Raw genomic sequence first — 205,647 nt, forward strand, 5'->3', positions numbered from 1 at the left:
CATCCTGGGCACCGACCAGGGAAAGCCGGTGCTGAACGTGGCGTTCATGCTGACCCTCCAGACGAAGGCGGCGCTGGAGTACAAGACGCCGCTGCCCCAGCCCAGGGCCAACAGGCAGCCCGCCTGCCCGGACGGCCGCAGGCCCGCCGAGCAGGTCGCCCAGAAGCCCTACCAGGCCAAGAACCCCGGAGCGACCATCCCGACGCACGACCCGTCGATCCAGGCCGGGAACACCTCCGGCGAGGGCGGGGACGGCGGGCCGCCGCCCTGGCTGGTGTACGTCCCGCCGGTCCTGGCGGCCCTGGTCCTGCTGCGGGTGATGGCGGGCTCGGTGCCCGTGCTGGCACGGCGGCGCCGTCGTCGCAAGGACTGACCCCAACCCCCGAGGAGAGCCCGACGTGAGTGGCGAGACCCCCAAGGACGTCCGGCAGGACGCCGCGGACGTCGACGCCGACGAGACCGAGCCGGCCCGCGCCGAGAAGGGGACGGCGGGCGCTCGTCCGGCCGCGAGGCGCAAGCGGCGGGTACGGGTGATCGAGGTCCTGGACGACGAGGATCTCGACGAGGTCCTCGACGCGATCGACGACGAGGAGGACTGGACCCCGCCGGAGCCCAGGCAGAAGTCCCCAGGCGACCCCGAAGGGGCGACCGAGCGGGCGACCAGGCGGGCGACCAGGCGGGCGACCAGGCGGGCGACCAGGCGGGCGACCGAGGAGACGGCCGAGCCGCCCGAGCCGAAGGCCGAGCCGCGCGAGCGGAAGGAGCCGGTGTCCCTGGACCGGGCGGAGGGACAGACGTTCCTCGGCATGGGCCGCGTCCCGGCGGTCGTGGTCGTGGTGCTGGTGGCGGCGCTGGCCAGCCTCGGGATCTGGCAGTGGTGGACGGCCGCCAGGCTCGCGCACCAGAAGGAGGAGCGCGCCGCCGTCGCCAAGGTCGCCGCCGCGTACGGGGACGTGGCCCTGAACTACAACGCGAGCAACTACCAGACGCAGATGCAGAAGGCCCAGTCGCTGATGGCGGGCGACCTGCTGGACAGCTTCAAGACCAACACCCTGCCCAACCTCGGCAACACCTTCAGGCAGAACCCGCAGCTCGTGCTGACGTCCAAGACCGACCAGGTGTTCGTGGGCAGCGTGGACGAGCGTTTCGCGACGGCGGCCATCTCCGTCAACGTGAGCCTGCGGACCACCGAGGGCGTCAACGACTCGCCCGCCACGCTGATCCGGCTGAGCCTGGCCAAGATCGACGGTCGCTGGAAGGTCACCGAGCAGTACTCGTCGGGCGTCGACGACCAGAACAAGGGCCGGCAGGGCGGGCTGCCGACCACGCCGGCGAGCCCTGGAGCGAGCCCCAGCCCGAGCGGTTCGTCCAAGGACTAGGAGGCGCGGCCACGGCGTCCCGGGGCGGCCTGCCGCTACAGGTAGCGGGCGGCGGCCGTCTCGGCGGGCGCGTCCGCTCCGGTCACGCCGCCGACGCCCTTGGGAACGCCGTCGTCGATCTCGGCGGGGCAGTTGATGGTGACCCGGTGCATCTTGCGGCGCTGGGTGTAGTCGGCCACCGCGTAGTGCTGGGTGGGGCGGTTGTCCCAGAACGCCAGCGTGCCGACCCGCCACTTGAGCCGTACCTGGAACTGCGGGTCCCGTACGGCGTCGAACAGCAGGGGCAGCAGCGCCTCGTTCTCGCGCCGGGACAGGCCGATGAGGCGGGTGACCGAGGACCGGTTGACGTACAGGGCCTTGCGGCCGGTCTCCGGGTGGACGCGGACGACGGGGTGGATGACGGGCGGGTTCTTCTCCTGCATCTCCCTCAGGTCCATGCGGTGGCCCTTGTCGATGGCCTTGGTGACCGACATGGTGAGGTCGTGCTCGGCGAACAGCTCGTCGCAGAGCCGCTGTAGCCAGGGCGCGAGCGACTCGTAGGCCATGTACATGTTGGCCCAGAGGGTGTCGCCGCCGACCTCGGGCAGGATGACGGCGCGCAGCAGCGAGCCCATCGGCGGGGTCTTCATGAAGGTGTTGTCGCTGTGCCAGGAGTCGCCGCCCTCGCCCTTGGGGTCGGTCTGGTCGAGGACGTGCACGGCGCTGCCGCTGACGTCCATGGGCGGCATGTTGGCGGTGCCGAACTGCTTGGCGAAGGCGACGTGTTCCTCGTCGCTGATGTGCTGGTCGCGGAAGAACAGCACCATGTGCTTGAGCAGCCCGTCCCTGATCTGCTGGATCTGCTCCGGGTCCAGCGGCTTGGCCAGGTCGACTCCGGTGACCTCGGCGCCGATGTTCCGGGTCAGGGGGTGGAACTCGATCATGTCTCCTCGGCCTCCATCGGGGCGTGGCGGGCGATGACGATAGCCAAGCAATCGCTAGGTTGATCCTAGCCGATGGGCCGGTACCCTTCCAGTGCCGGTCGTTCAGTGCCCGGCGCATGACCACGTAGCCACGTACGGGCCGGGTACGGAGAAAGTCCGGGAAAATGCCCGTAATCTCCCGGATGTCGTAAGGGCGGGTTCCGCGTCATAGTCGGGTCTCCGGCCGTGGGCCGTTCCGCCCGGCCCGTTCGGACCGGCCGACGGATCCTCTCGCGGGGTGGGGAACCCGAGGCTCGCGAACGGGCCACCGGGGCGGCTCCGGCCGGGAGCCGGTGGTCCGGTGCCGCAGTCGCGACAGGGGGAACGCGGCCCGGGCCACTGGTCGCGATTGGACCTGTCAATGGGCGCCGGACGGCCGCGACCATGAAGTCATGACCGATTCGCATGGCCCCGGCGCCTTTGACCTCGACGGACGAGGTCTCCGACCCGAGACGAGGGCCGTTCACCATCGCCCGCCGCAGCCCGGGGGGAGCCGGCCGCTGAGCCCGCCGCTCCACCAGGGGCACGTGTTCTCCTTCGACGGCGCCGACGACCTGGCCGCGGCCTTCGAGGGACCCAGGTCGGACTTCTTCTACGCCCGCTACGGCAACCCGACCGTCCGCGCCCTGGAGGACGCGGTGACCGACCTGGAAGGCGGCACCGGCGCGCTGATCACCTCCTCGGGCATGGGCGCGATCAACGCGGTGCTGATGGGCCTGCTGCGCGCCGGCGACCATGTGATCGCCCAGTCCTGCCTGTACGGGGGGACGTTCTCCCTGCTCAACGATCTGACCCAGCGCTGGGGCGTGGAGGTCGACACGATCTCCGGTGACGATCCCGACGAGGTGCGCCGGGCGGTGCGGCCCAGGACCCGGCTGCTGATCCTGGAGACGATCGCGAACCCCACCACGCAGGTCGCCGACCTGCCCGCGCTGGCCGCCGCGGCCCGCGAGTCCGGGGTCACGACGGTCGTCGACAACACCTTCGCCCCGCTGCTGTGCCGTCCCCTCGACCACGGCGCCGACATCGTCGTCCACTCGACCACCAAGTACCTGAGCGGCCACAGCGACACCATCGGCGGGGCGGCGGTGTTCGCCGACGAGGTGCTGCACCACACCGTGTGGAAGCGGTCGCTCGACCTCGGCGCGACGCCGGACCCGTTCGCGGCCTGGCTGACGGTCCGCGGGATCGCGACGCTGCCGCTGCGGATCGCGCGCGCCGGCCAGACCGCGCTCGACCTGGCCACACGGCTGGCGGCGCACCCGTCGGTCGCCCACGTCTCCTATCCCGGGCTGCCCCGGCACCCGCAGCACGAGCTGGCCAAGCGGCTCCTCCCGGACGGCGCCGGCGGGGTGCTGTCGTTCGAGCTGCGCGGCGGGCGCGAGGCCGGCCGTGTCTTCACCGACTCGGTCCGCCTCCTCTCGCTCGCGCCCTCGCTGGGCGACGTGTCGACGCTGGTCATGCACCCGGCCAGCACGTCGCACCGCCAGCTCGACGCCGCCGCCCTCGCCGCGGCGGGCATCGGCGAGGGGACGGTACGGATCGCCGTCGGCCTGGAGCACCCCGACGACCTCTGGGCCGACATCGAGCAGGCCATCGCCAAGGCGTCCTAGCCGCGGCCGCGAGCCGCGGCGGCGGCCAGGACGCCCCGGCCGCCCGCTACAGGTAGAAGCCCGTGGCGGCCGGTGGCGTGTCCTGGGCGGCGGACGGCACCCGCTCGCCCTTGCGCAGGGCGACCAGTTCCGCCAGCGTCGCGCCCTCGGGGCCGATCCGCGGGGCCTCCCCGGTGCCGGCGTCGTCCAGCCAGGCCATCGACTCCTCCCGGGTCAGCCGTCCCACCTCGATCTGTGCCAGGCACCGTCCGGGACGGACCACGGCCGGGTGCAGGCGCGCCAGGTCCTCGTTGGTGGTGATGGCCACCAGCACGTCCCGCCCCTGGCCCAGCATGCCGTCGGTGAGGTTGAGCAGCCGGGACAGGCCCTGCCCGGTGGACTGCTTGGCCTCACCGCGGATCAGCTCGTCGCAGTCCTCCAGGATGAGCAGCCGCCAGCGGCCCTCGTCCTCGTCCTCGTCGCCGACCGCGACCTCCATCAGGTAGCTCGGCGTGCCGAACAGCGCCTCGGGGTCGAGCACGCAGTCGGCCTGGCACCAGTCGCTCCACGACCGGGCCAGCGCGCGCAGGGCCGTGGTCTTGCCGGTGCCGGGCGGCCCGTGGAGCAGCAGGAGCCGTCCGGAGATCTCCTCGCGGCCCAGGCCCATCACCCGGTCCAGCGCCTCGGCGACCGGCGCGGTGTAGTTGCGCCGGATGGCCTGCCAGGTGTCGGCGGAGATGGCGCGTTCGGTGCGCACCGGGCTGTGCGAGCCCATGTGCCAGAAGCCCATCTCCACGTGGGTGTCGTCGGTCTCGGGCGGGTCGGTGGCGTCGCGGACGCACTCGTCCAGGATCGACTCGGCCAGCTCGGCGGTCACGGCGGACACCGCGACGTAGGCGCCGCCGCTCTTCCAGCGGTTGACCAGCAGCGTCCAGCCCTCGCCCTCGGCCAGCAGCGACTCCTTGCCGGGCTCGTACGCCACGCGCGTCAGCCGCGCCGCCGCCGGGCGCAGCGGCGCGTCCTCCTTGACGTGCTCCAGCCGGGTGGTACGGGACCAGGGCTGCTCGCCGGACGCGAACGGGCGCAGCGACATCACGTCCATCACGTCGGCGGGCGAGTTCCGGTCGTGCAGGTTGAAGATCAACGGCATCGCCGCACCGGCCTCCGGGGCGTCCTCCGTGCCCGGGGCCTCGACAAGACGCAGAATCTCCTGCGGGCTCTCACGCGACACCGTCATAACTCAAGGATCACGGCATCCCCACGATCACGCCACCCAATAAACCCGGTGGGCCTCCCCGGCAGGGTCGAGGCGCGGAACGATCGCGCGGGAGGCCCGAACTCTGAGATGGTGGTTCCAGTGATCCGGCGAGTCCGGCGTATCCGAGGACGGGATCCGCTGAAGGGGGATGGGCATGGAACCGCTTGACGCGGCCGCCGACGTGCACGCGCTCATCCGGGACCTGCTGCCCGTGGTGGCGCCCAGCGCCTGGTTCGATCCCGGCACCTCGGAGGTCGTGCTTCCGGTCGGCCGGTCGGAGGCGCGCGCCTCCACCTGGACGGTGCTGGAGCGCTGCGCCCGCGCGCCGCAGGAGTCCTGGCCGCGGGTGGTGGACGAGTGGGTGCGGGAGATCGGCCACAGGGCGTTCCTGGCCGTGGGGGAGATGGAGCTGTTCGGCGACGTGCGCGAGCTGCTGCGGCTGCGCATCGTGCCGAAGCTGGCGCCGCGCGACCGCGAGGGCCTGGTCGTGGTCCCGGCGGGCGACCATTTCGACGCCATGGTGATGATCGAGCATCCCCGCTACGGCGGCCCGCTCACCAAGGCCCGTGCCGGGCTGCTGGGCCTGCGCAAGCTCGGCTATGTGATGACCAACACCCACGACCGCGAGCTGGCGGACGTCTCCGTCCGCGACCAGCCGCTGCTGCCCGGCCGGAACGTGCGGGTCGTGACCAAGCCGGGAAGCCGCTACGTGTCGGCGCTGCTGAGCGAGGTCGAGCAGTTCCTGCCGGGGCCGAACAGGCACGGCGCGCTGGTCGGCGTCCCGTGCCACAGCACCCTGCTGCTCTACCCGATCACCTCGACGGCGGTGCTGGAGGTGCTGCCGGTCTTCGCGGACGTGGTCCGGGAGATGCACGCCGACGCCGACGACCCGTGCGCGCCCGGCGTCTACTGGAGTCACGGCGAGCGCCGCCTCACCCCGCTGCCGGATCCCGGCTCCCCGGCGCCCAGCGAGTTCGCCAGCGTGCTGCTCAGCCTCCCCGAGGGGTAGCGCGCCCGAGGGGCGGCGCTACCCGGGGGACGGCGCGGAGCGCGCGTCAGGGGAGGCGCCAGTCGACAGGGGGCGCGCCCTGCTGCTGGAGCAACTGGTTGGCGCGGCTGAACGGGCGGGAGCCGAAGAAGCCGCGGTCGGCCGACATGGGACTCGGATGGGCCGACTCGATGCAGGGCACGCCCGGCATCAGCGGCTTGAGGTCGCGGGCGTTGCGTCCCCACAGGATCGCCACCAGCGGGCGGCCCCGCGCCGCGAGCGCCTGGATGGCCTGGGCGGTGACCTCCTCCCAGCCCTTGCCCCGGTGTGAGTTCGGTCTCCCCGGCATCACCGTGAGCGACCTGTTGAGCAGCAGGACGCCCTGCCGCGCCCAGGGGGAGAGGTCGCCGTTGGACGGCTCCGGATGACCGAGGTCGGCGCGGTACTCGCGGAAGATGTTGATCAGGCTGCCGGGCAGCGGGCGGACGTCCGGGGCGACCGAGAAGCTGAGCCCGACCGGATGACCCGGCGTCGGATACGGGTCCTGGCCGACGATCAGCACCCGCACCTCATCGAAGGGCTGGGTGAACGCGCGTAGAATGTGCTGTCCGGCCGGAAGGTAACGGCGGCCCGCGGCGATCTCCGCGCGCAGGAAGTCGCCCATCGCCGCGATCCGTTCGGCGACCGGGTCGAGGGCCTTGGCCCAGCCGGCTTCGACGATCTCCTCAAGTGGTCGTCCCGTCATGGCAGCAGAGCCTAGTGGCGGCCGGGTGGTGCCGCGGCGGAACGAGATTTGATCATTGCTGTGGGGTTTCCTGACCGCCACCGGTCGGAAAGTCGGGAAAGCTCCTGGGATCATGGGTTCGGTCGGGGAATTGCACCTGGTGAACGGGGTGAAACGCCCCGTTAAGTCCGAGTTACTTCCTCCCCGCCTGCATTGACCTACGGTCCGGTATTACCTAACTCCTAGAGGGGTGGGCGCGGCCCCGGTGCGGGCACGGCCCAGCCATCGCACACGCCGAGACGGGACGATATGAGCCAGCTGACCGCAGTGGACGCCACATTCCTCAACGCGGAGACGAGCACCACGCACGCGCACATCGCGGGACTGGCCGTCGTCGACGCGTCCCTCTGCCCGGGAGGACGGCTCACGGCCGGCGCGGTCGCCGACCTCATCCGCGAGCGCGCCCACCTGGCCGCGCGCCCGCTCCGGCGGCGGCTCGCCCAGGTGCCGTTCGGCCTCGACCACCCGTACTGGGAGGACGACCCCGCGTTCGACCCCCGGCGCCACATCCTCGAGATCGGGTTGCCCGCCCCCGGCGGCCCCGGCGAGCTCGCCGACGTCTGCGCGATGCTGCACGAACGCCCGCTCGACCGCACCCGGCCGCTGTGGGAGATCGTCGTCATCCACGGCCTGGCGGACGGCATGACCGGCGTCTACATCAAGTCCCACCACGCCGCGATCGACGGCGTCTCCGCCGCCGAGGCCCTGGCCGCGCTGCTGGACCTGACACCCGAGCCCCGCGAGGTCCCCGCCGACGACGCGGAACCCGAGTACGCGCCGAGCCCGGCCGGCATGCTCGGCGCCGGACTGCTGAAGGCCGCGCTGTCCCCCCTCCAGACCGCGCTCTCCGCGGTGCGCGCGGCCCCGTACCTCGACGAGATCCCGGGAGTCTCGCAGGTCCCCGGCGTCGCCGCGGTGTCGCACATGATGCAGGAGGCGCTGGGACTGGACGAGATGCCGCGCGCCCCCCGCACGGTCGCGCCGCCGACCCCGTTCAACCGTCCCATCGGGCCGCGCCGCTCGTTCGCCTACGGCTCGCTCGACCTCGGCGAGATCAAGGAGATCCGGCGGGCGCTCGGCGGCAGCGTCAACGACGTCGTGATGGCGCTGTGCGCGACCGCGCTGCGGCAATGGCTGGACAAGCGCGGCGCCCTGCCGGAGGGCCCCCTGGTCGTGGGCGTGCCCGTGTCCCTGCGCAAGCCCGCGCGCCGGAACGGCGAGGAGAACGAGCCCGCCAACCGGCTGTCCATCATGACGACGCCGCTGGCCGTCCACGTCGCCGACCCCGCCGAGCGCTACGCCGCCGTCCGGCGCGACCTGGAGCTGGGCAAGCGGCGGTTCGCGATCTCCGGGTCCGACTGGGTGCGGGAGCTGACCGAGATGCTGCCCGCGCCGCTGGCGGGCCCGCTGTGGCGGCTGGCGCAGCAGGCGCTCCCCGCCTTCAGCGTCCGCCCGATGAACCTGATGATCTCGAACGTGCCCGGCCCGCAGTTCCCGCTGTACCTGTGCGGGGCCAGGCTGCACGGCTACTACCCCGCCTCGGTGGTCACCGACATCAGCGGCGGGATCAACATCACCGTGTTCTCCTACGACGGCAAGGTGGACGTGGGCGTGATCGCCTGCCGCGACCTGGTCCCGACCCCGTCGGAGGTCATCGACCACCTCACCGACGCCCTCGACGAGCTCAGGGGACTCGCCCGAGAGAGCGAGCCGGAGGGGCTCGCCCGCGAGAGCTGAGCGTCAGGCCAGGCGCAGTGCTCCGCGCCCGCGCCACGCCAGCCTCAGCGCGGCGGCGCCCGCCGGCTGCATGGGCTCGGGAACGGTCCCGTCGAACGCCGCGCGCGTCACCCGTCCCTCGGCGTTGACCTTCACCATCGCGCCGAAGAGCCCGTCGAACGTCGCGTCGTCGAAGACCGCCACGGTCAGGATGTCCAGCGCAAGGGTCAGCGGATCGACGCCCATCCCGAGGCAGTGGACGGTCAGGCGTCCCTCTTGGCGGGCCCTGTCGAGCGCCTGGTGGAACGGCCACGCGTCTTGGTCGAAGTCCGGTCTGTAGTCTTCGTCCGAGCCGAGCAGTTCCTCGCTGAACTCCCGGACCATGCATCGCCACAGGTCCAGGTCGGAGTTCGCGGCGCTGGCCGTGCCCAAGGGCTGGAAGACGCCGACCGGCATCACCTGGTGGAGTCCTCCCGCGTGGACGACCTTCGCGGGGTCGCGCCAATGCAGTACGTATGAACCCGACCGTGTGACCGTCACCGTGGTGATGGCGGGCAACACTGTGCGGCGGCTGAGGTCGCAGGGATCGCCTACGCGTTCTCGCAGGGGGAGCCTTGTGGCGTGCGGATCGGCCGCCAGCTCGTGCGCCACCGCCTCACCCACGTTCAGACCCGCGAAGTAGTGGGACGGGCCTAGCGTGAGCTCTGGCTCGTTCGTGGTGAGATGCGCGTCGAGAAGGCGGTAGCTAGGGCGATCCTCGAACACCTTGGGCGGGGCCAAGGCCGCCATCGCGTCCGCATAGGTCCGGTAGCCCTCGGGCAAGCCATCGTCCGGATCGGCCACGGCGGGTTCAGACGGCCGCGGATCCCAATGGAGCCGCACGGACTCAAGCGGGATGGGCGCGCCGGGCAGCCACTCCGGCCGGGTCAGCAACGCCGTCCCCTCCACACGAGGCACCTCCGGATAGAGGCGGCTCGCGATGTGGCCAAGCTCATGCCGGTGCGCGTTGAGGTGCGCGCGGACCTCCCCCCACTCCATCCACGCACCGTACCCATGGAGACCCGTGGGAAGGAGCGCGGCGGGCCTCGCATATCGTCAGAGGACGTGCCCCCATCGACCATCGCGCAACCCCTGAAAACCCCGCGCCTCGCGTGGGTGCTGTGGGCCGTCGGCGTCCTCGCGTACATCGTGGCCATCCTGCACCGCACGTCCTTCGGCGTGGCCGGGCTCGCCGCCGCCGACAGGTTCGGAGCCTCGGCCGGGATACTCGCCTCCTTCACCGTGCTCCAGCTCCTGGTGTACGCGGCGCTCCAAGTGCCCGTCGGGCTCCTCCTGGACCGGCTCGGCCCCCGCCGGATGGTCGCGGGCGGCGCGCTGCTCATGGCCGCCGGGCAGGCGATCCTCGCCGTCTCGACCGACCTCGGCACGGCGATCGCCGCCCGCGTCCTCGTCGGCGCCGGCGACGCCATGACCTTCATCAGCGTGCTCGGCGTGGTCACCCGATGGTTCGCGCCGAAGCGGATCCCCGTGGTCACCCAACTGACCGGACTGCTCGGCCAGCTCGGACAAGTACTGAGCGCCGTGCCGCTGGCCGCGCTGCTGCACGGACCCGGCTGGACCGCCGCGTTCGGATCGGCCGCCTCGCTGGGCGTGCTGGCCGCGGTACTCGCGCTGGCCGTCCTCCGGGACGGTCCACCGCGAGCCGCCACGCGTCCAGACGCGCCAACCCTCCGGCACGTGGCCGGCGAACTCGCCGCGTCCTGGCGGCACCCCGGAACCCGGCTCGGCCTGTGGACGCACTTCACCACACAGGTCTCCACGAACACCTTCGCGCTGATGTGGGGCTACCCGTACCTGGTGTCGGGCCACGGCTTGTCCCAGGCCACCGCCGGCGCGCTGCTCACCGTGTTCGTCGTCGCCGCGATGGCCGCCGGACCCGTCGTCGGCGCCCTCGTCGCGCGCTACCCGCTGCGCCGCTCCTGGCTGGTCCTCGGCATCGTCGCCCTGATCGCCGGCGCGTGGACGGCGACACTGGCCGTGCCGCCGCCCGCCCCCACCTGGCTCCTCACCGTGCTCGTGCTGTGCGTCGCGCTCGGCGGGCCCGGATCGATGATCGGCTTCGACTACGCCCGGACGTTCAACCCGCTGCACCGGCAAGGCGCCGCCACCGGCATCGTGAACGGCGGCGGCTTCATCGCCGCCCTCCTCGCCATCCTGCTGATCGGATTCGTTCTGGACGCGCTGTCCCCCGGACGCGACGTCACCCCCGAAGCGTTCCGCGCCGCCTGGACCGTGCAGATCCTCTTCTGGACGGCCGGCATCACGGGCATCCTGCTGTCACGTGCCAAAGCCCGCCGCCGCATGCGGGAAGAGGAACCCGCCGCCTACACCGAAGGCGCGCCGCGCAACTCCAACGTGCAGCACTTGGGCCCGCCCCCAGCCTTGCGCAGCTCGGACAGGTCCACGGGCACGGGCTCGTAACCGCGCTCCCGAAGGCTCTTCATCAGCCCGGTCGCCTCCGCGTTGATGACGACATGGCGGCCGTCGCACACCGCGTTCAACCCGAGCACCCCCGCGTCCCGCGCGTCCGCGATCACCGCGTCGGGGAAAAGCCGCTCCAGCACCGCCCGGCTCCCCGGCGAGAACGCCTCCGGGTAATAGGCGACATTGTCACCGCCGAGCGGGAACAGCGCCGTGTCCAAGTGATAGAAACGCGGATCCACCAGCCGCAACGTCACCACCGGACGGCCGAAGAACTCCTGCGCCTCCTGATGCGCCGCCGGCTCGGTACGGAAACCCGTCCCGGCGAGGATCAGCTCATCCAGGACCAGGAAATCGCCCTCGCCCTCGTTCGTCCGCTCCGCCTCCAGCACCTCGGAGAACCCGTTGGCGCGCAGCCACGCCGCGTACGCCGGACCCTCCGCCGCCCGCTCCGGATGGGCGAACCGCGCCCCATACGCGCGCCCGTTCACCACCAGCGCGCCATTGGCGGCGAAGACCATGTCGGGCAGACCCTCGACCGGATCGATCAAACTGACCTCGTGGCCCAGCGCCACATACGTCTCCCGCAGCGACTCCCACTGCCGGACGGCCCGCGCCGCGTCCGCGCCCGCCCCCGGATCCATCCATGGATTGATCGCGTACGTGACCGCGAAGTGCTCCGGACGGCACATCAGATAGTGCCGCCGCGTCGCCACCGGCTCCGAGACCCGCACCGCCCCGGAAACGCTCCCGGGCTCCATCGCAGGCGACATGGTCATGATTGCGCTGCCCCCATCTCTCGCTGACAAGCGAAAGTTTAGGCGGGTAGGAGGCAACTACAGCATTCACGAACCATGCGCTGACCTGGCGATTTGTTGCGTATTTAGGCCCGAGAGAGCCCTTTCATTGTGGGGGGCTGTGACATATGTGGGGGGCGACCCCCACACCCCCCCGGTGCGGGGCCAGCGGTCCCCGCCGCTCGCCTTGACGGCTCGCGGCGGTTACCGCTGACCCCGGTGTAGGGGCTCCGCCCCTACGACCCCGGCAGGGGCTCCGCCCCCGACACCCCGTTGGGGGCTACGCCCCCGACACCCCGTTGGGGGCTACGCCCCTTTGCTTTACAGGTTGATCATGTGGCCGGCCAGGCCGTGGACGGCTTCCTTCATGGCTTCGCCCAGGGTCGGGTGAGCGTGGACGTTGCGGGCGACCTCGTGGACGGTCAGGTCCCACTGCTGGGCCAGGGTCAGCTGGGGCAGCAGCTCGGTCACCTCGGGGCCGATCAGGTGGGCGCCGAGGATCTCGCCGTACTTGTCGTCACTGATGATCTTCACGAAGCCGTCGGTCTCGCCCAGGCCCAGCGCCTTGCCGTTGGCGCTGTAGGGGAACTTGGCGACCTTGACGTCGAAGCCCTGCTCGCGTGCCTGCGCCTCGGTCCAGCCGAAGCTGGCGATCTGGGGCTGGCAGTAGGTGGCGCGGGGGATCATGACGTACTCCAGCTCCATGGTCTCCGCGCCGCCGATCGTCTCGGCGGCCACGATGCCCATGTTCTCCGCCGCGTGGGCCAGCATCAGCTTGGCGGTCACGTCGCCGATCGCGTAGATGTGCGGGACGGAGGTGCGGCACCGGCCGTCCACCTCGATCGCGCCGCGGTCGGTCAGGGCCACGCCGGTCTTGTCCAGCCCGTAGCCCTCGACGTTCGGCTGGAAGCCGATGGCCTGCAACACCTTGTCGGCTTCCAGGACCTTCTCGACGCCGTCCTTGCCGGTGACGGTGACCTTGACCTTGTCGCCCGAGTCGTCGATGCCGTCCACCCGCGTGGAGGTGAGCACGTCCACGCCGAGCTTGCGGTACTGGCGGGCCAGTTCCTTGGAGACCTCGGCGTCCTCCATGGGGACCATGCGGTCGAGGAACTCCACGATCGTCACCTTGACGCCGTAGTTGTGCAGGACGTAGGCGAACTCCACGCCGATCGCCCCGGCGCCCGCGATGATGATGCTCTCCGGCAGCTCGGAGCTGAGGATCTGCTCCTCGTAGGTCACCACGCGTTCCGACAGCGAGGTGCCCGGCAGCAGCCTGGTGCGCGCGCCCGCGGCGATGATGCAGTTGGCGAAGGTCACCGTCTCGGACGAGCCGTCCGCCCTGGTCACCTGGAGGGTGTTGGGGTCGGTGAAGACGCCGCGGCCCTCGTACGAGGTGATCTTGTTCTTCTTCATCAGGAACTGGACGCCCTTGGACAGCTTCTGCGCCACATCGCGGCTGCGCTGGTAGGCGGTGCCGTAGTCGAAGGTGACCGGCCCCTGCGCCCGGATCCCGAACTTGTCCGCCTCGCGGGTGACGATGTGCGCCAGCTCGGCGTTGCGCAGCAGCGCCTTGGACGGGATGCAGCCCACGTTCAGGCAGACCCCGCCCCAGTACTTCTGCTCGACGATCGCCGTCTTCAGGCCGAGCTGCGCCGACCTGATCGCGGCCGTATAACCACCCGGACCCGCGCCCAGGACCACGACGTCAAAATGGTTGCTCATTCCTGTGACGATATTCGGCCGCGGCCCGTCCTCGCATCCCCCGCCCGCACGGTTCGCGGGACGGGCACGGACACGCACGGTGATCGAATACGGGTCCGCCGAGATCATCCGTCACTGGCTGTTAAGGTTCTCGGGTCCCCCGTGCGTGCGGTGTGTGGCGAGGAACTCAGCGCGTTCCTTGGTGTTCATGGAACACGCGCGCCCGGCCGTGTCGTTCATGCCACGTCGGGCAGGCGCAGCAGGACGCACATCCCCCGCATCGGCTCCGCGCGCAGACCGGGCCCCGGCGCGGACGCCGTGAAAAGACACCGGCGGGCCCCCGAGGAAGCGGAAACGGAGGAGAGGCGAGTGAGGATCCCCAAGCCGGTCAACATCGTTCTGGACTGGGCGGAGCGGCAGGCCGGCCCGCTGGCGGCGGTGACCGCGCTGGTGGCAGCGGGGGTGGCGGCGATGTGGCAGCCGCTGCTGGCGGGTTTCGTCCTCGGTCTCGCCTTCGGCGGCTTCGCGATCCATCTGCGGCAGGGCAGGCGGCTGGCCCGGCTGCGCCGCGAGCTGGACGACGTGCTGCGTGAGAACGGCTTGCTGCGGCACCGCAACACCGTCCTGTCGAGCGGCATCATCACCAGGGAGGCGCAGGTGACGCAGGCCCTGGTGTCCATTCCGGAGCTCGGCCCGCCGCCCGTGACCGATCCGCAGCGCACCCAGCTCCTGCCCCCTCTCTCCGATGAGGAGGAGGCGGACAAGGGGGACGTTCCCTCGACGTCCGCGGACGCCGGGTGACGGGATCACCCCTGCGTTAGCGCCTGTCCTCTGGGGGCAGAGGACAGGCGATTGGGGGGTGGTGACACGTGAAGGACGAATCGGCTGAATCCGGTCGTTCGAGCGATGCTCCGGGAACGGGCGGGTCGGCACCGGGCATCCGGACCGTGCGCAAGGCCGTGCTCGCCTCGGCGATGGGCAACTGCGTCGAGTGGTTCGACTTCGGAGTGTTCAGCGCCGGTGTCATCACCGCGATCGTCGGCACCGTCTTCTTCCCGCCCGAGGAGGGCGGCAACGCCACCCTGCGCTCGTTCGCCCTGATCGCCGCGGCGTTCCTGGCGCGACCCTTCGGCAGCCTGTTCTTCGGCCCGCTGGGCGACCGGATCGGCCGCAAGAAGGTGCTGTCCACCACGATCATCATGATGTCGGCGTCCACCTTCGTCATCGGGGTCCTGCCGGGCTACGGGACGATCGGCATCGCGGCGCCGCTGACGCTGCTGGCGGTGCGGCTCATCCAGGGGTTCTCCACCGGGGGCGAGTACGGCGGCGCGGCCACCATGATCGCCGAGTACGCGCCCACGGACCGGCGCGGGTTCTACGGCGCCTTCCTGGAGCTGGGCACGCTGAGCGGCTACGTGCTCGGCGCCGGGCTGGTGCTCGGCATGCACGTGGGGCTCGGCGAAGAGCAGATGAACGCCTGGGGCTGGCGCATCCCGTTCCTGGTCGCGCTCCCGCTCGGGCTGGTCGGGCTCTACCTGCGGACGCGGATCGCGGACACCCCCGAGTTCGAGCGGCTGGAGCAGGCCGGGGCCAAGGCCAAGGCGCCGCTGCGGGAGACGATCCTGCGCAACTGGCCGATGATGTTCAAGCTGATCTGCATCGTCTTCCTGCTGAACATCGCCGACTACACGCTGCTGACGTTCATGCCGTCCTACCTCATCGACTTCCTGCACCTGGCCGATGTGAGCTCGCAGCTCACCACCATCGGGGTGGAGCTGGCGATGATCGCGGTGATCCTGCCGCTGGGCGCGCTGTCGGACCGGATCGGCCGTAAGCCGCTGCTCATCTCCGCCGCCGTCGGGTACCTCGTGCTGAGCTGGCCGGCCTTCGCGGCCATCCAGACCGACAGCGTGCTCGGGGTGGCCGCCGGGTACGCGGTCGTCGGCGGCCTGCTGGTGCTGATGCTGGCGGTGGTCGGCTCCACCTTCCCCGCCATGTTCCCCACCAAGGTCAGGTACGGGGCGTTCGCCATCGGCTACAACATCTCCACCTCGGTCTTCGGCGGGACGACGGCGGTGCTGGTGGGCTCGCTGATCGAGAAGACGGGCAACAACTACGTCCCCGCGTACTACCTGATGCTGGCGGCGGCGGTGGCGATCGTCCCGCTGCTGCTGATCCCGGAGACGGCGCGCGTGCCGATCGACAAGGTCGGGACCGAGAACGCCCCGGAACTCGTGGGTTCCGGGGCGCGGTCGAGCTGACGCGGGCCTGTTCAGTCGCGGCTGAGCTCGGGGCTGTGGCCGGGGCCGAACTCGCGTGCGATCATGCGGTCGAACTCGCGGTCCACGCTGGGGCGGAGGCGCCGGTGCGCCCACACGGCCAGAGCCGCCCCGAGGGCCAGCGCGAGGACCGTCTCGATCAGCAGTGCGATCCATACGGTGGTCACTCCGGTCTCCTCCTTTCGGGTGCGCCGGATCCTCCTGCCGGACCCGGACCTCCAGCTTGGGAACGTCCGCTGAGGGCCGCCGGCTTCCATGGTGGGGTGCCCAGAAGGTGTGACTTGCCTCATTCTCGCCCTGTTTGACCTGGTATTAACCCCCTCCGATCGCGGTCCGGGCGGGCTTCCGGCTCTATCACCTGTGGGGCCGCATGGGAGCAAGTGTCTGTTGATCCAAGGTGAGAAAACTCTCGCATTGTTATGGACTCATCACCCTGTGTAGCTTCATCCGCAGGCACACCCTCAGAGATCGGCGGTGCGGATCGTGACGGAGCAGGCGACGGAGCAGCAGGGCATGAACGGGCAGGGCACGGACCGGCAGTTCAGCCTGAGCACGCAGGCGGCGCGCAACCTTGCCACGACGACCAAGTCCGTTCCTCAGATGCAGGGCATCTCCACCCGATGGCTGCTCAAGCTGCTGCCATGGGTGCGGGCGGGCGGCGGCACCTACCGTGTCAACCGCAGGGTCAGCTACACCGTCGGCGACGGGCGGGTCTCGTTCTTCGACTCCGGCAACCAGATCAGGGTCGTCCCGCGCGAGCTGGGGGAGCTGGCGCCGCTGCGCGGGTTCGAGGACGAGCCGGTGCTGGAGGCCCTGGCCGGCCGGTTCATCGAGGAGGAGTACGAACCGGGCGAGCTGATCGTGGAGTCCGGCACCGCGGTCGACCGGGTCGTCCTGATCGCGCACGGCAAGGCCGGGAAGATCGGCACCGGTGAGTACGGCGACGAGGCGGTGCTGGGCGTGCTGGCCGGCGGCGGCTTCTTCGGCGACCGTGCCCTCGTCGGCGACGAGACCACCTGGGAGTACTCGGTCAAGGCGCTGACCGCCTGCACCGTCCTCACCCTGAACCGCGAGCAGTTCGAGCAGGTGCTCAACCTCTCGGAGGACCTGCGGGCGCATGTGGAGCGGTTCCTCCAGGGGCCGGAGCGGCCGGTCAACCCGCACGGCGAGGCGGCGATCGAGCTGGCCTCCGGCCATGCCGGCGAGCCGGTGCTGCCCGGCACGTTCGTCGACTACGAGCTGTCCCCGCGCGAGTACGAGCTGAGCGTGGCGCAGACCGTGCTGCGCGTCCACTCCCGGGTCGCCGACCTCTACAACGAGCCGATGAACCAGGTCGAGCAGCAGTTGCGGCTGACCATCGAGGCGCTGCGCGAACGCCAGGAGAACGAGCTCATCAACAACCGCGACTTCGGGCTGCTGCACAACGCCGAGCCGAGCCAGCGCATCCCCACCCGCACCGGCCCGCCCACGCCCGACGATCTGGACGAGCTGCTCACCCTCGTCTGGAAGGAGCCGGCGTTCTTCCTCGCCCATCCCAGGACGATCGCGGCGTTCGGGCGCGAGTGCAGCCGGCGCGGGATCTACCCGGACGCGGTGGACGTCGGGGGCCACCGCGTCCCCGCCTGGCGCGGCATCCCGCTCTATCCATGCAACAAGATCCCGATCACCGCGACCAGCACCAGCTCGGTGCTGCTGATGCGGACCGGCGAGGCCGCGCAGGGCGTGATCGGACTGCACCAGACCGGCCTGCCCGACGAGGTGCAGCCCGGCCTGTCGGTCCGCTTCATGGGCGTGGACGAGAGGGCGATCATCTCCTACCTGGTCAGCGCCTACTACTCCGCCGCCGTGCTGGTGCCCGACGCGCTGGCGATCCTGGACGGCGCCGAGATCGCCCACGGCGAGGCCCCATGAGCGCGCGGCGGCTCAGCCTCAGCACGGAGGCGGCGCGGAACCTGGCGACCACGACCAAGTCCGTTCCGCAGATGCAGGCCATCACCCCGCGATGGCTGCTGCGGCTGCTGCCCTGGGTCGAGGTGAGATCCGGCGCCTACCGGGTGAACCGCCGCCTCACCTACCGGCTCGGCGACGGGCTGATCACGTTCGTCAACACCGGGGACCGGGTCGGCGTCGTCCCCGCCGAGCTGGCCGAGCTGGCCCCGCTGCGGGGGTTCGCCGACGACGAGGTGCTGACCGCCCTCGCGGAACGGCTCGTCCAGCGGGAGTACGGGCCGGGCGAGCCGATCGCGGAGTCGGACGCCCCGCTCGACCGGGTCATCCTGATCGCGCACGGCAAGGTGCGGCTGACCGGCCGGGGCGAGTACGGCGACGAGACGGCGCTGGAGATCCTGACCGGCGGCAGGTTCCTCGGCGACCGGGCGCTGCTCGGGCCCGGCGCCACCTGGGAACGCTCGGCCAGGGCGCTCACCCCGACGACGGTCCTGGTCCTGCCCCTCGCCGACATCGAGGAGCTGACCGGGCGTTCCGAGGCGCTGCGCGCGCACCTGGACGCGTACCGGCGGGCGCCGGAGCCTCCGCGCAACAGCAAGGGCGAGGCGGCGATCGAGCTGGCCTCCGGTCATGCCGGTGAGCCGGTGCTGCCCGGCACGTTCGTCGACTACGAGCTGTCCCCGCGCGAGTACGAGCTGAGCGTGGCGCAGACCAGGCTGCGGGTGCACACGCGCGTGGCCGACCTCTACAACGAGCCGATGAACCAGGTCGAGCAGCAGTTGCGGCTGACCGTCGAGGCACTGTGCGAACGCCAGGAGGACGACCTGGTCAACGACCGCGGCTTCGGGCTGCTGCACAACGCCGACCTGCGGCAGCGCATCTCCACCCGCACCGGGCCGCCCACCCCCGACGACCTGGACGAGCTGCTGACCCGGCGCCGCAAGTCCCGGTTCTTCCTGGCCCATCCCAAGGCGATCGCCGCGTTCGGCCGCGAGTGCACGGCCCGTGGCGTCTACCCGCGGACCGTCGAGCGGGAGGGCGCCCGCGTCCAGGCGTGGCGCGGGGTGCCGATCCTCCCCTGCGACAAGATCCCGATCAGCCCGTCCGGGACCAGCTCGATCCTGTGCCTGCGGACCGGCGAGGACGACGAGGGCGTGATCGGCCTGCGCCGGACCGGGCTGCCCGGCGAGGTCCGGCCCGGGGTGACGGTCCGCGCCATGGGCGTCGACTCCAGGGGGATCGTCTCGTACCTGGTCAGCTCCTACTACTCCGTGGCGGTGCTGGTCCCGGACGCGCTGGGCGTCCTGGAGAACGTCGAGGTGGCGCGGTGACCGGTGAGGCCACGGTACCGGGGCAGGCGGTCCCGGCCCGGCCCGCGAGCGAGGTGCTGGCCTGGTGCCGGAGCCTGCTCGACCCGGCGCTGCACGAGACCGCGGCCTACCTTCCCGACGCGATGCGCCGCATCGCCGCGTACCACTTCGGCTGGCGGGACGAGCACGACCGTCCCGCCGCCGGGGGCGGGGGCAAGACGATCCGCGCGGCGCTGGTCCTGCTGACGGCGCGGGCGGCCGGCGGCACCGCCGAGGCGGCGGTGCCGGCCGCGGTCGCCGTCGAGCTGGCGCACAACTTCTCGCTGCTGCACGACGACGTCATGGACGGCGACCTGATGCGGCGGCACCGTCCCGCCACCTGGACGGTGTTCGGCGGCAACGCCGCGATCCTGGCCGGGGACGCCCTGCTGGCCTGCGCGTTCGAGGCGCTCACGGCCGCCGGGCACCCGGCCGCGCCGCGGGCCGTGGGGATCCTCGCGAGGGCCGTGCTCGACCTGGTCGAGGGACAGAGCGCCGACATGGCGTTCGAGCGCCGCGACGACGTGACAGTGCCGGAGTGCCTGGCCATGGCGGCGAACAAGACCGCCGCGCTGCTGGGCGGCGCCTGTGCGATCGGCGCCGCGCACGGCCACGACGGGCACGGCCGCGAGGGTCACGGTGGCGGCCCGGCCGCGCGGATCGAGCACTTCCGCAGGTTCGGGGAGCGGCTCGGCCTGGCCTTCCAGCTCGTCGACGATCTGCTGGGCATCTGGGGCGATCCCCATGTCACCGGCAAGCCCGTCCACTCCGACCTGCGCAGCCGCAAGAAGTCCCTGCCCGTCGTGGCCGCCCTGACCTCCGGCACGCCCCAGGCCGCGGAACTGGCGGCGCTCTACCACCGGGACCAGGCGCTCAGCGACGCGGAGGCCGCCCGTGCCGCCGACCTCGTCGAGGCCGCGGGCGGCCGGGCCTGGGCCGTCCAGCGTGCCGGGGAGTACCTGGAGGAGTCCCTCGTCCATCTCGACCTGGCGGCTCCCCGCCCTTCCGCGGCCGACGAACTGCGCGCGCTGGCCCGCATGGTGGTGGACCGCGACCGCTAGCCGCCGCATGGCTGTCGATCATACGTTCGAGTAGGCTGGGCGCGTGCAGCATGTGCCGTTCATGTGTCCGCAGGGGCATCGGCTCGGTCCCGGACGTGTCATCGTCGGCTGGTCGCCCTGCGGCTGCCCGCCCTGTGTCGAGCGGGGCCGCGGGCTGCGCGGGCACCGTACCTATCTGTGCCTGACCTGCAAGGACGAGCATGTGACGACGATGTGCTACCAGCCGTACCACATCCCGGGTCAGGGCGCCGGGTACCGCTGGCCCTAGCGGTCACCTAGGGGCCTCGCGGTCCCCGCTTAGTAGTCTCGCCCGGTGTTCCCCACGCGTAGCAGGCTGGCCGACGGCCGCGAGATCATTTACTTCGACGACCGGCGTGGCCGGGTCCCGGTGCCCGACCCCCGCGACCTTCCGGCCGTCGAGCCGCGATGCGAGTCCCGGCGCGACCCGCTCACCGGCGAATGGGTGACGATCACCGCTCACCGCAACACCCGCACGTTCCTTCCCCCGGCGGACCAGTGCCCGCTGTGCCCGGGCGGCCCCGCCTCGGAGATCCCCGACCCCGGCTACGAGGTCGTGTCCTTCGAGAACCGCTTCCCGTCGTTCTCCGCACGGACACCGGGCTTCGCCCGTCCCGAAGGATCGGCGTCCCGGGGCGTCCTGGACGCGGTGGACGGGCAGGAGCTGTTCCCGCGCATGCCGGGCACCGGGCGGTGCGAGGTCGTGTGCTTCACCGACGACCATGACGCGACGCTCGCGCGGCTGCCGCTGTCCCGGGTCCGGCTCGTGATCGAGGCATGGGCGGAACGCACGTCCGCGTTGTCCGCGATGCCGGAGGTCGAGCAGGTCTTCGTGTTCGAGAACCGCGGCGTCGAGATCGGCGTGACCCTGCACCACCCGCACGGGCAGATCTACGGCTACCCGTTCGTGACGCCCCGTACCGCGCGGATGCTGGAGCGGGCGTCCGCGCACCGCGACGCGACGGGCGGCGAGCTGTTCGGCGACGTGCTGGCCGCCGAACGCGCGGCCGGCTCGCGGATCGTGCGGGCCGGTGAGCACTGGACGGTGTTCGTCCCGGCCGCGGCGCGCTGGCCGGTCGAGGCGCATGTGATGCCGCACCGGCACGTACCGGATCTGGCCGGGCTCACCGAGGACGAGCGCGACGAACTCGCCGTCCTGTACCGCGACCTGCTGCGCCGCTGCGACGCCCTGTACGGGGGGCCGCTTCCGTACGTCGCGGGCTGGCACCAGGCCCCGGTGGGGGAGGGACGCGACCTGCTCCGCCTGCACCTTCAGCTGTTCTCCATCCGCCGCGCACCCGACAAGATCAAGTACCTGGCGGGCTCGGAGTCGGGCATGGGCGCGTGGATCAACGACGTCCCGCCCGAGCGCGTCGCCGAGCGCCTCCGTGCCGCCGGTTGATCGTCCGGCGGAACGGCCCGTGCCGCGCGGTTGATCACCTTCTCTGGGATTTTCGGTGTTTTCGCAGATCAAGACCGCCGGTTATGCAGAGGGATGGAGAAATTCGGCGCATTCATGAACAATGAAGCCTCCGGCCGCGTCTTGATCAGATGACGGGCGAGGTGACGACCGGCCGTGCCAGGGGATCGCGAAGGGATCAGGGGTGCGCGCGGAGTGGCAGGCTCACATCGATGAGCTGCTGGCGGAGTACAAGCGCCGCCAGGCGGGACTGAAGCAGCTGCAGGAGCGGCTGGCCGCGATCGAGGCCGAGGGAGAGTCCGAGGACGGGACCGTCAAGGTCAAGGTGGACCGCCAGGGCCGACTGACCTCCGTGGAGTTCGACCCGCGCGGCCTGCGCCGGCTCGGCTCGGAAGAACTGGCCGAGGCCGTCATGGAGGCGTCCGGCAAGGCCGTGGGCGAGGTCTCCGCGCAGATGAAGCAGGCCATGGAGGGGCTGGTCCCCGAGGGTGCCGCCGAGGAGGGCTTCGACCTCACCAAGCTGGTCCGCGAGCCGCCCCGTGACTTCGACGCCGTCCGCGAACGCTACGGATTGCTGGACCGATGACGTACGAACTGCGGGTCGACACCGAGGCGCTGCGGCGCGCCGGACGCGGCTTCACCACCGGGTCGAGCAACCTGAAGAGGATCCACGACCGGCTGAACGCCGCCATTTCGGCCGAGGGCAAGTGCTGGGGCGGCGACACGACCGGCCAGGAGTTCGAGAAGAACTACCTCAAGCCGAGCCAGGACGTGCTCAAGCTGTTCGGCGAGCTGGCCAAGGGCCTCGAAGAGGTCCGTAAGGGCGTCGACCAGATGGCCAAGCAGTACGAAGCCGCCGAGGACGCCGCGACGATCAGGGGGATCTGACCCGTGGGGATGGAGATCCCCGACTCGGTCAAATGGCTGTCCTGGATCGTGGGCGCCGACTGGCCGGAGGGGGACGAGACCGCCATGCGGCGGGTCGCCGAAGGCTGGACGACCGCCGGCGGCGAGGTCCGCAACCTGATCGACGACCTGGGCAGCGTGGCGTTCGACGTCACCAGCGCGCTGGACGGCTACGCCGCCGAACAGTTCAGGGCGCACTGGGACACCTGGGTCAGCACCGATCCGCAACGGCTGACCAAACTGGCCGACGCGTGCGATCAGCTCGCCAAGGTGATGAACGACGGCGCGACGGACATCGAGTACGCGAAGTACATGTTCATCGCCCTGCTGATCATCACGGCGATCGAGATCATCATGCTGATCTATTCGGCCTTCGCGACGTTCGGCGCGTCCACGGCCGCGATCCCGGCGGTGGAGGCGGGCGCGCAGATCGCCTCCCGGACGATCTTCCAGCGGCTGCTGTCCTGGCTGGCCCGTAACGTCATCATCCACGGCGCGGTCATGGGCGCGCTGGAGGGCGGCGGTCTGGACCTGCTGATCCAGGGCGTCCAGGTGGCGCAGGGCAACCGGGACGGGATCAACTGGGGCCAGACGCTCCGGTCCACCGTGGACGGCGCCATCGGCGGCGCGATCTCCGGTGGCGTCGCCGGCGGCCTGGGCAAGATCCCCGGCGTCGACGGCGCCGCGGACACCGCGCTCGGCAGCATGTTCAAGGGCGCCGTGCGGGAGGGTGCCTCCGAGGCCATCAGCGGCGTCGCGGGCACCGTGGCCTCCGCCGCCATCCACGGCGAAAGCCTCACGTGGGACGACATCGCCAAGGGCGCCACCTCCGGCGCGGCCGGCGGCGCCATCGGCGGTGCGCGAGGCGGTCTCGGCGAGTTCGGCTCGGGGAACGCGGGCGGCGGCGTGAACCTGGGAGGCTCCGACGACGGCGGCGGCGCGAACCCCGCGGGCGGATCGGACCCCGGCGGCTCCGGCCCAGGATCGGACCCGGGAGGCTCCGGTCCGGGTTCGGACCCGGGAGGCTCCGGTCCGGGTTCGGACCCGGGAGGTTCCGGTCCGAGTTCGGACCCGGGTGGCTCCGGCCGAGGAAACGGCGGCGAAGGCGGCCCGAGCCCCGGAACGGGCTCCAGCGGAGACGGCGGCACCCACGCGGGCTCCGGCCCCGCTCCAGGCCCTACCCCAGGCACGGGCTCCGGCGATGGCGGGGGCTCCGGCCCGAGCGGTGGCGACGGCGGATCGAACCCCGGCTCCGGCTCGACCCATGGTCCCGGGCCGAGCACGGGCGACGGCCCATCGCCTGGCGGATCGCCCTCAGGCCCACCGCCCGGAGGCTCGGACTCCTCAAGCGGGCCGTCCACCTACTCAAGCCCCGGCGGCAGCACGGACCCGTCCGGTTCGTCCTCGCCGCCCAGTGGCCCCTCGACCGACACCTCCAGCAGCCACGGCTCGCCGGCGCCGTCCAGCGGTGCCCCGTCCACCGGAGGCACGGACAGTGGCGGTTCGTCACCGGGTGGATCGCCGCAGCCGACGCGGGTCCACGGCGACGGAGGTTCGCCGGGCGGTGGCTCATCGGACGGCGGCACGTCCGGCGGCGGCGGTAACCGCGTCGCGAGCCTGCTGGCCGGTGACACCGGCGGTGGCGGCGGACCCGCTCCCGGGACGATCCCGGGTGCGTCACTTTCGTCCATGCCCAGCGATGCGGGCGCGTCCGGGAGCCCGTCCACGGCCGGGGGCGCGCCCGCGCCCGCGGCGGCGGGCGCCCCGGCGGGCGGCGCGACACCCGGCCCCGCGGCCTCACCCGGCGCCGTCCCCATGGGCGGCGCCCCCGGGATGGCCGGTGGCGGAGGATCCCCATCGGGCGGCGGCTCACCAGGATCCCGCCCCTCGCCATCCCCGTCCGCCGACCCGGGACCGAACCGGCCTGCGTCCACCGACACCCGCCCGCCGACAAGGGACCCGCTGACCCGTCCCGAATCGCAGCCGTCGAGCACGCGCCCCGGGCGAACCGACACCACTCCCGCCGATGGCGGCACCCGTCCCCGCCCAGGAGACCCGGCCACCCGCCCATCACCAGCCACAGCGCCACCACCCGACGGTCATACACCAGCCGCCAGGCCGGACCCGGCGAGCACGGTGCCACCCCCGCGAACCGCGGATCCTGCCACCCGTCCATCACCGGCCGGGACGCCACCACCCGCTGGCGCCACACCGGGCGCCAGGCCGGACCCGGCGAGCACGACGCCACCTCCGCGGAGCGAGCAACCGTCCACCCCCGCGGGGACGCAGCGCCCGGACGGCGCCGCGCCCGGCGCCAGGCCCGACCCGGCGCGCACACCGACCGAACAGCCTGCGCCAACCGGTGGCACGCCGCCACGTACGGATTCGCCGTCGTCGTCGCTCGCGGGTGACTCCGCCCCACCGCATGGCTCCGAAGGGGACGGAAGGACACCCCCGCAGGACGGGGACCCCGCGCCACGCTCACGCGGGGACGACGACGCGGGAACGCAGGACCCGCAGCGGACCCCCGGAGACTCGGTCAAGGACTCCCCCGAGACGCGCCGGCTCAAGCGGGAGACCCTCGACTGGAGCAACTATTACCTGCGCGAGGGCCAGGCCATCCGCCGCACCACCACCCCCGACGCGGACGGGCACGTCCACCCGCCGCTGGCCTGGAACGCCGAACGCGGCGGCTGGGACCCGCTCCCGGACAGGCCCGTCGTCCGCGCCGAGTACGTGGAGCCGCGGCCCGTCTCGCAGTCCGCCACCCCCGAGCGGCGAGCGGAACTGCAGGGCCTTATCGACCAGCGTTCGGAGGCCATCGAACGGGCCAGGGAGGCCGCCGAGAACTACAAGAACGACTCCTCGCCCGAGAACTTCGAGGAACGGCGCCAGGCGTTCGAGGAGCAGACCGGCCTGGGCGAGGACCTCGGGGAGAACGCCGCCAGGGACGCGTTCGCCGACCTGCTCCGCGACCGGTACGGGGACCGGGAGGTCCAGGTCGAGCAGTTGTTTCCGCGTCCGGACGCCGACGGCGAGCCCGCCCGCACCGCGCGCAGCGGCGAGTTCGACCAGGTGTACCGGGTCACCGACCCCGAGACGGGTGAGGTACGGCACTACGTCATCGAGGCCAAGGGACCGTCCGCCCAGCTCGGCTCCCGCATCGGCGAGGGCGGGTTCTCCTACCAGCAGGGCCACCCGGCCTATGTCGACAGCCTGCTGGACGCGATGGAGCAGCGTGGTGGGGCCGACGCCGACCTCGCCTACGCGCTGCGCGACGCCTTGGACGACAAACAGCTCGAATACCACTACGCCCGCGCCAAGGTGGGCATCGACGACGACGGCAACCCGTACTACGCGGGATACGAGCGCCGCCAGTTCGACCTGAGCGGGAGCACCACCGACGGCGGCGACGCCCCGCCCCAGGACGGCGACGGCCCGCGGCACCGCGAGTCGGCCGAATCCACCGACGACCCCGGCACGGCGGATCAGCAGGACACCGGAGCACCCGAGGGACTGCCGTCCCACCTGGGGGATGTCTACCGCAACAGCGAGGCCACGCCCGCCGGGCGGTCCTTCTACGGCGCGGACGACGCTCCTATGCGCGACCTCGCCCAGCGCGTCCCTCCCGACCCCGACCGGTTCGTTGTGGACGCCCACGGCGACGCCGACGGCGTGATCGTCGACGGCCGCAGGCTCAGCGTCGACGACGTCGCGGACCTGATCCGCAACGACCCGAACTGGAACGGCCGCGAGGTCATGCTGCTGTCGTGCGACACGGCGGGCGGCGCCTTCGCCGAACAACTGGCCGCACGCCTGGGCGTCCCCGTGACCGCCCCGCACGGCCTCGCCTGGTCCGACGCCGACGGCAACGTCTACGCCTCCTCGGGCACCACCGGCCCGGACGGACGCACCCTGCCCGACCTCCCCCCGAACGGCGGCTGGACCACTCACCACCCCAACGGCGACACCACCTCGTCCGGCACGGCGGGCCACGCCCCAGGCCACCCCGTCACCACCCCGCCCGACACCGCAAGGACCCCAGCCGCCTCCCGAGGCCCCGGCCAACAACCGGACCCGGACACCCCCACCGGTTCACCCACACCGGCGAGTGCAGCGCCTAGCGGCCGTACAGGCGAGAGCGGCATCGCTGGACAACGCACGCCCACCGACCCACGTACGCCCAGTCCCGGAACCGGCGATGGCCGAGCCGCGGCGAGTTCGGGCGCCGCATCCAACGCGAGGTCGGACTCCGGCGTCTGGACGCCGGCACCTTCGAGCACTGGCGCCGACCCACGTGCGGCTTCGGGCCCAGTAAGCACCGCCGGGCAACCCACGCCCGGCGATCCACGTGCGTCTTCTCACACGCCTACCCCAACGGGCCCCACTGCCGGGCGCGCAGGCGAGAGCCCCGCCGCTGCTCAGCACACCGACTCCCGCACACCCACTGATCCACGGGCGACAACGCCTCCGGGCCCAGAAAATACCGTTGGCCAACGCACGCCTAGCGATCCACGCGTGCCCGCTGGCTCACCCGGACCGATGGGTGCGGCGGCCCCCGCTGGTGGGCGTGTAAGTGAGGCTCCGGCTGGTGGCGCCGCTGGCCAGCGCACCGACTCCCGCACGCCCGCTGATCCACGGGCGACAACACCTTCGGGCACTGACGCTGATCCGCGAGCCGACGCGGGCCCGCGTACGCCCATGGACCCGCGTGCGGCTACGGACCCGGGGCAGCGCGCGCCTGGTGATGCGCGTGCGGCGACTTCTGGAGCGCCCGCTGATTCGCGGGCGGCGGCGCCTTCGGGTGTTGGTGCTGATCCGCGGGCTGACGTGGGGTCGCGTGCGTCTGCGGACTCGCGGAATGTGGCTGACCCGCGTGTGGCTTCGGACCCGGGGCAGCGCGCGCCCGGCGATTCCCGTTCGTCGACGGGTACGCCGGCTGATCCGCGGGTGGCGGGTTCTGGGGCGGTTGTTGATTCTCGGTTGGCTGGGGATTCCAGTTCGGGTGGGGAGGTCCGGGCGCCTGGTGAGCCCGGGGTGGGGGCTGACACTCGGGGTGGGGAGACTCCGGCCGGGCGGTCGCTGCATGATGATCCGGCGTTGCGTGAGCGGGCTCGGAGGGTTGCGGCGGATCCCCGGCGGTTCGTGCTGGACGGGCCTGGGGACAGGGATGGGCTGGCGCCGGGTGGGCGCAGGTTGCGGCCCGAAGAGGCGGCGCGGCTCATTCGGAACGACCCGAACTGGAACGGCCGCGAGGTCATGCTGCTCGCGGACAACGTGGGGGGCGGGGAGTACGGGCGGCGGCTCGCGCAGGAGCTCGGGGTTCGCGTGGTCAGCCCGACGGGGCCGGTCCGGGTGGACGAGAACGGGCAGGTGTCGTCGAGCGGGTGGACCGCGGCCGATCCTCCGCCTGCCGACCCGGCGCCCGGGCAGGTGGGTCCGGACGGGGTGCGGCGCTTCGACAGCGATGCCGAGGGCGACGCGTACGGCGAGAACCATCTGGGGCATGTGTTCGACGGGCTGCCGCCCCAGCTTCAGCAGGCGCTGCACTGGTACACGGTGCAGTCGATGCCGAACCCGTTCCTGCGTCCCGGGGCGGACCTGCCCGGCTATCTGAACCGGATCGAAAACGAGCATCGGGCGGTGTGGGAGCTGGCCCGCATGAACGGCGGCTACGTGCCGCGGACGGCGGACCTGCATCGCCTGTGGTCCAACCCCGACTTGTCGCCCCAGCAGCGGGCGTTGCTGCAACACATCCTGTCGTTCCCCAACCCCGAGCACCGGATCGCCGACCTGGTGCAGTCCTCGCAGCAGCGCGAGTTCCTGGCCCAGTACCTGGGCGGGCCGCCCACGGTGGACGCGTTCAACCAGCGGATCGCCGAACTCGACCAGGCCCTGAACCAGCCGCTTCCCGAGCCGATCCAGGTGGAGCGCGGGCTGCACGACGTGTCGTTCATGCGGCTCGCGGACGGGACGCCGCTGGGGAGCCGTGACCCGGCGTTGCTGGTGGGGTCGACGCAGACCGAGCCCGCGTACATGTCCACCTCGCTCGGGCGGGATCCGGCGACCGTGGACGGCGACCCGTTCAGCTACCACATGCACATCGACCTGCCGCCCGGGTCGCGCGGTGTCTGGATGGGGCACGACAGCGCCTATCCGGACCAGCGCGAGCTGATCCTGCCGCGCGGCACCCGGTACGAGATCACGAGCGTGGAGTACCGGGGGGTGGACGAGCGGGGCAGGCCCGTCTACGACATCCGGGCCACCGCGATCCCGCCGGGTCCGCCTCCGGGGACCGTGGCGGCGCGCGGAGGTGAGCTGGCCTCGTCGCCGGGCGAGGGCGACGTGCACCATGGCGCCGAACCGTCTTCGGACGCCGCGCGCCGGCCGGACGACACGGTGCGGCGCGTCATGGACGACCCGCACGTCCAGCGGATGCTGGAGCGGGCGGGCGAGCCTCTCGGGGGCGACCTTGGCCGCCGGCTCCAGCAGGTCCTTCCCCATCACCCGGAGCTGGCGCGCATCGTCGCCGGGGACGGGTCGAACGCGCTGGAAACGTCGCTGCGGGAGTCGCTGCTGTCCCGTCCCGAGACGCTCAACAACCTGCTCCGCCATCCCGAGGCGGTCGGGGTCCTGGAGCAGGCGGTCGCGGACGTGGAGCGGCGCGGTCCCGAGGCCATCCTGGAGGGGACGGGGCCGAAGGCGGAGCCCACCCCTCTCACCGACACGCAGCGCGAGATCAGCGAGCGGGTGGCGCGTGAGGTGCAGGAGAGCCGGCGTCCCGGTGAGGACCGCAACCCGCGGGTCGCCCCATCCCAGCCGGACTTCGACCCGTCCCAGGTGGATCCGGCCAACGGCAGGAACGACCCGTACCTGAACTCCTACCTGGACGACCTGTACCAGCGGATGCGCGAGTCGGTCCCGGCGTTGCGGGCGCTGGTGCACGATCCGGCGCTGGGCGGGGAACCGCATCTGCGTCCTGGCGAAAAGGACCGCGTGCGGGCCCTCGACAAGATCATGGGTGACTACGGCGGGGACGCGAGCCGGCTGAACGACCTGCTGGGCGCCAAGATCCAGTTCGATTCGGTCGCGGACCTGTACCGGGCGCTCGACGGCCTCGGGTCGGTCGCGGCGCGGCACGGCATCGAGATCGTCTCGTTCAAGGACCGGATGCTGAGCCCCGTCCCGAGCGGCTATCGGGACGTCCGGCTGACCGTCCGCATGCCGAACGGTCACATCGGTGAGCTCCGGCTGCACCTGAAGTCGATCGACGAGGTCGCCGCCTACGAGCACGCGCTGTACGAGGTGCGCCGCGACCTGCCGAACGCGGCCGAGGAGCAGAACCGTCCGCTGACCCCGGAGGAGGACGCGCTCGACCGGGCGATCAACGAGCGGGTCATCGGCCGTTTCAAGGACGCCCTCGGCCGGGCGCTTCAGGACGTCCCGCCGCCCGGCCCGCGCGAGGGCGGTCCCGGCGCCGACCTGAGCGGAGGGCCCGCCGGTCCGGCGCGGCCCCCGGCGGCGTCCCAGTACGGCTGGTACCAGGACGCTCCGAGCCCCCAGCACGCCGCCGAGCCCTCGCATCACGCCGAGGCGCCCGCCGACCCCCACGTCCCGGCCGACCTGCCGGCGCATCTGCGGGACGTCTTCCGTGACAGCGAGTCCACCCCGGCAGGGCGCGCCTTCTACGGCCCGGACGAGGACGGCATGCGCGACCTGGCCCGTCGCGTCCCCGCGGATCCGCGGCGGTTCGTCGTCGACGCGCACGGCGACCCGGACGGCGTGCGCGTGGGCGGGCGCAGGCTGAGCGTGGACGACGTGGCGGCGCTCATTCGCAACGACCCGAACTGGAACGGCCGCGAGGTCATGCTGCTGTCGTGCCGGACGGGCGAGGGCGATGTCGCCGCCGAGCTGTCCCGCAGGCTCGGTGTCCCCGTCCTGGCCCCGCACGGCCTGGCCTGGTCCGACAGCGACGGCAACGTCTTCGCGTCGTCCGCCGAGCGGGGTCCGGACGGCGGCCCGCGGCCCACCTGGCCTCCGAACGGCTCCTGGACGGCCCATCACCCCAACGGCACCACCACGCCCGCCGGCCACGACGGCTACCCCTCGGATCCGCCGGACGGCCAGGACGCCGGGCCGCGTACCGATCTCGCCGCGAGGGGAGCGCCGTCCCAGGACGATCCTCCGCCGCTGATCACCGGGCCGGACGGCAGGCTGCACAGGGAGGGCGACCCGGAGACGACGTACCGCACCCCGGACGGCAGGCTGCACTTCGACGGGGACGATCCGGGCACCTTCCGGAACGAGCTGACCCAGCAGTTGCAGGACGAGAAGACCGGGCGGTTCGTCAAGGACAAGTTCCGCGAGCGTCCCTACGACTTCGAGGCCGTGGTGGCCGACGGGCCCCATGACCACACTCCGAGCGACGAGGCCAGGCGAAAGCTCGACGAGCTGGCCGCGCAGCGCGCGAAGGTCCAGGCCGAAAAGGATTTCCTGCGAGCTCAGATCGACGCGCTGCCCGGAATAGCGGGATTCCCGAAGAAAGAGGACGGCGGCAATCTCTACGGAATCGAGCGAATCCACGATCTGGGTCAGAAGAAACTGCGCGACACGCTCGAATCCGCGGCGCGGGCGGTGCGCAATAACACCGCGCTGGACCCGCGGCACCGGGCCGCCTTGATCGACGACTTGGACCGGCTTTCCGATCTCGCCCGCCAGCACACCGCCAAGAACAAGGAACTGGTGAGCCTCAGCGAGCGGCTCGGAATGGTCGCGGCCATCGACTTCGCCACCAACGCCGCCGGGGGCGTCCGGCTCACCCCGCTGGTGGACGACGAGCCGGGGGTCCCCGGGACCCTGGACGTGACCGCCGCCCTCACCGGCGATCCTCCGCGCCTCACCGTGGTGGAGGCCAAGGGCGTCGGCTCCGGCCTGGGCGGACGGCTGGTCGAAGGCGGTAAGAAGGCGGAGCAGGGCACCCCCGAGTACCTCGCCTGGGTGCTGGAGCGCGATCCGGACCTGAAGGCCGCGCTGCGCGAGCGTCCGGACTTGCGGGAGGCGCTCCAGAAGGCGCTCGACAACGGGACGCTTCAGGTCGAGTACTACACCGTCCATTCCGATGAGGCCGGTAATGTGAAGTGGTCGCGATTCGACCTTACGAGGGACGACGCCTCCTTCGTGCCGCGCCGGATCGCCGGTCTGAGGCCGGTAGTAGGATGACGGTCCATGAGTGACTTCCGGAGGCTGTCCGATCGGGAACTCGCGGATATGGCCCGGCGGTTGCGCGCTCTCGAGTGGCCGCGTGATCCGGCCGATGTCCCCGCGATCGCCGCGGCCTTCGACTGGAAGGTCGAGTCCCTTCGCGAAATGGGGGCCCGGCTGGGAACGAGATTCGGAATCGCCACCGGGAACGTCGAATTCGAGGAGGGCCGGGCGGTGCACGTCCGGGCGGCGGTGTGCTCGGACATCGATCGGGAGTCGGCCGAGGAGCGCGCCTGGCTCCAGGACGTCTTCGCCGAGTCGGTCGAGGCGGTGTCGGCCGCGCTCGGCCCGCCGACGCAGCGGCTCCCGGGGGAGACGCCCGAGGTGCGGTGGCGTGGTGAGCGCTCGACCGTCTCGGTGCTCAAGTACTCGGTGATCGTCGATATCGCGCTGTCCACCAACGAGTACATCGACGAATACGACCGGGACGTGGACCAGGAGCTGTGATGACGTGGGAGGAGTTCGCCGGCGGCCTGGCCGAGGAGCTCGCCGGGCTGCCGGCCGGTGCGCTCCTGGTGGTGTCCGAGCCCGACGAGCGCGGCCGGTACGCGCAGTTCTACCAGGGAGACGACGAGCTCGTCGCCTACGTCGTCGTCAATTCCTGGCTTCCCGAGCCGGCTCGTGCCACGCCGGAAGGGGAACGGGCGATCGCTCGGGCCGGGTGGAACGAACCTCTGCCCCCCGGCCATGAGAACTGGTGGCGGACGCTTTCCTGGCCTGCGTCGTCCCGGCAGTACCGCGACCTCGCCGACAGCGTCGCGACGGCCCTCCGGGACGGTTACGGCATCACCGGTCCCGAGGGCTGGACCTACCAGGCGTGGAACGAGCGCACCGGGGACGACCTCGAACTTCCCCGTCTGGGTCTCGCGCCCGCCTCGAACGAAGAGACCCCGGCTGAAGAGACGAAGACATGAGCGACCTCCCGCAGTACTACGTCTACGAAGGGCGGCCGGTCGTCTTCGTCGGGCCGCCCGGAGGCGGGCTGGACTGCCTCGCGGTCTCCCCGCAGACCGGGGAGTTCCTCCGCGACATGTCCTATGTCCGGAAGATCCGTTACGGAACGCAGGCGGACATCGAGACGTTGACGCGGGACGAGTTCGTCCAGAGGGTGGAGGAGTACCGCGCCCGCCACGTCAAGGGCGAGGGCCCCGTCCACGCCCTGTATGAGACCATCAACGGCCTGGAGGACACCGCCAGGGCCGAGGGGCGCGACCTGACGGCCGAGGAGGCCGCCCTGGTCCGCACCCTCCGCGAGCGGACGCACGGGCTCTTCGAGGCCGAACTGCGCGCCCGGGGCCGCGGATATCTCCCGGGCGCGAACGGGCACGAAAGGTGATGGAGGGGAGCGCGATGACCCAGCCGCCGGCCGGGAGCGGGCTGCGCATGGCCAGGCCGTTCGACTCGCAGGCTCCGGACGGCACGCCCGTCGTCCAGCGCCCGGCGGTGCCCGACGAGGAGCGCGAGGCGGTCGTGCGGTACCTGCGGCAGGCGCCGATCGTCCTGGCCGCGCGGAGCCTCGACCCCGATCTCATGGACCCGCGGCGGCCGTCCAGCGTGCCGCTGACGTACCACACGGACGGGACGTGGATCTGGCCGGGCGCCGTGGGCTACTACCTCCAGGCGCACGGCGTCCCTCCGGAGCCCGACCTGGTCGCCCACATCAGGGCGGCCGGTTTCCGGCTGCCCGAGGTCAGCGAGGACGCGCGCAAGGACGCCGTCACCGCCATCACGAGTTCGTCCCGGTGAGGCCGTTGTGAGCCAACCTCCCCAGGTACCGTCGCCGCCGCCGGGCGGGTTCCCTCCGTCCGGGGCTCCGTCGGGGGTGCCCGCGTACAGGGAGCCGCCGCCGGAGACCTACGAGCCGTTCACCCGCAAGCCGGTGGTCTACCTGCCGGTGATGCTGGCGGGGCGCCATATCGGCTTCCTGTGGGCGTCGGTGACCGACAGGGCCGCGGGTTTCCTGCGGCGCAGGGAGTTCTTCCAGGAGGGCTGGTACGCGCTCTTCATCTGGGAGGAGCGGCTCCAGCGGGCCTACGCGGAGGGGCTGCCCGCGCGGGAGGCGATCCGCCGCTGGGTCGGGGCGCCCGAGGATCCGCGGGGCGGCGGCGTCCCGGCCGGTGTGCGCGAGGAGACGGCCGGTTCGCTGCAACAGGTGGAGGCGCTGGCCGACCCTGGGCGCCCGCCGACGCCCGGCCCGCTGATCCAGGACGGGGAGTACCCGGACGGCACTCCGGCGGACAGGTCCAAGGGCTGGGGCCCGCTGACCTTTGACCTGCCGCCCAGCTACACGCCCGAGGCGCAGGGGCCGGTCCGGTATCTGCCGGTCATGCGGGGGTCGGTCCTGCTCGGCTACCTGTGGGCCTCCCCTACGGAGAACGCCGCGTCCTATATGGCACGCAAGGACGCGGGCGTCGCGGGGGTGAACGCCGGTGGACCGTGGGTCCTTCGCCTGCGCGAGCTGTACGAGCAGGGTGTGCCCGCGATCGAGGCGCTGGCGCGTTGCCGGGCGGTGTCGGCGGAGGGCGCGGGCGCCGTTCCGCAGGACGCGCAAGAGCAGACCGCCGCGAGCCTCCACGAGCTGGGGCGGCTCGCCTCTCGCTATGAGCAGTCCCTGCCCATCGCGTTCAATCCCGCGCCCGATGATGTGGCGGTGGTGCAGCGTCCGCCCGTCCCGGAACACGAGCGGGACGCCCTGATCGCCTATCTGGAGCAGGCGCCCGTGGTGTGGGACGGCGGCGCGCCCCTTGCGGACGGCTACGACCGGGGACGTCCCGCAAGGGTTCCGAACACCTTCCATACCGACGGCACGTGGGTTTGGCTGGGAGGGGTCCCCTACCACCTCCGCGTCCATGGCGTCGCGCCCGACCCTGGCCTGGTCCAGCACGTCCGTTCCCAGGGGTTCCGGTTGCCCGAGGTCGGCCCGGCGGCGCATGAGGCCGCGATACGCACCCTCGAATGGCAGGGCCTTCTCGTGGGGCCGCCCCCGCCCGCTTCCTGAGGCTCCCAGGACCGGAGCGGTCAGGTGGGGAACTCACCCACCCAGCGGCCGTCGAGCAGCGCCTCGGGGATGTAGGCCGACTGGACGTCGATGGTGAACCCCAGCTCCCTGGCCAGGCATGCCAGCGCGAGGGGTTCGAGGGCGATGTAGGACGTGGAGTTGGCGGCGCGTTCGCTGTCCCGCGTCCAGTAGGCGCGGTGGAGTTCGAGCGCCTCGAACAGGGCGCCGTTGAAGGCGGCCTCGTCGTTCTCGACGATCGCCTTGAACATCTTCATCCGCGGCAACGCCAGCAGCGCGATGTGCTCGCCGCCGTCGCGGTCGAGGCCGGGCGCGTCCGGGTCGGCCTGCCGCACGGCCTCGATCAGGTGGTCGTAGTGCTCGGGCTCTTGCCGCCACCACGTGCGCAGGGCGCGGCCCCAGTGCTCCAGGTAGGGGAGCGGGACCCCGCCGGCGTCCGAGGCCCGCAGCAGGTCCTCGGGGACGGCGCAGAGCATGTCGGTGCGCTCGCGCTCCCGGCAGATCATCGTGAGGAACAGGGCTTTGAGCCAGTTGGCCTCGTTCGACCAGTGCGTCGGCCCGGTCGCCGGGATCGCCACCAGCTCGGTGTAGATCTTGCACTCGACGGTGCCCTCGGTGCTCCGCGCGACCTGGAAGATGGCGGCCCCGGCCTGCATGGCCAGCGTGGCGGCCTCCCAGGTATGCGCCTCGTACGCGCCGGGGTCGGCCGCGCACCGGTACCCGAGCTCGCCCTGCGCGTGGGTGAGCAGGTCGCGCAGGCGTGCCGGGGTGCGGGTGAGCCGGGGGATGTCGCTTTCCATCGCGCGCTTGTGGAACCGCCCGACCTGCTCCTTCGCGAACGCAAGATCGAGTTCGTGTCGCTCTACGACGCGCACGCCGTCTCCCTCCGGGGGCTGGATCCTCAGGCTCGCCGGCCCTCCGGGCCACCGTACCGAGACCCGCGGGAACCGGCCACTCCCCATGATCGGGACGGAGGCCCAGGCACGGCGGACACGGCCCGCCATTTGCCATACCGGGATTCCTCGCTGGTGTTAGGGCAAACCCGGCGGGGTGAGGACATGGGAGGAGCGTCAAGCGGATCGGCCACGAGAACCAGGGGGCAGGAGGCATGGCTCACCAGGGGCGTGCGCGGCTGGGGGACTTCCCGTGCCGTGCCACCGCCGTGGACCTCGGCAGCGCCACGGTCAGGATGCACGTGAACGGACGCGGCGTGGTGGCCAGCGAACCGTCCGCCATCGCACGCTCCGCCTCGAACGGGCGGCTGCTGGCGGCCGGGACGGCGGCGCTCGACCTGGCCGGTGAGCGGGGCGTGAAGCTGATCCGCCCGATCCGCAACGGGGTGCCGGCCGAGGCCGCCGACACCGAGAGCCTGCTGCGCTCGCTGATGCGCTCCTGTCACCGCTGGCACTACAAGGCGTACATGGCCAAGCCGCGCATGGCGGTGACCGTCCCGAGCGGGATCACGCAGGTGCAGTTGGGCGCGGTGCGGGCGGCCGCGTACGGGGCGGGCGCGCGGGGCCTCACGATCGTCGCGACCCCGCTCGCGGCGGCGGCCGGTGTCGGGCTGCCGAAGAACCCGGAGGACGTCGTGGTCGTCGCCGACATCGGGGCACAGGTCACCGATGTCGGCGTGATCATCGGGACCGAGCTGCTCGGTTCCAGGACCGCCCTGGTCGGCGGCATCACCCTGGACGAGGCGATCATGGCGCAGGCCCGCTGGGAGTACGGGCTGGTCCTGGCGCCCTCCACGGCCGAGTCGGTCAAGCTGCGGATCGGCGCCGCGATGCCGGGACGGGACGGGGTCGCCCTCGTCCACGGCAAGGACAAGTACAGCGAGCTGCCCTGCACGGCGGTGCTGACCTCCGCCGACGTGCGGGAGGCGATCGGCCCGCCGCTGGCCGCGATCGTGGAGGCCGTCCGCGCCGGGATCGCCGTGGCGCCGCCCGAGCTCGCGGCGGCGATCTGCGCCTCGGGGATCACGCTCACCGGCGGAAGCGCCGCGCTGCCCGGACTGGACGAGCTGATCTCCAAGGAGACCGGCCTGCCCGTCCGGGTGGCGCCGAACACGCTGAACGCGGCCGTGACGGGCGCGGCGAGCTTCCTGCAACGCTGCCGCGACATGGACGACGAGCACACCTCCCTCTGGGCCGCCGCCGCGGGCTAGCGACGGCCGCCAAGGCTCATTCACCGTTCCCGTTGTCTACCGTGCCCGTTGCTCGGCGCGGAACGCGCCGAAGGCCCCGTGCGCGACCGTGGCGAGCAGCGACAGCGCCAGCCCCGCCGGTGCCGCCGCCGCGTACCCCGCGAGCGTCAGCGTCAGCGCCAGCCCCGCGCCCGGCGCCCACAGCCACGTGGAGACCCGGCGCCGCCCGTCCCTATGGCCGCCGCGCCGGCGGCGCACCGCCTCGGCGGTCATCGGCGGGATGAGCGCCGGGAGCGTGGCGGCCAGCAGCGTCAGCCAGGACAGCAGCAGCCGGTCCATCCGCAGGGACGCCAGCACGGTGCCCGGGACGGCGATCACCAGCACGGTCGCCGCGTACGGCAGCCGCGCGGCGAACCGGCGCGCCGCGAAGACCCCGGAGTGGACGGCCGACAGCGTCGGCGCGATCACCGAGACGGCGACGAAGAGGTTGGCGACCGGCAGGCCCTCGGGACGGGCCAGCACCGCCACCACGTCCGACGACCCGCTGGCCGCGGCCAGACCGGCGCCGACCACGCTCGCCGCCAGCGCCGGGCCCACCAGCAGGCCCACGCACCACCACAGGTCGCCGCGCCCGCGCAGGCCCACGGTGAAGTCGGGCGCGCGGACCGCGAACACCGACACGTACCCGATGTAGCCGGCCAGGTCGACGGCCAGGGCGGCGCCCACGTCCCGCGGCGCGCCGGACGGCACGACGGAGATCGGCGAGGCGGGCGGCGGCAGCCGTAGCGCCACGAGCGCGATCAGCACGATCGCGGTGAGCGTGGTCACCACCGCGAGGCCGTTCCAGCGGCCGCCGGACAGCAGCACGGCCGCGATCGGCACGCTCAGCGCGAGCGCCCCGGCCACGTCCGGCAGCCCCGTCAGCGCGGCCACCGCGCCGCCGCCCAGCCCGACGTTGAACCCGAACCAGCCGATCATGGCGAGCCCGAGCAGGCCGGTGACCACCCGGTCGGTCACCGGCGGCAGGTAGCGCGGGGACAGCTCCGAGAGGGTGGCGTTCTCCCCGGCGGGCGGCCGCAGCCCGCGCCGTCCCTGCGCGGCCAGCAAGGCGCACATGACCACGCCGCCGATGACGAGCACCACCAGCGGCAGCGTGCCGTCGTGCCGTTCGCCGATCTGCGCCCCCAGGACGAGCGCGCCGGGCGCCGTGCCGATCCCCAGCCACGCCCCCGCCGCCCCGCGCCACGTACGGGCGGACGCCGTCACGCCACGTGCTCCGCGAACCGGGACAGCGTGAGGTCGAGGGCGCCGGGTCCCGGCATCGCCCACAGCGCGTCGTTGAAGATCTCCACCTCGATGGGCCCCGCGTACCCGGCGGCGTCGACCGCCTCGCGGAAGCGGCGCAGCTCGACACAGCCGTCACCGAGCATCCCGCGGCCGGTCAGGGCGCCCTCGGGCAGCGGTGTGGTCCAGTCGGCCACCTGGAAGACGGCCAGCCGTCCCTCGGCTCCCGCGCGGGCGATGCCGGTGTAGGCGTCCGGGTCCCACCACAGGTGGTAGGTGTCGATGGCCACGCCCACCTCGTGCGCGGGCAGGGGAGCGGCGATGTCAAGCGCCTGCGCGAGGGTTGACACGACGCAGCGGTCCGAGCAGAACATCGGGTGCAGCGGCTCTATTGCGAGCTGGACGTTGTGCTCTCCCGCGTACGGGGCGAGTTCGGCGAGCGCCTCGGACACCCGTTCGCGGGCGCCGTCGAGGTCGCGGGAGCCGTCGGGAAGCCCGCCGCTGACCAGTAGGAGCACGGGCGCGCCTAACGCGGCGGCCTCCTCGATGGCACGGCGGTTGTCCGCGATGGCGTCCTCCTTCTGGAAGAAGCCGCCCCTGCATAGGGAGGTCACCGTGATGCCCGCGTCTCGCACGATCTTCACCGTACGGGCAAGGCCGTACTCGGCGACAGGCTCCCGCCACAACCCGATCCCGCGGACTCCCCGGGACGCGCAGCCGTCGACCAGCTCCGGCAGCGGCCAGTAGCGCGTCGTCCACTGGTTCAGGCTGAATCGTTCCAGCGTCACTGCGGCACCCCTTGGACGGTCAGCCACGCGCGCATGCGCGTAGCTGCCAGTTCGGGGTCGGGGAGCAGCCCCGCGGCGTCCGCGAGCTGGAACAGGCGGGTCAGGTGCAGGACGGGACGCGCGCTCTCCAGCCCGCCCACCATCCGGAAATGCCGCTGATGCCCCGACAGCCAGGCCAGGAACACCACGCCGGTCTTGTAGTAGTAGGTCGGGGTCTCGAAGAGGTGCCGGGCGAGCGGCAGGGTCGGGGCGAAGACCTCCTCGTAGGTGTCGAGTTCGCCGTCGTCCAGGGCGTGCAGCGCCGTCGCGGCGGCGGGCGCGATGGCGTCGAAGATGCCGAGCAGCGCGTCGCTGTGCCCCTGGTCGTCGCCTCTGATGAGGCTCGGATAGTTGAAGTCGTCCCCGGTGTAGAGGCGAACTCCTGGGGGCAGGCGGCGGCGCAGGGCGATCTCGCGGTCGGCGTCCAGCAGCGAGACCTTGATCCCGTCCACCTTGGCGGCGTGCTCGGCGATGATGGCGAGCACGGTCTCGGCCGCCGCGCCGAGATCGGACGAGCCCCAGTAGCCTTCGAGCGCCGGGTCGAACATGGGGCCCAGCCAATGCAGGATGGCCGGACGGTCCAGCCCGGAAAGCAGCCGCCCGTACACCTCCACGTAGTCGTCGGGGCCCTTGGCGGACGCGGCGAGGTGGCGGCTGGCCATCAGGATCGGCACGGCGCCCGCCTCCGCCACCACCGCCAGCTGTTCCTCGTACGCCGCGACGACACGATCCAGCGTCGCGGGGCCCGCCGGGAGCTGGTCGGTGCCCGCGCCGCACCCGAGGAGCCCGCCGGACGCCCGCGCCTCGGCGCCGCTGCGCAGGATCAGCTCGCGCGTGACGTCCCACTCCAGGCCCATGCCGCGCTGCGCGGTGTCCATGGCCTCGGCCACCCCGAGGCCGTACGACCACAGGTGGCGCCGGAACGCCAGCGTCGCGTCCCAGTCGAGCGTGGGCCGCTCCGCGAACGGATCCGGTACGACATGCGCCGCCGCGTACGCGACCCGCGTCCGCGCAGGCCCGGCGGGACGCGGGTAGGAACGCGGCTCTCCCAGCGTGTACGGGACCACCGAGCCGCCGGCGGCGGGCAGATCCAGCTTCATCGGCCCAGCTCCGGCACCTCGATGCGGCGGCCCTCACGCCACGACCGCAACCCCAGCTCGGCGAGCTGGACGCCGCGCGCACCCGAGTAGAAGTCCCACGGGAACTCCGTCTCGCGCTGGTCCTGGGCGGACGAGCCTCCGGTCCGCGCGCCGTGGTCGGCGACATGCCGCAGGAACAGCTCCCACTGCACCTTGAAGCCGTTGCCGAACTCCTCGTTGTCGGGGACCTCCTGCCACTGCGACCGGAAGTCGTGCTCCGCGGGCAGGTCGGGATTCCACACGGGCTTGGGCGTCATCGCGCGGTGCTGGACCCGGCAGCGCCGCAGGCCCGCGACCGCGCTGCCCTCCGTGCCGTCCACCTGGAACTCGACCAGCTCGTCGCGGAACACCCGGGTGGCCCAGGACGAGTTGATCTGCGCGACGATCCCGCCGTCCAGCTCGAAGACGGCGTACGCGGCGTCGTCGGCCGTCGCCTCGTAGGGCTTGCCGTCCTCGTCCACCCGCTCGGGGATGTGCACGGCGCCCAGCGCCTGCACCGACCGCACCGGCGCGATCACGTTGTCGAGCACGTACCGCCAGTGGCAGAACATGTCGACGATGATCCCGCCGCCCTGGTCCGCCCGGTAGTTCCAGCTCGGCCGCTGCGCCTCCTGCCAGTCGCCCTCGAACACCCAGTAGCCGAACTCGCCGCGCACCGACAGCACCCGCCCGAAGAACCCGCCGTCCACCAGGCGTTTGAGCTTGCGGATGCCCGGCAGGAACAGCTTGTCCTGGACGACGCCGTGCCGGACGCCCGCCGCGTCCGCGAGCCGGGCCAGCGCCAGCGCCCCGTCCAGGTCGTCGGCCAGCGGCTTCTCGGTGTAGACGTGCTTGCCCGCGGCGATCGCGGCCTCGATCGCCGGGCGCCGCGCCGAGGTGATCTGGGCGTCGAAGTAGATCTCGACGCCGGGACGGGCCAAGGCCTCGGCGATGTCGGTCGTCCAGGCGCCCCGGCCGTCCGGTCCGCCTCCGCCGTCCAGCCCGTGCCGCTCGGCCAGCGCGCGCAGCTTCGCCTCGCTGCGCCCGACCAGCACCGGCTCCGGCCACAGCACGGTGCCGTCGGCCAGCGGCAGCCCGCCCTCCTCCCGGATCGCCAGGATCGAGCGGACGAGATGCTGGCGGTACCCCATACGGCCGGTGACGCCGTTCATGACGATCCCGATGGGCCTGCGTGCCATGCTCAAGAGAAACCCTTCTCGCGAATGCGGGTGGTGACGCGGGAGAACTCTGGAAGGGCCACGGTGGCGGCGTAACCGTCTCTCTCCGGCAGGTCCACGTCGATGATCTCCCTGATCGTGCCGGGCCGGTGGCTCATCACCACGACCCGGCTCGCCAGGAACGCCGCCTCCGTGATCGAGTGCGTGACCAGCAGAACGGTGGTGCGGGTCTCCCGCCAGATCCGGCGCATCTCGACGTTGAGCTGCTCGCGGGTGAGGGCGTCCAGCGCGCCGAACGGCTCGTCCATCAGCAGCACGGGCGGCTCGTGCAGCAGCGCGCGGCACAGCGCCACCCGCTGCTGCATGCCGCCGGACAGCTCGTGCGGCAGCGCGTCCTCGAACCCGCTCAGGCCGGTCATCTCGATCAGCTCGGCGGTGCGCTCGCGGGCCTTGGCGGACGGCATGCGGCGCATCTCCGCCTGGAGCAGGATGTTGCGGCGGGCGCTGCGCCACTCCAGCAGGGCCGCGCGCTGGAACACGTACCCGATGTCGTGGCGCGGTCCCGTCACCGGCTCGCCGCGCAGCCGTACCGTGCCGGAGGTGGGCTTGAGCAACCCCGCCACCAGTTTCAGCAGCGTGGACTTGCCGCACCCGGACGGGCCGACGATGGCCACGAACTCGCCGCCCGCCACGTCCAGGGACACCTCGCGCAGCGCGGTGACGTCCCGCCTGCGGGAGCGGAACCGGATCGTCACATCGTCGAGAGCGAGCATTACCGCGCGGGCTCCTGCGGCTGCCAGTACGCCGACGGCTCCTGCGCCTTGGTGATGACGCCCGTCTGGTGGAACAGGGAGATCGTCTGCCGCCAGTCGGCCTCGGAGTTCACGCCCGGCGCCTTGCCCTGCGTGGACGGCGTGTGCAGCAGGGTGAGCGTGGTCTTGAACTGCTCGGTGAGGACGGGCGGCGCGGGGAGCTGCTCGGACGCCCCGGCCATGCTCGCGACGGCGCCAGCCTGATCGCGCTGCGCCGCCGTCCAGGACTCGCTGGTCGCGGCGACCATCCGCTTCACCAGGTCGCCGTCGCTCTTCAGCTTGCGCTCGCCGACCAGCAGCCCGTTGGAGAAGAAGTTCACCCCGAAGTCGGAGTAGCGCAGCGCCGACACCGGCTTGCCGGACTTGGCCGCCATGATCGGGCCCTGGTCGTTGGCGAAGCCCATCAGGCCGTCGGTCTTGCCCGACAGCACCGCGGCGATCTTCCCGGCGGGGTCGGTGTTCTGCACCGTGACCTCGCTCTCGGCGATCCCGTTCTTCTTGAGGAAGACCGGGAACGTGCGCTGTAGCGCGTCGCCCGCCGTGCCGGCGATGGTCCGGCCCTTGAGGTCCTCGGGCCGCTTGAGCCCGGCGGAGGTGAACGCCTGCACGGACGCGGGCGTGGTCTGCAGGAACACGCCGATGCTCTTGACCGGCACGCCTTTGTCCACGGCGGCCAGCAGGGCCGGGGTGTCGGCCCAGCCGAAGTCGGTCTGGCCCGCGCCGGTGGCTTGGACGGTCTTCTGCGAGCCCTGCCCGGCCTTGATCGTCAGGTCGATGCCGTGCTTCTCGAAGATCTTCTGCTTCTTGCCGTAGAAGAACGGCGCGTGCTCGCCGTAGGGGTACCAGTTGAGGGTCAGCGTGACCTTGTCGAGCTTCTTGCCGGACGAGGTCGTCGTCTCGTCCGACCCGCCGCAGGCCGCGGCGGTCAGGGCCAGCATGGGGACGAGCGCCGCGGCGAGGACACGGAATCTCATGGGGTCGCGCTGGGCTTGTGCGGGGTGGGTTCGTCGTTTCATGGGGGTCTCCATGAGTGGGTGGGAGGGGTTGCGCAGCCTGTAGGTGGTCGTCACGGGGTGGTGGTCAGTAGGTGGTCGTCACCGAGTCGCCTCGGCGGCTGGCGTGCCAGGGCAGCAGCAGGTGCTCGGCCAGCTCGACCAGGACGAAGAGCACGACGCCGATCAGCGACATGACCAGCAGCCCGGCGAACAGCATGGGGGTGTCGAGATTGCCGTTGGCCTGGAGGATCACGTAGCCCAGGCCCTCGTTGGCGCCGACGAACTCGCCGACGACGGCGCCGGTGACGGCCAGCGTCACCGCCACCTTGAGCCCGGAGAACAGGTAGGGCAGCGACGCGGGAAAGCGGATCTTGGTGAAGGTCTGCAGCGGCCCGGCGCCCATCGTGGCCGACAGCTCGATCATCTCGGGGTCCACCGCCTTCAGCCCGGTGACCATGGAGATCACCACCGGGAAGAACGCGATCAGCACCGCCACCACGATCTTGGGCGCGATCCCGAAGCCGAGCCAGACCACGAACAGTGGCGCGATCGCGATCTTGGGGATGACCTGGGCGAACAGCAGGATGGGGTAGAGGGTGCGCTCGATGGTGGTGGAGTACACCATCACCACGGCCGCGGCGATCCCGATGACGGTGGCGATGGCGAAGCCGAGCAGGGTCTCGTAGGTGGTGACCCAGCTGTGGTGCCAGATGTAGGAGGACTTGTCGGCCATCACGCGGAGCGTGGTCCCCGGGGACGGGACGAGGTAGGGCTCGATCAGTCCTGTCGCGGTGACCGCCCACCACGCGGCCAGGCAGGCCAGCAGCAGCCCGATGGGGCGCCAGGCGCGCTCGACCAGGTCGCGGGCGCGCTCGCCGGGAGTGGGCCCGCGGAGCTCGGCGACCCCGGTGGCGGGCGCGGCCGGTGGCGCGGTGGTCGTGCCGTGACTCGCCATGAGACCTCCGGGACGTCCCGATGAAAGCGCATTCTGAAAGCGCTTTCTGAGATACTGTCACGCACGACGGTAGGAAGGGCGCACGCCGAGGTCAAGAGCCGGGGCGGTGCAGGATGGACCAAACGCCACGGACGAGGGGGGTCGATGACGGCGGACGGTGAGCGGTCGCAGGCCATCCGGTCGCATGTCACGCTTCAGGACGTGGCGCGCCAGGCGGGGGTGTCGCTGGCCACGGCATCCCGCGTCCTGAACGGCACCGCGCAGGTCAGGCCCGACCTGCGAAAGCGGGTGCTGGCCGCCGCGGGCGAGCTGGCCTACACCCCCAACGCGCACGCGCAGGCGCTGGCCAGCGCGTCCAGCAAGGTGATCGGGGTCATCTGCCACGACGTCAGCGACCCCTACTTCGCCAGCGTCGCGCGGGGCGTCATGCGCGCCGCCTCCGACCGCGGGCTGCTGGTCATGCTGGCCAGCACGTTTCGTGACCCGGCCCGCGAGATCGAGTACATCGCCATGCTGCGCGCGCAGCGGGCGCGCGCCATCCTGCTGATCGGCTCGGGCTTCGAGGACCGCGACTGGGAGCGGTCCATGGACGCCGAACTGAAGCCCTACCAGCGGGCCGGGGGCCGGGTCGCGGTGGTCAGCCGGCACCGGAGCCTCCGGGTGGACACCGTCCTGCCGCAGAACCGCGAGGGCGCGGCGGCGCTGGCCGGCGCTCTGCTCGACCTCGGCCACCGCGACTTCGGCGTGCTGACCGGGCCGCGCGCGCTCACCACCGTCGCCGACCGGTTCGCCGGTTTCGCCGGGACGCTGGGCGACGCCGGCGTCGGGTTGCCCGATCACCGGGTGGTGGAGGCGGGCTTCACCCGCGACGGCGGCTACGCGGCGGCCGTCGAGCTGATCCGCCGCGGCGCCCTGCCCACGTGCGTGTTCGCGGTCACCGACGTGATGGCGATCGGCGCGCTCGCCGCGTTCCGCGACAACGGCGTGGACGTGCCGGGCGAGGTGTCCCTGGCGGGTTTCGACGACATCCCGATCGTCCGCGACCTGACGCCGCCGCTGACCACGGTCGCGCTGCCCCTGGATCTGATGGGCGAGCGCGTGATGGAACTGGCCGTCCGTGAACCGGCGGGCAGGCGCAGCCGTGTGGAACGCATCGCCGGCGAGGTCGTGCTCAGGGAGAGCACGCGCGCACCCCGAAGCTAGGGCTGGGGGCCGCGGAGGACGCCGTCGCGCCCGCCCGCGACCCCCGCGTCACGCTCCGTTGCCCTGGTCGTCCGGTGCGGGCGGCACGGAGTCGGCGGAGGTGTCCTGCCTCTCCTGGTCCGGCTTGCGCGTGCCCTGCGTGGGCCAGGTCATCAGCCGGGTGCGCCTGGGATTCGCCAGAGAGTTGCTCACGGTGGTTCGCCGGCCTCCTTTGATCCGATTCGAGTGAACAGATCTTCGGGACCATCCGGCGATCTTCGCAAAATGGTCTAGACCGTGCTGGACCTGCGCTTCGGCCCGTCCAGCGCCCGTTCGGGCCGTCCGCGACGACGTTCGTTCTGCGTACGAGGGGTTGTTTCGTCTGCGTGACGAAAAGCCGTACGCGCGGAGCGTGTCCAAAGTCACTCGCCGTTGGCGCCGCCTGGCTCGCGGTTCATCGCGAGCCAGGCGTGCAGCAGCATGTGGAACTCCAGGCGGTGCCCCGGCGCGTAGATGTCCTCGCCGAAGAACGTCTCCAGTTGCCGGACGCGGTACCGGATGGTCTGCGGATGCACGCGGAGCCGGCTCGACACCTGGACGGTGTTGAACCCGCATTCGAGCGCGACCAGGAAGGTCTCGGCCAGCCTGCGGCGCTGCGCCGGGCGCAGCTTGAGCAGCGGGCGCAGCCGTCCGGAGACCGCGCGTTCCAGCAGGTCACGGTCCTGGGTCATCAGCAGGATGGGGGTGTGGTCGGTGGTCGCCACCAGGCCGTCGTGCGCGATCACGCCGCCGGTGGCCAGGTCGAGGGTCTGCCGCGCCCAGCGCAGCGACCTGCCCGACTCGGCGGGCGCGACGGACGGCCCGATCGCCGCGACCCAGTCGCTCAGCCCGTCCCGCAGCGCCCGGCGGCGTCCGGGATCGTCCGGGTCGGGGACGATCAGGCATGGCTCGTCCAGGTGCATCCCGGTCAGGACGTCGCCGGGTGGCGACGGCGGGCGCGCCCCGGGCCGTCGTTCCCTCAGCGCGACGGCGGCGACGGCGCGCGGCAGTGGCCAGCCCGCGCGGCGCGCGGGCTCGCCTAACTGGGCGGGACGCGGCGGGGGCTCGGAGAGCAGCAGGTCGAGCAGCGCGCGGCGGCGGCCGTCGTCGTACTCGCCGGCGCCGCGCGCCGCCACCTCGGCCTGCCCTTCGGCGTGGCCCTCGGCGACCACCGCGGCGAGCCGGTCGAGATAGGCCAGCACCGACCGCGCCACCTGGGCGATCATGGTGGCGGTGACCCGGTGCCTGGTGCGCTCGGACGCCTCGGTGAGCCGCCGCACCGCCACCCCGGCGCCGGTGCGCAGCGCCGCCCGCAACGGGTCCAGGTCGCGTCCCTCGCGCGCCTCGTCCGCGCCGAGCCGCCGGAAGAACTCCATGGTCTCGGCCGAGGAGGCGTCCGGGTCGGCGAGCAGGTCGGCGAAATGCGCGACCGCCCGCTCCACGGCCTGCTCCAGGACCCGTGAGTAGCGGGGGTCGTGCGGGCGGGCGTACCACGGCACGCCCCGCTCGATCTCCGCGACCGCCTCCTGGACGATCTCCGGTACCTGCCCGCGCAGCGTTGCGACCATGGCGGGCGTGACGCCGTCCGGGATGTCCAGCAACCGGTCGGAAACCTCCACCAATCACTTTTAACCCATCGGCACCATGGTCTTCATGGAAGCCGGTGAAAAGGGGGAAACGGTCGGTCCGAAGGCCGGGGCGGGTGTCCGCGCGCATCGCCGGGGTAAAGGGCGTCCATGGCCGAGTCGACCGAGGACAATCTCGCCCTCGCGCGGTACGTGGCCGAGGCCGCCCAGCGGGAGGTGCGGGACAAGGCGCGGCAGCGGGTGCCCGCGCTGAGGTTCGGCGCCGTGGCCGGGACCCTCGGCGCCCTCGCGGCCGCCTCCACGTACCGCCTCAACCTTCTGCTGCTGGAGCGCAAGCTGCCCCCGGAGATCGCCGCGCTCGTCGCCGCCGCCGCGTACACCGGCGGCGCCGGATGCGCGGCGCTCCTGGCCGCGCGCCACTGGCGCGGCAAGCCCGCGCCGCTGCCCACCGAGACCGCGCGCCAGGTCGCCGAGATCATCGCCGACTCGTCCTAGCGCCCAGGCCCGTCGCCCCGCCCCCCGCCCATCCTGGCGATCACCCGACTCAGGCTGGTCATCGTGGGTAGGGGGCCGACCATGGACAGCACAGTGAGCGCCGAGATCACCTTGCTGGTGAACGGCACCAGGCACCGGATCGAGGTGGACACCCGGTCGTCCCTTCTGGACGTGCTGCGCGAGCGGCTCGGGCTGACCGGCTCGAAGAAGGGCTGCGACCACGGACAGTGCGGCGCCTGCACGATCCTGCTGGACGGGCGGCGCGCTCTCGGCTGCCTGGCCCTGGCGGTCGCGCACGACGGCGCGGAGATCACGACCGTGGAGGGACTGGCCTCGCCGGACGGCAACGGCGACCGGCTCACCGCCCTCCAGGACGCCTTCATCGAACGCGACGCCTTCCAGTGCGGCTACTGCACGCCGGGCCAGCTGTGCTCGGCGACGGGGATGCTGGACGAGTACGCGCGGGGCCGTCCCAGCGCGGTCACCGAGGACCTCGCGTCCGGGCCGCCGCCCGAGCCGTCCGACGAGGAGATCCGCGAGCGGATGAGCGGCAACCTGTGCCGCTGCGGCGCGTACGTGAACATCGTCAAGGCCATCAAGGACGCGGCGTCCAGGACTCCTCAGGGGGCGCGGGCATGAGGCCCTTCGCGTACGAGCGCGTGGGCAGCGCGGAGGACGCGGTCGCCCGGCACCGCGAGAGCAACGGGGACGGCGAGGTCCGCTACCTCGGCGGCGGCACCAACCTGGTCGATCTGATGCGGCTGGGCGTCGAGGAGCCGCGGCGGCTGGTGGACGTCGCGCACCTGCCGTTCGACTCGATCGCCGAGGAGCCCGGCGGCGGGCTGGTCATCGGGTCCGCCGTCCGGAACAGCGACCTGGCCGCGCACCGCGCGGTGCGCGAGCGGTTCCCGATGCTGGCGCAGGCCGTCCTGGCCGGGGCGTCCGGGCAGATCCGCAACCTCGCCACGGTGGGCGGCAACCTGCTCCAGCGCACCCGATGCTCCTACTTCCAGAACGTCTCCAAGCCCTGCAACAAGCGCGAGCCGGGCACCGGCTGCCCGGCGCGCGAGGGCGACCACCAGAACCTCGCGATCCTCGGGCACTCGCCGGACTGCGTGGCCACCCACCCGTCCGACATGGCGGTGGCGCTGGCGGCGCTGGACGCGCGGGTACGGGTCATGGGACGGCTGGGCGACCGCGTCATCCCGCTGGTCGGCCAGGAGACCACGTCCCTGTACCGGCTGCCGGGCACCGAACCGCACCGCGACACGACCCTGGATCCCGGTGATCTGATCACCGGCATCGAGGTGCCGCCCCTGGCCATGCCCGCCCGCTACCGCAAGGTCCGTGAGCGGGCCTCGTTCGCGTTCGCGCTGGTCTCGGTCGCCGCGGCGCTGGACGTGGCGGACGGCACCATCCTCGACTGCCGGGTGGCGCTGGGCGGCGTGGCGCACCAGCCCTGGCGCGCCCGGCGCGCCGAGGACCGGATGCGCGGCTCCGCCGCGACCGAGCGGACCTTCCTCCAGGCGGCCGAGGCCGAGCTGGAGGAGGCCGAACCGCTGCGCGACAACGCCTACAAGATCAAGCTCGCGCGCAACCTCATGGTCCGGACGCTCGCGGAGCTCACGACACACGGGGGCACGGCATGAACACCCTCTCGCTGAAGCGGATCGAGTCCCGGGAGAAGATCACCGGGCGGGCGCGGTACGCGTATGAGTACCCGGTCGACGGCGTGGCCTACCTGTACGCCGTCCAGTCCCCGGTGGGCAAGGGCAGGATCAGGTCGATAGGCGCGGACGAGGCCCTGGCGATGCCGGGCGTGATCCAGGTGGTGTCCCACGAGAACGCGCCCAGGCTCGAACCGGCCGACAACGCCGAGCTGGCGGTCTTCCAGTCCCGGACGGTGTCGTACCGGGGGCAGCTCGTCGCCGCCGTCGTGGCGGAGACCCCGGAGACCGCGCAGGAGGCGGCGCGCCTGCTGCGCGTCGAGTACGATCCCGAGCCTCACGACGTGCGGCTCAGCCCCGACCACCCCACCCTCTACCGGCCGGACGTGGTCAACCCTGCCTACCCCACCGACACCGAGCAGGGCGATCCCGAAAACGCCTTCGCCGCGTCACCCGTACAGGTGGACGCGACGTACTCGACACCGGCGGAGCACAACAACCCCATGGAACCGCACGCCAGCCTCGCCCTCTGGGACGAGGAGGGCAACCTGGTCGTGTACGACTCCAACCAGGGCCCGACGACCGCGCGGAACACGCTCGCCCAGGTCTTCGGCCTGGACCGGTCCCAGGTGCGGGTCGTGTCACCGCATGTGGGCGGAGGGTTCGGGTCGAAGGGGACGCCGCGTCCCAGCGTCGTCCTGGCCGCGATGGCGGCGCGGCTGACCGGCCGTCCGGTGAAGTACGCGGTGACGCGCCAGCAGATGTTCGCCCTCACCGGGTACCGCACGCCGACGATCCAGCGGCTCCGGCTCGGCGCGGACGGCGACGGGCGTCTCAACGCCATCCTGCACGAGGTGGTCGAGCAGACCTCGACCGTCCACGAGTTCGCCGAGCAGACCGCGGTGGCGACGCGGGTCATGTACCCGGCGCCGAACCTGCTGACCTCGCACCGGCTCAACCGCCTGGACGTGCCCACGCCGTCCTGGATGCGGGCACCCGGCGAGACGCCGGGGGTGTACGCGCTGGAGTGCGCGATGGACGAGCTGGCGGTCGCGGCCGGTATCGACCCGGTCGAGCTGCGGATCCGCAACGACACCGACACCGAGCCGGTCAGCGGGCTCCCGTTCAGCTCCCGCAACCTGGTGGCCTGCCTGCGCGAGGGCGCGGAACGCTTCCACTGGGAGGACCGGGAACCGGTGCCGTCCGGCGTGCCCGCGCCCGGGACGCGCAAACTGCGGGGCATGGGCGTGGCGGCCACCACCTATCCCGCGTACCAGCGGTCCGGTCAGGCCGCGGCACGGCGCGAGCCGGACGGACGGTTCCGCGTGCGGATCGCCGCCTCCGACATCGGCACCGGTGCCCGCACGGCGCTGACGACCATCGCGGCGGAGGCGCTGAAGACCGACCCGTCCCGGGTCACCGTGGAGATCGGCGACAGCTCCCTTCCCGAAGCGGCGGTGGCGGGCGGCTCATCGGGCCTGGCCGGCTGGGGCAGGGCCATCACCCGCGCCTGCGAGACGCTGCTGGCCGACCCCGACCGCCAGGAGGCGTTCGTCGACACGGCCCAGGAGGTCGGCGAGCTGCCGGAGCTCGCCAGGCACGCGTTCGGGGCGCAGTTCGCCGAGGTCGAGGTGGACGCCGACACCGGGGAGATCAGGGTGCCGCGGATGCTGGGCGTGTTCGCCGCCGGCCGGATCATCAACCCCACGCTGGCGCACTCCCAGTTCATCGGGGGCATGACGATGGGCCTCGGCATGGCGCTGCTGGAGGAGAGCGTGATGGACCAGGAGTTCGGCGACTACCTCAACCACGACCTCGCCCAGTACCACGTGCCGGCCTGCGCGGACGTGCGCGACATCGACGCGGTCTGGATCGAGGAGGCCGACGGCCGGCTCAACCCGATGGGCAGCAAGGGCATCGGCGAGATCGGCATTGTCGGCGCGGCGGCGGCCATAGCCAACGCCGTCTACAACGCCACCGGGGTACGGATCCGCGACCTGCCGATCACCCCGTCGAAGCTCCTGCCGGTGCTGTGAGGACGGGGCCTCGGCCACGGTGACCGGCTACCCGCGCGCGAGCACGTCCCGCAGCGCGTCGGCGAACTCCTTGGGGCGGGTCAGGAAGCCGCCGTGGTCGCCGGGGAACTCGACGGCCGGCCTGCCCAGAAGACCGGCGAGGGCCGTGGTCGTCCCGTAGGTGAGCAGGTGGCCGGAGTCCTCGCCGAGCCCCACGACCACGCGGGTCTCTCCGAAGGTCAGTGCGGCGATGTCGGGCTGGTAGGCGGTGGTGCCGCGCAGCTCGTGCAGGAAGAAGTGGGCGCTGTCGGCAAGGAACCGAGGCTCGACCGGCCCCTCGACCGGCCCCTCGACCGGCCCATCGTCTTCGCCGCCGTCGCCTTGCCCGTCGTCACCGCCGTCGCCGGCGAACCCGGCGTTGACCATGAACGTGACCCAGGCCGCGCTCGGTCCCTCCCGCCGGAAGGTCGCGATCACGTCCTCGATCTTGGCGCGCTGCTCGACGGCGTCCGGCAGCAGTTCCAGCAGGGGCGGCTCGTGCGCCACGACCGTCCGCGCCCGGCCCGGGTGCCGCGTCGCGAGGGCCAGCCCGGTCACCGCGCCCCCGCTGCTGCCGAACAGGTCCGCCGACTCGGCGCCCAGCGCGTCCAGCAGCGCGACGACGTCGTCCGCCCTCAGCTCCGGGGTGGAGTCCTGACCGGGATCGTCCAGCACGCTGCCCTGGACACCGCGGGGGTCGTGCGTGACGACGGTGTGGTCGCTCGCCAGCTCCTCGGCCAGCGGCGCGAACTCCACGGCCGGCATCGGCGCCCCGGCGATCACCAGTACCGGCCCCGAGCCGCGGACCTCGTAGTACAGGCGCGCGCCCGGTACGTCGAGGGTGTGAGAGGTGGTCACGGTCGGACGTCCTTCCCTGAGACATGGGTCACCTGGTCACAGGGGAGACCCGGCCCGCGCCGAAAACTCATCGGCCGCGGCCGGCGGGATTCCGGGCACCGTCAGAGGCAGCCCTCGAACTGGGGGACCGCCACGTCGGACAGGTCCAGGCCGGACCGGCCGAACCACTTGGCCATCAGCCGGGCCATGGTGCCGTCCTGGTACATCTGCGTGATCGCCTTGTTGACCGCCTCGCAGCCGCCGGGGTCGCCCTGGCGCATCCCGATGCCGGTGCGCCGCTCGCCGAACCGCGCGTTCAGCAGCCGGAAGCCCGCGCCCTGGCGCATCTTGATCCCGGCCAGGATGGTGTCGTTGGTGGTGATCGCGTCGATCCGGCCGTCGGCGAGCATGGTGGCGCACTGGTCGTAGTTGCGGGCGGTCACCGGCGTGGCGGGCACCTGCCGTTCCTCGGTCACCTGCTCGGCCGCGCCCGCGCCCGTCACCGCGCAGATCCTGCGGCCCGCCAGGTCGCGCACGCCGCGCACCCCGCGCTCACCGTCCCGTACGAGGATGTCCTGATACGAGAGGTAGTACGGGCCCGCGAAGGTGAGCTGGGCCTTCCACTGCGGCTCCACCCAGAACGTCAGCACCAGGTCCACCTCCCCGTCGCGCAGCAACTGGATCCTGTTCGCCGCCAGCGCCGGGACGAACCGCACCTCCTTGCCCAGCCGCCGGGCCAGGTAGCGGGCGACGTCCACGTCCAGTCCCTCGAACCTGCCGTCCGGATGGCGGTAGCCGAGTCCGGGCAGGTCCGGGCGCACGCCGGCCACCAGGGTCCGCTTGTCGAGAAGCGGGGACCGCTCCTCGCCGGCGCATCCACTGAGAAGCCCGAGGGCCGCGCAGACCGCGGTCACGGACCCGACGAAGCGCATTCGCACCCGGCCATTGTCACACTCCCGGACCGCCCGAGTTTGAAGCGTGTGCGTCGGGTAGCTCTCAGTGCCATAGGTGTGCGTACGTGGGTTGAGGGCTGGCCTGTCTACCGCCAGCTGACGGGAACCGACCGGTTGGGACGCGGGGCCGCCGCCGAATCGGCGCATACGTCCTCGCTCACACCCCGGACGTCCACGGCCGACCGGATGGTGCAGTCGGTCTGCCCCTACTGCGCCGTCGGCTGCGGCCAGCAGGTGTACGTGAAGGACGAGAAGGTCGTCCAGGTCGAGGGCGACCCGGACTCGCCGGTGAGCAGGGGCAGGCTGTGCCCGAAGGGATCGGCGACCCTCCAGCTCACGACCGGTCCGTCCCGCGAGCACCGGGTGCTCTACCGGCGCCCGTACGGCACCGAGTGGGAGTCGCTCGACCTGTCCACCGCCATGGACATGATCGCCGACCGGGTGATCAGGACACGGGCGGACACCTGGGAGTGGGAGGCCGGCGACCTCCGCGTGCGGCGGACGCTCGGCATCGCGAGCCTGGGCGGCGCGACGCTGGACAACGAGGAGAACTACCTCATCAAGAAGCTGCTCACCGCGCTGGGCGTGGTGCAGGTGGAGAACCAGGCCCGGGTGTGCCACAGCTCGACCGTGGCGGCGCTGGGCACCTCGTTCGGGCGGGGCGGCGCGACCACGTTCATGCAGGACCTCCAGAACTCCGACTGCATCGTCATCCAGGGCTCGAACTACGCGGAGGCGCACCCCGTCGGGTTCCAGTGGGTGATGGAGGCCAAGGCCAGGGGAGCGACGATCATCCATGTCGATCCCCGGTACACGCGGACGAGCGCGGTCGCGGACATCTACGTGCCGCTGCGCGCGGGCAGCGACATCGCCTTCCTCGGCGGGATCATCAACCATGTGCTGACCACGGAGTCGTACTTCCGCGACTACGTGGTCAACTACACCAACGCGGCGACGATCCTGCGCGAGGACTTCAAGGACACCGAGGACCTCGACGGCGTGTTCTCCGGGCTCAACGAGGAGACCCGGCACTACGACACCGACTCCTGGCTGTACGAGGGCATGGACGTCGTCGCCGCCTCCGGGGAGCGCGACCGGGGATATGACCGTCGCTCTCATGGAGGGGCGTCCATCCAGGAAGCGGCCCGGGGTGAAAGCCATGGCGCGGGCGGTGCGGCCCTGGGAAGGGGCACGCCCCAGAGGGACGAGACCCTGTCCCATCCGCGTTGCGTGTTCCAGGTCCTCAAGCGGCATTTCTCGCGCTACACGCCCGAGATGGTGTACGAGGTGTGCGGGGTGCCGCCGGAACTGTTCGCCAAGGTCTGTGACGCGCTGGTGCGCAATTCGGGGCGCGACCGTACGAGCGCGTTCGCGTACGCGGTGGGCTGGACGCAGCACACGGTGGGCGCGCAGTACATCCGCGCGGCCAGCATCCTGCAACTGCTGCTGGGCAACATCGGCCGCCCCGGAGGCGGGATCCAGGCGCTGCGGGGGCACGCGAGCATCCAGGGTTCGAGCGACATCCCCACCCTGTTCGACCTGCTGCCTGGCTACATCCCCATGCCGCACGCGCACCGCATGGAGAGCCTGGACGGCTTCGTGGCCGCCGACGCCGCGCGCAAGGGCTGGTGGGGCCACATGCGCGCGTATGTGGTGAGCCTGCTCAAGGCGTGGTGGGGCGACGCGGCCAACGCCGGCAACGACTTCTGCTTCGACTACCTGCCGCGCCTGACCGGAAGCCACAGCACCTACGAGACCGTGCTCGCCCAGATGGAGGGCAAGTGCAAGGGCTACTTCCTCATGGGGGAGAACCCGGCCGTCGGCTCGGCCAACGCCAGGATGCAGCGGCTCGGCATGGCCAACCTCGACTGGCTCGTCGTGAGGGACTTCTCCCTCATCGAGAGCGCCACGTGGTGGAAGGACGGCCCGGAGATCGAGACCGGGGAGCTGCGCACCGAGGACATCGCCACCGAGGTCTTCTTCCTCCCCGCGGCGGCGCACACCGAGAAGTCCGGTTCGTTCACCAACACCAACCGCTACCTCCAGTGGCACCACCAGGCCGTCGAGCCCGAGGGCGACGCGCGCAGCGACCTGTGGTTCATGTACCACCTGGGCCGCATCATCAGGGAGAAGCTCGCCGGGTCCACCGACCCGCGTGACCGTCCCGTCCTCGACCTCACCTGGGACTACCCGCTGGAGGGCGCGTACGGCGACCCGTCCGCGGAGGCGGTGCTGGCCGAGATCAACGGGTTCGGCCCGAACGGGGAGCACCTGTCGTCCTACGAGCAGTTGAAGGACGACGGGTCCACCTCGTGCGGCTGCTGGATCTACTGCGGCGTCTACAAGGACGGCGTCAACCAGGCCGCCCGCAAGAAGCCCTCCCTGGAGCAGGACTGGATGGCGCACGAGTGGGCTTGGGCGTGGCCGCTGAACCGGCGCATCCTCTACAACCGCGCGTCCGCCGATCCCGAGGGCAGGCCCTGGAGCGAACGCAAGGCGCTGATCTGGTGGGACGCGGAGAAGGGCGAGTGGACCGGCCACGACCAGCCCGACTTCCAGCTCACCAAGGACCCGTCCTTCCGCCCGGCCGAGGACGCCGTCGGACCCGACGCGATCGCGGGGGACGACCCGTTCATCCTCCAGGCGGACGGCAAGGGCTGGCTGTACACCCCGGCGGGGCTGGTCGATGGTCCGCTGCCCACGCACTACGAGCCGCAGGACTCGCCGTTCGACAACCCGCTGTACCGCCAGAAGCGCAACCCGGTACGGCACATCCTGCCCGAGCGGCACAACCGGCTGCACCCCAGTGGTTCCGAGCCCGGCTCGGAGGTGTTCCCCTACGTCGTCACCACCTACCGGCTCACCGAGCACTTCACCGCGGGCGGCATGAGCAGGTGGACGCCCTACCTCGCCGAACTGCAACCCGAGTTCTTCTGCGAGGTGTCGCCGGAGCTGGCCGCCGAGAGGGCGCTCGAACACGGCGGGTGGGCGACCATCGTGACGGCCCGCAACGCCATCGAGGCCCGTGTCCTGGTGACCGACCGGATAGCGCCGCTGAAGGTGGCCGGCAGGACCGTCCACCAGATCGGGCTGCCCTTCCACTGGGGACCGAACGGTTACAGCAAGGGCGACGCGGCCAACGAGATCGCGCACCTGTCCCTGGACCCCAATGTGCACATCCAGGAGGTCAAGGCGCTGTCCGCCGACATCAGGCCGGGACGCCGCCCGCGCGGACCCGCCCTGCCCGCGCTCGTCCTCGACTACCAGCAACGGGCGGGCATCACCGAGCTCACCGGCATGGAGGTGTGAGGCATGGGACGCTTCTCTGGGCCGCTGGCCGACGTGGCGGCGGACGCCGGGCACACGGATCCCCCTCCCCGGATGGGCTTCTTCACGGACACCTCGGTGTGCATCGGCTGCAAGGCGTGCGAGGTCGCGTGCAAGGAGTGGAACGCCATCCCCGAGGACGGCCTTACGTTCACCGGGATGTCGTACGACAACACCCAGGGATTGAGCGCCGACACCTGGCGGCATGTCGCGTTCATCGAGCAGCGCAAGCCGCTCGGCTTCCAGGACCCGGGCGTGGAGCACGGCGACTACAGCAACGTGGACATCCTCGGCCTGACCGCAGAGGCCGCCGCCCAAGGCTCCACCGCGGACGGTGAGGACCGGGGCGAGTTCCGCTGGCTGATGGCCTCCGATGTGTGCAAACACTGCACGCACGCGGCCTGCCTGGACGTGTGCCCCACCGGCTCCCTGTTCCGCACCGAATACGGCACCGTGGTCGTGCAGGAGGACATCTGCAACGGGTGCGGCTACTGCGTGCCCGCCTGCCCGTACGGGGTCATCGACCAGCGCAAGGACGACGGCCGCGTATGGAAATGCACCCTGTGCTACGACCGCATCTCCCACGACATGGAACCGGCGTGCGCGAAGGCGTGCCCCACGGATTCCATCCAGTACGGCCCCTTGGACGAGCTACGCGAACGCGCCGCCGCGCGGGTGGAGCAGTTGCACGAGGCAGGGGTGGACGACGCCCGCCTCTACGGGCATGACCCGAACGACGGCGTCGGCGGCGACGGCGCCTTCTTCCTGCTGCTCGACGAACCCGAGGTCTACGGCCTCCCGCCCGATCCGGTCGTCACCACCCGCGACCTGGGATCGATGTGGAGGCATGCCGGCGTGGCGGCCCTCACCCTCCTGGGCGGCATCGCCACCGCTTACGCGGCCACAGGCTCGCGCAGGAACCGGAGGACGCGATGAGCGACGTCACCCGGCAGGGGACGCGAGGGCAGCGGCCCGGCCGCGAGGCGGTCCCCGGGGCGAGAGGCGGCCTGGAACGCCCGCACCGGCGCCGTCGCGGCGGCGAGCCGACGGTCACGCCGAAGGCCGAGTTCGGCTCCTACTACGGCCGCCCGATCATCAAGGCGCCCACCTGGACGGCCCGCGACATCGCCGGCTACCTGTTCCTGGGCGGGCTGGCCGGAGGCTCCTCGCTGCTGGCCGCCGGTGCCGAGTGGACGGGCCGGCCGGTGCTGGCCAGGTCCGCCAAGCTCGGCGCGCTGGGCGCGATCTCGCTGGCCACCGTCGCGCTCATCAACGATCTCGGACGCCCGGAACGGTTCGCGAACATGCTGCGGGTGTTCAAGCCGTCCTCGCCGATGAGCATGGGCTCGTGGATCCTGGCCGCGTACGGGCCGGCCGCGGGCGTCGCCGCGATCGCGGACGCCAGTGGGCTGGCCGGCCGCTTCACGCCGATCCGGCTGCTCGGACGGGCCGCCACCGGCTGGGCCGCGCTCACCGGACCCGGCGTCGCCTGCTACACGGCCGTCCTGATCGCCGACACGGCCGTTCCCGCCTGGCACGAGGCCCATCGCGAGCTTCCGTTCGTGTTCTGCGGGTCGGCCGCGGCCGCCGCCGCGGGCCTCGGGCTGATCGCGGCGCCCACCGGCGAGAACGCGCCCGCCCGCGCGTCGGCGCTGTTCGGCGCGGCGCTGGAGCTGGCCGCCGAGCTCTGGATGGAACGCCGCCTCGGCGAGCAGGCCCGCCCGTATCGGACGGGCAGGGCCGGCACCCTGCTCCGCGCCGCCAGGATCCTCACCGCGGCGGGGATCGCGGGCACCTCGCTCGCGGCCGGACGCCGCCGCGCGGTCGCCGCCGTCGCGGGAGGCGCGCTCGTCGCCGGTTCCGCGTGCCTGCGCTTCGGTGTCTTCGAGGCGGGACGCGCCAGTGCCCTCGATCCCCACTACACGGTGGCATCGCAGCGGCCTAAGATCACTGCATGACGGATCTGTTCGGACTTTCCGGCAAGATCGCTCTGGTCACCGGCGGCAGCCGCGGCATCGGGCTGATGATCGCCCGTGGCCTGCTCCAGGCCGGGGCCGCCAAGGTCTACATCAGCTCCCGCAAAGCGGACGCGTGCGACCGCGCGGCGCAGGAGCTGTCCGCAGACGGAACAGCCCTTCCCCTCCCGGCCAACCTCAGCACCGAGGAGGGCTGTCTCGGCCTGGCCGAGGCCGTCGCGGCACGCGAGGACGCCCTGCACATCCTGGTCAACAACGCCGGGGCCACCTGGGGCGCGCCACTGGAGGAGTTTCCCGCGCACGCCTGGGACAAGGTCGTCGACCTCAACCTCAAGTCGCCGTTCTTCCTCACCCGGGCCCTGCTGCCCCAGCTCGCCAAGGCCGCCACCGCCGACGACCCGGCCCGTGTCATCAACATCGGCTCGGTCGACGGCGTCATCACCCCGCTCGACCGCTACTCCTACGTTTCCAGCAAGGCCGGGCTGCACCACCTCACCCGGGTGCTGGCCAAGGAGCTCGGTCCCAAGTCGATCACGGTGAACGCGGTCGCGCCCGGCCCGTTCGAGTCCAAGATGATGGCCGCCACCCTGGAGGCGTTCGGCGACACGATCGCCGCGACGGTGCCGCTGCGCCGCATCGGCCGTCCCGACGACATGGCGGGCGTCGCCGTCTACCTGTCCAGCCGCGCCGGCGCCTACGTCAACGGCGCGGTCATCCCCGTGGACGGTGGCGTGACGGCCCTGTGACGCGCTCGCGTCACCAGCGGGGCCGCTTCATCTCGTACGCGGGATCGATCCGCCGCATGTAGCCGGTGTCATCGCGGTCGCGGATGCCGCAGGTCTCGTACCGCTCGTGCAGCCGGGCCAGCGCGTCCCGGTCGAGCGTGATGCCGAGCCCGGGTCCGGTCGGGACGTCGAGCCCGCCGTCGCGGAACTCCAGCGTCCCGGGAACGATCACGTCCTCGGCGGGATCCTTCCACGGCCAGTGGGTGTCGCAGGCGTAGGTGAGGTTGGGCGACGCGGCGGCCAGGTGGGTCATCGCGGCGAGGCTGACGCCGAGATGCGAGTTGGAATGCATCGACATGCCGAGCCCGAACGTCTCGCAGATCCCCGCCAGCAGCCGGGACCGGTTCAGCCCGCCCCAGAAGTGGTGGTCGGAGAGCACGACCCCGACCGCGTCCCGTTTCACCGCCGGTTCGAGGTCGGCGAACCCCACCACGCACATGTTGGTGGCAAGCGGCATCGGCACCTGGCGGGCGACCTCGGCCATGCCCTCGATGCCGGGGGTGGGGTCCTCAAGGTATTCCAGGACGCCGTCCAGTTCCCGCCCCACCCGTATCGACGTGGCGACCGTCCAGGCGGCGTTGGGGTCGAGGCGCAGCTTGTGGCCGGGGAACGCGCGGCGCAGCTCCCGGATCGCGGCGATCTCCTCGTCGGGCGGGAACACCCCGCCCTTCAGCTTGATCGCCGAGAAGCCGTAGCCGTCCAGCATCCGCCGGGCCTGCGCGACGATCCCGTCCGGGTCGAGCGCGGCGCCCCACACGTCCGGTTCCTGCCCGGGATGCGCGTCCCACTTGTAGAACAGGTACGCCGAGTACTCGACGCGGTCGCGGACGGCGCCGCCCAGCAACGCGCTGACGGGCAGCCCGACCGCCTTCCCCTGCACGTCCAGGCACGCCACCTCGAACGGGGACAGCACTCCGTCGGCGATGCTGCCGCCGGTGACCATCCCGGCCGTTCCCGGGCCGCCCTTTCCGGAGTCCCCGGTCAGGCTCGCGCGGACGCGTCGTGCCAGCCCGTTGACGTCCCAGACGTCCGTCCCGGCGATCGCGGACGCGGCGCGCCGCAGCCGGGCCAGGTGCGCGCCGTCAGCGTAGGTCTCGCCGAGCCCGGTCAGCCCTTCGTCGGTGCGGATCTCGATGATCGCGCGGATCGCGTACGGCTCGTGGACGCCGACGGCGTTGAGCAGCGGCGGGTCGCGGAAGGCGACGGGGGTGACGGTGACCTCGGCGATGCGCTGGCGTGGACGGGGGGAGGCGGGAGGTGTCATGAACACATGATGAGGGGCCCGCGCCACAGGGTCGCGCGGGCCCCTCGTCCGGGAAGGTCCTCAGCCGGTCACCGGCAGGTCACCGGGGACGGGCGTCGGCGCCGGGGCCTCGTCCGGCGGCGCCGACGGCGGGGTGGCCGGCGGCGTCTGCGGCTCGCCGGGACCGCCCGGGAGGCCCTTGCCCGCGCCGCAGGTGGCGGACGCGATGCTGATCGTCTCGGTCGTGCCGGGGCCGAGCGGCAGGGTCAGCTCGATCGCGGTGACGGTGAGCCTGCCGTGCCGGTCGCGGACCTGCTTGTTGAGCACCAGCGAGACGGTGCCCAGGCCGTCGAGATGGACGCCGACCGCGGAGTTCGGGGTGGCCGCCGCCTTGATGACCTTGCCGTTCAGCGCGACCTTGACCAGGTGCGAGCCACCCTTGCCCTGGACGCACTTCGCGGCGACGAGGTCGGCGGTCAGGTGCGCCTTCGGGATTCTCAGGTCGACCACGGACGCCCGTGCCCGCGCCTTGCCGGCCGAGGCGTTGAGCGCCCGCGCCTTCAGGATCGGGTTGGGCGGCAGCTCGGCGACGCTCCTGCTGACGGTGTTCGGGCCGGACGAGGACACCGACGGGGTCGCCGGAACGGCGACCGGCCCCGTGGCGGCGATCCCGTACGCCGAGCCGGACGCGCCGCGCACGCCGTGCTCCGGCAGGGCGTGCGCGGGCTGGGCGTGCGCCGGCAGGACCGCGGCCAGCGGCAGCGCGACGGCGCCGGCCAGCACGGCGGCCCGGGACAGAACCTGTGAACGCATGGGTCTCCCTGTTCCTTTTCGGATGGTGATGGGCAAGAGCGGGGATATGAGCGGGCGCGCGGGGCGGCGTCGCGCCGGGTGACGCGGCCTCAGGCGACGATCTCCACGGGGGTGCCGAGGGGGGCCTTGGACAGCCGGGCCAGCGCGTCCGCCGGGACGCGGACGCAGCCGTGGGTGACGGCCTTGCCGAAGACGTCCTTGCCGGGCCAGCCGTGGAAGGCGACGGTGCCGGGTCCGCCGCCGAAGGTGTCCAGGGTCTCCGAGTGGGCGCCGACCGGCAGGATGAGCGGGCTGTAGGTGGCCTTGGGCGGGGCGAGGGACGCCATGATGAACGTCCGCCCGATCGGGGTGGGGGTCTTGACGTCGCCGACGGCGACCCGCCACGAGCCGACCTCGCGCCCGGAGTCGAGCAGCGTGAGCCTGCGATCGCTGACATCGACCTTGACGAGGTGCCGGGTGCGCGCGGTCCGCACCTTGTCGGGGGAGCTGGGGATCCAGCCCGTCACCCGGTTGGGGCGGCTGGGCAGCAGCACCCGGCTCCATCCGGCCCTGCTCTCCACGACCGGGACCCAGGTGGGGCCGCCGAGCTGCTTGTCGGGAAGCGTCGCGAGCGGGGGACCGCCCGCCTGGGCGGAGATGGGGAGCGGTGCCTTGGGGCGGACGACGGTGCCGTCGGCCCTGCCGAACGGCTGGTCGTCCAGCGGCAGGCCCTTCAGCGTGGCGTAGGTCGTGGCCTGGGGCAGGTCGCCCGGCGTCCCGGCTCCGCCCGTGCCGCGGGACGTGCCGGTTCCGCCATTCTCGCCCCCGCCGCACCCGGCCATGACCATGGCCGCGGCCGCGATGACCGTCGCCGCCGCCATGAACGCGCGACCCGACATTCTTCCCATGGATTCAGGCCCTTCCTCTTTCGCCGGCCTTCCGGTGACCGACACATACGCATGGGCCGTCACAGGGGTTGCACGCTCTTTCAAGAACTTCCTCAAACGCGCTCGACCGTGTTTAGAGATCGGACAGAGGGAACGGGCGGTGATAGATCCCGAAATATGCGCTGAGTCTTGCTTGCTCGATCAGGAAGGGCTGAGGTTCCATGAGCACCGATCGCCAGGGGGCCACCGTGTACCGGCCTCCCGAGCAGCACCCCGCCGTCCATCCCGACGGCGGGGAGAGTGTCGGCGTCCTGGTCTCGCGCGCCACCCAGCAGGTCTCCGACCTGGTCAGGGCGGAGATGCGGCTGGCGATGGCCGAGCTCAAGGACAAGGGCAGGCACGCGGGCCGCGGCGCCGGGCTGTTCGGCGGCGCCGGCCTGGTCACCCTGTACGGGGCCGGCGCGCTGCTGGCCGCCGTGATCGCCGCGCTGGCGCTGGTGCTGCCGGTCTGGGCGGCCGCCCTGATCATCGGCGTGGCGCTGCTGGCGCTCGCCGGGCTGCTCGCGCTGATGGGACGCGGCGAGACCAGGCACGCCGTCCCGCCCACCCCTGAACGCGCCATGAGCAGCGCGCGCCAGGACGTTGCGGAGATCAAGGAGCGCGCGACCACGGGTCACGCGGGGACCGGCCCCACGGAGCGCGCGGGCCGGGAGAGCCGGGGAGGGCGGCGATGACGAGGGGGTCGCAGCCCATGGCCGGTTCGGCGGGTGACGGCGAGCTCGCCGCGACGGCGCAGTTGCGGGCGGAGATCGAGCGGACGCGCCGCGACCTCGGCGACACGGTGGCGGCGCTCGCCGCCAAGGCCGATGTCAAGACCAGGGCGCGGGAGTCCGCGGATCGCGTGCGGGCCGACATGTCCGCCCGGAGCCGTCGCATGGCCCAGGGCGCCAGGGAGGCGCCCAAGGCCCCCGTGATCGCCGTGGCCGTCGCCGGGCTGGCCGCCGCGGCGCTGGTCGCCGGCCTCCGGATGAGGGCCGGGCGGCAGCCCCCGTCCCGCCGGAGGCACAGGCCCGGCAGGCGCCAGGCGTCCCGATGGCGGCCGGTGCGCGGGTGACCACGGGCAGGCTTCCCCGCGGCCTGCGCGCGGTCCTGCGCCGCGGGCCGGGGTCGCCGCACGAACTGGACGCGCGCTCGTGGCGGAGCGCGCTCAAACGGGCGCTCGCCGAGTTCAGGGACGACGAGCTGACCGACCGCGCCGCCGCGCTCACCTACTACGGGGTGTTGTCGATCTTCCCGGCGATGCTGGTGGTGGTCTCGGTCGTGGGGCTGGCCGGCCGGTCCGTCGCGCAGTCACTGATCACCAATGTGGGCGATCTGGCACCGGGTCCGGTGCGGCAGGTGCTGGTCACCGCGCTGCGCGAGCTGCAGGGCGGCCGGGCGGGCGCCGGTCTGGCGGCGGGGCTGGGCCTGCTCGCCGCGCTGTGGTCGGCCTCCGGGTACGTGGGCGCGTTCATCCGCGCCGCGAACGCGGTGTACGACATCCCGGAGGGCAGGCCGGTCTGGAAGGTGCTGCCGATCCGGCTGGCGATCACGGTGGTCACGCTGTTGCTGCTCGCCGTGTCGGCGGTCGTGGTCGTGGTGTCGGGCCCGCTGGCGGAGCGGGCGGGCGAGCTGCTGGGCCTCGGGCCGGCCGCGGTCACGGCGTGGAACATCGCCAAATGGCCGGTGCTGGTGCTGGTGGCCGCGTCTCTGATCGCACTGCTGTACTGGGCGGCGCCCAACGCCAGGCACGGCTTCCGCTGGGTGACGCCGGGCGGGGTGCTGGCCATCGCGCTCTGGCTGGTCGCCTCGGCGGGGTTCGCGCTGTACGTGGCGGGCTTCGCGTCCTACAACAAGACCTACGGCAGCCTCGCCGGGCTGATCGTCTTCCTGGTCTGGCTGTGGCTGTCCAACCTGGCCATCCTGCTCGGCGCGGAGCTGAACGCCGAGCTCGAACGCGGTCGCGCCCTCGCCGCCGGGCTGCCCGAGGAAAGCGAGCCCTATGTGGAGCCCCGCGATACCCGGGGATTCAAGGCTTCGGGGCAATAAATCGCATTGCAGTGGTATTCGTGCGTCCCGTACATTTCCGTCCACTGCAGCGTGTAGCTCAGCAGAGAGAGCACCGGGCTCGGGACCCGGAGGGCGCAGGTGCGAATCCTGCCACGCTGGCATGCGTGAAGAACAGCAGGTCGGCCTCGGCTACCCGGCGGGGCAGCTCGCGAAGGCGTTCACGACCGCGCTCACCCACGAGGACGAGGAGACGCGGCGGCGTGCCGAGGCGCGCGTGGCCGGCTGGAACCGGGTGCTCACCGGAATGACCGGCGGCACCCTGGCGATCGGCTCCCGTACCCCCGTCGCGGGGCTGCCCGCGTGGGTCACGCCCGAGGTGGTGCGCGGCGGGTTCGCCACCGGTGAGGCCGCGGCGGGCGGGCCGCTGCTCCCGTACGAGATCGAGACCGCGAGGCGCGCGGGCATCGCCGCCGAGCGGCGCGCGCTGTTCCTCTACCACCTGACCGAGGACGGCCTGGCCGAGCTGACCGCCCTGCTCGACAGCGGGCGCTACGAGATCACCCTGCCCGAGGAGGGCGCGCTGCTGGTCGTGGCGTGGCTGCTGCGCGCCGGGGACCGCGCCGCGGCGCTGGCGGTCCTGGAGGAGATCGAGCCGTTCGGAGACCGGCTCCGCTTCACGCCGCGCCCGCGCGACCGCGCCACGGGGGCCGGCGCCGACGACGCCGAGATCGTCCACCGGTACAGCGTCGGGGATGTGCGGCAGACGCTCGGCGGGAACCGTCCCAACAGGGCGGTCGCCACGATGAACGAGGCCCTGGCCGTCTGGAACCCGTTCGCCGACGAGCTGCTGGCGCACTGGCTGGAGACCGTCGAGGACGGGCGGGTGGCCCGCCGCGAGCCGGAGGGGTGGCGCGAGCGCGGCGCCGAGCTGCTGGAGCGGTACCGGAGGCTGGCGGCGGAGCACACGCTGTGCACCAAGCACCGCAAGCCCAAGGAGAACCTCGCCATCCTCCGCACCGCGCTGGAGGAAAGCATGACCGGGCGCGGACCGTCTCCGCGCCGCCTCGGCCTGCTCCAGCACGCCGTGGACTCCATGGTGCGGCGTCGCGGCGCGCCCGGAACGCCCGGACACACGGCGCTGCGCGAGCGGCAGGCGCAGGTGGCGGCGCGCCCGACGCACCACGCGGTGGCGCAGCTTCTGCTCGCGCGCCTGTCGGCGTTGCCGCAGGACGAAGGGATCACCTCACCGGAGGCGCTCACCGTCCCGGTCACCGAGGACGAGGCGCGCCGCACGGGCGTGGCCGCGGGGACCCCCGTGCCGCCCGGCATGCGCGCGACCGTCGAGTCGGCGCTGGCCGCCCCGATCGGCACCCTGGTCGAGCGGGGCGTCGTCCCCTCGGCCGAAGTGCTGGCCGAGCTGGCGCCGCAACTGGTGTCGTGGACGACCGCGCAGGCGTACCGGGACGAATCGCTGCGCACGCTCATGGCCTCGATCTACCGGGCCTTCCGCAACCGCAGGTCGCTGCTGCTGCTCAACCTGGAGCACCAGGTCCGGCTTCAGGAGCTCCCGTGGGTGCGAGCCGTCGAGAAGTACCGTGGCACCAGGGACGGCGGCAGGAACGGCGCTGGGGGTGCCGCGTCCGGCGCGCGCCTGGCCCTGAGGCGTCTGGGCGAGCTGGCGTTGCAGGGGTTCCCCGGCACCATCGTGCCCAACCCGCTGCTGAGCGAGTTCGACGCGCTGGCGCGCGCGGCCGGGCTGCGCGTCCCGTTCGTGGAAGAGCTGGCCGCCGACATCTTCATGGGCGACTTCTCCCCCAAGTTCGCCGACGCCGCCAAGCTGGCCGCCGACGTGCTGGACGGCACCCTTTACGCGCGGTACTACGGCATCGACTACGCCGAGGTCCGGCGGCAGGGCCACGACGGTTTCGCCGCGCTGTGCGTACGGAGGGCGGGCGTGCGGGCGGGCGCTTACGGCCACGGCTGGGTCGCGCGCAACGGCATGGTGATCGAGCAGTCGCAGATCCTGACGACCCACAACCTGGCCGCGCTGGTGCATCCGATCGGCGTGGACCCGTCGCCCGGCTGGCCGGATCTGGCCCGGCGCGCGTTCGCGACGGTGTGCGTGCTCGTCGGCCGGCTCCACAACAACCCGCGCCCGCTCAGCACCGTCAAGGACGCCGCGTACGCCTGGCGGCAGATGGTGTTCTTCCTGTCCATGTGCGGGCTGGAGGACCAGATCGACGTGATCGCGTCGATCCAGGCCCGGTGCAGGCGGCAGCCCGAGCACGTGGTGCTGCGGCTGTCGCCCGCGCTCGCCGGTCTGCGGCACGTCCTGACCGGCGGGCACCTGGACGGCGCCGCCGCGCCCGCCGAGGCGCGCCGGTGGCTGGGCTGGAGCCACCGGCGGCACTGGATCCTCGACCGCGCCGAGTCCCTCACGGGTTCGGACTGAGCACGACATCTTGGACGAAATGCCGATGAGTCCACGATCATGCGCTCTAAGCTGGTCGCCATGACGGACGACGTCGCTCAGTGGCCGCCCTCGGATCTCGACTTCAGCAAGCCGACGATCGCCCGCGCCTATGACGCGCTGTTGGGCGGCAAGAACAACTTCGAGGCCGACCGCGCGCTGGCCGAGCACGCCATTCAGCACATTCCCGGCCTGCGCGAGTCGGCGATCGAGAACCGCAAGGTCCTGGTGCGCGGAGTGCGCTGGCTCGCCGGTGAGGCGGGCATCGACCAGTTCCTGGACCTCGGCAGCGGGCTGCCCACCCAGACCAACACGCACGAGGTCGCGCAGGCGCAGAACCCCGACGCCAAGGTCCTCTACGTCGACATCGACCCGCTGGTGGCGGTGCACGGCCGGGCCCTGCTCGCCGAGAACGCCAACACCAGGGTCGCCGTGGGCGACGTGCGCGACCCGGACGCGATCCTGGCGCTGCCCGAGGCGAGCGGCTTCCTCGACCTGGACCGCCCGCTGGCGCTGATGCTGGTCGGCATGCTGCACTACCTGTCACCCGAGATCGCCGACGACGTGGTCGGGCGGCTGCGGGACGCGCTGGCCCCCGGCAGCTACCTGTTCATGACCTCGCTGGTCGACACCGGTGTCCCCGCCCAGCAGGAGCTCGCCCGGATCACCCGGGAGAACCTGGAAGAGGGCTACGCGCGGACCCCGGAGGAGATCGAGCACCACTTCGGCGACTTCGAGCTGGTCGAGCCCGGCGTCGTGTTCACGGCGCTGTGGCGGCCCGACGAGCCCGTCGACCCCGACAACCTGAGCCCCGGCGAGCAGCTCGGCATGGCCGGGATCGCCCTCAAGAAACGGTAGCCGCGAGGACCACCATCATGAGCACGGCGGAGAAGGGCAACACCTACCTTGAGCGCGTCGTCGCGCAGCAGGCCGTGCTCGAAGACGATCTCAAGGCGCGGCGCGGCGCACCCCAGGCGCCCGCCGCGGTCCCCGCGCCCGCGGGACCGGCGGGCGCGCTCCACAAGCGGCAGCGGGCACTGGGCGGCGGGCCCGGCGGCACGTCCGCTCCCGCCGCCGACCGGTCCGCGCCCGGTCCCGTGGACGTGCGGATCACCGGGTTCTGGCGCTGGAAGAACGTGCTCGTCCCGCCGAACGCGTTCGTCGTGCACACGCGGCGCGGCAGGCCGGAGCCGCTGCACATCGGCGTCGGCGTCTCGTTCCGGTTCAACCCGTCCACCGACTCGTTCCTGGTCGTCCCCGGCGCCACCCAGACCATCCTGATCAACGCGTACTGCATCTGCCGGGAACTGCAGGGCGTGCTGGTGCAGGGCTACGTCCAGTGGATCATCCAGGACTTCGCCGTCGCCTACCGCAAGCTGGACTTCAGCGACGACGAGGACCCGATGCGGCTGGTCAACCTGCAACTGCGGGAGCAGGCCGAGGCGGCGATCAAGGACAAGGTCGCCACCATGGGCGTGCGGGACGTCCTCAGCGACAAGCAGCCGATCATCGAGGAGCTGACCGCCAGGCTGCGCGCGGTCGCCGAGGGAACGAGCGAGAACCCTCATCCTGAGGGGACGACCCCGCAGACCCCCCGGGTCGGCGACGCGACCGCCCTCGGGGCGCTCGAGCGGTCGCGTGACCAGGGGCTCGGGCTGCGGATCGTGACCGTCCAGATCAAGGAGGCCGTGGTCAGCTCGTCCCGGCTGTGGGAGAACCTGCAGAAGCCCTACCGGTCGGAGCAGGCCCGGATCGCCCGGCTGGCCGAGCTGGAGGCGGAGGAGGCGATCGCCCGGCGGGAGATGGCCGCCACCCGGGTGAAGGAGACCGAGCGCCTCCACTACGAGCGCGAACTGGCCGAGCTGCGCGCCCGCAACGAGGCCGAGCGGTTCGACACCGAGACCGCCGAGAAGCTCCGCCGTACCCGCCGTCAGCAGGAGGACGCCCGGGAGGTCGCGGAGCTGGAGACCGAGACCACCCGGCACGCCCTCCGGATGGAACGCGAGCGGCACGCCGAGGAGGCCGAGACGGGACGCCTCCGCATCGAGCGGGAACGCGAGCTCAGGCAGCTCGAAGTGGAGGGCGAGCTGGCGGTGGCGCGCGCCCGCGCGGAGGCCGCCCACGAGCAGGCCCTGATGAGGCTGGAACGCGACCGCGCCCAGGCCGCCATCGAGAACGAGCGGACCCCCGCCAGCGTCCAGGCCGAACTGATCAACAAACTGCCGGGGATCGTGGAGAAGCTGCCCACCCCCACCGAGCTCCGGTCGATCAACGTGGGCCCCACCGACCCGTCCAGCGTGTCCGGCCTCATCGCGCAACTGGCCGCGGTCGTCGCCGCTCTGCGGGAGGCGACGGGCGCCCGGGACGACGCGACGCGCTAGCGTACGGCGGGTGACGTCCCCGAGACACGAGGCCCCGGCCGGCACACCCATCCGCATGTCCGACGAGGTGGCCGACGCGCTGGCCGCCGAGCGCCCCGTGGTCGCGCTGGAATCGACGATCATCGCGCACGGGCTGCCGCGCCCCCGCAACCTGGAGGTGGCGCTGGAACTGGAGGCCGACCTGCGCTCCGCCGGTGTCGTCCCCGCGACCGTCGGGGTGGTGGACGGGCGGCCGGTGGTCGGCATGGACCGGCCCGCGCTGGAGCGCATGGCGGACGGTGACGGCGTCGCCAAGGCGAGCGTGCGCGACCTCCCCGCCGCCATGGCGACCGGCGCCGACGCCGCGACCACGGTCGCCGCGACCGCGTTCCTCGCGCGCCGCGCCGGTGTCCGGGTGTTCGCGACGGGCGGGCTCGGCGGCGTCCACCGTGGCGCGTCGGACACCTTCGACGAGTCCGCCGACCTGCACACGCTCGCCCGTACCCCGATCACCGTGGTGTGCGCGGGGGTGAAGTCGATCCTGGACGTGGCGGCCACGCTGGAACGCCTGGAGAGCCTCGGGGTGACCGTCGTCGGCTACGGGACCGGCCGGTTCCCCGGCTTCTACCTCACCGAGTCCGGGCACACCGTGGACTGGCGGGCCGACGACCCCGCCACGGTGGCCCGCATGATGGCCGCCGCCGACGACCTCGGCCTCTCCTCGGCGATCGTCGTCGCCAACCCGCTGCCGCCCGGGGAACAGCTCGACCCGGCTCTGCACGACCGGATCCTGGGCGAGGCGCTGGCCGAGGCCGGCCGCCTGGACCTTCAGGGCAAGGCGGTCACGCCGTTCCTGCTGGACCACTTCCACCGGGCGTCCTCGGGGGCCAGCCTTGAGGTCAACGTCCGCGCCGTCCGGTCGAACGTGGCGCTGGCCGGACGGATCGCGCGGGCCCGGTCCGGATGATCCTCGTGGTCGGCGACGTGATCAACGACATCGTGGTGCGGCCCCGCACCCCCGTCGCCGCCGACAGCGACACCCCGTCCACCATCACCGCGTCCCCCGGCGGTTCCGGCGCCAACCAGGCCGCCTGGCTCGGCGCGCTGGGCGCGCGGGTGCGGTTCGCCGGCCGGGCCGGCGCGGACGACATCGCCGCGCACTCCGCCGCGCTGGAGGCCGCCGGGGTGGACGCCCGGCTGGTCGCCGATCCGCGCGCGCCCACCGGCCGGATCGTGGTGCTGGCCAGGGGCGGCCGCCGCGACATGTTCACCGACCGCGGCGCCAACCTGAACCTCACCCGCGCCGACCTGCCCGACGACCTCCTGGACGGCGCCGGCCTGCTCCACGTGTCCGGCTACTCGCTGTTCCATCCGGGGGTGAGCGCGGCCGTGGGCGACCTGATGCGGCGGGCGCGGGAACGCGGCGTCGCCACGTCCGTCGACCCGTGCTCGGCCGCGTTCCTGCGGGACAGCGGCCCCGAGGCGTTCCGCGCCTGGGCGCGCGGAGCCCGCCTGATCTTCCCCAACCTCGCCGAGGGACGCCTGCTGACGGGCGCGCGCTCGGCGGACGCCGTGGCCACGTCCCTGCTCGGGGACTACCCGGTCGTCGCGCTCAAGCTCGGCGCGGACGGGGCGCTCATCGCTTCACGGGACACGGCTCTGAAAGGTACGGCGTCGGCGGACGCCCAGTCCCGGCTGCGGCTGCCGAGCGTGCCGGCCGAGGTCGTCGATCCGACCGGCGCGGGGGACGCCTTCTGCGCCGGGTTCCTGACCGCCTGGGTCCCCGGCCGCCCGCTGGACGAGTGCGCCCGCGCCGCGCTCACGGCCGCCGCGAGCGCGGTCGCCACGGTGGGCGCCCGGCCGCCGCTCACCGGGCGAGCGCCCTGATCGCGTCCAGCATCAGGTCCCAGAAACGCCCGCGGTCCAGTTCCATCGCGACCCGCGCGTTCGGCTCGGCGCCGGTCACCCGGTGCAGGTCGACCACGGTGGCGCCGCGCGTGTGCTCGCCCGTGAGCTCCACGGTCACCGCGACGTCCACGCACGCGACCACGTCCGGGTCGGCGATGGCGGCGATCGCCACGGGGTCGTGGACGGGCGGGTCCGGCATCCCGAAGACCTTCTCGTACGCGCCGCCGTAGAACCGCAGCAGCGCCTCCAGCGTGGTCGGCAGCGCGCCGCCGATCGCGCGGAGCCGCCGGAAGACCTCCGGCACCGCGAGCGCCTGGTGCGTGACGTCCAGGCCGCACATCAGCAGCGGAAGCCCGCTGCGCAGCACCCGGTCGGCGGCCTCGGGGTCGACGTAGACGTTGAACTCGGCGACCGGCGTGGTGTTGCCCCGTCCGGCGCTGCCGCCCATGAACACGATCCGCTCGATCCGCCCCGTCAGGTCGGGACGGGCGTCCAGCAGCGTCGCGACGTTGGTCAGCGGCCCGGTCGCCGCGATCGTGACCGGGCGTTCCGACTCCTCCAGCAGCCGCGCCATCAGCGTCACCGCGTCCTCGTCCGCGAGCGGGATCGCGGGGTCGGGCAGCGCGGCACCGTCCAGGGCGCTCTCCCCGTGGATGCCGGGCGCGGTGTGCCGGCCGCCGTTCAGGGCCCGGTCGGCGCCCGCCGCGACCACCGTCCCGTCCAGCCCGGCGAGCGTGCAGATCGCCAGCGCGTTGCGGGTGACCGCCTCCAGCGGCCCGTTGCCCGCCACCGTCGTCACCGCCAGCAGGTCGATCGCCGGATGCGCCGCGGCCAGCAGGATCGCGAACATGTCGTCGTGGCCGGGGTCGCAGTCCAGGAGCACCGGCACCGTCGCGGAGTCGCCCATGAAAAGAATCTTGGAGAATTTCCGGCGCGCTGTCGATCCGTCCCCCGTCCGTCCGACGCCCGGGTGAGAGCGAAAGAGATCGCGACGAGAGGACGGAACGATGACCACCTACACCCACGACACCCCCGCACCCGGACCGCCACCGCCCGGCCCACCGGCCGCCGCGGCGTGACCGTGGCCATGTGGACGGCGCAGATCCCGCTCGGCGCCGCGCCGAGATCCGGGCGCTGGTGAGCGGGGTCGCTTGAGGCGAACGGGCCCTCGGGTACAGTGGTGGCGGCGAAGGGGAGTAGTCCCGATCCGCTGAGTGGTCGACATGCTGGCGTGAGCCCGGCCCTCAGGCCGAGGGCCCGTCCCGGACGGGTCCCGCGGTGGACGAGACCTTCGGCCTGGCAGAAGGCGTGCCCAGCCGTTCCCAGTCCGGAACCGGACGTGCGGAACGGCTCGGGGCGCTCCGAGCCGCCGGGCCGAGCGGTCCTCTCCTCCCGTCCCGGGTGGCGCGCCGAGCGGGCCGTCGAGGCCCGGCCCTGAACCGAAGAGGGCACGAGCACCCACCATGTCACCTGACCTGCCGTTCGATCTGTCCTTCGATGGGGCGACGTTCGCCACCGCCTTCGCCGTGATCTTCCTGGCGGAGCTTCCCGACAAGACCATGTTCGCCTCGCTGGCGATGGGCACGCGGATGCGGGCGCCCTGGGTCTGGCTCGGCACGTCCAGCGCCTTCCTGGTCCACGTGGCGGTGGCGGTCGCGGCGGGCAGCGCGTTCGCCCTGCTCCCCGAGCCGCTCGTCCACGCCGTCGCGGCGGCGCTGTTCGCGTTCGGCGCCTACACACTGCTGCGCGGAGGCGGGGACGAGGACGGGGACGCCGAGGAGGCCGGTGGCAGGGCCCCACGGATCACCGGCTTCTGGCGGACCTACGTCACCGCGTTCACCGTCGTGTTCATCAGCGAGTGGGGTGATCTCACACAGATCACCACCGCCAACCTCGCCGCCACCCGGGGGCCGCTGCCGGTCGCGCTGGGCGCGCTGCTGGCGCTGATGTCGGTGTCCGCCCTGGCGCTGGTCGCGGGACGCTTCATCGCCGACCGCGTCCCGCTGCGCGTCGTCCAGCGCGTCGGCGGCGCCGTGATGGCGGCCCTGGCCGTCTGGTCGCTCCTGGAGGCGATCCTCTGAGCCGCGCCGCGACTGGAGGTGGTGGGCTCAGGTGTTGAGCACGAGGTCCAGGGCCACGGCGGCGGTCCAGGACTGGGCGCGGGCGCCCAGGGGGTCGCCGGTGAAGGGGTGGTAGTACTCGGCGAACACCCCGTCGGAGAGCTGGTCCAGGGTGGAGGCGCGCAGGACGGCGGCGGCCTCGGCTTCGCCGGAGCGGCGCAGGCCCCAGATGAGCAGCCAGTTCATGGGCGGCCACTGGGGGCCGCGCCAGTACCGGGCCGGGTCGAAGGACGGGGACGACGGGCTGGTGCTGGGCGGGACGGCGGTGGCCAGGCCCGGGTTGCCGCACCAGTCGGACGAGAACAGGGTGTCGACCAGCCGGCGGCGGGTCCGCGGCGGAAGGCCCCCCGAGAGCAGCGCCGCGAAGCCCGCGATGGTCTTGGTGCGCAGGGGCAGTCCGGTGCGCAGGTCGCGGTCGGCGGCGAAGCCGTCCTCGTCGGTGGTGGCGGCGACGCCGCGCCGGAAGCGGTCGGCGTACCCGATCAGCTCGTCCGCGCCGGGCAGGTCGAGCTCGTCGGCGACGGTGGCCAGCTCCTCGGACGCGGCGGCGAAGATCGCGCTGGCGAAGACGTCGGCGACCAGGAAGCTGAGGGTCTCACGGGCGCGCGTGTCGTCGTAGCGGGCCTGCCGCAGCTCCTCGATCAGCCACTGGTAGCGGGCGTAGTCCCCGTCCGTGGGGCGCTGTGCCCCGACCTCGGTGGCGGTCCGGGGCCCGTGATCGTCCAGGGAGTCGAGGGCCTGGACGTCGGCGCGGGGGAACGGGACGAACGCGGGGGCCGGGACGACGGAGCGGTACGGGACGTCCCAGCGGGGGGAGTTGTCCAGGCCGCTCTCCCAGCCGTGGTAGATCGTCAGCAGGCCGGTGTGGTCGGGATCGCGGTTCTCGGCCAGGTAGCGGTGCCAGGCCAGCAGGGCGGGCCACATCGCGCGGATCCGGTCGGCGGCGGCGCGGGCCTCGGTGGCCCCGGCGCGGCGGGCGGCGTCGAGGATGCGGCGCACGGCGATCCCGTGGACGGGCGGCTGCATGAGGCCGCTGGTCGCGGGGCCGCTGGGGGCGTGCGGGGTGACGTCGCAGCAGGCCCAGCGCTTGGGACCGGGTTCGTAGGAGGCGTCGCCGTCGGCGAAGACGATGTGGGGGATCATGCCGTTGCGCCACTGGGCGGCGAGCAGGGTCTCCAGCTCGGTGAGGGCCCGATCGGTGGAGAGCTGGGCCAGGCCGATGGCGATGAACGCGGCGTCCCAGCTCCACATGTGGGGGTAGAGGCCCGGCGCGGCGACGGTGAGGGATCCCCGGTCGTTGCCGCGGAGGGCGTGCGCGGCCCTGGCGGCGGTCTCGACCTCGGTGAGCGCGCGGTGCTTCGTGAGCGCGCCGGAGGCGTGGCCGTCGGTGCGAGTCTGCTGCCGGCCTAGGTGAGGGAGGTCGGCCGAAGGGGTTGCAGTCACGAAACTCCTACTTCGTCCGCGGGGACGGACACTTCGTCCGCGACTCAGGACATAGTCTCGCGGGTAGGAGACCCCCGCAAGGCAAGTGCCCGTAACCTGTACGTAACATCTAGGTAACATACCTGGCCGTGGAATATTCCCGACAGTGGCCCGATCGCCAGGTGACCGGGGCTATCCCGGCGCCCGGCGCCCCTCGGTGATACGGGCGTCCACGGCCTCCGCGGCGAGCACCCGGTCGATCACCATGGACGCGGCCCCGATCACTCCGGCCCGCTCGCCGAGCAGGCCCTCGGTGATGCGGAGGCCGCGGGTGGAGCGGTACTGGGCGACCTGGTAGACGACCTCGCGGATGCCCGCGAGCAGATGCTCCCCGGTACGGGCCAGGCCGCCGGAGACGACGAGCACGCCGGGGTTCGTCACGCTCACCAGGGTCGCCAGGACCTCGCCGAGCACCCGCCCGGCCTGGCGGGTCAGCCGGACCGCGTCGGCGTTACCGGCCCTGACCAGCCGGACCACGTCGGCGGTCTCCCGTACCGAAGGGTCGGTGCGGGCCAGCTCGCGGGCCAGCGCCGCGCCCGACGCGACGGCGGCCAGGCAGCCGTGCGCCCCGCACACGCAGGCGACGTCGTCGTGCCCGCGCAGCCTGATGTGCCCGATCTCGCCCGCCGCCCCGCCCGCCCCGTGCAGGACCCGGCCCTCCTCGACGATCCCGGCGCCGATGCCCGTTCCCACCTTGACCAGCACCACGGTGGACGAGTCGTCGCCGATCGCGGTGAACTCGCCGAGCGCCATCATGTTCGCGTCGTTGTCGGCCAGGACCGGCCCGGGGAACCGGGCGGACAGCGCCGAGACCACGTCGAGGTCGCGCCAGGACGCCAGGATCGGGGTGGGGATCACCCGTCCGGTCCGCCGGTCGATCGGGCAGGGCAGGCCGATGCCGACCCCGCAGACCTCCGCCATCGACCGTCCCGCCTCGGCCAGCAGCGTGTGGAACCGGGACGCGGCCCAGGCCAGGGTGGGTTCCGCGCCGTCGGCGACGTTGAGCCGGCCGGCGGTCTCGGCGAGGGTGCGGCCGGCCAGGTCGACGACGGCGGCGCGGCCGTGTGTGGCGCCCAGGTGCGCGGCCAGCACCACGGCCGAGCCCTCGTCGATCCGCAGCAGGTTGGGACGCCGCCCCCCGGTGGAGACGTCGACGCCGCCCTCCCTCAGGTATCCGGCGGTGACGAGCTGATCGACCCGCTGGGCGACCGTGGACCTGGCCATTCCGGTGAGCTCCATGAGGTCCCTGCGGGTGCGGGCCTGTCCCTGCCGGACCAGTTGGAGCAACTGCCCTGCCGAGAATGCGCTGACCTGTGGCATATCGCCCTACTCCACTTCCCGCACGGCGCATGGAACGTCATAGAAGGCGGCGCGTAGAAGGCATTTATAGCCATTGCGCGTATTGCTCTAGGTTGTGGGGGTGGCTGCCGAGTCCCTAGACGCCCATCGTGAGCTGATCGGGGCCGCGTTGTCATTGGGTGGGACACGTGCCGTTCTGGACGCGCTCGCCCGCGCGCTGGACTGCTGGTGCCTGGTGTTGGACGAGTCCCGCGCCGCACGGCACTGCTCCCCGCCGGAGGCACGCCGCCACGCCGCGCGGCTCCGCCTGGACGTGGAACGCCTCGGTCTCCAATCGCCCCTGCACACCGCGTACCTCGACCTGGGGGACGACCAGGTGGCGGTGCTGCCGATCAGGCGGAACAGCACCGTGGCCGGGCATCTGGTCGCCGGGCGCCCGCAACGGCTGAGCCCGGCCGAGCGTGGCGTCCTCACCAGCGCCGCCGGTCTGCTGTCGCTGGAGCTGACGTTCCGGGACGAGACGCTGGCGGCGCACCGCCGCGCCAGGCTGGCCGTGCTGCGGCTGGCCGCGGGCGAGCATCCGGGGCTCGCCGAGTCCACGGCGCAGACCCTGGGCGTCGCGCTCCCGGCCGAGCCGTTCCGGGTGGCGATGCTGGGGACCGACCCGGCGCGCGTGCCCGACCTGCTGCGGGCGGCCGAGGGGCATCCGGCGCTCGGCCAGGTCAGCGCGCTGGTCGTGCCGTTCGACCGGCACAGCGTGGTGGTGCTGATCCCGGTCGCCGAGGGGGACGCGCAGGCGCTTGAGGAGGTGCTGCACCAGGTGCCGCGCTCGCGCGGCGTCGTCACCGAGGGCGTCCCGCTGACCGGTCTCGCGGACGGGCTGCGCCGCGCCCGGTCGGTGTTCTTGAGCGGCGCCAAGGACTCGGGGCCGGGACGGCTCGTCCTGGCCAGGGACGTCGCCACCGCCGGGCTGCTGGCCCAGCTCGACACGCCGGGCGCCAGGGGATGGGCGGACACGCTGCTGGAACCGCTGGAGCGGCACGCCGGCCGGTCCCGGCTCGACCTGGTCTCGACGCTGCGGGTGTTCCTCGCCAACAACGGCCACATCGACGCGTCCGCCACCGCGCTCGGGATCCACCGGCACACCCTGCGCTACCGGCTCGGCCGGATCACCGAGCTGCTCGGCACGGACCTCGACGACCCCACGGCCCGCGCCGAGCTGTGGCTCGCGCTGCGGCTCAGGGAGGCGCAGGCATGACGGCGCGCCCTGTGGCGGCCTACCGGCCCGCCGGGGACCGGTACGTCCTGGTCGAGTACGGCGACGGCGAGGAACTCGACCTGCGGGTCAACTTCTTCGTCCTGCGGGCGCTGGACGCGCTGACCGCCGACCCGCCGCCGGGACTGGTGGAGGCCGCGCCCGGGTTCCGGTCCATCCTCGTCCGGTTCGATCCGGCGCGGACCCGGAGGGACGCGCTGATCGAGCGGCTGCGGGAGCTGCACGCCCGGGTGCCCGGCGGGTCCTCGCCGCCCACGCGCAGCCGCCGGATCGTCCTGCCGATCGCGTTCGACCACTCCGCGACCCGGCGCGCCATCGAACGGTACGCCGCCACGATCAGGGCGGACGCCCCGTACACGGGGAGCGGCGGCAACATCGGCTACATCGTGGAGCACAACGGCCTGCCGGACCGGGAGGCCCTCTACGAGGCGATCCTCGGCACCGAGTGGTGGACGGCGTTCACCGGGTTCGCGCCGGGACTGCCGTTCATGTTCTCGATGCGCGCGCCGACCGCGCTGTCGGTGCCCAAGTACAACCCGGCGCGGACCTGGACGCCCGAGGGCGCGGTCGGCATGGGCGGCCCCTGCGTGGCGATCTTCCCGGTGGACGCGCCGGGCAGCTACCAGCTGTTCGGGCGGACGCTGCCGATCTACGACATCCTCGGCCGCAACCGGGCGTTCCGCGACGACCCGTTCCTGATCGGCCCGGGCGACCGGGTGTCGTTCACCCGGGTGGAGGAGGACGAGCTGGAGGAGATCCGGCGGCTGGCCCTGGAGGACCGCTACAGCTACCACGTGGAGGACGAGCGTGACCGGCGCGGTGCTGGAGATCCTTGACCCCGGGGTGCGGACCACCGTCCAGGACCATCCGGGCAGGATCGGCCTTCAGGCCAAGGGGATCTTCCCGTCGGGACCCGTCGACCATCTCGCGTTCCGGGCGGCCAACGTGCTGGTGGGCAACGCCCCGGGCGACGCGGCGCTGGAGATCCCGATGGGGCGGTTCGCCGCCCGCGCGCACCTGCGCGGGCGGGTGGCGGTGTGCGGCGCGGACGGCGCCGAGGTCACGATCAACGGTGCGCCGGTGCCGATGTGGGAGGCCGTGGACGTGCGCCCGGGCGACGTGCTGGCCGCGGGCACGCTGAAGGGCCCGGGGTTCCGGCTGTACCTGGCGGTGTCCGGCGGGATCGACGTCCCGCCGGTGCTGGGATCCCGCGCCCTGCACACCGGCGCCGGCTTCGGCGGCCTGGACGGGCGTGCGCTGGTCCGCGGCGACGCCGTGCCCGTGGGCGCGTGCGACGTCGAGGGCACGCCGAGGCTGCGGTTGCCGCAGGGGCTGCGCCCCGGCTACCACCGGCACTGGGAGATCGAGGTGATGCGGGGCCCGCACGCCGATCCCGGCTACCTCACGCCCGCCGACTGGCGCGGCTTCGTCACCTCCCGCTGGCGGGTCAACCTCAACTCCGACCGGCTCTACGTCCGGCTCAACCCGCACCACTTCACCTGGACGCGGCCGGACGGCGGGGTGGCGGGCGCGCACCCGTCCAACGTGCTGGACGGCGGTTACCCGGTGGGCGGGATCATCGTCAACGGCGACCTGCCCACGATCCTCGGCCCGGACGGCGCCGCCTCGGGCGGCTTCACGGTGATCGCCACGATCGTGCACGCGGCGCTGTGGAAGGTCGGGCAGCTGTGCCCGGGCCGGGACACCGTCCGGTTCCGCGAGGTGGACCTCGACCAGGCCGAGGCGCTGGACCGGCACACCGAGTTCATGCTCGACCCGGCGAACCTGGAAAGGGTGGTCAGCGGCGGCTGAGCACCTCCGCCATGGGCGCGATGGTGACGCCCTCCGCGGCGAAACGCTCCCTGATGGCGGTGGCGATCTCCACCGCGTTCGGGCGGTCGCCGTGGACGCAGATCGTGTCGGCGTCCACCGCGACCCGCTTGCCGCCGACGGTCGTCACGGTGCCGTTCAGGATGCCGACCGCCTTGTCCACGCAGGCCGCGACGTCCTTGGCGCGCGGGTCCGGCTCGATGATGATCTCGCCTTCGTCGTCGTACTCCAGGTCCGCGAACGCCTCGCGGGCGACGCGGACGCCGCGTGCCGCGACCCGATCGGCGGTCGGCCCGGCCAACAACACCGTGATCAGGCCGCCGCCCAGCGAGGCGACCGCGTCCGCGATGGCGTCGGCCACGTCCGGGTCGCGCATCGTCAGCCCGTACAGCGAGCCGTGCGGCTTCACATGCGTGATCGGGACGCCCAGGGAGTCGGCGAAGCCGCGCAGCGCCCCGTACTGGTAGAGGCAGGCGTCCGCGGCGTCCGACGGGGACAGCGCCATGGGCCGGCGCCCGAACCCGACCAGGTCGGGCAGCCCCGGATGGGCGCCGAGCGCCGTCCCGCTCGTCTTGGCCAGCTCGACCGACCGCCGCATCGTCGCCGGGTCGCCCGCATGCCAGCCGCACGCCACGTTCACCGAGCTGACCAGCGGCAGCAGATGCTCGTCGTCGCCCAGCCGCCAGCGGCCGAAGCTCTCGCCGGCGTCGGCGTTCAGGTCGATCACGGTCTTCATGCGTCCACGGTGGGCCGGGCGCCGGGCACCGGCAATGCGCCAAGTCGGCCAACCGGCGGCGCCGACCTGTCCGAACGGGCCAATAGCCCGTCCGGCCGCGTCCGGCCAGGGTGTGGTGGACCGGGCCGACGGCCGAGATGCCGGGATGCCGAGATGCCGGGATGCGAGGTGTGGCGGGTGAGCCGGACGGACACGGCTGAGCTGGCGCTGCCGCCGGCGCGCTACGAGTACGGAGGCGACGAGTTCGTCTTCGTCGAGATGGACCAGGCGATGAGCCTGGAGGCCAACATCAAGGCCATGACGATCACCGCGGCGCTGCGCGAGCGCGGTCTGGACGGCGTCATCGACATCTGCCCGTCCAACGCCTCCTACATGATCCGCGTCGACCCGGACGTGCTGCACCCCGCCGAGCTGGTGAAGGAGCTGCGCGCGCTGGAGCGGTCGGCCACCGCGCTCACCTCCGACCGGGTGCTGCCGACGCGCGTCGTGGACGTGCCCGTCCTGTACGACGACCCGTGGACGCGGGAGACGCTGATGCGCTTCCGCGACCGCCACCAGGACCCCGGCGCCACCGACCTGGAGTACGCCGCCCGGATCAACGGGTACGCCGGGGTGCCGCAGCTGATCGACGCCCTGTCCGGCGCGCCGTACTTCGTGACCATGCTCGGGTTCGTCCCCGGCCTGCCGTTCTGCTACCAGATGGTGCCCAGGGAACGGCAGATCGAGGTGCCCAAGTACGTGCGTCCCCGCACCGACACGCCGGAGCGGGCGTTCGGGTTCGGCGGCGCGTTCTCGGTGGTCTACCCCGTGCGGGGCGCGGGCGGCTACCAGCTGTTCGGCATCGCGCCCGCGCCCGTCCTCGACGTCGCGCAGCGGCTGCCCGACTTCCAGGACGGCATCGTGTTCCCGCGGGCGGGCGACATCTTCCGCTACCGCTCGATCGACCGGAACGAGTTCGACCGGATCAGGAGCGAGGTGGAGGACGGCACGTTCCGGTACCGGATCCGCGAGTACGAGTTCCGTCCCGCCGAGTTCCTGGGCGACCCGGACGCGGTCACCAGCGACCTGCTGGAGGTGCTGTACGGATGAGCACGATCCTGGTGCGCAAGGGCGGTCTCTACACCACGGTCCAGGACACGGGGCGTGACGGGTACTACGAGATCGGCATGCCGCCCTCCGGGGCGATGGACCAGTACTCCTACCGGGTCGCCAACCTGCTGGTGGGCAACCCGGACGGGGCGGCGGCGCTGGAGGCCACCTACATCGGCCCGGAACTGGAGTTCACCGACGACCGGCTGGTCGCGGTCACCGGCGCGGAAGCGCCGGTCGCGGTCAACGGGGAGGCGGTGCCGTCCTGGCAGACGCTGGCGGTGCGCGCCGGTGACGTCCTGTCGTTCTCGATGATCACGGCGGGGGCGCGGCTCTACATCGCGGTCAGCGGCGGCATCGACGTCCCGGAGAAGCTCGGCTCGCGGTCCACCTACACCCTCACCGGCCTGGGCGGGTTCGAGGGACGCAAGCTCGCCGACGGGGACCGGCTCCCGGTCGGCAAGGCCGGCACCGACGCGCCCGGACCTCCCGTGGGCGCGTCGGTGCCGGGACCACTGCGGCCCGAGTTCCCCGACGTCATGCCGTTGCGGACGGTGGTCGGGCTGTGCTCGTACCGGCTCACCGAGGCGGCGCTCGACTCCTTCCTCGGCACGGTCTGGAAGGTCACCAAGGACGCCGACCGCGTCGGCTACCGGCTGCGCGGCGGCACGCTGGACTTCGTCGAACGCGAGCAGCCGTTCGGCGCGGGCGGCGACCCGGCGAACGTGGTGGACCTCGGCTACCCCGTCGGCTCGATCCAGGTGCCGGGCGGGGACGAGCCGATCGTCCTGCTCAACGACGCGGTGACCGGCGGGGGCTACGCCACCATCGGCACGGTCATCTCGGTGGACCGGGACCGGATCGCGCAGGCCAAGACGGGGGACCGGGTGTCGTTCGTCCCGGTCGGCCTGGACGAGGCGCTGGCCGCGCGGCGCGACCGCGCCCGCCGCCTCGCCGAGGCGCGCGCCGCCCTGACCGCGTGACCACCCGAACGCCGCGAGGAGAACCCATGGAAACGATCAAGGCGACGATGCCCGGTGTCTTCTACCGCCGTCCCGCGCCGGACGCCGACCCGTTCGTCGAGGAGGGCGCCGAGGTGGCGGCCGGTCAGACGATCTGCCTGGTCGAGGTGATGAAGACCTTCAACGAGCTGAAGGCCGAGGCCGCCGGGACCCTCACCAGGTTCCTCGTCGAGGACGGCGAGGAGATCGCGATGGGGCAGGACCTCGCCGAGTTCACGACGCACGCCTGAGCGCGGCGCCCGGCCGGTACGAGTGGTCAGTTCTGGCGCGTCAGGCGGCCCTTGGCGGGGCTGCCCGCCGGGCCGTCCCAGGAGTAGTCGAGCGCGCCGCTCTTGCGGGTCAGGGTGAAGGAGCCGCTGACGCAGCGGCCGCGCCCGCGGGTGATGCTCTCCCGCAACCGCAGCCTGGTGGAGGTCGCGCTCAGCAGCCGCAGGTCGCCGGAGCAGTCGAGCGCGGCGTACCGGGACGTGCCGACCTTCTCACCGGTCCTGCCCTTGCGGATCTTCAGGACGCCCACGTACCTCTTGCCCCCGGACTCGGTGATCCTGCCGCGCCAGGTGCCGATGAAGAACGTGCCGACGCTCGCCTTCACGGTCGGGGAGCCCGCCTTGGCGGGCTTCTCACGGCGCTCGTCCAGGGTCCGCTGGATGTCCTTGAACATGGCGGGCGAGTGCGATAAACCCCACGCCACCAGCGCCACCGGCAGCAGCCCGGCGATCAGCATGGTGAGCAGCCGGATCGCGCGGGAACCATACGGCCGTGGGCGCGCCACAGGCGGATGCGTGGTCCACGGCGCCGGCGGAGGCGTCGGCGGAGGCGTCGTCGGTGGCGGCGTCGTCGCGGAAGCCGGAGCCGGACCCGGTGGTGGAGTCTCGGGGAGCCGCTTGGTCTCGCTGATGCCGACGGAGAACTCGCTCAGCAGTTCCGCGACCGTCGGCCGCCGCTCGGGCACCTTGCTCAGCGCCCGCTCCACCACGTCCCGCACCAGCGGGTCCAGGCCGTCCAGGTCCGGCGGGCCCGAGCCGACCTTGTTGAGCACCTCGTAGACGCTGCGGCCGTCGAACGGCATCCGCCCGGTGCCGGCGAACGCGATCACGCCGCCCCAGGAGAAGACGTCCGCGGCCGGGGTCAGCGGGCGGCCGTCGATCAGCTCGGGCGCGACGTACGCGGGAGTGCCCACGACCTGCCCGGAGGCGGTGATCCTGGTCAGCTCGTCCCGGGCCCGCGAGATGCCGAAGTCGATGACCCGGGGCCCGGTCGGCGACAGCAGCACGTTGGACGGCTTGAGGTCGCGGTGCACCAGCCCGGCCTCGTGGATGGCGCGCAGCGCCGTGGCAATCCCGACCGCGAGCTGCTCCAGCGACGAGCCGCGCAGCGGGCCGCGCTCGGCGACGGCCGACTCCAGGTCCGGGCCGTCGATGAACTCGACCGCCACGTACATCGGGTCCTCGTCCAGCGACGCCTCCACCACCGGGGCGGTGGAGTGCGACCTGACCCGGCGGGCGGCGGCGATCTCCCGGCGGAACCTGGCCCGGAACTCGGGGACGGCGGCGTACTGCGGGTTGATCAGCTTGATGGCGACCGGCGGCTCGTCGGGGGCCTCGCCGAGGTAGACGGTGCCCATCCCGCCGCGCCCGATCCTGGCGGTCAGCCGGAAACGGCCGACGACCTCGGGATCGGACGGCTCCAGCGGCTCCCGCATGTTCGGCCCATCTTGTGGAACGGCGCACCGCCCCCGATCCTAATCCGGCCCGTCCCGTCCGGGGATCCCTTGGGGACGCGGGCCTCAGGGCAGGCCCAGGTGACCGGACAGGCGGTCGAGGTGGTGGTCGCCGTCGCCGAACGCCAGGGACGAGGCCATGGCGTGCCGGGAGTAGAGGTGCAGGTCGTGCTCCTTGGTGAACCCGATCGCGCCGTGCACCTGGTGGCCCAGGGCGCACACGCGCTCGTAGGCTTCGCCGACCCATGCCTTGGCCATCGAGACCTCCTCGGTGGCGTCCCGGCCGGCCGAAAGGCGCCAGATCGCCTCGTAGGCGATGAACCGGGAGCCCAGCACGTCGATCGCCATGTCGGCGCAGTGGTGCTGGACGGCCTGGAACGCGCCGATCGGCCTGCCGAACTGCTCGCGTTCCCTGGCGTAGGCGAGGGTGAGGTCGAGCACGCGCTGGGCCGCGCCGACCATCTCCGCGCACAGCGCGGCGGCGCCGTACGAGGCGACCGCGTCCGCGGCGCCCCGGTCGGATCCCAGGGCGCGGGCGTGCGGGACGTGGACGCCGGAGAAGACCAGGCGGCAGGGCCGGTCGAGGCCGACGGTGCCGGACGGCCCGATCGTGAGGCCGGGTGCGCCCGCGTCCACCAGGAAGGCGCGGGGCTCGCCGTCCAGCTCCGCGGTGACCAGCACGGACTCGGCGGACGCGGCGAAGGGGACGAACAGCGCCTCGCCGTCGAGCGTGAACCCGTCCTCGGCGGACTCGGCCCGCACGCCGGAGGCCACGCCCGAGCCCGGACGGTCCCAGGCCGGGGGCGTGCACGTCATGACGCTTCCCCTGGCGATGGCGCCGAGCCATTCGGCCTTCTGCGCGTCCGTGCCGTACCGGGCGATCGGCAGCGCGCAGCAGGCGACGGTCGCCGGCAGCGGGCTCGGGACGAGGGCGTGGCCGAGCTGCTCGAACAGCAGGCACACCTCAAGGAAGCCGCCGCCGACCCCGCCGTGCTCCTCCGGGACGGCGAGCCCGGTCCAGCCGAGATCGACCATCTCCTTCCAGAGCGCGGCGGAGTACCCGGCCGGGTCGTCCTCCATCGCCCGCGCGCCCGCCGTGGCGGCACGCGACTCCAGCAGCTCCCGGGCGGTGGAGGCGATCAGCTCCTGGTCCTCGGTGAGGGTGAGGTCCATGTCAGGTCCCGCTCGCCTCCGCCTCTGCCGGGATCTTGTCCGAGCGCACCCACACGCCCGGACGCTCCTCCCAGAACAGTTGGACGAGGACTCCGCCGGTGTGCTTGGGGTGGATGAAGGTGTCGCGCCAGGCGGCCCCGTCGGTGCTGCCCTCGTTCTCGCCGAAGGTGGGGGTGCCGTGCTCCGCGCACGCGGCCATGGCCCTGTCCCAGTCGGCGACCTCGAAGGTGACGTGGTGCGCGGCGGCCCCGTTGCGGTCCCAGAACCGCTCGATGAAGGAGTCCTCGCCGCGCGGCATGATGATCTCCCAGCAGATCGCGGACCCGGGGATGTTCATCACCAGGTCGGCCATGTCGGGATGCTCCTCCAGCGGCGTCCGCCACACCGGCACGAACCCGGCGAGGTCCGCGTACCAGCGGGCCAGCTCGTCGCGGTCGGGGAACGCCTGGCAGACATGGTCGAGGCCGACGATGCCCAGCGACGCGCCGCCGCCGGACGTGGGCGCGGCCGGGCGTGCGTCCTCGTCCCCGCACATCCCCAGCGCCCCGGGGCCGCGCATGCGGAACAGGACGCCGGGCCCGCGTTCGGGCGGGGACAGGGACGCCTCCAGCCAGCGGCCGCCCCCACCCGCGATGGGCTTGAGGCCCCGCGTCTCCAGCTCGGCGCGTACGGCGCCGAGGTCGGGCACCTCCGCGCCGATGTGGTGCAGACCGGCGCGCCCGCCGTGCTCGTCCAGCCAGACCTGGAGCGCGGAGCCGTCACCGGTCGGCGCGAGCACCTCCCACGCCTGCCCCCAGCTCCCGGGGATCTCCAGGCGGACGCCGCGCGTCCCCTCCTCCGCGCTGTCCCACGTCCGGACCGGCGTGAAGCCGAACAGCCCCTCCAGCAGCGCCACCTGCCCGTCCAGATCGGGCGTCACCTGCGCGACATGGTCGATCCGATAAAAGTGCACGATCCCTCCCTGGACCCCTCAGCTCGGGTGCGGCTCGATCCAGTCGTAGCCGTAGGTCACCAGCTCCTTCACCAGGCGCAGGTTGTAGCGGTTCATCGCGGCGACGCGCTCGGCCAGCTCACCCACCCGCTTGTCGAACTCCTCGGCCGGGAACACCTCGTTGACCAGGCCGAACTCCTTGGCCTTCGCGGCGTCGATGCGGGCGCCGGTGAACAGGAGCTGCTTGGCGCGCGCCTTGCCGATCCGCTCGGGCAGCCGCTTGACGCCGCCCCACCCGGGCGCGTTGCCGCCGAACTCCGGCTGGTCGGGGTCGCCGTCCTCGGTCATCTTGGGCCGGTACGGAGGCCGCGCGGACAGCGTGATCTCCACGAGCCCCACCTTGGCGTTGTCGGCGGCCACGATGAAGTCGGCCGCCAGCGCCAGCTCCAGGCCGCCGCCGACCGCGTACCCGTGCACGGCGGCGATCACGGGGATGGACAGCCGTTCCATCATCGCGAACGTCTTCTCGCCGAGCCGGCCCTGCTCGACCCGGTCCTTCTTGGTGAGCGACTCCGACCACTTCAGGTCCATGCCGGCGCAGAACGCGCGCTCTCCCGCGCCGCGCAGCACGAGCACGCACACGTCCTCGTCGTCGTCGACCTTGGTGAAGATGTCGCGCAGCTCCGCCATGGTGGTGGGCGTGAGGGCGTTCAGCTTGTCCGGCCGGTTCAGCGTCAGCCAGGCCACCCTCTCCTCGATGTGCAGGTCGACGGTCTCGTAGGAGCCGTAGGCGTTCCCGGGCATGTGAGAAGTCCTCCTCGGGGTGTTCTCAGTCGCGCGGCAGGTCGAGGCCGCGGGTGGCTATCACGTTGCGCTGGATCTCGGACGCGCCGCCGAGGAAGGTCGCGGCGATCGCGTCGCGTCGCATGTGGGTGAACGTGGCGTTGAGGGGTGAGCCGTCGCCACGTGACCACAGCGACCCCGACCGTCCGAACGCCTTCGCGCCCGTGCGGGCGAGCCGCTGGTGCAGTTCGGCGCTGAACAACTGGTTGACCGACGCCTCGAAGCCCGGTTCCTCCCCGGCCTCCTGCTTCGAGACGGTGTAGCGGGCCAGGTTGTAGAGCACCCGGATCTCGGTGAGCCTTCGGGCGATCTCGCGCCGGTACGACCCGTCGGCCCGCGCGAACCGGCGGCCCTCGTCCGACCGCAGGTACCGGACGAGGTCGTACAGCGCCTGCTCGTACTTGATGGTGGCGCCGATGCCCGCCCGCTCGAACCCGAGCGCGGTCATCGCCACGTACCAGCCGCGGTTCTCCTCGCCGACCCGGTTCGCCACCGGCACCCGCACGCCCTCGAAGAAGATCTCGCAGTACGGGGCGGCGCCGCGCAGGTCGGTGATCGGACGGATCGTCACGCCGGGCGCCGACGCCTCGACGAGCAGGAAGGTGATGCCCCGGTGCCTGGGCTCGGCGTCCGGATCGGTGCGGACGAGGACGAACAGCCAGTCCGCGTACTGGCCGAGTGACGTCCACACCTTCTGGCCGTCCACCACGTACGTGTCGCCGTCGCGGACGGCGCGGGTGCGCAGGGAGGCGAGGTCGGAGCCCGCGCCCGGCTCGGAGAAGCCCTGCGCCCACGTCACCTCGCCGCGCGCGATGCCGGGCAGGTGCGCGGCCTTCTGCTCGTCCGTCCCGTGGACGAGCAGGGTCGGTCCGAGCAGGAACGCGCCGATGCCGTTGACCGTCGGGACGCGGGCCCGCATCAGCTCTTCCTGGAGGATGAACTCCTCCATCGCCGACAGCCCGGCGCCGCCGTACTCCCGCGGCCAGTGCGGCGCGATCCAGCCGCGCTCGGCCAGCGCCGCCGCCCACGCGCGAGCGCCCTCGCGGCGTTCGGGGTCGTCGCTGACGCGGTCCTCGGCCCAGTTGTAGCCGCGCACGTCCTCCGGTTCCAGGCTCTGCTCCCCGGCGAGGTCGGGACGGTACGAGGCGGGGAACCGTTCGCGCACGAACGCCCGCACCTCCTCGCGGAAGGCCGCCTGCTCGGGGGTGTCGTCCCAGTTCATGCGGGGTCCTTCTGGGCCGCCTCGCGGTCCCAGGTCGTCGCGGTCAGGCCGTTCTCGCCCTCTTCGCGGAGCTTGTACTTGGCGACCTTGTCGGTGGGGGTGCGGGGCAGGGCGTCGACGAACTCCACGTAGCGGGGCACCATCGAGCGCGGCAGCCGCTCCTCGCAGTAGGCGATCAGCTCGGCCGGGTCCAGGGCGCCGGTGCCGGGCCGCACCACGACGCTCACCTTGATGTCCTCGTCCTCCAGCTCCGAGGGGACGCCGATCGCGGCGCACTCCAGCACCGCCGGATGCAGGTTGATCTCGGATTCCAGGTCGAACGCGGAGATGTTCTCGCCGCGCCGCCGGATCGCGTCCTTCATCCGGTCGAGGAAGTAGTAGTAACCATCGTCATCCCGCCATACCCGATCTCCAGTGTGAAACCACATGTTCCGGAAACAGTGCGCCGTCGCCTCCCACGCGCCGTAGTAGCCGGTGGTGAGCACGAACGGCTGTTTCGGGCGGAGCACCAGCTCACCGGGTTCCCCGGGTCCCAGCTCGCGGTCGTGCTCGTCCACGACCGCCACGTGGAAGCGTTCCTCGTGCGCGGTGCCGCACGAGCCCGTGCGCCACTCGCCGTACGGGCTGCCGGTGGCGATGCCCGCCTCGGTGCTGGTGTAGGTCTCCACCGACCGTACGCCGAACCGCTCGCGCAGCGGCTCGTCCAGGCTGGACTTGCCCATGTAGAAGGTCTCCATGGGATGGTCGCGGTCCCGCGGGGACGGCGGCTGGTTCAGCAGGATCGGGATCATCGAGAACACGCTCATCGTGACCCGCGCGTCGAAGCGGCGCACGTCGTCCCAGAACCGGGACGCGCTGAAACGTTCCACGATCGCGATGGAGCCGCCGCCCAGCAGCGCCGACAGCATCCCGTCCCACAGCGCCGCGGCATGGAACAGCGGCAGCGGGCAGTAGATCGTCTTGCCCCACCGGTCGAGATAGTTCAGCGAGTCGTACGCGCAGGTCAGTGCCAGCGCGTGCGGCACCATCGCGCCCTTGGACGGGCCCGTGGTCCCGGACGTGTACATGATCGCCTGGAGGTCGGAGAACCGGACCCCGGCGTTCACCTCGCCGTCGCCGTTCTCCCGCGCCAGCAGCGTCGACAGATCGACCGCGGGCTTGCCGAGGGCGTTCATCGGCACCCCGGACGCCGCCCCGTCCCGGACGATGACCAGGCCCAGGCCGGGCAGCCGGTCCGCGATGGCGGGGATCCGGTCGGCGTACGGCGCGTCCACGATCAGCCAGCGCGTGTCCGAGGTGGCCAGCACGTGCCGCAGCAGTTCGCTCTTGTAGTCGATGTTGATGGGCACCGCCACCGCGCCGAGCCGGGCCAGCGCGAACACCAGGTGGACGATGTCGGGGCAGTTGGGGAGCATCACGCCGACGTGGTGACCGCGGCCGACGCCGAGCGCCGCCAGTCCCCGCGCCATCCGGTCGGCCGTCGCGTCCACCTCTCCGTAGCTGACGTCGCCGTCCCGGAATCTCAGGAACGGCTCCGTCCGGTGGGCCCGCGCCTGCGAGCGGAGCACGTCCCCGAGGACGAAACCTTCCAGCGTCTCCCTGCGCAAGGATGCGCGCATCCGAACCTCCGCTGCCGGGGGTCGAGGTCGTTGCCGGTCCCCGCTATCCGAACATGAAAGTACAAACAGGGCAACAGTGATGGAAGTGGACTAGTGGGGCGGGGAGGGTGATGGCGCGGTCACTCGCGGCGCTCGCCGGGCGGAGAGATGGGCCTACAGATGGGCAGGCGGATGGGCATGAAGCGGCGGCCGTCCGGAGCGTGGTTCGCCCGGACGGCCGCCGTTGAACGTGCGGTCGGATCAGTCGTCCCTCGATGCCCCTTCCGCGTCCTCCCTGTCGAAGGTGGCCTCGGGCAGTGCCTCGTCCGGGACCTCGTCCGGCCGGGACGGGGTGTGGTCGGCGTCCGGCGCCTGGCCGGAGGTCTTCGGCCTCGGCTCGGGCGTGGGCGGCGGGGTGGGGACCCTCTTCCGCTTGGCGTCCGTCCGCTTGGCGTCCGTCCGATCGGCGAGCCCCGCCTTCCCATGCTCGCCGGTGGGCTTGCCGGGTTCCGCCTTTCCCCGCTTCCCGGCGAGGAGGTCGTACTGGTCGAGGTCGTGGGCGAGCTCGGCGATCGAGGACGGGAACGTCCTCGGCCGCGGCGCGCCGGGCCGCACGGCACCGGCGAACGCCCGCCTGCGATATTCGTCGAACCGCTCGATGCGAATGGTCTTGCCTCTGCTGGGCGCGTGGATGAACCGGTTCCTCGACAGGGCCATCCCGACATGGCCGCGGCCGTTGAAGAACACCAGGTCCCCCGGGCGCAATTTGCTCATGCTCACCTTTCGGGGAACGGCCCGGTATTGCGCGTAGGTGACCCGTGGAAGGTGGACGCCCGCCTTTTGCCAGGACCGCATCACCAGGCCCGAGCAGTCGTAGGCGTTCGGCCCCTCGGCACCCCACCGATAGGGCTTGCCGATCTGCCGGCGCGCGTACGAGGTCGCGATCGCGGCGCGCTTTTTCTGCCGGGCCACCTTGCGCCGGTATTTCTTGTACGCCTTGACCTTGAGCAGGGTCGCGGAGTCGATCTGCGGTCGCGCGGGCCCGCGCACCGGCGGCTTGATCCGCGGCCGTGCGTGCGAGGACGGGGTGGACGGCTCGGCCGGTTCAAGCGGCGCGGCCTGCGCGTGACCCGCCGGAACCGTAACTAAGATCGTCGCCGCGAGCAGACAGGTGGCGGCCTGCGGCGCCATCCGGCGTGTACGTTTATGGCCGGTCTGCGGCTCCCGGCCTGGAGACTTCGACGGGCAGACGCCCGGCCGCCGCGCTGGAATGTCCATGGAACACCCTCCGATGTCCGTGATCGCGTGTATCGGCCCCCTTGTAGGTTGCCGTGAAAACGACTACCCGCCGCACGCGCCGGATTATTCAGGTGCTCGCCGGTCTTTAGCCGATGATGAGGACTCCATGGAAATGTCCTGCGCCCGCGTTGAACGGCACGCCGCTAGTATCGCGATAAGCCCGGTCATCCCGCGCGAAGTGGTCACGGGCCCTTATTGCTCGTGATCTGCTCGTGATCTGTGCACGATCGAGGCCCGGCGCATTTCCCGCGCCGGGCCCCCGATAAGGCGGACATATCCTCGTTTCGCTGTCAGGCGCCCATGCAGATCAGCGCCCGGAAGGTGAACCTGCCGGTGACGCCGTCGACCTGGATGCCGACCTTCCTCTGGAACTGCCGGACGGCCTGCTCGGTCCTGGTCCCGTAGATGCCGTCCACGGCCAGCTTCGGGTGCCCGTTGTGCCGCAGGGCGCGCTGCACGGCGAAGACCTTGCCTCCGGTGGCGCCCGGACGCACCACGCCGACGGTGTAGCGAAGGTTCTCCCAGGTCTCCGTGCCGATCCGGTTCCGCTCGGCCAGGTCCCTGCTCTCCTGGTACCTGGTGATCGCCCTGTGCAGGGCGTCGTTGTAGACGTCCCCCTGGCTGCTGGTGGGGACGCCGAGGATCCTCTTGACCGACCAGACCCTCCAGTGCGTGACGCCTCTCTCGAGCACCGGCCATGGCAGGGCCTCGATCCTGGCCTTCACCCCCCTCGGCGTGTCCGGGCCGTCCGCCGCCGCGACGCCCGTGCCGGCGGCGCCGGACGCGGCGAGGACCAGCGCGAACACCAGTGGCAGGGCGGTGAGCGGCTTGAGGGCGTTGCGAGCCAGCGACATGTGAGATCCCCCATCTCGGTCGGTTCTGAGCTGCGCTCACGGACGAGCGGCGCACCGGAAACAGGCCGAAGCTCGCCCTCCGTAATCAATAGCATACGCAAAGTGACACGTAAGAGCTCGGGAATTCTCGTGGAAGCCGCGGTTATCCGGCGCGGGAGTGGTAGAGGGTTTCGACCGGCGCCTGGGTTTGGGACTGGGCGGAGTGTTGGGCGTGTTGCGCCTGGTAGTAGTACGGCTGCTGGTCGTCGCCGTGCAGATCCGGCGGCGGCATGGTGCTGATGAGGTGCGCCTTGTCCGTCCCGTACAGGTACGCGCTCAGCCCGTTCAGCAGGCGGTGGACGTCCTGCGGCGGGCGCACCACCAGCCGCAGGAACCGGCTGGTGCTGCCCAGCTTGTTGCCGCACTCGCGGACGAACACGCCGTGCTCGCTGATCAGGTAGTCGCGCAGCCGCACCCCGTCCACCTCGTCCGGGAGCCGGACCAGGATGAAGTTGCCCTGGGACGCGAACACCTTCAGGCCGGGCATGGCGGCGAGCTGCCGCGCCATGGACCTGCGGTCCATCGCGAGACGGGCCAGGCTGGTCCGGTACTCGGCGCGGTGCTCCTTCAGCAGGAACACGACGATCTCGGCGAACGAGTTGAGGTTCCACTTCGGCAGGGCACGCCTGATCCGTCCCGCCAGGGCCGGGTTGGCGACGAGGTAGCCGAACCGGATGCCGTGCAGGCCGAAGTTCTTGCCCAGGCTCTTCAGCACGATCACGTTGGGACGGATCGCCGCCTCGGCCGCGACGCTGGTCACCGGCTCGGCGTCCACGAAGTCGATGAACGACTCGTCCACGACCACGAGGTCGAGATCGACCAGCGCGTCCAGCATGCGCAGCACGTCCTGGCGCGGCACGTAGCCGCCGTCCGGGTTGTTCGGGTTGCAGATCACCGCGACCCGCGACCGCCGCTCCCGCAGGAACCGGACGAACGCCTCCAGGTCGAGCGCGAAGTCACGGCTCTCGGGCAGCGGGAACATGTCGACCCGCTTGCCGGTCTCCATCGGCTGGTCCGTCCACCGCCCGAACGTGGGGATCGGCGTGCACAGGCTCTCCCGCACCAGCAGGTGGTCGATCCAGGTGATCAGCTCCGTGGAGCCGTTGCCCATCGCCACCGTCTGCGGGTTGAGCCCCAGCGTCGAGCACAGCTCGGCGGTGATCGTGTCGGCGTCGCTGGGGTAGTACTTGAGGATCGTCTCCAGGTTGTCGCGCAACCGCCCGAACATCTCCGGCGTCGGGAAGTACGGGTTGCAGGGGATGCAGAAGTCGACGAGGTCGGCCCCGTGCCCGCTGTCGGCACGGTTGAGCGCGAAGAACGACGGACTGTGCGCGTTCTGCCGCAACAGATCGATGGAACCGGCCACTCCGTACCTCCAAGGCAAGGGCACCGAGAGGAGATACGGTCCGGAGGCCCTCCGGGTTCGAGCGGCGGGCTCCGGCGATCAGTAGCCCGGGGCCCGAGCAGGCGGGCCTGGGCCGGACATGACTCCGGTTGCCCGGAGGTCTCCCTCCGGCCAGGGGCTAGGGTCGTCGATCGTGATCGAGCCTTCCTCCCTGGACACCACCCGGGCGGCGTACGACGCCGTCGCCACCCTCTACGCCGAGCTGTTCCGTGACTCGGTCGAAGGCCATCCGCTGGATCGCGCCATGGTCGCCGCGTTCGCCGATTCCGTACGCGACGCGGGCGGCGGGCCCGTGGCCGACCTCGGGTGCGGCCCTGGGGGCGTCACGGCGCGCCTGGCGTCCCTCGGCCTGACCGCCTTCGGGGTGGACGCGTCGCCGGCGATGGTCGGGCTGGCCCGCCGGGAGTACCCGGACCTGCGGTTCGACGAGGGTTCGATGCTCGCGCTCGACCTCGCGGACGGGACGCTGGGCGGCGTCCTGGCCTGGTACTCCATCATCCACACGCCTCCGGAGGAGCTGCCGGTGATCTTCGCGGAGTTCGCGCGGGTGCTGGCGCCGGGAGGCCATCTGCTCGCCGGGTTCTTCGCGACCGGCGGCGGCTCGTCCCATCCGGCCGAGCCGTTCGACCACAAGGTCGCCGTCGCCTACCGGCTGTCCATCGACCATGTCGCGGAGCTGGCGGCCGGGGCCGGGCTCACGGAGATCGGCCGGCTGCGCCGCGAGCCCGGTGAGAACGAGAGGTTCCAGCACGGCCGTCTCCTCGCCCGCAAGCCGGTACGGTCGTAGCGCCTGGCCAGCGTAGTGCCTGGCCAGCGTATTGAACCGGTCGGTTCAGAACGGTTACGGTGGCGCGCATGGGGCGGCCCAGGGGTTTCGACGAGGGACGGGCTCTCGACGCGGCGATGCTCACGTTCTGGGAGAAGGGGTACGAGGCCACCTCCACGGAGGATCTGTGCGCCGCCACCGGGCTGGGGCGCAGCAGCATCTACAACACGTTCAAGAGCAAGCACGCACTGTTCGAGCGCTCGCTCGGCCGGTATCTCGACGCCCAGACCGGTGCGCACGTGGCCGTCCTGCGCGATGCCGGACGGACGGGCGCGGAGCGGGTGCGCGCGGTGCTCCGGATGATCGTCGAGGAGGACGCGGACCGCCGGACGGCCGGTGGCCGCAGTCCGGGCTGCCTGGCCGTGAACAGCATCGTCGAGCTGGCCGGACGTGACCCGGCGGTCGCGGTGATGCTGGAGCGGGACACCGCGCGCCGCCTCGACGCCTTGCGGAGCGCGGTGGAGGCGGGGCAGCGGGACGGGAGCATCACCTCCAAGCGGGACGCCGGGGAGCTGAGCCGCTTCGTCAACGCGGCGGTCGCGGGCATGCGGGTCTCCGGGCAGGGCGGGGCCGGCCCGGCCGTGCTGGAGTCCATCGCCGAGATCACGATGGACGCGCTGACCCCCTGACCGGCCCGGCGGCCGGAAGCGGGCCGTCTCCTTGCTCAATGTTTGCCCTGGCAGGGCGGCCTGTGCCCGCTCCCCGTTCCATGATGGACGGCGCGAGGGAGTGTGCCGTGGCATCAAAGATCATCTTGCATATCGGGCTGCAGAAGTCGGGCACGACCTTCCTGCAGCACATGCTGTACGACAACCGGGACGTGCTGGCCGAGGCGGGGTTCTGCTACCCCGTGTCCCCGAACTGGGGCAAGGGCAAGCGCACCGTGCCCAACCACGAGTGGTCGAGCTACGGCCTGCTCGGAACGGAGTTCCCCTGGGTGTCGAAGCGGCGCGCGGCGAACCAGGCGGCCGCCTGGCAGGCCCTGGTGGACCAGGTGGCGACCTGGCCGGGCACGGTGCTGCTGTCGGCGGAGGCGCTGTCGGTGATCCGGGCGCCCGCGATCGGCCGGCTCCTGGACGCGCTCGGCTGCGATGACGTCGACGTGCTGGTCACGGCGCGGAGCCTCGGGCGTTCCCTGCCGTCGTTGTGGCAGCAGCACGTGCGGAACGGCAAGTACTCCGGCTTCGAGAGCTACCTGGAGAGCCTCGCCGAATGGCGCGAGCGGGGACCGGACCACATCGAGAGCGACCCCGACTCCCATCTGTGGCGCGCGTTCGTCCTGAGCGGGCTGGTGCGGCGCTGGTCCGAGGCCGGGGTGAACCGGGTGCGCGCGGTGACCACCCCGGGCAGGCCGCCGGAGGTGCTGTGGCATCGCTTCGTGGAGGCGCTCGGGCTGCCGCGGCTCGCGCAGGTGGAGCCCACGCAGGAGTGGCATCGCGCGCACAGCGGCCTGACCGCGCCGGAGACGCTGGTGCTGGCGTCGCTGAACCGTCTTCTGGACGAGAACCGCTGGAAGCGGCAGGACGCCGACAGGCTGCGGGACGCGGTGACCGAGCGGTTCCAGACCCGCGAGGAGCGCGGCGGCAAGATCGTGATCCCGCCCGAGTGGCGTCCCACGGTCGCGGAATGGAACCAGGAGGACCTGTCCGCCCTGAGCGGGATGGGCGCGGAGATCCTCGGCGACATCGCCGATCTGCGCTACGACCCGGACGGCGAGAGCGGATCCGCTCCGACCGCCGAGGAGATGGGCCGGGCCGGGGCCGAGGCGCTCTTCGCCGCCGTCGGCCTCCAGCCGAACGAGCCCCCGCCGAAGCGCAAGGCCCGCGCCGTCCGGCGGATCCTGCCCTGAGGCCCCGCCTCGGCGTCTAGGGCACGGCCGCCCTTCGCTGGTCGAGGACCTCGTCGGCGTACTCGTCGGGGCAGGCCGGGAGGGTCACCCTGACCTCCAGGCCGCCCTCCTTGCGGGGACGGGCCGTGACCTCGCCGCCGTGGGCGCGGGCGACCGAGCGGACGATCGACAGTCCGAGCCCCGCGCCCTTCGCGGTGACGACCCGGTCGGGGCCGAGGCGGCGGAACGGCTCGAACAGCATCGGCACCTCGTACGGCGCCACCGGCGGGCCGGAATTGGTGACCACCAGCTCGACCAGGTCGCCGCGCTCCCGGGTCCGGCTGGCCACCCGCACCCAGCCGCCCTCCCCGGTGTTGTGCCGGATGCCGTTCTCCACCAGGTTCTGCACGAGCCGTTCGAGGAGCATCGCGTCGCCCGAGGTGACCGCCTCGCCCGCCTCCTCGTGCACGGTGATCCCCGCGCGGGACGCCTCCAGGGACGTGTGCGCCGCGACATGCCCCACCACGTCGGCGAGGTCGACCGGCGCCGGGTCGGTGATCTCCCGTTCCGAGCCGGCCAGCAGCAGCAGGCCCGTGATCAGCCGCTCGTGCCGGACGTTGATCTCCAGCAGGTTCTCGCCCAGCCGCTTGACGTCCGGGGACGCCGAGGGACGGTGCATGGCCATCTCGACCAGCGCGCGGCTCACCGTCAGCGGGGTGCGCAGCTCGTGCGAGGCGTTGGCGACGAAGCGGCGCTGGCCGTCGAAGGACCGGTCGAGCCGTTCCAGCATCGTGTCGAAGGTGTCGGCCAGCTCCTTGACCTCGTCGTCCGGGCCGCGCAGCGCGATCCGCTCGTGCAGGCCCTTGTCGGCGGCGGGCGCGTCGGCGATCCGCCGCGCGGTCTCGGTGACCCGGTGCAGCGGCGCCAGCATCTGCCCGGCGATCAGCCAGCCGAGCCCGGTCGCCACGCCGCCGACCACCAGCAGCGCGATCGCGCCCTGCGTGATCAGCGAGGTGGTCGCGGCGTCGCGCAGCTCCTCCCGCTGCTCACGCATCCACTCCTCGGCCTTGGGGCCGGTGAGCACGTCGCCGTCCTTGGTCATCGCGAACAGCTCGTTCTTCGACGGCAGCGGCGGAGGCGTGGCCTGTCCCGGGGAGGGGGAGCCGGTCGGCGGCCCCGCGATGCGGGCGATGACCTTGTTGGTGGTGGTCGTCCGCATCTGCTGGTTGAACAGGAGATAGGTGAGCCCGAGCAGGACCACTCCGGCCAGCATGAACAGCACGGCGTAGGTCAGGGTCAGCCGGGCGCGCAGGGGCATCCGGTGCGGCAGCAGGGCGGGCGGCCTGAAGGATCGCCTCATGGAACGCCGTGTCTTGGAACGCCGTGTCATGGGATGCGGTACCCCACTCCCGTGACGGTCTCGACGATCGGAGGGTCGCCGAGCTTGCGGCGCAGCTTGAGGATGGTGAGCCGGACGGCCCCCGTGAACGGGTCGGCGTGCTCGTCCCACGCCTTCTCCAGCAACTGCTCGGCCGAGACCACGGCGCCTTCGGCCAGCAGCAGCTCGCGCAGGACGGCGAACTGCTGCTTGGGCAGCGGGACGTACCGGCCGTCCCGGAACACCTCGCGGCGCGCCGGGTCCAGGGTGATGCCGGCGCGGCGCAGCACCGGCGGCGCGGCCGGGCGGGAGCGGCGGCCCAGCGCCAGGACGCGGGCGGCCAGCTCGGGGAACGCGAACGGCTTGGTGAGGTAGTCGTCGGCGCCCAGCGCGAGGCCGTCCACCCGGTCGGTGATCTCCGCGGCGGCGGTCAGCATCAGCACCCGGGTGGTCGGCGCGTCCGCGGCGATCTCGCGGCACACCTCGTCGCCGGGGACCACCGGCAGGTTGCGGTCCAGGACGACCACGTCGTAGTCGTTGACGGCGACCCGTTCCCTGGCGGTGGCGCCGTCGTGGGCGATGTCCACGGCGTGCGCCTCGTCCCGCAGCCACTCGGCGATCGCGTCGGCGAGCATCGGCTCGTCCTCCACCACAAGCACTCGCATGCGTCCGGTTCCTTTCCCCATGTGCGCCGGTGTCGAGGATCGCCGTTCGGATGTTTCCTCCCCGTAAGAAACGGCCGCCCGGTCAAGGAAACGCGGGGGAAACGGGCCGCCGGGTTGCATCCCTTCCCGTCGGAACACCCGTACGAGGGGAAGACCACGATGACATCGAAGGCACGGGGTGCGCTGGCGGCGCTGCCGCTGGTGCTGGCCCTCTCGCTGGCCGGCTGCGGCGGCGATGAGGACGACGGCGGGATCGCGTCGGCCGGAGGCGGGAAGGCCGGCTCGAAGGCCAACGCCGCCGCGGGCCTGAGCCCCCAGGAGAGGGGCCTGAAGTTCGCCGAGTGCATGCGTGAGAACGGCGTCCCGATGGAGGACCCGGTCGACGGCAAGATCCAGGTGAAGGTCAAGCCGGGCCAGGGCGTCTCCAAGGAGACGATGGACAAGGCGATGCAGGCGTGCCGCGAGTACAGCCCGCAGGGCGACCAGGATCCGAAGCGGGCCCAGGCGATGAGTGAACGCGCCCAGCGGCACGCCGAATGCATGCGGAAGAACGGCGTGGAGAAGTTCCCCGACCCCGACCCCAACCAGCCCGGGTTGATCAGGATTCGGGGCGAGGTCGCCGAGGACCCGGACCTGGAGACCGCGCAGAAGACCTGCCAGGACATCCTCGGCGGAGGGCCGGGCGGTCCCGGCGGCGCTCCCGGAGGAGACGGCAAGTGACCAGCGAGGCCGTCGTGGAGAACGCGGAGCGGTCCGAACCGGGTCCGCCGCCCGAGGAGCCGCGCGGGCGGCGCAGGCGGCGTTCCCGCCGCGGGGGAGTGCTCGCCGCCGCCGCGGTGGTCGCGGCGGGCGGCGTCGCCGTGGTCGCGACGCTGGGCCTGGGCGGTGGCGGCCCGGACGGCGGCGCGGCGGCGACCGGGCTGCCGCCGAACACCGCTCAGGTGACCAAGCAGACGCTCAAGGACACCGAGGAGGCCGACGGCGAGCTGGGCTACGGCCCCGCGACCACCGCCTCCAGCAGGCTGCGGGGCACCCTCACCGCCCTGCCCGAAAGCGGGTCCACCATCTCGCGCGGTAAGCCGCTGTACTACGTGGACGACGACCCGGTGGTGCTGATGTACGGGTCCAAGCCCGCGTACCGCCCGATGCGGGTGGGCACCGAGGGCGCGGACGTGAAGCAGTTGGAGAAGAACCTCAGCGCGCTCGGCTACGACGGGTTCACCGTGGACGACGAGTACACCTCCGGCACCGCCGCGGCCGTAAGGGAGTGGCAGGACGACCGCGGGCTTCCGCAGACCGGGTCGGTCGAGCTCGGCCGCGTGGTGTTCGCGCCCGGCGCGATCCGGGTGGACGGCGTCGACGCCGCCGAGGGCGATCCCGTGCAGCCCGGCTCGAAGGTGCTCACCTACACCGGCACCGCCAAGGCGGTCACGGTGGAGCTGGAGACCTCCGACCGGAGGCTCGCGAAGAAGGGCGCCCAGGTCGAGGTCACGCTGCCCGGCGAGCGGACCGTCACCGCCCGGATCGACGAGGTGTCCACGGTGATCGAGCAGGGCGACGCCCCGGACGCCGAGCCCACCACCAAGATCGAGGTGGTGATCTGGCTGACCGGCGAGGAGGCCCGGAAGGCGGCCAAGGACCTGGAGCTGGCCTCGGTGGACGTCGCGTTCACCGCCGAGACGCGCGAGAACGTGCTGACCGTCCCGGTCACCGCGCTGCTCGCGCTGCGCGAGGGCGGCTTCGGCGTCGAGGTCGTCTCCGGCGGCCGGTCGTCCTACGTCCCGGTGGAGACCGGGCTGTTCGCCGGCGGACGGGTGGAGATCTCCGGCGCCGGCATCACCGAAGGCACCGTCGTGGGGGTGCCGAAGTGATCGCCCTGCGGGACGTGACGAAGGTGTACCAGGGCGGTGTCACGGCCCTGGACGGGGTGTCGCTGGACATCGAGACCGGGGAACTGGTCGCGATCGTGGGCCCGTCCGGCTCGGGCAAGTCCACGATGCTCAACGTGCTGGGCACCCTCGACCGTCCCACGTCCGGCACGGTGCGGATCGCCGGGCACGACGTGGGGACGCTCCCGGACGGGAGGCTGTCGGCGCTGCGGGCGCACCTGATCGGGTTCGTCTTCCAGCAGTTCCACCTCGCCGCGGGGACCCCGGCGCTGGACAACGTGGCCGACGGCCTGCTCTACACCGGGATGCGGGCCGCCGAGCGGCGCCGCCGCGCCGTGGCCGCGCTGGAACGGGTGGGCCTCGGGCACCGGCTGGACCACGAGCCGCACGAGCTGTCCGGCGGGGAGAAGCAGCGCGTCGCGATCGCGCGGGCGGTGGCGGGCGACCCGCGGCTGCTGCTCGCCGACGAGCCCACCGGCGCGCTGGACTCGGTGTCGGGCGCGGGCGTGATGGCGCTGCTGCGCGACCTCAACGCGGCCGGCACCACCGTCGTCGTCATCACCCACGACCGGGAGATCGCCGCGTCGCTGCCCCGGCAGGTCCGGATGCGGGACGGCCTGATCGTGGACGACACCGGCGCCCTCGTCCCGGTGGGAGCGGACCATGACGGTCACTGAGGGACCGGTGGTGCCGCGGCCGGCGCGGATGTGGCCGCGGGACGTGCTCAAGGTGGGCGCGGTGGGGCTGCGGACCCGTCCGACGCGGGCGTTCCTGTCCGCGCTCGGCATCGCGATCGGGATCGCCGCGATGGTGGCGGTCGTCGGCATCTCCTCGTCGTCGCGCGCCGACCTGGACAGGACGCTGGCGTCCCTCGGCACCAACCTGCTGACGGTGAAGCCCGGCAACACCATGACGGGGGAGGAGGCGCAGCTGCCCGACCAGGCCGAGGCGATGGTGGCGAGGATCGGGCCCGTCCGGACGGCCTCGGCGATCGGCCTGGTGGACGGCGCCAAGGTGTACCGGAACGACAAGGTGCCCGAGACCGACACCGGAGGGATCTCCGCGTACGCCGCCCGCACCACCCTGCGGGACGCGACGGGGGCGCGGCTGGCAAGCGGATCCTGGCTGAACGAGGCGACCGGCAGGTTCCCCGCGACGGTGCTGGGCAGCAGGGCGGCCGAGCGGCTGGGGATCGGCCGGGCGGGTCCCGACACCCAGGTCTTCATCGGCGGGCGCTGGTTCACCGTGATCGGCATCCTGGAGCCGGCCCCGCTGGCGCCCGAGCTCGACAGCGCGGCGCTGGTGGGCTGGCCGGTGGCGCGGGCGGAGCTGTCCTTCGACGGGCACCCGACCACGATCTACACGCGCTCGGAGGAGGCGAGCGTCGAGGCGGTCAGCGAGGTGCTGGGCGCGACCGCCAACCCGGAGGCGCCCAACGAGGTCGAGGTGTCGCGCCCGTCGGAGGCGCTGGAGGCCCAGCAGGCCGCCGGTGAGGCGTTCACCCAGTTGCTGCTCGGCCTGGGCGCGGTGGCGTTGCTGGTCGGCGGGGTCGGGGTGGCCAACACGATGGTGATCTCGGTGCTGGAACGGCGCGCCGAGATCGGGCTGCGCCGCTCGCTGGGCGCCACCAGGGGGCAGATCCGCACCCAGTTCCTGGCCGAGTCCCTGCTGCTGTCCGCACTCGGCGGCGCGGGCGGCGCGTTCATCGGCACCCTGGTCACCTTCGGGTACGCGCGGTCCCAGGGCTGGCCGACCGTGGTGCCGGCGTGGGCGGTGCTGGGCGGGATCGTGGCCACGCTCGTCATCGGCGCGCTGGCGGGCCTGTACCCGGCGATCCGCGCGTCCCGCCTCGCCCCCACCGAGGCGCTGGCCGCGCAATAGCGGCAGGCCACCGGTCAGGGCCGTCCCGTCCCTCCATGTGCTGGGGGCGGCCCTGACCGGCTCCGCCGTCACAGCAGGCCGGCGGCCACGACCTCCTCCGCGGTGACCCGTGGACGTTGCGCCGCGGCGATGCGGGCGCCCGCGGCGGACGGCTCGAGCGGGCGCCGCTTGTGCCAGTCCGTGGTCGCCTGGTAGGTGGCGGCCAGGCCGAGCAGCCGCTCCTCGCCGTACGGGAGCCCGCCGACCAGGGCCCCGATGGGCACGTCCAGCCCGTCGGCGTTCTGCGAGAACCCGATGGGGAAGCCGATCAGCGGGCAGCCGACCAGGTCGAACGGGGTGACCGAGGTCTGGACCACCAGGTCCACGTCCCGGAACAGCTCGAAGAGGATCTTTCGAGGAGCAGCATGCGGAGCCGCAGCCAGGTGACGTAGTCGTGGCCCGGCACGAACAGCGAGCGCAGCCAGCTGTTCAGGGACACCCCGAAGCCCCGCACGTCCCGGCGCAGGAACTCCATGAACGTCTCGCAGCGCTCGGCGGCGCTGGCGGTGGTGATGGACGAGCCGGTGAGGAAGTCCCATTCATCCGGCAGGCTCACCTCCTTGATCCGGACTCCGGCGTTCGCCATCTCGTCCAGCATCGCGGCCCGCGCCCTGGCGGTCGCGGACGTCCCGCTGGTGTAGCCGGGCGGCACGCCCAGCCGCAGCGCGAACGGCGGCTTGACGCGCCCTTTGTGCCGCTCGACGCGGGTGGCGCGGACTGAGCCTGATACGGATGAAGCCGTCGATCTCCTCGTCGGTCGGCGGTGTGGGCGCCATAGGTCCCTCCTCGATCCAGTTGTGGATCAAGGTCCGCCGAGCCGGTGAAGATCCTGTTTCCCTCCGGATAAGACTGTGTTCCGTGCGCTTGGTGATCAACCTGTGGCCGAAGGTGATTTTCTTTGGGCTTTTTCGGGCACGGGGCCGGCCCGCCTGCCCGCGACGCTCGGTGGGGCATGCCCTTTGATCACCTGCCAGACTCGAATCATGACCTATCTCGCCGCTGACGATCGCTATGACCGCCTTCCGTACCGCCGCTGCGGGCGCAGCGGCGTGAAGCTGCCGGCCGTGTCGCTGGGGCTGTGGCACAACTTCGGGGACGACCGTCCCATCGAGGTGCAGCGGGCCGTGCTCAGGCGGGCGTTCGATCTGGGCGTCACCCACTTCGACCTGGCCAACAACTACGGGCCCCCGTACGGGAGCGCGGAGCTCAACTTCGGCCGGATCTTCCGCGAGGACTTCAGGCCCTACCGGGACGAGCTGATCATCTCGACCAAGGCCGGGTACGACATGTGGCCGGGGCCGTACGGGGACTGGGGATCGCGCAAGTACCTGCTCGCCAGCCTCGACCAGTCGCTGGCCAGGATGGGCCTGGACTACGTCGACATCTTCTACAGCCACCGGTTCGACCCCGAGACGCCGCTTGAGGAGACGATGGGGGCGCTCGACCAGGCCGTCCGGTCCGGCAAGGCGCTGTACGCGGGCATCTCGTCGTACTCGCCGGAGCGCACCGCCGAGGCCGTGGCGATCCTGCGCGAGATGGGGACGCCGATGCTGATCCACCAGCCCTCGTACTCGATGCTCAACCGGTGGATCGAGGGCGGGCTGCTGGACACGCTGGAACGGCTGGGCGTGGGCTGCATCGCGTTCTCGCCGCTGGCCCAGGGGATGCTGACCGACCGGTACCTGGACGGGATCCCGGAGGGCTCGCGGGCCAGCCAGGGCAAGTCGCTGCCGCCCGACTTCCTGACCCCCGAGACGCTCGCGCATGTGCGCGCCCTCAACGAGATCGCGCGCTCGCGCGGCCAGTCGCTGGCCCAGATGGCGCTGGCGTGGGCGCTTCGCGACGAGCGGGTCACATCGGTGCTGATCGGCGCCAGCGGCGTCGCCCAGTTGGAGAACAGCCTGGCCAGCGTGGACAACCTCGCCTTCACCCAGGAGGAGCTGGACGCCATCGACCGGGACGCGGTCGAGGCGGGCGTCAACCTGTGGGCGGAGTCGAGCGCGCACTAGGCGCCGGGTGGACGCCTGGGCTGGATGTTTCGTCCGTATTTGTCGCGGTAATGGATTTCCATGCTGCTGATGAGGCCCCTGGGCGTCTACCCGCCCCAAGGTGACACGTCGTTACTGTGCGAGGCCGCCGAACGCGCCGCCGTGCTCGCCGGAGCCCGCGTCCTGGACGTGGGCACCGGGACGGGAGCGGTCGCCCTGGCGGCGGCGCGGGGCGGAGCGTCCCAGGTGACCGCGATCGACGTCTCCGCGCGTGCCGTCATGGCCGCCCGCCTCAACGCGACGCTTCGCGGGCTGCGCCTGCGGGTGCTGCGCGGCGACCTGTTCGCGCCGGTCGCGGGGGAGACCTTCGGGGTCATCCTGGCCAACCCCCCGTACGTCGCCGGTGGCGCGCCGCGTGCGGCCCACCGGCTCCGCGGCGCCCGCGCCTGGGACGGGGGACACGGCGGAAGGCTGATCCTCGACCGGATCTGCGCCCAGGCCCCCCGCCACCTGGAGCCGGACGGGACGCTCCTGCTCGTCCACTCGGAGTTCAGCGGGCCGGAGGCCAGCCTGCGCGCGCTGCGCCGGGCCGGGCTGCGGGCGTCGGTGGTCGCGCGGCGGCCCGAGCCGTTCGGACCCGTGATGCTCTCCAAGGCCGCGGCCATGGAGCGGCACGGCCTCATCCGCCCCGGTCAGCGCCACGAGGAACTGGTGGTCATCCGTGCCGACCGCATCGCCGCCCGCGACCGTGCGGCCGCGTCCTGACCGGCGGAGGGTCCGGCCGGTGCCCGGCGGGCCCCTCCTGGTGGAGGGGCCGGTCGAGATCGTCCTGGAGGACGGCGGCACGGTGACCTCCGACCGTTTCATGGTGGCGCTGTGCCTGTGCCGCCGCAGCGGCAGCTATCCGTTCTGCGACACCAGCCACCGGCGGAGCGACGTGCGCGGCGGGTCCGCCCGCCAGCAGCCCAGCACGTGATCCTCGAACCGGTCCTCCAGCAGCGCGGTGGCCTGGACGCCCAGCACCACGTCCGCGGCCAGCCCCGGCTCCGACTCCAGCAGGCCGCCGACCACGTCATGGCGTAGCACCTGCTCATGGACGGCGTCGGCCTCGACATGCTCGGTGTAGAACCTGACGCCGCGTTCACCGACCCCGAGATGGCGCAGCGCCCGCGCGAACCGCCGGGCGCTCGGGGCGGTGGTGATCTCGGCGGCGGCGAAATGCCCGACCAGCGCGCCGCGTAGGGCCCGGTGCAGCCCGAACATCGACATCATGTTGGTGATGGCGAGCATGGGGGCGGGCGCGTCGTCCACGTAGGCCCCGTAGGACGGATCCAGCCCGACCTCCTCCATCAGGTCGGCGAACAGGCGGGAATGCATCCGTTCGGCCCGTCCACCGCCGAACTCGTCGAACTCCACCGCGACCAAGGCCGCCTTGGCGCGTCCCCGCAGGCGCGGCACCACCCAGGCGTGCGGGTCGGCCTCCTTCAGGTGGTAGATCGACCGGTGCGCCACGTACTCGCGCAACTGCCACCACTCGCCCGTCCGGCGCAGATGCCTCGGCACGGCGCCCGCGCCGGGCGGCTCCGTCAGCAGCTCCTCCAGGACGTGATCGACGTCGTCGCCCCCAGGGACGTGCTCGCGGAGCGCCTCCAGGAACGCGCGTTCCATGCCGCCGCGCAGCCCGATGAGGCGCGGGTCCCACTCCCAATCGGGGTGGACGTCGGCGAAGCCCTGGTAATGCAGCTCGTAACACAGGTGCAGGGCGAGGTGCAGATCGTCGCCGAAGGGGTCGGACTCGCGAGCCGGCGATTCGACGGCCCACCCGTACGACGGATCCCGGGCCAGCATCGTGATGACGGCGTCCGACATCGGCCCGCGTGGCTCCGGCAGCCGCGGGGCGGCGTCGAGGGGCGGGGCCGTGGTCGTGCTGTGGGTCATGCCTTCTCTCTTTCCGCCGGCGTGTTGCGGGAGGTCCGCCGGGCGAGCATGGCGATCACGGCCGGTGGTCCGCCGAGCGCCGCCTCCCGGCGCTGACGCGCCGCGCCCGATCCGGTACGCGCCACCCCGGCCAGCAGCGCCGAGGTCTCCGCCAGGTCCCCGGCCTCCTCCAGCGCCGGGGCGACATGGCGCATCAGATCGTCCAGCAGCCGCCGCGCGTGGACCTGCCGCTCCTCGAACGGATCGACCGCGGGCCCTTCCAAGCCGTACCGCGCCGCGTTCCACACGGCGGCAGCGCACAACGCTCCATCCACGGGCCGGGCCTCGCGTCCCCTGTCCAAGTCGCTCAACGCGGTGCGGACGAGCGCACGGGTCAGCGCCGCCTGCAACACGGCCTCCTCGGCCCCCAACACGGCGTCCGCCGCGCGCACCTCCACCGTCCTCAGGCGCGGAGAGGGGCGCGCCAGCCAGAACGACTGCGTGTGATCGGCCAGGACACCGCAGTCGACGAGCCGCGCCACCTCCCGATCATGATGCGCGGCGTCCGTCAGCGCGGGCGGCACCCCCGAGCCGGGGAACCGCGACTGCTCGATCATCCGCCAGCTCGCGTAGCCGCTGTCGCGTCCCTGCGCGTACGGGGAGTTGGCCGACAGCGCCAGCAGCGACGGAAGCCAGGGCCGCAGATGGTTGACGACCGCCACCGCCGTCTCACGATCGTCCACCCCGACGTGCACATGGCAGCCGCAGACCTGGTAGTCGGCCACCATGCCCGAGTAGATCCCCGAGACCGCCCGATAGTGCGGGCCCTCGTCCGACACGGGCACCGCCCCGGGCAGCACCGGCGTCCCCGCCGACAGCAGCAACAGCCCCTCCCCGGCCGCCGCCTCCGCGAGGGCGTCCCGCGCGTCCCGGATATGCCGGCGTAGCTCGTCCAGCGACCCGCACACGCCGGTCGCGGCCTCCACCTGGGAGGTGAGCAGCTCGCGGTGGTAACACCCACCCTGGTGAGGATGCTCACCCACCCTCGCCAGCAGCTTCCCGGCCGCGGGCACGGTCGTCCCCGAAACCGGGTCGGCGAGCAGGAACTCCTCCTCGACGCCCATCGTGAGACGCTCACCGGTCACAGCGCCTCCTTCGTCCTCCGCTGTGCTGTACCCGCCCTGCGCAGGACATGCGCCCGTATTGGCGCCATCGCCCGCCATGGCGCATGATCCTCTGGGGAAGGGAGACCCGGTGAGCGTTGAATGGACCGTCGAACGCGCCGCGGCCGTGCTGCTCGAAGCCGAGGCCGCCCGCGCCGACCGAGGCCCGATCACCGACGAATGGCCCGCGCTCGACCTGGAGACCGCCTACCGAGTCCAGGACGCACGCCTGCGCCTCAAGCTCGCCGACGGCCGCCGCGTCACCGGGGTCAAGCTGGGGCTGACCTCACGCCCCAAACAACAGCGCATGGGCATCGACTCGCCGCTCACCGCCTGGCTCACCGACGACATGCCCCTGCCCCCAGGCGCACCCCTGATCACCGGCGACCTGATCCACCCCCGCGTGGAACCCGAGATCGTCTTCGTCCTGGGCCGCCGCCTGACCGGCCCCGGCATCACCGCCGCCACCGCCCTCCAGGCCGTGTCCCAGGTGACCGCGGGCCTGGAGGTCATCGACAGCCGCTACACCGACTTCAGATTCACGCTCCCCGACGTGGTGGCCGACAACGCCTCCTCCGCCCGCTACCTCATCGGCGACCTCTGGCGCGACCCCCACACCCTGGACCTGGCCGCCGAACAGTGCCACCTCAAAATCAACGGAAAGACCGTCGACACCGCCACCGGCGCCGCCGTCCAAGGCCACCCCGCCGAAGCCCTCGCCCTGGCCGCCAACACCCTCTCCCGCCGCGGCCTCTCCCTGGAACCCGGCTGGACCATCCTCACCGGCGGCCTGACCGACGCCATCCCCACCACCCCAGGCGACACCATAGAAGCCACCTTCACCAACCTGGGCACCGTAACCCTCCCCTGCCACTAACCCCCACCGGGTCGGCTAGGACGAGGGCCAGCGCTTTTTGCCCACGGCCGCGGGAAGGGCGGAAAGGCCCCGGAGGACAAGGTTGTCGCGATACGTGAGCGGGGTCTCCGCCAGGGACACCTCGTGCTCGAAGAGGCGTCGCAGCGCCACCTGACCTTCGAGCCGGGCCAGAGGAGCGCCGAGGCAGTAGTGGATTCCGTGCCCGAAGACCAGGTGCCGGGCCGCCCCGCTTCTCGCCGCACCGGCGAACCGGGTCAGGTCCAGCCGGTCCGGGTCACGGAAGACGCTCGGGTCGCGGTTGGCGGCGCCGAGGACGAGCGCCACCATCTCGCCCTTCTTGACGGTGGTGCCGCCCACGTCCCGGTCCTCCAGGGCGCCCCGCAGCGCGAGATGCACCGGCGGGTCGTAGCGCAGTAGCTCCTCGACCGCGGCGGCCGACTCCTCGGGATGGTCACGGAACCACGCGAGCTGGTCCGGGTTGCGCAGCAGCGCCAGCGAGCCGTTGCCGATCAGATTGACCGTGGTCTCGTGGCCCGCCACCAGGAGCAGCACGCAGGTGGCCAGCAGTTCCTCCTCCGACAGCGCCTCGCCGCCGTCGCGCACCGCGACCAGCGCGCTGAGCAGGTCGTCGCGTGGCTCGGCACGCCGCCGCGCGGCCAGCTCACGGAAGTACTCGACGAACTCCTCACGAGCCTGGTCCCGCCGCGTCAGATCGCGCAGGGGCAGGAGGAAGTCGGGGTCCAGACCGCGCGCCAGCGCGTTCGACCACCCCTTGAACAGGTCGCGGTCCTCCGGCGGTACGCCCAGCAGCTCGCTGATGAGAATCACCGGCAGGGGGTAGGCCAGCGCGGCGATCAGGTCCACCGGCTCGTTCTCGGGAATCTCGGCGATCAGCTCGGCGACCAGTTCCTCGACCCGCGGCCGCAGCCGTTCCACCAGGCGGGCGGTGAACGCCTTGCTGACCAGCCGCCGCAGCCGGGTGTGGTCGGGCGGATCCATGGTCAGGAAGGTGTGCCGCCGCATCGGAGAATCTCGCCACACGACGCTGTAGGTCGGCTCGTGGCCGAAACCCGGGTCGCGCAGCACCTGCTCGCACAGCTCGTACCTGGTGGTGACCCACAGGCCGACGGGAGTGCGAACGAGCGGGCCGACCGCGTCCAACTCCCGATACCGGGCGTAGGGATCGGCTCGGAAGGCATTTGCGAGCGGGTCGAACCCGAGGATCTCCGCCCGTCGGACCGCCTGCGCCATGGGTCAAGCATGGGGGTATTGGATCCGTACTTCAACAGGATCCGCAGCGTCCGGCCAGACCGATTTCCTCTGATCAGTCGGTCATCGCTCTCCGCCAGGTCAGCGAACCCGGTCGGCGGGGCCGATGGCCGGGCCGTGGTCGAAGGTGTGACGAGGACCTGGCATGCGGCTCGGCTTGGGCGGGGAGTATCGAACCCTCGCCAGGTTCAGCTTCGCGGCGACCTCGTTGCGCAGGTCGGGAAGCATGGCGTACAGGACATCACCAGGGCAGGCGGTCGCGTTGTAGTCACGGTGCCCGACGATGGCGGACGGCGAGAGGCCGTACACGTCGCACAGCCACGCGCACGTTTCGACGAGCTTCGCCCACAGCGCCGCCGTGGGCGCCACGGTCATGTAGATGCCCTCGTTCTCGATCCCGATCGTGTGCGAGTTGTGGTTCGCGACGTGCGCGCCCACCACGTGGTCACCGGCCTGGATCGCGGACAGGCTGCGGTTGCGTCCCTCCATCAGATGCCCGCCGCGGCTGATCGTGAGCTGCTGGCCGGTGTCGGCCCAGCCGTTGGAGTCCATGTGGAAGTTCTGGATCGAGCGCGACAGGGCGTAGGCGGCGGCGACTGAGTAGTCCGTCTGGTTGGCGGAGGCGGTGTGGTGGACGACGATGTGGTCGGGCGCCTGGTTGAGGACGGTGGCGGGGGACTTCGGCGGCCGCGCGTTCCAGTCGGCGCGGGTGTGCACCATCGGCGCCGCCAGCGCGGGCGAGGCGGTCGCGGCCACACCGAGCAGCGCGCCACCGGTCACGGTGACGCCACCGCGAAGCAGGGTACGGCGGTCGAGCGGGCTGTCTCCGAACATGAGCGGGAGCTCCTCGAAGTGGCGATCGGGCGACAGGGACTCTCGCGGCCGAACGGTAGTGGAGATCCTTCGGTGGAGACAGGCGTGAGGGAACGCTTTGTGCGGTCTGGGGCATGAATTCGTCGAGTCTTGTGACATGTGGGCCCACCGCGCGCCGGTGAGCCAGCTCCCCGTGCCTGAAGGCGGGTCCGCCCGGACCGTGGACCAGACCGGTGCCGGGCGGATCCGCTGTTCCTCCAGGTGAGCTTCAGACCGTGCCGACTACAGCCGGTTCAAGCCGGTTCGGCCGGCCTCATGCGATGCCGGCCTCACGCTCGATGAGGGCGAACTTGGGACGCATCGCGGAGGCGAGCGCGTTGACGGCCGACAGCGGGCGGACCATGACGGTGAACTCGTCGATCAGGCCGTTCTCGTCGTGGTGGACCAGGTCGCAGCCGTGGATCTCGCGGTCGCCCACCCGGGCCTTGAAGATCAGCGCGTAGTCGCGTCCGTTCGGGTGACCGAGCTCCTTCTCGTACCGGAAGTCCTCGAAGACCCCGTAGACGCCGCGCAGGATGGCGCTGACCATGTCGCGCCCGGTGTAGGGGCTGAACGCCACCGGGCTGACGAAGACCACGTTCTCGGCGAGCAACGCCTGGACCTCGTCGATCGCCTCCGTCTCCGCCGCTCGGCGCAACGGGTGCATCACTCACCCCTCCAGATCGGCGCTGGGCCAAGCGCGTCGGCGCCGGGTGCTCAGCACTCATGGTTCCAAATAATCAAATTTTTTAATAGGTGTGTACGCTATTACGACCCCTGGTAGGTTGTCCAGGTGTCTTTGAAATTCGCGGTGCTCGCGGCCCTCCTCGAAGGGGAGGCTTCCGGCTATGAGCTGGCAAAACGGTTCGATGCCGGAGTTGCCAACTTCTGGTCGGCGACACCGCAGCAGCTCTATCGCGAGCTCGACAGGCTCGACGGCGAGGGGCTGGTCACCGCGCGCGTCGTCGAGCAGGAGCGGCGCCCCAACAAGCGGATGTTCAGCATGACGGAGGCGGGACGCGCCGCCCTCCGCACCTTCCTCGCCGCGCCGACCCGTCCCGACGCGGTCCGCGGGGAGCTGCTGGTCAAGGTCCAGGCGGTGGACGCGGGCGACGAGAAGGACGTGGACGCCGTCATCGCCGCGATCGAAGAGCGGATGGAGTGGTCGCGGGCCAAGCTGGCCCGCTACGACCGATTGCGGGCGCGCATGCTCGCCGGCCGGGACGAGGACGAGTACGTCCGCACCGTCGAGCGCGTCGGCCCGTACCTCACGCTGATGCGCGGCCGTGGCCACGAGCAGGAGCACCTGCGGTGGAGCGAGAGCGTCCTCACCATCCTCCGCGCCCGGACGCGCGTCGCCGAGACCCACGAGCGCCAGTTGCCCTGACCGCGGTTCGTCCCCCGCGTGCGCGGTTGCCCAGTGCGGCGGGAAGCTTGGCGATCTCGTTGGCATAGGGGCGTGGCCGCGGGGGATCGTCCCGGTGTCGATGACCTTTCACTCAGGGGGACGACCTCAGCACCCCGGGCGCCGGTCTCAGGGGAAGGGTCCCGTACCACCGAGAGGGGAAAGCGGCATGGCGAAGCAGAACAAGGGCACGAGCCGCAAGGCGGCGCCGAAGACGGGCCGCGGCGGCTCCGCCAAGCCGGGGGACAAGCTGCGCATGCAGGGTCACGGCGCCGACCGTCCGGGCACGGCGGGCGAGCGGATCGCGCAGCCGACCGGGGCCGAGGCCCGTGACGCGGCCGGTGTCGCGGACGAGCGGCGGGCCGCCGACCGCGACCGGCTCGACACGCGGACCCGGTCGGACGTGAGGGACACGCGGAGGGAGAACCGCTGATCTGAGGTCGTAGCCGCGCGGGCGGGATCCGACGGGATCCGCCCGCGCAGTCACGTCCGGGTGGCCGCGTCCACGAGGGCGGGCCGACGAGGCGGTGGTCAGCGGAGTTCGGCGATGATCAGGATGAAGATGGCGGTCGGGAAGCCCTCGCGCCACCACGGGTCGTCGCGCAGCCGCTCCGCGCTGGGATGGGGTTCACGCAGGTCCGCGATGACGAATCCGGCGTCTCGGAGCGTTCCAGAGTAGTACTCCAGCGGACGCAGCCAGGATGTGATCTCCGCGGGCGACCGCAGCCCGTCCACGAGGAAGCGCTGGTCGATCCCGCGCGGCCGGAAGTAGCGGTCGGCCGGCACGCTCGTCATCGCGCCGTGCTCGGAGTTCTCGACGTAGAAGCAGGGATGCAGGGTCAGCACGACCAGCCGCCCGCCGCTCTTGAGCACCCGGGCGAACTCGCCGATCGCGTCCTTCGGGTCCCGTAGATGGCTGAACAGGTGGTTGCAGACCACCAGGTCGAACTCGTCGTCCCCGAACGGCAGTTCGTCCACGCTGGCCCGGAGGTACGAGACCGAGCCGCCTTCCACCGGCGGATGGGCGTCGGCCGCGTCGATCAGGCCCTGGGCGAGGTCCACACCGGTGACGTCGGCGCCCCGGGACGCCAGCTCGCGTGAGAGGTAGCCCTCGCCGCAGCCCGCGTCCAGAATCCGCAGCCCCGCGCACGGGCCGACCGCGTCCAGCATGGCCCCGTCGGTCAGCTCGGTGCGATACCGGTCGCGGCGCTCGCGGATGATCTTCACCCAGTACTCCGCATTGGCCTCCCATCGCTCCCGCGTCAGATTCCTCGGCGCGGTGTCGTCCGGCCCTGTGCCGTCGTTCGACTCCGTGTTCTGTGGCGCCGTGCGCGTCGCGTCGTCCACCGGCAACCAACCTCTCCAGCAACCTTTTCCGGCATGCTTCAGGCCATGCCCCTGAGCCTTTTCGCCAGCCGCACGCAGGCGTCCCTGATCCGCCGTTCCCCGCATTCGACGGCACGCCTTTCCAGCGCGGACACCAGATCGTCCAGCCGGCCACCGAACGTGGGATCGCGTTGCAATCCCAGTGGAATGTACGTCGTGACGAGGTAGTAGAGATAGGCGTCATTGTAGGCCGCTATCTCACGCAGTACCTCACGTGCGGTGTTCCGCAGCAGCAGCGAACTCGGAAGGGTGAAGTCCGAGGTGATCCTGCTGTCCCTCGTGTACGTGGGGAACGACCATTCCTCCAGTGCCGTGAAGATCGGGGTCCGCTCCAGTTTCCGATGGTACTTCTCGGCCAGTTCGGTGTCGTCCGAGCCGATCAGCGCGCCCATCACCACTCCGCGCATCATGAACGCGTCCTGCCGTCCGGCTCCCTGCGGGTCCAGGTCGGTGTCCAGCACCCTTGTCACCTTGCTGACCTGGTGCGTCAGGATGTTCAGCGCGAGGATCGAGTGGAACGAGTACGTCTTGCGGCCCAGCCGTGGCGCCAGGTCGACCGACGATTCGACCAGTGCCCGCGGGTTCTCCAGCAGGCCCTCGCCCGGCTCGGTCGAATACAGCACCGACAACGCGGCGTCCGGTTCACGGCCCCAGAATCGCGCCAGATAGGACGACACCTGCTGGCCCGCGTTCCCCCGCATGATGTGAAGTGCCGCCTCAAGGGCGTTCAAGACGTACTGCTGCGCGACCGGAGCCTTTTCCACGGCCGTCAGATCGACCGTCAGGCCCTCGTCGTGAAGATCGGTCACGAGCATGTCCCGGCGGCGCCGCAGGGAATGCGACATGGAATACTCGGCGATCCCCGGAATCGAGGACATCAGGCTTTGCAGGGAACGCCCGCTGATCCGGTCCAGCCATCCGAAATTGTCCCACAGCCGGGAGACGGTGCTCTCGTCCAATCCGGAGAACATCGCGACATCGGACATGTTCAGCCCAAGTTCACCGGCGATTTCTGAGAGAGATCTCGGCTCGCTGTCGGGTGGCATGACTCGCCCTACGGGAGGCCCTGACTGGCACTTCGATCGTATAGGGGCCGACCGCTCCGGCAAGTGCCCAATGGACGATCCGCCGGGGATGCCGGTCAGTGCCGGGCTCCGCGTCGAGCCCCCGGACAGGCTCCGCGCAGGGCTCAGCGCCGTGTGTGACCTGGGCGCGAACGCGAGGGGCACGGGCGCCCGCCGTTGCGGACTGGTCATCTCGGCACCGCCGTCGGGAGGGATTGGTGTGCGTCCGTTATCCGAGCGCCGGGTCGGGACGGTCGCCCGTGATCCCCACCTCGAACCAGAACGTCGCGGAACCGGCGATGTCGCGGTGCCGCCCGTGGTCGATGGCGATCGCCTCGATCAGCCGCAGCCCCCGCCCGTCGATGGGCAGCGGGTCCTCCGAGGGATGCCTGACCCCTGTACGCGGGCCGCCGTCGGTGACCTCCACCCGTACCGTGCGCCCGGAGTGCAGGACCGAGAGCATGACCGTGCCGTTCCGCCGGGGCCGCGCGTGCGTGACCGAGTTGGTGACGCACTCGGAGGTCAGCAGTTCGAGATCGTCCAAGACGTCCGGCTCGGGGCCCAGGCACTCGCCGACCAGCTCCCGGATATAGGAGCGGGCCAGCCGTACCGCGGCCGGGGTGGCGGCGAGGTCGATCTCTCCCAGCACGCCCGCGGAGCGCGTGGACGCGGTCTTGCTCAGGTCGGGAGGCGGACCCAGTTCGAGGGAGGGTTCGGGAGACGGTTCGACGTAGGAGCCCGCGAGGAACGCCGGGGATCCTGGCCAAGTGTCAAGTGCATCCATTGCGGCGGCTGTTCCACGTGTTGGGCTGTAACCGAACATGTGCTCTGTGTCTGGTGATCGGAAGGCGGCGGGCTCGCACGAGCCTTGCCGAGGCTCCGCTCGCACCGCTTCAACTGTGACGCGGCCCCCCGATCCAGTCACCGCCGCTTGCATGCGCGCAAACCCCTTACGGCACGCTGCGGAAAGTCCTCTGCGCGCCTCGTCGCCAGGCGCCTCGGCCCGCCGTGGTCGCTTCCCGCCCTGAGTGCTCCGTGCCCGGGTGTCCTGGCTCTCCTGGTAGGCATGGACGCATGAAGGGGTTCGCGAGGCGGGAGTTCCAGCTGGTCCTGCTCCGGCGGATGGCGGACTACCAGCCGGACCTGGTGGCGGAGGCGGCCAGGTCGCTGGGCGCCTCGCGTACCGAGATGCGTGAGGTGAACGCCCGCTGGCAGCGCATGGTGCGGTCGCGGGGGTTCGCGCATGGACGGGCAAGGCTCGCCGCGGTGCTCGGACCTCCCCTTGAGGCCGAGGAGCAGAGGCTCGCCGGGATCGTGTGCCAACTGGAGCGGTGGCCCCTCTCGCTTTGGCCCGACCTCCGCTACGAGACGCTGACCGCACCCGACGGGACGATCCTCCAGGAATGGCTGGTCCGCGCCGAAGGCGCCCCGGTGCCGTCGCTGAAGGACGTCGACGACCTGGTGCCGTGGTCATGCGTGGTCGGGGATCTCGACCGGTGCTTCGACGGCGTGCAGCACCAGGCGGGCGAGGTGCCGAGCCGCTGGCACGCCACCTTCACCGTCCCGGACGGCCGGCCGGGCGGCGCGGAGGGCGAGGCCGAGGGCCCCGTCTACGTGGCGCACTTCGTTTGGGGCCTGCTCCAGACGGTGACCGCCGCCTAAGGGGGTAGAAGGGTGTATCCGATGCGGTATGGGTTGCGTGAGAGCCCCCTGATGGTCACGCAGAGTTGATGAACACGGCGGTCTCGCTGCGGAGCGTGATCGATCGTGGGCGGACAGAAGGTTCGTAACCAGGGGTTGAGCACTGTCCCAAATACCCCTGATCTCACGTCGATGGGCGGGAGTCGCGATGGGACTCCTCCGCCTGACGGGATCGATCGCGCCACGTCCGTGCGGGCATTTACGCAGGTGAACGGCGTTTACTAAAGTAAACGATCTATAGTAAGCCCAGGTCCGCGGCCACGGTGGGCACCATGGGGAGCACCCCACTGATCACAGTGTGCACCGACTTATGTTCGGACCCATTACCGCGTGACTAACTGTGTTTACAGCGCCGAAAATAAATAGTTTCCGACCGTTCACAGTCGACTGTGTCATCTGATACGGTCACGGCGGTAATCTTCGAGTGGCCGGCGCCGGAGAATCGCGAGTCTCGGGGGATCCCAACCGAAAAGATCGCCCAGCAGAAGGGGAACGCGGTGCACGAAACACAGACCATATCTCGGGACGGTCTGGAGCAGTGGCTCCTCGACCGGATCGCGTTCTATCTCGACAAGCCGGTGGACAGCATCGACCCCAAGGTCGAGCTGGCCCGGTACGGGATGGACTCGGTCTACGCCATCAGCATCATCAGTGACATCGAAGACCATCTGCAGGTAGAGGTGGACGTGGCCAAGGCGAGGAGCCGTGGCACTGTCGACGCGCTCACCGATTACCTGCTCGAACTGGTCGGCTGATGGACGCACTGGCCGTCCTGAACGGCGAGCCCGGCGATGCGGGAGCCGAGCTGGTCGTGTTGGGCGACAGTGTGGCCGAGGGTCGCAACGACCCCGATCAGGCCGGTGGCTGGCGCGGTTGGGCCGGGCGTCTCGCCGAGGCGCTCTACCTGCCCGAAGACCGCGTCGTCAACGCCGGGACCCCGGGCGCCGGATTGGCGCAGGTCGTCGCGGAGGAGCTGCCGGCGGTCCGCCATCTGCGACCGCGGATGGTGATCCTGAGCTGCGGGATGAACGACGCCATCAACGGGTTCGACAGGGTCGAGGCCGCCGGGCATCTGGCCGAGATCCTGGGCTGGGCGAGGTCGGTCGGCGCGGTGGGCATCGTCGCCCCCGTACCCCGCCCCCCGCTGCTGGAACGATCTATCATCTCCAACTTCCGGAAGAACCGGATACTCGAACGTATTCAAATCATCAACGAAGAACTGAGCCGGGCCGCACGTGCATTCGGCATGGAGTTCCTTGAGTCGGAGGCCGTGCCCCTCGTCATGGATCAGTCGTTGTGGGCCATCGACGGGATCCACCTCAACCCCGCGGGTCATGCGTATGTCGCGGAGGTCATCACTCAAGTCTCGCGCAATCTGCTAGGAGAGCACGCGACCGCGTCATAGGAATAATCAAACATTTGAATAACCCGCGATCGGGTTAGTCACAGTATGGGGTAGAGAGATGAGACCACTCTCCTTCACCCGTGCCACCCGAACCACGAACGGCGACGCCACGATCGGCGCCCACGGCTCCGCGCTGTCCAACGGAGCCCGCAACGGCAACGGTCATGGAGGTTCGACAGGCACGGTCAACGTCAACGGCTCGTCCGAAAGGGTCGCCACCGCTTCACCGTCTTCATCGGCATCGTCCTCATCCAAGGCGCCTCAGGGCCGCACGGCCCGCGCCTTCACCGCCGTCCCCCGCGCCGCCATGTCGGTCCTCTTCGCGCCCGTCCTGATGATCCAGGCCCGGCGGACGGTCCGGCGCACGCCGCGCCTCCACCCGGCGGCGGGCGCCCACCAGGGCACCGTTCCCGGGTCCGTTCCCCTCGTACGCCTGTTGGTGATCGGCGAGTCCACGGCGGCCGGCGTCGGAGCGTCCGACCACACCGAGGCGCTGCCCGGCTTCCTCTCCGGTTGCCTCAGGGAGCTTCACCACTGCGGCGTCACCTGGTCCGTCGCCGGCAAGAACGGCGCGACGGCCCGCAGGGTGTTCCGCGAAGTGGTGCCTTCACTGAACGGCTTCAATCCCGACATCGTCGTCATCACCATCGGGATCAACGACCTGATGCACCGTCGTCCGCTGCGCTCGTGGAGCCTGGACCTGACCGCGCTGGTCGCCGCCCTGCGCGGGCGGTACGAGAAGGCCCAGGTGATCCTGGCCGGGATGCCGCCGGTCCACCGGTTCCCCGCGCTGCCTCAGCCGCTGCGCACCGTCATGGGCGGACGCGCCAAGTCGATGGACCGGATCATGCAGGAGGTGGCGCGCGCCTACGGCGCCGTCCACGTCCCCATGGACGCGGACATGGCCGCCGACCCGCGCATGTTCGCCTCCGACGGCTTCCACCCGTCGCCGGTCGGCTATCGCGCCTGGGCCGAGGATCTGGCGCGCGCGGTGCGGTTCCCCACCGGGCCCGACAGGATCCGCGTGAACGGCAACGGCAATGGCAGCCGGAACGGCAACGGCCGGGCTCCCGTACGGGGCGTGGTCGCGAGCGCGGCAGCGGTCGAGGTGAGGGAGCCACCGTCGTGATCGTCCCGGGTACCTTCCGGGCCGCGGTGGAGGCCAAGGACCTGGTCGCGGCCTTCCGTGCCTTAGATCCCGCGGTCGAGTTCCACAGCCCGGTGCTGGTGCGCCCGCTCCGGGGACGGAACGAGGTCACCACGCTCCTGCGGGTCCTCACCGAGACCCTCGAGGACTTCCACTACACCCATGACCTCGCCGGAACCGCGCTGCCCAGGTGGCATGGCACGGCGGGCGGCACTCCGGTCGGCGAACCGTCGGCGGCCGGGGCGCCCGCCCAGGCGCTGGTGTTCAGCGCCACGGTCATGGGGAAACCCGTGCAGGGCTTGGACCTGCTCACCTTCAACCGCGAGGGCCTGGTCGCCGAGTTCACGGTCATGGTCCGCCCGCTGCCCGCGACGATGACGCTCGCCAGGGCGGTCGGCAGGCGGATGGAGGAGCTGGCGGCGTCCGCATGACGATGCAGAAGAGGGAAGCGAAGATGATAAGCCACGTCTCCCCACGCGTAGGGCTGTCTCCGGCGCACCGCATCGCGGCCGATCTGGAGTCCTACCTCGGCGACCCGATGGACGACGCCGCGGGTCCGTTCTCCTACAAGTCCATCGTCGAGGCCGAGGAGCGCGACCTGCTCCCGGCCGGCGCCGTCGAGACCGTCCGCGCGTGGGGTTTCCCCGAGTACCTGGTGCCGCTGCACCTCGGCGGGCGGCTCGCCACCCTGGAAGAGCTGTTCTTCGTCACCCGCGGCATCTCCCGCCGCAGCCTGACGGTCGCGGTAATGTACGGGTCGGGCCTGCTGGCCGTGAACCCGGTTTGGCTCTGGGGTGACAACCGCCAGCAGAAGACCGTGGCGGACGGGGTGCTGAACGGGGACCTCGCCTGCTTCGGCGTCTCCGAGGCCGACCACGGCAGCGATGTGATGGCCAACGAGGCCCGCGCGGAGTCGTCGGAGGAGGACAGCCTCGTCCTCACCGGCACCAAGTGGCCCGTCGGGAACGCGACCCGCGGGCGTTTCGTCACCACCTACGTCAAGACGGGGTCGAAGGACTTCTCCCTAGTGCTGGTCGACAAGAACGACCTCGATCCCAGTACCTGGTCGGTCCTGCCTCCCGTCCGCACCGTGGGCCTGCGCGGCCACGACCTGAGCGGGGTCTCCTTCGACAACGCGCAGGTGTCCCGCGACGCCATCATCGGCCGTCCGGGGACGGGCCTGGTGCAGACGCTGAAGGCCCTGCAGATCACGCGCACGGCCATCGCGGCGCTGTCCATCGGCACGATGGACGCGGTGGTGCGGATCGGAATGGAGTACACCAGGGAGCGCACGCTGTACGGCGGCGACATCTACCAGATCCCGATCATCCGCGAGCACATGGTCAAGGCGCATCTGGACCTGCTGATCGCCGAGTGCATGGCGATCCCGGTCGCGCGGGCCCTGACGGTCGCCCCCGGCCGGCTCAGCCTGTGGTCGTCGATCGTGAAGTACTTCGTCCCCGTCCAGGGCGAGGAGGTCGTGGCCAGCATCGGGGCGGTGCTGGCGGCGCGCGGCTACCTGCGCGAGGGCGTGGCGCACGGGGTGTTCCAGAAGCTGCAGCGCGACCACGCGATCGCGAGCATCTTCGAGGGCACCACGCACGTCAACCTGGCCAACGTCGCCTCGCAGCTTCCGTTCCTGGTCGAGGACCAGCCCGACTCAGGGTCGGCGGAGGAACTGCTGGACGAGCTGTTCTGCTGGACCCGTACCCCACCGGAGTGGAAGCCGGACGGGCGCCTGCTCCAGCTGAGCAACGAGGGCCACGACGAGATCGGCAGGCGCTACGAGACCACCGTCGAGACGCTGCTGAGCGCCGCCCGGGTGTTCGCGGCGCCGGAGGTGGCGGACGACCTCGCCCGGATCGTGACGAAGATCAGCGAGCTGCGCGCGGAGCTGCACGCCGGCGTCCGGGCGAACCCCGAGGACACCACCTCGGCGGCGGCCCTGCGCCGCGCCAAGCGGTACTGCGAGCTGCACGCGATGATCTCGTGCATGCTCACCTGGATCCACAATCACGACCGGTTCGGTGGCGCGTTCGCCGACGGCGCGTGGCTCGTCCTGTGCCTGGAGCATCTGCTGGAGCGGGCGCAGCCCGACACCGGGCTGTCGGAGCGGCACCTGCCGGCGCTGGAGGAGGTCATGTTCCGCTGCTATGACGAGCGCCGCTGGTTCTCGCTGTCGATGCTCGCGGACGGCGAAGGCCCCGGCTCGCTGATCAGCGACCTGGACGGGTGATCGGCATGCGGTCGACACACCGGCTGCCGGAGGGCTTTCTCGCGGTGGTGCGGGAGAACGTCCGCGTGTACGGCGACACGCGTACCTTCACGTTCGTGAGCGAGGAGCGCGGCCCGGGCCGCCGGTACCGGGAGGACGTGCTCGGGTTCGCCGACCTCGACCGGCGCGCCCGGGCGCTGGCCCGGCACCTGGAGTCGCTGGGGCTGCGCGACCGCGCCGTGCTGCTGCTGTTCCCGGAGGGGCTGGAGTTCCTGGTGGCCTTCCTCGGCTGCCTGTACGCCCGTGTCATCGCCGTCCCCTCGCCCTTGCCGGAGCTGGACGCGGGTCGCTCGGACCGGACGCGCCGGATCATCGCCGACGCGGACATCACCTGGATCCTCACCGACCACGCGCACCGCGGCATGCTGGAGTCGTGGTGCGAGGGCGCGGCCCGATGCCTGGCCGTCGACACCGATGTGGACGCCGCTCCCGACGGCTGGACGATGCCGGTGATCGAGCCCGACACCCCCGCGTTCCTGCAGTACACGTCCGGCTCGACCAGCGATCCCAAGGGCGTGGTCGTCACCCACGGCAACCTGCTCTACAACGCCGAGGAGATCAAGCGGCGGATCGCTGGGGACGACGAGACGGTCGGGGTCGGCTGGGTGCCGCACTACCACGACATGGGGCTGATCGGGCAGTTCATGGAGCCCCTCTACCTGGGCTGCAAGTACGTCTTCACCTCGCCGATCACGTTCGTCAAGCGCCCGGTGCTCTGGCTGGAGATGATCAGCCGCCATCGGGGGACGGTCACCCTCGGCCCCGACTTCGGGTACGAGCTGCTGACCCGCCGGGTCACCGACGCGCAACTGGACGGGATCGACCTGAGCTGCCTGCGCATCGCCAAGAACGGGGCCGAGCCGGTGCGGGTCCGGACGCTGGAGGCGATGGTCGAGCGGTTCGCCAAGGTCGGGTTCCGGCCCGAGGTCTGGATGCCGTGCTATGGCATGGCGGAGACGACGCTTCTGGTGGCGGCCGCTCCGCTGGGCACCGGTCCGGTGGTGCGCGATTTCGACGCCGAGGCGTTGAGCCAGAACCGGGGCGTTCCACGTACCGATGCACAGAAGCAGACGCGCCGGCTGGTCGGCTGTGGCCGACCGGTCACCCTGGACGTACGCATCGTCGATCCGCAGACCCGCGACGTGCTCCCTGAGGGGCACGTCGGTGAGATCTGGGTCGCCGGCGGAAGCGTCGCCCGCGGGTACTGGCGCCGGCCGGAGCGATCACGGGAGGTCTTCGAGGCGATGACCGCGTCGGGTGAGGGCCCCTTCCTGCGGACCGGAGACCTGGGTTTCCGATGCGACGGGGAGCTGTACATCACCGGGCGGATCAAGGATCTGATCATCGTCAACGGGCACAACATCTACGCTCACGACCTGGAGGCCGCCGCCAAGGCGGCGCACCCGGCCGCCCGCACCACGGCCGCGTTCGCGGTGCACGGCCCGGCGTCGCATGGTGGGGAGCAGGGTGAGAAGCAGGGGCAGGAGCAGGGCCGGGAGCAGGTGGTCATCGTCCAGGAGATCAGTACGGCGGCGGCCGGCGGCCGGTCTCCCGCCGAGCTCGCCTCGCTCACGCACGCCGCGGTCGCCCGCGAGTTCGGGTTGCCGTCCCTGAGCGTCGTGCTCTCGGGACGCGGGGCGGTCCGCCGCACGACGAGCGGGAAGGTGCAACGGCAGCTCACCAGGCAGGCATTCTTGGAGGGAAGGATCAAGCGACTGGCGGGAGCGGCGGAGCCCGCCGTCGCCGCCGTTTCTCAGGGCGGCTGACCTGCGCGTTTTCACCCGTTCCTTTTGGTTAACTCCGTTCCTGGCCGTTAATGCTGTTCACTTTTCAACTAATTTCGCTCAACCCACTTACTAGTCAGGGATTTGACTAGTAAGGTCTGGACATACCCAGACGCCGGTACCCGGACACCGGCGGGGGAGGGTGACCGATGGCGCTTCGGCATGCCGTGCTCGCGGCTCTGCTCGACGGTGAGTACAGCGGATACCAGCTCGCCAAGATCTTCGACTTGGGGGTGTCCAGCTTCTGGCACGCCGTCCCGCAGCAGCTCTACACCGAGTTGAACAAGCTGGAGGCGGAGGGCCTGATCACCGGTCGGCAGATCATCCAGCACGACCGGCCGAACAAGCGCGTCTACACCGTCACCCGTGCCGGGCTCGCGGAGTTGGAACGTTTCGCGACCGTTCCCGCGAAGCCCGGGATCATCCGCGAGGACCTCCTGGTCCTGGTCCAAGCGGTCGATCATATTTCCGCGTCGGCTGTGATCAAACAGCTGGAGGAACGCGCTCTCACCGTCAAGGCCAAGGTCGCGATGTTCGAGCGCAACCTGGAGAAGCTGCGCGGGAACCTCGATGAGGAGACCTTCCTGCGCAAGGGTGAGCCGATCGGGCCGTACCTCAACTGCCTTCGTGGCCTCGCCTACGAGCAGTCCGCCTATGAATGGCTCACCAGTACCGCACGGCTGTTGCGCGAACGCACGGCCACCGTCGAGGAGCCGGAGTCATGAGCGTATCCGGCCATCCCTTTCTCCCCGTTCTCTCCGTTCTCCCCGTACCGGGCCCCGTGTCGCCTTCCCCCGGCGCGTCACCGGTTAACACCCCGCATGACACGCACGACGTACCGACGCTTCCCGCGCGAACGCCGGTGTCATCGCGGCTCAGCCGAGGAGGTGTCCACCATGTCGGCCGAACAACCCACCGTTCAGCGGCCTGACGGGCCGGCGACCGCCGCGGCGACCATGACGGCCGCCGTGACAGCACTGGTCTCCCAGGCCACCATGAGAACCCGAGTGCCCTTGGACGGGCTCGACCTGCCCGCCGTGCACGCTTCCGTCCCGCGCGCCCGAGCCTTCATGCGCACCCTGGTGAACGCCCGCGGCATCGCGCATGTCAGGGACGACGCCGAGATCCTGGTGTCCGAGCTGGTCACCAACGCACTGCGGCACGCCACGACCGCCGCGTCCACGCTGCGCCTGCGGGTGCTGCGGGTCGGCGAACGGCTCCGCATCGAAGTACACGACCCCAGCCCGCTACCGCCTCGGGTGCGGCGGGTGGACCTGATGGACGAGACCGGCCGCGGCTGGTTCCTCGTGGCCGCCATCGCGGACCGCCTGGGATCGGACGTCACCGCTTCGGGCAAGTCCGTCTGGTGCGAACTGACCGCCTGGCCCGCGCCGTTCCTCGAACCGTCCCCTGACACCCCCTGTTCCGCTACCTCACTGATTCCGTGATCTGACGCGCCGGCCCGCGCGACGGGCCGGGGCGCCGACCCGAACTCCACGTAAAGCCGTGCGTGGGTACCGCCATGCCTGAAACAGGCGATGGCGCGTGCCCTCGCGCACTCGACCGCGCCGATGGGGACAGCCATGGCCGTGGACTTTTACCGAGCAGATGGACGACCTGCCACTTCAGAGGAGGCCCAGCGACTCCTGCTCGACATAGGGGCGCGCCTGCTCGCGCAGGACATCATCCGTGTCGGCGCCGAAGTGGTGGTCGTGTCGACGTGGTTCACCGTGATCCATCAGGGATACGCATCGAATGGAAGGCCGTTGCTATGGCAGACCATCGTTTCCGATACGACGACGCACGCCGACATCGGGCAGTACACCACCCGCGAACAGGCCAAGCGTGGGCATGCCGAGGCGGTGGTGCTGATCTCCAAGCGGCTGCGCCACCTGGCGACCCAGCCGAGGGACGAGACACGCCTGTGACCGGCCCCTTCACCGGGGATCCCGGCAGATATTTCGGCACGTGCAAGCGCACGGACGGTACCGGACCGAGGACGTGATCGCATGGCCCGTCGGAACCACGAGGCCGCCTCCCGCAAGGCCACCGCCAAGCGGAGGACCACCGCCACTTACCAGACCTACACGGCGCACGAGCGGAAACCTCCGCGCCGGCGCTCGATCCGGCTGCGCATCGCGGCGTTGCTGCTGGTCCCGCTGCTGTCCCTGGTCGGGCTGTGGGGCTTCGCGGCGAGCATCACGCTGGGACCCGCGCTGGACAAGTACGACTACTCCGCCGCCTACGAGAGGATCGGCCTGCCCGGCCTGCTCTTCGTCAACCAGCTCCAGCAGGAACGGCAGCTGAGCGTGGTCGCGCTCAGCGCCCGCAAGCTGAGCGGCGGCGAGGGCGGCGCCGAGGAAGCGCAGCGGCTCGCCGCTCAGCGCAAGCGGGTGGACGCCTTGCAGGCCACCTTCCTCAAGGGAGCGGAGGCACCCGAGACCAAGGAGTTCATCGACGCGCAGAGCGAGCAGCGCCTCGCGGTCGCGTTGAAGGGGCTGCAGCAGCTGCCCGCGCTGCGGTCGGCGGTCGATTCCGGCCGTATCGAGACGCTGCGGGTGATCGACGGCTACAGCCTGATGCTGGACAACATCATCCAGACCTTCAGCCGAATGGTCATCGTCAACGACCTGAAGATCTTCGAGCAGGGCCGCGCGCTGATCAGCCTGGGCAACTCCCGCGCGTTCATGCTTCGTGAGGACGCCCTGGTCACCGCCGCGCTGGCGAACAACGGCAGGATGACCCCGGCCGAGCACCTGGCGTTCGTCCAGTCGGTCGCCATGGGGCGGCGCGAGTTCGACGCCGGCATGAACGACCTGGACACCGAGCTGCGGGCGCCGCTGGAGCGGCTCCGCGCGTCCGAGGGCTACAAGAGCTTCCGGGCCATGGAGGTCGCCATCGCCAGGTCGCCGGACGGCCGGCTGCCCGCCGACGCGGCGAGCTGGTCGGCGACCACGCCGCGGCTGTCGCAGGCATGGGAGCAGGCCGTCACTCAGACCAGCCTCGCCGTGAACGACCTGGCCGGGCCGATCGGCGAGCGGATCGTGATGCGCATGGCGGTCGCCGGTGGCTTCGGGCTGCTGGCCGTGATCGCCTCGATCGTGCTGTCCATCATGGCCGCGCGGAGTCTGTCGCGGGAGTTGCGGTGGTTGCAGCGGGCCGCTTTGAACCTGGCCGAGGATCGGCTGCCCGGGGTGGTGGCCCGGTTGCGGCGCGGTGAGGAAGTGGACGTGCAGGCGGAGGCGCCGCCGTTGGTGGTCGGGAAGACGACCGAGGTGTCGCGGGTCGGGGACGCGTTCACTCGGGTGCAGCGGACGGCGATCGAGACGGCCGTCAGTGAGGCGCATCTGCGCAAGGGCATCAGCCGGGTGTTCCTGAACGTGGCGTGGCGCGCGCAGTCGCTGTTGCACCGGCAGCTGGGCATGTTGGACGAGATGGAGCGCGGCACGTCCGATCCGAAGGCGCTGGAGGACCTGTTCCGGCTCGACCATCTGACCACCCGCATGCGCCGGCACGCGGAGGGCCTGGTCATCCTGTCCGGCGCTTCGCCGGGACGGGGATGGAGCCGTCCGGTGCACGTGGACGACGTGCTGCGCGCGGCGGTGTCGGAGGTGGAGGACTACACCCGTGTCGAGGTGGTCGTCGTCTCCGCGAACGCCGCGGTGATCGGTGAGGTGGTGGCGGACGTCATCCACCTGCTGGCCGAGCTGATCGAGAACGCCACGGTGTTCTCGCCGCCGCCCACCGAGGTGCTGGTGCGCGGGGAGATGGGCGCGAACGGGTTCGCGGTGGACATCGTGGACCGCGGGATCGGGCTCGACCAGGCCGAGCTGGACGCGCTCAACCAGCGGCTGGCCAGGCCGCCGGAGTTCGACCTGGCCGACAGCGACCGGCTGGGGCTGTTCGTGGTGTCCCGGCTCGCGCACCGGCACGGCATCAAGGTCGCGTTGCAGCCCTCGCTGTACGGCGGGGTCAGCGCGGTGGTGCTGGTGCCGCGCGAGCTGATCGTGGACGTGGGCACGCCCGAGGACGAGCCCGACGCCGAGCGCGCCACGATCTCCCGTCCCCAGGTCACCGGCCGTCCCGTCGTGCTGAACGGCGGTGGCGGGGGCGACGACGGCGCCGCCGTACCGCCCGGCGGGAACGGCAACGGGTGGGCGCAGCCCACGCAGGCGATCGACGTCGAGGTGTGGCGCAACCCGGCGCCGGCCGAGAACGGCAACGGCAACAACGCCGAGCTGTCGGCGCCCGTCCCGGAGCAGACGGCGCCGCCGATGCAGGACACGTCGTGGGCGCGGCCGGGTCCGCGGCCGGGCGACCGGATCCCTCGGGTGCCGCAGCCGACGACCCCGCCGGAGTCGTTCGGCACGGGGTCGGGCAAGTCGCCGCTGCCGCGCCGTGTGCGGCAGGAGAACCTGGCGCCGCAGCTGAGGGACGTCGGGCCGCCGCCGTACGACGCCACCCCGACCCAGGGCACGCCCGTGTGGGCCGAAGAGGACCGCGCCGCCGAGGCGTCCCGTGATCTGTTCGCCTCCTTGCAGGCCGGCTGGCTGCGCGGCCGTGAAGAGGACGAGGGACCGGGCGGACACGCATACAACGGAGAAGGGAGTCCGTCATGACCCAGCCGGATGTCACCGCGGAACTGGGCTGGCTTCTGGACGATCTGGTCAACCGGGTCCCGCAGGTGCGCAAGGTCGTGGTGCTGTCGCGGGACGGCCTGGTGATGGGCGCGTCCCGGGAGGTCGGCCGTGAGGACGCCGAGTACCTGGCGGCGATGGCCGCGGGGTTCTGGAGCCTGGCGGTCGGCGCCCAGCCGCAACTGGAGTCGGGCGAGATCCGTCAGGCCATGATCGAGATGGAGAAGGGCCTGTTCTTCGTCGTCCCCGCCGGGGCCAACAGCTGCCTGGCGCTGATCAGCGAGATCGGCGCCAACGCGGGCCTGGTGGCCTACGAGATGACGATGCTGGTCAAGCGCGTGCACAGGCAGCTGTCCACGGGCCTGAGAACCGCAGGGCCGGAATCAGGGTGACCGGGCATGGACCCCAGAGCCGCCGGTGGGCCCCACGATCCGCGCAGGGAGCGCTGGATCGACGAGGCCGCGGGGCCCATTGTCCGTCCATACGCGATGACGCGTGGCCGTACGGTGCCGACCGGCGAGCCGCTCGACATCGTGGCCATCATCGTCGCGACCGGTCGTGTGGCCGACCTGGCTCGGTTGTCCCGCGAGCAGCGACGCCTGCTGGCGGTGTGCCGGCGGCCGCACACCATCGCGGACCTGGCGTCGGAGGTGGACCTGCCGCTCGGCGTCGTCCGCGTGCTCGCCGGGGATCTGCTGGACCAGGGGCTGCTCGGCGTGCAGCAGTGGAGCCCGCCCACCGCACAGGTCGACCAGAACCTCCTGAGAAGGGTGCTCGATGAGCTACGCGCGCTCTAAATCCCCCGCCGACCCGTCCGCGGAGGCCGCCGACGGCCCTCGGGTGGCATTGAAGATCCTTGTCGCCGGCGGCTTCGGCGTCGGCAAGACGACCCTCGTCGGGGCGGTCAGCGAGATCCGGCCGCTGCGCACCGAAGAGGCGATGACCAACGCGTCGATCGGCGTGGACGACATCGAGGGCGTGGCCGCCAAGCGGACCACGACCGTGGCGATGGACTTCGGCCGCATCACGTTGCGCGACGGTGTCGCGATCTACCTGTTCGGCACGCCGGGCCAGGAACGCTTCTGGTTCATGTGGAACGAGCTGTCGCGCGGCGCGCTCGGCGCGGTGGTGCTGGCCGACACCCGGAGGCTCCCCGCCAGCTTCGGGTCGATCGACTACTTCGAGCGGCGCGGCACCCCGTTCGTCATCGCGGTGAACTGCTTCGAGGGCGCCGAGCAGTACGAGGCGCCGGAGATCCGCACCGCGCTGGACGTGGACCCGCAGGTGCCGATCATCCTGTGCGACGCGCGGCGTCCGGGCTCGGCGAAGCAGGTGCTGATCGGGCTGATCGAGCACGCGCTGCGTTCGGCGTCCCACACCGGGACGGGCGGCCCGGTGATGGCCTTCTGACCGCCCTCCGGCCTGCTCCTCCGACCTCGCGCCTCCCCGGGTTGCGACCCGTCCGGGGAGGTGCGGCAGACTCGTGGCGTGTTCGCCCCAGGGCGACGGGAAGATCGGGGCGAACACGCCACGACCCAGCGTAGGGTCGGCCGGGGGAGGAGAGAGATGGACGAGAAGGACATCCTGGGGAGCATCCGCGACTTCGTCGAGGAGGAGCGCGCGTTGCGGGAGAAGCACGCGCACGGTGAGCCGTCCGATCCGGACGACCGCCGCCGCCTCCGCGAGCTGGAGGTCGCGCTCGACCAGTGCTGGGACCTGCTGCGCCAGCGGCGTGCCCGCAGAGGCGCCGGGCAGGACCCGGACGAGGCCCAGATCCGTCCGGCCGACCAGGTGGAGAACTACCGCCAGTAATCCGGCGACCGCCGAAGATCGGCCATCGCCGGCAGAGGACTCCCGCGGCACGCCCGGGGCGGCGCGGCTCTGGGCATGCCGGTGGCGGGCCGCGCCAGGTCGCGGCCCGCCACCGGGTTCGCCCCTCCGGGCGGTCAGGCGGGACAGGTGTCCCGGTAGTCGGAGATCGCGGTCGAGCGCGGGGCGGGGCAGAGGAACTGGGAGTAGCGGGTGTCGTCGTCGATGTACCGCTTCATCCAGCTGAGCATGGACTTGGCCATGGTGGTGTTGGGGGTCTGCGGGAAGAAGTGGCTGGCGTTGTTCAGCTCCAGGTACGCCTTCTCCGGCGCGCTGGTCAGGCTGGTGTAGAACGGGATCGAGTGCGTGGCCACCGGCGCGATGGAGTCGGACTCACCGCCGATGATCATCGTGGGGACGCGCACCGTGGTCCAGGTCTTGTCCAGGTTCCACGGGGCGATCGGGATGGCCGCCTGGAGCGAGGGACGGCTCGCCGCCGCCTCCAGAGTGCCGCCGCCGCCCATGGAGTGTCCGGCCACGGCCAGGCGCGACGGGTCCAGCCGTGCCCGGACCGCGCTCGGGCTGCGCTGGGTCAGGTAGTCCAGGGCGGCCAGCAACTGCTGTCCTCGGCTGGCGGGCTGGTCGAGCAGCGTGTTGGTCTCGATGCCGATGACCACGAAGCCGAACGAGGCCAGGCGCGGGCCGAGCCAGTCCAGGCTGGACCAGGTGGCGGTGAAGCCGGGTGAGATGGCGATGCCGCCGTAGGTGCCCTCGGCGGTGCTGTTGGGGTAGTAGATGACGCCGCCGCCGAACCCGGTGGCGCTCAGCCTGGACACGGTGGTCTGGGAGGTGCTGAACGGGCCGCGGGAGGCGCTGACGCTGGCCTCCGTGGGGTCGGGTCCCCGTTCGTAGGGGCTCTGGGCGTTGGCGGGGGGCGCTGCGACCAGCCCTGCGATCAGGGCCGCGGCCGCGCCGAGCAGCGCGATGGACTGCCTGCGGAGCATGGTTCTCCTTCCACTGACGGTCAAGCGGCGACGGGTCGCGCGCCTGCCGTGTGTGCCGCCGGGCCGGGTGGGGGCTCGATCCCGTTCCGCTGCGGAGCCACCCGGTTCACCGGATCGCCGTCAGTGTGTTGCGGTGGCGTTACGCCGCCATCGGTGAAACCGCCGTCCTCGCGCCGCAGCGCCCGGCCTTGGGGACGGACGCGGCGGCGCACGCCACCACGCGGTGAGCGCTCACAACCGCCCGGATTCAGGGACGTGCCGTACGGCGTGCTCGGGACGGCCCGTACGCAGACCGGGCGCGAGGGCCAGCGTGACCGCGATGGACGCGACCGCCATCGCCACGATCCCGGTGGCGGGGGAGGTGTGCTGCGCGACCGTCCCGGCGAGCGCGGCGGCGATCCCTTGGAAGGCGAGCGTGCCTGAGGAGTGCAGCCCGAGTGCCTGGCCTTGCAGGTCGTCCGGGGTGATGGCCATCAGCCGCTCCTGGAGGAGCAGCGACGCCGAGTACCCGATGGACGCGACGAAGACCGCCACCGCGGCGACCACCGGACCGGGGTCGAACGCGAACACCAGGTACGGGACGCCCAGCAGGAGCCGCAGGGAGGGGCCGAGCCGCGGCCGCCACCGCGGCGGGATGAACCGGCCGGCCAGGGTGTCGCCCGCCAGCATCCCGAGCGCGGCGACGGCGAGCAGCAGCCCCGCGTGGTGCGGCGTGTAGGGGACGAACAGCGCCTCGCAGCCGACGACCAGCCCGTTCGGCACCCACAGCGCGAGGTAGAGGTGCCGGCGCGGCGCCGACGACCACAGCCGCGCGTTGACCCGCCAGGTCCGCGCGATGGACGGCCGTCCCGGGTCGCGCGGCGGGCGCGGGGCGAGCCGCCGGTACGCGACGAGCGCGGCGGTGAGGTACAGCAGGGCGCCGGTGAGCAGCGCGCCGCGCGGTGTCAGCGTCGCGACCAGCGCGGCGCCGAGGGCGAACCCGATGACCTGCGTCGTCCCGTTGGCCATGTTGAGCACCGACCGGCCGAGCAGGTAGCCGTCCTTCGGCAGGATCTCGCCGAGCAGCCCGAACCGGACGCCGCCGCCGACCGAGGCGACCAGCCCCAGCCCCACGATGACCGCCACGATCGCCCAGCCGGGCAGCCCCGGGATCGCCAGCGCCGCGGTGCCCGCGCTGGACGCCAGCGCGACCCCGGTCGTCGCGGCGCGCGGCGGCAGCCGGTCGGCCGCCGACAGCAGCGTCGCCGCGCCCGCCATCTGGACCAGGGACGGTCCGAACATGCTGACCGCCGACAGGAACGGCGAGCCGGTGGCCGTGAACACCAGCGTGCCGAGCCCGAGCCCGCTGACGGTGGTCGCGGCGACCTGGGCGGTGGACGTGGCGAACAGCGGGGTGAACTCGGGTGAGCGGAACAGCTCTCGGTAGGTGCGCATGCCGGGGAGTGTCCAGAGCGCACCGGTACGCCCGTTAATGTTTCGCGAGGGGGCGAAACCAATGGGCCTATGGCTGATCAACGCGGACACCCTGGCCCGGGGCCGGTTCGTGATCTCGCCGCTGGCCGAGGCGGTCGCCTGCCTGAAGCTGCTGGAACGCGGCACCCCGTCCACCCCCGCCGACCGCGTCTGGCTGGACGACCACCTCCCCGACTACAGGGCCCGCCTCGCCGCCGACCCGATCACGGCGCTGCTGATCAAGTCGGCGCTGGGGCGGCGCTGGAACGCGGACTTCCTCACCCCCACCCCGGCCGGTGAGGGCGAACGGCCGTTCCACGAGGAACTCGCCGACGTGCGCGCCTGGCCGCCCGACGCGGTCCGCGATCATCTGGTGAGGTCGCTGGAACGGCCGCTGCCCGGTGTCCTGAGCCGGCGCGACGACCTGGCCGGCCGCGCCGCGGAACTCCTGGAGTGGGTGTGGACGCAGACCGTCCTGCCGTCCTGGCCGAGACGCCGCCGGATCTTCGAGGCGGACGCGGTCGCCCGTACCGAACGGCTCGGGCAGGGCGGCTGGGCCGCGGCGCTGGACGAGCTGCGCCCGGGGATGCGCTGGCTGGGCGGCGGCAGGCTCCAGGTCAACATGCATCACTACCCGCCCCGCGAGATCCACAATGCGCAGCTCCTGTTCGTCCCGGTTACGCCGCGCACCGGATGGGTGTCCTGGGAGGAGCCGTACCGGTACGCCATCGTCTATCCGTGCGCGGGCCCGCTCGCGGAGGCCGGTCGCACTCCCGTCCCTGACGCGCTGGGACGGCTGCTCGGCTCGTCCCGCGCCCGCGTGCTGCTGCTTCTCGACACGCCCAAGAGCACGACGCAACTGGTGGCGCTGACCGGGCAGGGCTTGGGCTCGGTGGGGCGCCACCTCAAGATTCTGCTGGACGCGGGGGTGGTCGCACGCCGCCGCTCGGGTCGCTCCGTCCTCTATTTCCGGACGGCGACGGGGGACATGCTGGTCCAGGCCCCGCGTTGAGCGGGCCGGACTCGGTGACCAGCACGCCCTTGGAGCCGGACGTGCCGACCCCGAGGAGCGGGCTCATCCTCCCTCACCGTCCGCCGGTTCGGCGAGGCGCAGGGCGCGTTCCAGCATGGCCCGCAGATGGTCGTCGGCGGGCACGCCGGTCGTGGCGTCCCACTTCTCGGCGAGGTCGGCGGCCTCACCGAAGAACCGGCGGATCAGGTCGAACAGCTCGCTGTAGAAGCCCACGATGAGCGCGATGAGGTGGAGGCGCTCGGGGAACGGCCCGCCCGTGGCGAGGTAGGTCTCGATCTGGGGACGCGCGCGGGCCAGCTCGCCCTCGGCCCAGGCGGCGGTCGAGCGCAGGGACCGTACGAGCTGCTCGGGGGTGCCCTGATCGGCGAAGATCACCCGCAGCATCGCCTCGATCTCGAACAGGGGGGTGGCCGGTTCGGTGTCCAGCCACTCCTCCAGGGCGCGGCGGCCTTCGGGGGTGATGTGGTACTGGGCGCGGGTCCGGTCGCCGCGCCGCTGGTGGGTGACCTCGGCGAGCCCGGCCTCGACCAGTTTCTTGGGTTCGGTGTAGAGCAGGCTCTCGGATTTCGGCCAGATGTAGTGCAGGCTGCGCCGCATCTGCTGGGTGAGCTCGTAGGCCGTCCAGGGCTGGAGGGCGAGCAGCCCGAGCAGCGCATAGGAGGTCGTGGTCAGTCGGGGTCGGCTGGATGTGGTCACGCCCTTGACCGTACTCCGGTCTGGAGTACTGTCGAAATGGTCCAGATTGGAGTAAAACACGATGGCCGACATCCAACGGTTCGAGGGGTCGCCGGCGCAGGCGGAGGCGCTGACGGGGGAGCTGCTGCGGGAGTACCTGCTGTGGATCGGGGAACGGCTCGGCGCCGACCACGGAGTGGTGTTCGACGACATCGAGGCGGCCGTGGCGGCGCACCACCGCGAGTTCACCCAGGAACTGCCGCATCTGCTGGGCCCGCGCGGACGCCTGCTCATCGCGCGCGCGGGCACGAAGGTCGTCGGGGTGGGCGCGCTGAAGCCCGTCGACGAGACCGTGGCCGAGATCAAGCGCATGTACGTGCGTCCGCAGGCCCGCGGCCAGGGGCTCGGACGCGCGATCCTGGAGACTCTGCTGACGGACGCGCGCACCATCGGGTACGAGGTGGCGCGCCTGGAGACCGCGACGTTCATGCGCGAGGCGCACGCCCTGTACCGGTCCGTGGGTTTCGAGGACAGGCCGATGTTCGACGGCAACGAGGCCGGACTGTCCGGCCTCGAATCCTTCATGCTGTTCATGGAGCTGCGCCTCACCGACGCCGACTGATGCGATGATCGATCCATGCCGGCCATCGATTCGGTCATCTTCGACAGCGCCGACCCCGAGCGGCTGGCCCGGTTCTGGGCGGAACTGCTCGGAAGGCCGATCGCCTCCAGGAAGGGCCCGTACGTCATCCTCGAACGCGACGGCGGCCCCGGCCTCGTCTTCCAGAAGACCGACGCGCCCAAGAGCGGCAAGAACCGCGTGCACCTCGACCTCGCGTCGCCCGACCCGGCCTCCGACCGGGCGCGCGTCGAGGCGCTGGGCGGGCGCCGCGTCGAGGGCTACGAGGACGGAGGCTTCCTGGTCATGGCCGACCCCGAGGGGAACGAGTTCTGCCTGATCCCTCCGGACCGTTCGCCATCGACGACGCCGGGCGCGCCCACTACCTCGACACCTGAACGCGTCAGGAAAGACCTTTTACGCCGAGGGCCTCGGCTGCCGGATCGACCAGGACTACGGCGGCTACGTCAAGGTCGACCTGGGCGAGGGCACGAGATCATGCGCGCCGCGGTCGCGGCCGGAGGCACCGCCGTCAAGGAGGCCGCCGCCGCCCAGTGGGGCGGCTACTACGGCTACTTCAGCGACCCCGATGGCCACCTCTGGAAGGTCACCACCGCCACCTGAGGCCCGGCGGCGTCCCGGTGTCAGCGTTCGCGGTCGCGTAGCAGGGAGGTCACCCGGGCGGTGCAGACGCGGCGGCCGTGGTCATCGGTGATGGTCACGTCATAGGTCGCCAGCGTGTTCCCGGCGGAGACCTTGGTGGCGACGCCGGTGAGCATCCCCTCGGAGACCGTGCGGTGATGGGACACGTTGAGCTCGATCCCCAGGGCCATCCGTCGCGGGCCGCCGTGCACGGCCGCCGCGCAGGAGCCGATGGATTCCGCCAGGACGCAGGAGGCGCCGCCGTGCAGCGTCCCGTAGACCTGCGTGTTGCCCTCGACCGGCATGCGGGCGACGACGCGTTCGGCGCTCGCCTCGATGATCTCGATGCCCAGCCGGTCGTCCAGGCTGTTGCGTCCCACGCCTGGCGGGTTCCGAAGGCCGCCTGGGCGATGTCGCCAAGGCCCGCACGGCCCGCGTCAGCGCTCCGCGAAGGGGGAGGGGGCTTTCGGCAGGCCGGGCACGCCGATCAGTTCCAGTAGGTGCCTCAGAACCAGGTCGTTCTGCACCATCAGGTCGAAGGCGTCACGGGCGTTGTATTGGCGTACCTGCTCCTCTACATGGGCGGCCAGTGTGCGGGCCTCGTCGCGCCGGTCACCGGTCATCCTCTCGATGATCTTCGCGGCGTCCCCGGGGTTCTCGGCCAGCGCCATCGCGTAGGGGGTGAGCCAGTCGGCCTGCCCGTCGCTGAGGAACTCCCGCCACAGCAGGCGCTGCTCGCCGAGCTGGGCGGCCAGCATCCGCGCCTCCTCGTGCCGGTTGTGCGCCTCCTGCCGTGAGCTCCATGCCTCGCGCTGAGCTTTCCGGACGGGCTTGTCCAGGCGCAGCAGGGTGTAATGCTCGATGGGCCGGGCGGCGCCGTCGTCGACCGTTCCGGAGGCATAGGTCAGGCGGGTGCCGGCGAACAATTCGCCCAGTGTGTCGTGGAAGGTCTTCTCGGCCGCGCCCGCCTCGTAGGGCGGGAAATCGCGGGAGACTCCGCGGAGGCGGGCCGCCGCGCGATCCCTGAGGATCTCCCGATGGTCGCTCGTCCGGGCGATCAGCTTTTCGCCGTACGCGTGGCCGGTGACGCACCAGGTGAAATTGACGACGACGAAGAAGTCGTACCCGTCGCCCTTGGCCGGAACGCGGAACTCGAAACTGTCGGGCCAGTGCACCGCGCGGAACCGGTCGCGGGACCGGTTCAGCAGGCGGACGAGCCGCGTGCCGATGCCCGGATACAACTGGAGACGTTCCACAGGCTCGCTGTGGTATTTGCAGGCCGTACGCAGATTGGTCATCCCGTCGCCTCCTGTTCGGATCGGAACGGTGGAGTCACTTGGTAGAAGCGCAGCCGCGGACGCAGGCCGGGCTCGGCGTGCAAATCCCTGAGCAGCGCACCGATGTCGAGCCCGTTCTTCGCCCAGGTGCGTAGCGCGTTCCACGGCTTTTGGTCGAAGTACCGCGAGGACAGGACCTCCCGCCACAGGTCGGCGGCCTGGGTCGGGTCCTCGTTGTAGTAGGTGAGCAGGGGTGGCCGGTCCGCGGGTCCGAGCCACGCGAGATCGGCCAGGGATCGGGCCGCGAGTTCACTGAGAACGGGATGGTCCAAACGGGCCCAGCCGGTCAGTTTCGCAACGACGATGCCGGGAGAACCGTCCAGGAACAGTTCCACGACCGTGTTCCGGATGGCTCCGTTGAGCCGGCCACGGTGTGTCACAGCGATTTTCTCCAATATGCGCATCGCGTCTTCGGTGGCCACCGTTCCGAACCGCGTGCCGAGCAGCCGGACGGTGGTGGCCGCCCGGCGCAGGTCCTTGGTGGTGGCCCATGGCCGCACGCTCCTGATGACGTCGGGACGCCGCGACGGGCACTTGAACGCGATCGCCTCCAGCGTCCAGGCCGTCGTTACGTGCAGGCTCATGTACCTGCTGCGAGACCATTCGAGGATGCAGTTGTCGTAGATGAACGTGAAGTCGTAGACGGCGAATTGGGCGAGCGTGTGGGCCACCTTGAGACGTGTCTCCGGGCTTCCCGTCCTGGCCAGTTCGGAGAGCCAGTCGAGCAACGCCTTGTGCGCGACGACGTAGTCGAGCCAGACGGCGTCGAGCACGGAGGTGGCGAAACCGTGCCGGAAGGGCAGCGTGCGGTCCATCTCCTCGATGAACTCCGGCCGTTCCTCCCTGGCGTGTTCCAGCCAGTCCCCCAGCATGGCGCCGAAGGGCGGCAGGGCCAGCTTGGAACGCTTGCCCTCGCGTTCCAGCTTGTGGAGCCGCGTGGCCAGGTCATAGGCCGCCCGGCAGACCTCGACGGTGGGCAGCCCGTTCAGCGCGGCACCGGCGATGACGAAGGCGCGGCGCGCCAGGTCCTTGTCGGTGTCCTGCTGGCGCAGCACTTCGCGCGCCTGGCGCCGGAGCGGCTTGACGCGATTCCGGCAGATCTCCTTGATCGGCCGTCCGGCCTGTATCCCTTCGGCGAGGTCACGCGCCAGTTCCATGGCGTCCCGGGGGGTCTCCGGACGCTCGGTGACCTCGTCGGCGATGGAACGGACGTCCACTCCAACCGCTGTCAACCGAGCGGACAGGTGGCGCTCCAGCACGTCCATCGCATCGGGAGGCTCGTGCCGGACCACGATGCCGCCGACCTCGCTGGTGTCGGTGTCAGGGCCCACGAGGATGACCAGCTGGGCGTTGCGCGCGACCAGCGCGTCCCGGCAGGCGAACGCCTCCAGCTCCGTGAGGCGTCCGGTCCCGCTCAGGCGTGAGGAGGCGTCGTACAGGTAGCCGTGACCGTGGTGCAGCTTCTCCTTGTCCAGATGCGCGAGGGACCTCTCCGGACTGATCTCGTGCAGCTCCGGATGCCGGTGTGCCAGGGCCGCCAGTGCCGCGGTCTTACGTCCCGTGCCCGATCGGCCTTGCAGGACGACGACGGGCTCGGACCTCAGCAGCCGGATGAGTCGTTCTTTGCTGGGGGTGCCGGCGAGCCTCTGCCTGATGTCGGCCCAGTTCCGCGTGATGGAGACGATCGGCCAGGGCTCCTTCTCGCCTCCGGCCATGAAGATGTTCAGGTCGTGGCCGACCTTGTGGCCGCCGACCGCGTCGCCGCCGCCGTAGGCGAGGTTCTGGCGGTCGGCCGTGGAGAGGTAGGTTCTCCGGATCTCGCGGACGTGGTCGTTCATCCGCTGGAAGTCGGCGTTGTCCGCCTCGGGCAGTTCCTTCAGCTCCTCCTCATCGGGCTTGCCGTCGTCGGGCGCGTTCTCCGGCTCTTTCGGCTGGTCCCGCTCATCGGACATCGCGGTGGCCTCCGTGGCCGCGGTCGCCGTAGAGGTTGAGGTCCCCGCCGACCTTGTGGCCGCCGATGGCGTCGCCGCCTCCGTAGGCGACGTTGACGTTCCGCCCGTGGATCCCGGACGGAGGCGGCGGCGCGTCGGCGACCGGCTCCGTTTCCCGGCCGCCGTCCGTTCCCCGGGCGTCGTCCGTTCGGTCCGTTCGGTCGGGCGGGTCGTACGCCGCCAGTTTCTGAAGGCCGGCGACGTCGAAGCCCGGGACGTAGAGATAGGCGGTGTAGTCCTGCTTCTTCGCGACCACGCGCACCGGCCGGAAGAGGTTGGGACGCGGTTCTCCTATCCCCTGGGCGATGTAGTCGTCGTAGATCCGCGAGGAGACGATGACGCCGAGGTCGGCGCCGGGGAAGGCGGCCATCGCCGCCCGTATCGGGTCGGAGTCGCGCAGGCGCGCGGGCTGGACGGCGTGCCGACCGGTCCAGCCGGTCGCCCCGTCCACGCGGATCGGGCCGATGTGCACGGCCATCCGCAGCCTGATGCGCGTCCAGGCGGGCTCGGCGCGCAGGCGGTTGTACGAGCCCAGCCTGGCGTCGAGTTGCCGTACGAAGGCGTCCATCAGCCGGATCACGTCGGTGCCCAACGGGAGTGCCGACTTGATGCCGTCTCCGCTGTACTGTCGCTCCCAGGCGCGCGGGTTCAGACCGGCCGCCATCGCCGCGCCGTCGAAGATCCTCTTGAGGGCGGCCTGCGCGGTGCGCTGCTCGGTGTCGGTGCGCGTGCCGTAGTCCTCCACGTCGCCGTCCACGATGACGCGGTGTTCGGGAGCGGCGTGGTCGGGGACGAGAGTGTCGCTCATGTGGCCTCCGGTTGTTCCGGGTCGTCGTTCTGCGGCCCAGCGTCGGTGGCCACCGGAGACCCGAAGCCGGATTAATCCGGCTTCGGCCGGATTTTTTCGTCCGGAAGATCGGCGTACTCGCCGAGACCGCCGGGATCGGTGATGACGAAGTGGCTCCGTTTCGGCATGGCGATGTACCCCCGGTCCGCCAGCGCCCGCAGCGCCTTCTGCACGGTGTCCTCCTTGGCGCCGACCAGGCCGCCGAGCTCGGCCTGCGTCAGCGGGACGCCGAGATCGACGCCCCTCCCGTACGGACGGCCGTGCCGCCCGGCGAGCGCCAGCAGGACGCGGGCCAGGCACCTGCCGACCTCGTATCCCGCGAAGTCGAGCCGCCGCTGGTTGGACCAGCGCAGCCGTTCGATCGTCATCTGGTTGAGCGTCAGCGCGGCCTGCGGATGGCGCCGCAGGAAGTCGATGAACGCGCCGCCCGCGATCTGGCGGGCCACCGCGCGCCCGCACGTGGTGACGGTCGCCGACCGCGCCGCCCCGGTGAGGACGGCCATCTCGCCGATCAGATCGCCGCTGACCCGTACCGCCAGCAGCGACTCGGTGCCGTTCTCCACCCCGGCGCTGACCTTGACCAGCGCGTCGATCAGCACCCACACCGAGGAGCCGGCCTCCCCCTGCCGCATCAGGACCCGCCGGGGCGGCAGGTGACGCGGGCTTCCCTGAGCGAGCAGCCGTCTCCGCATCGGTGGGGGAAGCCGCCTGAGAAAGGTGCCCTTCGGCCAGTCACGAGGGACTGAGGAATCCGGCTGTGCCCACACGGACGCCTCCCGGACGCGCGATGCCGCTGACTTCACTCATACCCGACGCCGATCGGGCGGGCCACCGTGCGGGACGCGTGGATGGTACGGGCTCCGATTGGGGGGTAGGCGAGGCGGGAGACGCGTGAAAGGGGGGACGCGATGGCTGCCACCACGGTCGGGGACCACGTCCTGGAGCGGTTGCGTGACTGGGGGGTCGAGCAGGTCTTCGGGTATCCCGGGGACGGCATCAACGGGTTGCTCGCCGCCTGGGGCCGCGCGCAGGACCGGCCGCGTTTCGTGCAGGCGCGGCACGAGGAGATGAGCGCCTTCGAGGCCGTCGGGTACGCCAAGTTCACCGGGCGGCTCGGGGTGTGCACGGCGACCTCGGGGCCCGGCGCGATCCACCTGCTGAACGGGCTGTACGACGCCAAGCTCGACCACGTGCCGGTGGTGGCGATCGTCGGGCAGACCGACCGCAGCGCGATGGGCGGGTCGTACCAGCAGGAGGTGGACCTGCTGTCGCTGTTCAAGGACGTGGCCGGCGACTACGTGCAGGTCGTGAACGTTCCCGAGCAACTGCCCAACGTGCTCGACCGGGCGGTCCGGGTGGCGGTGGCCGAGCAGGCGCCGACCGCCCTGATCATTCCGGCGGACGTGCAGGAGCTGACGTACACCCCTCCCCGGCACGAGTTCAAGATGGTGCCGTCCAGCCTGGGCATCGACTGGCCGGAGATCTCACCGGACAGCCGCGCGCTGCGCCACGCCGCCGAGATCCTGAACGCGGGCGAGAAGGTGGCGATCCTGGTCGGGCAGGGCGCCAGGGGAGCGCGCGAGGAGGTCATGCGGGTCGCCGACATGCTGGGCGCGGGCGTGGCCAAGGCGCTGCTGGGCAAGGACGTGCTGCCGGACGACCTGCCGTACGTGACGGGCTCGATCGGGCTGCTGGGCACGCGGCCGAGCTACGAGCTGATGATGGACTGCGACACGCTGCTGACGATCGGCTCGAACTTCCCGTACACCCAGTTCATGCCGGAGCTGGGGCAGGCGCGCGCCGTCCAGGTCGACAGCAACCCGCGGCGGATCGGGATGCGCTACCCCTATGAGGTCAACCTGGTGGGGGACGCCGCGGCGACGTTGCGGGCGCTGATCCCGCTGCTGGAGCGCAAGGAGCCGCAGACCTGGCGGGAGAGGATCGAGGACAAGGTCGCGCGCTGGTGGGAGATCGCGGAGCGGGAGGCCATGGTCGACGCCGACCCGATCAACCCGATGCGGCTGTTCCACGAGCTGTCCGGGCGGCTTCCCGACGACGCGATCGTCACCGTCGACTCGGGGTCGGCCGCGAACTGGTACGCGCGCAACCTCAGGTTGCGGGGGAACATGCGGGGCTCGCTGTCGGGCACGCTGGCCACCATGGGCTGCGGCGTCCCGTACGGGATCGGCGCGAAGATCGGCAACCCGGACCGGCCGGTGATCGTGTTCGCCGGGGACGGCGCCATGCAGATGAACGGGCTGGCCGAGCTGCTGACCATCAAGCATTACTGGGAGGACTGGCTGGATCCGCGGCTGGTCGTCGCCGTCCTGCACAACAACGACCTCAACCAGGTCACCTGGGAGATGCGGGCGATGCAGGGGTCGCCCAAGTTCGAGCAGTCGCAGACGCTGCCGGAGATGGACTACGCCGCGTTCGCCGAGAGCATCGGAATGCTGGCGCTGTCGGTCAACAAGCCGAAGGAGATCGGGTCCGCGTGGGAGCGGGCGCTGTCGGCCGACCGGCCCGCGCTGCTCGACGTACGCTGCGATCCCGACGTCCCGCCGATCCCGCCGCACGCCACCTTCGAGCAGGCGAAGGCCACGGTCCAGTCGCTCGCCGAAGGGGACGAGAACCGCTGGGGCGTGCTCAAGCAGGGCGTCAAGGCGAAGATGCAGGAGTTCCGCAAGTCCTGAGCGTCGGCGGAGCCGGAAGGCCGTCTACCGGCGGGACCCTCGTCCCGTACCCGGATGCTGGGCTCGGGCCCACAGCACCGGCCAGCCACCGCTCTCCACCGCCCAGGACGGGGGGACGCGCAGCCCGTTCTCGGCGATCCTCTCCCAGAACAGCCCGGTGTCGGCGCCCAGCTCGCGAGCCTCGGGGAACGCCCGCTGCCAGGGCCCGTCCGGGTCGTCGAGCGCGGACGGGGGGAAGCCCGGCACGGTGACGGCGCGCGGCGGCATCAGCGGAACCAGCTCGATCGCGGGATCCGCGCAGGTGATGTGGACGGCCAGCGCGCACAGCATCGGCACCGCCGGGCGCCGGGCCACCGAGCGCACCACGGTCGCGTCGCCGTCCAGCACGAGCCGCCCGATCACCGTGCGCACGCGCAGCCCGACCAGGCCCATCGAGTACGCGGGCGCGATCCGCGGCATCCGGGCGAGCCCGCGCAGCGACCCGGGCAGCGGCGAGTCGGTGGTGAGCAGGGACAGCCGCTCGAAGCGGTGGTGCGTCGACGGGCTCAGGCCGTCCAGCGCGGTGCGCATCGGGCGGATCCCGGTCACGTCCCACAAGTCGGCCAGGTCGACGGCGCCGCCCGCGAGCGCGTTGCGGCAGGCGGCGGCCAGCGGCCCGGGACCGAGGCGGCGCAGCGCGGTCAGCGCCTCCTCGGGTTCCGGCCCGTCCTCGGCCCGCGGTCCGCCGCCGGCGAGCGCGGCCAGGACGCGGGCCGCCTCGTCGTTCACCTCGTCCTCCCAGGCGCGGCGCGCCAGCTCGGCCAGCGCGGGCCCGGCCTCCTCCAGCAGCCGCGACCGCCCGGCGCGGCGTGCGGCCCGCGCGGGACGGTCCGACGGCGCGTCCTCCGCGGCGCCTCCGCTCTCGATGCCGCCGGGGGGCCGTTCCGAGTGGGGGATCGTGGCGACCCAGTCGCGAAGGTGCTGCCTCAGGGCGTGATCGGCCATCTCGTTGAACCGCCCGGCCATCTCGGAGACCTGCCAGCCCTGGTCGCCGGGCCGTACCGGGACCAGCTCCACGTTGGCCAGGATGCGCCCGCCCTTGCCCGTCAGCGCGGCGAGCGCGCACCGGCCCTTCATGGCCGCTTCCACGTAGTACTCGCCGGCGATGCAGTTGCCCATGTAGTTCGCCCACTCGGCCAGGGTGCGCGCGTCCCTCGCCAGCGTGAACCGCACGTCGTCCGTGCCCGGGACGATCGTGCCGTCGACGGCCGACAGCGGCTCCGGCACCGGGAAACCGCCGCCCGCCGCCTCCGCGAGCCGGGCGTCGGCGAGCAGGCTCTCCACGAACTCCGTCCAGGCCCGCACGCCCCGATCGGCCCTGGCGCCGAGCGCGGTGAGCTGGGCGGCGCCCGACACGGCCGAGGTGACGGAGTCGTGCCGCCGCGCCAGGGCCTCCACGCCGTCCAGCGACGGCACAGGGTCGTGGACGAGCCGGCTCTGCCCGGCCATCGCCGTGATCCCGGCGGACTCGTGCCCGTACAGCATGGCGAGCGCGTCCACGAGGTCGGCGTACCACAGCAGGTCACCGACCACCTCGACCTTGGCCGCCTCGGGGGCGGCGGGCTCGGCGAGCCGGGTCGCGAGCGGCTCGCGCTCACCGAGGAGGTGCTGTGTCCAGGCGAGGACGTCCGTCCATTCCGTGGGCGGGCGGACCGTGGAGTATCCGATCCGTTCGCGCCAGGCCGTCAGGTGGCCGGCGGCCCAGTCGCGCAGGCACGCCTTGGGGATGTGCACGTGCTCGTTCAGCAGGTCCTCGATGCCCTCGATGACCAGTAGCGCGTAGTCGCGGGCGTGCGCGAGGCGCTGCTGGACGTACGCCGTGCTTCTGCGGCTCAGGACCGGGACGCCGCCCTCGGACGGCAGCTCGTCCAGCTTCCGCCTGATGTCGTCGAGGTAGCAGCCCGGACGGGCGGGCAGGCCGGTCAGCCCGGGTACCTTCTGCCTGGCGCGGGCGAGGTCGATGTCGTAGCATTCGTCGGCGGCCGCGCGGATGATCTCCCTGGACCGCCCCAGCCCCTCCGCGAGCCCGTGATCGACCACCGCGACCGCCGTGTGGAGCAGGACGGTGGCCGCCAAGGCGTCCCTGAGCAGCCGGTACAGCACCGAGAGCCAGTAGGGCGCCTCCGGTACCCAGCGCGCCGCCTCCAGCACCGACGGCTCACGCCCGTAGTGGAACGTGACCTCCCTCAGCAGGAGCTGATCCTCGAACTGCTCCCGGCGCTTGCGCAAGTAAGGCAGGCGGTCCTGGCTGCTCTGGAACTTCAGGAGCCGCTCGCGCCTGATCAGCGTCGCGTGGTGCGCGGCGACGCGGTCCCACAGGTCCAGCAGCAGATCGAGGCGGCGGGGCCCGGTGACCGGTGCCAGCAGGCGCCGCAGGTTCACGGCGAGCACGGACGGCCGGCCGCCGCCGATCAGGGCCGCGTCCCCGACGCCTTCGGGAAGCTCCAGCGCCAGCACGCGCTCCAGATGCTCGGGACCCAGGATGTCGCTGGACGCGGACGCCAGGTGCAGCGCGGCCCAGCGTCCCTCGGTGACCGCGCGGGCCGCCGCGGCGCCGACGCGCTTGGTGACCGCGGGACCGAACAGCGCCACCAGGAACCCGGCACGGTCGCCGAGCCGCCCGGCGCCCTCGACGCCCAGCGCCTTGAGCGCGGCCAGCACCGCGTCGCGCTGGTCGCCGGGCGCCCCGTCGAGCCGCGCCGAGCGGAAGCCCGCGCCCAGGTCGACGCCCGCCCCGGCCGCGACGATCCCGGCGTCCGCGATCAGGAGGCGCAGGGCCGTGACGGCGTTCCGGACGTCCTCGTCGCTCGCGCCGGACGGCCCCAGCGCGACGGCCGCGCCGGGCGGTGCCGCGCCGTCGCCGGCCAGCCGCTCAGGCGTCCCCGCGGCGTGCGGCAGCCAGGCGGTGAGCCCGGGAGCCGCCACCACGCCATGCGCGAGCCTCAGTCTCATTCGCCCAATGATGAGGGACTCGCCGTTTATGGCCCAAGTGAATTCCTCTCCTGCGCGCCGACGTCCCCCGCGCTAGAGCCAGCCCTGGTTCTCGGCCGTGCGGACGGCCTCGATGCGGTTGCGGGCGCCGACCTTGTTGATCGCGGACGAGAGGTAGTTGCGGACCGTTCCCTCCGAGAGGTGCAGGCGGCCCGCGATGTCGCCGATCGTGGCGCCGCCCGAGGACGCGGCCAGCACCTCGCGTTCGCGCGGGGACAGCGGGTTCGGCCCGGCGCTGAGGGCGGCGGCGGCCAGCGCGGGGTCGATCACGCGCTCGCCCGCCAGCACCCGGCGGATCGCGGCGGCCAGTTCCTCCGCGGGGCTGTCCTTCACCAGGAACGCCGACGCGCCCGCCTCCATGGCGCGGCGCAGGTATCCGGGGCGGCCGAAGGTCGTCAGGATCACGATCCGGCATTCTGGGACGGTCGCGCGGATCCGATCGGCGGCGGTCAGCCCGTCCATGCCCGGCATCTCGATGTCCAGCAGCGCCACGTCGGGGGCGAGGGTCCGCGCCGCCTCGACCGCCTCCTCTCCGGAGGGGACCGCGGCCACGACCTCGATGTCGTCCTCCAGGCCGAGCAGCGTCGCCAGCGCGCCCCTGACCATGCCCTGGTCCTCGGCCAGCAGCACCCGGATCGTCCCGCTCATCCGGGCGATCCCGCCGTGAGGGGCGCCCGGACGGCGAGGCGGAAGCCGCCGCCGGGCAGCGGGCCCGCGTCGACGGAGCCGCCGGCCCCGGCCAGCCGCTCGGAGAGCCCGGTGAGCCCGTTGCCGGCGACGAACGTGTCCGGCGGCGTCCCGTCGTCCCGGATCTCCAGGGTGGCGCGGTCCCCCTCGCGGGCGACGGTGATCTTGCAGTGGGAGGCGCGGGAGTGCCGGACGACGTTGGTGACGCCCTCCCGCACGGCCCAGCCGAACAGCCCGTCCACCGTCTCGGGCAGCGGCGTGCCGGACGTGCGCACGGTCGGCTCGACCCCGGCCGCCGCCAGCACGGCGCGCGCCGAGTCCAGCTCCTCGGCCAGGTCGCGGCTCCGGTATCCGGACACCGCCGCCCGCACGTCGGCGAGCGCCTTCCGGGCGACCGCCTCGATATCGGCGATCTCCTTCGGCACCCGCTCGGGCGAGCGCCCGGCCAGCCGCCGGGCCACCTCGCTCTTCAGGACGATCAGCGACAGGCTGTGGCCGAGCAGGTCGTGCAGGTCGCGCGCGATGCGCAGGCGTTCCTCCGTGGCGGCCAGCCGCCGCACGTCCGCCTGCGCCCGCCGCAGCCGTACCACCAGCACCCGGGAGTGCCGGAAGCCCAGCAGCATGATCGACAGAGCGAACGCGCTCAGCGTGACCTGGACGACGACCTCGGCGTCGATCTCGCCGATCAGCGCGGCCTGGGCGCCGCAGGCCGCCGAGGACCCCAGCGCGCCCCACGTCGCGTATCGCCACGGCAGCGTCAGCGCGCAGATGATCGCGAGGTAGATCGGCAGCCCGAGCCAGCGCGTCCCGAACGCGACCGGCAGGGCCAGCGTGAGCACGGCGAACGCGGCGAACATCACCATGCCCAGCGGCGGCAGCGGCGCGAGGAAGTTCGCCTGGATGAGGCCGACGGCGTAGTACAGGACGATGTACGCCACCAGGGCGAGCAGGGCGAGCGCCAGCCGCGTCCCGCTGTAGTCGGCGACGACCTCGGCCATCAGCCAGGCGAGGAACGGCAGGCCCGTGGAGAGCCCGGCGGCGCGCCGCAGACGGGTCGTGCCGTCGCGCTCTCGTGAGCTGGGCGTCTCCCAGAAACCTGTCATGATCCAATCACGGTAGCTCTGCGGTAGGCCAGGGCCGCCAGCGCACCCAGGACCACCGCCCACGCGGCCAGGATCAGGAACGGCGCGGCGGCCGGCGCGTGCCCGCCCACCACGTCGAAGCCCAGCTCGGCGAGCCGGTTGGTGGGCGTCCAGGCGGAGATCTCGCGCAGCACCGTGGGGAGCTGGGAGACCGGCATCCACAGCCCGCCGACGATCGACAGCCCCAGATAGACGATCAGCATCACGGGCTGCGCCGAGTCACCCTTGGCCAGCGAGCCGATCAGGGTGCCCATCGCGGCGAACGGCAGGGTGCCCAGCCAGCCCACCGCCAGCAGCGCCGCCCATGCGGCCGGTGAGAGCGCGATGTCCTGGGTGAGGACCGCCGCGAGCCCGACCAGCACGAGGGACGGCAGGGCCAGTGTCATCGCCGCGAGCGTCTTGGCCGCGACCATCGCGGACGGGCGCAGCGGGGTGACCCGCAACTGCCGCAGCCAGCCGGTCCGCAGCTCCTGGGCCAGCCGGGGCGCGGTGACGCTCAGCGTCGCGCCGATCCCGCCGTACAGGCCGAACCCGACCAGCATGTAGGCGTCCACGCCCAGCCCGGTGCCCGGGTCGGTGCCGGCGTCGGCGAACACGTTCGACCAGAGCAGGTACAGGGCGACGGGGAACGCGAGGGTGAAGAACACGTACCGGCGGTCCCGGAACGTCCGGAGGATCTCCAGGCGGAGGTAGCGCAGCATGATCGGATTCCTGTTCGGCGGAGTGGGGGAAAGGCGGGGTCAGCGGGTGAGGGAGAGGAAGGCGGCCTCAAGACCCGCCCCGGTCACCTCAAGGTCGGCGATCCGCAGGGTGGTGGAGCGGTAGAGGGCGTCCACGGTGGCGTCGGAGTCGTCGGTGGTCAGCACGGCCGACCCGCCGGTGATCCGCACGCCGGTCACGCCGGGCAGCCGGTCGAGCCCCGCCGACGGCTGGTCGCCGAGCGCGAACCTGACGGTACGGCCGCCGGCCCGCGCCTTGATCTGCGCGGCGGTGCCGTCGGCGGCGATCCTGCCCCGGTCGATCACCACGATCCGGTCCGCGTTCTCGTCCGCCTCGGCCATGTAGTGGGTGGCGAACAGGACGGTGCGCCCCTCCGCCGCGTACGCCCTGATGCCCGTCCAGAACGCGCGCCGCGACTCCACGTCCATCGCGGTGGTCGGCTCGTCCAGGACCAGCAGGCGGGGCGCGCCCGCGATGGCCATGGCGAACCTGACCCGCTGCGCCTGGCCGCCCGACAGCCGGTCGGCGCGGCGCCCGGCCAGGTCGGTGAGCCCGGCGATCTCCAGCACCCGCGCCAGCGGCGGCGGCTCGGGGTACAGGGACCGGACGAACCCGACGGTCTCGCCCACGGTCAGCCCGGGAACGGGCTCGCCGTCCTGGAGCATCGCCCCGATCCTGCCCCGGGCGACCGCGACGTCCGGCGGGTCGCCGAACACGCGGATCCGCCCGGAGGACGGGCGGGTCAGGCCGAGCAGCATGGTGATCGTGGTGCTCTTCCCCGCGCCGTTCGGGCCGAGCAGCGCGACGGCCTGGCCGGTGCCGATGGTCAGGTCGAGCTCGTCCACGGCGAGCACCCCGGGTCCGTAGCTCTTGGAGACCCCGGTGAAGGTGATGTCGTCCATGCCGAGAACGCTACGAACGGGGCACGCGGGCGGGTTAGTGCCCGTTGTCGTCGGCTCGCGATGACATTTGTCATGGGCCGGTCAAGCTTGCCCCATGCCCGCATCGGACTTCCCAGCGTGGGAAAGGCCGGGTCGAAAGAGCGCACCGACGTGCGACACCCGGTACGGGGGCACTCCAGGGGGACCGTTGAGCGAGGCCGACGACATCCGCGAGACCGCACTTCCGCTTGAGTTCGACGACCACCTCGACCCGCTCATGCAGCGTATCGGTGACGCCCGCTGCGTCCTGATCGGCGAGGCCAGCCACGGCACCCACGAGTACTACGCCTGGCGGGCCGCCCTGACCCGGCGGCTGATCGAGGAGAAGGGCTTCTCGTTCGTCGCGGTCGAGGGCGACTGGCCCGACACCTGGCAGGTGCACACCAGCGTCACGGGAAAGGAGGAGGCTCCGGCCGACCCGAAAGACGCCCTGGACGCCTACCGCCGCTGGCCGACCTGGATGTGGGCCAACCACGAGACGCTGAACTTCTGCCGCTGGCTGCGCGACCACAACACGAGTGCGGCGGAGACCCCGGTCGGGTTCTACGGCCTGGACGTCTACAGCCTGTGGGAGTCGATGCGCGCCATCATCACCCACCTGCGGGAGCACCGGCCCGACCTGGTGGACCAGGCGGTGGCCGCCTACCGGTGCTTCGAGCCGTTCGGCGAGGACCCGCAGGCGTACGCGGCACGGATCGTGCCGGAGGACTGCGAGGTCGAGGTGATGGCGCTGCTGACCAGGATGCGCCGGTTCGTCGGCGCCGACCCCGAGGGCGACCTCAACGCCCGCCAGAACGCCGAGGTCGCGGCGGACGCCGAGCGGTACTACCGGGCCATGATCCTCGGTGGCCCGCAGGCGTGGAACATCCGCGACACGCACATGGCCGACACGCTCGACCGGCTGCTCGACCACCACGGGCCCGGCTCGAAGGCCGTGGTGTGGGCGCACAACAGCCATGTCGGCGACGCCCGCGCCACCAGCATGGAGACCGCCGGAATGATCAACCTGGGCCAGCTCGCGCGGGAGCGGCACGGCCGCGACCGGGTCGTGGTGGTCGGGCTGACCGGCGGCGCCGGCGAGGTGATCGCCGCCCCCCGCTGGGGCGCGCCCATGGAGACCATGAACGTGCCCAGGGCGCTGTCCGGCACTTTGGAGGACGTGTTCGACCGCTCGACCGTGGAACACGGGCTGTTCATCTTCACCGACCGTCCCGACGCGTCCTTCCTCAACGCCATCTACGGGCACCGCGCCATCGGCGTCGTGTACGACCCGACCCGCGACCACCACAACTACGTCAGGACCAGGCTCGCCGACCGCTACGACGCGCTGTTCTGGTTCCACCGGACGTCACCGGTGGAGCCGCTCCACCCGGAGGCCGCCAGCCAGGACGAACTGGAGACGCTCCCCTCCGGCGTGTAACCCCGCTCCGGTCAGCCGGTGGGGAAGCGGTACACCCATCTGCGCTGCCACGGTGTCTCGACCGCCCGGCGGTGGTAGTTGATCCTCGCCCAGGTCACCGCCTCACGGGGCGGGATCCCGGCCAGGACGGCCAGGCAGGCGATCACGGTGCCGGTGCGCCCGATACCGCCGTTGCACGCGACCTCGACGAGACGGCCCTCGCGCGCCTTCTCGTGCGCGGCCCGGATCTGGGCGATCGCGTGGTCCCGGTCGCGCGGCACCAGGAAGTCGGGCCAGTCGATCCATTCGTGCGGCCAGGTCAGCGCGCTGTCATGGCGGCCGCGCAGCCGCGCGGTCCCCAGATAGAGGCCCCATTCGGGGGACGGGCCGGAGGGCGGCTCGTTCCGCAGGCCGCGTCCGCGGACCCAACTCCCATCCGGCAGGCGGACGGCTTGCTCAAGACGCACGGACCCCATAGGGACCACTATGCCCGCGAACCGTCACGTCGCAGGTCGTACGGGTTAAGGTCTTGACATTGGTTTAACGTTCCACTTTGATGCCGAACATGGAACAGCGGTCCAATTCCCCCCAAGGGGGTGGCAGCGGCCAGCTCGAACGGGCGCTGGACATCCTCGAACTGCTCGTCCGGTCCGGTGGTCCGCGCGGGCTCGCCGAGATCGTGGAGAGCGTGGACGGCCCCAAGGCGACCATCCACCGGCTGCTGACGACGCTCCAGGCGCGCGGCTACGTGACACGGGATCCGCACACGTCCCGCTACTCGGCCGGTGTGCGGTGCTTCGAGCTGGGCAGCCTGTGGGCGGCCAACCTCGACCTCCGCGCCGTCGCGTCCCCGCACCTGTCCGCGCTCAACACCGGCACCGGCGAGACCGTGCACCTGGCCGTGTACGACCACGGCGACGTCGTCTACGTCGACAAGCTGGAGAGCCTGCACCCGGTGGTGGCCAAGTCGCACGTCGGGCGGCGCTGCCCGGCGACCTGCGTGGCGACCGGCCGGGCGCTGCTGGCCTTCGAGTCCCGCGAGGAGATCGCCTCGGTGCTGGCCGGGCCGCTGCCCGCCTACACCGCCAACTCGGTGACCGACCCCGCCGAGCTGGAGGCGCTGCTGGCGGGTGTCCGCTCGCTCGGGTACGCGGTCAACCACGGCAGTTACCGGGACGAGGTCGGCGGCGTCGCGGCCCCGATCCGCGACCACACCGGGCGGGTCGTCGCGTCCGTGGGGCTCTGCCTGCCCGAGCAGCGGTTCGGACCCGACCGCTTCGACACGCTGCGCGACCGCACGGTCGAGACCGCCGTGGCGATCTCGCGGGCGCTGGGCGGCCCCGGCACGCTGGTGGTCTCCGGAGAAGAGACGGCGGCCAGGCCATGAGCGCCATCCCACGGCGGGCGGTGCTGGCGGGCGGCCTCGGGCTGGGCGTCGCGGCGGCGACGGCCGCGTGCGGCTCCGCCGAAGGGGTGACCAAGGGCCCGGACGGCCGGCTCACGGTCAGGGTCCTGGCGTTCCGGCCCCCGTCCCTGGGCGCCTTCCTCCCGGCCGTGATCAAGAAGCAGGGCATCGACCTGCGGCACGGCCTGCGGATCGCCTTCTCCTACGCCACGCCCGACAACTACAACACCGAGTTCGCGTCCGGGCACTACCAGGTCGGCGGCAGCGCGGCGCTGCTGTCCGAGGCGCTGCGCACCGAACGGGGCGTGGACGTCACCTACCTGTTCAACCTCTTCGACTACTTCTGCACGGTCGTGACGTCCGAGCCGGACATCCGCGCCCTGCCCGACCTGCACGGGCGCAGGCTGGCGGCGGCGACGGGAACGACCAACCACGCCATGTTCGCCTGGTTCGCGCAGCAGGCGGGCCTGGACCTCGGCAAGGTCGAGCTGCTCAACCAGACCACGGCCGGGCTCTCCACGATGGCCCTGATCGGGCGGTCCGACGCGACCGAGATCTGGGAGCCCGCGTACTCCTCGCTGCGGGCGCGGAAGCCGGGCATCCGCGCGCTCGACATCGGCATGCAGCGCTGGCACGCCGCGTTCGGCACGGACACGATCCCCTACCTCGGACTGGCGGCGCACCGCGAGTGGGCGCACAAGCACCCGGACGTGGTCGCCGGCCTGTACCGGGTCTACTCCGACGCGGCCGCCTGGACGACCGCCAACCCCGCCGCCGCGGCTCAGATCATCGCCGCCACCACCCCGAACGGCAAGGCGAAGACCCTGGAGGGGCTGATCAGGAACCAGGAGCGGCTGCGACTGCGCGTCCGTCCCGCCTCCGCGCTCACCGACGGCATCGCCGCGGTGTTCCGGGCCGGGCGGGAGACCGGATACCTCGAGAAGACCCCACCGTCCACCGTCGTCCACAGGGGGCTCTGATGGCCACCACCACCGTCTCCACCTCACCCAAGCCCGGGTCCGGCCACGGGGCCGCCGGGCCGGTCGCGGAGCGTCCTTCGCCATGGCGCCGGTTCCGCGACCCCAGCCTGCCGATCCTCGTCGCGGTCCTGCTGGGGATCTGGGCCCTCACGTCCCGGTTCACGGCCGAGTACACCGTGCCGACCATTCCCAGCGTCGCCCAGGAGATGTGGAGCATCCTCACCAGCTGGGAGTCGCTGCGGAACCTGCTGACCACCCTGGCCCGCGTCGGCGTGGGCCTGGCCGCGGCGTTCGCGGTCGGGCTGGCGCTGGGCCTGGCCATGGGCGCCAGCTCGGCGGCCGCCCGCTACCTGCTCCCGCTGATCCGGTTCGTCCAGGGCATCCCCTCGCTGTCCTGGGTGATCATCGCGGTGATCTGGTTCGCGGACGTGGAGCTGCGGGTCTGGTTCGTCATGGTGCTGGTGACGCTGCCCGGCTTCGCGTTGCAGACCTACGACTCCTACCGGGCGATCCCGGCGGAGCTGCGCGACATGGCGCGCTCGTTCCGGCCCGGCCGGTGGGCGCTGTTCCGCGAGATCACGCTGCCCGCCATCACCCCCGGCGTCTTCACCGCGTGGAAGGTCAACCTCGGGCTCGGCATCCGGATGGTGCTGATCGCCGAGCTGGTCGGCGCGACCGTGGGGGTCGGCGCGCAGCTGCTGTCGGCGCAGCAGCTGTTCGACATGGCCTCGGTGGTGTCGTGGACGCTGCTGCTGGCCGTCTGCATGTTGATCATCCAGGGCGTGGTGGAGCTGCTGGAGTCCTGGGTGCTGCGCTACCGGCCCCGGGTGGGCCTCCCGAGTGAAGCGAGCGGCCGCGCGGCGACCTCCGTCGCGGCCCCGAGAGTGGAGGGCTGACGCCGATGTCCGCGACGATCATCGAGTTCGACCGGGTCAACAAGGTCTTCCCCGGGCATCACGCGGTGCGCGATCTCAGCTTCGGCATCCGCCGCGGCGAGATCGTCTCCATCGTGGGCGTCACCGGCTGCGGGAAGTCCACGACGTTCAACCTGATCCTCGGGTTGTTCCCGCCCACCGACGGCACCGTCAGGGTGCAGGACCACGACCCGCACTCCGAGTTCGACTGGTTCCGGCGGCGCATCGCCGTGGTGTTCCAGGACGCCCGGCTGCTGCCCTGGCGCACCGCCGTCCAGAACGTGAAGGTCGGGATGAAGTTCGCCGGGATCCCCAAGGAGCACTGGGACGCGCGCGCCCGCGACTGGCTGTCGCGGCTCGGCCTGGCCGGACGCGAGGACGCCTACCCGCACCAGCTGTCCGGCGGCCAGCGGCAGCGGGTGTCGCTGGCCCGCGCGTTCGCCGTCGACCCGGAGATCATCCTGTGCGACGAGTCGTTCTCCGCGCTGGACGAGATCACCGCGACCGCGCTGCGCGCCGAGTTCGTCGAGCTGGTCCGCGCCAACGGCAAGACCGGAGTGGTGATCACCCATTCGCTCGGCGAGGCGCTGACGCTCGGCGAGCGGATCCTGGTGATGCGCCCGCCCGGCCATCTCGCCGACGACGTCGCCGTCCCGGCCGACCCGTCGCCCGAGGAGCTGGAGACGCTGCGCGAACGCGTCCTCACCGCGATGACACCGGAGGCACCGGACAGCCCGGGGCCCGTAGAGAACACACAGAAGGGAGCCGTGTGAACCAGCCGCGTACCACGGGCGGCCATCCCGACCTGAGCTATCTGGATCTGGGACCCAGGTCCGCCGAGGCGGTGGTGCTGCTGCACAGCCTCGGCGCCGACGGACGCATGTGGCGGGAGCAGGCGGCGGTCCTGTCGCAACGTCGGCGGGTGCTGGTCCCCGACAGCCGGGGGCACGGCGCGTCCGGCTGGGACGAGCGCGTGCCGGCGGACGGCGAGTGGCCCTCCGCCTGGGCCGGTGACCTGGACCGGGTGCTGGACGACGCGCAGGTCGGAAGGGCCGCGCTGGTCGGGGTGTCGCTGGGCGGCATCCAGGCGATCGCCTACGCCTCGTCCCGTCCCGAACGGGTCTCGGGCGTCGTCGTCGCGGACGGCTTCACCGAGCTGGAGCCCGCGGTGACGGAGGCCAGGATCGCGGCGCTGGCCGGGCAGGCGCGCGAGCAGGGCATGGCGGCGCTGGCCGACTCCTACGTCGCCGACACCTTCACCCGCACGCCGCCGCCGGACGGCGCCGAGGACGTGCGGAAGGCGATCGCCGGGATGGACGCCGACCGCTACGCCGCCGTCTGCGCGGGCTGCTTCGGGGTCCGCATCACCGACCGGCTGGCCGCCGTACGGGCCCCGGCGCTCGTCCTGTGGGGCGAGCGGGACGCCAAGACGCCGCGCCCGCTGTCGGAGCGCATCGCCGCCGGGATCAGGGGCGCCGAGCTGCGCACCGTCCCGGAGGCCGGGCACCTGTCCAACCTGGAGAACCCGGCGGAGTTCACGCGACTGGTCGAGGGCTTCCTCGACCGCATCGGGGGGAGCTGAATGGGAAGCCGCCATGAGATCGAGCCGATCGTCAACGGCGAGCCGCGCCGCTGTGTCACGGCGGCCAGGACCAGCCTGGCCGACCTGCTGCGCGACACGCTCGGCCTGACCGGCACGCATCTGGGCTGCGAGCACGGCGTCTGCGGTGCCTGCACCGTGCTGCTGGACGGCGAGCCGGTGCGCTCGTGCATCGTCCTGGCGGTGCAGGCCGACGGGCGGTCGGTGACGACGATCGAGGGCGTGGGCGAGCCGGACGGCCGGCTGAGCCCGGTGCAGCAGGCGTTCTGCGACGCCCACGCCCTGCAGTGCGGGTACTGCACGCCCGGCATGGTGCTGGCCGCGCAGGCGCTGCTGGACGAGCGGCCGAACCCGTCCAGGGAGGAGATCGACGACGCGCTGGGCGGCAACATCTGCCGCTGCACCGGCTACGTCCAGATCCGTGAGGCCGTCGAACGGGCGGCCGAGGCAGGCGCGGCGGGTCCCCGATGAGCGGCTACAGCTATCTGTCCAAGCCCGGCCGGATTCGCGAGGACCGGCGGTTCGTGACCGGGCGGGGACGGTACGTCGCCGACATCACCCCGCCGGGAACGCTCCACATCGGCCTGGTCACCAGCCCGCACGCGCATGCCCGCATCACCGGGATCGACGTGTCCGAGGCCCTGGAGGTGGACGGCGTGGTCGCCGTCCTGACCGGGGAGGAACTGGCCAAGGACACCGAGCCGCTGCGCCAGTACCTCGACGTCCCGGACGTCCAATGGCGTCCGCTGGCGGTGGAGGAGACCCGGTACGCGGGGGAGTGGGTCGCCGCCGTGGTCGCCGAGTCCAGGGCGCAGGCCGAGGACGGCGCCGAGCGGGTGTACGTCGACTACGAGCCGCTGCCCGCCGTGCTCGACCCCGAGCAGGCCGCTCAGGACGGGACCCCGCTCGTCCATGAGGCGCACGGCACGAACGTCGTGGCGCACCGCGAGTTCCGCTGGGGCGATGTGGACGGTGACCGGGCGCGCGCCGACGGCACGTCCCGCGTCCGCACCCGCTGGAACCGCAACTCGACCGTGCCGCTGGAGACCTTCGGCGTCGTCGCGCGATGGGACCGGGACCGCGACCTCCTGGACGTGTGGGCGTCCATCCAGATGCCGCAGTTCCCGGAGCAACTGGCCCGCTCGCTGCGCATCCCCACCAACCAGGTCCGCGTGCATTTCGACGTGGACGTGGGCGGCAGCTACGGCGTCAAGCGCGGCATCAAGCACGGCGTGCTGGCCGGGTACCTGGCGCGGCGGCTGGACGCCCCGGTCAAGCTGATCGAGGACCGCGCCGAGAACATGCACGGCGGCGACTTCCACGGCCCCGACCGGATCTTCGACGTGGAGCTGTCCTACACCGCCGACGGGGTCTTCACCTCCCTCCGCATCGACGTGATCGACGACGAGGGCGCCTACCCGGGACGGTCGCCGCTGCAGCTCGCCAAGCCGATCGGCGCGATCGTCGGCCCGTACCGGATCCCGAGCGTGTCCTACAACGCCACCGCCGTGGTCACCAACAAGACCGGGCAGGTCGCGGTGCGCGGCTTCGGGCAGTCCCCGACGAACTACGCGATCGAGGCGGCCGTCGACCAGGTCGCCCGCGACCTGGGCATGGACCGCATCGAGCTGCGCCGCCGCAACTTCATCCGGCCGGAGGAGTTCCCGTACCGGATCCCCAGCGGCACCGAGTACGACTCCGGCGACTACCCGGCGGTCATGGACAAGGCGGTCGCGCTGGCCGGGCTGCCCGCGCTGGAGGCGCGCCGGGACGAGCTGCGCGCCGCCGGGCGGCTCGCCGGCATCGGGGTCGCGTCCTGCCTGGAACCGGGCGGCGGCAACGCGATCTTCGAGAATGTGATGAACCCGTCCAACGACAAGACCACCTTCCCCGAGGGCTGCCGGCTGCGGGTGGACGGCGAGGGCGCCATCACGGCGATCGTCGCGCTGTCCTCCGCCGGGCAGTCGCACGACACGATGGTGGCCACGCTGGTCGGCGAGGAGCTGGGCCGCGACCCCTCCACGATCGCGGTGGTGCGGGCCGACTCCCTGACCGGGCTGCCGTCCCAGAGCCCGGTCGGCAGCCGGATGACCATCGTGCTCGGCCGGGCCATCCGCGGCGCGAGCGAGGAGCTGAAGGGGCGGCTGCGCGCCATCGCCGCGCACAACCTCGGCGTCGCCGTGGACGAGGTCGACTACGACGGCGGTGACGTCGTCGTCCGCGGCGCCCCCGAGCGGCGTCTGGGCTGGGACGAGATCGTCGCGATCGCGCACCGCAAGCAGCACCTCATGCCGGACGGCATGCAGCCCGGCCTGGAGGTCGTCCACGTCGCGCACACGCCGCGGTCGGGCACGCTGGCCAAGCCGGACGGCACCGTGCAGCTCTACCCGACCTACTCCTTCGAGGTGCACCTGGTGCTCGCGTCCATCGACCCCGGCACCGGCAAGGTCGACCTGGACCGCTACTACATCGCGCACGACTGCGGCACGGTCATCAACCCGGACGTCGTGCGCGGCATGGTGTACGGCGGCACCGCCCACGGCATCGGCGTCGCGCTGTACGAGCAGTTCGCCTTCAACCCGGACGGGCAGCCGCTCACCCAGTCGTTCATGGACTACCTCCTGCCCACCGCGCACGAGGTGCCCGTGATCGTCGACACCGAGCACTGCACGCCCTCGCCGTACACGACCTACGGCCAGAAGGGCGCGGGCGAGGCCGGCTACATGGGCGCGCCGGCCGCCGTCGCCGGGGCCGTGAACGACGCTTTGACCGCCGCGGGCGCGCCGCCCGTCCACTCGCTGCCGATCAAGCCCGGTGACGTGTGGGCGGCGCTGCGGGCCACGGCCACATCCAGAGGAGAAGCATGACCGCTGTGATCGACGTCCACGCGCACGCCGCGCCGCGCACGCTGCTGAGCGACCTCGCCGCCGGGCGCGAACGGTTCCCCGGCGTCGAGGTCCGGTCGCACGAGTCGACCTACACCGTGGCGTTCTCCGGCGGCACGCCGACCCGGCCGATCGCGCCCGGCCTGATCGACCTGGACCGGCGCCTCGGCTGGCTGGACGAGCAGGGCGTGGAGCGCCAGGTGATCGGCGGCTGGCTGGACATCTTCGGGTACGACCTGCCCGCCGCCGAGGGCGCCGCCTGGGCCGAGTTGCTCACCTCGGCGGTCGGTGAGATCGCGGCGGCCGACGAGCGGCTGACCGCGCTCGGCACCGTTCCGCTGCAGGACCCGGAGCGGGCCGCCGCCGCGCTGGTGGCCTGTCGCCGCGCCGGGTTGCCCGGCATCATGATCGCCACCCGGGCGGGCGGCCGGGAGCTGGACGATCCCGCCTACACCTCGTTCTGGGAGGCCGCCGACGACACCGGTGCCGTGGTCTTCCTGCATCCCGGCTTCGCCGGAGCCGGGCCCCGCTACCAGGACTTCGGCCTGGTGAACGGGCTGGCCCGGCTGGAGGACAGCACGGTCACGCTGGCCCGGATGCTGTACGCGGGCATCCCGGCCCGGTTCCCGCGCGCCCGCATCGTGGTGGCGCACGGCGGGGCCGCGCTCCCGTACGTCCTGGGGCGCCTCACGCGGAACCACGCGCTGCACCCGCAGACCACGGCCGACCCGCTGGAGTCGTTCGCCCGGCTCTACTTCGACAGCGTCGTCTTCGACCCGCTGACCCTGGAGTTCCTGGTGGCGAAGGCGGGCGCGGCCCGGGTGCTGCTCGGCTCCGACTACCCGTTCCCCATCGGGGACCTGGCCCCGCGCGAGGTCGTCGGTCAGGCCGACCTCAAGGACTCCGACCGCACCGCCATCCTCGGCCAGACCGCGGCGGAGCTCTTCACATGAAGCCGGTCGACTTCGAGCTGCACCGTCCGTCCACGACCCGCGAGGCGATCGCGCTGCTCGCCGAGCACTCCGCCGAGGCCAAGGTGCTGGCGGGCGGGCAGAGCCTGCTGCCGCTGCTGAACTTCCGGCTGGCCCGCCCCGAGCACGTCATCGACCTCGGCCGGATCGCCGCGCTGGGCGAGCTGCGGCGTACCTCGTCGGAGCTGGTCGTGGGCGCGATGGTGCGGCAGGCGCGGGCGGAGCGTTCGCCCGGGCTGGCCGCGGACGCCCCGCTGCTGGCGGCGGCGTTCCCCAACATCGCGCACCCGCCGATCCGCAACCGGGGCACGGTCGGCGGCAGCCTCGCGCACGCGGACCCGGCCGCCGAGCTGCCGGCCGCCGCCCGCGCGCTGGACGCCGTCTTCGTCGCGGCCGGGCCGCGCGGCCGCCGTGAGATCGCCGCCCGCGACTTCTTCGTGGCCAACCTGATGACGGCGCTCGAACCGGACGAGCTTCTGGTCGAGATCCGTTTCGCCCGCGCCGCGCCCCGGACCGGAGCGGCCTTCGAGGAGGTGAGCCGCCGCCGCGGCGACTTCGCCCTCGTGGGCGTCGCCGTCCAGGTCACCGCCGCGCCGGACGGCTCGGTCTCCGACGCGAGGATCGCCGTCACCGGGGTGGCGCCCACCCCCTTCCGGGCCGACGCCGCCGAGACCGCGCTCACCGGCGCGCCGCCGTCCGCCGGACGGCTCGCCGAGGCCGCCGACGCCCTGCGCGCCGCCCTCGACCCGAGCGACGACCTGCACGCCACCGGCGCGTACCGCCGCGACGTCGCCGGTACGCTGCTCACCCGCGCGGTCGCCGAGGCGTACCGGCGCGCCACCGTCCCCGACACCGAAGCCGCCCAGGAGGCGTCATGATCTACGAGCTGCGCGAGTACACGGCCACACCCGGCTCGGCCGACGCGCTGAACGCCCGCTTCGCCGACCACACCCTCGCCCTGTTCGCCCGGCACGGCCTGGAGGTCGCCGGCTTCTGGCACGCCGCCGACGACCCCGGCCACCTGGTCTACCTGCTGCGCTTCCCGGACGAGCGGGCGCGGGAATCGGCCTGGGCCGCGTTCCAGGCCGACCCGGACTGGAAGCGGGTCAAGGCCGAGTCCGAGGCGGACGGCCCGATCGTGGCCGAGATGACCAGCCGCATCCTCACCCCCGCGCCGTACTGGCCGGACGCACACTGAGAGACACCCGCATGCGACTTGAGAACACCTTCCACGTCCCTCTCCCCGTCGAGGAGGCGTGGGCCCTGCTGACCGACCTGCCCAGGATCGCCCCGTGCCTGCCGGGCGCGCACCTCGACGAGGTCGTGGACGGCGAGCACCGCGGCGGCCTGTCCACCAAGATCGGCCCCATCACCGCCAAGTACCGGGGCACCGCCCGCTTCGTCGAACGCGACGACGTCGACCACCGGGGCGTCATCGAGGCGCGCGGACGCGAGGAGCGCGGCAGCGGCACCGCCGCCGCGACCGTCACCGCCCGGCTCCGTCCCGAGGACGGCGGCACCCGGGTGGAGGTCAGCACGGAACTGGCGATCAGCGGTCGCGCCGCCCAGTTCGGCCGGAGCCTGCTGGCCGAGGTCAGCACCATGCTGATCGACCAGTTCACCGCCCGCCTCGAAGCGCTGATCAAGGACGGCGCCGCCGCGCCCGCCGAGCAGGCCGAGCAGACCCTGGACGTCGGCACGACGGTTGTCCTGCCGCTGCTGCGCCGTGCCGCCGTCCCGGCCGCCGCCGCCGTGGTCGCCGGTGTCCTCGGCTACCTCCTCGGCCGCCGCAACGCCTGCCAAGCCTTTCCGTTCCCGGCGAGGAGCGCACGTACCTGATCCGGAGTTCGGCCGAGCTCGGCGCGCAGCACCCGGGTGAAATGGGCCTGGTCGCTGAAGCCGAGCTCGTACGCGAGGCGGGCGAGATCGGTCTCGCCCGCCTCGATGCGCTGTAGGGCGCGGCTGATCCGGACCCGGTTGCGATACCGGGTCACGCTCATGCCGATGTGGTGGCGGAACGTCCGGCTCAGATGGGACGGCGAGGTTCCCAGCGACCGGGCCAGCGGGACCAGCCGGTCGCTGCAGGGCTCGCCGGACACGATCGCCTCCCGCGCCAGCCGGGCCAGCTCAGCGCGTCCGGGACCAGGGGACGGGGTACGGCGCCACCGGCCGCGAAGGGCCAGGTCGAGCAGGGCGAGGACCGCCTCGTCCATGCCGCCGGCATCGGCGCGGAGGAGGAGCCGGTGGGCCAGCTCCAGGCGGGCGTCCACACGGATCTCGTGGGACGTGGGCGACCGCACCGCGTCGTCCAGCCACGGCTCGGTGGTGAGGGCGTGCCCCTTCAGTGAGATCGACGTGCACACGTCGCCGCCCGCGGGGTGCGCGAACCGCTGGATCGCGCCCGGTCCTTGCAGGTAGCCGGTGGTCGGGTCGGCGGCGAGCGTGCGTCCCTCGGCGTCCATCCTGAACCGGCCCCGCCGCACCAGGACCATCTGGACGCCGCCCGCGGGTTCGGGTTCGGACCAGCCGGTGTGGTCGTCCCGGCACACGACCTCGTGGACGGCCACGTCCGGGGTCGTGACCAGGGCACGGCTTGCACGCATGAGTCGCACCTTATCCATGCCCTTGTACCCGCATATTTCGTCAAGACCGGGCGGCGCCGCGGCCCGCATGCTGCGGCCATGCCTACCACCCGAACCTCCGCCCTGGGCTCGGCCCGGATGCTGGCCGTGCTGCTCACCGGGCAGGCGATGGCGTCCATGGACGGCTCGATCGTGTCGGTGGCCGCGCCCGCGATCCGCGAGCGACTCGACGCGGGCGGCACGGCGATCCAGCTCATCGTGTCCGGCTATCTGCTCACGGCCGGGGTGCTGCTGGTCACCTGCGCCCGGATCGGCGACGTGATCGGGCATCGCCGCGCGTTCCTGTACGGCCTCGCGGGCTTCACCGCGGCCTCCCTGCTGTGCGGGCTGGCGCCGAACGCGCCCGTCCTCGTGCTGGCGCGCGTCGCGCAGGCCGCCGGGGCGGCGATGCTGGTCCCGCAGGTCTTCGCGTTGATCCAGGCGTCCTGGGACGGGGCCGCGCGGCGCCGCGCGATCGGCCTCTACAGCATGGTCCTCGCGCTCGGCGTCGCGCTGGGCCAGCTCGCGGGCGGCCTGGTGGTCGGCGCCGATCTCCTCGGCCTGGGCTGGCGCCCCGCCTTCCTGATCAACCTCCCGGTCGGTGTGGTGCTGTTCGTCGCGGGATCCCGCGTCCTGAAGGACACGGACGGCGGGCATGCCAGGCCACGCCTCGACCTGCCGGGCGTGGGGCTGCTGACGGTCGCGATGGCCGCGACCGCGACGCCGCTGATCTTCGGCCCGGACGCGGGATGGCCCCTCTGGGCGCGGGTCTCGCTCGGTTGCGGGGCGGCGCTGCTCGCGCTGTTCGTCCGGTACGAGAAGCGGCGGGGCGACCAAGATCGTCATCCGCTGCTCGACTTGGCGGTGCTGCGGCCTCGCGGGGTGAAACCGGGGCTCGCCGCCTGCTGGATCATCATGGGCTGCTACACCGGTTTCCTGCTGTGCCTGACCGTGCACCTCCAGTCGGGCCTGGGCTTCACCCCGCTGGAGGCGGGCCTGGCGTTCGTCCCGTACGCCGTGGGGTTCGGGTCGCTCAGCCTCACCTGGAACCGCTTCCCGGAAGCGGTCGGGAACGCGCTGCCCGTCGCGGGCCCGGTCGCGTTCGCGGCCGGTGCGTCGTTGCTGGTGTGGTGGGCGTCGGACGGCTGGCCCGGTGCCGGCTCGGTCCCGTTGCTCCTGCTGGCGGGGGCGGGGCACGCCGCCGGGTACAGCCCGCTGATCGCCCGCGTCTCGTCCTTCGTGGACGCCCGCCTGGCCTCCGCCCTGTCCGCGCTCAACTCCACGGGCCCGATGCTGGCCGGGGTGATCAGCGTCGCGGGGCTCGGGAGCGTGTACTTCGCCGCGCCGTCCTCGTCCACAGGGCTGTGGAGGGTGACCGCCTCGATGGCCGTCCTCCTGCTGCTGGGCGCGGGTTGCGCCCTGCGGTCGATCCGGGGCAAATCTGGCGTTTCTGAGCAGTTCGGCCAAAGTTCACATGTACCAGTGGGATGTTCCCAAGGCAAGGCGTGATTTTTCGCATTTCCACCGTTATGATCACCGCGGCCACTCCCGAGATGTACGGAGGTCCGCATGTCCTTACACGTTGATCCGATGTCGCGGCGCCGGTTCCTGGGCTGGGGCGGGGCCGGCGCGGCCGCCGTCCTGCTCGGCACCGGCGCGCTCGGCGGCACCGCAGCGCACGCCTACACGCTGCGCAAGTCGGGGCTGTTCTCGCTGGGCATCGCCTCCGGAGACCCGTCCCCCGACGGCTTCGTCCTCTGGACGCGGCTCGCGCCCGACCCGCTGGCCCCCGACGGCAAGGCCGGGATGCCCGACCGCCGGATCAAGGTGGAGTACGAGGTGGCGCGCGACGAGCGCTTCACGAAGGTCGTCCGGCGCGGCGCGGCCGTCGCCACCCCCGATCTGGGGCACTCCGTCCACCCCGAGATCTCCGGGCTCGCCCCCGGCCGCGAGTACTACTACCGCTTCCGCGCCGCGGGAGAGATCTCACCGGTCGGGCGCACCCGCACCCTGCCCGCCGCCGGGTCGCTGCCGCGCGAGCTGAACTTCGGCATCGCGTCCTGCCAGGCATGGCAGGACGGGTACTTCACCGCCTTCGACCACATGGCCGACGAGGACTTCGACCTCATCGTGCACCTGGGCGACTACATCTACGAGTACGAGATCACCAACAACAACCGGCGCGGGGTGACCGTGCCGCCGCAGTTCGGCACCGAGACGTTCGGGCTGGACCGCTACCGGCTCCAGTACTCCCTCTACAAGAGCGAGCAGCCGCTCCAGAGGGCGCACGCCCAGGTCCCGTTCATCCACACCCTGGACGACCACGAGGTGGTGAACGACTGGGCGGCCGACACGGTCATCGCCGGGCGGAACCCCAACCCCGACCCGGCCGAGTTCGCCGCCCGCAAGGCCGCCGCCTTCCAGGCGTTCTACGAGAACCTGCCGCTGCGCCGCGCCCAGTTGCCGGCCGGGCCGAACATCCGGCTGCACCGGCGGATCGCCTACGGGCGGCTCGCCGAGTTCACCATGATCGACACGCGTGGCCACCGCGACATCCAGGCGTGCTCGTACGGCGACGGGACGGGCCGCAGCAACTCCTGCGACGAGCGTTTCGACGCGGCCCGCACCATCCTGGGCGAGCAGCAGCGCCGCTGGCTGCTGAAGGGCCTGGCCAGGTCGCGGGCCCGCTGGCAGATCCTCGGCAACCAGGTCCCGATGGCCCAGACCGACTGGGATCCGAGCGAGCGCACCGACGTGTGGCTCGACCCCTGGGACGGCTACGCGGCCGACCGGAACAAGGTGCTGGCCGCCGCCCAGAAGGGCGGTGCCCGCAACCTCGTGGTCATCAGCGGCGACCGCCACCAGAACTACGCCGCCGACCTGAAGGAGAACTTCGACGACCCGGACTCGCCCACCGTCGGGGCCGAGTTCGTCGGCACGTCCGTCACCAGCGGCGGCGACGGAGCCGACATCGACGACCTCGGTCGTCTGTTCCTGTCCGCCAACCCGCACCTGAAGTTCTTCAACGCCCAGCGCGGCTACATCCGGGTCAACCTCGACCGGGAACGCTGGAGGAGCGACTTCCGCGTGCTGCCGTACGTCACCAGGCCCGGAGCCCCGGTCTCGACCCGCGCGACCTACGTGGTCGAGGACCGGCGCCCCGGAGTCCAGGAGGGCTGACACGCGTGGAGGGCGGCCCCTCGGGTCGCCCCGGGCCGCCCTCCACCGGACCTCACATCACAGGCCGGACTCGGCCGTCAGCAGCGTCCTCCCCGCGTCGTCGGTGAGGATCAGCTTGGCCTGGCCGCCGGGGGCGACCTTGCCGTCCAGCTTCACCGCGGTGTGGGCGCCGGCGGTGAAGTTCTCGGTGTCGATCGTCCGTCCCGTGGAGACGTCCACCAGGGTGGCGCGCAGGCGCTGCCCGATGTCGGTCGGGAACACCCGCCCGCGCACGTTCCCGGACGCGTCGACCTTGACGTCCGCCGCGCCGTGGGCGGTGGCGTTGGTGATGTCGCCCAGGTCCATCGTCGGCAGGTAGGTCTCGGTCCACGAGAGCGTCTGCCCGGCCTTCAGCGTGGCGGGGCTGAAGAACTTGTCCGACGCGCCCGCCCACAGCTCGATGTAGGGGCGGGCGGAGTTGCCCTTGCTGTACGGGTTGGTGTCGAACGAGGCGTTCTGGCCCCACTCCCACAGCTTCAGGCCGGGCGTCTTCTTGTTGTCGCCGACGCGGACGACGCCCTCGCTGTTCTCGTGGTTGACCACGCCCCACCAGTCGCCCTGCGGCATCGTGGCCAGGTCCTGGCCGTAGGCGATGCCGCTGCGGTCCCACTCGGACATCTTCTTGAGCGTGTCGAACTTGAGCATGCCGTCACCGGGCTGCCCGGCCGGCTCCTCCTTGTCCTCCATCCACCGGTAGCCGGGGTCCCGGTAGATCTTCTTGACCGGCGACACGATCGACATGGTGGGCGAGCCGTCGTAGGTGTCCTCGCCGGGCGCCAGCGTGGTGCACGTCCAGTACTCGAACTTGCGGTCCTGGTCGCCCGGGTTGTGAAGGCTGACCGTCATGTCGAGGGTGGGCCGCTTGGCGTCCAGCGCGTAGGTCACCGCGGTCTTGATGCCCGTGGCGCCGTAGACGTACCGGGTCGGCTTGTACGGGTAGTCGACCGTGTCGGTGTTGGTCATGGTGATGGCGAACGTGTTCTTGCGGCGGTCGATGCTGAAGTCCCACGGCACGTTCCAGTACTTGCCGTGCTCCGCCTCGGTGAGCGTCGGGAACACCCCGCCCCACACCATCAGCCAGTTCTGGTAGAACGGCGAGTTGCCCGGGGTGCCGGGCGGCGTGCTGGAGTGGCCGTACGGGGTGCCGACCGGGTTGAGGTAGAACAGGTCGTGCCCGGTCGGCTTGTAGATCATGGAGAGCAGCCGGGCGCCGTACCCGGGCGCGAACGTCGCCTTGACGTACTTGTTCTCCACCACGACGGTCTTGATGGTCTGGCCGACCACCTTGTCGAAGACGCCCTCGCGCCGGACCGAGACGCCGTCCTCGCTCACCGTGTAGTCGTACCGCTGGAAGACGGTGGTGGCGTGGGTGTCGACCTTCAGGTAGTCGGGCGCCTTCGGGTCGAAGTCGTCCCCGGGCTTCTTGAACCGGCCCGGGATGGCGACGCGGGTGTCGCCGGTGGACGTGCTCGCCGCGCCCGTGACGTCGATGAGCGCGCCCTTGTCCACCGCGACGGAGCCGTGGCCGCCCGGCTTGAGCCGGTGGCCGCTGTCCAGCCGCACGACCAGCGTGGTGGCGTCGGGGAAGTACGCCGCGTCCGAGCGCAGGGCCTGCGCGAAGGGCACGCCCCCTTCGGTGGTCAGGCCGGGGAACCGGAGGAAGCCGCGCACCTCGTCGTCGGTGAGCGTGGCGCCGCTGATGCCCGTCACCGTCTCCTTGACGGCCAGGTCCTCACCGCCGCTGCGCACCTTCGCGATCCGCCGCGTGAAGCGGATCGTGATCTCGTCGCCCTTCTCGCCGGCCGTGGCCCCGGCGATCCGCGCGGGCGCGTACGCGCCGCCGCCCGCCCGGACGTCCGACTCCACCGCCTCGGCGGCCGTGCCGCCGCTGCCGGTCAGCCGCAGCGCGGGCGCCAGGCTCAGCCGGTACGCCGCGCCCCGGTCCAGGTCGGCGCCGAAGAACAGCCGGTAGGTGCGCTGGTCGGTGCCCGGCACGTGCTCCACGTACACCGGGTGGACGGTCGTGTCGCCGTCCTTCAGCGCGATGTCGGTCTGGCCGTAGGCGCCGCGCGGCATGCCCGACCAGATGCTGGTGCCGAAGGTGACCTCGACGGTGCGGGCGTCCCGCACCGCGGCGGACGCGACCGCGACGGGCGCGGCGTCCTTGGCGGTCCCGCGGAAGGAGATCTCCGCCGTGGACGTTCCCGGCAGCACACCGCCGTCGGCGGCACGGAAGAACAGGTCGGCGAGCGTGTCCTGCCCGCCGTCGAACCGGATCTTGTAGGTGCGGTCCTCCAGGCGGGTGTCGCCGCCCAGGACGACCCGCAGCGTGCGCCGGTCGGGGGTGTCGACCGGGCGCACCGTGGTGCCCGCGATCTGCGACAGCGGCTGCCCGTCCAGCGTGATGTACTGGCCCGCGTACGCGGTGTTGGCGGCCGTGAACTGGCGGATGTCGTCGCCCAGCGCCTTGTTGAACGTGATGTCGATCGACTTGTCGTCACGCGCGGAGACCTTGGTGACGCGCAGCGACGGCTTGGCGGAGTGCTCGGCCGGCTTCGGCGCGGCCAGCACGGGCGCGGGCAGCGCGACGGCGGTCCCCCCGGTCGCGGCCAGGGCCAGCGCGGTCACGAGTGAGGCGCCACGCATCCGGTTCCTGCTCATCGTTCTCATGGGTGTTTCTCCAGTCCCTATTTCTTCGGGATGTAAAGACGGATGTCGGTCAGGCTGGCGCTGCCCTCGTACACGTTGGTGTAGAGGTCGCCGATGACGAAGTAGTCGGGGTAACCGGACCCGGCGGGCCATTGGTCGGGCCATTCCCGGGTGCCGTTGTGGTCGTTCTGGACGAGGGTGTTGTTGAAGCGCCCGTCGTACTCGCTGGGCTTCTGGTTGTAATGCCAGATCGGCGCGTTGCCGACGATGAACGGGCGGTGGAAGCGCAGCTTCTTGTAACCGACCCGGGCGAAGTCGCCGGCCGCCTCCAGCGTGTAGCCGGTGGCGTCACGCTCGATCGCGAAGGTGTACTCGGTGTTCGGCATCAGCTCGGGCTGGAGCTCGGCCGCCGAGGAGAGCTGCTGCTCGGCCACGCCGCCCGAGCAGCTCGTCATGAACCACTGCGAGTTGCCCGCCAGGCCGCCCTTGCCGGGACGCCAGTTCGGCAGCCCGCTGATCCACATGTTGACGGTGTTGAAACTGCTGTCGCGGTAGTTGTAGTACTCGCCGGTGTTCGCGTTGCAGACCCGCCCGCCGGTGCCGTCGCCGACCCGGTCGGGATGCTGCGCGAACCCGTCCATCAGAACCTTGCGGCGGTAATGCCAGAAGTGGTTGTTGCGCGGTGCCGGATTCGCGAAGTCGACGATCGACAGGTAGTGGAACCCGTTGTATCCGTACCGGCCGGCGCGCACGTCCTGCCATTCGCAGTACGGGGCCGAGGCGTCGCCCTCCCAGCCCGGACTATTGGAGCCCTCGCCCCACGGGTGCTGGGTCTTGCAGCCTTCCTTGCTGTAGCCGTTGATCCGGCCGTCGTACTCGATGGTCCCGTTGCGCTTGCCGCCGAAGTCGATGGTGGTGAGCTTGTACTCGATCCGGTACCGCTCCGGCAGCTTGTTGGTCGGACGGAAGATCGCGCCGCCCGTGTGGTCGGGCACCTTGATCTCCGCCACCTTCCGGCCGTTGGGCAGCGTCCGGTTGGTGATGGAGGGCGGCGCCTCGATCCGGCCGTCCTTGTTCCAGTCCCTGGCCGACAGCGACGCGGTCAGCCAGCCGTCCTTGCCGACCCGGAACTCCTTGCGGTACGTGGCGAAGGAGTTCAACTGCTGCTCCCACACCGGGCCGTAGTCGTTCCGGTACCACTCGCCGTTGTCGTCCATGACGGTGTCGAACGGGTCGTCGTAGGCTTCCCGGATCCACGGCGCGTCGCCCAGCGGCTTGGTGAAGTCCTCCGAGTAAAGGAGTTTCCAGCCGGGTTGCGGGCCGTGTCCCCCGCGGTCGGCGCTGGCCGGCATCGCGCCGCTCAGCGCGGTGGCGCCCAGGACGCCGGCGGTGAGGGCGGCGCACACCCTCCTTCGTCTGCCGGTCGGGATGGGAATGGTGCGCTTGCGCATGAATCCTCCTCCTTGGGGGGTGACGGGAGAATCTGACAAGGCTTCGCCCTGGGTCCGGCCATGACGGACGGACCCGGCGGGTGGTGGGTCGGTGGGTTATGCCGTGGCGGCCACTCGCGCGATCTCGTCGGCGGTCGGATACGAACGCGCGCACCCCGGATACCGGCAGGACAGCGCCGCCGCGATGACGGCCGTCTCCAGCGCCTCGGCGGGCCCGGCGCCGGCCAGCCGCCGGGCCAGGTACGTCCCGGTCAGCGCGTCGCCCGCGCCGGCGGTGTCGACGACCCGCACCGGGGGAGAGGCGACCCGGTGCTCCGCGCCGCCGGTCAGGACGAGCGCGCCGGCCGCGCCGTCGGTCAGCACGATCTCCCGCGGCCCGTCCCCGAGCGCGTCCCGGACCCGGTCCGGCTCGTTCGTCCCGAGCAGCGCGCGGGCGTCCTCACCGGACAGGACCACGATGTCGGCGGCGCGGGCGAACCGCAGGCCGCGCTCCGGGTCGGGCCGCAGCGACGGCCGGTGGTTGACGCAGAACGTCACGGTGACGCCCCGCTCCCGGGCCAGGTCCGCCGCCCGTTCGGCGGCACGGGCGGACGAACCCGAGATCGCCAGTGAGATGCCGCTGGTGTGCAGCGCGTCGGCGCCCTCCAGCAGCCCCCCGTCCACGTCCTCCTCTCCGAGCAGCGACGCCGCCGAGTTCGACCTGTAGTAGTGGAAGCGGTGCTCACCGGCCCGCACCGCGTTGACGTACACGCCCGTGGGAGCCGAGGCGTCGACGGTGACACGGTCCACGTCGACGCGGGCGCGCCGCCAGAAGTCCATCAGCAGCCGGCCGGGTGCGTCCTCACCCACCCGGGTGAGGAGCCGCGCGGTGGCACCCATCCGCGCGGCCATCACCGCCACGTTGGCGACGTCCCCGCCGAACCCGCGGCCGAGGTAGTCCGGCGGCAGGTCGCCCCGCACGCCGACCTCCAGCAGCCCCTCGCCGACGGCGACGATGACCGGCTTGTCCCCGCTCAGAAAAGGCTCCGTGGGTTGTGGTACTGCGCGACGTTGTCCTTGGTCACCACGGGGGCCTCCAGCGGCGTGTCCTTCTGGGGCGTCGCGCCGGCGAGGATCGCCATCATCCGGTTGAGCCCGGCGCGCCCGATGGTGTCGGCGTTGTTCACCGCGGTGGCGGCGTAGTTGGTGCCGTTCCTGATGGCCTGCAGCGCCTCCTTCTGGCCGTCCACGCCGACCAGGAACATCTCGTCGCTGCGCCCGGCGTCGCCGATGGCCTTCTGCGCGCCCAGGCACATCGAGTCGTTCTCGCAGAACACCGCGTCGATCGTGCTGTTGCGGGCCAGCAGGTTCTCCATCACCTTCAGGCCGCCGTCGGAGCTCCAGCCGCCGAAGTCCGGCGCCTCGATCACCTTGATGCCGGGCGACTGCTTCAGCACGCTCTTCAGCCCGTTGGTGCGGTCGAGGCCGATGGTGTTGTCGGCCGGGCCGCCCTTGATGATGGCCAGGGTGCCGTTGCCCTTGAGGCGGTCGACGATGTACTTGCCGTCGTTCTGCCCGCCCTGGGTGTTGTTGGGGCCGATCCAGCTCGTGTACTGGCCGCCGGCGAACTTGCGGTCCACCAGCACCGACGGGACGTCCTTCTGCTTGATGGCGTTCATCGCGGCGGGCGCGGCGTTCAGCGGGCCGCCGGAGATGATGACGCCGTCGACGTTCTGCGTGAGCAGGTTGTTGATGTCGCTGGTCAGCTTGTTGGCGTCGCCCTGCGCGTCGGTGGTGATCAGCTTGACGTTGGTGTAGGTCTTGGCCTCGGTCTCGATGGCCTTGGACATCGCGATGAAGTACGGGGCCTGGAGGCTGAAGTTGGCGACACCGATGGTGATCTGCTTCTTGGCGCCGCCGCCGGACTCGTCGTCCGAGCCGCCGCAGCCCGCGGCGAACGTCAGGGCCAGCGCACCCGCCAGCGCGCAGCCGACGATTCTTCTCATGGTCGTTCCTCCGGTCGGGGGTGGTGAAAAGGTGGGATGAGAGGAGGCGCTAGGTCTCCTGGCGCTCGCCACGGCGGGCCAGGATCGCGACCGCGATGATCAGTCCCTTGAGCACCTGCTGCCAGTAGCTCTGCACGTCGTACAGGCTCAGCAGGTTGTCGATGAGGCCGAGCAGGACCACGCCGGCCAGGGTGCCGCCGATGGTGCCGCGACCGCCGGCCAGGCTGGCGCCGCCGATCACGCACGCGGCGATGGCGTCCAGCTCGAAGCCCTGGCCGACGCTGGGCTGCGCGATGCCGACGCGGGACGCGAGGATCACCCCGGCCACCCCGGCGCACAGCCCCGACAGCGCGTACGCCAGCACGATGTGCCGCTGCACCTTGACGCCCGCGAGCCGCACCGCCTCCCGGTTGCCGCCGATGCCCAGCAGCGCCCTGCCCGCGGGGGTCCGGTTGATCAGCACCCAGCCCAGCGCGAACAGCACCAGCGTGATGATCGTCGCGATCGGCACCGGGCCGAGGTTCTCCGCGCCGAGGGTGAGGAAGTCGGGCGTCGTCGGTGTGATCGGCGTCCGCGAGTAGACATAGGTGAGCCCGCGGAAGGTGGTCATCGCCGCGAGCGTCACCACGAACGGCGCCAGCGAGTACCGGGCGATCAGCGCGCCGTTGATCGTCCCGCACAGGACGCCGACGCAGATCGCGGCGAGGATCGCCACCGGAAGCGGCAGCCCCTCCACGAGCCCGGCCGACAGGATGCCGGTGAGCGCCACCACCGAACCGACCGACAGGTCGATCCCGCCGGTGAGGATCACGATCAGCATTCCCAGCGACAGCAGCCCGGTGGTGACCATCTGCCGCAGCAGGTTGGTGAGGTTGCCCTCGGTCAGGAACGCGTCGTTGGTGACACCCGAGACCACGATCACCACCAGCGCGGCGGCGACCAGCCCGAGGTTGGTGTACGGGACGCGCCCGCCCAGACCCTTCCGCGCGGCGGCGCCCGCGTCGTCCTGGGCGTCCGCCACCGTCTTCACTTCACTCATGCGTTCTCCTTGTGGGGGGACGAACTCTTATGGGGGGACGACCCCCCATGCCCCCCGGCGGAACCGCACGACCGCCCTCCGGGCACTCGGGCGGTCGTGCCCCCACGCCCCCCGGACAAGACGGCGGCATGAACTCGCTTCGCTCGCTCATGCCGCCACCCCCACTGAATGCGCCAGTACCTCGTCCTCGGTGGTGTCGGCCGAGCGGACCTCGGCGACCAGCCGGCCCTCGCGCATCACCAGCACGCGGTCGGTGGCGCCGATCACCTCGGCCAGGTCGGAGGAGATCAGCAGGATGGCCACGCCGTCCCGGGTGAGCTCGTCGATCATCCGGTAGATGTCCACGCGGGTGGCCATGTCGACGCCCCGGGTGGGCTCGTCGAGGATCAGCACGCGCGGCCGGGTGAGCAGCCACTTGGCCAGCACGACCTTCTGCTGGTTGCCGCCGCTGAGCCGGCCGACCGGCATCGTGGGGCGGGGCGGGCGGATGTCCAGCCGCTCGATCATCCGCCGCACGGTGCCGTCCCTGCGGCCGGGGTCCAGCAGGCCGTGCCGGCTCACCTGCCGCATCGTGGCGAAGGTGGTGTTGTCGGCGACGTTCATGCCGAGCACCAGTCCGGTGTCCTTGCGGTCCTCGGTGACCAGCGCGACCCCGGCCGCGATCGCCTCGCTCGGCGTGCGGAAGCCGATGGGCCTGCCGTCCAGCTCGATCGTCCCGGTGTCGGGGCGGTCGGCGCCGAACAGGCAGCGCGCGACCTCGCTGCGGCCGCTGCCGACCAGCCCGAACATCCCGACGATCTCGCCGGCGGCCAGGTCGAACGACACCTCGCCGAACGCCCCGTCCCGGCCGAGATCGCGCACGGACAGCAGCGGGGCGCCGGGCGCGGGCTCGCGGTCCGGGTAGATCTGCTCCAGCCGGCGCCCCGCCATCAGCGTGATGATCTCGTCCTCGCTGGTACGGGCGGGTTCCAGGGTCTCCACCACCCTGCCGTCCTTGATCACGGTGATCCGGTCGGCGATCTCCATCACCTCGGCCAGCCGGTGCGAGACGTACAGCACCGCGACCCCGCGCTTCCGCAGCGCCCTGATCAGGTCGAACAGCCGGTCCAGATCGGACCCGGCCAGCACCGCCGACGGCTCGTCCAGGACCAGCAGCCGGGGCCCGCCGGCCAGCGCCTTGGCGATCTCGACCATCTGCCGGCGCGCCACCGACAGCCTTCCGGCCGTGGCGCGGGGGTCGATGTCGGTGAAGCCGATCTCGTCCAGCAGCGCCCGGACGCGGGCGTGCGCAGCGCCCCAGTCGATCATGCCGCGCGTGGTGGGCAGCGCGCCCAGCAGCACGTTCTCGGTCACCGTCAGCTGCGGGACGAGGCTGAGCTCCTGATAGACGGTGCGGAACCCGCGGTCGTGCGCGTCCTGCGGGCTGTGCAGCCGCAGCGGCTCGCCGTCCAGGACGATCTCCCCGCCGTCCAGCGGCGCCGCGCCCGCCAGCACCTTGATGAGGGTGGACTTGCCCGCGCCGTTCGCGCCCGCGATGGCCAGCACCTCGCCGCCCTCGACGGTCAGGTCGACGCCGTGCAGCACCTCGACGCCGCCATAGCCCTTGCGCAGACCTTTGAGTTCCAGCCTCATGACAGGGCGTCCATGACGATGATGGTCTTCTGCTCGGTCATCTCCAGGAGCGTGTCGTGCAGTCCTTCCCGCGCCCCACCCGTCAGCTTGGGCCCCCCGAACGGGAGGTTCTCCGCGCGCAGCGCCGTGGAGCCGTTGATCACCACGCCGCCGACCTCCAGACGGCTCGCCAGGCCGAACGCGCGCTGCACGTCGCGGGTCCAGATCGCGGCCTGCAACCCGTACGGGGAGGCGTTGGCCAGCTCCACCGCCTCCAGCGGGTCGCCGACCCGCAGCAGCGGCGCGACCGGGCCGAAGATCTCCTCGGCCACCGCCTCCTCCTCCGGCGCGACGTCCACCAGCACGGTCGGCGGGACGAACGCGCCGTCGCGCGGGCCGCCGACGACGGGCTTGGCGCCGCCGCGGACCGCCGCGTCCACCGCCTCGGCCACCGCGATCGCGGCGGGCTCGGTGATGAGCGGCCCGATGTCGGTGGCCTCGTCGAGCTGGTCGCCGACGACCAGTTCCCGCGCCTGCGCCTCCAGCGCCTGCGCGAACTCGTCGTACACGCCGTCCTCGGCGTAGATGCGCTTGACGGCGCAGCAGATCTGGCCGTTGCCGCGGGCGAGCCGTCCCAGCACCACGGCCTCGGCGGCGCGTTCCACGTCGGCGTCCGCGCACACGATCAGGGCGTCGTTGCCGCCCAGCTCCAGGTGCGTGCGCTTGAGCGTTCCGGCGGCCAGCTCGGACAGGGCGCGTCCGGCGGCGGTGCTCCCGGTGAGGCTGATCATTTGCACGCCGGGCGTGGACGCCAGGAACCGGGCCAGCTCCGGTCCCCCGGGCACGAGCCGGTGCGCCTCGGCGGGCACACCGGCCCCGGTCACGATCCCGGCGATCTCCATCAGCGTGAGCGGGCACTTCTCGGGCGGCTTGACCAGCACCGCGTTGCCCGCGGCCAGCGCCGCCGCGGCCTTGTGCGCGTACAGCTCGACCGGGTAGTTGAACGGCACGATCGCCGCGACCACCCCGAGCGGTTCGCGCACGGTGACGGCCAGGTGCCGTTCCAGGCCGGGGACGGCGTCCAGCGGGATCTGCCGTCCGAAGATCCGGGTCGCCTCGCCGGCGAAGCCGCGGAAGATCCGGATCGCGGCGGCGACCTCCTCACGGGTCTGCCGGATCGGCTTGCCGTTCTCGGCGGCCAGCGTCACGGCCAGCTCGGCGGCGCGCCGCTCGATGCCGTCGGCGACGGCGTTCAGCATGCGGGCCCGCTCGTGCGCCGGGGTCGCGGCCATCGCGCGGCGCCCGCGCTGCGCCGCCTCGACCGCCTGCCGCGCCTGTTCTTCGGTGAGGACCGGCATCTCGCCCAGGAGCGCCCCGTTCCCCGGGTTGTGGACGGGCAGGCTCCCGTCGGTCGGCTGGTTCCCCAACATCGGCTCCCCAAGCTTCGTGCTATGCGTTCTGCTACGTGAAACAGCATCTCGTGTTATAAAACAACCGGAACATTAAGTCTGGGGGTGCACGCTGTCAATGGGCGAAGATCGGATCGATGACCGCCCGGGTTCCGCCGCCGGCGAGCAGCGGCGGGGCGGACGCTCGTCCTCGGCGGGCAACGCGGTGAGCAAGGCGCTGAACGTCCTGGAGGCCGCGGTGGCCGGAACCGGTCCGCGGCGGCTGGCCGACATCGCCGCCGACTCGGGCGTGCCCAAGGCCAGCGCGCACCGCATCCTGGCCGCGCTCAACGAGCTGGGCTTCATCGCGAACGAGGGCGACGGGACCTACCGCGCCGGCACCCGCATGCTCGCGCTGGCCGAGGAGGTCAGGGCGATCGGCGGCGCGGGCGTCGGGGAGATCCTGGCGGACCTGTCCGCCGAGGTCGGGCAGACCGTCCACCTCGCGCTGCGCGGCGGCGACCACGCCGTCTACGTGCACAAGGTCGAGGCCGACCAGCCGTACCGGATGGCCTCGCGGGTGGGCATGCGGCTGCCGCTGCACAGCACCGCCATCGGCAAGTGCGTGCTGGCCCACCTGCCCGAGCCGGAGCTTGCGGCGATCATCGCCAGCGCCGGGATGCCCGCCAGGACCGACCGCACCATCACCGACCGGGCCCGCCTGGACGAGGAGCTGGCGCGCATCAGGGAACGCGGCTACGCCATCGACGACGAGGAGAACGAGCAGACCATCCGCTGCATCGGCGCGCCGGTGTTCGACCGCGGCGGCGCCGTCGCGGGTGGCGTGAGCATCTCGACGGTGACGTTCATGGTGCCGTCCGAACGGCTCGTCTCGTACGCCCCCGCGCTGCGCGCCACGGCCGCCAAGCTCGCCGCGCTCTGGTGAGTCCGCGCCCGGCTCTTCCCGGCCGGTTCGCGCAAGCCCGCTTCGGGACGTGCGGCGGCTCCGTATCATCGCGTGCGTGCGCCGGAGGTACAGCTACCGCAACGCAGTGATCCTGCTCGGCGGCGAGAGCGCTCTCTCCGGCCTCCTCGACAAGGTCTCCGCCATCGCCCTGCTGGGCACGGGCTCGTTCGACCTGCTGGACGCGCGCATGGAGGCGTCCAAGCTGGCCGACTCGTTCATCAGGAACCTGCGCGACCGGGTCAAGGGCCTGGCCAGGTACGACCGGACCGACCGCCTCATCGCCGCGCACGGCGTCGTGGTGGTCACCTCCTACTTCGAGGCCCTGGGCGACCTGAACCTCCGCGTCGCCCGATCCCTGGACGAGCGGGATCGGGAGAGGCTGGTCGACCGGGATCCCGTCGGCCACTGGGTGGAGCAACTGATCGCCGCCGAGCTTCCCGTGCCCTCCCCGCAGAACCCGCACGAAACGCTGCTCGACAAGATCGGGCAGCTCTACCGGCGCTTCTCCGCAGATCTGCTCGCGCTGGTCTCCGGCCTTGAGCTGTGGAGCCGCTGGAACGCGACCGAGCGGGGCCGGGTGAGACACGAGCTCGGGGAGACGCTTCCCATCGCCGCCCTCCGCCGCTACGAGGAGCACTTCCGCCGGCTCGTGGCGGATTTCCCCGAGGTCGAGTGCTGGGTGAACCTCTCCGAGCACGAGGCCACGCGCCGAACCGTCCGCCAACTCCAGGAAAGCCTCTCCGGCCTCCAGGACCGGCTCGTCCGGATCACCTCGGGACGCACGCCGTCCGACCGTCTCGGCGCCCTGATCCGCGAGAGCAGGGCCGCGCTCTCCCGGAAGATCATTTCGGCGGACGAGGTCCCCGAGGGCCTCGCGATCCCGATGCTCGGTCAGGCGTACGTCAACCCCGGCTTCAAGCTCCTGCCCTCGGGGAGCGGCGACCGGCGGCCCGCCGACGAGTCGGTCTGGGAAGACGTGGCGCGCCGCGACGACCTCAACGACTTCCTGTCCGGGTACCTGACCCTGCCTCAGGCCACGCAGGCGCCGCTGCTGATCCTCGGCCAGCCGGGCGCGGGCAAGTCGGTGCTGACCAAGATGCTCGCCGCGCGGCTGCCGCCGGGCGACTTCCTGCCGCTGCGGGTCGAGCTGCGCACCGTCCCCGCCGACAGCGAGCCGCTGGGGCAGATCGAGCACGCGATCAGGGACGCCCTGGACGAGCCGATGCCCTGGCCCGAACTCGTGCAGGCCGCCCAGGGCGCGCTTCCCGTCGTGATGATGGACGGCTTCGACGAGCTGCTCCAGGCGACCGGCGTGAGCCAGAACGGCTACCTGGAGAAGATCGTCGAGTTCCAGGAGCGCCAGGCCGAACGCGGACGCCCGGTGGCGGTCATCGTCACCAGCCGCACCGCCGTCGCGGACCGCGCGCGGGTGCCGAGGGAGACGCCGGTGCTCCGCCTGGAACCGTTCAGCCCGGAACAGGTGGACCACTGGACCGAGATCTGGAACCGGTGCAACGAGCGCTACTTCGCCGAGCATGGGCACCAGCCCTTGTCGCCCGACGACGTGCGTGCCGTCCCCGATCTCGCGAGCCAGCCCCTCTTGCTGCTCATGCTCGCGCTGTACGACGCGGACGCCAACGCGCTCCGGCAGGCGCGCGGTCATCTCGACGAAGCCGAACTCTACGAACGGCTCCTCGTCTCCTTCGCCAAGCGGGAGGTACGGAAAGGCGGCAAGGACCTGGGGGACGCCGAGCTCACCCGGTCGGTCGAGAACGAACTACGCAAACTCGCCGTCACCGCGTTCGCGATGTTCAACAGAGGGCGCCAATGGGTGACCCAGGAGGATCTGAACGATGACCTGAACGCGCTGAAGGTGGTCAAACCCGTGACCGCTCGCGAGACCGGCGACTTCCGCCGTTCGCTGTCGGCGGCCGAAAGCGTCATCGGCGGGTTCTTCTTCGTCCACCGCGCGCAGGCGCTGCGCGACGAGCAACGTCTGAACACCTACGAGTTCCTGCACGCCACGTTCGGCGAATATCTGGTGGCGCGACTGGTCGCCCGTGAGCTGGCCCAGTTCGCGGAGGAACTGGAGTTCGCGCGGCTGCACGACCGGTTGGACCGCCGCCCCGATGACGCCTTCCTGCACGCGCTGCTTTCGTTCGCGGTGCTCACCACCCGGGCCAACATCACCCCGTTCTTGCGGTACGGGATCGCGAAGAGGGTCCCCGAGGACAAGAGGGATCTCTTGCTGGAGTACCTCTGCGAGCTTTTCGCCGGCTCCCTGGAGACCCGCACGGAGAACACCTTCGGAGACTACCGCCCCGTCCATGCGCTCGCGCCACGCGGATACGCCGTGTACAGCGCCAACCTGCTGCTTCTCTGCGCCGTCGTGACCGATCGGCCACTGACCGGAAACGAATTGTTCTGTACCGACGACGCGGAGGACTCGTACGCCCGGTGGAGTTCGTGCAGCGGACTGTGGGAGTCGCAGTTCGGAGGGGAAGAATGGGCATCGCTGACACGCACCTTCACCCCCGGGTATCCAGGAGGCGACGAACCCCCTGCGCTGACGCTGCGTATGGATGATGTCGATGCTGTCAGGGTCAGCACGCTGGATCCGTTCCTCCGGCTGCTGAGCGACGGGAAGGATGCGGTGATCCCGCTCGATGCGGGATCGTACTTTCGAGAGGTTCTCTTCGGCCTTAGAATTTCGCAGATCAATTTTCTGCTGGCCTTGCTGCCCTATCTGAAATATATCGACCCGACGATGGTCGGCGAAGATTTTTTTGCCGGCCCTCCTAGAATAAGGCATTCCGCTGGAAGCCTTCTGGAGGTGCTTCTGGCTCCCGTCGAGGACGTGGAGGAAAGGGTTCGGACATACGAGGACGCCCTCTTCTTCATTGGAAGGTCGAGTGTACGGTACGGCGATCTGGTCCTGAAACAGATGGAGGAGGATCTCGACCTCATCCCCGCTGAGCGCCTTCTCCGGGCGTTGGATGAAACGTTCCTTCCTTCCAAATTCGGTCGGCAGCAGCTTCACACCCTCCAGCGGCTGCTCCGGCGGCTCGTGGACCGGGCCGACGTCGATCCCGATCGCCTGCGTGAGGTGCACGACAGGGTGACCCGGGCCATCCGCCAGGAAGAGTGGATGCCCGGCGAGTGAGGGCGGCCGATAGCGGTCGTCTATTCGGAGTCGTGCCCATCGGGGTTGACCTCCCGAAGCCTTTGGCGCTGGACTGGTCATCGCCGTTGTTCGCGGCTTTCCATGGCCAGCTCCCAGCGATTCGGCGAGTTCAGGCGTGACCCTTCACGGGGCAGGGGGACATCGGATGGACGGCTGGCGACTGCACGGGTACACCGAGGTCGGTGAGCTGGGCTCGGGGGCGCAGGGACGGGTGGTGCTGGCCCGGCGGGACGGCACCCGCGGCTATGTCGCGATCAAGTACGCGGCGGCGGACGGGAACCGCGTGCCGACCCGTGACGAGGCCCGTCTCATGGCGGCGGTCGACGACGAGCATGTGGCCCGCTTATACGAACTCGTCGAAGGCCCCGGCGGCGTGGCGATGGTCATGGAGGCGGTCGAGGGCGTCTCACTGAAAAGGCTGCTGCGCGAGCACGGCTCCCTCGAACCCGAGGCCGCGTTGCTCGTCCTGAAGGGGTCCCTGCTGGGGCTGGCGGCGGCGCACGAGGCCGGCATCGTGCATCGCGACTACAAGCCCGCGAACGTGATCGTGCGCCGCGACGGCACCAGCAAGCTGATCGACTTCGGGCTGGCGACCCCGGCCGGGCAGGGCTCGCTGACCGGGACGCCCGCGTACATGGCGCCCGAGCAGTGGACCGGGGCGCCCGCGTCGCCCGCCACCGACGTGTACGCGGCGACCTGCGTGTTCTACGAGTGCGTCGCGGGCGGGCCGCCGTTCACCGGGGACAACCCGATGGCGCTGATGGCGCAGCACACCAGCGCGCAGGTGCCGATCGGGGCCGTGCCGGTGGCTCTGCGCGAGCTGGTGGCGCACGGGATGGCCAAGAACCCGGAGGCCCGTCCCGCGACGGCCGCCGAGTTCCTCCGCGAGCTGGAGGCGGCGGCGGTGGCCGAGTACGGCGAGGACTGGGAGCGCCGCGCCCTGGCCATGCTCGCGGGCGCCGCCTTGGCGCTGGCGGCACTGTTCCCGCAAGCGCTCGCCACCGGCACGGCGGGGAGCGCGGTCGCGGGCGGCGCGATGGGCCGGAGCACCGTCCGCGAGCTCCTGCGCGGTGGACGGCACACCGTGAAGAACCTCAGCAGGCTCCAGATCCTGTCCGGGGCGGCGGCGTTCGTCGTGGTCGCGGGCGCCACCACCGCGATCGTTCTGGCCGGTGTGGGGGACGACTCCCGCGACCCGATCGCCCTGACCAAGCCGAGCCCGTCGGCGGCGCCGACCGTTCCCGTCACGGCCCCGTCGGGCACGCCCACGCCCAGCCCGTCCGCTTCCCCGGCGGAGTCGCCCACGGAGCCGCCGCAGGCCACCGAGCCGCCGCAGCCCACCGCCCCGCCCCAGGGCACGGAGCCACCCCAGGGCACGGAGACGCCCCAGGGCGCGGAGACGCCCCAGGGCGCGGAGACGCCCCAAGGTCCGGGGACCTTCGGGGCGCCGGAAAGCCCGGCTCCGGGCGCGACCGCGCCGCCCCCGCCCGTGACGCCGCCCTGCCCGGAGGTGACGCAGGCGGCGCAGACGATCGGCCCGGTGACCACGGGCGGCACCGCGTCGAAAGCGATCCCGATCCAGTGGAGCGGCTGCTACGACGCGTCCGCCATGCGGATCACGGGTCCCGCGGCCTCCGCGTTCAAGATCGCCGGGACCACCTGCCCGCCCGCGTCCGGGACGTCCTGCACGGTCACCGTCACCTACACCGCGACGGCCGGGTCCACGGCCACCGGCGCCCTGATCATCCCGGCGCGGGACGGGACGACCGCGGTGACCGTCCCGCTGACCGGCCCCGTCCCCGCCGACTGCGTCCCGATCAGCCGCACGGAGGATCTCGGCGCGGTGCCGGTCGGGCGGTCGGTCGAGCGCGAGTTCTCCTACCCGTGGCTGATCTGCGACAACGAGGCGGCCATGCGGGTCGAGGGCGGTGCCGGGCAGTTCTCGGTGACGCTGACGAACTGCCCGCCCGAGGGCACCAGCGGTCCGTGCTTCTACCGGGTGACGTTCTCCCCGAAGAGCGCGGGCGCCCACTCCGCCAAGATGATCATCCCGAGTGACGAGGGCGGACACGCCGTCGAGATCACCCTCACCGGCACCGGCACGGATGGAGGCGAGGATCCCAGTAACCAGAACGGGACGGACCAGGCCCCGGCGACCGGACCCGCCCCATCCGGGGACACGGATACGGCCAAGCCGAAGCCGTCCCCGTCAGGCCCGGACCCGCAGCCGCAGGACCCCGCGCCCGAGCCGTCCCAGCCCAAGCCCGCCGAGCCCGAGCCCGAACCCGAGCCGGTGCCGTCCACCATGCCGCCGCAGAAGGAGGTGGAGTCGGCCGTCCAGCCCTTGAACGCCGAGGACGGATGAGCGCAGGGGACCTGCCGGCCGCGGCCTGGCCACGGGAACCGGGGGACCCGGCGGCGTTCGGCCCGTACGAGGTGGTGGGCTCGCTCGGCGAGGGCGGGATGGGCCGGGTGTTCCTCGGCCGCGCCCGGGACGGAGCGTTCGTCGCCATCAAGGTCGTGCGGGAGGAGCTGGCCGCCGACGAGGAGTTCCGCCAGCGGTTCAGGCGGGAGGCCGGTGCCGCCATGCGAGTCCCCAGGTATTGCACCGCCGAAGTGCTCGCCGCCGACCCGGACGCTCCCGAGCCGTACCTGGTCACCGAGTTCATCGACGGCCGGACCCTGGAGGAGGCGGTGCGGTCCGGCGGCCCGCTGCGCGGCGCCGACCTGGACCAGCTCGGTGTCAGCGTCGCGGCGGCGCTGGTGGGCATCCACGGCGCCGGGATCGTCCACCGCGACCTCAAACCGGCCAACGTGCTCCTGTCGCGGGTCGGGCCGAGGGTCATCGACTTCGGGTTGGCGGGCGCCGCGGACGCGACCCGCCTCACCCGCGACGGACGGATCCTCGGGACGCCCGCCTACATGGCCCCCGAACAGCTCCAGGGCCGTCCGGTCCCCGCGTCGGACGTGTTCGCGTGGGGCGGCGTGATGCTCTTCGCCGCCACGGGCGACCGGCCGTTCGGCGGCGGCACGCTGCCCGACATGGCGATGCGCATCATGCAGGACGCGCCGGACCTCACCGGGCTGACCGGGACGTTGCGCGCGGCCGTGGCGGCGGCGATGAGCAAGGATCCCGCCGAACGGCCCTCCGCGGCAGGGCTGCTGGAACTCCTCGGGGTGAACGCGTCGGGCGACATGCTGCGCACCCGCGTCGACCAGCCCGTCCTGCCCCTTCCGGCCGCGCACGCGGTCCCGGCCACGGGCACACCCCACGGACAGGCGCCTCAGGACGGGACGACCCAGCCGGGCACGGCCGTTTCCGAGCAGCCGACGACCCCCGGGCGGTTCGAGGACGAGGGCTCGCTGCCCGGCGACTGGCGGACCACCTGGACGCCGCCGCCGTCCCGCACCCTCAGGCGCCGCCGCAGGAGGAGGCGCGCGCTGTCCCTGGCCACGATCCTGCTGAGCCTCGCCGTCATCGGCGGCGCCGCGGCGTGGACCGTCCTGCGCGACCGTCCGGCCGAGCTGGTCGTCACCGGTGTCAGCGTCCGCGCCGACCGGGCGAAGGCGGGGTGCGACGCGCACGTGGAGGTGACCGGGACCATCACGACCAACGGCGAGCCCGGCCGGATCGTCTACCAGTGGCAGCGCAGCGACCAGCCCGGTCCCGACCCGCCGCTCCAGCAGGACGTGGGGGAGGGACGCGACACCGCCACCGTCCGCCTCGGCTGGGACATCAAAGGCAAGGGGACGCGGGCCTTCACCGCGACCCTCATCGTCTTGAACAGCCCCACCGCGCAGGGGTCGGCGTCATTCGAGTACTCCTGCAAGGGCTGACCACCCGCACTGGGGTTACTCGTCCACCCAGCGGTGCTTCTGGGCCAGGGCCAGGATGCCGTCGCGCAGCCGCAGCATTTGCGTGCCGGTCAGGTCGGGGCTGCGTTGCAGGAACAGCTCGGTGAGCTCCTGCCGGAACTCGCCGGGGGTCAGCACGTCGCACAGCCCGTCGTCATTGAACGGGACGGTGGAGCGGGACGGCTCGGCAGCGGTGGTCGTGCGGGCGCCGCCGCCCGCCAGCCGCACCGCGAACGCCTTGGGCCCGCGCTCGCCCTCCATCGCCTCGAACTCGACGGCCGTTCCGGGGCCGAACGCCGACTTGTCGTCCCCGAGATCATTGGCGTGCACGAACACATCCTGCCCGCCGTCATCGGGGACGATGAATCCATAGCCCCGCACTTCGTCGAATCGCAGAATTCGTCCCGACCGCCGCACCATCGTCCCATCGACCAAAGCAATCCCCGGCCGCCGGCGCTCGCTCGTCCCCTGGAGCCGCCCGCGGCTGCTACCTAAGACCAGACGCAGCCTAGCACCTTGTCAAGGGTGCGGTGTCCTGCGCAAGCACGCCTTTGCCGCTTCCTTCACCACCCTTCCGGCGGATGCCGAAATGGTCGATCTGGCCCCCGATGCGCACACGGAAACCCTGGACCACGCCGCGGAGCGCTCCCCGCGGCGGTGATCATTTCGCTCGCCGGTCCGGGACGACTAAGCCCGCCGGAAAGCCCGCCGGTGGAATTCCGGAAATGGCGGCATGGCCGTTCGCGGCCGGTCGGCCGGGACGGCGCGGCGGCGGCACGTCCCCTCGGCGCGGTAAGGGACGAGCCGCCGCCGTCGCCGGGCCCCGAGCGGGAAGGCGCCCGGCGACGGTGCGGCCCGCCCCGGCTCGATCCTGCCAGGTCAGTGCCTGCGGCCGCTCTTCAACGCGGCCAGCGAGGCGAAGTACGCGGGCTTCTTGGCGTAGTTCTCGTCGAAGACGAGGGCGGCGCCCTCGCCGCGGAAGAAGTCCGGCACCCACGAGTACTTGTCCGTCACGCCCCACAGCGTCACGCCCCGGCAGCGCCGGACGGCGACGCACGCGGACACGACCTTGGTGTAGTCGGCGGCCTGGGCCGCCAGCTTCTCGGGAGTGGGCGGGGTGGGCATCCGGATGTCCAGCTCGGTCACGTACACGTTGACGCCCAGCCTGGCGAACCGCTCCATGTTCTGCCGGATGTCGGACGGGACCTGCCCCAGGATGAGATGCCCCTGCATGCCGACGCAGTCGATCGGGACGCCACGGCGCTTGAAGTCCTTGACCATGGCGTACACGGCGTCGCTCTTGGGGTTGATGCCGTCGATGTTGTAGTCGTTGTAGCAGAGCTCGGCCTTGCGGTCCGCCTTCCGGGCCGCCTTGAACGCCTCCTCCAGATACTCCTCGCCGATGACGTTCTGGAAGATCGTGGCCCGCCGCGCCGCCTGCGGGCTGTCGTCGAACGCCTCGTTCACCACGTCCCAGGACCGTAGCTGCCCGCGGTAGTGCCCGGCCACCTTGGCGATGTGGCGGCGCATCACCTTGAGCAGCTCGTCCCGGTCGGTGATCTCGTTCACCCAGGGCGCGAGCTGGCTGTGCCACACCAGCACGTGCCCGTGGACCCGCATGCGCTCCTTTTTGGCGTGCCGCACCAGCTCGTCGGCGGGAGCGAAGTCGAACTGGCCCGGGGCCGGTTCGGTGGTCTCCCACTTCATCTCGTTCTCGGGCGTGAGCTGGTTGAACTCGCGGTCGAGCGTGGCGCGGTAGGCGGCCTCACCCATGTGGACCACGGTGGTGGCCGCACCGATGTCCCGGCCCGTACGGGCGGCGGCGTCCTGCAACGTGCGCGGCGCCTTGTGCCGGTGGTGGCCGTCGTGCGCCGAAGCGGTGGCCGCTCCGCCCGCCATCAGGCCGGCGGTGAGCGCGCCCGCTCCGAGCACCGCGATGAGCGCTTGCTTCATGGACGTGTCCTCTCTCGGGAAATGGGAGCGGCGGGGGGCGGAGATCACCGGCCGTGCCCGGCGCGCAGGCTCTCCGGCGGGCCGAGGTAGCTGGCGGGCAGGCCGCCGGTGTCGATGACGACCTTCTGCACCACCACGGTCGGGTCCACCATCCAGACCTTCACGGTGTGCCGGCCGGGCGCGGCGATCTGGTGCGTGGTGACGGTCCGGTTGACGTTGTCGGAGGTGTTGCGCTCCCACTGACGGTTCATGGACGTGTCATCGGCACCGGTCGCCCGGGTGATGTTCACGACCTGCGGGGTGCCGCCGTCCACCGACACCGCGTAGCGCAGGCCGTCGGGGTTCAGGACCGGGTTGCGCGGCGACAGGTACACCCAGACCTTCACCGGGCCGGTCGTGAACAGCGTGGTCTCGTACTCCAGGCGCGGGCCACGGCCGGGCTGCCGGCTGGGCGCGGTCACCGGGACCGGCGTCATGCCCGCGTCGGTGCGCCCGATGCCGGGGATCCGCTTCCAGGAGGCCGTGGACGTCCCGACCGCGCGGGTGTAGCCGTCGCCGTCCATCGACACGTAGCCGCCGGCCTCGACGAACCCGCTGAGCCGTCCCGCCGCCGGCTTCGTGACGACGGCCTCGACCGTCACGGTACGGCCGGCGCCGGAGACCGTGATCGGGACGCGGGTCGTGCCCTTGGGCGCGCGGTCCCAGTCGATCCGCACGGTCGCGCGGATCTGCTTGCCGACCCGTCCCTTGGCGGGAGTGACCTTCACCCACGGCCGGGACGGCGTGATCCGGTAGTCGAACGGTGTGGCGCCGCGGTTGAACACCTCGATGTACTGGGCCGGGCCGCGCCGGTACGGGCTGAACTCGGGCAGGACGGCCGTGCCACGCTCGTCCGGCCACCACTTGTCGGAGCCGTCGATGCCCACGCCCATGTCCGCGCCGTTCGGGACGGTGTGCCGCCGGACCGGCGGGAAGATCTCGTCGGGGAGGGCCTCGTTGTTCAGCTCGGGCTGCTGCCACGGCGCGTTCGGGCCGTACCGTTCGACATCGCCGTATCCGAGGACGGGCTGGGTCTGGAAGTCCTTCCACTTACCGCCCGCCAGACGGTTGTTGTAGTAGTCGTTCATCGTCTTGAGCTGGTCGAACTTCCGCTCGGCCAGATCGGCGTGGTCGTTGGTCGCCGCGCGTCCCTGCCGGGCGTACAGGATGCTCGTGAACTCGGCCTGGCGGATCTCGTACACCAGCGACGTCGCCTTCACCTGGTAGTAGACGAGCTGGTAGAAGGCGTCCTGATCGGGGCCGGGGATGCGGCGGCGCAACCGGTCGGCCTTCGCCGCCAAACGCCGCCACCGCTCGGTGACCGCGTCCATCTCCTGGTGCTGGTTGAGGTAGTACGGGGTCTGCTTGTCGTCGTAGACCACCGCGCTGGGATCGGTGCTGAGGTCCTTGTCCGGGTCGACGGTGATGCGCCGGTTGGTCAGCTCGGGCTTGCGCAGCGCCTGAAGGTCGCCGTACTCGTGCAGCACCTCGGCGATCTCGGCGGCGTTCCTGGTGCCGAAGTTCTGCGCCGCGTAATCCCGCTCCCACGCGCCCAGGCTCTCCAGCGGGTAGTTGCTCGGGTTCCACGCGTAGTCGAGGAAGAACTGAAGCGGCATCTCCTGGTTCTTCATGTCGCCGACGTTGACGGCCCACAGGTTCCTGATGCCGTACTGGTACGACTGGTGGAGCTGCTCCCAGGTGTTGGCGAGCTGTGTCGTGTCCACCCACTTGTAGTTGCGGCCGCCGCCCACGTAGTCGTAGTGGTAGTACAGCCCGTACCCCCCGGAACGCGGCGGCGCGCTGAGGTCGGGCATCTTGCGCATGTTGCCCCAGTTGTCGTCGGCGTAGACGACCGTGACGTCGTCGGGCGCGCGCAGCCCCCGGTCCCAGTACCGCTGGACCTCCTTGTAGAGCGTCCACACCTGCGGGGTCTCCGACGTCGGCCTGCCGGTCTCCTCCTGGATGATGCGGCGCTGCGTGGCGATGATGTCCTGCATCAGCTCGATGGCGTCGCCGTCCGGCAGGCTGGTGTCGCCGTTGCCGCGCATGCCCAGCGTCACCACGCCCTCAAAGCCCTGCCGCACCTTGCGGCGGATGCCCTCACGCCAGTACGCCTCGATGGCCGCGCGGTTGCGCCGGAAGCTCCACTCACCCGTGCCCCCGTACGGGTCGTGACCGGGCTCGACGATGTCGCCGTTCTCGTCGCGCACGGCCGCCTTGGCGTGCCGGTTCCACTCCTCGATGCCGCGCATCATGGGCGCCTCGTGCGAGGTCCCCATCACCACGCCGTACTCGGACGCGGTCGCGTGGTTCCGCGGGTCGTCCTCCGCGAACGCCCGTCCCCACACGGCGGGCCACAGGTAGTTGGCCTTCAGCCGCAGCATCGTCTCGAAGACCTTGGCGTACAGCTCGCTGGTGAAGCCGCCCGGGTGCCCGGGGGCATGGCCGTCGCCGAAGAACTTGCGCGCCCACCGTCCCAGCGCGGGGTTCTCGTCGTTGATGAAGAAGCCGCGGTACTTCACCGCAGGGGTTCCCTGGGTATGCCTGCCCGGCTTCACGTACAGCGCGTCGCTCTTGCGCGCGGGCACGTCGTCCCACCAGTACCAGGGGGACACGCCCGCGTTCTTGGAGACGTCGTAGACGCCGAAGATGGTGCCGCGCTGGTCGCTGCCCGCGATGACGAACGCGCGCTCCACGCCGGGCATCGGGTCGTCCACCACCTGTTGCAGGGACGTCTCCCACCTGCCCGCGATGCCGTTCACGTTCAGCTTCCCGGCGCGCACCAGGCCGTCGATGAGCGGGCTCTTGCCGATCGTCCCGATCAGGACCACCGCGTCCTTCCGCGGCACCGCGCCGGTCGAGACGGCCGGCCGCACCCCGGTCACCCGCTCGATGTCGGCGCGCAGATCACCGGCCACGCGCACGACGCCCCGATGGTCCTGGCCGCTCACCACGATCGGCGCGGCCTTGCCCTTCGCGACCAGGGGGAAGTAGCCGGGCCCCGGACGTCCGGAGAGGTAGGAGGTCGGATGTCCCTCGGGTTCGTCTCGTCCGGGAGCCTTGGCGGCGGTCGTCGACCCGGCTGTCACGATCGCGGCCGTCGCCACGGCCACCAGGCGCCTCCAGGTCCCGCCCATCGGCGTCTCCTTAGTGTGGGAGAAGATATCGAAAGTTTTCGATACCTTTCGGAGGTCGGTGTGACCGTAACCACAACAGGCGCGACCGTCAACCATCCGGAAACGCCATCGAGGTACACTCCACAGCCCGGATGGGTGGTCTCGAAAATTTTCGGCACATTCGTCCGCCGCCGCTGCCGCCGCACGTTCTTCGACCGGCATTGATCCGGACACCCGGATACGGACGTGCAAGGGGTATGGGAGTTCTGCTTCGCATCCTCGTCGCCGCCGGTCTCGCGGCCGACGCCTACGTGCACTGGGTGTTCGCACCCGACATGGACCCGGGCCCCAACGCCCCGAGCGGGGTGATCCCCGGGGACGTCCTGTTCCAGGCCCAGGCGATCGTCGCCGCCGTCGCCGGCCTGCTCGTCCTGGCCTGGGCGCGCAGGTGGACCTACGCCATCGCCTTCCTGGTCGCGGCCAGCGCGGTCGGCGCCCTGCTTCTCTACTACTACGTCGACGTCGGCCAGCTCGGGCCGATCCCGGCCATGCACGACCCGTCCTGGTACGCGGACAAGACGATCAGCGGCGTGGGCGAAGGCGTCGCCGCGCTGGCCGCCCTCATCGGCTTCTTCACCGTCAACCGCAACCGCGAGGACGAGGATCCCTTCCCGGCGAACGGCACCCCGCAGTTCGACCGCATGCGCTGACGGCCCGACCTGGCACGAGGCCGTGACACCGGCGACCGCCGCCGGTGGACTCGGCCCTGCCGTCATGCACGTGTGGCGAGCGGATCGGCACCGCAGGACATCCCTGCGCAAGCGCACCGAACCAGGACAGCGGGCGCGGCGAAAGAAGCCGCGCCCGCTGTCCATTTTTCGATTACCGATGGCCAAGCGCCCCTCGTTTCACGGCTGACGCCGACGACGCCGATCCGGCGTGAACGCATCAACGGCAGCACGGCCACCTGGCGATGTCACAAGCGGATGGGTGGGAAGGACGTGCCGAGGCTCATGCCCCATGCCAGAAGCGACTCCGAGGGCGCCGAGCCCGCCGGGGGCGGAAGTCGCGCGGTGCTAGGCGGTATGCAGACGTGTCGCGGTGTGGCCGCCCTCGGACGCCGAGCGCGCCGTTCCACGTGAGATCGATGGGTACACGCGCCGTAACGGCGGCGCCGATCCGGCGTGAGCACGTCAGCGGCGGTACGGGCTCCTGGTGATGGTCGAGCGGGGAGCGGTTGGCTGGGGGACGTGCCGGGCCTCTCGCCTCGGGCCGGGGGACGACTGCGAGGGCGCCGAGCCCGTCCGGGTGGCGGCCGACTGCGCCGTGCTGGACGAGATGCGGGCGTGCTGCGATGTGGCCGCCCTCGGACGCCGAGTGCGCCGTTCCCGTGAGGTCGATGAGTACGCGCGCCGTAACGGCGGCGTGCCGCGATGTCGCCGCCCGCGCGGGGAGCTTGGGCGCTGATTGTGCTGTCCCCACGTGGGAGGAGTACGCGCGCCATGACGGTGGCGCCGATCTGGCGTGAGCGCATCAGCGGCAGTGCGGGCACTTGGCGGTGGCCAAGCAGGGCGCGGTTAGCCGGGGGACGTGCCGGGGCCGACTACGCGGTGCTGGGCGGTATGCGAGGGTGTCGCGATGTTGCCGCTTCCGGGCGCCGAGTGCGCCGTTCCCGTGAGGTCGATGAGTACGCGCGCCACAACGGCCGCGCAGAACTGGCGTGGACGCGTCAGCGGGGTACGGGCACCCGGCGAAGGCCGAGCGGGGAGCGGTTGGCCGGGTGGGACGTGCTGAGCGTGCCGCGATGTGGCTGCCCGCGCGGGAAGCCTGGATGCCGAAGGCGCTGTTCCATGTGAGAGGAGTACGCGCGCCATGACGGCGGCGCCGATCTGGCGTGAGCGCGTCAGCGGCGGTACGGGCTCCTGGTGATGGTCGAGCGGGGAGCGGTTGGCCGGGTGGGACGTGTTGAGCGTGCCGCGATGTCGCTGCCCGCGCGGGGAGCTTGGGCGCTGAGTGCGTCATTCCATGTGAGTACGCGCGCCACAGCGGCCACGCGGACCTACTGAAGGCATGACGGCAGCACGGCCGCGACCCTCAGAACCGAAAACGCGCCCACGTCCACTTCCCGTCCGGCTCTCGCGTCCAGGTGATATCCCGATCCCCATCGGGGCACAGGCTCATGACGATGGGCAGCCCCCACCCCCCGATGTCCTCGGATTCGTAGCCGTCGTCCAGCGCGTTACCGTCCGGGACGACGCTGTTCAGCTCGGCCGGGACCCTGGTGGGCCGCGGTGACGCCCGCGAGGAGTCCCAGACGCCGACCCAGAGAGCCCGCCATTCCAGCGTGGCCTTGAACGTGACCTCGGCGAACGGCGTCGCCGCGATCGCGTTGTTGAGAAGCTCGGACGCCACCAGAAGCGCGTCATCGATCAGCCGATCGGGAATCACCAGCCGCCGCGTACACCGCTGCTCCCGGATGTGCGCCTCCAGCAGAACCCGAACCGTCCCGGGAAACGTCCTGGAAGGCATCTGCCTGACCATCAGGTCATTACTTGGTGATCGAGTCTTCGTCGCTCCCACTTCGTTTCCCCTGGTTCGTTCGCTAGCCCACATGCGAAGTCGAGTTGATCTTTCATACCCGCACTCCGCACGAGCGGAGGGCCGGTAGTCTGATTACTTCCTGTTGGTTAGATGTACCGTTTCTGTGACACAGCCTGCCCCTTGGATCGTATCCTGACCATGGATATCAGGACTTTCATGCAAGGCATGAAAATGATCAAGGAGCGTGGCGCGGATATGAGTCGACGGGACGCGGCAGACCCCCGGACGTCCATGTGGGACTTCATCGGATACTACTTGCGGTTCTTGCGAACTTCGCGAGGGCTCACCGGCGCTGAGGCAGGCCATGCCGCCCGCTGTAGTGCGGCCACCATTTCCAGAATCGAGACCGGCGAGCAGAGGATGTCAGAGCAGCAGGCCGAGCGGCTCGACGTGGCCTGGCGAACCGGTGGACTCTTCGCCACACTGATCTACTACGCCCGCCGAGCCAGTAATCCCGACTGGTTCAAGTCTTTCGTGCGCCAGGAGCAGGATGCGGACCGGATCAGGATATTCGCAGGTCAGCATGTCCCCGGGCTACTTCAGACCCCCGAATACGCGAGGGCGCTCCTTGAGGCAGGGCGCACCAAGGACAAGGAAGGGGCTCTAAGGCAACGGATGGCTCGCCAAGAGATTTTGCAGCGGGCCGACCCGCCCGACATATGGGTGATTTTGGCTCAAAGTGCTCTTTCGTGGCCCGTCGGGGGACATGCAGTACTTGCTGCGCAACTATCCCGGCTCGTCGAACTTTCAAGCCTTCCGAACGTGAGTATTCGTGTAGTGCCCCCTACTGCGGGAGCCTACGAAGGACTCGACGGGCCGTTCATGATCCTCGGTGGCAGGGACGGGGAGGTGGCGTTCGTTGAGGCGCCCAGCGCCGGGCGATTGGTCACAGACGCCGACGAGGTGAAAGACTTCGTTACCAGGTTCGACCGGATCGGGATGACGGCTTTGCCCATCGATGCGACGCTTAACCTGATCAAGCGGACCCTGGAGGACATGCAGTGAATCACCCCGTATGGCGCAAGAGCGGCCGGTCCAGCGGAGGGACCAGCGGTGAGTGTGTGGAGCTGGCCCGACTCGATGCAAGCGTTGGAATCAGGGACTCCAAGGCCCCCGAAGCGGGGTACCTGACCGTCAGCCCTGAGGCCCTGAGCGCCCTGGTGGGCCGGATCAAGGCTGGGGAGCTGGACGTGACGCCCTGAGGGTCGTCAGTCGCGGATCGAAGCGGGTGCGACGGGCTTTCGCAAATGGTGTAAGAGCAGTTACACCGAAGGCGGCACCAGCAGTCAGTGTGTTGAGCTGGCCCGCCTTGGTGCTGGCATCGGCGTCAGGGACAGCAAGGCGCCGGAAGCTGGGCACCTGACCGTGAGTCCTGAGGCCCTGGGCGTCCTTGTGGGGCGGGTCAAGGTCGGGGAGATGGGGCTGACGTAGTAGTCGCCCTTGTTGAGGGAAGACAGTGGTTGTGCCGGGTTGTCGTCGCGGCGATGAGTTTGGCGGCGGGCGCGGGTCTGACCCCCCGATCGAGACGACCGACTCATCGGAGGTAAGGCATGGGCCTCATCCACATCGAGCTGTTCGCGACCCTCGACCTGGTCGGGCAGGGGCCCGGTGCGCCCGACGAGGACCCGGTGGGGTTCCCGTTCGGTGGCTGGCAGGCACCCCTGATCGACGAGGTCGTGGGGGCACAGGTCGGGTCCTCGTACGAGGGCACCGACGCCCTCCTGCTCGGCCGCCGGACCTACAAGATCTTCGCCGCACACTGGCCGCATCAGGAAGGCGATATCGCCACGCTGTTCAACAGCGTCCCGAAGTACGTGGCCTCCCGCGGCAAGCCCGACCTGTCGTGGGCGGGGTCCACGCAGCTCGGCCCGGACCTGGCCGCCGCGGTGCGCGAAATCCGTGACCGGCACGAGCATGTGAAGGTCGTCGGAAGCCTGAACCTCGTGCAGACGCTGCTACGCGAAAAGCTCTTCGACCGTCTGAACCTTTGGGTGCACCCGATCGTGCTCGGTGTCGGTAAGAAGGTGTTCGACGGTGGCGCGGTCCCCACCAACGTCACTCTTCTGGAACCGCCGGTGGCAAGCCCGAAAGGCACCGTGCACCTGCGCTACGGACTCGCCGAGGGCACGCCTGAGACAGGGGATATGTCGGCACCCGACCGCGGTAACTGAGAGCGAGACGGCCCGCGTGCGGCTCACCCCGGGCCGGCGGGATGGGCGAGGTCGTAGGCGCGGGAGAGCTTCTTGGGGACGACCATGCGCCAAGCGTCGACGACCAGCTCGCGGGCCTCGGCCGGGTCCAACGCCGACAGCTCCGCGTTGACCCAGTTGAAGCGCATCTCCGACGCCGACGGCAGGTGGAACTTGTGCGGCTCGCCGGCGACGAGCGCGGCCCGCTCCTCCTTGGGGAACGCGAAGCCCATCACGCTCTCATCGAGGGAGAACGCCACGTACACGATCTGCCCGACGCGGAACTTCAACCTGCCGCGCACGTACACCGGGTAAGAGCGCTCCAGTTCGGTGCCCAGCGCCCGGACGTCCTCGACCACCGCCACGTTCGCACCTCCTCCGGTCTCATGCCGGTACGTCGTCGTGCTCCGGTCGCAGGATCGTGGCGGCGAACTCCGCCGCGATCCGGACGGGCCCGGCCTCGGGACGTGTGGTGGCGCTCGCCAGCGTGCCTTCGATCAGGAGCATGATGCGTTCGGCGTCGTACGCCGGGTCGGCACGGCCGAGCCGTTCCAGCTCGTCCTGGATCAACCGGTGCACCTCCGCGCGGTACTCGCGGGCGACGGCGTGCGCCGGATGGTCCGGGTCCTGAAGGGCCAGGTCCGCGCCGAGATAGCGGCATCCGCGGAAGCCCTCCGCCGTCACCGCCGTCTTGAGATGGTCGAAGATCGCCATGATCCTGTCGGCGGGCCGCTCCCCGGCGGCGTCCATCACCGCGCGATAGGTCTCCAGGTCCTTGACCGCGGTGCCGCGAAGCGCCTCGGCGAGCAGCTCGTCCTTGCTGCCGAAGTGCTCGTAAAGCGAACGCCGCGCGACGTTCGCCTCCTTCAGCAGCGCGGCGATGCCCACACCCGCCCCTCCTGGTACGTGAGGCGCTCGGCCGCCTTGAGAAGGCGCTCCCTGGGGCCCTGGGCCATGCGTTCGGTCACCTTTTCCAGCATGTCGGTCTTGCGACGGTAGATCAAACGGTCTACCGCAAGGGAAGGGGCGGCGACCATGCCCAGCCGCGACACCGCCGAGGTCATCGACCAGTTCGACAAAGCCTTCGTGGACCACGACCCGCCTGATCGGCACCGACTGGAGCCGATCCAGCCGGCACCTGAGGGGGAACGGGTCGAGGGCCAAGCCGCGTGCCTCGCGTGGTGGCAGACCCTTGCCGGACCGAGGCACCCAGTTCGAGCCAGAGCAGTGATATCGCCGGTGACCGCGCGACCATCCGCCGGCGATACCGTTACGGCAGGGAAGGCCGACTACGTCCGAGGCGTCAACCTGATGCGCGTTGTCGACGGCGTCATCGTCGAGGCCCTCGGCTACGGCAAGACCCCCGCCCCCGAAGCCGTCCCGCTCGTCACGTCAACCGGCGACTAACCGCACGCCACCGGCTCGCCGCGCGGGCTCTTGGCCGGGCCAAATTTTCGGATTGGCCGTGTAGCCGCGGCCGGTCTCGCCTGGACGATGGGGGCATGACGACACCACAACAGTCGGGGCCGGTATCGATAGGGGAGGCCGTCCGGTCCCTGCCGGGACCTTGGAAACCGCAAGACCTGGCATTGGCGAACGACACGGCCATACGGATCGCCTGGCTGGAGGGGGAGTTCCCCTGGCACGAGCATGAAGACGACGAGCTCTTCCTCTGCTGGGACGGAACCTTCCGCATCGAGCTCGAAGGACGGGATCCCGTCACGCTGGGCGCGGGCGACCTGTTCGTGGTCCCCAGAGGCACCAGGCATCGCCCGGTCGCCGAACGACGGGCTCATGCCCTCCTCATCGAACGCCCTGAAACAAAGCAGTACGGCAACGGCGGTTAGCCGGAAAGCAACGTCGCCAGGAGGTCGTAGAATTCGTCGGGCTTGTCGACCATGGCGAAATGCCCCGCGTCGGCGATCCGATGCATGTCGCGATGGGGCAGCAGCGGGCGCAGATGGTGTTTTCCGTCCTCGTCGCCGTAGATGTACGAGCAGGTCTGCGGCAGCTTGGTGAACAGTTCGAGAAGCTTGCCGCTGTCGGACCATTGCACCAGCGAGGTCGCACTTTGGTGCACGGCCGCGGGATCTGCGCCCGCATACCATGACGCCCAAGCCCGAAGATCTTTCCGGGGGGAGTTCCGCAACTCGCGCAGGAAGGACTCGTAGCCGCCCGGCACGAACTCGGAGGCCATTTGGCTTGCGATCTGCCTGCTGACGAGCCCGCAGTCCTCGGCGGTGAGGTTGCCTTCCACGCTGACACAGTGGCCAAGGGCCGGGACGCGTTCGGCCGCCAGCAGGCCGACGGCTCCGCCCATACTGTGCCCGACGAGGAACACCCGGCCGTCGGCCCCGGCCCTCCGCAGCGCCTCGATCACGCCGATGGTCGCCTCAGCATAGGACTCCAGCGAGTAGCCCTGATCGTGCCAGCGTTCGGAGTCACCGTATCCAGGCAGGTCGAAGGCGCAGATCGAGAGATGGTCCAGCGCCGGTGACTCGAATGCGCCGTCGAAACTCTCCTTGGCGCAACCGAGCCCGTGCACCAAAATCAGCAGGTCGCTTCCGGAGCGGCGAACCCTCGCGGAGATCCGGGTGGCGCGGCTCCCAGCGCGAACGACCAAATTGGTCATCTCACCCGGATCCGCGCATGCCACGCTGAGATAGCCCATGACAACGGTCCCAAGGTCGTCCTGTTATTAGCGGTGACTATTCGACACGGTAGCCTCCTCGCCGAGATCAAGAAGGACGCTCAAAAAGAATCATGAAAACCATGGTCAGATCACCGGTGTGGACGGCGGTAGGCGTGCTCCTCCGGTGTGATGCTCGTTGCAGGTAGGACGAAACACGATCTTGCAAAGTTCGGTCATGGTGATGTCGCCGCGTCACGGTGCGTAGAGAAGCCCCTCCAAGCGATCGCGCAGGAACCTGGGTGTGATCAGATCGAAGTGGCTTGAGCGGGAGCAGTCAAGATTGCTGATGTCCAGACCGCGGTCCCGCGCCGCCCTGGCCATGCCGTTGAACTGCTGTTCGTAGGAGAACGACATGATGATGTGGACGTCCCCGACGATGGTGGTCAGTTGACCGACCCGATCGAGGAACTGGTCGTAGCCGTCGACCCGCCAGGTGTCCACGACCTCGCTGGCATGGCGGCGCACCTGGTCGAGGTTCTTCGAGGTGATCTTCCTGAGGTAGTTGCACAGATAGCCGAGATCGTTGACATCGCGGGCCGAGTGGAGGATTCCCACCAACTCGTCCAGTGGGTCCGCCGCGGTGAGCGCGGCGACCTTGGAGGAGATGGTGGTGGTCGAATGATTGACGTTGGGATCGAGCAGTATGGCGCGCTCGATGTCCAGCCCCGCGACCAGGTCCCCGGCGTACCTCTTGAGGAGCAGTAGGACGTCGGCGCCGAAGGAGAAGCCGACCGCGGTGATGTTCTTCCCTGGGTTGTCGCCGCGAATCTTCTTGAGGGCGTAACTGAGCAGTTGCAGATGCGACTTCAAGCTGATCGGCTTGTAGTGCGGGTCGTCACGCTCTTCGGTGTTGAAGCCGAACATGGTGAGCGCGATGCAATGGAATTTGCTTTCGGCCATGTAGGGACGGAAGTCCTCGGAGTCCAGCCCCAGTCCGTGCAGGAAGACGACCAGTTCAGGGGAGTCGCGCTTGACCTCCAGGTAATGCAGCGAGCGCCCGACCACCGAATCATGCTCGTCCTCGATGTACTGCAGCGCGTCCGTCCCTATCGGGAACTCGCCGAGCTGGAGCTCGTGGAGGACCTGCCTCCGGACCAGCAGCCGGTACAGGATGATCGCCGATCCGCTCGCCACCATCGCGACCAGCAACACGGACAGGACCGGTGAACTGAGCCAGTGGCCGGAGGTCGTCAGCGCCCGGCGGAACTCCTCGGAGTAAAGGTTCGTCGCCAGCCCCAGGATCGTTCCGGCGACGCCCGCCACGGGGGCGAGCCAGCGAGGCACGCGCATGGAGGTCGCGGGCTGCCCGTGTTCACCATTCCGGCGGGTCACGGTGCCATGCATGGGCGCTGATTCTCAGTCGAAGGTCATGGGGTGGCGGTCAAAGAATTCCCGGTAGTGTTCCAACCTCGTCACCTTCCCCTTGAAATGGCCGTCGGACACCGCGCACACCCGATAGGGATCCTGCCGATCCCGGCAGTAGACCAGCACGTCGCATCCTTGGCGGGTGAGCTCTCCGCGCGGTTCGGTGACGATGAGAAGCCCTGGGGGACGCAGGCCCTCGCGCAGAGTCCGCACCAGTTTCGTCCGCATCGCCGTACTGATCTCGTAGAGCACATAGCTCAGGTTGCCGGCGTGCACGGCATTGTCGCGCAGGAACGCCGTCAGCGCCTCGTCATCCACCAGGTCCACCTCGTGGAACCGCACCTGCCCGCCTTCGTCGGCGAGAACGTCCAAAGTGAACGTCAGCTCGGAGAAGAGTTCGTCGTAATAGTCCGACAGCCCGTAGCATGAGCGCACCCATTCAAGATCGGGCATCGGGCCACGGTCGACGCCGAGCGACGATCGCAGCGGAATCGGCCGGAACCGGGGGATCCCCTCGTCCCAGGTGAGGTCGGGGGCGAACGTGCGGTAGAGGGTCTCGCAGTTGAGCTGCCGGGGCAGGATTCCCAGTCCTGTGCCGAAATCGGCGAAGGTGATGCCGTCGCCCTCGTGACCTGTGAAGAAAGAGCTCAGGATGGCCTGTGGAACAAGGAAGCGGCGCGCTCCGGTGAAGGAGTTGCGCCGCATGGAGACCAGCCTCCTGATGTCGTCGCCGTGCTCGCCTATCGTCTCCTCCAGGAGCTTCAGGCGCTCTTTCACGGAGGGCGCCCGATAGATCAGGGGAAGCGCGTCCGGCCGGACGGTCTTGATCGCGATGCCGATCAGGCTGATCAGGTGAGTGGCGCTGTGTACGGGCTGGTCGCCATGACATCGCTCCAGAATTCGACGCAACTCGGCGGACGACGCCGCGAGTCCGTAGCCGACCAGCCGGAAGAAATCCCGCCATCCATGATCTTGTGGATGGTTTCCCATTTCCCTGGCCGCCGACTCGAATTGGTCGAATTGCATGACTCGTGATGTTACCACCATTTAAAATGGTGGGCAAGTGGTATTAATTCACAGTGCGGGGCGTCGGTCCCGGTGTCGGCCGGCGCGATCTTTCGGATCTTGGCCCTGTGGACGGCCGGGCTAATGATCGATATCTCGCCGATGTGGCGAATGCCTTCCGCTGAACGGGAGACGGCCTGGAGTCCGGGAAAGCGTAAGGTGTCCCCGACAGTCAGGTCGGTTATGAAAAGCTGTCCCCGGAGAATGTGTTACCTGACTGTTCGGGTCACTTGCCGAGGCGGGGTCAGGGTTGTGGGGGTTCGAGGGTGAGGCCGGGGAGGTGGGCTGTTAGGGACTCGTGTTGTCCTTTGGACACCGGTGGTGAGACGCCTAGGGCTGCCAGTTCGGGGCGGAGGGTTTCCGGGTTCGGGTGTGTGATCTCGAATGAGCGCAGGGGGACGGTCGGCAGCGTTTCCGTTGGATGGGGTGTGTCGCCCCAGTCGATCAGGAACGGGAGCACGCCCGGTTGTGGTGGGGTGAGCCGCCATTTCAGCAGCGTGCCGTCCGGGCGGCGGCGTGACATGTCGTGGGCGTCGCCCGGATCGACCCCCGCCTTCCGGGCTCGCGCCACCGCCGTGTCGATGTCGGTGGTCGCCACCGCCCAGGCGACCAGCGCGGGTGCCTCCAGGTCGTCGACGCCGAACGGGCGGGGGCCGGCGGGCTCGGGCTGGCCGGGATCCTTCCCGACGATCTCCAGATAGCTGCGCCCGCCGAGTCCGAGCAGGTAGTTGCGGGTGCCGAAGCCGAGGTGCGGTCCGCCCTCGACCGGCCGGGTCCCCACCGCCTCGGCCACCCGCTCCACCGCGGCCTCCAGGTCCGGCGCCGCGTACACGAGATGATCCAGAACGGCCATGGCGCCGATCCTAGGCGGCCCGTTGCCGAGGAAAGGGGTCGCGGGTACGGTCGGGAGCGGTGGTTCTCCGGCCACCTCTGGGTCCGCGGGCAGGGCTGCAAGCTCACCGGTCAGCCAAGCACGTAGCGGCATGTTCTTTCCCGCCCGATGTCGCGGACCCCCGGGCGATGAGGGAAGGACTGCCTTGTCCGATCAGTCGCGCGCACGGCTGTGATCTTCCCGGTCGTGCTCGGGGTGGGCGAGCGCCTCTTCGGGGAGACCGGCTCCGCGAAATGCCTACGGCTCGTCCACGTTGGGACCCTCGGCGACGGCCTGGCCCACCTCACCTACCGGCCCGTCCGGTTCGAGGGGGAGGGTCGCCGAAGATCAGCGTGAGCTGGGCGTCGAGAGCGGCGACCGCGTCCTCCTCGGTGAGCTGCCGGGACAGCAGTTGAAGGCCGAGACCGTCGACGAGCGCGAGAAGCCCGGCCGCCGCACGGTTCGGATCGATGCCGTCCACTCCGGCCGCTCGCAACTGGTCGGCGAGGAACATGCGCATCTCCGCGGCGGACTCGCGCAGCCCCGCGCCGATCGACGGCTTCACCGCGGCGTACGCGAGGAACGCGAGCACGACGTGGTTCTCCAGCCAGCGCGTCTCGTCGAGCGGCAACACCTGCAGCAACAGACCGCGGACGAGTTCGAGCGGCGTCGCCGGAGCCCTGGGGGTCTGGGGGTCCGCCCCCAGGAGTGACTCTGAACGTTCTTCGGGCGAAGCCCTGGGGGTCTGGGGGTCCGCCCCCAGAAGCGACTCCGACCGCTCGCGGATCCGGTCCATGACCATGCCGAGCGCGAACGTCATCATCTCGTCCTTGGTGCGGAAGTAGTGCTGCACCATCCCGGTCGAGACCCCCGCCTCGGCCGCCACGTGCCGCAGGCTCACCTGCTCCAGGCCGCGCGTGGCGGCGAGTCGCATCAGCGCGTCCGCGAGCAGCTCCCGGCGTTCGCGATGGTCGACCTTGCGAGGCATGCGGACCAGTTTACATTGCGACTGTATTGCCATGTGATACATTGCAGTCGTATTGGAAAAGGAGGTGTCCGGAATGCATGTGCTCGACCTGGCGGCGATCGACCCGGAACGGCGGGACCTGGTGGGCGGGAAGGCCGCCGGCCTCGCCGCGCTGATCCGGCTGGGAGAGCGCGTACCGGACGGCTTCTGCGTCACGACCGAGGCCCACCACGGCGGCAGTGTGCCCCGGGCCGAGGTGCTCGCGGCGTACGACCGGCTTGGTGGCGGGCCGGTCGCGGTCCGATCCAGCGCCACCGCCGAAGACCTGCCGGACGCGAGCTTCGCCGGACAGCAGGACACCTACCTCGCGGTCACGGGCGCCGAGAACCTGATCAAGGCGATCCGTGCGTGCTGGGACTCGCTGCACACCGACCGCGCGATCGCCTACCGCGAGGCCGCGGGAATCGCGCACGACACCGTGCGCATGGCGGTCGTCGTTCAAAGGATGGTCGACGCCGAGGTGGCGGGCGTGCTGTTCACCGCCAACCCGCTCACCGGCTCGCGCGCCGAGTTCGTCATCGACGCCGCACCTGGACCGGGGACGGCGGTCGTGGACGGGACGAAGGCGGCCGACCACTACGTTCTGGACGGCACGGAACCAGAGCGACATGGCTGTCTCACCCCGGCCCGGCTGACGGAGCTTCGCGAGGTCGGCGAGCGGCTCGGCCACCGGCTCGGCGCGCCGCAGGATGTCGAGTGGGCCTACGACCGTGACGGCACGTTGTGGCTGCTCCAGTCGCGGCCGATCACCACACTGTTCCCGGCGCCCCCGGAGAGCGGGAAGCCGGGGCCGCGGCTCTACGTCGAGTTCGGTCATGTTCAGGGCATGCTCCAGCCGGCCACGCCGATGGGCGTGTGGGCGCTCACGTCCATGCTCGCGGGCATGCTCGCCTCGTTCGGCCTCACGGTCGAGATCGTCGACATCGGCGGGCGGCTGTACGGCGACCTGACCGACGCGATGCGCGACCCGTCCACCCGGCGGCGGCTGGTGAAGCTCATGGCGGTCGATTTCGGGCCGCGCGCACAGGCGGTGGTGGAGCACCTGCTGGACGACCCGCGGTTCGCTCCGGCGCGGGGCCCCCGCCGCCGTCGCGGCTCGGCCGCGCTGACGATGGGGCCGAAGGCGGCGGCCGGGATCCTGCGTGCGCTGGCCCGGCCCGCGGCCGCCCGGGAACGCGTGTTCGGCGAGATCGAACGCCTCCGGCGCCGGCCGGTCGGCGACCCGTCCACGACCGCGGAGCTCCTGGACCTGGTCGAGGACACCACGCGGTCGGGCGCCGACCTCGACGCGATCGTCTGGCCTGTCGTCAGCGGACTGCTGGTCTCCGCGGCGCTGCCGCCCCTGCTCAAGGGCATCGCGAGCGAGGACGAGGTCCGCACCGTGCTCGGCGGCATGCCGTACAACGTCACGATCGAGATGGACCTCGCGCTCTGGCGGGTGGCCGTGCGCGCCGCGCCCCACCGCGAGATCCTGCTGCACACGCCGCCGGCGGAGCTCGCCAAGGCACAACTGGCGGGCGAGCTGCCGGACTTCGGCCTGACGGAGTTCCTCGACACCTACGGCATCAGGGCCGCCGCCGAGGTCGACGTCGGCGTACCGCGCTGGTCGGAGGATCCGACGCCCGTGTTCGCGATGCTCGCGAACTACCTGCGCGTCACCGATCCCGAGCAGGCCCCGGACAGGCGGTTCGAACGCGCCGCGGCCAGGGCCGAGACGATGAGCGCCGAGCTGGCCCGGCGGGCCCGCCGCGAGCGGCCGTTGCGTGGTCGGCTCGCGGGCTTCTTCCTGCGCCGGGCCCGGGAGCTGAGCGGACTGCGCGAGGCGGGGAAGTTCGCAGGGCTGTACTCGCTGCGCGACCGGCGCCGGCGCCTCCTTACGATCGGTGCCCGGCTCCAGGCGGACGGGCTCCTTGACCGCGCGGACGACGTCATGTTCCTCACGATGCCCGAGCTGCGCATGGTCGTGGAGCGCGGCGACGATCCGCGCGAGACGGTCGCCGAACGGCGGTCGGAGTATGCGCGGGAGCTGCCGCGCCGGACCGTTCCGGTCGCCCTGCTCTCCGATGGCACCGACGTGGAGACGCTGCTACCGGCCCCGCCGTCGGACGGCCGCACGCTCACCGGCATGGGCGCGGCGTCCGGACGGGTCAGCGGCCGTGCCCGCGTGGTCCGCGACCCGGCGGGCGCGTCGATCGAGCCGGGCGAGATCCTCGTCGCGCCGACGACCGACCCGGGCTGGACGCCGCTGTTCCTGACCGCGGGCGGGCTGGTCAGCGAGACCGGCGCGGTGATGGCGCACGGGCCGACCGTGGCGCGGGAGTACGGCATCCCCGCCGTGATCTGCGTTCCGGGCGCCACCGAACGCATCCGGACCGGGCAGATGATCAGCGTCGACGGCGCCGCGGGGACGGTCACGCTCACTCCAGAGGTGGCCCGCCCTTCGTCGTGATGGTCCCGTCCGGGGCGACCTCTACCGAGAGCGGGGTGGAGCCGATCCGGATGTTGCGTACGGACAAGGGGCCGAAGCCCGGGACGGGGGAGAGGGACACACGCCCTTCGGGGATGTCGACGTCCAGGCCGAGCAGGGCGGTGACCAGGGCGGGGGAGACGGCCGCCGCCCACGCCTGAGGGCTGCACGCGGTGGGGTACGGGACGGGCGGCTCGCTCGCGTCCTGGCCGCCGAAGAGTTCGGGGAGGCGGTGGCCGAAGGCGGGTGCCGCGGCGACGAGGCCGCGGGCCAGGCGGGCGGCGATCTCGGCGTGTCCGGTACGGACCAGGCCGAGAATCGCGATCACGGTGTCGTGCGGCCACACCGAGCCCAGATGGTAGGAGAGCGGGTCGAACCCGGCGGCGTGCGGGGTGAGGGTGCGCAGGCCGAAGCCGGAGTCGAGCTCGGGAAGCCGGGCGGCGACCCGGGCCTCCTCGTCGGGGGTGAGCAGTCCGGTGCCGAGGAGGTGGCCCATGTTGGAGGCCACGCCGTCGACCGGGTCGCCGTTGCCGTCCAGGGCGATCGCCGGGTAGCCGTCCAGCCAGAAGCGGGAGCGGAACCGGTCGGCGAGGGACGCGGCCCAGGAACGCCAGCGGTCCGCGCCGGGACGGCCGAAGGCGTCCAGGAGGTCCGCGCCCAGCGTGGCGGCCTGGTAGGCGTACGCCTGCACTTCGGACAGCGCGATCGGCGGGCGGGGGAGGCGGCCGTCGGCGTGCTGGACGCCGTCCGCGGAGTCCTTCCAGCCCTGGTTGGCGAGGGTCTCGGCGGAGCCCACGTAGTGCACGAACTCGTCGAAGCCGCCGAGCCATCCGAGCGCCCGTTCCACCGCCGGGAGCAGGGCCTCGACCTCGCCGGACGGCATGCCCCACCGCCACGCCTCGGCGAGCGTCACGACGAACAGCGGGGTCGCGTCCACCGTGCCGTAGTAGAGCGGCGGCAGCCAGCCGGTCGTGTCGTCGGGACGCAGCTCGTGCGGGATCTTGCCGGGCTCCTCCTCGGTGGCCGGGTCGGTACGGGTGCCCTGGCGGCGGGCCAGGGCGCGGAGGGTACCGGCGGCGAGCTCGTATCCGAGGGGGAGCGCCAGGCGGGCCGTCCAGAGCGCGTCCCGTCCGAAGAGCGTCAGGTACCAGGGGCTGCCCGCGGCGCTGTAGAGGTCGTCGCCATCGGCGAGGAGCAGGGCGGTGAGGTCGTCCACCCCCTGGGCGATCAAGCGGTTGAGGTCGGTGTCGGGTGACTCGACCGTGAGAGGGGCGTCCGCCCAGGGAGCGGGGGCGGACGGCGGCGCCGGGCGGAACCCGGACGTGCGCGGGGGAGTCGCCTTGATGGTGATCGTGGCCGTGAAGGACTCCCCAGGGGCGAGGGACGGCTCGGCCCGGGTACGGCCGTCCAGCCGTACCCGGAAGCCGTCCGACGCGCTACGTTCCACCCCGTCCCCGAGCGCCAGTTGGCGCAGCGTGGCACCGTCCCCGGAACGCACGGTGGCGACCGGGGCCAGGTCCGCGGCGGCCGTGATCTCCAGCTTCGCGGTCACCGCGGCCTCGCCCCGGTTGCGCAGCACGATCCGCTCGGTGCCGCCGTCCCGGGTGACCGTACGGATCCGCTCGACGGACACGTCCCCGGCCGAGGCCAGGAAACGCGCGCCGGACGCGCCGTCGGGAACCGTCTCGACCGGGACCGGCTCGGCGCCGTCGACGGTGACCACGAACCGGGACAGCACCCGGCGGTCGGCGACGTACAGTCCGTCGGCGCCGCCGGTGAGCTGCCCGCTGCGCGGCGAAAGCCAGATCGCGGGAGCCGCCACGCAGGTGATGTGCTCGTGGAGAGGGGGCGGATGCAAGGAACCTCCGATACGGGATGGTGGGGTGTGTCAGCGAAGGGTGATCGTGAGCGTGGCCTGGCCCCTCCTGGTTCCGGCTTGGACGATGACCTCCGTGCCTCGGGCGGATTGGCGCAGGCTGTGGGCGACGGACCGGCCGTTCAGCGTCACGGCCTTGACCTGGGCGCCGCGCGGCAGCACATGGCCGATGACCAGCGACGCGCCGTCGGCCCGCAGGTTCACGGACGTGCGGAGGGTCCGCGCGGACGCCTCGGCGGTGACCGCGACCGATCCCGAGCCCACGCGGATGTCGCGGCCCGCGATCCGCGACTGCCCCGGCGGCAGTTGTGGCACGATCTCCAGCCGGCCGCGTCCCATGTCGGGACTCAGCCCGAGCTGGTGGTGGACCACCGGCCAGAGCGTCCCGTACGCGCCCCACGCCTGGAGCACCATGGAACGGTCGGTGAGCTTGCGGTCGATGTTGGGCGGGTCGAAGTCGGGGCTCGGCAGGATCTCCGGCATCGCGCCCGGCAGCTCCGCCAGCGCGGGATCGAGCTGGCTCCGCGCGTTGGCGGCGGTGTAGCGCCGCTGCTGGGCCAGCCGCCCGTGGTTGCCCTCGGCGGTCGCCATCACCCCGTTGCCGAGCGAGAAGATCGACCGTTCGCTCTGCACGGTGGAGACGGCGTCGTCGCAGGACGGACCCCGGTTCCCGCCCTCGGCCGAGGTGGGTCCCGTGCCGGTGTGGAAGAACCCGTTCTCGCCCGTGTAGCAGGGCTCCTCCCGCTTGGCCAGGGCGACCGCGGCCCGCTCGTCGGACGCCAGCGGACGCGTGACCTGCCCGGGACGCACCAGCACGGCGTCCATGGGCGTCACGCCCGTCCAGTGGCGCTGGAAGACCGGGCGGTTGTCGTTGGCCGGGTCGGCGGGGTCGTCGATCGACTCGGCGAACCCGTCGGTGGTGCCTCCGGCCCACCACGTCCGGTCGAAGTCCCGCTCCATGGCGGCGGCGCGGGCGTCGGCCCACGTGACGGTGGCCGTGTCGCCCTTGGCCCGCGCCATGTCGGCGAGGTCGCGCAGCCCGCGGATCGTGTAGACGGCGTTGTCGAGCTTCTCCACGCCCATGCCGGAGCGTTCGACGTTGCCCAGCCCTTCGGGCCAGCCGTCGCCGTCCTCGTCCCAGCGCTCCACGATGAAGCGCATGTTGCGGACGGTGAACCCGTACATCTCGTCCAGGAACCGGCGGTCGCCCGTCCACCGCCACACCAGCGCGACGGCGCTGGGGAACTTGGCCGTCTCGTCGGTGTTGCCCGCGTCGTCGTTGGCGCCGAAGTAGACCGAGCCGTCCGAGATCACCTCGTGGACGACCTTGCCGCTGCGCGCGTTGGCGATCTCGCTGGTGTCGCGCAGCGCCCGCAGATGCGCCTTGATCGCGTCGAACTGCCCGGCGGGCACGGCCGCGAACGCGGTGTACTCGCCGTCCGTTCCGAACAGCCACGGGTAGTCGGGCCAGCCCGCGCCGTACCAGCGGGCACGGTTCACCGTCCCCGCCGGCGCGGGGAACCGCCGTCCCTCGCGCGTCACGCGGATCCGCAGGTCCCGTGCCTCCTGGACGGAGTCGGCGAGGTTCTGCTTGCTCCACTCGATGCTCTGCTGGAGCCGCCGGTCGCCGGGCAGGTCCACCACCGTGTTCGCGGCCAGCGCCTGCCGGGACGCGATCTTGCGGGCGGCCAGCCCGGCGGGGTCGCGCAGCGCGGTGGCCAGCGCGGCGCCCGCCTCGGACGTGCCCCGGTCGGACCCGGCCACCGCCACCCAGACGGTCGTGCCGCGCCCGGCCGGGACCCGGACGTCGTACGAGAGCCGCCCACCGGTCCCCTTGCCGAACGCCGAGTCGTCGCAGCGGTCGGGCGCGGTCCCGGTGGACGGGCACACGACGGGCGGGTCCTGCGGTCCGCGATGCGCGGACCCGAGCGCGTGCCAGACCGGTTTCCGGTCGGCGGCGACGTACGCGGCGAAGTCGTGCCGTGGCGCGTTCGCCACCGGAGGCGTGCCCTGCTCGCGGAACAGCAGCGCCCCGTTCTGGTACGAGCCGGTGTCGGGCAGGTTGTAGGTGGACTGGTCGGGCGTCGTCCATCCCCACGGATAGGCGCTCATCAGCTCCGAATGGGCGTCGACGTCCAGCCGTACGGTCCGGGTCTTGTCGGAGGTGAGCTTGAGCCCGATGAGGCCCGCGCGAAGCCCGTCGGGCACGACGTCCGTGCGCTCGACCCGGACGCCGTTCGCGGCGGCGTACCGGGTGCGCGTGTACCCGAACCCGAACGTGTGGCGCTCGGCCTTGGCCTTCCCCTTGGCGTCGCCGAGCCACGTCCCGTCCAGCCCGAACCAGAGGCCGTCGAGCAGTTTCAGCGGCGGCGTCCAGAACCCGCCCATCTCGCCGGTGATGTGCCATCCGGCGGCGGGGTAAAGGCCGTCGGCCGTGGACATGGCGTAGAACCGGTCGCCGATCACGACCGAGCGCCGGTCGGCCAGCCGGGTCGTCGTGCTGAGCTCCGCCGAGGCGGTCGGGCCGGGCGCGGCGCCCGCCTCGGCGGGACGCAGCGGCGCCGCGGCCAGGCCCGCCGCGACGACCAGGGCGGACGTGCCGATCAGGAGGGGATGGCGGAGGGACGGGGGTCTCATTTGACACCTCCCGCGGTGAGGCCCGCGATGATCCGGCGCTGGAAGATCAGCACCACCACGACCAGCGGCACGGTGACGATCACACCGGCCGCCATCTGGGTGCCGAACGGCTGGTCGAAGCCGTACGCGCCGGTGAACTTGGAGATCGCGACCGTGGCGGTCTGCATCTCCTTCTTGTTGACCATCGACAGCGCGATGATGAACTCGTTCCACGCGGTGATGAACGTGATGATGGCGGTGGTGAACACGCCCGGAGCGGCCAGCGGGATGATGATCCGCCGGAACGCCTGGCCGCGGGTGCAGCCGTCCACCATCGCGGCCTGCTCCAGCTCGAACGGAAGCTGGCGGAAGAACACCGACAGGTTCCACACCGCCAGCGGCAGCGCGAACGACAGGCTGGGCAGGATCATCGCCTGGTAGGTGTTGATCCAGCCGATGTCGGTGAACAGCTTCAGCAGCGGGACGATCAGCGAGATGGTCGGGAACATCGAGGTCGCGATCACCACGGCGAGCACCAGGTTCTTGCCGCGGAACCGCAGCCGCGCCAGCGCGTAGGCGGTGCAGGTGCCCACCACCAGCGTGAGCACCGTGGTGGTCCCGGCCACCACCAGGCTGTTCGCCAGGGCACGGCCGAAGCCCACGTCGGGCTTGAACACGGCGCTGAAGTTCTCCATCGACCACACCGCGGGCAGCGGCGAGTTGTCGAACTGGTCCTGCGGGCGCCGGAACGCCGAGACGACCATCCAGTAGAACGGCGCCAGGCAGTACACGACCACCACCGCGATCCCCGCGTACGGCAGGATCCGGCGGGCGGACGACGCGGCGGACGACTGCCCGGGCTTGGCCATGA

187 protein-coding genes and 1 tRNA gene (1 of these 188 cut by a window edge) are annotated in these 205,647 nt (G+C 71.6%); 105 read left to right on the plus strand and 83 right to left on the minus strand.

What is annotated here, in order from left to right:
* Positions 1 to 373: the final stretch of an MCE family protein gene (locus ACGWYJ_RS00325; RefSeq protein ID WP_395103410.1), read on the plus strand. The gene continues 905 nt to the left of window position 1, outside the view; the window shows 373 of its 1,278 coding nt (coding positions 906–1,278); the start codon falls outside the window, past its left edge; the stop codon is at positions 371 to 373.
* A 25-nt stretch (positions 374 to 398) separates the two neighbouring features.
* Positions 399 to 1,379, plus strand: coding sequence for a hypothetical protein (locus ACGWYJ_RS00330; protein WP_395103411.1), 981 nt, complete (start codon positions 399 to 401; stop codon positions 1,377 to 1,379).
* Positions 1,380 to 1,414: 35 nt separating this feature from the next.
* Here the strand turns inward: ACGWYJ_RS00330 and ACGWYJ_RS00335 are convergent, their stop codons facing one another.
* Positions 1,415 to 2,302, minus strand: a complete 888-nt coding sequence (locus ACGWYJ_RS00335; RefSeq protein WP_395103412.1) for a TauD/TfdA dioxygenase family protein — start codon at positions 2,300 to 2,302, stop codon at positions 1,415 to 1,417.
* Between the two features lie 431 nt (positions 2,303 to 2,733).
* Between ACGWYJ_RS00335 and ACGWYJ_RS00340 the strand changes: the two genes are divergently transcribed.
* Complete coding sequence (locus ACGWYJ_RS00340) at positions 2,734 to 3,954, plus strand: trans-sulfuration enzyme family protein (RefSeq protein WP_395103413.1); 1,221 nt, start codon at positions 2,734 to 2,736, stop codon at positions 3,952 to 3,954.
* A 46-nt stretch (positions 3,955 to 4,000) separates the two neighbouring features.
* Here ACGWYJ_RS00340 and ACGWYJ_RS00345 read toward each other — a convergent pair whose 3' ends face one another.
* Positions 4,001 to 5,170, minus strand: coding sequence for a DUF5925 domain-containing protein (locus tag ACGWYJ_RS00345; protein WP_395103414.1), 1,170 nt, complete (start codon positions 5,168 to 5,170; stop codon positions 4,001 to 4,003).
* Positions 5,171 to 5,345: 175 nt separating this feature from the next.
* Between ACGWYJ_RS00345 and ACGWYJ_RS00350 the strand changes: the two genes are divergently transcribed.
* Positions 5,346 to 6,200: a hypothetical protein gene (locus ACGWYJ_RS00350; protein WP_395103415.1), complete on the plus strand. Its 855-nt coding sequence runs from the start codon at positions 5,346 to 5,348 to the stop codon at positions 6,198 to 6,200.
* A gap of 46 nt (positions 6,201 to 6,246) precedes the next feature.
* Here the strand turns inward: ACGWYJ_RS00350 and ACGWYJ_RS00355 are convergent, their stop codons facing one another.
* Positions 6,247 to 6,924: a uracil-DNA glycosylase gene (locus ACGWYJ_RS00355; protein ID WP_395103416.1), complete on the minus strand. Its 678-nt coding sequence runs from the start codon at positions 6,922 to 6,924 to the stop codon at positions 6,247 to 6,249.
* 288 nt (positions 6,925 to 7,212) lie between these two features.
* Here ACGWYJ_RS00355 and ACGWYJ_RS00360 point away from each other — a divergent pair, with 288 nt between their 5' ends.
* Positions 7,213 to 8,700: a wax ester/triacylglycerol synthase family O-acyltransferase gene (locus ACGWYJ_RS00360; protein WP_395103417.1), complete on the plus strand. Its 1,488-nt coding sequence runs from the start codon at positions 7,213 to 7,215 to the stop codon at positions 8,698 to 8,700.
* Positions 8,701 to 8,703: 3 nt separating this feature from the next.
* Here the strand turns inward: ACGWYJ_RS00360 and ACGWYJ_RS00365 are convergent, their stop codons facing one another.
* Complete coding sequence (locus ACGWYJ_RS00365) at positions 8,704 to 9,717, minus strand: hypothetical protein (protein ID WP_395103418.1); 1,014 nt, start codon at positions 9,715 to 9,717, stop codon at positions 8,704 to 8,706.
* A 66-nt stretch (positions 9,718 to 9,783) separates the two neighbouring features.
* Between ACGWYJ_RS00365 and ACGWYJ_RS00370 the strand changes: the two genes are divergently transcribed.
* The gene (locus ACGWYJ_RS00370) at positions 9,784 to 11,160 is read left to right on the plus strand and encodes a nitrate/nitrite transporter (RefSeq protein ID WP_395103419.1); all 1,377 of its coding nucleotides are present in this window, start codon (positions 9,784 to 9,786) and stop codon (positions 11,158 to 11,160) included.
* On the opposite strand, the gene ddaH is transcribed toward ACGWYJ_RS00370, so the two are convergent.
* Positions 11,064 to 11,921 carry a dimethylargininase gene (ddaH, locus tag ACGWYJ_RS00375; protein ID WP_395103586.1) on the minus strand — a complete coding sequence of 286 codons (858 nt, stop codon included), beginning with the start codon at positions 11,919 to 11,921 and terminating at the stop codon, positions 11,064 to 11,066. The two genes, ACGWYJ_RS00370 and ddaH, sit on opposite strands and share 97 nt — an antisense overlap.
* Before the next feature lie 357 nt (positions 11,922 to 12,278).
* Positions 12,279 to 13,682 (minus strand): dihydrolipoyl dehydrogenase, encoded by a 1,404-nt coding sequence (lpdA, locus tag ACGWYJ_RS00380; protein ID WP_395103420.1) that lies wholly within the window; start codon positions 13,680 to 13,682, stop codon positions 12,279 to 12,281.
* 348 nt (positions 13,683 to 14,030) lie between these two features.
* Between lpdA and ACGWYJ_RS00385 the strand changes: the two genes are divergently transcribed.
* Together ACGWYJ_RS00385 and ACGWYJ_RS00390 are read left to right on the plus strand one after the other, a co-directional pair.
* A complete protein-coding gene (locus tag ACGWYJ_RS00385) occupies positions 14,031 to 14,462 on the plus strand; it encodes a hypothetical protein (protein WP_395103421.1) in 432 nt (143 codons plus the stop codon).
* Between the two features lie 146 nt (positions 14,463 to 14,608).
* The gene (locus tag ACGWYJ_RS00390; protein WP_395103422.1) at positions 14,609 to 15,922 is read left to right on the plus strand and encodes an MFS transporter; all 1,314 of its coding nucleotides are present in this window, start codon (positions 14,609 to 14,611) and stop codon (positions 15,920 to 15,922) included.
* An 11-nt stretch (positions 15,923 to 15,933) separates the two neighbouring features.
* Here the strand turns inward: ACGWYJ_RS00390 and ACGWYJ_RS00395 are convergent, their stop codons facing one another.
* The gene (locus tag ACGWYJ_RS00395; RefSeq protein WP_395103423.1) at positions 15,934 to 16,107 is read right to left on the minus strand and encodes a hypothetical protein; all 174 of its coding nucleotides are present in this window, start codon (positions 16,105 to 16,107) and stop codon (positions 15,934 to 15,936) included.
* A 346-nt stretch (positions 16,108 to 16,453) separates the two neighbouring features.
* Between ACGWYJ_RS00395 and ACGWYJ_RS00400 the strand changes: the two genes are divergently transcribed.
* The 13 genes from ACGWYJ_RS00400 to ACGWYJ_RS00460 all read left to right on the plus strand — a co-directional run bounded on the left by ACGWYJ_RS00400 (position 16,454) and on the right by ACGWYJ_RS00460 (position 34,900).
* Positions 16,454 to 17,851, plus strand: a complete 1,398-nt coding sequence (locus ACGWYJ_RS00400) for a family 2B encapsulin nanocompartment shell protein (protein ID WP_395103587.1) — start codon at positions 16,454 to 16,456, stop codon at positions 17,849 to 17,851.
* Positions 17,848 to 19,218, plus strand: coding sequence for a family 2B encapsulin nanocompartment shell protein (locus tag ACGWYJ_RS00405; RefSeq protein ID WP_395103424.1), 1,371 nt, complete (start codon positions 17,848 to 17,850; stop codon positions 19,216 to 19,218). Before ACGWYJ_RS00400 ends, ACGWYJ_RS00405 begins: the two co-directional genes overlap by 4 nt.
* Complete coding sequence (locus ACGWYJ_RS00410) at positions 19,215 to 20,297, plus strand: polyprenyl synthetase family protein (RefSeq protein WP_395103425.1); 1,083 nt, start codon at positions 19,215 to 19,217, stop codon at positions 20,295 to 20,297. Before ACGWYJ_RS00405 ends, ACGWYJ_RS00410 begins: the two co-directional genes overlap by 4 nt.
* Before the next feature lie 43 nt (positions 20,298 to 20,340).
* Positions 20,341 to 20,565: a hypothetical protein gene (locus tag ACGWYJ_RS00415; protein WP_285693288.1), complete on the plus strand. Its 225-nt coding sequence runs from the start codon at positions 20,341 to 20,343 to the stop codon at positions 20,563 to 20,565.
* 45 nt (positions 20,566 to 20,610) lie between these two features.
* Positions 20,611 to 21,717: a galactose-1-phosphate uridylyltransferase gene (gene galT / locus ACGWYJ_RS00420; protein ID WP_395103426.1), complete on the plus strand. Its 1,107-nt coding sequence runs from the start codon at positions 20,611 to 20,613 to the stop codon at positions 21,715 to 21,717.
* A 202-nt stretch (positions 21,718 to 21,919) separates the two neighbouring features.
* The gene (locus ACGWYJ_RS00425) at positions 21,920 to 22,321 is read left to right on the plus strand and encodes a YbaB/EbfC family nucleoid-associated protein (protein ID WP_395103427.1); all 402 of its coding nucleotides are present in this window, start codon (positions 21,920 to 21,922) and stop codon (positions 22,319 to 22,321) included.
* Entirely contained in the window at positions 22,318 to 22,623 is a 306-nt protein-coding gene (locus tag ACGWYJ_RS00430; protein ID WP_395103428.1) for a WXG100 family type VII secretion target, read from the plus strand. Before ACGWYJ_RS00425 ends, ACGWYJ_RS00430 begins: the two co-directional genes overlap by 4 nt.
* 9 nt (positions 22,624 to 22,632) lie before the next feature.
* Positions 22,633 to 31,860 (plus strand): ADP-ribosyltransferase, encoded by a 9,228-nt coding sequence (locus ACGWYJ_RS00435; protein ID WP_395103588.1) that lies wholly within the window; start codon positions 22,633 to 22,635, stop codon positions 31,858 to 31,860.
* Between the two features lie 6 nt (positions 31,861 to 31,866).
* The gene (locus ACGWYJ_RS00440; protein WP_395103429.1) at positions 31,867 to 32,349 is read left to right on the plus strand and encodes a DUF6301 family protein; all 483 of its coding nucleotides are present in this window, start codon (positions 31,867 to 31,869) and stop codon (positions 32,347 to 32,349) included.
* Positions 32,349 to 32,816: a hypothetical protein gene (locus ACGWYJ_RS00445; protein ID WP_395103430.1), complete on the plus strand. Its 468-nt coding sequence runs from the start codon at positions 32,349 to 32,351 to the stop codon at positions 32,814 to 32,816. Before ACGWYJ_RS00440 ends, ACGWYJ_RS00445 begins: the two co-directional genes overlap by 1 nt.
* Positions 32,813 to 33,238, plus strand: coding sequence for a hypothetical protein (locus ACGWYJ_RS00450; RefSeq protein WP_395103431.1), 426 nt, complete (start codon positions 32,813 to 32,815; stop codon positions 33,236 to 33,238). The genes ACGWYJ_RS00445 and ACGWYJ_RS00450 overlap by 4 nt, the downstream gene beginning before the upstream one ends.
* Positions 33,239 to 33,252: 14 nt before the next feature.
* Complete coding sequence (locus ACGWYJ_RS00455; protein WP_395103432.1) at positions 33,253 to 33,648, plus strand: hypothetical protein; 396 nt, start codon at positions 33,253 to 33,255, stop codon at positions 33,646 to 33,648.
* A 76-nt stretch (positions 33,649 to 33,724) separates the two neighbouring features.
* A complete protein-coding gene (locus ACGWYJ_RS00460) occupies positions 33,725 to 34,900 on the plus strand; it encodes a hypothetical protein (RefSeq protein ID WP_395103433.1) in 1,176 nt (391 codons plus the stop codon).
* Positions 34,901 to 34,920: 20 nt separating this feature from the next.
* Here ACGWYJ_RS00460 and ACGWYJ_RS00465 read toward each other — a convergent pair whose 3' ends face one another.
* Positions 34,921 to 35,793 (minus strand): immunity 49 family protein, encoded by an 873-nt coding sequence (locus ACGWYJ_RS00465; RefSeq protein WP_395103434.1) that lies wholly within the window; start codon positions 35,791 to 35,793, stop codon positions 34,921 to 34,923.
* A 233-nt stretch (positions 35,794 to 36,026) separates the two neighbouring features.
* Here ACGWYJ_RS00465 and ACGWYJ_RS00470 point away from each other — a divergent pair, with 233 nt between their 5' ends.
* Positions 36,027 to 37,082 carry a rod shape-determining protein gene (locus tag ACGWYJ_RS00470; protein ID WP_395103435.1) on the plus strand — a complete coding sequence of 352 codons (1,056 nt, stop codon included), beginning with the start codon at positions 36,027 to 36,029 and terminating at the stop codon, positions 37,080 to 37,082.
* A 36-nt stretch (positions 37,083 to 37,118) separates the two neighbouring features.
* On the opposite strand, the gene ACGWYJ_RS00475 is transcribed toward ACGWYJ_RS00470, so the two are convergent.
* The 7 genes from ACGWYJ_RS00475 to ACGWYJ_RS00505 all read right to left on the minus strand — a co-directional run bounded on the left by ACGWYJ_RS00475 (position 37,119) and on the right by ACGWYJ_RS00505 (position 44,230).
* Positions 37,119 to 38,327: a hypothetical protein gene (locus ACGWYJ_RS00475; RefSeq protein ID WP_395103436.1), complete on the minus strand. Its 1,209-nt coding sequence runs from the start codon at positions 38,325 to 38,327 to the stop codon at positions 37,119 to 37,121.
* Entirely contained in the window at positions 38,324 to 39,133 is an 810-nt protein-coding gene (locus ACGWYJ_RS00480; protein WP_395103437.1) for a sugar phosphate isomerase/epimerase family protein, read from the minus strand. Before ACGWYJ_RS00480 ends, ACGWYJ_RS00475 begins: the two co-directional genes overlap by 4 nt.
* Positions 39,130 to 40,272: a dihydrodipicolinate synthase family protein gene (locus tag ACGWYJ_RS00485; protein WP_395103438.1), complete on the minus strand. Its 1,143-nt coding sequence runs from the start codon at positions 40,270 to 40,272 to the stop codon at positions 39,130 to 39,132. Before ACGWYJ_RS00485 ends, ACGWYJ_RS00480 begins: the two co-directional genes overlap by 4 nt.
* Entirely contained in the window at positions 40,269 to 41,489 is a 1,221-nt protein-coding gene (locus ACGWYJ_RS00490; RefSeq protein ID WP_395103439.1) for a Gfo/Idh/MocA family protein, read from the minus strand. Before ACGWYJ_RS00490 ends, ACGWYJ_RS00485 begins: the two co-directional genes overlap by 4 nt.
* A gap of 2 nt (positions 41,490 to 41,491) precedes the next feature.
* On the minus strand, positions 41,492 to 42,241 hold the full coding sequence (locus tag ACGWYJ_RS00495; RefSeq protein ID WP_395103440.1) for an ABC transporter ATP-binding protein: 750 nt from the start codon (positions 42,239 to 42,241) through the stop codon (positions 41,492 to 41,494).
* Positions 42,241 to 43,296: an ABC transporter substrate-binding protein gene (locus ACGWYJ_RS00500; RefSeq protein WP_395103441.1), complete on the minus strand. Its 1,056-nt coding sequence runs from the start codon at positions 43,294 to 43,296 to the stop codon at positions 42,241 to 42,243. The genes ACGWYJ_RS00495 and ACGWYJ_RS00500 overlap by 1 nt, the downstream gene beginning before the upstream one ends.
* A gap of 64 nt (positions 43,297 to 43,360) precedes the next feature.
* On the minus strand, positions 43,361 to 44,230 hold the full coding sequence (locus tag ACGWYJ_RS00505; RefSeq protein ID WP_395103442.1) for an ABC transporter permease: 870 nt from the start codon (positions 44,228 to 44,230) through the stop codon (positions 43,361 to 43,363).
* Between the two features lie 144 nt (positions 44,231 to 44,374).
* Here ACGWYJ_RS00505 and ACGWYJ_RS00510 point away from each other — a divergent pair, with 144 nt between their 5' ends.
* Positions 44,375 to 45,433, plus strand: a complete 1,059-nt coding sequence (locus ACGWYJ_RS00510; protein WP_395103443.1) for a LacI family DNA-binding transcriptional regulator — start codon at positions 44,375 to 44,377, stop codon at positions 45,431 to 45,433.
* Between the two features lie 48 nt (positions 45,434 to 45,481).
* On the opposite strand, the gene ACGWYJ_RS00515 is transcribed toward ACGWYJ_RS00510, so the two are convergent.
* Together ACGWYJ_RS00515 and ACGWYJ_RS00520 are read right to left on the minus strand one after the other, a co-directional pair.
* On the minus strand, positions 45,482 to 45,625 hold the full coding sequence (locus ACGWYJ_RS00515; protein ID WP_395103444.1) for a hypothetical protein: 144 nt from the start codon (positions 45,623 to 45,625) through the stop codon (positions 45,482 to 45,484).
* Positions 45,626 to 45,834: 209 nt separating this feature from the next.
* Complete coding sequence (locus tag ACGWYJ_RS00520; RefSeq protein WP_395103445.1) at positions 45,835 to 47,070, minus strand: helix-turn-helix domain-containing protein; 1,236 nt, start codon at positions 47,068 to 47,070, stop codon at positions 45,835 to 45,837.
* Between the two features lie 117 nt (positions 47,071 to 47,187).
* On the opposite strand from ACGWYJ_RS00520, the gene ACGWYJ_RS00525 reads away from it, so the two are divergent.
* The 4 genes from ACGWYJ_RS00525 to ACGWYJ_RS00540 all read left to right on the plus strand — a co-directional run bounded on the left by ACGWYJ_RS00525 (position 47,188) and on the right by ACGWYJ_RS00540 (position 51,235).
* The gene (locus ACGWYJ_RS00525) at positions 47,188 to 47,532 is read left to right on the plus strand and encodes a phage holin family protein (protein ID WP_395103446.1); all 345 of its coding nucleotides are present in this window, start codon (positions 47,188 to 47,190) and stop codon (positions 47,530 to 47,532) included.
* Positions 47,533 to 47,613: 81 nt separating this feature from the next.
* Positions 47,614 to 48,171, plus strand: coding sequence for a (2Fe-2S)-binding protein (locus ACGWYJ_RS00530; RefSeq protein ID WP_395103447.1), 558 nt, complete (start codon positions 47,614 to 47,616; stop codon positions 48,169 to 48,171).
* Complete coding sequence (locus ACGWYJ_RS00535) at positions 48,168 to 49,181, plus strand: FAD binding domain-containing protein (RefSeq protein WP_395103448.1); 1,014 nt, start codon at positions 48,168 to 48,170, stop codon at positions 49,179 to 49,181. The genes ACGWYJ_RS00530 and ACGWYJ_RS00535 overlap by 4 nt, the downstream gene beginning before the upstream one ends.
* Positions 49,178 to 51,235: a xanthine dehydrogenase family protein molybdopterin-binding subunit gene (locus tag ACGWYJ_RS00540; RefSeq protein ID WP_395103449.1), complete on the plus strand. Its 2,058-nt coding sequence runs from the start codon at positions 49,178 to 49,180 to the stop codon at positions 51,233 to 51,235. The genes ACGWYJ_RS00535 and ACGWYJ_RS00540 overlap by 4 nt, the downstream gene beginning before the upstream one ends.
* Before the next feature lie 27 nt (positions 51,236 to 51,262).
* Here ACGWYJ_RS00540 and ACGWYJ_RS00545 read toward each other — a convergent pair whose 3' ends face one another.
* On the minus strand, positions 51,263 to 52,111 hold the full coding sequence (locus ACGWYJ_RS00545; RefSeq protein WP_395103450.1) for an alpha/beta fold hydrolase: 849 nt from the start codon (positions 52,109 to 52,111) through the stop codon (positions 51,263 to 51,265).
* Between the two features lie 101 nt (positions 52,112 to 52,212).
* Positions 52,213 to 53,022 carry a transporter substrate-binding domain-containing protein gene (locus tag ACGWYJ_RS00550; RefSeq protein ID WP_395103589.1) on the minus strand — a complete coding sequence of 270 codons (810 nt, stop codon included), beginning with the start codon at positions 53,020 to 53,022 and terminating at the stop codon, positions 52,213 to 52,215.
* A 72-nt stretch (positions 53,023 to 53,094) separates the two neighbouring features.
* Here ACGWYJ_RS00550 and fdh point away from each other — a divergent pair, with 72 nt between their 5' ends.
* Genes fdh through ACGWYJ_RS00570 form a run of 4 tightly spaced genes read left to right on the plus strand, consistent with a single transcriptional unit; the run spans position 53,095 to position 59,092 of the window.
* On the plus strand, positions 53,095 to 56,352 hold the full coding sequence (gene fdh / locus ACGWYJ_RS00555) for a formate dehydrogenase (protein ID WP_395103590.1): 3,258 nt from the start codon (positions 53,095 to 53,097) through the stop codon (positions 56,350 to 56,352).
* Positions 56,353 to 56,355: 3 nt separating this feature from the next.
* On the plus strand, positions 56,356 to 57,306 hold the full coding sequence (locus ACGWYJ_RS00560) for a 4Fe-4S dicluster domain-containing protein (RefSeq protein WP_395103451.1): 951 nt from the start codon (positions 56,356 to 56,358) through the stop codon (positions 57,304 to 57,306).
* Positions 57,303 to 58,328: an NrfD/PsrC family molybdoenzyme membrane anchor subunit gene (gene nrfD, locus ACGWYJ_RS00565; RefSeq protein WP_395103452.1), complete on the plus strand. Its 1,026-nt coding sequence runs from the start codon at positions 57,303 to 57,305 to the stop codon at positions 58,326 to 58,328. The genes ACGWYJ_RS00560 and nrfD overlap by 4 nt, the downstream gene beginning before the upstream one ends.
* On the plus strand, positions 58,325 to 59,092 hold the full coding sequence (locus ACGWYJ_RS00570; RefSeq protein WP_395103453.1) for an SDR family oxidoreductase: 768 nt from the start codon (positions 58,325 to 58,327) through the stop codon (positions 59,090 to 59,092). The genes nrfD and ACGWYJ_RS00570 overlap by 4 nt, the downstream gene beginning before the upstream one ends.
* Before the next feature lie 10 nt (positions 59,093 to 59,102).
* On the opposite strand, the gene ACGWYJ_RS00575 is transcribed toward ACGWYJ_RS00570, so the two are convergent.
* The 3 genes from ACGWYJ_RS00575 to ACGWYJ_RS00585 form a co-directional block, all read right to left on the minus strand.
* Entirely contained in the window at positions 59,103 to 60,395 is a 1,293-nt protein-coding gene (locus ACGWYJ_RS00575) for a glucarate dehydratase family protein (RefSeq protein WP_395103454.1), read from the minus strand.
* Positions 60,396 to 60,455: 60 nt separating this feature from the next.
* On the minus strand, positions 60,456 to 61,187 hold the full coding sequence (locus tag ACGWYJ_RS00580; RefSeq protein WP_395103455.1) for a choice-of-anchor P family protein: 732 nt from the start codon (positions 61,185 to 61,187) through the stop codon (positions 60,456 to 60,458).
* Positions 61,188 to 61,276: 89 nt separating this feature from the next.
* Positions 61,277 to 62,065, minus strand: a complete 789-nt coding sequence (locus ACGWYJ_RS00585; protein WP_395103456.1) for a L,D-transpeptidase — start codon at positions 62,063 to 62,065, stop codon at positions 61,277 to 61,279.
* A 209-nt stretch (positions 62,066 to 62,274) separates the two neighbouring features.
* Here ACGWYJ_RS00585 and ACGWYJ_RS00590 point away from each other — a divergent pair, with 209 nt between their 5' ends.
* The 9 genes from ACGWYJ_RS00590 (at position 62,275) to ACGWYJ_RS00630 (ending at position 70,819) form a co-directional block, all read left to right on the plus strand.
* A complete protein-coding gene (locus ACGWYJ_RS00590; RefSeq protein ID WP_395103457.1) occupies positions 62,275 to 62,787 on the plus strand; it encodes a phage holin family protein in 513 nt (170 codons plus the stop codon).
* Positions 62,784 to 63,167, plus strand: coding sequence for a DUF3618 domain-containing protein (locus tag ACGWYJ_RS00595; RefSeq protein ID WP_395103458.1), 384 nt, complete (start codon positions 62,784 to 62,786; stop codon positions 63,165 to 63,167). The genes ACGWYJ_RS00590 and ACGWYJ_RS00595 overlap by 4 nt, the downstream gene beginning before the upstream one ends.
* Positions 63,146 to 64,141: a YihY/virulence factor BrkB family protein gene (locus tag ACGWYJ_RS00600; protein ID WP_395103459.1), complete on the plus strand. Its 996-nt coding sequence runs from the start codon at positions 63,146 to 63,148 to the stop codon at positions 64,139 to 64,141. The genes ACGWYJ_RS00595 and ACGWYJ_RS00600 overlap by 22 nt, the downstream gene beginning before the upstream one ends.
* A 47-nt stretch (positions 64,142 to 64,188) precedes the next feature.
* Positions 64,189 to 64,261 (plus strand) — tRNA-Pro (locus ACGWYJ_RS00605).
* A 1-nt stretch (position 64,262) separates the two neighbouring features.
* Positions 64,263 to 66,554, plus strand: a complete 2,292-nt coding sequence (locus ACGWYJ_RS00610; RefSeq protein ID WP_395103460.1) for a transcriptional regulator — start codon at positions 64,263 to 64,265, stop codon at positions 66,552 to 66,554.
* Positions 66,555 to 66,614: 60 nt separating this feature from the next.
* Positions 66,615 to 67,430 carry an SAM-dependent methyltransferase gene (locus tag ACGWYJ_RS00615; protein WP_395103461.1) on the plus strand — a complete coding sequence of 272 codons (816 nt, stop codon included), beginning with the start codon at positions 66,615 to 66,617 and terminating at the stop codon, positions 67,428 to 67,430.
* Positions 67,431 to 67,447: 17 nt separating this feature from the next.
* Positions 67,448 to 68,953 carry an SPFH domain-containing protein gene (locus ACGWYJ_RS00620; protein WP_395103462.1) on the plus strand — a complete coding sequence of 502 codons (1,506 nt, stop codon included), beginning with the start codon at positions 67,448 to 67,450 and terminating at the stop codon, positions 68,951 to 68,953.
* A gap of 55 nt (positions 68,954 to 69,008) precedes the next feature.
* Entirely contained in the window at positions 69,009 to 69,899 is an 891-nt protein-coding gene (locus ACGWYJ_RS00625) for a pseudouridine-5'-phosphate glycosidase (RefSeq protein ID WP_395103463.1), read from the plus strand.
* On the plus strand, positions 69,896 to 70,819 hold the full coding sequence (locus tag ACGWYJ_RS00630) for a carbohydrate kinase family protein (protein ID WP_395103464.1): 924 nt from the start codon (positions 69,896 to 69,898) through the stop codon (positions 70,817 to 70,819). The genes ACGWYJ_RS00625 and ACGWYJ_RS00630 overlap by 4 nt, the downstream gene beginning before the upstream one ends.
* Here ACGWYJ_RS00630 and ACGWYJ_RS00635 read toward each other — a convergent pair.
* Positions 70,800 to 71,747 (minus strand): nucleoside hydrolase, encoded by a 948-nt coding sequence (locus tag ACGWYJ_RS00635; RefSeq protein ID WP_395103465.1) that lies wholly within the window; start codon positions 71,745 to 71,747, stop codon positions 70,800 to 70,802. The genes ACGWYJ_RS00630 and ACGWYJ_RS00635 overlap by 20 nt on opposite strands.
* Positions 71,748 to 72,303: 556 nt before the next feature.
* On the opposite strand from ACGWYJ_RS00635, the gene ACGWYJ_RS00640 reads away from it, so the two are divergent.
* On the plus strand, positions 72,304 to 72,921 hold the full coding sequence (locus ACGWYJ_RS00640) for a TMEM165/GDT1 family protein (protein ID WP_395103466.1): 618 nt from the start codon (positions 72,304 to 72,306) through the stop codon (positions 72,919 to 72,921).
* 27 nt (positions 72,922 to 72,948) lie between these two features.
* Here ACGWYJ_RS00640 and ACGWYJ_RS00645 read toward each other — a convergent pair whose 3' ends face one another.
* Together ACGWYJ_RS00645 and ACGWYJ_RS00650 are read right to left on the minus strand one after the other, a co-directional pair.
* Positions 72,949 to 74,403 carry a glycogen debranching protein gene (locus ACGWYJ_RS00645; RefSeq protein WP_395103467.1) on the minus strand — a complete coding sequence of 485 codons (1,455 nt, stop codon included), beginning with the start codon at positions 74,401 to 74,403 and terminating at the stop codon, positions 72,949 to 72,951.
* 171 nt (positions 74,404 to 74,574) lie between these two features.
* Entirely contained in the window at positions 74,575 to 75,762 is a 1,188-nt protein-coding gene (locus tag ACGWYJ_RS00650) for an ROK family protein (RefSeq protein ID WP_395103468.1), read from the minus strand.
* Between the two features lie 100 nt (positions 75,763 to 75,862).
* On the opposite strand from ACGWYJ_RS00650, the gene ACGWYJ_RS00655 reads away from it, so the two are divergent.
* From ACGWYJ_RS00655 to ACGWYJ_RS00665, 3 genes are read left to right on the plus strand one after another with little or no spacing between them, the layout of a single operon-like run.
* Positions 75,863 to 76,999: a PucR family transcriptional regulator gene (locus tag ACGWYJ_RS00655; protein WP_395103469.1), complete on the plus strand. Its 1,137-nt coding sequence runs from the start codon at positions 75,863 to 75,865 to the stop codon at positions 76,997 to 76,999.
* The gene (locus ACGWYJ_RS00660; RefSeq protein WP_395103470.1) at positions 76,996 to 77,853 is read left to right on the plus strand and encodes an allophanate hydrolase subunit 1; all 858 of its coding nucleotides are present in this window, start codon (positions 76,996 to 76,998) and stop codon (positions 77,851 to 77,853) included. Before ACGWYJ_RS00655 ends, ACGWYJ_RS00660 begins: the two co-directional genes overlap by 4 nt.
* Positions 77,825 to 78,829 carry a biotin-dependent carboxyltransferase family protein gene (locus ACGWYJ_RS00665; protein WP_395103471.1) on the plus strand — a complete coding sequence of 335 codons (1,005 nt, stop codon included), beginning with the start codon at positions 77,825 to 77,827 and terminating at the stop codon, positions 78,827 to 78,829. Before ACGWYJ_RS00660 ends, ACGWYJ_RS00665 begins: the two co-directional genes overlap by 29 nt.
* Here ACGWYJ_RS00665 and ACGWYJ_RS00670 read toward each other — a convergent pair.
* Positions 78,816 to 79,583: a LamB/YcsF family protein gene (locus tag ACGWYJ_RS00670; protein WP_395103472.1), complete on the minus strand. Its 768-nt coding sequence runs from the start codon at positions 79,581 to 79,583 to the stop codon at positions 78,816 to 78,818. The genes ACGWYJ_RS00665 and ACGWYJ_RS00670 overlap by 14 nt on opposite strands.
* 177 nt (positions 79,584 to 79,760) lie before the next feature.
* Between ACGWYJ_RS00670 and ACGWYJ_RS00675 the strand changes: the two genes are divergently transcribed.
* Genes ACGWYJ_RS00675 through ACGWYJ_RS00685 form a run of 3 tightly spaced genes read left to right on the plus strand, consistent with a single transcriptional unit; the run spans position 79,761 to position 81,924 of the window.
* Positions 79,761 to 80,672: an allophanate hydrolase subunit 1 gene (locus tag ACGWYJ_RS00675; RefSeq protein ID WP_395103473.1), complete on the plus strand. Its 912-nt coding sequence runs from the start codon at positions 79,761 to 79,763 to the stop codon at positions 80,670 to 80,672.
* The gene (locus ACGWYJ_RS00680) at positions 80,669 to 81,655 is read left to right on the plus strand and encodes a biotin-dependent carboxyltransferase family protein (RefSeq protein ID WP_395103474.1); all 987 of its coding nucleotides are present in this window, start codon (positions 80,669 to 80,671) and stop codon (positions 81,653 to 81,655) included. The genes ACGWYJ_RS00675 and ACGWYJ_RS00680 overlap by 4 nt, the downstream gene beginning before the upstream one ends.
* Positions 81,656 to 81,681: 26 nt before the next feature.
* Positions 81,682 to 81,924, plus strand: a complete 243-nt coding sequence (locus tag ACGWYJ_RS00685; protein ID WP_395103475.1) for an acetyl-CoA carboxylase — start codon at positions 81,682 to 81,684, stop codon at positions 81,922 to 81,924.
* Positions 81,925 to 81,950: 26 nt separating this feature from the next.
* On the opposite strand, the gene ACGWYJ_RS00690 is transcribed toward ACGWYJ_RS00685, so the two are convergent.
* The 9 genes from ACGWYJ_RS00690 to ACGWYJ_RS00730 form a co-directional block, all read right to left on the minus strand.
* Positions 81,951 to 83,396 (minus strand): serine/threonine-protein kinase, encoded by a 1,446-nt coding sequence (locus ACGWYJ_RS00690; RefSeq protein WP_395103476.1) that lies wholly within the window; start codon positions 83,394 to 83,396, stop codon positions 81,951 to 81,953.
* Between the two features lie 84 nt (positions 83,397 to 83,480).
* Positions 83,481 to 84,587 carry an acyl-CoA dehydrogenase family protein gene (locus ACGWYJ_RS00695; RefSeq protein ID WP_395103477.1) on the minus strand — a complete coding sequence of 369 codons (1,107 nt, stop codon included), beginning with the start codon at positions 84,585 to 84,587 and terminating at the stop codon, positions 83,481 to 83,483.
* Position 84,588: 1 nt separating this feature from the next.
* Complete coding sequence (locus ACGWYJ_RS00700; RefSeq protein WP_395103478.1) at positions 84,589 to 85,539, minus strand: VOC family protein; 951 nt, start codon at positions 85,537 to 85,539, stop codon at positions 84,589 to 84,591.
* Between the two features lie 18 nt (positions 85,540 to 85,557).
* Positions 85,558 to 86,322 carry an enoyl-CoA hydratase/isomerase family protein gene (locus tag ACGWYJ_RS00705; RefSeq protein ID WP_395103479.1) on the minus strand — a complete coding sequence of 255 codons (765 nt, stop codon included), beginning with the start codon at positions 86,320 to 86,322 and terminating at the stop codon, positions 85,558 to 85,560.
* Positions 86,323 to 86,347: 25 nt separating this feature from the next.
* Positions 86,348 to 87,583 carry an acyl-CoA dehydrogenase family protein gene (locus tag ACGWYJ_RS00710; protein WP_395103480.1) on the minus strand — a complete coding sequence of 412 codons (1,236 nt, stop codon included), beginning with the start codon at positions 87,581 to 87,583 and terminating at the stop codon, positions 86,348 to 86,350.
* Entirely contained in the window at positions 87,580 to 89,202 is a 1,623-nt protein-coding gene (locus ACGWYJ_RS00715) for an AMP-binding protein (RefSeq protein ID WP_395103481.1), read from the minus strand. Before ACGWYJ_RS00715 ends, ACGWYJ_RS00710 begins: the two co-directional genes overlap by 4 nt.
* A gap of 240 nt (positions 89,203 to 89,442) precedes the next feature.
* Positions 89,443 to 90,372 (minus strand): C40 family peptidase, encoded by a 930-nt coding sequence (locus tag ACGWYJ_RS00720; protein ID WP_395103482.1) that lies wholly within the window; start codon positions 90,370 to 90,372, stop codon positions 89,443 to 89,445.
* Positions 90,373 to 90,770: 398 nt separating this feature from the next.
* Positions 90,771 to 91,334 (minus strand): peptidoglycan-binding protein, encoded by a 564-nt coding sequence (locus ACGWYJ_RS00725; RefSeq protein ID WP_395103483.1) that lies wholly within the window; start codon positions 91,332 to 91,334, stop codon positions 90,771 to 90,773.
* 142 nt (positions 91,335 to 91,476) lie between these two features.
* Entirely contained in the window at positions 91,477 to 92,739 is a 1,263-nt protein-coding gene (locus ACGWYJ_RS00730; RefSeq protein ID WP_395103484.1) for a pyridoxal phosphate-dependent aminotransferase, read from the minus strand.
* A gap of 172 nt (positions 92,740 to 92,911) precedes the next feature.
* Here ACGWYJ_RS00730 and ACGWYJ_RS00735 point away from each other — a divergent pair, with 172 nt between their 5' ends.
* The 3 genes from ACGWYJ_RS00735 (at position 92,912) to ACGWYJ_RS00745 (ending at position 95,453) form a co-directional block, all read left to right on the plus strand.
* Entirely contained in the window at positions 92,912 to 93,565 is a 654-nt protein-coding gene (locus ACGWYJ_RS00735; protein WP_395103485.1) for a class I SAM-dependent methyltransferase, read from the plus strand.
* 68 nt (positions 93,566 to 93,633) lie between these two features.
* Positions 93,634 to 94,233 carry a TetR/AcrR family transcriptional regulator gene (locus ACGWYJ_RS00740; RefSeq protein WP_395103486.1) on the plus strand — a complete coding sequence of 200 codons (600 nt, stop codon included), beginning with the start codon at positions 93,634 to 93,636 and terminating at the stop codon, positions 94,231 to 94,233.
* A 107-nt stretch (positions 94,234 to 94,340) separates the two neighbouring features.
* Positions 94,341 to 95,453 carry a hypothetical protein gene (locus tag ACGWYJ_RS00745; protein WP_395103487.1) on the plus strand — a complete coding sequence of 371 codons (1,113 nt, stop codon included), beginning with the start codon at positions 94,341 to 94,343 and terminating at the stop codon, positions 95,451 to 95,453.
* A gap of 16 nt (positions 95,454 to 95,469) precedes the next feature.
* Here ACGWYJ_RS00745 and ACGWYJ_RS00750 read toward each other — a convergent pair whose 3' ends face one another.
* Together ACGWYJ_RS00750 and ACGWYJ_RS00755 are read right to left on the minus strand one after the other, a co-directional pair.
* The gene (locus ACGWYJ_RS00750) at positions 95,470 to 96,792 is read right to left on the minus strand and encodes a sensor histidine kinase (RefSeq protein WP_395103488.1); all 1,323 of its coding nucleotides are present in this window, start codon (positions 96,790 to 96,792) and stop codon (positions 95,470 to 95,472) included.
* Between the two features lie 26 nt (positions 96,793 to 96,818).
* Complete coding sequence (locus ACGWYJ_RS00755; RefSeq protein ID WP_395103489.1) at positions 96,819 to 97,475, minus strand: response regulator transcription factor; 657 nt, start codon at positions 97,473 to 97,475, stop codon at positions 96,819 to 96,821.
* Between the two features lie 159 nt (positions 97,476 to 97,634).
* Here ACGWYJ_RS00755 and ACGWYJ_RS00760 point away from each other — a divergent pair, with 159 nt between their 5' ends.
* The 4 genes from ACGWYJ_RS00760 to ACGWYJ_RS00775 are packed head-to-tail and all read left to right on the plus strand — an operon-like array spanning position 97,635 to position 101,245.
* A complete protein-coding gene (locus tag ACGWYJ_RS00760; RefSeq protein WP_395103490.1) occupies positions 97,635 to 98,195 on the plus strand; it encodes a hypothetical protein in 561 nt (186 codons plus the stop codon).
* A complete protein-coding gene (locus ACGWYJ_RS00765; protein WP_395103491.1) occupies positions 98,192 to 99,346 on the plus strand; it encodes a peptidoglycan-binding protein in 1,155 nt (384 codons plus the stop codon). Before ACGWYJ_RS00760 ends, ACGWYJ_RS00765 begins: the two co-directional genes overlap by 4 nt.
* Positions 99,343 to 100,041, plus strand: a complete 699-nt coding sequence (locus tag ACGWYJ_RS00770; RefSeq protein WP_395103492.1) for an ABC transporter ATP-binding protein — start codon at positions 99,343 to 99,345, stop codon at positions 100,039 to 100,041. The genes ACGWYJ_RS00765 and ACGWYJ_RS00770 overlap by 4 nt, the downstream gene beginning before the upstream one ends.
* On the plus strand, positions 100,028 to 101,245 hold the full coding sequence (locus tag ACGWYJ_RS00775; protein WP_395103493.1) for an ABC transporter permease: 1,218 nt from the start codon (positions 100,028 to 100,030) through the stop codon (positions 101,243 to 101,245). Before ACGWYJ_RS00770 ends, ACGWYJ_RS00775 begins: the two co-directional genes overlap by 14 nt.
* Before the next feature lie 68 nt (positions 101,246 to 101,313).
* Here ACGWYJ_RS00775 and ACGWYJ_RS00780 read toward each other — a convergent pair whose 3' ends face one another.
* Positions 101,314 to 101,601: a hypothetical protein gene (locus ACGWYJ_RS00780; protein ID WP_395103494.1), complete on the minus strand. Its 288-nt coding sequence runs from the start codon at positions 101,599 to 101,601 to the stop codon at positions 101,314 to 101,316.
* Entirely contained in the window at positions 101,553 to 101,936 is a 384-nt protein-coding gene (locus ACGWYJ_RS00785; protein ID WP_395103495.1) for a hypothetical protein, read from the minus strand. The genes ACGWYJ_RS00780 and ACGWYJ_RS00785 overlap by 49 nt, the downstream gene beginning before the upstream one ends.
* 331 nt (positions 101,937 to 102,267) lie before the next feature.
* Between ACGWYJ_RS00785 and mgrA the strand changes: the two genes are divergently transcribed.
* Genes mgrA through ACGWYJ_RS00800 form a run of 3 tightly spaced genes read left to right on the plus strand, consistent with a single transcriptional unit; the run spans position 102,268 to position 104,248 of the window.
* Entirely contained in the window at positions 102,268 to 103,293 is a 1,026-nt protein-coding gene (gene mgrA / locus ACGWYJ_RS00790; RefSeq protein ID WP_395103496.1) for an L-glyceraldehyde 3-phosphate reductase, read from the plus strand.
* 60 nt (positions 103,294 to 103,353) lie between these two features.
* Complete coding sequence (locus ACGWYJ_RS00795; protein ID WP_395103497.1) at positions 103,354 to 104,037, plus strand: HemK2/MTQ2 family protein methyltransferase; 684 nt, start codon at positions 103,354 to 103,356, stop codon at positions 104,035 to 104,037.
* Between the two features lie 19 nt (positions 104,038 to 104,056).
* Positions 104,057 to 104,248 carry a CDGSH iron-sulfur domain-containing protein gene (locus tag ACGWYJ_RS00800; RefSeq protein ID WP_395103498.1) on the plus strand — a complete coding sequence of 64 codons (192 nt, stop codon included), beginning with the start codon at positions 104,057 to 104,059 and terminating at the stop codon, positions 104,246 to 104,248.
* Here ACGWYJ_RS00800 and ACGWYJ_RS00805 read toward each other — a convergent pair.
* Positions 104,173 to 105,210: an iron-containing redox enzyme family protein gene (locus ACGWYJ_RS00805; RefSeq protein WP_395103499.1), complete on the minus strand. Its 1,038-nt coding sequence runs from the start codon at positions 105,208 to 105,210 to the stop codon at positions 104,173 to 104,175. The two genes, ACGWYJ_RS00800 and ACGWYJ_RS00805, sit on opposite strands and share 76 nt — an antisense overlap.
* Positions 105,207 to 106,334 (minus strand): glutamate--cysteine ligase, encoded by a 1,128-nt coding sequence (locus tag ACGWYJ_RS00810; protein WP_395103500.1) that lies wholly within the window; start codon positions 106,332 to 106,334, stop codon positions 105,207 to 105,209. The genes ACGWYJ_RS00805 and ACGWYJ_RS00810 overlap by 4 nt, the downstream gene beginning before the upstream one ends.
* A 109-nt stretch (positions 106,335 to 106,443) precedes the next feature.
* Here ACGWYJ_RS00810 and ACGWYJ_RS00815 point away from each other — a divergent pair, with 109 nt between their 5' ends.
* Positions 106,444 to 107,229, plus strand: a complete 786-nt coding sequence (locus ACGWYJ_RS00815; RefSeq protein ID WP_395103501.1) for a 2-keto-4-pentenoate hydratase — start codon at positions 106,444 to 106,446, stop codon at positions 107,227 to 107,229.
* A 15-nt stretch (positions 107,230 to 107,244) separates the two neighbouring features.
* Here the strand turns inward: ACGWYJ_RS00815 and ACGWYJ_RS00820 are convergent, their stop codons facing one another.
* The 3 genes from ACGWYJ_RS00820 to ACGWYJ_RS00830 form a co-directional block, all read right to left on the minus strand.
* Positions 107,245 to 108,480, minus strand: coding sequence for a cytochrome P450 (locus tag ACGWYJ_RS00820; protein ID WP_395103502.1), 1,236 nt, complete (start codon positions 108,478 to 108,480; stop codon positions 107,245 to 107,247).
* Between the two features lie 99 nt (positions 108,481 to 108,579).
* Positions 108,580 to 109,332 carry a peptidoglycan recognition family protein gene (locus ACGWYJ_RS00825; protein WP_395103503.1) on the minus strand — a complete coding sequence of 251 codons (753 nt, stop codon included), beginning with the start codon at positions 109,330 to 109,332 and terminating at the stop codon, positions 108,580 to 108,582.
* A gap of 292 nt (positions 109,333 to 109,624) precedes the next feature.
* On the minus strand, positions 109,625 to 110,017 hold the full coding sequence (locus ACGWYJ_RS00830; RefSeq protein ID WP_395103591.1) for a nuclear transport factor 2 family protein: 393 nt from the start codon (positions 110,015 to 110,017) through the stop codon (positions 109,625 to 109,627).
* Positions 110,018 to 110,143: 126 nt separating this feature from the next.
* Here ACGWYJ_RS00830 and ACGWYJ_RS00835 point away from each other — a divergent pair, with 126 nt between their 5' ends.
* The gene (locus tag ACGWYJ_RS00835) at positions 110,144 to 110,737 is read left to right on the plus strand and encodes a PadR family transcriptional regulator (RefSeq protein ID WP_395103504.1); all 594 of its coding nucleotides are present in this window, start codon (positions 110,144 to 110,146) and stop codon (positions 110,735 to 110,737) included.
* 187 nt (positions 110,738 to 110,924) lie between these two features.
* A complete protein-coding gene (locus ACGWYJ_RS00840; RefSeq protein ID WP_395103505.1) occupies positions 110,925 to 111,188 on the plus strand; it encodes a hypothetical protein in 264 nt (87 codons plus the stop codon).
* 98 nt (positions 111,189 to 111,286) lie between these two features.
* On the opposite strand, the gene ACGWYJ_RS00845 is transcribed toward ACGWYJ_RS00840, so the two are convergent.
* The 3 genes from ACGWYJ_RS00845 to ACGWYJ_RS00855 form a co-directional block, all read right to left on the minus strand.
* Positions 111,287 to 112,102 (minus strand): class I SAM-dependent methyltransferase, encoded by an 816-nt coding sequence (locus ACGWYJ_RS00845; RefSeq protein ID WP_395103506.1) that lies wholly within the window; start codon positions 112,100 to 112,102, stop codon positions 111,287 to 111,289.
* Between the two features lie 38 nt (positions 112,103 to 112,140).
* Complete coding sequence (locus ACGWYJ_RS00850) at positions 112,141 to 113,127, minus strand: hypothetical protein (RefSeq protein WP_395103507.1); 987 nt, start codon at positions 113,125 to 113,127, stop codon at positions 112,141 to 112,143.
* A 307-nt stretch (positions 113,128 to 113,434) separates the two neighbouring features.
* Positions 113,435 to 113,989, minus strand: coding sequence for an ATP-binding protein (locus ACGWYJ_RS00855; protein WP_395103508.1), 555 nt, complete (start codon positions 113,987 to 113,989; stop codon positions 113,435 to 113,437).
* Positions 113,990 to 114,279: 290 nt separating this feature from the next.
* Here ACGWYJ_RS00855 and ACGWYJ_RS00860 point away from each other — a divergent pair, with 290 nt between their 5' ends.
* The 15 genes from ACGWYJ_RS00860 (at position 114,280) to ACGWYJ_RS00930 (ending at position 127,966) form a co-directional block, all read left to right on the plus strand.
* Entirely contained in the window at positions 114,280 to 114,867 is a 588-nt protein-coding gene (locus ACGWYJ_RS00860; RefSeq protein WP_395103509.1) for a hypothetical protein, read from the plus strand.
* A gap of 536 nt (positions 114,868 to 115,403) precedes the next feature.
* Entirely contained in the window at positions 115,404 to 115,661 is a 258-nt protein-coding gene (locus ACGWYJ_RS00865; RefSeq protein ID WP_395103510.1) for an acyl carrier protein, read from the plus strand.
* Positions 115,661 to 116,311 carry an SGNH/GDSL hydrolase family protein gene (locus ACGWYJ_RS00870; RefSeq protein WP_395103511.1) on the plus strand — a complete coding sequence of 217 codons (651 nt, stop codon included), beginning with the start codon at positions 115,661 to 115,663 and terminating at the stop codon, positions 116,309 to 116,311. Before ACGWYJ_RS00865 ends, ACGWYJ_RS00870 begins: the two co-directional genes overlap by 1 nt.
* A gap of 58 nt (positions 116,312 to 116,369) precedes the next feature.
* The gene (locus ACGWYJ_RS00875) at positions 116,370 to 117,440 is read left to right on the plus strand and encodes an SGNH/GDSL hydrolase family protein (RefSeq protein WP_395103512.1); all 1,071 of its coding nucleotides are present in this window, start codon (positions 116,370 to 116,372) and stop codon (positions 117,438 to 117,440) included.
* Positions 117,437 to 117,889, plus strand: coding sequence for a hypothetical protein (locus ACGWYJ_RS00880; protein WP_395103513.1), 453 nt, complete (start codon positions 117,437 to 117,439; stop codon positions 117,887 to 117,889). Before ACGWYJ_RS00875 ends, ACGWYJ_RS00880 begins: the two co-directional genes overlap by 4 nt.
* On the plus strand, positions 117,886 to 119,694 hold the full coding sequence (locus ACGWYJ_RS00885; RefSeq protein ID WP_395103514.1) for an acyl-CoA dehydrogenase family protein: 1,809 nt from the start codon (positions 117,886 to 117,888) through the stop codon (positions 119,692 to 119,694). Before ACGWYJ_RS00880 ends, ACGWYJ_RS00885 begins: the two co-directional genes overlap by 4 nt.
* A 5-nt stretch (positions 119,695 to 119,699) precedes the next feature.
* Positions 119,700 to 121,499 (plus strand): fatty acyl-AMP ligase, encoded by a 1,800-nt coding sequence (locus ACGWYJ_RS00890; RefSeq protein WP_395103515.1) that lies wholly within the window; start codon positions 119,700 to 119,702, stop codon positions 121,497 to 121,499.
* A 167-nt stretch (positions 121,500 to 121,666) separates the two neighbouring features.
* Positions 121,667 to 122,242: a PadR family transcriptional regulator gene (locus ACGWYJ_RS00895; RefSeq protein ID WP_395103516.1), complete on the plus strand. Its 576-nt coding sequence runs from the start codon at positions 121,667 to 121,669 to the stop codon at positions 122,240 to 122,242.
* A 171-nt stretch (positions 122,243 to 122,413) separates the two neighbouring features.
* Positions 122,414 to 122,965 carry an ATP-binding protein gene (locus tag ACGWYJ_RS00900; protein WP_395103517.1) on the plus strand — a complete coding sequence of 184 codons (552 nt, stop codon included), beginning with the start codon at positions 122,414 to 122,416 and terminating at the stop codon, positions 122,963 to 122,965.
* A gap of 135 nt (positions 122,966 to 123,100) precedes the next feature.
* On the plus strand, positions 123,101 to 123,445 hold the full coding sequence (locus tag ACGWYJ_RS00905) for a hypothetical protein (protein ID WP_395103518.1): 345 nt from the start codon (positions 123,101 to 123,103) through the stop codon (positions 123,443 to 123,445).
* Between the two features lie 81 nt (positions 123,446 to 123,526).
* Positions 123,527 to 126,136 (plus strand): nitrate- and nitrite sensing domain-containing protein, encoded by a 2,610-nt coding sequence (locus ACGWYJ_RS00910; protein ID WP_395103519.1) that lies wholly within the window; start codon positions 123,527 to 123,529, stop codon positions 126,134 to 126,136.
* Positions 126,133 to 126,546 carry a roadblock/LC7 domain-containing protein gene (locus ACGWYJ_RS00915; RefSeq protein ID WP_285693093.1) on the plus strand — a complete coding sequence of 138 codons (414 nt, stop codon included), beginning with the start codon at positions 126,133 to 126,135 and terminating at the stop codon, positions 126,544 to 126,546. The genes ACGWYJ_RS00910 and ACGWYJ_RS00915 overlap by 4 nt, the downstream gene beginning before the upstream one ends.
* 6 nt (positions 126,547 to 126,552) lie before the next feature.
* Positions 126,553 to 126,951, plus strand: coding sequence for a DUF742 domain-containing protein (locus ACGWYJ_RS00920; RefSeq protein WP_285693091.1), 399 nt, complete (start codon positions 126,553 to 126,555; stop codon positions 126,949 to 126,951).
* Positions 126,932 to 127,564: an ATP/GTP-binding protein gene (locus tag ACGWYJ_RS00925; RefSeq protein ID WP_395103520.1), complete on the plus strand. Its 633-nt coding sequence runs from the start codon at positions 126,932 to 126,934 to the stop codon at positions 127,562 to 127,564. Before ACGWYJ_RS00920 ends, ACGWYJ_RS00925 begins: the two co-directional genes overlap by 20 nt.
* A 156-nt stretch (positions 127,565 to 127,720) precedes the next feature.
* On the plus strand, positions 127,721 to 127,966 hold the full coding sequence (locus ACGWYJ_RS00930; protein ID WP_285693087.1) for a DUF2630 family protein: 246 nt from the start codon (positions 127,721 to 127,723) through the stop codon (positions 127,964 to 127,966).
* Positions 127,967 to 128,100: 134 nt separating this feature from the next.
* On the opposite strand, the gene ACGWYJ_RS00935 is transcribed toward ACGWYJ_RS00930, so the two are convergent.
* Positions 128,101 to 128,967, minus strand: a complete 867-nt coding sequence (locus ACGWYJ_RS00935) for an alpha/beta hydrolase family protein (protein WP_395103521.1) — start codon at positions 128,965 to 128,967, stop codon at positions 128,101 to 128,103.
* A 231-nt stretch (positions 128,968 to 129,198) separates the two neighbouring features.
* Positions 129,199 to 130,401 carry an MFS transporter gene (locus ACGWYJ_RS00940; RefSeq protein WP_395103522.1) on the minus strand — a complete coding sequence of 401 codons (1,203 nt, stop codon included), beginning with the start codon at positions 130,399 to 130,401 and terminating at the stop codon, positions 129,199 to 129,201.
* A 61-nt stretch (positions 130,402 to 130,462) separates the two neighbouring features.
* Here ACGWYJ_RS00940 and ACGWYJ_RS00945 point away from each other — a divergent pair, with 61 nt between their 5' ends.
* Positions 130,463 to 131,431 (plus strand): ArsR/SmtB family transcription factor, encoded by a 969-nt coding sequence (locus ACGWYJ_RS00945; RefSeq protein ID WP_395103523.1) that lies wholly within the window; start codon positions 130,463 to 130,465, stop codon positions 131,429 to 131,431.
* 63 nt (positions 131,432 to 131,494) lie between these two features.
* On the opposite strand, the gene ACGWYJ_RS00950 is transcribed toward ACGWYJ_RS00945, so the two are convergent.
* Positions 131,495 to 132,148 carry a PadR family transcriptional regulator gene (locus ACGWYJ_RS00950; RefSeq protein ID WP_395103524.1) on the minus strand — a complete coding sequence of 218 codons (654 nt, stop codon included), beginning with the start codon at positions 132,146 to 132,148 and terminating at the stop codon, positions 131,495 to 131,497.
* Between the two features lie 61 nt (positions 132,149 to 132,209).
* On the opposite strand from ACGWYJ_RS00950, the gene ACGWYJ_RS00955 reads away from it, so the two are divergent.
* Positions 132,210 to 132,749, plus strand: a complete 540-nt coding sequence (locus ACGWYJ_RS00955; RefSeq protein WP_395103525.1) for a GNAT family N-acetyltransferase — start codon at positions 132,210 to 132,212, stop codon at positions 132,747 to 132,749.
* A 15-nt stretch (positions 132,750 to 132,764) separates the two neighbouring features.
* A complete protein-coding gene (locus ACGWYJ_RS00960) occupies positions 132,765 to 133,370 on the plus strand; it encodes a VOC family protein (protein ID WP_395103526.1) in 606 nt (201 codons plus the stop codon).
* A 20-nt stretch (positions 133,371 to 133,390) separates the two neighbouring features.
* Here ACGWYJ_RS00960 and ACGWYJ_RS00965 read toward each other — a convergent pair whose 3' ends face one another.
* The 5 genes from ACGWYJ_RS00965 to ACGWYJ_RS00985 form a co-directional block, all read right to left on the minus strand.
* A complete protein-coding gene (locus ACGWYJ_RS00965; RefSeq protein WP_395103527.1) occupies positions 133,391 to 133,768 on the minus strand; it encodes a PaaI family thioesterase in 378 nt (125 codons plus the stop codon).
* 57 nt (positions 133,769 to 133,825) lie between these two features.
* The gene (locus tag ACGWYJ_RS00970; protein WP_395103528.1) at positions 133,826 to 134,686 is read right to left on the minus strand and encodes a hypothetical protein; all 861 of its coding nucleotides are present in this window, start codon (positions 134,684 to 134,686) and stop codon (positions 133,826 to 133,828) included.
* The gene (locus ACGWYJ_RS00975) at positions 134,683 to 136,677 is read right to left on the minus strand and encodes a hypothetical protein (protein WP_395103529.1); all 1,995 of its coding nucleotides are present in this window, start codon (positions 136,675 to 136,677) and stop codon (positions 134,683 to 134,685) included. Before ACGWYJ_RS00975 ends, ACGWYJ_RS00970 begins: the two co-directional genes overlap by 4 nt.
* Positions 136,667 to 137,524, minus strand: coding sequence for a hypothetical protein (locus ACGWYJ_RS00980; RefSeq protein ID WP_395103530.1), 858 nt, complete (start codon positions 137,522 to 137,524; stop codon positions 136,667 to 136,669). Before ACGWYJ_RS00980 ends, ACGWYJ_RS00975 begins: the two co-directional genes overlap by 11 nt.
* Before the next feature lie 71 nt (positions 137,525 to 137,595).
* Positions 137,596 to 138,255, minus strand: a complete 660-nt coding sequence (locus ACGWYJ_RS00985; protein WP_395103531.1) for a Crp/Fnr family transcriptional regulator — start codon at positions 138,253 to 138,255, stop codon at positions 137,596 to 137,598.
* 216 nt (positions 138,256 to 138,471) lie between these two features.
* Here ACGWYJ_RS00985 and ACGWYJ_RS00990 point away from each other — a divergent pair, with 216 nt between their 5' ends.
* Positions 138,472 to 140,256 carry a thiamine pyrophosphate-requiring protein gene (locus ACGWYJ_RS00990; protein WP_395103532.1) on the plus strand — a complete coding sequence of 595 codons (1,785 nt, stop codon included), beginning with the start codon at positions 138,472 to 138,474 and terminating at the stop codon, positions 140,254 to 140,256.
* A 24-nt stretch (positions 140,257 to 140,280) separates the two neighbouring features.
* Here ACGWYJ_RS00990 and ACGWYJ_RS00995 read toward each other — a convergent pair whose 3' ends face one another.
* From ACGWYJ_RS00995 to ACGWYJ_RS01015, 5 genes are all read right to left on the minus strand, one after another.
* Positions 140,281 to 143,247: a hypothetical protein gene (locus ACGWYJ_RS00995; RefSeq protein WP_395103533.1), complete on the minus strand. Its 2,967-nt coding sequence runs from the start codon at positions 143,245 to 143,247 to the stop codon at positions 140,281 to 140,283.
* 72 nt (positions 143,248 to 143,319) lie between these two features.
* Positions 143,320 to 143,934: a response regulator transcription factor gene (locus ACGWYJ_RS01000; RefSeq protein ID WP_395103534.1), complete on the minus strand. Its 615-nt coding sequence runs from the start codon at positions 143,932 to 143,934 to the stop codon at positions 143,320 to 143,322.
* On the minus strand, positions 143,931 to 145,076 hold the full coding sequence (locus ACGWYJ_RS01005; RefSeq protein ID WP_395103535.1) for a sensor histidine kinase: 1,146 nt from the start codon (positions 145,074 to 145,076) through the stop codon (positions 143,931 to 143,933). The genes ACGWYJ_RS01000 and ACGWYJ_RS01005 overlap by 4 nt, the downstream gene beginning before the upstream one ends.
* Positions 145,073 to 145,816, minus strand: coding sequence for an ABC transporter permease (locus tag ACGWYJ_RS01010; RefSeq protein ID WP_395103536.1), 744 nt, complete (start codon positions 145,814 to 145,816; stop codon positions 145,073 to 145,075). The genes ACGWYJ_RS01005 and ACGWYJ_RS01010 overlap by 4 nt, the downstream gene beginning before the upstream one ends.
* Positions 145,817 to 145,855: 39 nt before the next feature.
* Positions 145,856 to 146,737 (minus strand): ABC transporter ATP-binding protein, encoded by an 882-nt coding sequence (locus ACGWYJ_RS01015; protein WP_395103537.1) that lies wholly within the window; start codon positions 146,735 to 146,737, stop codon positions 145,856 to 145,858.
* A 187-nt stretch (positions 146,738 to 146,924) separates the two neighbouring features.
* Here ACGWYJ_RS01015 and ACGWYJ_RS01020 point away from each other — a divergent pair, with 187 nt between their 5' ends.
* Complete coding sequence (locus ACGWYJ_RS01020) at positions 146,925 to 148,196, plus strand: erythromycin esterase family protein (RefSeq protein ID WP_395103538.1); 1,272 nt, start codon at positions 146,925 to 146,927, stop codon at positions 148,194 to 148,196.
* An 11-nt stretch (positions 148,197 to 148,207) separates the two neighbouring features.
* Here the strand turns inward: ACGWYJ_RS01020 and ACGWYJ_RS01025 are convergent, their stop codons facing one another.
* On the minus strand, positions 148,208 to 148,651 hold the full coding sequence (locus tag ACGWYJ_RS01025; protein ID WP_395103539.1) for a protein-tyrosine phosphatase family protein: 444 nt from the start codon (positions 148,649 to 148,651) through the stop codon (positions 148,208 to 148,210).
* Between the two features lie 89 nt (positions 148,652 to 148,740).
* Between ACGWYJ_RS01025 and ACGWYJ_RS01030 the strand changes: the two genes are divergently transcribed.
* The 11 genes from ACGWYJ_RS01030 to ACGWYJ_RS01080 are packed head-to-tail and all read left to right on the plus strand — an operon-like array spanning position 148,741 to position 158,769.
* Positions 148,741 to 149,562, plus strand: a complete 822-nt coding sequence (locus ACGWYJ_RS01030) for an IclR family transcriptional regulator (protein WP_395103540.1) — start codon at positions 148,741 to 148,743, stop codon at positions 149,560 to 149,562.
* Positions 149,559 to 150,560, plus strand: coding sequence for an ABC transporter substrate-binding protein (locus tag ACGWYJ_RS01035; protein WP_395103541.1), 1,002 nt, complete (start codon positions 149,559 to 149,561; stop codon positions 150,558 to 150,560). Before ACGWYJ_RS01030 ends, ACGWYJ_RS01035 begins: the two co-directional genes overlap by 4 nt.
* On the plus strand, positions 150,560 to 151,456 hold the full coding sequence (locus ACGWYJ_RS01040; protein ID WP_395103542.1) for an ABC transporter permease: 897 nt from the start codon (positions 150,560 to 150,562) through the stop codon (positions 151,454 to 151,456). Before ACGWYJ_RS01035 ends, ACGWYJ_RS01040 begins: the two co-directional genes overlap by 1 nt.
* Positions 151,457 to 151,461: 5 nt before the next feature.
* Complete coding sequence (locus ACGWYJ_RS01045) at positions 151,462 to 152,247, plus strand: ABC transporter ATP-binding protein (RefSeq protein ID WP_395103543.1); 786 nt, start codon at positions 151,462 to 151,464, stop codon at positions 152,245 to 152,247.
* Positions 152,244 to 153,056 carry an alpha/beta fold hydrolase gene (locus tag ACGWYJ_RS01050; protein WP_395103544.1) on the plus strand — a complete coding sequence of 271 codons (813 nt, stop codon included), beginning with the start codon at positions 152,244 to 152,246 and terminating at the stop codon, positions 153,054 to 153,056. The genes ACGWYJ_RS01045 and ACGWYJ_RS01050 overlap by 4 nt, the downstream gene beginning before the upstream one ends.
* Positions 153,057 to 153,545 (plus strand): (2Fe-2S)-binding protein, encoded by a 489-nt coding sequence (locus ACGWYJ_RS01055; RefSeq protein WP_395103545.1) that lies wholly within the window; start codon positions 153,057 to 153,059, stop codon positions 153,543 to 153,545.
* The gene (locus ACGWYJ_RS01060) at positions 153,542 to 155,941 is read left to right on the plus strand and encodes a xanthine dehydrogenase family protein molybdopterin-binding subunit (RefSeq protein ID WP_395103546.1); all 2,400 of its coding nucleotides are present in this window, start codon (positions 153,542 to 153,544) and stop codon (positions 155,939 to 155,941) included. Before ACGWYJ_RS01055 ends, ACGWYJ_RS01060 begins: the two co-directional genes overlap by 4 nt.
* Positions 155,938 to 156,912, plus strand: a complete 975-nt coding sequence (locus tag ACGWYJ_RS01065; RefSeq protein ID WP_395103547.1) for an amidohydrolase family protein — start codon at positions 155,938 to 155,940, stop codon at positions 156,910 to 156,912. The genes ACGWYJ_RS01060 and ACGWYJ_RS01065 overlap by 4 nt, the downstream gene beginning before the upstream one ends.
* A complete protein-coding gene (locus ACGWYJ_RS01070) occupies positions 156,909 to 157,808 on the plus strand; it encodes an FAD binding domain-containing protein (protein ID WP_395103548.1) in 900 nt (299 codons plus the stop codon). The genes ACGWYJ_RS01065 and ACGWYJ_RS01070 overlap by 4 nt, the downstream gene beginning before the upstream one ends.
* Positions 157,805 to 158,128, plus strand: coding sequence for an NIPSNAP family protein (locus tag ACGWYJ_RS01075; RefSeq protein WP_395103549.1), 324 nt, complete (start codon positions 157,805 to 157,807; stop codon positions 158,126 to 158,128). Before ACGWYJ_RS01070 ends, ACGWYJ_RS01075 begins: the two co-directional genes overlap by 4 nt.
* Before the next feature lie 11 nt (positions 158,129 to 158,139).
* Positions 158,140 to 158,769: an SRPBCC family protein gene (locus tag ACGWYJ_RS01080; RefSeq protein WP_395103550.1), complete on the plus strand. Its 630-nt coding sequence runs from the start codon at positions 158,140 to 158,142 to the stop codon at positions 158,767 to 158,769.
* Here the strand turns inward: ACGWYJ_RS01080 and ACGWYJ_RS01085 are convergent.
* Positions 158,703 to 159,533, minus strand: a complete 831-nt coding sequence (locus ACGWYJ_RS01085) for a helix-turn-helix transcriptional regulator (protein ID WP_395103551.1) — start codon at positions 159,531 to 159,533, stop codon at positions 158,703 to 158,705. The genes ACGWYJ_RS01080 and ACGWYJ_RS01085 overlap by 67 nt on opposite strands.
* A 78-nt stretch (positions 159,534 to 159,611) precedes the next feature.
* Here ACGWYJ_RS01085 and ACGWYJ_RS01090 point away from each other — a divergent pair, with 78 nt between their 5' ends.
* Positions 159,612 to 161,060, plus strand: a complete 1,449-nt coding sequence (locus tag ACGWYJ_RS01090) for an MFS transporter (protein ID WP_395103552.1) — start codon at positions 159,612 to 159,614, stop codon at positions 161,058 to 161,060.
* Between the two features lie 60 nt (positions 161,061 to 161,120).
* On the plus strand, positions 161,121 to 162,731 hold the full coding sequence (locus ACGWYJ_RS01095) for an alkaline phosphatase D family protein (RefSeq protein ID WP_395103553.1): 1,611 nt from the start codon (positions 161,121 to 161,123) through the stop codon (positions 162,729 to 162,731).
* 57 nt (positions 162,732 to 162,788) lie between these two features.
* On the opposite strand, the gene ACGWYJ_RS01100 is transcribed toward ACGWYJ_RS01095, so the two are convergent.
* The 7 genes from ACGWYJ_RS01100 to ACGWYJ_RS01130 all read right to left on the minus strand — a co-directional run bounded on the left by ACGWYJ_RS01100 (position 162,789) and on the right by ACGWYJ_RS01130 (position 172,935).
* The gene (locus tag ACGWYJ_RS01100; RefSeq protein WP_395103554.1) at positions 162,789 to 165,440 is read right to left on the minus strand and encodes a hypothetical protein; all 2,652 of its coding nucleotides are present in this window, start codon (positions 165,438 to 165,440) and stop codon (positions 162,789 to 162,791) included.
* Between the two features lie 17 nt (positions 165,441 to 165,457).
* Positions 165,458 to 166,870 carry a hypothetical protein gene (locus ACGWYJ_RS01105; RefSeq protein ID WP_395103555.1) on the minus strand — a complete coding sequence of 471 codons (1,413 nt, stop codon included), beginning with the start codon at positions 166,868 to 166,870 and terminating at the stop codon, positions 165,458 to 165,460.
* Positions 166,871 to 166,966: 96 nt separating this feature from the next.
* Positions 166,967 to 167,830 (minus strand): sugar kinase, encoded by an 864-nt coding sequence (locus ACGWYJ_RS01110; RefSeq protein ID WP_395103556.1) that lies wholly within the window; start codon positions 167,828 to 167,830, stop codon positions 166,967 to 166,969.
* Positions 167,831 to 167,883: 53 nt separating this feature from the next.
* Entirely contained in the window at positions 167,884 to 168,855 is a 972-nt protein-coding gene (locus tag ACGWYJ_RS01115; RefSeq protein ID WP_395103557.1) for a substrate-binding domain-containing protein, read from the minus strand.
* A 49-nt stretch (positions 168,856 to 168,904) separates the two neighbouring features.
* On the minus strand, positions 168,905 to 169,894 hold the full coding sequence (locus ACGWYJ_RS01120; RefSeq protein WP_395103558.1) for an ABC transporter permease: 990 nt from the start codon (positions 169,892 to 169,894) through the stop codon (positions 168,905 to 168,907).
* A 147-nt stretch (positions 169,895 to 170,041) separates the two neighbouring features.
* The gene (locus ACGWYJ_RS01125) at positions 170,042 to 171,526 is read right to left on the minus strand and encodes a sugar ABC transporter ATP-binding protein (RefSeq protein WP_395103559.1); all 1,485 of its coding nucleotides are present in this window, start codon (positions 171,524 to 171,526) and stop codon (positions 170,042 to 170,044) included.
* Entirely contained in the window at positions 171,523 to 172,935 is a 1,413-nt protein-coding gene (locus tag ACGWYJ_RS01130) for an aldehyde dehydrogenase family protein (RefSeq protein WP_395103560.1), read from the minus strand. The genes ACGWYJ_RS01125 and ACGWYJ_RS01130 overlap by 4 nt, the downstream gene beginning before the upstream one ends.
* Positions 172,936 to 173,032: 97 nt before the next feature.
* On the opposite strand from ACGWYJ_RS01130, the gene ACGWYJ_RS01135 reads away from it, so the two are divergent.
* From ACGWYJ_RS01135 to ACGWYJ_RS01150, 4 genes are all read left to right on the plus strand, one after another.
* Complete coding sequence (locus ACGWYJ_RS01135; protein ID WP_395103561.1) at positions 173,033 to 173,839, plus strand: IclR family transcriptional regulator; 807 nt, start codon at positions 173,033 to 173,035, stop codon at positions 173,837 to 173,839.
* Between the two features lie 76 nt (positions 173,840 to 173,915).
* A complete protein-coding gene (locus tag ACGWYJ_RS01140; RefSeq protein WP_395103562.1) occupies positions 173,916 to 177,023 on the plus strand; it encodes an NACHT domain-containing protein in 3,108 nt (1,035 codons plus the stop codon).
* A gap of 166 nt (positions 177,024 to 177,189) precedes the next feature.
* Entirely contained in the window at positions 177,190 to 179,409 is a 2,220-nt protein-coding gene (locus ACGWYJ_RS01145) for a protein kinase (protein WP_395103563.1), read from the plus strand.
* On the plus strand, positions 179,406 to 180,881 hold the full coding sequence (locus tag ACGWYJ_RS01150) for a serine/threonine-protein kinase (RefSeq protein ID WP_395103564.1): 1,476 nt from the start codon (positions 179,406 to 179,408) through the stop codon (positions 180,879 to 180,881). Before ACGWYJ_RS01145 ends, ACGWYJ_RS01150 begins: the two co-directional genes overlap by 4 nt.
* A 15-nt stretch (positions 180,882 to 180,896) precedes the next feature.
* Here the strand turns inward: ACGWYJ_RS01150 and ACGWYJ_RS01155 are convergent, their stop codons facing one another.
* The 3 genes from ACGWYJ_RS01155 to ACGWYJ_RS01165 form a co-directional block, all read right to left on the minus strand.
* Entirely contained in the window at positions 180,897 to 181,319 is a 423-nt protein-coding gene (locus ACGWYJ_RS01155) for a cold shock domain-containing protein (protein WP_395103592.1), read from the minus strand.
* Positions 181,320 to 181,778: 459 nt separating this feature from the next.
* Positions 181,779 to 182,852: an endo-1,4-beta-xylanase gene (locus tag ACGWYJ_RS01160; protein WP_395103565.1), complete on the minus strand. Its 1,074-nt coding sequence runs from the start codon at positions 182,850 to 182,852 to the stop codon at positions 181,779 to 181,781.
* Positions 182,853 to 182,896: 44 nt separating this feature from the next.
* On the minus strand, positions 182,897 to 186,028 hold the full coding sequence (locus ACGWYJ_RS01165) for a glycosyl hydrolase 115 family protein (protein ID WP_395103566.1): 3,132 nt from the start codon (positions 186,026 to 186,028) through the stop codon (positions 182,897 to 182,899).
* A 236-nt stretch (positions 186,029 to 186,264) separates the two neighbouring features.
* On the opposite strand from ACGWYJ_RS01165, the gene ACGWYJ_RS01170 reads away from it, so the two are divergent.
* Positions 186,265 to 186,717, plus strand: a complete 453-nt coding sequence (locus ACGWYJ_RS01170; protein WP_395103567.1) for a hypothetical protein — start codon at positions 186,265 to 186,267, stop codon at positions 186,715 to 186,717.
* 1,384 nt (positions 186,718 to 188,101) lie between these two features.
* Here the strand turns inward: ACGWYJ_RS01170 and ACGWYJ_RS01175 are convergent.
* A complete protein-coding gene (locus ACGWYJ_RS01175; protein ID WP_395103568.1) occupies positions 188,102 to 188,536 on the minus strand; it encodes an ATP-binding protein in 435 nt (144 codons plus the stop codon).
* A gap of 237 nt (positions 188,537 to 188,773) precedes the next feature.
* Here ACGWYJ_RS01175 and ACGWYJ_RS01180 point away from each other — a divergent pair, with 237 nt between their 5' ends.
* The 4 genes from ACGWYJ_RS01180 to ACGWYJ_RS01195 all read left to right on the plus strand — a co-directional run bounded on the left by ACGWYJ_RS01180 (position 188,774) and on the right by ACGWYJ_RS01195 (position 190,779).
* Positions 188,774 to 189,613: a helix-turn-helix domain-containing protein gene (locus ACGWYJ_RS01180; RefSeq protein ID WP_395103569.1), complete on the plus strand. Its 840-nt coding sequence runs from the start codon at positions 188,774 to 188,776 to the stop codon at positions 189,611 to 189,613.
* Positions 189,610 to 189,810: a DUF397 domain-containing protein gene (locus ACGWYJ_RS01185; RefSeq protein WP_395103570.1), complete on the plus strand. Its 201-nt coding sequence runs from the start codon at positions 189,610 to 189,612 to the stop codon at positions 189,808 to 189,810. Before ACGWYJ_RS01180 ends, ACGWYJ_RS01185 begins: the two co-directional genes overlap by 4 nt.
* A gap of 16 nt (positions 189,811 to 189,826) precedes the next feature.
* The gene (locus ACGWYJ_RS01190) at positions 189,827 to 190,039 is read left to right on the plus strand and encodes a DUF397 domain-containing protein (protein ID WP_395103593.1); all 213 of its coding nucleotides are present in this window, start codon (positions 189,827 to 189,829) and stop codon (positions 190,037 to 190,039) included.
* Positions 190,040 to 190,158: 119 nt separating this feature from the next.
* Entirely contained in the window at positions 190,159 to 190,779 is a 621-nt protein-coding gene (locus ACGWYJ_RS01195) for a dihydrofolate reductase family protein (RefSeq protein ID WP_395103571.1), read from the plus strand.
* A gap of 23 nt (positions 190,780 to 190,802) precedes the next feature.
* On the opposite strand, the gene ACGWYJ_RS01200 is transcribed toward ACGWYJ_RS01195, so the two are convergent.
* Positions 190,803 to 191,162 carry an MmcQ/YjbR family DNA-binding protein gene (locus ACGWYJ_RS01200; RefSeq protein ID WP_395103572.1) on the minus strand — a complete coding sequence of 120 codons (360 nt, stop codon included), beginning with the start codon at positions 191,160 to 191,162 and terminating at the stop codon, positions 190,803 to 190,805.
* A 19-nt stretch (positions 191,163 to 191,181) separates the two neighbouring features.
* Positions 191,182 to 191,685 carry a TetR/AcrR family transcriptional regulator gene (locus ACGWYJ_RS01205; RefSeq protein WP_395103573.1) on the minus strand — a complete coding sequence of 168 codons (504 nt, stop codon included), beginning with the start codon at positions 191,683 to 191,685 and terminating at the stop codon, positions 191,182 to 191,184.
* A 147-nt stretch (positions 191,686 to 191,832) separates the two neighbouring features.
* Here ACGWYJ_RS01205 and ACGWYJ_RS01210 point away from each other — a divergent pair, with 147 nt between their 5' ends.
* Positions 191,833 to 192,204 (plus strand): hypothetical protein, encoded by a 372-nt coding sequence (locus tag ACGWYJ_RS01210; protein WP_395103574.1) that lies wholly within the window; start codon positions 191,833 to 191,835, stop codon positions 192,202 to 192,204.
* 182 nt (positions 192,205 to 192,386) lie between these two features.
* The gene (locus ACGWYJ_RS01215) at positions 192,387 to 192,644 is read left to right on the plus strand and encodes a cupin domain-containing protein (protein WP_395103575.1); all 258 of its coding nucleotides are present in this window, start codon (positions 192,387 to 192,389) and stop codon (positions 192,642 to 192,644) included.
* On the opposite strand, the gene ACGWYJ_RS01220 is transcribed toward ACGWYJ_RS01215, so the two are convergent.
* The 5 genes from ACGWYJ_RS01220 to ACGWYJ_RS01240 form a co-directional block, all read right to left on the minus strand.
* Positions 192,641 to 193,468: an alpha/beta fold hydrolase gene (locus tag ACGWYJ_RS01220; RefSeq protein ID WP_395103576.1), complete on the minus strand. Its 828-nt coding sequence runs from the start codon at positions 193,466 to 193,468 to the stop codon at positions 192,641 to 192,643. The two genes, ACGWYJ_RS01215 and ACGWYJ_RS01220, sit on opposite strands and share 4 nt — an antisense overlap.
* 213 nt (positions 193,469 to 193,681) lie before the next feature.
* A complete protein-coding gene (locus ACGWYJ_RS01225) occupies positions 193,682 to 194,773 on the minus strand; it encodes an alpha/beta fold hydrolase (RefSeq protein ID WP_395103577.1) in 1,092 nt (363 codons plus the stop codon).
* A gap of 72 nt (positions 194,774 to 194,845) precedes the next feature.
* Positions 194,846 to 195,880 carry a hypothetical protein gene (locus tag ACGWYJ_RS01230; protein ID WP_395103578.1) on the minus strand — a complete coding sequence of 345 codons (1,035 nt, stop codon included), beginning with the start codon at positions 195,878 to 195,880 and terminating at the stop codon, positions 194,846 to 194,848.
* Positions 195,881 to 196,163: 283 nt separating this feature from the next.
* A complete protein-coding gene (locus ACGWYJ_RS01235; protein ID WP_395103579.1) occupies positions 196,164 to 196,772 on the minus strand; it encodes a VOC family protein in 609 nt (202 codons plus the stop codon).
* 322 nt (positions 196,773 to 197,094) lie between these two features.
* The gene (locus tag ACGWYJ_RS01240) at positions 197,095 to 197,778 is read right to left on the minus strand and encodes a TetR/AcrR family transcriptional regulator (protein ID WP_395103580.1); all 684 of its coding nucleotides are present in this window, start codon (positions 197,776 to 197,778) and stop codon (positions 197,095 to 197,097) included.
* A 73-nt stretch (positions 197,779 to 197,851) separates the two neighbouring features.
* Between ACGWYJ_RS01240 and ACGWYJ_RS01245 the strand changes: the two genes are divergently transcribed.
* Positions 197,852 to 200,266 (plus strand): PEP/pyruvate-binding domain-containing protein, encoded by a 2,415-nt coding sequence (locus ACGWYJ_RS01245; RefSeq protein ID WP_395103581.1) that lies wholly within the window; start codon positions 197,852 to 197,854, stop codon positions 200,264 to 200,266.
* On the opposite strand, the gene ACGWYJ_RS01250 is transcribed toward ACGWYJ_RS01245, so the two are convergent.
* The 3 genes from ACGWYJ_RS01250 to ACGWYJ_RS01260 form a co-directional block, all read right to left on the minus strand.
* On the minus strand, positions 200,235 to 202,142 hold the full coding sequence (locus ACGWYJ_RS01250; RefSeq protein WP_395103582.1) for a glycogen debranching N-terminal domain-containing protein: 1,908 nt from the start codon (positions 202,140 to 202,142) through the stop codon (positions 200,235 to 200,237). The two genes, ACGWYJ_RS01245 and ACGWYJ_RS01250, sit on opposite strands and share 32 nt — an antisense overlap.
* Before the next feature lie 30 nt (positions 202,143 to 202,172).
* The gene (locus tag ACGWYJ_RS01255; RefSeq protein WP_395103583.1) at positions 202,173 to 204,797 is read right to left on the minus strand and encodes a hypothetical protein; all 2,625 of its coding nucleotides are present in this window, start codon (positions 204,795 to 204,797) and stop codon (positions 202,173 to 202,175) included.
* Positions 204,794 to 205,647: carbohydrate ABC transporter permease (locus tag ACGWYJ_RS01260; protein ID WP_395103584.1), on the minus strand; the 854-nt coding region annotated here is incomplete at its 5' end. The genes ACGWYJ_RS01260 and ACGWYJ_RS01255, both read right to left, overlap by 4 nt.

The organism is Actinomadura sp. SCN-SB, assembly GCF_043906805.1.
In the GTDB taxonomy this organism is placed as follows: Bacteria; Actinomycetota; Actinomycetes; order Streptosporangiales; family Streptosporangiaceae; genus Spirillospora.

Coding starts and splice junctions, on each gene's coding strand:
- ACGWYJ_RS00335 (WP_395103412.1), bottom strand. CDS start 2,302: ATGATCGAGTTCCACCCCCTGACCCGGAACATCGGCGCCGAGGTCACC.
- ACGWYJ_RS00340 (WP_395103413.1), top strand. CDS start 2,734: ATGACCGATTCGCATGGCCCCGGCGCCTTTGACCTCGACGGACGAGGT.
- ACGWYJ_RS00345 (WP_395103414.1), bottom strand. CDS start 5,170: ATGACGGTGTCGCGTGAGAGCCCGCAGGAGATTCTGCGTCTTGTCGAG.
- ACGWYJ_RS00350 (WP_395103415.1), top strand. CDS start 5,346: ATGGAACCGCTTGACGCGGCCGCCGACGTGCACGCGCTCATCCGGGAC.
- ACGWYJ_RS00355 (WP_395103416.1), bottom strand. CDS start 6,924: ATGACGGGACGACCACTTGAGGAGATCGTCGAAGCCGGCTGGGCCAAG.
- ACGWYJ_RS00360 (WP_395103417.1), top strand. CDS start 7,213: ATGAGCCAGCTGACCGCAGTGGACGCCACATTCCTCAACGCGGAGACG.
- ACGWYJ_RS00365 (WP_395103418.1), bottom strand. CDS start 9,717: ATGGAGTGGGGGGAGGTCCGCGCGCACCTCAACGCGCACCGGCATGAG.
- ddaH (WP_395103586.1), bottom strand. CDS start 11,921: ATGGAGCCCGGGAGCGTTTCCGGGGCGGTGCGGGTCTCGGAGCCGGTG.
- lpdA (WP_395103420.1), bottom strand. CDS start 13,682: ATGAGCAACCATTTTGACGTCGTGGTCCTGGGCGCGGGTCCGGGTGGT.
- ACGWYJ_RS00400 (WP_395103587.1), top strand. CDS start 16,454: ATGAACGGGCAGGGCACGGACCGGCAGTTCAGCCTGAGCACGCAGGCG.
- ACGWYJ_RS00405 (WP_395103424.1), top strand. CDS start 17,848: ATGAGCGCGCGGCGGCTCAGCCTCAGCACGGAGGCGGCGCGGAACCTG.
- ACGWYJ_RS00430 (WP_395103428.1), top strand. CDS start 22,318: ATGACGTACGAACTGCGGGTCGACACCGAGGCGCTGCGGCGCGCCGGA.
- ACGWYJ_RS00435 (WP_395103588.1), top strand. CDS start 22,633: ATGGAGATCCCCGACTCGGTCAAATGGCTGTCCTGGATCGTGGGCGCC.
- ACGWYJ_RS00440 (WP_395103429.1), top strand. CDS start 31,867: ATGAGTGACTTCCGGAGGCTGTCCGATCGGGAACTCGCGGATATGGCC.
- ACGWYJ_RS00445 (WP_395103430.1), top strand. CDS start 32,349: ATGACGTGGGAGGAGTTCGCCGGCGGCCTGGCCGAGGAGCTCGCCGGG.
- ACGWYJ_RS00450 (WP_395103431.1), top strand. CDS start 32,813: ATGAGCGACCTCCCGCAGTACTACGTCTACGAAGGGCGGCCGGTCGTC.
- ACGWYJ_RS00455 (WP_395103432.1), top strand. CDS start 33,253: ATGACCCAGCCGCCGGCCGGGAGCGGGCTGCGCATGGCCAGGCCGTTC.
- ACGWYJ_RS00470 (WP_395103435.1), top strand. CDS start 36,027: ATGGCTCACCAGGGGCGTGCGCGGCTGGGGGACTTCCCGTGCCGTGCC.
- ACGWYJ_RS00485 (WP_395103438.1), bottom strand. CDS start 40,272: ATGAAGCTGGATCTGCCCGCCGCCGGCGGCTCGGTGGTCCCGTACACG.
- ACGWYJ_RS00490 (WP_395103439.1), bottom strand. CDS start 41,489: ATGGCACGCAGGCCCATCGGGATCGTCATGAACGGCGTCACCGGCCGT.
- ACGWYJ_RS00495 (WP_395103440.1), bottom strand. CDS start 42,241: ATGCTCGCTCTCGACGATGTGACGATCCGGTTCCGCTCCCGCAGGCGG.
- ACGWYJ_RS00500 (WP_395103441.1), bottom strand. CDS start 43,296: ATGAAACGACGAACCCACCCCGCACAAGCCCAGCGCGACCCCATGAGA.
- ACGWYJ_RS00505 (WP_395103442.1), bottom strand. CDS start 44,230: ATGGCGAGTCACGGCACGACCACCGCGCCACCGGCCGCGCCCGCCACC.
- ACGWYJ_RS00510 (WP_395103443.1), top strand. CDS start 44,375: ATGACGGCGGACGGTGAGCGGTCGCAGGCCATCCGGTCGCATGTCACG.
- ACGWYJ_RS00525 (WP_395103446.1), top strand. CDS start 47,188: ATGGCCGAGTCGACCGAGGACAATCTCGCCCTCGCGCGGTACGTGGCC.
- ACGWYJ_RS00530 (WP_395103447.1), top strand. CDS start 47,614: ATGGACAGCACAGTGAGCGCCGAGATCACCTTGCTGGTGAACGGCACC.
- ACGWYJ_RS00535 (WP_395103448.1), top strand. CDS start 48,168: ATGAGGCCCTTCGCGTACGAGCGCGTGGGCAGCGCGGAGGACGCGGTC.
- ACGWYJ_RS00540 (WP_395103449.1), top strand. CDS start 49,178: ATGAACACCCTCTCGCTGAAGCGGATCGAGTCCCGGGAGAAGATCACC.
- ACGWYJ_RS00550 (WP_395103589.1), bottom strand. CDS start 53,022: ATGCGCTTCGTCGGGTCCGTGACCGCGGTCTGCGCGGCCCTCGGGCTT.
- ACGWYJ_RS00560 (WP_395103451.1), top strand. CDS start 56,356: ATGGGACGCTTCTCTGGGCCGCTGGCCGACGTGGCGGCGGACGCCGGG.
- nrfD (WP_395103452.1), top strand. CDS start 57,303: ATGAGCGACGTCACCCGGCAGGGGACGCGAGGGCAGCGGCCCGGCCGC.
- ACGWYJ_RS00570 (WP_395103453.1), top strand. CDS start 58,325: ATGACGGATCTGTTCGGACTTTCCGGCAAGATCGCTCTGGTCACCGGC.
- ACGWYJ_RS00575 (WP_395103454.1), bottom strand. CDS start 60,395: ATGACACCTCCCGCCTCCCCCCGTCCACGCCAGCGCATCGCCGAGGTC.
- ACGWYJ_RS00580 (WP_395103455.1), bottom strand. CDS start 61,187: ATGCGTTCACAGGTTCTGTCCCGGGCCGCCGTGCTGGCCGGCGCCGTC.
- ACGWYJ_RS00585 (WP_395103456.1), bottom strand. CDS start 62,065: ATGTCGGGTCGCGCGTTCATGGCGGCGGCGACGGTCATCGCGGCCGCG.
- ACGWYJ_RS00590 (WP_395103457.1), top strand. CDS start 62,275: ATGAGCACCGATCGCCAGGGGGCCACCGTGTACCGGCCTCCCGAGCAG.
- ACGWYJ_RS00595 (WP_395103458.1), top strand. CDS start 62,784: ATGACGAGGGGGTCGCAGCCCATGGCCGGTTCGGCGGGTGACGGCGAG.
- ACGWYJ_RS00600 (WP_395103459.1), top strand. CDS start 63,146: ATGGCGGCCGGTGCGCGGGTGACCACGGGCAGGCTTCCCCGCGGCCTG.
- ACGWYJ_RS00610 (WP_395103460.1), top strand. CDS start 64,263: ATGCGTGAAGAACAGCAGGTCGGCCTCGGCTACCCGGCGGGGCAGCTC.
- ACGWYJ_RS00615 (WP_395103461.1), top strand. CDS start 66,615: ATGACGGACGACGTCGCTCAGTGGCCGCCCTCGGATCTCGACTTCAGC.
- ACGWYJ_RS00620 (WP_395103462.1), top strand. CDS start 67,448: ATGAGCACGGCGGAGAAGGGCAACACCTACCTTGAGCGCGTCGTCGCG.
- ACGWYJ_RS00625 (WP_395103463.1), top strand. CDS start 69,009: ATGTCCGACGAGGTGGCCGACGCGCTGGCCGCCGAGCGCCCCGTGGTC.
- ACGWYJ_RS00630 (WP_395103464.1), top strand. CDS start 69,896: ATGATCCTCGTGGTCGGCGACGTGATCAACGACATCGTGGTGCGGCCC.
- ACGWYJ_RS00635 (WP_395103465.1), bottom strand. CDS start 71,747: ATGGGCGACTCCGCGACGGTGCCGGTGCTCCTGGACTGCGACCCCGGC.
- ACGWYJ_RS00640 (WP_395103466.1), top strand. CDS start 72,304: ATGTCACCTGACCTGCCGTTCGATCTGTCCTTCGATGGGGCGACGTTC.
- ACGWYJ_RS00650 (WP_395103468.1), bottom strand. CDS start 75,762: ATGCCACAGGTCAGCGCATTCTCGGCAGGGCAGTTGCTCCAACTGGTC.
- ACGWYJ_RS00660 (WP_395103470.1), top strand. CDS start 76,996: ATGACGGCGCGCCCTGTGGCGGCCTACCGGCCCGCCGGGGACCGGTAC.
- ACGWYJ_RS00670 (WP_395103472.1), bottom strand. CDS start 79,583: ATGAAGACCGTGATCGACCTGAACGCCGACGCCGGCGAGAGCTTCGGC.
- ACGWYJ_RS00680 (WP_395103474.1), top strand. CDS start 80,669: ATGAGCACGATCCTGGTGCGCAAGGGCGGTCTCTACACCACGGTCCAG.
- ACGWYJ_RS00685 (WP_395103475.1), top strand. CDS start 81,682: ATGGAAACGATCAAGGCGACGATGCCCGGTGTCTTCTACCGCCGTCCC.
- ACGWYJ_RS00690 (WP_395103476.1), bottom strand. CDS start 83,396: ATGCGGGAGCCGCTGGAGCCGTCCGATCCCGAGGTCGTCGGCCGTTTC.
- ACGWYJ_RS00695 (WP_395103477.1), bottom strand. CDS start 84,587: ATGGACCTCACCCTCACCGAGGACCAGGAGCTGATCGCCTCCACCGCC.
- ACGWYJ_RS00705 (WP_395103479.1), bottom strand. CDS start 86,322: ATGCCCGGGAACGCCTACGGCTCCTACGAGACCGTCGACCTGCACATC.
- ACGWYJ_RS00710 (WP_395103480.1), bottom strand. CDS start 87,583: ATGAACTGGGACGACACCCCCGAGCAGGCGGCCTTCCGCGAGGAGGTG.
- ACGWYJ_RS00715 (WP_395103481.1), bottom strand. CDS start 89,202: ATGCGCGCATCCTTGCGCAGGGAGACGCTGGAAGGTTTCGTCCTCGGG.
- ACGWYJ_RS00720 (WP_395103482.1), bottom strand. CDS start 90,372: ATGGCGCCGCAGGCCGCCACCTGTCTGCTCGCGGCGACGATCTTAGTT.
- ACGWYJ_RS00725 (WP_395103483.1), bottom strand. CDS start 91,334: ATGTCGCTGGCTCGCAACGCCCTCAAGCCGCTCACCGCCCTGCCACTG.
- ACGWYJ_RS00740 (WP_395103486.1), top strand. CDS start 93,634: ATGGGGCGGCCCAGGGGTTTCGACGAGGGACGGGCTCTCGACGCGGCG.
- ACGWYJ_RS00750 (WP_395103488.1), bottom strand. CDS start 96,792: ATGAGGCGATCCTTCAGGCCGCCCGCCCTGCTGCCGCACCGGATGCCC.
- ACGWYJ_RS00755 (WP_395103489.1), bottom strand. CDS start 97,475: ATGCGAGTGCTTGTGGTGGAGGACGAGCCGATGCTCGCCGACGCGATC.
- ACGWYJ_RS00760 (WP_395103490.1), top strand. CDS start 97,635: ATGACATCGAAGGCACGGGGTGCGCTGGCGGCGCTGCCGCTGGTGCTG.
- ACGWYJ_RS00775 (WP_395103493.1), top strand. CDS start 100,028: ATGACGGTCACTGAGGGACCGGTGGTGCCGCGGCCGGCGCGGATGTGG.
- mgrA (WP_395103496.1), top strand. CDS start 102,268: ATGACCTATCTCGCCGCTGACGATCGCTATGACCGCCTTCCGTACCGC.
- ACGWYJ_RS00795 (WP_395103497.1), top strand. CDS start 103,354: ATGCTGCTGATGAGGCCCCTGGGCGTCTACCCGCCCCAAGGTGACACG.
- ACGWYJ_RS00805 (WP_395103499.1), bottom strand. CDS start 105,210: ATGACCCACAGCACGACCACGGCCCCGCCCCTCGACGCCGCCCCGCGG.
- ACGWYJ_RS00820 (WP_395103502.1), bottom strand. CDS start 108,480: ATGGCGCAGGCGGTCCGACGGGCGGAGATCCTCGGGTTCGACCCGCTC.
- ACGWYJ_RS00825 (WP_395103503.1), bottom strand. CDS start 109,332: ATGTTCGGAGACAGCCCGCTCGACCGCCGTACCCTGCTTCGCGGTGGC.
- ACGWYJ_RS00830 (WP_395103591.1), bottom strand. CDS start 110,017: ATGCACCCGTTGCGCCGAGCGGCGGAGACGGAGGCGATCGACGAGGTC.
- ACGWYJ_RS00840 (WP_395103505.1), top strand. CDS start 110,925: ATGGCGAAGCAGAACAAGGGCACGAGCCGCAAGGCGGCGCCGAAGACG.
- ACGWYJ_RS00850 (WP_395103507.1), bottom strand. CDS start 113,127: ATGTCCGATGTCGCGATGTTCTCCGGATTGGACGAGAGCACCGTCTCC.
- ACGWYJ_RS00855 (WP_395103508.1), bottom strand. CDS start 113,989: ATGGATGCACTTGACACTTGGCCAGGATCCCCGGCGTTCCTCGCGGGC.
- ACGWYJ_RS00860 (WP_395103509.1), top strand. CDS start 114,280: ATGAAGGGGTTCGCGAGGCGGGAGTTCCAGCTGGTCCTGCTCCGGCGG.
- ACGWYJ_RS00870 (WP_395103511.1), top strand. CDS start 115,661: ATGGACGCACTGGCCGTCCTGAACGGCGAGCCCGGCGATGCGGGAGCC.
- ACGWYJ_RS00875 (WP_395103512.1), top strand. CDS start 116,370: ATGAGACCACTCTCCTTCACCCGTGCCACCCGAACCACGAACGGCGAC.
- ACGWYJ_RS00885 (WP_395103514.1), top strand. CDS start 117,886: ATGACGATGCAGAAGAGGGAAGCGAAGATGATAAGCCACGTCTCCCCA.
- ACGWYJ_RS00890 (WP_395103515.1), top strand. CDS start 119,700: ATGCGGTCGACACACCGGCTGCCGGAGGGCTTTCTCGCGGTGGTGCGG.
- ACGWYJ_RS00895 (WP_395103516.1), top strand. CDS start 121,667: ATGGCGCTTCGGCATGCCGTGCTCGCGGCTCTGCTCGACGGTGAGTAC.
- ACGWYJ_RS00900 (WP_395103517.1), top strand. CDS start 122,414: ATGTCGGCCGAACAACCCACCGTTCAGCGGCCTGACGGGCCGGCGACC.
- ACGWYJ_RS00905 (WP_395103518.1), top strand. CDS start 123,101: ATGGCCGTGGACTTTTACCGAGCAGATGGACGACCTGCCACTTCAGAG.
- ACGWYJ_RS00910 (WP_395103519.1), top strand. CDS start 123,527: ATGGCCCGTCGGAACCACGAGGCCGCCTCCCGCAAGGCCACCGCCAAG.
- ACGWYJ_RS00915 (WP_285693093.1), top strand. CDS start 126,133: ATGACCCAGCCGGATGTCACCGCGGAACTGGGCTGGCTTCTGGACGAT.
- ACGWYJ_RS00920 (WP_285693091.1), top strand. CDS start 126,553: ATGGACCCCAGAGCCGCCGGTGGGCCCCACGATCCGCGCAGGGAGCGC.
- ACGWYJ_RS00925 (WP_395103520.1), top strand. CDS start 126,932: ATGAGCTACGCGCGCTCTAAATCCCCCGCCGACCCGTCCGCGGAGGCC.
- ACGWYJ_RS00930 (WP_285693087.1), top strand. CDS start 127,721: ATGGACGAGAAGGACATCCTGGGGAGCATCCGCGACTTCGTCGAGGAG.
- ACGWYJ_RS00935 (WP_395103521.1), bottom strand. CDS start 128,967: ATGCTCCGCAGGCAGTCCATCGCGCTGCTCGGCGCGGCCGCGGCCCTG.
- ACGWYJ_RS00940 (WP_395103522.1), bottom strand. CDS start 130,401: ATGCGCACCTACCGAGAGCTGTTCCGCTCACCCGAGTTCACCCCGCTG.
- ACGWYJ_RS00945 (WP_395103523.1), top strand. CDS start 130,463: ATGGGCCTATGGCTGATCAACGCGGACACCCTGGCCCGGGGCCGGTTC.
- ACGWYJ_RS00955 (WP_395103525.1), top strand. CDS start 132,210: ATGGCCGACATCCAACGGTTCGAGGGGTCGCCGGCGCAGGCGGAGGCG.
- ACGWYJ_RS00960 (WP_395103526.1), top strand. CDS start 132,765: ATGCCGGCCATCGATTCGGTCATCTTCGACAGCGCCGACCCCGAGCGG.
- ACGWYJ_RS00970 (WP_395103528.1), bottom strand. CDS start 134,686: ATGACCAATCTGCGTACGGCCTGCAAATACCACAGCGAGCCTGTGGAA.
- ACGWYJ_RS00975 (WP_395103529.1), bottom strand. CDS start 136,677: ATGTCCGATGAGCGGGACCAGCCGAAAGAGCCGGAGAACGCGCCCGAC.
- ACGWYJ_RS00980 (WP_395103530.1), bottom strand. CDS start 137,524: ATGAGCGACACTCTCGTCCCCGACCACGCCGCTCCCGAACACCGCGTC.
- ACGWYJ_RS00985 (WP_395103531.1), bottom strand. CDS start 138,255: ATGCGGAGACGGCTGCTCGCTCAGGGAAGCCCGCGTCACCTGCCGCCC.
- ACGWYJ_RS00990 (WP_395103532.1), top strand. CDS start 138,472: ATGGCTGCCACCACGGTCGGGGACCACGTCCTGGAGCGGTTGCGTGAC.
- ACGWYJ_RS00995 (WP_395103533.1), bottom strand. CDS start 143,247: ATGAGACTGAGGCTCGCGCATGGCGTGGTGGCGGCTCCCGGGCTCACC.
- ACGWYJ_RS01000 (WP_395103534.1), bottom strand. CDS start 143,934: ATGAGCGGGACGATCCGGGTGCTGCTGGCCGAGGACCAGGGCATGGTC.
- ACGWYJ_RS01005 (WP_395103535.1), bottom strand. CDS start 145,076: ATGACAGGTTTCTGGGAGACGCCCAGCTCACGAGAGCGCGACGGCACG.
- ACGWYJ_RS01010 (WP_395103536.1), bottom strand. CDS start 145,816: ATGCTGCGCTACCTCCGCCTGGAGATCCTCCGGACGTTCCGGGACCGC.
- ACGWYJ_RS01015 (WP_395103537.1), bottom strand. CDS start 146,737: ATGGACGACATCACCTTCACCGGGGTCTCCAAGAGCTACGGACCCGGG.
- ACGWYJ_RS01025 (WP_395103539.1), bottom strand. CDS start 148,651: ATGGGGTCCGTGCGTCTTGAGCAAGCCGTCCGCCTGCCGGATGGGAGT.
- ACGWYJ_RS01030 (WP_395103540.1), top strand. CDS start 148,741: ATGGAACAGCGGTCCAATTCCCCCCAAGGGGGTGGCAGCGGCCAGCTC.
- ACGWYJ_RS01035 (WP_395103541.1), top strand. CDS start 149,559: ATGAGCGCCATCCCACGGCGGGCGGTGCTGGCGGGCGGCCTCGGGCTG.
- ACGWYJ_RS01040 (WP_395103542.1), top strand. CDS start 150,560: ATGGCCACCACCACCGTCTCCACCTCACCCAAGCCCGGGTCCGGCCAC.
- ACGWYJ_RS01045 (WP_395103543.1), top strand. CDS start 151,462: ATGTCCGCGACGATCATCGAGTTCGACCGGGTCAACAAGGTCTTCCCC.
- ACGWYJ_RS01055 (WP_395103545.1), top strand. CDS start 153,057: ATGGGAAGCCGCCATGAGATCGAGCCGATCGTCAACGGCGAGCCGCGC.
- ACGWYJ_RS01060 (WP_395103546.1), top strand. CDS start 153,542: ATGAGCGGCTACAGCTATCTGTCCAAGCCCGGCCGGATTCGCGAGGAC.
- ACGWYJ_RS01065 (WP_395103547.1), top strand. CDS start 155,938: ATGACCGCTGTGATCGACGTCCACGCGCACGCCGCGCCGCGCACGCTG.
- ACGWYJ_RS01070 (WP_395103548.1), top strand. CDS start 156,909: ATGAAGCCGGTCGACTTCGAGCTGCACCGTCCGTCCACGACCCGCGAG.
- ACGWYJ_RS01075 (WP_395103549.1), top strand. CDS start 157,805: ATGATCTACGAGCTGCGCGAGTACACGGCCACACCCGGCTCGGCCGAC.
- ACGWYJ_RS01080 (WP_395103550.1), top strand. CDS start 158,140: ATGCGACTTGAGAACACCTTCCACGTCCCTCTCCCCGTCGAGGAGGCG.
- ACGWYJ_RS01085 (WP_395103551.1), bottom strand. CDS start 159,533: ATGCGTGCAAGCCGTGCCCTGGTCACGACCCCGGACGTGGCCGTCCAC.
- ACGWYJ_RS01090 (WP_395103552.1), top strand. CDS start 159,612: ATGCCTACCACCCGAACCTCCGCCCTGGGCTCGGCCCGGATGCTGGCC.
- ACGWYJ_RS01095 (WP_395103553.1), top strand. CDS start 161,121: ATGTCCTTACACGTTGATCCGATGTCGCGGCGCCGGTTCCTGGGCTGG.
- ACGWYJ_RS01100 (WP_395103554.1), bottom strand. CDS start 165,440: ATGAGAACGATGAGCAGGAACCGGATGCGTGGCGCCTCACTCGTGACC.
- ACGWYJ_RS01105 (WP_395103555.1), bottom strand. CDS start 166,870: ATGCGCAAGCGCACCATTCCCATCCCGACCGGCAGACGAAGGAGGGTG.
- ACGWYJ_RS01115 (WP_395103557.1), bottom strand. CDS start 168,855: ATGAGAAGAATCGTCGGCTGCGCGCTGGCGGGTGCGCTGGCCCTGACG.
- ACGWYJ_RS01120 (WP_395103558.1), bottom strand. CDS start 169,894: ATGAGTGAAGTGAAGACGGTGGCGGACGCCCAGGACGACGCGGGCGCC.
- ACGWYJ_RS01125 (WP_395103559.1), bottom strand. CDS start 171,526: ATGAGGCTGGAACTCAAAGGTCTGCGCAAGGGCTATGGCGGCGTCGAG.
- ACGWYJ_RS01130 (WP_395103560.1), bottom strand. CDS start 172,935: ATGTTGGGGAACCAGCCGACCGACGGGAGCCTGCCCGTCCACAACCCG.
- ACGWYJ_RS01135 (WP_395103561.1), top strand. CDS start 173,033: ATGGGCGAAGATCGGATCGATGACCGCCCGGGTTCCGCCGCCGGCGAG.
- ACGWYJ_RS01145 (WP_395103563.1), top strand. CDS start 177,190: ATGGACGGCTGGCGACTGCACGGGTACACCGAGGTCGGTGAGCTGGGC.
- ACGWYJ_RS01150 (WP_395103564.1), top strand. CDS start 179,406: ATGAGCGCAGGGGACCTGCCGGCCGCGGCCTGGCCACGGGAACCGGGG.
- ACGWYJ_RS01155 (WP_395103592.1), bottom strand. CDS start 181,319: ATGGTGCGGCGGTCGGGACGAATTCTGCGATTCGACGAAGTGCGGGGC.
- ACGWYJ_RS01160 (WP_395103565.1), bottom strand. CDS start 182,852: ATGAAGCAAGCGCTCATCGCGGTGCTCGGAGCGGGCGCGCTCACCGCC.
- ACGWYJ_RS01165 (WP_395103566.1), bottom strand. CDS start 186,028: ATGGGCGGGACCTGGAGGCGCCTGGTGGCCGTGGCGACGGCCGCGATC.
- ACGWYJ_RS01170 (WP_395103567.1), top strand. CDS start 186,265: ATGGGAGTTCTGCTTCGCATCCTCGTCGCCGCCGGTCTCGCGGCCGAC.
- ACGWYJ_RS01175 (WP_395103568.1), bottom strand. CDS start 188,536: ATGCCTTCCAGGACGTTTCCCGGGACGGTTCGGGTTCTGCTGGAGGCG.
- ACGWYJ_RS01180 (WP_395103569.1), top strand. CDS start 188,774: ATGAAAATGATCAAGGAGCGTGGCGCGGATATGAGTCGACGGGACGCG.
- ACGWYJ_RS01195 (WP_395103571.1), top strand. CDS start 190,159: ATGGGCCTCATCCACATCGAGCTGTTCGCGACCCTCGACCTGGTCGGG.
- ACGWYJ_RS01210 (WP_395103574.1), top strand. CDS start 191,833: ATGCCCAGCCGCGACACCGCCGAGGTCATCGACCAGTTCGACAAAGCC.
- ACGWYJ_RS01220 (WP_395103576.1), bottom strand. CDS start 193,468: ATGGGCTATCTCAGCGTGGCATGCGCGGATCCGGGTGAGATGACCAAT.
- ACGWYJ_RS01230 (WP_395103578.1), bottom strand. CDS start 195,880: ATGCAATTCGACCAATTCGAGTCGGCGGCCAGGGAAATGGGAAACCAT.
- ACGWYJ_RS01235 (WP_395103579.1), bottom strand. CDS start 196,772: ATGGCCGTTCTGGATCATCTCGTGTACGCGGCGCCGGACCTGGAGGCC.
- ACGWYJ_RS01240 (WP_395103580.1), bottom strand. CDS start 197,778: ATGCCTCGCAAGGTCGACCATCGCGAACGCCGGGAGCTGCTCGCGGAC.
- ACGWYJ_RS01245 (WP_395103581.1), top strand. CDS start 197,852: ATGCATGTGCTCGACCTGGCGGCGATCGACCCGGAACGGCGGGACCTG.
- ACGWYJ_RS01255 (WP_395103583.1), bottom strand. CDS start 204,797: ATGAGACCCCCGTCCCTCCGCCATCCCCTCCTGATCGGCACGTCCGCC.